This window comes from Pontibacter sp. Tf4 (assembly GCF_014212495.1).
Lineage (GTDB): Bacteria > Bacteroidota > Bacteroidia > Cytophagales > Hymenobacteraceae > Pontibacter.
Window position 1 is genome coordinate 173,014 of sequence record NZ_JACKZC010000007.1, and the last position, 185,398, is coordinate 358,411.

169 protein-coding genes, 1 tRNA gene and 1 riboswitch (1 of these 171 cut by a window edge) are annotated in these 185,398 nt (G+C 46.9%); of the genes, 83 read left to right on the plus strand and 87 right to left on the minus strand.

Translation table 11 applies throughout. From position 1 onward, the window contains the following. Together H7F15_RS12995 and H7F15_RS13000 are read right to left on the minus strand one after the other, a co-directional pair. Positions 1 to 879, minus strand: partial view of a zinc-dependent peptidase gene (locus tag H7F15_RS12995; protein ID WP_185197416.1) — the 5' portion only. The gene continues 42 nt to the left of window position 1, outside the view; 879 of the gene's 921 nt are visible here — the first part of the coding sequence; the start codon lies at positions 877 to 879; its stop codon lies beyond the left edge, outside the window. 34 nt (positions 880 to 913) lie between these two features. After that, entirely contained in the window at positions 914 to 1,906 is a 993-nt protein-coding gene (locus tag H7F15_RS13000) for an acyl transferase (RefSeq protein WP_185197417.1), read from the minus strand. Between the two features lie 76 nt (positions 1,907 to 1,982). Between H7F15_RS13000 and H7F15_RS13005 the strand changes: the two genes are divergently transcribed. Next, on the plus strand, positions 1,983 to 2,567 hold the full coding sequence (locus H7F15_RS13005; protein WP_185197418.1) for a hypothetical protein: 585 nt from the start codon (positions 1,983 to 1,985) through the stop codon (positions 2,565 to 2,567). Positions 2,568 to 2,638: 71 nt separating this feature from the next. On the opposite strand, the gene H7F15_RS13010 is transcribed toward H7F15_RS13005, so the two are convergent. Further along, positions 2,639 to 5,047 (minus strand): thiamine pyrophosphate-dependent enzyme, encoded by a 2,409-nt coding sequence (locus H7F15_RS13010; protein WP_185197419.1) that lies wholly within the window; start codon positions 5,045 to 5,047, stop codon positions 2,639 to 2,641. Between the two features lie 193 nt (positions 5,048 to 5,240). On the opposite strand from H7F15_RS13010, the gene H7F15_RS13015 reads away from it, so the two are divergent. After that, positions 5,241 to 6,005: a DUF1573 domain-containing protein gene (locus tag H7F15_RS13015; RefSeq protein ID WP_185197420.1), complete on the plus strand. Its 765-nt coding sequence runs from the start codon at positions 5,241 to 5,243 to the stop codon at positions 6,003 to 6,005. A 250-nt stretch (positions 6,006 to 6,255) separates the two neighbouring features. Beyond that, the gene (gene ald, locus H7F15_RS13020; RefSeq protein ID WP_185197421.1) at positions 6,256 to 7,368 is read left to right on the plus strand and encodes an alanine dehydrogenase; all 1,113 of its coding nucleotides are present in this window, start codon (positions 6,256 to 6,258) and stop codon (positions 7,366 to 7,368) included. Between the two features lie 864 nt (positions 7,369 to 8,232). On the opposite strand, the gene H7F15_RS13025 is transcribed toward ald, so the two are convergent. Next, positions 8,233 to 8,682 (minus strand): type I restriction enzyme HsdR N-terminal domain-containing protein, encoded by a 450-nt coding sequence (locus H7F15_RS13025; protein ID WP_185197422.1) that lies wholly within the window; start codon positions 8,680 to 8,682, stop codon positions 8,233 to 8,235. Between the two features lie 89 nt (positions 8,683 to 8,771). On the opposite strand from H7F15_RS13025, the gene H7F15_RS13030 reads away from it, so the two are divergent. Together H7F15_RS13030 and H7F15_RS13035 are read left to right on the plus strand one after the other, a co-directional pair. After that, entirely contained in the window at positions 8,772 to 9,545 is a 774-nt protein-coding gene (locus H7F15_RS13030) for an AMP nucleosidase (protein ID WP_185197423.1), read from the plus strand. 8 nt (positions 9,546 to 9,553) lie between these two features. Then, positions 9,554 to 11,215 (plus strand): amidohydrolase, encoded by a 1,662-nt coding sequence (locus tag H7F15_RS13035; protein WP_185197424.1) that lies wholly within the window; start codon positions 9,554 to 9,556, stop codon positions 11,213 to 11,215. Between the two features lie 290 nt (positions 11,216 to 11,505). Here H7F15_RS13035 and H7F15_RS13040 read toward each other — a convergent pair whose 3' ends face one another. Genes H7F15_RS13040 through H7F15_RS13050 form a run of 3 tightly spaced genes read right to left on the minus strand, consistent with a single transcriptional unit; the run spans position 11,506 to position 15,849 of the window. Next, positions 11,506 to 12,837 (minus strand): MFS transporter, encoded by a 1,332-nt coding sequence (locus H7F15_RS13040; RefSeq protein ID WP_185197425.1) that lies wholly within the window; start codon positions 12,835 to 12,837, stop codon positions 11,506 to 11,508. Between the two features lie 49 nt (positions 12,838 to 12,886). Further along, positions 12,887 to 14,365: a hypothetical protein gene (locus tag H7F15_RS13045; protein ID WP_185197426.1), complete on the minus strand. Its 1,479-nt coding sequence runs from the start codon at positions 14,363 to 14,365 to the stop codon at positions 12,887 to 12,889. A gap of 2 nt (positions 14,366 to 14,367) precedes the next feature. Further along, on the minus strand, positions 14,368 to 15,849 hold the full coding sequence (locus H7F15_RS13050) for a hypothetical protein (RefSeq protein ID WP_185197427.1): 1,482 nt from the start codon (positions 15,847 to 15,849) through the stop codon (positions 14,368 to 14,370). Positions 15,850 to 16,167: 318 nt separating this feature from the next. On the opposite strand from H7F15_RS13050, the gene H7F15_RS13055 reads away from it, so the two are divergent. The 5 genes from H7F15_RS13055 (at position 16,168) to H7F15_RS13075 (ending at position 20,774) form a co-directional block, all read left to right on the plus strand. Continuing rightward, positions 16,168 to 16,341, plus strand: coding sequence for a hypothetical protein (locus H7F15_RS13055; protein WP_185197428.1), 174 nt, complete (start codon positions 16,168 to 16,170; stop codon positions 16,339 to 16,341). Positions 16,342 to 16,544: 203 nt separating this feature from the next. Further along, positions 16,545 to 18,122 (plus strand): ABC transporter substrate-binding protein, encoded by a 1,578-nt coding sequence (locus H7F15_RS13060; RefSeq protein ID WP_255481237.1) that lies wholly within the window; start codon positions 16,545 to 16,547, stop codon positions 18,120 to 18,122. A gap of 7 nt (positions 18,123 to 18,129) precedes the next feature. Then, on the plus strand, positions 18,130 to 19,221 hold the full coding sequence (locus H7F15_RS13065) for an ABC transporter permease (protein ID WP_185197430.1): 1,092 nt from the start codon (positions 18,130 to 18,132) through the stop codon (positions 19,219 to 19,221). Next, positions 19,218 to 20,282, plus strand: a complete 1,065-nt coding sequence (locus tag H7F15_RS13070) for an ABC transporter permease (RefSeq protein WP_185197431.1) — start codon at positions 19,218 to 19,220, stop codon at positions 20,280 to 20,282. Before H7F15_RS13065 ends, H7F15_RS13070 begins: the two co-directional genes overlap by 4 nt. Positions 20,283 to 20,525: 243 nt before the next feature. Next, positions 20,526 to 20,774, plus strand: coding sequence for a hypothetical protein (locus H7F15_RS13075; protein WP_185197432.1), 249 nt, complete (start codon positions 20,526 to 20,528; stop codon positions 20,772 to 20,774). A gap of 82 nt (positions 20,775 to 20,856) precedes the next feature. On the opposite strand, the gene H7F15_RS13080 is transcribed toward H7F15_RS13075, so the two are convergent. The 11 genes from H7F15_RS13080 to H7F15_RS13130 form a co-directional block, all read right to left on the minus strand. Next, positions 20,857 to 21,288 carry a hypothetical protein gene (locus H7F15_RS13080; protein ID WP_185197433.1) on the minus strand — a complete coding sequence of 144 codons (432 nt, stop codon included), beginning with the start codon at positions 21,286 to 21,288 and terminating at the stop codon, positions 20,857 to 20,859. A 293-nt stretch (positions 21,289 to 21,581) separates the two neighbouring features. Beyond that, positions 21,582 to 21,669, minus strand: a tRNA-Ser gene (locus H7F15_RS13085). A gap of 70 nt (positions 21,670 to 21,739) precedes the next feature. After that, positions 21,740 to 22,807, minus strand: coding sequence for an asparaginase (locus H7F15_RS13090; protein WP_185197434.1), 1,068 nt, complete (start codon positions 22,805 to 22,807; stop codon positions 21,740 to 21,742). Positions 22,808 to 22,809: 2 nt separating this feature from the next. Further along, positions 22,810 to 23,580: a TatD family hydrolase gene (locus H7F15_RS13095; protein ID WP_185197435.1), complete on the minus strand. Its 771-nt coding sequence runs from the start codon at positions 23,578 to 23,580 to the stop codon at positions 22,810 to 22,812. Positions 23,581 to 23,798: 218 nt separating this feature from the next. After that, positions 23,799 to 24,890 (minus strand): glycosyltransferase, encoded by a 1,092-nt coding sequence (locus tag H7F15_RS13100; protein WP_185197436.1) that lies wholly within the window; start codon positions 24,888 to 24,890, stop codon positions 23,799 to 23,801. Beyond that, complete coding sequence (locus H7F15_RS13105; protein WP_370523722.1) at positions 24,887 to 25,525, minus strand: polysaccharide deacetylase family protein; 639 nt, start codon at positions 25,523 to 25,525, stop codon at positions 24,887 to 24,889. The genes H7F15_RS13100 and H7F15_RS13105 overlap by 4 nt, the downstream gene beginning before the upstream one ends. A gap of 154 nt (positions 25,526 to 25,679) precedes the next feature. Continuing rightward, positions 25,680 to 26,903: a PP2C family protein-serine/threonine phosphatase gene (locus H7F15_RS13110; protein WP_185197437.1), complete on the minus strand. Its 1,224-nt coding sequence runs from the start codon at positions 26,901 to 26,903 to the stop codon at positions 25,680 to 25,682. Continuing rightward, positions 26,896 to 28,071, minus strand: a complete 1,176-nt coding sequence (locus tag H7F15_RS13115; RefSeq protein WP_185197438.1) for an ABC transporter permease — start codon at positions 28,069 to 28,071, stop codon at positions 26,896 to 26,898. The genes H7F15_RS13110 and H7F15_RS13115 overlap by 8 nt, the downstream gene beginning before the upstream one ends. Next, a complete protein-coding gene (locus tag H7F15_RS13120) occupies positions 28,072 to 28,329 on the minus strand; it encodes a hypothetical protein (RefSeq protein WP_185197439.1) in 258 nt (85 codons plus the stop codon). Next, positions 28,326 to 29,459: a glycosyltransferase gene (locus tag H7F15_RS13125; RefSeq protein WP_185197440.1), complete on the minus strand. Its 1,134-nt coding sequence runs from the start codon at positions 29,457 to 29,459 to the stop codon at positions 28,326 to 28,328. Before H7F15_RS13125 ends, H7F15_RS13120 begins: the two co-directional genes overlap by 4 nt. Further along, on the minus strand, positions 29,456 to 30,415 hold the full coding sequence (locus H7F15_RS13130) for a lysylphosphatidylglycerol synthase domain-containing protein (protein WP_255481238.1): 960 nt from the start codon (positions 30,413 to 30,415) through the stop codon (positions 29,456 to 29,458). Before H7F15_RS13130 ends, H7F15_RS13125 begins: the two co-directional genes overlap by 4 nt. Positions 30,416 to 30,470: 55 nt before the next feature. On the opposite strand from H7F15_RS13130, the gene ruvC reads away from it, so the two are divergent. The 5 genes from ruvC (at position 30,471) to H7F15_RS13155 (ending at position 35,089) form a co-directional block, all read left to right on the plus strand. Beyond that, entirely contained in the window at positions 30,471 to 31,043 is a 573-nt protein-coding gene (ruvC, locus tag H7F15_RS13135; protein ID WP_185197442.1) for a crossover junction endodeoxyribonuclease RuvC, read from the plus strand. A gap of 878 nt (positions 31,044 to 31,921) precedes the next feature. Then, a complete protein-coding gene (locus H7F15_RS13140; RefSeq protein WP_185197443.1) occupies positions 31,922 to 32,737 on the plus strand; it encodes an ABC transporter permease in 816 nt (271 codons plus the stop codon). 12 nt (positions 32,738 to 32,749) lie between these two features. Further along, positions 32,750 to 33,523, plus strand: coding sequence for an ABC transporter ATP-binding protein (locus tag H7F15_RS13145; protein WP_185197444.1), 774 nt, complete (start codon positions 32,750 to 32,752; stop codon positions 33,521 to 33,523). Between the two features lie 5 nt (positions 33,524 to 33,528). Beyond that, on the plus strand, positions 33,529 to 34,527 hold the full coding sequence (locus H7F15_RS13150; protein WP_185197445.1) for an MlaD family protein: 999 nt from the start codon (positions 33,529 to 33,531) through the stop codon (positions 34,525 to 34,527). Between the two features lie 379 nt (positions 34,528 to 34,906). Continuing rightward, the gene (locus tag H7F15_RS13155) at positions 34,907 to 35,089 is read left to right on the plus strand and encodes a hypothetical protein (RefSeq protein WP_185197446.1); all 183 of its coding nucleotides are present in this window, start codon (positions 34,907 to 34,909) and stop codon (positions 35,087 to 35,089) included. Between the two features lie 293 nt (positions 35,090 to 35,382). Here the strand turns inward: H7F15_RS13155 and H7F15_RS13160 are convergent, their stop codons facing one another. The 6 genes from H7F15_RS13160 to rsmA all read right to left on the minus strand — a co-directional run bounded on the left by H7F15_RS13160 (position 35,383) and on the right by rsmA (position 40,188). Next, complete coding sequence (locus H7F15_RS13160; protein ID WP_185197447.1) at positions 35,383 to 35,781, minus strand: HIT family protein; 399 nt, start codon at positions 35,779 to 35,781, stop codon at positions 35,383 to 35,385. A 3-nt stretch (positions 35,782 to 35,784) separates the two neighbouring features. Further along, positions 35,785 to 36,258 (minus strand): transcription elongation factor GreA, encoded by a 474-nt coding sequence (gene greA / locus H7F15_RS13165; protein WP_185197448.1) that lies wholly within the window; start codon positions 36,256 to 36,258, stop codon positions 35,785 to 35,787. A 261-nt stretch (positions 36,259 to 36,519) separates the two neighbouring features. Beyond that, entirely contained in the window at positions 36,520 to 36,951 is a 432-nt protein-coding gene (locus H7F15_RS13170; protein WP_185197449.1) for a GNAT family N-acetyltransferase, read from the minus strand. A gap of 6 nt (positions 36,952 to 36,957) precedes the next feature. Next, positions 36,958 to 37,890: an NAD(P)-dependent oxidoreductase gene (locus tag H7F15_RS13175; RefSeq protein ID WP_185197450.1), complete on the minus strand. Its 933-nt coding sequence runs from the start codon at positions 37,888 to 37,890 to the stop codon at positions 36,958 to 36,960. Positions 37,891 to 38,051: 161 nt separating this feature from the next. Beyond that, a complete protein-coding gene (gene mgtE, locus H7F15_RS13180; RefSeq protein ID WP_185197451.1) occupies positions 38,052 to 39,404 on the minus strand; it encodes a magnesium transporter in 1,353 nt (450 codons plus the stop codon). A gap of 4 nt (positions 39,405 to 39,408) precedes the next feature. After that, positions 39,409 to 40,188, minus strand: a complete 780-nt coding sequence (gene rsmA / locus H7F15_RS13185; protein ID WP_185197452.1) for a 16S rRNA (adenine(1518)-N(6)/adenine(1519)-N(6))-dimethyltransferase RsmA — start codon at positions 40,186 to 40,188, stop codon at positions 39,409 to 39,411. 150 nt (positions 40,189 to 40,338) lie between these two features. Here rsmA and H7F15_RS13190 point away from each other — a divergent pair, with 150 nt between their 5' ends. The 11 genes from H7F15_RS13190 (at position 40,339) to H7F15_RS13240 (ending at position 50,480) form a co-directional block, all read left to right on the plus strand. Beyond that, the gene (locus H7F15_RS13190) at positions 40,339 to 41,772 is read left to right on the plus strand and encodes a M17 family metallopeptidase (protein ID WP_185197453.1); all 1,434 of its coding nucleotides are present in this window, start codon (positions 40,339 to 40,341) and stop codon (positions 41,770 to 41,772) included. A 6-nt stretch (positions 41,773 to 41,778) separates the two neighbouring features. Next, a complete protein-coding gene (pdxA, locus tag H7F15_RS13195) occupies positions 41,779 to 42,801 on the plus strand; it encodes a 4-hydroxythreonine-4-phosphate dehydrogenase PdxA (protein ID WP_185197454.1) in 1,023 nt (340 codons plus the stop codon). Between the two features lie 63 nt (positions 42,802 to 42,864). Then, positions 42,865 to 43,410 (plus strand): DUF177 domain-containing protein, encoded by a 546-nt coding sequence (locus H7F15_RS13200; RefSeq protein ID WP_185197455.1) that lies wholly within the window; start codon positions 42,865 to 42,867, stop codon positions 43,408 to 43,410. A gap of 51 nt (positions 43,411 to 43,461) precedes the next feature. Further along, on the plus strand, positions 43,462 to 43,659 hold the full coding sequence (gene rpmF, locus H7F15_RS13205) for a 50S ribosomal protein L32 (protein WP_163913685.1): 198 nt from the start codon (positions 43,462 to 43,464) through the stop codon (positions 43,657 to 43,659). A gap of 51 nt (positions 43,660 to 43,710) precedes the next feature. Next, positions 43,711 to 44,652 (plus strand): phosphate acyltransferase PlsX, encoded by a 942-nt coding sequence (gene plsX, locus H7F15_RS13210; protein ID WP_185197456.1) that lies wholly within the window; start codon positions 43,711 to 43,713, stop codon positions 44,650 to 44,652. Positions 44,653 to 44,783: 131 nt separating this feature from the next. Continuing rightward, positions 44,784 to 45,782, plus strand: a complete 999-nt coding sequence (locus H7F15_RS13215) for a beta-ketoacyl-ACP synthase III (protein ID WP_185197457.1) — start codon at positions 44,784 to 44,786, stop codon at positions 45,780 to 45,782. 100 nt (positions 45,783 to 45,882) lie between these two features. Beyond that, complete coding sequence (locus tag H7F15_RS13220) at positions 45,883 to 47,049, plus strand: hypothetical protein (protein WP_185197458.1); 1,167 nt, start codon at positions 45,883 to 45,885, stop codon at positions 47,047 to 47,049. A gap of 289 nt (positions 47,050 to 47,338) precedes the next feature. After that, complete coding sequence (efp, locus tag H7F15_RS13225; RefSeq protein ID WP_185197459.1) at positions 47,339 to 47,902, plus strand: elongation factor P; 564 nt, start codon at positions 47,339 to 47,341, stop codon at positions 47,900 to 47,902. Positions 47,903 to 47,905: 3 nt separating this feature from the next. Next, on the plus strand, positions 47,906 to 48,397 hold the full coding sequence (gene accB, locus H7F15_RS13230; protein ID WP_185197460.1) for an acetyl-CoA carboxylase biotin carboxyl carrier protein: 492 nt from the start codon (positions 47,906 to 47,908) through the stop codon (positions 48,395 to 48,397). A 123-nt stretch (positions 48,398 to 48,520) separates the two neighbouring features. Further along, complete coding sequence (gene accC, locus H7F15_RS13235) at positions 48,521 to 49,867, plus strand: acetyl-CoA carboxylase biotin carboxylase subunit (RefSeq protein ID WP_185197461.1); 1,347 nt, start codon at positions 48,521 to 48,523, stop codon at positions 49,865 to 49,867. A 175-nt stretch (positions 49,868 to 50,042) separates the two neighbouring features. Further along, positions 50,043 to 50,480, plus strand: a complete 438-nt coding sequence (locus H7F15_RS13240; RefSeq protein ID WP_185197462.1) for a hypothetical protein — start codon at positions 50,043 to 50,045, stop codon at positions 50,478 to 50,480. Positions 50,481 to 50,542: 62 nt separating this feature from the next. On the opposite strand, the gene H7F15_RS13245 is transcribed toward H7F15_RS13240, so the two are convergent. Next, positions 50,543 to 51,118 (minus strand): DUF3109 family protein, encoded by a 576-nt coding sequence (locus tag H7F15_RS13245; protein ID WP_185197463.1) that lies wholly within the window; start codon positions 51,116 to 51,118, stop codon positions 50,543 to 50,545. Positions 51,119 to 51,993: 875 nt separating this feature from the next. Next, positions 51,994 to 53,673: an ankyrin repeat domain-containing protein gene (locus H7F15_RS13250; protein ID WP_185197464.1), complete on the minus strand. Its 1,680-nt coding sequence runs from the start codon at positions 53,671 to 53,673 to the stop codon at positions 51,994 to 51,996. Positions 53,674 to 53,961: 288 nt separating this feature from the next. Here H7F15_RS13250 and H7F15_RS13255 point away from each other — a divergent pair, with 288 nt between their 5' ends. The 5 genes from H7F15_RS13255 to H7F15_RS13275 all read left to right on the plus strand — a co-directional run bounded on the left by H7F15_RS13255 (position 53,962) and on the right by H7F15_RS13275 (position 60,489). Then, on the plus strand, positions 53,962 to 56,214 hold the full coding sequence (locus tag H7F15_RS13255) for an ATP-dependent helicase (RefSeq protein WP_185197465.1): 2,253 nt from the start codon (positions 53,962 to 53,964) through the stop codon (positions 56,212 to 56,214). A 176-nt stretch (positions 56,215 to 56,390) separates the two neighbouring features. Then, the gene (locus H7F15_RS13260; RefSeq protein ID WP_185197466.1) at positions 56,391 to 57,062 is read left to right on the plus strand and encodes a DUF4290 domain-containing protein; all 672 of its coding nucleotides are present in this window, start codon (positions 56,391 to 56,393) and stop codon (positions 57,060 to 57,062) included. 3 nt (positions 57,063 to 57,065) lie between these two features. Then, complete coding sequence (gene murA / locus H7F15_RS13265) at positions 57,066 to 58,370, plus strand: UDP-N-acetylglucosamine 1-carboxyvinyltransferase (protein WP_185197467.1); 1,305 nt, start codon at positions 57,066 to 57,068, stop codon at positions 58,368 to 58,370. A 150-nt stretch (positions 58,371 to 58,520) separates the two neighbouring features. Next, positions 58,521 to 59,576 carry an opacity family porin gene (locus tag H7F15_RS13270; RefSeq protein WP_185197468.1) on the plus strand — a complete coding sequence of 352 codons (1,056 nt, stop codon included), beginning with the start codon at positions 58,521 to 58,523 and terminating at the stop codon, positions 59,574 to 59,576. Positions 59,577 to 59,682: 106 nt separating this feature from the next. Then, positions 59,683 to 60,489 carry a DUF4349 domain-containing protein gene (locus H7F15_RS13275; protein WP_185197469.1) on the plus strand — a complete coding sequence of 269 codons (807 nt, stop codon included), beginning with the start codon at positions 59,683 to 59,685 and terminating at the stop codon, positions 60,487 to 60,489. A 76-nt stretch (positions 60,490 to 60,565) separates the two neighbouring features. Here H7F15_RS13275 and H7F15_RS13280 read toward each other — a convergent pair whose 3' ends face one another. Further along, on the minus strand, positions 60,566 to 61,759 hold the full coding sequence (locus H7F15_RS13280) for a class I SAM-dependent RNA methyltransferase (protein WP_185197470.1): 1,194 nt from the start codon (positions 61,757 to 61,759) through the stop codon (positions 60,566 to 60,568). A 513-nt stretch (positions 61,760 to 62,272) separates the two neighbouring features. Between H7F15_RS13280 and murB the strand changes: the two genes are divergently transcribed. The 3 genes from murB to H7F15_RS13295 all read left to right on the plus strand — a co-directional run bounded on the left by murB (position 62,273) and on the right by H7F15_RS13295 (position 64,463). Then, a complete protein-coding gene (murB, locus tag H7F15_RS13285; protein WP_185197471.1) occupies positions 62,273 to 63,289 on the plus strand; it encodes a UDP-N-acetylmuramate dehydrogenase in 1,017 nt (338 codons plus the stop codon). Positions 63,290 to 63,443: 154 nt separating this feature from the next. Continuing rightward, positions 63,444 to 63,884, plus strand: a complete 441-nt coding sequence (locus tag H7F15_RS13290) for a hypothetical protein (RefSeq protein WP_185197472.1) — start codon at positions 63,444 to 63,446, stop codon at positions 63,882 to 63,884. 153 nt (positions 63,885 to 64,037) lie between these two features. Further along, positions 64,038 to 64,463: a hypothetical protein gene (locus H7F15_RS13295; RefSeq protein WP_185197473.1), complete on the plus strand. Its 426-nt coding sequence runs from the start codon at positions 64,038 to 64,040 to the stop codon at positions 64,461 to 64,463. 68 nt (positions 64,464 to 64,531) lie between these two features. Here H7F15_RS13295 and H7F15_RS13300 read toward each other — a convergent pair whose 3' ends face one another. Next, positions 64,532 to 66,919: an endonuclease MutS2 gene (locus tag H7F15_RS13300; protein WP_185197474.1), complete on the minus strand. Its 2,388-nt coding sequence runs from the start codon at positions 66,917 to 66,919 to the stop codon at positions 64,532 to 64,534. 166 nt (positions 66,920 to 67,085) lie between these two features. Here H7F15_RS13300 and H7F15_RS13305 point away from each other — a divergent pair, with 166 nt between their 5' ends. The 4 genes from H7F15_RS13305 (at position 67,086) to chrA (ending at position 70,156) form a co-directional block, all read left to right on the plus strand. Next, positions 67,086 to 67,541, plus strand: coding sequence for a YhcH/YjgK/YiaL family protein (locus H7F15_RS13305; RefSeq protein WP_185197475.1), 456 nt, complete (start codon positions 67,086 to 67,088; stop codon positions 67,539 to 67,541). A 69-nt stretch (positions 67,542 to 67,610) separates the two neighbouring features. Continuing rightward, the gene (locus H7F15_RS13310) at positions 67,611 to 67,868 is read left to right on the plus strand and encodes a hypothetical protein (protein WP_185197476.1); all 258 of its coding nucleotides are present in this window, start codon (positions 67,611 to 67,613) and stop codon (positions 67,866 to 67,868) included. A gap of 315 nt (positions 67,869 to 68,183) precedes the next feature. Further along, positions 68,184 to 69,023, plus strand: coding sequence for a sulfurtransferase (locus H7F15_RS13315; protein ID WP_185197477.1), 840 nt, complete (start codon positions 68,184 to 68,186; stop codon positions 69,021 to 69,023). Positions 69,024 to 69,028: 5 nt separating this feature from the next. Beyond that, a complete protein-coding gene (chrA, locus tag H7F15_RS13320; RefSeq protein ID WP_185197478.1) occupies positions 69,029 to 70,156 on the plus strand; it encodes a chromate efflux transporter in 1,128 nt (375 codons plus the stop codon). Positions 70,157 to 70,429: 273 nt separating this feature from the next. Here the strand turns inward: chrA and H7F15_RS13325 are convergent, their stop codons facing one another. From H7F15_RS13325 to H7F15_RS13345, 5 genes are all read right to left on the minus strand, one after another. Beyond that, positions 70,430 to 70,732: a hypothetical protein gene (locus tag H7F15_RS13325; protein ID WP_221627068.1), complete on the minus strand. Its 303-nt coding sequence runs from the start codon at positions 70,730 to 70,732 to the stop codon at positions 70,430 to 70,432. A 20-nt stretch (positions 70,733 to 70,752) separates the two neighbouring features. Beyond that, complete coding sequence (locus H7F15_RS13330; RefSeq protein ID WP_221627069.1) at positions 70,753 to 71,562, minus strand: CPBP family intramembrane glutamic endopeptidase; 810 nt, start codon at positions 71,560 to 71,562, stop codon at positions 70,753 to 70,755. Positions 71,563 to 71,717: 155 nt separating this feature from the next. Then, positions 71,718 to 72,596: an ACP S-malonyltransferase gene (gene fabD / locus H7F15_RS13335; protein ID WP_185197479.1), complete on the minus strand. Its 879-nt coding sequence runs from the start codon at positions 72,594 to 72,596 to the stop codon at positions 71,718 to 71,720. A gap of 132 nt (positions 72,597 to 72,728) precedes the next feature. After that, complete coding sequence (locus tag H7F15_RS13340) at positions 72,729 to 73,151, minus strand: thiol-disulfide oxidoreductase DCC family protein (protein ID WP_185197480.1); 423 nt, start codon at positions 73,149 to 73,151, stop codon at positions 72,729 to 72,731. Continuing rightward, positions 73,151 to 75,928 carry a gliding motility-associated C-terminal domain-containing protein gene (locus H7F15_RS13345; protein ID WP_255481239.1) on the minus strand — a complete coding sequence of 926 codons (2,778 nt, stop codon included), beginning with the start codon at positions 75,926 to 75,928 and terminating at the stop codon, positions 73,151 to 73,153. Before H7F15_RS13345 ends, H7F15_RS13340 begins: the two co-directional genes overlap by 1 nt. Positions 75,929 to 76,300: 372 nt before the next feature. Here H7F15_RS13345 and H7F15_RS13350 point away from each other — a divergent pair, with 372 nt between their 5' ends. The 4 genes from H7F15_RS13350 to H7F15_RS13365 all read left to right on the plus strand — a co-directional run bounded on the left by H7F15_RS13350 (position 76,301) and on the right by H7F15_RS13365 (position 80,474). Continuing rightward, the gene (locus H7F15_RS13350) at positions 76,301 to 76,975 is read left to right on the plus strand and encodes a succinate dehydrogenase cytochrome b subunit (RefSeq protein ID WP_185197481.1); all 675 of its coding nucleotides are present in this window, start codon (positions 76,301 to 76,303) and stop codon (positions 76,973 to 76,975) included. Positions 76,976 to 76,996: 21 nt separating this feature from the next. Next, complete coding sequence (locus H7F15_RS13355; RefSeq protein ID WP_185197482.1) at positions 76,997 to 78,931, plus strand: fumarate reductase/succinate dehydrogenase flavoprotein subunit; 1,935 nt, start codon at positions 76,997 to 76,999, stop codon at positions 78,929 to 78,931. Positions 78,932 to 79,051: 120 nt separating this feature from the next. Next, entirely contained in the window at positions 79,052 to 79,807 is a 756-nt protein-coding gene (locus tag H7F15_RS13360) for a succinate dehydrogenase/fumarate reductase iron-sulfur subunit (RefSeq protein WP_185197580.1), read from the plus strand. 142 nt (positions 79,808 to 79,949) lie between these two features. Next, the gene (locus H7F15_RS13365; protein ID WP_185197483.1) at positions 79,950 to 80,474 is read left to right on the plus strand and encodes an NADPH-dependent FMN reductase; all 525 of its coding nucleotides are present in this window, start codon (positions 79,950 to 79,952) and stop codon (positions 80,472 to 80,474) included. Between the two features lie 267 nt (positions 80,475 to 80,741). Here H7F15_RS13365 and ftsZ read toward each other — a convergent pair whose 3' ends face one another. The 14 genes from ftsZ to mraZ all read right to left on the minus strand — a co-directional run bounded on the left by ftsZ (position 80,742) and on the right by mraZ (position 96,532). Then, complete coding sequence (gene ftsZ, locus H7F15_RS13370) at positions 80,742 to 82,277, minus strand: cell division protein FtsZ (RefSeq protein ID WP_255481240.1); 1,536 nt, start codon at positions 82,275 to 82,277, stop codon at positions 80,742 to 80,744. A gap of 26 nt (positions 82,278 to 82,303) precedes the next feature. Next, positions 82,304 to 83,611 carry a cell division protein FtsA gene (gene ftsA / locus H7F15_RS13375; RefSeq protein WP_185197484.1) on the minus strand — a complete coding sequence of 436 codons (1,308 nt, stop codon included), beginning with the start codon at positions 83,609 to 83,611 and terminating at the stop codon, positions 82,304 to 82,306. Positions 83,612 to 83,621: 10 nt separating this feature from the next. Beyond that, positions 83,622 to 84,269, minus strand: coding sequence for a cell division protein FtsQ/DivIB (locus tag H7F15_RS13380; protein WP_370523726.1), 648 nt, complete (start codon positions 84,267 to 84,269; stop codon positions 83,622 to 83,624). 115 nt (positions 84,270 to 84,384) lie between these two features. Continuing rightward, positions 84,385 to 85,779, minus strand: coding sequence for a UDP-N-acetylmuramate--L-alanine ligase (gene murC / locus H7F15_RS13385; RefSeq protein ID WP_185197486.1), 1,395 nt, complete (start codon positions 85,777 to 85,779; stop codon positions 84,385 to 84,387). Then, positions 85,776 to 86,888, minus strand: coding sequence for an undecaprenyldiphospho-muramoylpentapeptide beta-N-acetylglucosaminyltransferase (gene murG, locus H7F15_RS13390; protein ID WP_185197487.1), 1,113 nt, complete (start codon positions 86,886 to 86,888; stop codon positions 85,776 to 85,778). Before murG ends, murC begins: the two co-directional genes overlap by 4 nt. Then, a complete protein-coding gene (locus tag H7F15_RS13395; protein ID WP_185197488.1) occupies positions 86,881 to 88,044 on the minus strand; it encodes an FtsW/RodA/SpoVE family cell cycle protein in 1,164 nt (387 codons plus the stop codon). The genes murG and H7F15_RS13395 overlap by 8 nt, the downstream gene beginning before the upstream one ends. Before the next feature lie 24 nt (positions 88,045 to 88,068). After that, entirely contained in the window at positions 88,069 to 89,415 is a 1,347-nt protein-coding gene (murD, locus tag H7F15_RS13400) for a UDP-N-acetylmuramoyl-L-alanine--D-glutamate ligase (RefSeq protein ID WP_185197489.1), read from the minus strand. A 36-nt stretch (positions 89,416 to 89,451) separates the two neighbouring features. Next, positions 89,452 to 89,823: a four helix bundle protein gene (locus H7F15_RS13405; protein ID WP_185197490.1), complete on the minus strand. Its 372-nt coding sequence runs from the start codon at positions 89,821 to 89,823 to the stop codon at positions 89,452 to 89,454. A gap of 44 nt (positions 89,824 to 89,867) precedes the next feature. Beyond that, positions 89,868 to 91,088 (minus strand): phospho-N-acetylmuramoyl-pentapeptide-transferase, encoded by a 1,221-nt coding sequence (mraY, locus tag H7F15_RS13410; RefSeq protein ID WP_185197491.1) that lies wholly within the window; start codon positions 91,086 to 91,088, stop codon positions 89,868 to 89,870. 39 nt (positions 91,089 to 91,127) lie between these two features. Further along, positions 91,128 to 92,591, minus strand: coding sequence for a UDP-N-acetylmuramoyl-L-alanyl-D-glutamate--2,6-diaminopimelate ligase (locus H7F15_RS13415; protein WP_185197492.1), 1,464 nt, complete (start codon positions 92,589 to 92,591; stop codon positions 91,128 to 91,130). Beyond that, on the minus strand, positions 92,591 to 94,690 hold the full coding sequence (locus H7F15_RS13420) for a penicillin-binding protein (protein WP_185197493.1): 2,100 nt from the start codon (positions 94,688 to 94,690) through the stop codon (positions 92,591 to 92,593). The genes H7F15_RS13415 and H7F15_RS13420 overlap by 1 nt, the downstream gene beginning before the upstream one ends. After that, positions 94,680 to 95,096, minus strand: a complete 417-nt coding sequence (locus H7F15_RS13425) for an FtsL-like putative cell division protein (RefSeq protein ID WP_255481241.1) — start codon at positions 95,094 to 95,096, stop codon at positions 94,680 to 94,682. The genes H7F15_RS13420 and H7F15_RS13425 overlap by 11 nt, the downstream gene beginning before the upstream one ends. A 54-nt stretch (positions 95,097 to 95,150) precedes the next feature. Next, positions 95,151 to 96,065, minus strand: a complete 915-nt coding sequence (gene rsmH / locus H7F15_RS13430) for a 16S rRNA (cytosine(1402)-N(4))-methyltransferase RsmH (protein WP_185197495.1) — start codon at positions 96,063 to 96,065, stop codon at positions 95,151 to 95,153. Continuing rightward, positions 96,065 to 96,532 carry a division/cell wall cluster transcriptional repressor MraZ gene (gene mraZ / locus H7F15_RS13435; protein WP_185197496.1) on the minus strand — a complete coding sequence of 156 codons (468 nt, stop codon included), beginning with the start codon at positions 96,530 to 96,532 and terminating at the stop codon, positions 96,065 to 96,067. The genes rsmH and mraZ overlap by 1 nt, the downstream gene beginning before the upstream one ends. A 242-nt stretch (positions 96,533 to 96,774) precedes the next feature. Here mraZ and H7F15_RS13440 point away from each other — a divergent pair, with 242 nt between their 5' ends. The 3 genes from H7F15_RS13440 to H7F15_RS13450 all read left to right on the plus strand — a co-directional run bounded on the left by H7F15_RS13440 (position 96,775) and on the right by H7F15_RS13450 (position 99,932). Further along, the gene (locus H7F15_RS13440; protein ID WP_185197497.1) at positions 96,775 to 97,281 is read left to right on the plus strand and encodes a hypothetical protein; all 507 of its coding nucleotides are present in this window, start codon (positions 96,775 to 96,777) and stop codon (positions 97,279 to 97,281) included. A 76-nt stretch (positions 97,282 to 97,357) separates the two neighbouring features. Then, positions 97,358 to 99,550 carry a TonB-dependent siderophore receptor gene (locus tag H7F15_RS13445; RefSeq protein WP_185197498.1) on the plus strand — a complete coding sequence of 731 codons (2,193 nt, stop codon included), beginning with the start codon at positions 97,358 to 97,360 and terminating at the stop codon, positions 99,548 to 99,550. Positions 99,551 to 99,575: 25 nt separating this feature from the next. Next, the gene (locus H7F15_RS13450; RefSeq protein ID WP_255481242.1) at positions 99,576 to 99,932 is read left to right on the plus strand and encodes a heavy-metal-associated domain-containing protein; all 357 of its coding nucleotides are present in this window, start codon (positions 99,576 to 99,578) and stop codon (positions 99,930 to 99,932) included. A gap of 100 nt (positions 99,933 to 100,032) precedes the next feature. Here H7F15_RS13450 and H7F15_RS13455 read toward each other — a convergent pair whose 3' ends face one another. The 11 genes from H7F15_RS13455 to H7F15_RS13505 form a co-directional block, all read right to left on the minus strand. Further along, the gene (locus H7F15_RS13455; RefSeq protein WP_185197499.1) at positions 100,033 to 100,623 is read right to left on the minus strand and encodes a hypothetical protein; all 591 of its coding nucleotides are present in this window, start codon (positions 100,621 to 100,623) and stop codon (positions 100,033 to 100,035) included. A gap of 142 nt (positions 100,624 to 100,765) precedes the next feature. Next, positions 100,766 to 101,455, minus strand: coding sequence for a fatty acid desaturase (locus tag H7F15_RS13460; RefSeq protein ID WP_185197500.1), 690 nt, complete (start codon positions 101,453 to 101,455; stop codon positions 100,766 to 100,768). Positions 101,456 to 101,593: 138 nt separating this feature from the next. Next, positions 101,594 to 102,439, minus strand: coding sequence for a 4-hydroxy-3-methylbut-2-enyl diphosphate reductase (locus tag H7F15_RS13465; protein WP_185197501.1), 846 nt, complete (start codon positions 102,437 to 102,439; stop codon positions 101,594 to 101,596). A 7-nt stretch (positions 102,440 to 102,446) separates the two neighbouring features. Continuing rightward, positions 102,447 to 103,145: a lycopene cyclase domain-containing protein gene (locus tag H7F15_RS19660; protein WP_185197502.1), complete on the minus strand. Its 699-nt coding sequence runs from the start codon at positions 103,143 to 103,145 to the stop codon at positions 102,447 to 102,449. An 82-nt stretch (positions 103,146 to 103,227) separates the two neighbouring features. Then, positions 103,228 to 103,761: an MFS transporter gene (locus H7F15_RS13475; RefSeq protein WP_185197503.1), complete on the minus strand. Its 534-nt coding sequence runs from the start codon at positions 103,759 to 103,761 to the stop codon at positions 103,228 to 103,230. Further along, positions 103,762 to 104,595 carry a phytoene/squalene synthase family protein gene (locus tag H7F15_RS13480; protein WP_185197504.1) on the minus strand — a complete coding sequence of 278 codons (834 nt, stop codon included), beginning with the start codon at positions 104,593 to 104,595 and terminating at the stop codon, positions 103,762 to 103,764. Positions 104,596 to 104,605: 10 nt separating this feature from the next. Then, positions 104,606 to 106,096, minus strand: a complete 1,491-nt coding sequence (locus H7F15_RS13485) for an NAD(P)/FAD-dependent oxidoreductase (RefSeq protein ID WP_185197505.1) — start codon at positions 106,094 to 106,096, stop codon at positions 104,606 to 104,608. 26 nt (positions 106,097 to 106,122) lie between these two features. Then, the gene (locus H7F15_RS13490; RefSeq protein WP_185197506.1) at positions 106,123 to 106,635 is read right to left on the minus strand and encodes an RNA polymerase sigma factor; all 513 of its coding nucleotides are present in this window, start codon (positions 106,633 to 106,635) and stop codon (positions 106,123 to 106,125) included. Positions 106,636 to 106,860: 225 nt separating this feature from the next. Continuing rightward, positions 106,861 to 107,736 carry a MerR family transcriptional regulator gene (locus H7F15_RS13495; RefSeq protein WP_185197507.1) on the minus strand — a complete coding sequence of 292 codons (876 nt, stop codon included), beginning with the start codon at positions 107,734 to 107,736 and terminating at the stop codon, positions 106,861 to 106,863. Beyond that, positions 107,717 to 108,187, minus strand: a complete 471-nt coding sequence (locus H7F15_RS13500; RefSeq protein ID WP_255481243.1) for a sterol desaturase family protein — start codon at positions 108,185 to 108,187, stop codon at positions 107,717 to 107,719. The genes H7F15_RS13495 and H7F15_RS13500 overlap by 20 nt, the downstream gene beginning before the upstream one ends. A gap of 70 nt (positions 108,188 to 108,257) precedes the next feature. Then, positions 108,258 to 109,031: an enoyl-CoA hydratase/isomerase family protein gene (locus tag H7F15_RS13505; protein WP_185197583.1), complete on the minus strand. Its 774-nt coding sequence runs from the start codon at positions 109,029 to 109,031 to the stop codon at positions 108,258 to 108,260. A 941-nt stretch (positions 109,032 to 109,972) separates the two neighbouring features. Between H7F15_RS13505 and H7F15_RS13510 the strand changes: the two genes are divergently transcribed. The 5 genes from H7F15_RS13510 (at position 109,973) to paaD (ending at position 113,683) form a co-directional block, all read left to right on the plus strand. Next, on the plus strand, positions 109,973 to 110,539 hold the full coding sequence (locus tag H7F15_RS13510) for a TetR/AcrR family transcriptional regulator (RefSeq protein ID WP_185197509.1): 567 nt from the start codon (positions 109,973 to 109,975) through the stop codon (positions 110,537 to 110,539). Positions 110,540 to 110,622: 83 nt separating this feature from the next. Next, entirely contained in the window at positions 110,623 to 111,609 is a 987-nt protein-coding gene (paaA, locus tag H7F15_RS13515) for a 1,2-phenylacetyl-CoA epoxidase subunit PaaA (protein WP_185197510.1), read from the plus strand. A 119-nt stretch (positions 111,610 to 111,728) separates the two neighbouring features. Further along, a complete protein-coding gene (locus tag H7F15_RS13520; protein WP_185197511.1) occupies positions 111,729 to 112,367 on the plus strand; it encodes a phenylacetic acid degradation b in 639 nt (212 codons plus the stop codon). Continuing rightward, complete coding sequence (gene paaC, locus H7F15_RS13525) at positions 112,367 to 113,122, plus strand: 1,2-phenylacetyl-CoA epoxidase subunit PaaC (protein ID WP_185197512.1); 756 nt, start codon at positions 112,367 to 112,369, stop codon at positions 113,120 to 113,122. The genes H7F15_RS13520 and paaC overlap by 1 nt, the downstream gene beginning before the upstream one ends. Before the next feature lie 78 nt (positions 113,123 to 113,200). After that, positions 113,201 to 113,683 carry a 1,2-phenylacetyl-CoA epoxidase subunit PaaD gene (gene paaD / locus H7F15_RS13530; protein ID WP_185197513.1) on the plus strand — a complete coding sequence of 161 codons (483 nt, stop codon included), beginning with the start codon at positions 113,201 to 113,203 and terminating at the stop codon, positions 113,681 to 113,683. 182 nt (positions 113,684 to 113,865) lie between these two features. Here the strand turns inward: paaD and H7F15_RS13535 are convergent, their stop codons facing one another. From H7F15_RS13535 to H7F15_RS13555, 5 genes are all read right to left on the minus strand, one after another. After that, complete coding sequence (locus tag H7F15_RS13535) at positions 113,866 to 114,102, minus strand: DUF5615 family PIN-like protein (RefSeq protein WP_221627070.1); 237 nt, start codon at positions 114,100 to 114,102, stop codon at positions 113,866 to 113,868. Continuing rightward, on the minus strand, positions 114,099 to 114,329 hold the full coding sequence (locus H7F15_RS13540) for a DUF433 domain-containing protein (protein ID WP_185197514.1): 231 nt from the start codon (positions 114,327 to 114,329) through the stop codon (positions 114,099 to 114,101). Before H7F15_RS13540 ends, H7F15_RS13535 begins: the two co-directional genes overlap by 4 nt. An 84-nt stretch (positions 114,330 to 114,413) precedes the next feature. Further along, the gene (locus tag H7F15_RS13545; RefSeq protein WP_185197515.1) at positions 114,414 to 115,202 is read right to left on the minus strand and encodes a copper resistance protein NlpE N-terminal domain-containing protein; all 789 of its coding nucleotides are present in this window, start codon (positions 115,200 to 115,202) and stop codon (positions 114,414 to 114,416) included. A 101-nt stretch (positions 115,203 to 115,303) separates the two neighbouring features. After that, a complete protein-coding gene (locus H7F15_RS13550) occupies positions 115,304 to 117,034 on the minus strand; it encodes a M3 family oligoendopeptidase (protein ID WP_185197516.1) in 1,731 nt (576 codons plus the stop codon). 106 nt (positions 117,035 to 117,140) lie between these two features. After that, positions 117,141 to 118,220, minus strand: coding sequence for a ferredoxin--NADP reductase (locus H7F15_RS13555; protein ID WP_185197517.1), 1,080 nt, complete (start codon positions 118,218 to 118,220; stop codon positions 117,141 to 117,143). Between the two features lie 269 nt (positions 118,221 to 118,489). On the opposite strand from H7F15_RS13555, the gene H7F15_RS13560 reads away from it, so the two are divergent. Together H7F15_RS13560 and H7F15_RS13565 are read left to right on the plus strand one after the other, a co-directional pair. After that, positions 118,490 to 119,044, plus strand: a complete 555-nt coding sequence (locus H7F15_RS13560; protein ID WP_185197584.1) for an HNH endonuclease — start codon at positions 118,490 to 118,492, stop codon at positions 119,042 to 119,044. 49 nt (positions 119,045 to 119,093) lie between these two features. Further along, entirely contained in the window at positions 119,094 to 119,795 is a 702-nt protein-coding gene (locus H7F15_RS13565; protein ID WP_185197518.1) for a peptidoglycan DD-metalloendopeptidase family protein, read from the plus strand. Between the two features lie 166 nt (positions 119,796 to 119,961). Here H7F15_RS13565 and H7F15_RS13570 read toward each other — a convergent pair whose 3' ends face one another. Both H7F15_RS13570 and H7F15_RS19665 read right to left on the minus strand, forming a co-directional pair. After that, the gene (locus H7F15_RS13570; RefSeq protein WP_185197519.1) at positions 119,962 to 120,210 is read right to left on the minus strand and encodes a hypothetical protein; all 249 of its coding nucleotides are present in this window, start codon (positions 120,208 to 120,210) and stop codon (positions 119,962 to 119,964) included. Between the two features lie 28 nt (positions 120,211 to 120,238). Beyond that, the gene (locus tag H7F15_RS19665) at positions 120,239 to 121,453 is read right to left on the minus strand and encodes an FtsX-like permease family protein (protein ID WP_185197520.1); all 1,215 of its coding nucleotides are present in this window, start codon (positions 121,451 to 121,453) and stop codon (positions 120,239 to 120,241) included. A gap of 36 nt (positions 121,454 to 121,489) precedes the next feature. On the opposite strand from H7F15_RS19665, the gene H7F15_RS13580 reads away from it, so the two are divergent. The 3 genes from H7F15_RS13580 (at position 121,490) to H7F15_RS13590 (ending at position 124,358) form a co-directional block, all read left to right on the plus strand. Beyond that, positions 121,490 to 122,737 carry an exo-beta-N-acetylmuramidase NamZ domain-containing protein gene (locus H7F15_RS13580; protein ID WP_370523729.1) on the plus strand — a complete coding sequence of 416 codons (1,248 nt, stop codon included), beginning with the start codon at positions 121,490 to 121,492 and terminating at the stop codon, positions 122,735 to 122,737. A gap of 4 nt (positions 122,738 to 122,741) precedes the next feature. After that, positions 122,742 to 123,671: a methionyl-tRNA formyltransferase gene (fmt, locus tag H7F15_RS13585; protein ID WP_185197521.1), complete on the plus strand. Its 930-nt coding sequence runs from the start codon at positions 122,742 to 122,744 to the stop codon at positions 123,669 to 123,671. A 198-nt stretch (positions 123,672 to 123,869) separates the two neighbouring features. Then, positions 123,870 to 124,358, plus strand: a complete 489-nt coding sequence (locus tag H7F15_RS13590; RefSeq protein WP_185197522.1) for a dihydrofolate reductase — start codon at positions 123,870 to 123,872, stop codon at positions 124,356 to 124,358. A 56-nt stretch (positions 124,359 to 124,414) separates the two neighbouring features. Here the strand turns inward: H7F15_RS13590 and H7F15_RS13595 are convergent, their stop codons facing one another. Further along, entirely contained in the window at positions 124,415 to 129,508 is a 5,094-nt protein-coding gene (locus H7F15_RS13595) for a C25 family cysteine peptidase (protein ID WP_185197523.1), read from the minus strand. Between the two features lie 12 nt (positions 129,509 to 129,520). Continuing rightward, positions 129,521 to 130,618, minus strand: a complete 1,098-nt coding sequence (locus tag H7F15_RS13600) for a PorV/PorQ family protein (RefSeq protein ID WP_185197524.1) — start codon at positions 130,616 to 130,618, stop codon at positions 129,521 to 129,523. Positions 130,619 to 130,875: 257 nt separating this feature from the next. Between H7F15_RS13600 and H7F15_RS13605 the strand changes: the two genes are divergently transcribed. Next, entirely contained in the window at positions 130,876 to 131,220 is a 345-nt protein-coding gene (locus tag H7F15_RS13605; RefSeq protein ID WP_185197525.1) for a PadR family transcriptional regulator, read from the plus strand. Continuing rightward, positions 131,217 to 133,715, plus strand: coding sequence for a GIN domain-containing protein (locus tag H7F15_RS13610; protein WP_185197526.1), 2,499 nt, complete (start codon positions 131,217 to 131,219; stop codon positions 133,713 to 133,715). Before H7F15_RS13605 ends, H7F15_RS13610 begins: the two co-directional genes overlap by 4 nt. A gap of 201 nt (positions 133,716 to 133,916) precedes the next feature. Here H7F15_RS13610 and H7F15_RS13615 read toward each other — a convergent pair whose 3' ends face one another. From H7F15_RS13615 to mce, 3 genes are all read right to left on the minus strand, one after another. After that, complete coding sequence (locus H7F15_RS13615) at positions 133,917 to 135,344, minus strand: CCA tRNA nucleotidyltransferase (RefSeq protein ID WP_185197527.1); 1,428 nt, start codon at positions 135,342 to 135,344, stop codon at positions 133,917 to 133,919. 167 nt (positions 135,345 to 135,511) lie between these two features. Then, positions 135,512 to 136,084 carry an L-threonylcarbamoyladenylate synthase gene (locus tag H7F15_RS13620; RefSeq protein ID WP_185197528.1) on the minus strand — a complete coding sequence of 191 codons (573 nt, stop codon included), beginning with the start codon at positions 136,082 to 136,084 and terminating at the stop codon, positions 135,512 to 135,514. Between the two features lie 99 nt (positions 136,085 to 136,183). After that, complete coding sequence (gene mce, locus H7F15_RS13625) at positions 136,184 to 136,585, minus strand: methylmalonyl-CoA epimerase (RefSeq protein WP_185197529.1); 402 nt, start codon at positions 136,583 to 136,585, stop codon at positions 136,184 to 136,186. 113 nt (positions 136,586 to 136,698) lie between these two features. Between mce and H7F15_RS13630 the strand changes: the two genes are divergently transcribed. The 4 genes from H7F15_RS13630 to H7F15_RS13645 all read left to right on the plus strand — a co-directional run bounded on the left by H7F15_RS13630 (position 136,699) and on the right by H7F15_RS13645 (position 139,179). Further along, positions 136,699 to 137,913 (plus strand): IscS subfamily cysteine desulfurase, encoded by a 1,215-nt coding sequence (locus H7F15_RS13630; protein WP_185197530.1) that lies wholly within the window; start codon positions 136,699 to 136,701, stop codon positions 137,911 to 137,913. Positions 137,914 to 138,006: 93 nt separating this feature from the next. Further along, positions 138,007 to 138,420, plus strand: coding sequence for a Fe-S cluster assembly scaffold IscU (gene iscU, locus H7F15_RS13635; protein WP_185197531.1), 414 nt, complete (start codon positions 138,007 to 138,009; stop codon positions 138,418 to 138,420). A 12-nt stretch (positions 138,421 to 138,432) separates the two neighbouring features. After that, positions 138,433 to 138,840 carry a hypothetical protein gene (locus H7F15_RS13640; RefSeq protein WP_185197532.1) on the plus strand — a complete coding sequence of 136 codons (408 nt, stop codon included), beginning with the start codon at positions 138,433 to 138,435 and terminating at the stop codon, positions 138,838 to 138,840. A 12-nt stretch (positions 138,841 to 138,852) separates the two neighbouring features. Further along, positions 138,853 to 139,179 carry an iron-sulfur cluster assembly accessory protein gene (locus tag H7F15_RS13645; protein WP_185197533.1) on the plus strand — a complete coding sequence of 109 codons (327 nt, stop codon included), beginning with the start codon at positions 138,853 to 138,855 and terminating at the stop codon, positions 139,177 to 139,179. A gap of 70 nt (positions 139,180 to 139,249) precedes the next feature. On the opposite strand, the gene H7F15_RS13650 is transcribed toward H7F15_RS13645, so the two are convergent. Next, positions 139,250 to 140,548, minus strand: a complete 1,299-nt coding sequence (locus H7F15_RS13650; protein WP_185197534.1) for a T9SS type A sorting domain-containing protein — start codon at positions 140,546 to 140,548, stop codon at positions 139,250 to 139,252. Positions 140,549 to 140,733: 185 nt separating this feature from the next. On the opposite strand from H7F15_RS13650, the gene H7F15_RS13655 reads away from it, so the two are divergent. The 10 genes from H7F15_RS13655 (at position 140,734) to lysA (ending at position 156,801) form a co-directional block, all read left to right on the plus strand. Then, a complete protein-coding gene (locus H7F15_RS13655) occupies positions 140,734 to 141,120 on the plus strand; it encodes a hypothetical protein (protein ID WP_185197535.1) in 387 nt (128 codons plus the stop codon). A 122-nt stretch (positions 141,121 to 141,242) separates the two neighbouring features. After that, a complete protein-coding gene (bioB, locus tag H7F15_RS13660) occupies positions 141,243 to 142,241 on the plus strand; it encodes a biotin synthase BioB (protein ID WP_185197536.1) in 999 nt (332 codons plus the stop codon). A gap of 76 nt (positions 142,242 to 142,317) precedes the next feature. Then, the gene (locus H7F15_RS13665; protein WP_185197537.1) at positions 142,318 to 143,448 is read left to right on the plus strand and encodes an 8-amino-7-oxononanoate synthase; all 1,131 of its coding nucleotides are present in this window, start codon (positions 142,318 to 142,320) and stop codon (positions 143,446 to 143,448) included. Continuing rightward, complete coding sequence (bioD, locus tag H7F15_RS13670; protein ID WP_185197538.1) at positions 143,445 to 144,059, plus strand: dethiobiotin synthase; 615 nt, start codon at positions 143,445 to 143,447, stop codon at positions 144,057 to 144,059. The genes H7F15_RS13665 and bioD overlap by 4 nt, the downstream gene beginning before the upstream one ends. Positions 144,060 to 144,125: 66 nt before the next feature. Further along, a complete protein-coding gene (gene bioA / locus H7F15_RS13675) occupies positions 144,126 to 145,403 on the plus strand; it encodes an adenosylmethionine--8-amino-7-oxononanoate transaminase (protein ID WP_185197539.1) in 1,278 nt (425 codons plus the stop codon). Between the two features lie 133 nt (positions 145,404 to 145,536). Beyond that, entirely contained in the window at positions 145,537 to 146,745 is a 1,209-nt protein-coding gene (locus H7F15_RS13680; protein ID WP_185197540.1) for a beta-ketoacyl synthase N-terminal-like domain-containing protein, read from the plus strand. Between the two features lie 305 nt (positions 146,746 to 147,050). After that, positions 147,051 to 149,534: a T9SS type A sorting domain-containing protein gene (locus tag H7F15_RS13685; protein WP_185197541.1), complete on the plus strand. Its 2,484-nt coding sequence runs from the start codon at positions 147,051 to 147,053 to the stop codon at positions 149,532 to 149,534. Positions 149,535 to 150,159: 625 nt separating this feature from the next. Further along, positions 150,160 to 154,209, plus strand: coding sequence for a T9SS type A sorting domain-containing protein (locus H7F15_RS13690; RefSeq protein WP_185197542.1), 4,050 nt, complete (start codon positions 150,160 to 150,162; stop codon positions 154,207 to 154,209). Between the two features lie 127 nt (positions 154,210 to 154,336). Further along, positions 154,337 to 155,647 (plus strand): aspartate kinase, encoded by a 1,311-nt coding sequence (locus H7F15_RS13695; protein ID WP_185197543.1) that lies wholly within the window; start codon positions 154,337 to 154,339, stop codon positions 155,645 to 155,647. An 11-nt stretch (positions 155,648 to 155,658) separates the two neighbouring features. Beyond that, positions 155,659 to 156,801 carry a diaminopimelate decarboxylase gene (gene lysA, locus H7F15_RS13700; RefSeq protein ID WP_185197544.1) on the plus strand — a complete coding sequence of 381 codons (1,143 nt, stop codon included), beginning with the start codon at positions 155,659 to 155,661 and terminating at the stop codon, positions 156,799 to 156,801. 74 nt (positions 156,802 to 156,875) lie between these two features. On the opposite strand, the gene H7F15_RS13705 is transcribed toward lysA, so the two are convergent. The 4 genes from H7F15_RS13705 to H7F15_RS13720 form a co-directional block, all read right to left on the minus strand. Further along, complete coding sequence (locus H7F15_RS13705; RefSeq protein ID WP_185197545.1) at positions 156,876 to 157,544, minus strand: hypothetical protein; 669 nt, start codon at positions 157,542 to 157,544, stop codon at positions 156,876 to 156,878. A gap of 164 nt (positions 157,545 to 157,708) precedes the next feature. Further along, a complete protein-coding gene (locus H7F15_RS13710) occupies positions 157,709 to 158,956 on the minus strand; it encodes a homoserine dehydrogenase (RefSeq protein ID WP_185197546.1) in 1,248 nt (415 codons plus the stop codon). After that, positions 158,937 to 159,998 carry a homoserine O-acetyltransferase gene (gene metX, locus H7F15_RS13715; protein ID WP_185197547.1) on the minus strand — a complete coding sequence of 354 codons (1,062 nt, stop codon included), beginning with the start codon at positions 159,996 to 159,998 and terminating at the stop codon, positions 158,937 to 158,939. The genes H7F15_RS13710 and metX overlap by 20 nt, the downstream gene beginning before the upstream one ends. 8 nt (positions 159,999 to 160,006) lie before the next feature. Continuing rightward, the gene (locus H7F15_RS13720) at positions 160,007 to 161,335 is read right to left on the minus strand and encodes an O-acetylhomoserine aminocarboxypropyltransferase/cysteine synthase family protein (protein WP_185197548.1); all 1,329 of its coding nucleotides are present in this window, start codon (positions 161,333 to 161,335) and stop codon (positions 160,007 to 160,009) included. Between the two features lie 268 nt (positions 161,336 to 161,603). Next, positions 161,604 to 161,711, minus strand: a riboswitch (SAM riboswitch). Between the two features lie 265 nt (positions 161,712 to 161,976). On the opposite strand from H7F15_RS13720, the gene H7F15_RS13725 reads away from it, so the two are divergent. The 8 genes from H7F15_RS13725 (at position 161,977) to trpS (ending at position 170,057) form a co-directional block, all read left to right on the plus strand. Next, complete coding sequence (locus H7F15_RS13725) at positions 161,977 to 163,443, plus strand: SDR family oxidoreductase (protein ID WP_185197549.1); 1,467 nt, start codon at positions 161,977 to 161,979, stop codon at positions 163,441 to 163,443. Between the two features lie 196 nt (positions 163,444 to 163,639). Beyond that, complete coding sequence (locus H7F15_RS13730; RefSeq protein ID WP_185197550.1) at positions 163,640 to 164,587, plus strand: phosphoribosylaminoimidazolesuccinocarboxamide synthase; 948 nt, start codon at positions 163,640 to 163,642, stop codon at positions 164,585 to 164,587. A gap of 54 nt (positions 164,588 to 164,641) precedes the next feature. Continuing rightward, complete coding sequence (locus H7F15_RS13735; protein ID WP_185197551.1) at positions 164,642 to 165,019, plus strand: STAS domain-containing protein; 378 nt, start codon at positions 164,642 to 164,644, stop codon at positions 165,017 to 165,019. Positions 165,020 to 165,034: 15 nt separating this feature from the next. Next, complete coding sequence (locus H7F15_RS13740) at positions 165,035 to 165,976, plus strand: ribonuclease Z (RefSeq protein ID WP_185197552.1); 942 nt, start codon at positions 165,035 to 165,037, stop codon at positions 165,974 to 165,976. A gap of 89 nt (positions 165,977 to 166,065) precedes the next feature. After that, complete coding sequence (locus H7F15_RS13745) at positions 166,066 to 166,860, plus strand: queuosine precursor transporter (protein ID WP_185197553.1); 795 nt, start codon at positions 166,066 to 166,068, stop codon at positions 166,858 to 166,860. Positions 166,861 to 166,897: 37 nt separating this feature from the next. Continuing rightward, positions 166,898 to 167,815: a ketopantoate reductase family protein gene (locus H7F15_RS13750; RefSeq protein WP_185197554.1), complete on the plus strand. Its 918-nt coding sequence runs from the start codon at positions 166,898 to 166,900 to the stop codon at positions 167,813 to 167,815. Between the two features lie 231 nt (positions 167,816 to 168,046). Continuing rightward, the gene (locus tag H7F15_RS13755; RefSeq protein WP_185197555.1) at positions 168,047 to 168,958 is read left to right on the plus strand and encodes a DMT family transporter; all 912 of its coding nucleotides are present in this window, start codon (positions 168,047 to 168,049) and stop codon (positions 168,956 to 168,958) included. A 124-nt stretch (positions 168,959 to 169,082) separates the two neighbouring features. Next, on the plus strand, positions 169,083 to 170,057 hold the full coding sequence (gene trpS, locus H7F15_RS13760; RefSeq protein WP_185197556.1) for a tryptophan--tRNA ligase: 975 nt from the start codon (positions 169,083 to 169,085) through the stop codon (positions 170,055 to 170,057). A 160-nt stretch (positions 170,058 to 170,217) separates the two neighbouring features. On the opposite strand, the gene H7F15_RS13765 is transcribed toward trpS, so the two are convergent. The 5 genes from H7F15_RS13765 to H7F15_RS13785 all read right to left on the minus strand — a co-directional run bounded on the left by H7F15_RS13765 (position 170,218) and on the right by H7F15_RS13785 (position 173,212). Next, positions 170,218 to 170,589, minus strand: a complete 372-nt coding sequence (locus H7F15_RS13765; RefSeq protein WP_185197557.1) for a hypothetical protein — start codon at positions 170,587 to 170,589, stop codon at positions 170,218 to 170,220. 143 nt (positions 170,590 to 170,732) lie between these two features. Continuing rightward, positions 170,733 to 171,650 (minus strand): hypothetical protein, encoded by a 918-nt coding sequence (locus H7F15_RS13770; protein ID WP_185197558.1) that lies wholly within the window; start codon positions 171,648 to 171,650, stop codon positions 170,733 to 170,735. A gap of 30 nt (positions 171,651 to 171,680) precedes the next feature. Further along, entirely contained in the window at positions 171,681 to 172,088 is a 408-nt protein-coding gene (locus H7F15_RS13775) for a hypothetical protein (protein WP_185197559.1), read from the minus strand. 88 nt (positions 172,089 to 172,176) lie between these two features. After that, positions 172,177 to 172,533, minus strand: coding sequence for a hypothetical protein (locus H7F15_RS13780; protein ID WP_185197560.1), 357 nt, complete (start codon positions 172,531 to 172,533; stop codon positions 172,177 to 172,179). A 280-nt stretch (positions 172,534 to 172,813) separates the two neighbouring features. Beyond that, positions 172,814 to 173,212, minus strand: a complete 399-nt coding sequence (locus H7F15_RS13785; RefSeq protein WP_163913478.1) for a hypothetical protein — start codon at positions 173,210 to 173,212, stop codon at positions 172,814 to 172,816. Between the two features lie 179 nt (positions 173,213 to 173,391). Between H7F15_RS13785 and hppD the strand changes: the two genes are divergently transcribed. The 4 genes from hppD to H7F15_RS13805 all read left to right on the plus strand — a co-directional run bounded on the left by hppD (position 173,392) and on the right by H7F15_RS13805 (position 177,560). Beyond that, positions 173,392 to 174,486 (plus strand): 4-hydroxyphenylpyruvate dioxygenase, encoded by a 1,095-nt coding sequence (hppD, locus tag H7F15_RS13790; RefSeq protein WP_185197586.1) that lies wholly within the window; start codon positions 173,392 to 173,394, stop codon positions 174,484 to 174,486. 135 nt (positions 174,487 to 174,621) lie between these two features. Then, positions 174,622 to 176,379: a phospho-sugar mutase gene (locus H7F15_RS13795; RefSeq protein WP_255481244.1), complete on the plus strand. Its 1,758-nt coding sequence runs from the start codon at positions 174,622 to 174,624 to the stop codon at positions 176,377 to 176,379. A gap of 152 nt (positions 176,380 to 176,531) precedes the next feature. Further along, positions 176,532 to 176,972, plus strand: a complete 441-nt coding sequence (locus tag H7F15_RS13800) for a hypothetical protein (protein WP_185197561.1) — start codon at positions 176,532 to 176,534, stop codon at positions 176,970 to 176,972. Positions 176,973 to 176,981: 9 nt separating this feature from the next. Beyond that, on the plus strand, positions 176,982 to 177,560 hold the full coding sequence (locus H7F15_RS13805; RefSeq protein WP_255481245.1) for a nitroreductase: 579 nt from the start codon (positions 176,982 to 176,984) through the stop codon (positions 177,558 to 177,560). Positions 177,561 to 177,617: 57 nt separating this feature from the next. Here the strand turns inward: H7F15_RS13805 and H7F15_RS13810 are convergent, their stop codons facing one another. The 7 genes from H7F15_RS13810 to H7F15_RS13840 all read right to left on the minus strand — a co-directional run. Continuing rightward, positions 177,618 to 179,009 (minus strand): undecaprenyl-phosphate glucose phosphotransferase, encoded by a 1,392-nt coding sequence (locus tag H7F15_RS13810; RefSeq protein WP_185197563.1) that lies wholly within the window; start codon positions 179,007 to 179,009, stop codon positions 177,618 to 177,620. A 249-nt stretch (positions 179,010 to 179,258) separates the two neighbouring features. After that, positions 179,259 to 180,047, minus strand: a complete 789-nt coding sequence (locus H7F15_RS13815) for a WecB/TagA/CpsF family glycosyltransferase (RefSeq protein ID WP_255481246.1) — start codon at positions 180,045 to 180,047, stop codon at positions 179,259 to 179,261. Positions 180,048 to 180,223: 176 nt separating this feature from the next. Next, positions 180,224 to 181,357 carry a glycosyltransferase gene (locus H7F15_RS19670; RefSeq protein WP_221627072.1) on the minus strand — a complete coding sequence of 378 codons (1,134 nt, stop codon included), beginning with the start codon at positions 181,355 to 181,357 and terminating at the stop codon, positions 180,224 to 180,226. Between the two features lie 28 nt (positions 181,358 to 181,385). Next, on the minus strand, positions 181,386 to 182,315 hold the full coding sequence (locus H7F15_RS13825; RefSeq protein WP_185197564.1) for a sugar transferase: 930 nt from the start codon (positions 182,313 to 182,315) through the stop codon (positions 181,386 to 181,388). Further along, positions 182,309 to 183,523, minus strand: coding sequence for an O-antigen ligase family protein (locus H7F15_RS13830; RefSeq protein ID WP_185197565.1), 1,215 nt, complete (start codon positions 183,521 to 183,523; stop codon positions 182,309 to 182,311). Before H7F15_RS13830 ends, H7F15_RS13825 begins: the two co-directional genes overlap by 7 nt. 61 nt (positions 183,524 to 183,584) lie before the next feature. Next, positions 183,585 to 185,156, minus strand: a complete 1,572-nt coding sequence (locus tag H7F15_RS13835; RefSeq protein ID WP_185197566.1) for an MATE family efflux transporter — start codon at positions 185,154 to 185,156, stop codon at positions 183,585 to 183,587. Positions 185,157 to 185,177: 21 nt separating this feature from the next. Next, on the minus strand, positions 185,178 to 185,398 hold a 221-nt coding region (locus tag H7F15_RS13840), incomplete at its 5' end, for a UDP binding domain-containing protein (RefSeq protein WP_255481247.1).

Below are 185,398 nucleotides of genomic sequence, written 5' to 3' on the forward strand. Positions count from 1 at the left end.
TTCCCCACTCCCACACGGGCAAGGCTCGTTGCGGCCTAAGCGTTTGCCATACGGGTTTAACAGCTCCCTGAAATTGACACGAAACCTGCGTTTGGGATTCTGATGGAATACTCTGGTCAGCAGCGCATATAGTTTCGGATGATTTTCGGCCAGTTTATCCGGTTTTTCAAAAAAGTACTCTGTTACCACAGCAAAAAACTCGGCTTCATTTGTGGCTCCATAATCATCTATATCCGACTCACCTCGCTTAATGCTCTGAATCTTGCGGTACATCAGTTCGCGCCACGGCGCTACCCATTCGTCAGGTAAATACGCTTCCGGCACGCCATCAATTTCACCGTCAGCCTGGTCAATCATGTGGGCAAACTCGTGAATGCCTACATTTTTGCGGTCGGCCATATCGTTAAAGCCCCGTTCCAGCGCCGGTTTCGATAAGGTGACGTAGTGGTCGTTCTGGAAAGGATTTACGCGCCCCAGCACTTCCGTTACCGCTTTGCTTTTCTCATCCTTATACTTCTTTATACTTCCTGGGAATACCAGCACTTCGCCCAGGTTATGATACTCCCAATCGCGGAAACCGAAAATCGGAATAATGGCGCTGCTCGCAACCAGAACCTTTGTCAGGTCATCAATTACTACATCTATACCTGTAATGCGCTTTTCAGAAATAAACAGTTGGATAAGTTTTTCGAAGCGGTGTTTTTCTTCTTCCGTCTTTAAAGTATGGTAAAAGCCAACACGGTCGGTTAAGATCCTGCGCCACTCAGCCGGAAATTCAGAGGCAAGCACCGCTTTTCTGCGGCGTGATTTGCGGGTAGCCCATCTATAAAATATAAATACCACAACGGCTACAAACACTATAAATACAACGTATCCCATGCAAGTCGATAACGCAGTTGTGGAAAGAAGGATGTTACACCACCAGCAGATTACAGCCGCGGATATCCGAGTTATCAAAACGGCCCAGCACTTCAAAAGTACCGTCGGTGTGCATTCTGCCTATATCCTTTGTCTCAATAAACGCGCAGGAATCCACGTTGGCCAGGTCGATGACGTTGATGCCGCCGGAGCGATGATGATTGCCGATATCAAACGGATCGTTGAGGTCGCGTAACAGGATGCGCATGGTCTGGCCCGGCCTAAAAATACCATCGCCTTTGGAGTAACCCTGTGATAGCAGTTCGGTCATGCCGTATTCTGAATGGATCTTATCAACGCCGAAACCCTGCTTCAGGAAGCTGTGCAGTTCTTCGCGCACCATTTCGCGGTGCCGTCCTTTCATACCACCGGTTTCCATGATGGTTACGCCTTCAAAACTATAGTTTCCCTGTAATTCCTCAGCCCAGTCCAGCAGGGCATAACTAACGCCTATAAGCAGCACCTTTTTACCACGCGCCCGTGCCAGATCTATAGTTTGCTGTAGTTCTTTGCGGTTATGTAAATAAAACCCTGCCTCGCGCTGGCCGGTCTGTTTTATAAAATAATCTGCCATGGCCACCAGACTGGAGCCGCCCTGCTCTAAATAAGATGGCAAAAGGGCAAGCACCACATACTGCTCCAGCGGCCCGTAAAAGTGCTCAAAAATGTACTTTGTAACCTGGTTGTACCACTGTAGGTCGGCCACATAATGCTTGCTGCGGGTTTGCTGCGTGGTGCCGCTACTATAGAATGTTACTTCCGGCTCAAACACTCCGGTTGCAACCTTTTGCTGCTTAAAGAACTCTATAGGTAAGAAGGGGATCTGTTCTAAGGTATTTATTTGATCTGGCTGAATGTGCAGGTTTTGCAGGTACGCTTTGTAAACAGGGTTATGTGCGGCCTGGTACCGGAAAAGCGAAAGCGCCATTTCGGTAAAATCAGCGGGCTGCCGGAGTAACTTTTGTTTGAACTGCGCCTTAAAATCCATCAAATAAACTTATAACAAATCCTATATCTAATCGTTTGATTTAGTAAATTTAGCTTCATTTTTCCGAATTCCCTGTATGAACTATATGCTAAAATACGGCCTTGGCTGCCTGTTGCTGGTGCTTGCCCTTGCATCGTGCCGCAAAGAGCCCAACTATCCCGACGAGCCTCACATCACGTTCAAACGCGTTGAACAGTTTGATCATGATGACCGCGGCCTGCAGATCGACAGCCTTTTCCTGGTTATTGGGTTTCAGGATGGAGATGGTAACCTCGGCCTGCGAACAATTGATACTGAAAACCCTGACCCGGACAGCCAGCCTCCTTTTAATCAGGGATCGCCTTACGAAAAGAACTTTATCGTGAAGCTCCTGAAGCAGGTACCAGACCCGAATAACCCCGATGAATATATATTTGAAGAGTTTCAGTTCCCTGTGGCGGGTTTTGACCTGAGCGGCCGTTTCCCGAGGATCAGCTCAGATGACAGGGAAGAACCTCTGGAAGGGGAAATACGGTATGGTCTGGAACTTACAAACGAAAACGAAGACTTTTTTGCGCCGGGAGATGTCATCAAGTTTGAAGTATTTATTTACGACCGCGAAACGCCTGTTCCGAACAAGAGCAATGTAGTAGTATCAGAACCGATCACACTGTTTGAGTAACAGTTTAAGGTAAATAAAAAAGCCCTGCAGCTATAGTTTAGTGCAGGGCTTTTTGCTTGGCTATAGTTTACTTAGTAGATCGTCGGGAAAGATTCCGGATCTGCTTCGTGCATAATGTCGTACACGGCTTCGAATACGTCTTCTGTGTTTGGTTTAGAGAAGTAGTCGCCATCAGAGCCATACGGTGGGCGGTGCGGCTGTGCGGCCAGGCACTGTGGCTTCGAATCCAGCCATCTCCAGGCGCCCTGCTCATCCACTACCTGCTGCATCATAAAGGCAGTTGCTCCGCCCGGTACATCCTCGTCGGTAAACAATACACGGTTTGTCTTTTTAATAGAGTCCGCAATTATATGCTCGATATCAAATGGTAACAGCGTCTGCACGTCTATCACTTCCGCTGATATACCGAACTCTTCCAGTTGGCGGGCAGCTTCCATGACAATGCGGCACATAGAGCCATAGGTAACTATAGTTACATCCGAACCTTCTTTCAATATCTCCGGCTTACCCAGTGGCACCGTAAATTCTGCAATATTATTCGGGATACGCTCTTTTAAGCGGTAACCGTTCAGGCACTCGATGATCAGTGCAGGCTCATCCGATTTCAGCATGGTGTTATAGAAACCTGCCGCCTGCGTCATGTCGCGCGGCACCAGCACGTGCATACCACGGATGCTGTTCAGGATCATACCGATCGGTGAACCGGAGTGCCAGATACCTTCCAGGCGGTGACCACGGGTACGAACTATAAGCGGCGCTTTCTGGCCGCCTTTGGTACGGTATTGCAAACAAGCCACATCATCGCTCAGGATCTGGATCGCATACAACAGGTAATCCAGGTACTGAATTTCTGTGATCGGACGAAGTCCACGCAGCGCAGCACCAATTCCCTGGCCAACTATAGTACACTCCCGGATACCGGTATCAGTCACGCGTAATTCACCATACTTTTCCTGTAGGCCGGCAAAAGCCTGGTTTACGTCGCCAATTCTTCCAACGTCTTCACCAATGGCAAACACGCGCGGGTCGCGGGCAAGTATGGCATCAAAGGCAGCCTGTAAAACTTCGCGGCCATCAACTACTGGTGAGTTCTCATCAAATTCAGGCTTCACTTCCTCTACCAGCAGCGCCGATTCTTCCGACTGGCTGTATAAATAAGAGTTAAAGCGATCTGCATTCTCGCCTATCGTTTGCTCCAGCCAGCCTACTAATTCGCGTTTAGCTGCGTTGCGCTCGTCGCGCACATAGCGCAGGGCTTTGCGCACTGCTCTAACAGCATCGCTGCGGATTGGCACCGTTACTTTGCGAAGTTCTTCGGTTATAGTTGCAATTTCGGTAATATGCTCGCTTGCAGCAGCCAGGTTATCCAGTAAACGAAGTGCTTCAGCATGGTCATCTTTAATTCCTGCCTCAAACGCGTTCCAGGCGTTGGTACGGGCTACTTTTACAGCATCTTTTGCCTCGTTCTCGATCTGGTCCAGTTGCTCGGTAGTGGCAATTCCATTTGACAGGATCCACTCGCGCATCTTTTTCAAGCAATCAAAGTCTGCTTCCCACTCCAGGCGCTCTTTAGACTTGTAGCGCTCGTGCGAGCCTGATGTAGAGTGGCCTTGAGGCTGTGTAACTTCTTCTACGTGCACCAGTACCGGCACATGCTGCTCGCGGCAAACACGTACGGCAGCTTCGTAGGTTTCGCAAAGGGCGGCATAATCCCAGCCTTTAACTTTAAATATCTCGTAGCCCTGCTCCCCTTCTGCATTGCGCTGGAAACCGGCTAAAATTTCAGAAATACTGCCTTTGGTTGTCTGGTACTCAGCCGGCACCGAAATACCGTAGCCATCATCCCAAACCGATACCAGCATAGGCACCTGCAGCACACCACCGGCGTTTATGGCTTCAAAGAACATCCCTTCTGAAGTAGAGGCATTACCTATAGTTCCGAAAGCGACTTCGTTACCGTTTACCGAGAACTGGGTCAAGTGCTGTAGTTCCGGGTTCTGGCGGTATAGTTTAGAGGCATAGGCCAGACCAACCAGGCGCGGCATCTGCGAGGCGGTAGGTGAAATATCAGAGCTGGAGTTTTTCTGCTCCATGATGTTCTTCCAGTTCCCTTCCTCATCCAGCAAACGCGTACCGAAGTGGCCGTTCATGGCACGGCCGGCCGTGGATGGCTCGGCTTCTACATCGGTGTGGGCGTATAGTTGGGCAAAATACTGCTGCAGTGTCAGCTCGCCAATGGCAAACATAAAGGTCTGGTCGCGGTAGTAACCCGAGCGGAAATCGCCGTTCTGGAAAAACTTAGCCATGGCCAGCTGCGCCACTTCTTTCCCATCTCCGAAAATACCGAACTTGGCTTTGCCCATAAACACTTCCTTGCGGCCTGCAAGACTTGCCTGGCGGCTCTCCCATCCTGTCCGGTAATCCTGTAGTATTTCTTCAGCTGTTAATTTTTGAGTTATAGATACTTCAGCAGTTTGCATGATATAGGGTTTATACTTGTGGTATAATTTACTTCAAAAGTACAGAAGATTAGCCTAAACTTCAAACGGAGGCTATTCTTCACTAAATTTGGCACGGTAGTAGCGCCTGTTTACTAAAAGATTCTTTATCTTTGTTTTGCTCCTGAAATAATGAGCCACTTTTTTACGTTTATTTGCTTCTCTGTTTGTTAAAATGAGAAAAAACTTTTACTTTATTGCGTTATTCTGCCTGTTGCTGGTTAGTTTTGGTGCAAGCGCCCAGGGCGAGCTCAGCTTCGAAAAAGGAACGCATGACTTTGGGACAATTGCAGAAGGCACGCAGGCAACTTATGAGTTTAAGGTAAAGAACGTGGGAGACCAACCGGTGGTTATTGCCAATGTGCAGCCATCGTGCGGGTGCACCACCCCCGACTGGACCAAAACGCCGATATTGCCCGGCAAAACAGGTGTTATAAAAGCCGTTTATAACAGTACTGGCCGTCCGGGTCCGTTCTATAAATCGATTGCGGTCACAACAAATGGTAAAACAACCGACCATACACTTTATATTAAAGGAGATGTTGGCGCAAAAGATCTGAAAAACAGTTATACTCAGGAACAAAAAATAATGTCGCCGCGTTTGGCTGTTGGGAACACCGGATACAACTTTGGCAAACTTGAAAAAGGACAAAAAGCAGTAGCGCGGTTCATCATCAAAAACACAGGTCGGCAGGACCTGGTGGTGCAGGGAGTACAGAGCAAATGCAAGTGTGTGAGCTATAAAGTATCCAAGCCGGCACTTAAAGCAGGAGAGCAGGCAGTTTTGGAACTTACCTACATCCCGCTTGTGTTAAAGGAGCAAATCGAGCAGGTAACTGTTCTTTCAAACGATATTGTAATGCCAAACCTCAGACTGACGCTTAAAGCAGATGTTGTAGAAGGCACGGCAACTAAAAATACGATAAGGGAAGGCAAATAGCCGGCACCTTACAGATAGTTTTTTTCATAGTTTTATTTTGTACTAACGGCAGTGATTTTATCGCTGCCTTTTTTCATTTTATACCTTCCGGTTTCGCTTTTCCGCTATAGTTTCCGGTGCAATTCCTGAGCAGTTCTTGGCCCAAACTTTCTGTTGTAAATGTTATTTTTATTACCTGAGTTAATGGTATATTTGCGCAGCTTAAACACAAGAATATCTTAAGCTTATCAAAAACTTAACATAGAACGACATGATTATTGGTGTTCCAAAGGAGATCAAAAATAATGAGAACCGCGTAGGTGCAACGCCTGCAGGTGTAAACGAGCTGGTACGCAACGGCCACACCGTATACGTACAGGCAACTGCCGGCGAAGGCAGCGGTTTTGCTGACGAAGAGTACGCAAACGCTGGTGCTACTATCCTGCCAACTATAGAGGAGGTGTACAGCATTGCAGAAATGATCATCAAAGTAAAGGAGCCGATCGAGTCTGAATATAACCTGATCAAGGAAAATCAGCTGCTTTTCACGTACTTCCACTTTGCATCGCACGAGCCGTTAACCAAGGCTATGATCGAGCGCAAGGCGGTTTGCCTGGCCTACGAAACAGTGGAACGCGCTGACAGAAGCCTTCCTTTGCTGGTACCAATGTCTGAAGTTGCCGGCCGTATGTCTATTCAGGAAGGCGCCAAATACCTGGAAAAACCCCTAAAAGGCCGTGGTATATTATTAGGTGGCGTACCAGGTGTGCGTCCTGCTCAGGTACTGATACTGGGTGGTGGTGTGGTTGGTACCAACGCTGCTAAAATGGCTGCCGGTATGGGTGCTGATGTTACCATCCTGGACACCAACCTGGCCCGCTTGCGTTACCTGGATGATGTACTTCCTGCCAACGTAAAAACACAGATGTCTAACAGCTATGTGATCAGTGAACTGGTGAAAACGCACGACCTGATCATTGGCGCTGTGTTGATACCAGGAGCCAAAGCCCCACACCTGATTACCCGCGACATGCTGAAGTTGATGAAGCCAGGCACTGTATTAGTTGACGTGGCCGTAGACCAGGGTGGTTGCATTGAGACCTGCAAGCCTACAACACACGAGAACCCTACGTTCATTATCGATGATGTGGTGCATTACTGCGTGGCCAACATGCCAGGTGCGGTTCCGTTCACATCTACACAGGCGCTTACAAACGCTACACTGCCTTATGCTGTGCAGGTTGCCAACAAAGGCTGGAAGAAAGCCTGCGCGGACAGCGAAGAGCTGAAAAAAGGCCTGAACGTAGTGAATGGTAAAGTAGTATACAAAGGTGTAGCCGATGCTTTTGGCTTAGAATATACTGATGTAGCTTCTGTGCTATAACTATAGCTGAACTATAGAAAACGCCTTCCGGACTCGATTCGGAAGGCGTTTTTTCTTTCTATGGTAGGGATACCTCACCCCTGCCCTTACGTTTCATCGAAGTCGCCTACCTCCAAAACAGGTGAGGGAGTTTTGTCTGAATCAAGATTTACGGGATTTGATGGATTTTCAGGATTCGGGCTTTTTGCTATAGTTTGAGCTATAGTTTCATAGTTACGTTTTGTCATCCCCCTTCGCCCCCTTCAAAGGGGGACTTTTCTGCCCTTGTTATAGTTGACACTGCTATAGTTTTATAGTTTCGGTTAGTCCAACCACCCCTGCCCCTCCTTATCCAAGGAGGAGAACTCTGTCTCTGCCGTTTCACAAACTATAGTTCTATAGTTACAGACCTTGAGCAGGCAGGCGCAGCCTGACACAAGGAACTATAGCCACGAGTAAAAGCCGGACTGCCTTGACCAAGTGACATGAAGGAAACTATAGCCAAAGCATCTACTATCGAGCTTGATATCAGTCTTTGGGTTGAGCGCCTTTGACTTGTTGCGGTGCCGTCAGGCAATCCGAGCGCAGCGAGGATAGCAAGAAGGCAGCAGCGCGATGCCCGAAGACGGGGCCTCCCGGCCCGGGAGGGAGCCAAAGAAACTATAGAACGATAGGCTCATAGAGCTCCCAGGATGAAGAGTGGCTATGAAACAGACTGCTTGTTTCCAGCAGTGGGCAAAGCAAACTATAGACCTATAGCCTTTGAGCATCAAATGAAAGACACATAAGATCCCTCACAGCTACGCTGGCTCTTTTCAACTCGCTCTCGACATGACTAATAGAGAAACTATAGACGTCTTTGCTCAGGATGACATAAAAACAAAACTATAGCTTATTAAAACCAGGAATCTCCTGTAAAGGCTGAAATTGTCGCGACTCGAAATCAACCTGCCAGCAGTAATGATCCAACCCATTGGTAATAACCACAAACTTTGCTTTTATCGTCTGGTTATACACCGACACCTGCTTTACCACATCCTGCGTAATAGGCACATAGGTTGCCTTGCATTCGATCAGCATTAAAGGACTGCCCGTAGTATCATATACACACAGATCTGTGCGTTTCTGCAGCTTGTTATAGTTGGTACCCCGCTCTATACTGATCAGGCTTTTGGGATAACCTAACTGGTTTATGAGGTAATGCAGGAAATGCTGGCGGACCCATTCTTCGGGGGTTAAAACTATATTCTTGCGGCGCAGTATATCAAAAATGAGATAATTTGCCCCGGATTTTGTAATTTTGTGTCCGAATGGTGGAAGATTAAGAGCATCCATGCTGCAATTTAACCATTTTCTGACGCTCCGCCCCCGTAGCACCAGCTGCCAAGGCGGATTTTTTATATCTAATTGATTATATTTATTTTATGAAGACCAAAGAAGAGATCGTAAACGACTGGCTTCCCCGGTACACCGGTGTGCCACTCCATGAGTTCGGAGAATATATCCTGCTTACCAATTTTATAAATTACGTGCGCATGTTCGCCGACCGCTTTGAGGTGGAGATTAACGGGCTGGACAAGCCCATGCAAACAGCCACAGCCAACAACATTACCATTATTAATTTTGGTATGGGTAGCGCCATGGCAGCAACGGTAATGGATTTGCTTTCAGCCATTAAACCAAAAGCAGCCCTGTTTTTGGGTAAATGCGGTGGCTTAAAACGCAAAACACAGATCGGCGACCTGATACTTCCGATTGCGGCAATCCGTGGCGAAGGTACTTCTGATGATTATCTGCCACCGGAAATTCCGGCCCTGCCATCTTTCCGTTTGCAGCGTGCGGTTTCGTCTATGATCAAGAAGCATGAACTGGATTACTGGACCGGCACCGTTTATACCACCAACCGCCGCGTGTGGGAGCACGACGAAGATTTTAAGGATTACCTGCGCCAGATACGAGCCATGGGCATTGACATGGAAACGGCCACTATTTTCACGGTAGGCTTTATCAATGAAATACCGCATGGTGCACTGTTGCTGGTGTCGGATAACCCGATGATACCGGAAGGTGTGAAGACATCGGAAAGCGACAAGTTGGTAACATCCTCTTTTGTTGAAAAGCACTTAAGTATAGGTATTGATTCATTGATTGAGCTTAAGAACTCAGGAGAATCGGTTAAACACATGCGCTTCGAATAACAGCACACATGAAAAGAACGCTACGCACCTTTGCTGCAGCTATGCTGCTTGGCTCTACCCTGCTAAGTAGTTGCACCAGCACCCAAAAAGCCACCGAAACGGCCGACCTTGTAGTTTACAACGGCACGGTTTATACGGTAAACGATAACTTCGATAAAGCTGAAGCCTTTGCCGTGAAAGACGGTAAGATTGTGGCTGTAGGCACTACCGAAGAGATCCGGAACAAGTACAAGGCAACCGAAGAACTGGATGCGCAAGGCAAAGCCATTTACCCTGGCTTTAACGATGCACACGCCCATTTCTACCGCTACGGCTTGTCGCTGCAGTCGGCTGATCTGGTAGGTACAGAGTCGTTTAAGGAAGTAGTGCAGAAGGTAACGGAGCAGCGCGAAAAGTACCCGGATGCAGACTGGATTACCGGCCGCGGCTGGGACCAGAACGACTGGGCTGTAAAGGAATTCCCGACAAAAGATACCCTGGATGCCCTTTTCCCTAACACGCCGATTATCCTTACCCGAATAGATGGGCACGCCGCTATCGTTAACCAGAAAGCGCTGGACTTGGCGGGCATTACGCCAAACACCAAAATGGTAGGTGGCCTGGTAGAAGTTAAGAACGGCAAAATGACCGGCATCCTGATTGACAATGCGATTGACCTGGTATCGGCCAAAATTCCGGAACCGGACGAGCAGGAACAGCGCCAGGCATTGATAAACGCACAGCAGAACTGTTTTGCAGTTGGTATTACCTCGCTGGCAGATGCCGGTTTAGACAAAAGTACAGCCGACCTGATGGATGCCATGCACAAAAGCGGCGACCTGCAGATGCGTGTGTACGTGATGCTGAACCCCACCAAAGCTAACCTGGACTATTACCTGAAAAACGGCATTTATAAGACCGACAGGTTGAATGTGCGCTCGTTCAAGATCTATGGCGATGGTGCGCTGGGCTCGCGTGGCGCTGCTTTGATCAAACCTTATCATGATAAAGCCGGACACTATGGTTTCCTGCTGGCTACTGAGAAAGAGTTCAGAGACATTGCTGCCCAGCTTGCCAAATCTGATTTCCAGATGAACACACACGCGATCGGTGACTCTACGAACCGCTTGTTGCTGGACATTTACGGGGAAGCTTTGGGTGGTAAAAATGATAAACGCTGGAGAATTGAGCACTCCCAGATCGTGAACCCGGCCGATATGCCAAAGTTTGGCAAGTATAACATTGTACCCTCTGTACAGCCAACACATGCCACATCAGATATGTATTGGGCCGGCGACAGATTAGGCAAAGAGCGTATACCACATGCTTATCCGTTTAAAGAACTATTGCAGCAAAACGGCTGGATTCCGTTGGGCAGCGATTTTCCGGTAGAGCACATTAACCCGCTTTATACGTTCCATGCAGCTGTTGCCCGTCAGGATGCAAAGAACTGGCCGAAAGGTGGCTTCCAGATGGAGAATGCCCTGACCCGTGAAGAAGCCCTGCGCGGCATGACAATTTGGGCAGCAAAAGCAGCTTTTGAGGAGAACGAAAAAGGAACTATAGCGCCAGGCATGTTTGCTGACTTTGTGATTCTGGAAGACGACCTGATGACCGTGGCCCCGGAAAAGATGCGAAACCTGCAGGTGTTGTATACTTACGTAAATGGCAAGCAGGTTTACAAGAAGTAAGTCCAACTATAAACTATAGAAAAGCCGCTGCAATAATCTGCAGCGGCTTTTTGTTTTACGTGCTATAGTTAAAGCTATAATTGCCAACAGCCATATAGGACTCGACGCTTTGCCCTCGCTCGCGTCCCGCGAGTGTTCATTACCCGCGGACTCAGGCCGCTTAAAACTATACTTTGTTCAGCATAGATTTTATATCCGCCTGCTAACTATAGTTGCACATTAACGTGGCGGGACGCCACTTGTAGCACACACTCGCGGGACGCGAGCGAGAGCTAAAGAAGAACTATAGTTTACGACGCTACATTAGCCTTTACTTCCTGCTCCGCTCCTATCGCTTTTTTCCAACGTACCATCGACAGGAAGATCAGCCCCAACGCAAAGAAAATGATAAGCGCCAGTATACTGTTTCGCATGGAGCCGGTTAGTTGCGCTACCAGTCCATAGGCCAGTGTTCCTAAAACGATCGATACTTTCTCAGTCACATCATAAAAGCTGAAAAAAGAAGCATGATCTATAGTTGTAGCCGGAATAAGCTTAGAATAAGTAGAACGGGAAAGCGACTGCACGCCGCCCATTACCGAGCCAACTATAGCTGCCAGCACATAAAAATCAAACTCTCCGCGAATAAAATACGCGCCGATGCATATCCCGATCCAGGTAATAACCGCAACTATAAGCGCCCTGATATTGCCGTATTTACCCGACAAAACCGCAAAGCCGTAAGCTCCGGCAATAGCCACCAGTTGTATGATCAGGATGGTTAAGATGAGGGCGCTGTCTTCGAGTTCCAGTTCTTCAATACCGAAAATGGTAGCTACGTACATCACGGTTTGCACCCCCATGTTGTAGAAGAAAAAAGCCAGCAGAAAACGCTTGAGCATAGGTAATTGCTTTACCTGGCTCCAGACTTTTTTCAGTTCTTTAAAGCCATTCAGCACCCAGCTGCCTTTGGGTTTCCGGTTGTAAACGTTGCCTGGCAAATGGTAAAACGAATACTGCGCAAAACCAAACCACCAAAGCCCTGTGGTTAAAAAAGCAATGCGTGGTGGCAGACTTTTGTTATCGGAAGCAATGCCAAACCACTCCGGCTGCTGTATCATGGCCAGGTTAAAAATGAGCAGCAGCACACTCCCCACGTACCCCATCGAAAAACCACGGGCACTCAGTTTATCAAACTGGTCTTCGGTAGCGATCTCGGGTAAGTAAGCATTGTAAAAAACGATGCTGCCACTAAAGCCAATGGAGGCCAGGACAAAAAGGATAACCGAAACGGTAAAGGTATCGCGGGTAAAGAAGAAAAGGCCAACACACGACAGCGAACCCAGGTAACAGAAAAGCTGCATAAACAGCTTCTTTCGCCCGCTATAGTCGGCAATGGCTGTTAAAAAGGGGCTAAGCAGCGCAATAATCAGAAACGCACCAGACACCGCATAAGAAAACAGCACCGAACTCTCCAGCTCAAACCCAAAGAAGTTAACTATAGTTGACTGCGTTTCGGGGTTTGTAGCAACAGCGCTGTAGTAAATAGGAAAAATGGTGGATGTAATAACCAGCGAGTAGACCGAGTTGGCCCAATCGTAAAAGCACCAGGCGTTGGTTATTTTAGGGTTGTTCTTTTGCATGCATCAAGATATTAAAAATCCGATTTATGCAACTATAAACTATAGATAACTATTTAGATGCATCCAGTTTCTGAAGTATAATTTCCCATAAGTCTTCATAAGGAATGATCTCAGTTTCGGCGTAAGCATAGCCGGGTACAGGGGCCTCTTGTAATTTACTGAACAGGTATTCGCTTTTCTTCCGGCAGCTGGCTGCGTCTATCGGGAATTCACGGCCTGCTACTACTAATAATTTAAGCATGTATTTTGATCGGGCATCTTCTTTGGCAGTCAGGTATCTGGCAATATACTTTTTCATGCGCTCTGCTTCGCTCGCGATCAGGTTTGTATGCCTGTTATCCAGTGCCGTCATAAAGTCGAGAATAACACACCATAAGTTAAACCCTTTCTTGTCCTGCTGCACAACAATCAGCTTTTTCCGCAGCTTTACAGGGATTGAAAAACCATAAGCACTCTGATACACCTGGTAAAAGATAGTCCAGCGCTCCTGAGCAAACTGGTTATTTTCTTTAAAATGCTTATTGTTGAAAGCTTCCAGTAATATTTTTTCTGCCAGTTCAAATTTTTGTGCGTGAACCGCAAGCAGAAAGTAATTTTCCAGGTGCGCAAACCAGTTTTTGGAACCCTCAGGCAACTTTTTCTTAAGCTGTTCCGCTTCCTGTATACCTAAGGCATAGTCCCCATTCTTCAGGTAGGCGTATACAAGCAGGTATTTGGTAAAGCTTTCTGAAAAATATGCTTTATGTATTTTTCCTGCCCGGTAGTCGTCAAAAGTCTGGTTCAGATAGTCGATATAGGCAGCAAAATCGCCATTCAGCTCAAAATAGAAGTTCATGAGCTGATGATATCGTCTGAAGACAGTATACAGATTAGTTTTATGCCAACTGGCCTTCAACTCATCCGTTACGTCCTTTAATGTATTAATAAGGCTGTTACCTGCATTAGCTCCTAACTTGTACTCAAATTTGATATTATGGAAGAGTTCATCGGCTCTTTTTTCATATTCTGCCAATGTATAGAGTTCAGCAAGCTTAGAAATACACTCCTCGTACTCTCGTCTGTTAAATCCATGAATGGTAAGTATAGCTCTTAAAGCCTTATAAGCTTCTATCTGGCAATCTATCAGCTGAACCTCTTCCGCAAGTACCATGGCCTTCTGAAGTTGTATTCTTGCCAGTGCAGTTTCACCGGTTACCCTGAACATGTTAGCTAATTGCAGGTAATGCCGGCATTCCAGTTCAGCACTATTCGATCCAAAACTGATCTCGAAACCAGAAAGATCGAGAAAAAGCAGTTGATTATAAAGTTTCTTCTTTACTCTGGTTTTAAGCATTTTAAATGCATTTGCCTTCGTAAAGTCTCCATACAGGTTTTGTATCAGCTCCGGCTCACTTTCGACTGCATTATCCTTTATAAGCTGGTATAAGCGTGTCTCAAGGCTTGAGCTATCAGCGTAATTGAGAAAAGCTGCAGTAGTAGATTTGCCTTTATTTTCTAATAACTCAACGAGTTTTGTAAGTTCTTCCATAATTACACCCCCGCTTTCGGCATTTCTTCCAAAATAAGCTCCCACAAGTGCTCATAAGGTACTATCTCAATCTCCGCGTAGGCATCACCCGGAGTCGGGGTCTCCATCAGCTTCTGATAATGCTTTGCTCCTTTAGCCCGACAGGAGGTAGCATCAAAACCTTCTGTTACGGTTAACATTAACAGTTTCAGGAAAAGCTTGCTCCGAAGACTAAAGGAGTCCTTCAGGTGCGTTAAAATGTATTTTTTAAGGCTTTCGATCCTGTATAACAGGCCTTCGGAGTCTCCTTTTTTCAGAAAATAAATAAACTGCAGTATAAGTATAGCTACGTTAAATCCTTGCTTGTCCTTGCTATACTCGGTGATAGAAGTTATAAAGCTTTGGTAATTAAAGTTTTTAAGAACCGGTGCTGCAGGGTTTATAAAGAACAGATACGCCGTATACAATTGCCACCTTTCCTTGGAATCGCTGGAAATTGTATTAAAATTAGTATTAGCCCGAACCCTGTGAAGCAGAATCACGGCCAATTCGTATTGCCTGGCATGTACAGCTAACAGGAAATAATTCTCCATGTAAGCAAACCAGTTTTTGGTTGTGATATCAAAAAGGTTGTAATAATCGCTTGCGTAAATTAACCCCTGCGTATAACTTTTGGCCCTTAAATGCGCATACACCAATATGTAAGCATTGTAGGCCATATCAAACCGCTCTTTGCTTATTTGTCCGCTGGCAATTTTATCGCTTGCTTCCTGGGTTACACTTATGATCTTAGAAAAATTACCGGTAAGCTCGTAATAAAGAATCGACGTTTTGTAATATGCCAGGAAGCTCTCAAAGGACTGTATTTCAGAAGCAATCTCAGTTAAGCGCTCAATAATCCGGGGCAGTTCTGCTAACAGCGCCTTTCTTACTTTAACGGTGCTCCTTAAGTGTGCTTTTGCTAACTGGTAAAAACTTAGGGCTTCTTTTTCTAAGGAAACAATCTTGAGCTGTTGCAGATAGGTGTTACGCTTACTGTTATATGTCTTCAGGGTTCCCTGATTGGTCAGCGTGGACAGCTCAAGTTCGTATGCACTTAGCAGAAGATCATTGAATTGGTATTCTTGCGAGATAGCGATTGCTTTGCTACAGAGCGTGAGCACTAAATTGTATTCGGTCTGTTTAGAGAGCAGTTTGGCAATAGTAAGCAAACGGGCACATTCTACTTCCTTTTGCAACTGTCCTTTGTTGTTATCTATCTCAACGGTTAACAGCGCATTATAAAGCTTCTTCTTTAACCTATGCTTCAGCATTTTATAGCGCACATCACCCTGATCAGTGCCATATAGCTGGTAAGCTGCATCGGAATCAGACAAGTATTTACCTTGTGTTACGCCCTGTATAAAAATACCTTCCAGGCCTTTCTGTTTATGCGAAATAGCAGTGGTCCCCGGCTTAGACGAAACATTATATAAAACTTTAAATAATTGTTGGATCTCCTGCATAGACAGTAAAAAGTTTAACTTTGAACTCAATATATGTCCGAATAAACTCAGAACCCAAACCAAGGCTGGTCTGAAAAAATTCAACTATAGGCATATGTTCAAAATAGGCGCAGCCACTAAATGTTACATTTCATAAAGTTGCTGCAGGCAAAATAGCTAAAATTAGCACAATATATAAATTTTAGGCCTGACTATAAAGTTATATATAATATTTACGGAGATAAATCATAGTTACTTTTACTGCTTAATATTCCTTGTCAAGCCAATGATATCCTTTAATATTTGTCCTGATCGTAATCTCATTTAAATAAAATCGCCATGATAGAAATTATTATTTCCATTATCCTGCAAATAACCACAATTTTAGGTGGTGGTGACGCCTCTAAGGATGCGCTGCAAGCAAGTGAAACAAAAGCAAAAGCTGAACAAACAAGCCAGCCTGAGAAACCAGAAGCAAGTGTTGATGGTGGAACTGGTCAGTGGAACGATTAATCTGATAAAGTTTTCCCTTTTCCTTATCTTGCTAAAGATTACTTTTAGCCAAAGGATTTTTTGAGATGAGGAAGCTTTACGCGATTTTTTTAAGTTTATTATTACTTCTTACTTATTGCTCGCAGCCTAAGCAACAACCTGGTCAGGTTAGTGTACGCCTTGCATCTGAGCCGCATACGCTAAACCCTGCCAACTATAACGACATGGCTGCTATGCAGATCCTGAACCTGGTTTTCCAGAGTTTATTAGGACCAGACCTGGAAGATGCACAGCTTAAACCTATTCTGGCTAAAAGCTTACCACTGATCGAGCAAAAAGACTCAGTAACATACATAACTTATGAAATCCGTGAGGAAGCAAGGTGGACAGACGGTTCGCCCGTAACATCGGATGACGTAGCTTTTACATTAAAAGTGCTGAAAGCTCCGCTGCTTCAGAATGAACAGATAAAACCGCAGGTAGCCTTTATACAGGATCTGGTAATTGACAAAGACAACAACAGAAAGTTTACGTTTGTCTGCAACCGCTTTACCCCCGAAATGGAGTTACTTTCCGGAGATTTTTTTATTCTGCCGGCATATTTATTCGATCCTGAAGACCTTCTTGCCAGTATTCCGGTAGCCGCATTGACAGATAGCCTTTCCAAGCTTGAAAACAATGAAAATTTAAAGGCTTTCGCGGCTCGTTTTAACACACCGGACTACAATAACAACGGAAAAATATTACAAGGTAGCGCCGGTTACTTGCTTCAAGAGTGGGTACCGGGGCAATCTATAGTTTTAACCCGTAAAGAGAACTGGTGGGGAAACAACACCTCTGCCAGCAATTTAACTGCCAACCCAAGCCGGATCGTACTGCACGTTATCCCGGAGAACACTACGGCCCTACTCGCCCTTAAAGCCCGCCAACTGGACGTGCTCAGCGATATTCCTGCACTGGAATTCGACGAACTGAAAACAAACAAGGATTTTCTGGAAGACTTTAACCTGCACACCCCGGATTCCTATGCCCTGGTGTATGCCGGCATTAATAGCAGACTGGCCAAGTTCGCTGATAAAAAGACGCGCCAGGCCATAGCGCACCTGATAGATGTTCCGAACATCATTAAAGTTACCCAGCAATCGTACGCTGTGCCATCGGTTGGTATTGTGCCGCCTTCGGTAAAAGAGTACTATAACACAGGACTTAAGCCCTATACCTATAACACTGGTGCCGCGGCACAACTGCTGCAACAAGCCGGCTGGCAACAACGCACAAACGGTTGGTTCCGGACTGCGAACGGCAAAGAAGAACAGCTAACTATAACTGTTACCTATAAGGCAGGCAGCACCATGCTCGAAACCACGGCCCTTATCTTTCAGGCGAGCGCAGCCAAAATAAATATACCTGTACAGGTAGAGGCACAGGAAAGCAGCTTATTCTCTAAAAATTCACGCAATCATAGTTTTGAGATCTTCTTCAGAACGCTGACGGGTAATCCGTTTAACTTTAACTTCGAGCCTATACTTCATACATCGTTCGCTGAGACGGGTGGCACCAACTATACCGGCTTCGGGAATGCAAAAACAGATGCGTTGATAGAAGCGATTAACCACGCTACCGATAAAGGACAGAAAGCGAAACTGCTGAAAGATTTCCAGAAGGTGATGCTTGAGGAAGCTACTTTCCTGACCTTGTACTACCAGAAAGAGCGACTGGCCATAAACAAGCGGTTCAGCAACACCAAAGTATCCGGCCTGAAACCAAATTACGATATAAGCGCCTTCCTGCTTCAAAAATAAGTTCTTTATGCTGCAGCAACCAGCCATAAAACGCTTATTGGTAGCCATCCCGGTTATATGGTTTATGGTTTCGGCTATCTTTTTATTAAGCAGGCTGCTGCCGGGCACTTACGGCGAAACACAGCTCCTGAGCCCCGAAGCCGGGTTTTATGGTAAAAGCCTGCAAACCGACAGAACAGCAGCCTACCAGCAACTGCTGCAGCGTACCGGCCAGGACCTGCCTTTATTTTATATAAGCATTGCCCCGCTTTCGGAAGTACATACTGCAACAACTTTCTCCTACCTGGTGCCGGACCTGGAATGGCATGGCACCCGCAACCAGTATCACCACTGGGCTGCCGCTTTGCTTACCGGCCATTTGGGCGTCTCGTTTACCAATTCCCAACCTGTGTCAGCTCTTATTGCGGATGCTGCCGGCAATACTTTTTTAATATTACTGGTGAGTATGGTGCTAACGTCTGTTCTCGCTTTTTATGCAGGTATAGCCATGGTGCAGGATACTGGCAAAAAATGGCGCAAACCAATGCTGGCCCTGCTGGTGCTGTTGGATAGTATTCCGCTCTTTGTGCTTTGCCTGTTATTGCTTCTGCTGCTGGCCAACCCTGATGCCTGGCAGCTTTTCCCGGTGTTTGGCTTAGGTTTAAATTTACACGATACCCAGAGTAATTGGGTTACTCAGGCCTCTTATATGGTATTACCTGTTGCCTGTCTGGTGCTGGCAAATCTCCCCTACCTTACCAATCAGGTCTATACTTCGCTGACAGGCACGTTGCAGGCTGGCTACATTAAAACCGCCCGGGCAAAGGGTCTGCCCCACGCAAAGGTTGTTACCCGGCACGCTCTCAGAAATGCCCTGCTACCCGTAATTACTACCTTATCGGATATGTTACCTGCCCTGTTTGCCGGGTCTGTAGTGATCGAAACTATATTTGCTATTCCGGGCGTGGGGCGTTTGCTGGTGAGCAGTGTCCTTTCCCGCGACTTTCCGGTTATCATTGGCATTGTTATAGTTGTAGCGCTCATAAAAATGGTATCCCATATAGTTGCGGATGTAGCCTATAGTGCTGCCGACCCACGCATAAGAGCCCGTACTGCATGAGAGCGTTCATCTCCGATATTGCTTATTTACTAAGGACAAAGTGGAGCTTTCGGTTGGCCATCGTGTACCTGGCGCTGTTAACCGGGCTTGTCCTTCTGCTTCCTTTGCTGCCTTTGCCTTTTAGCCCCAACGAGCTAAACCTGCAACATGCGTTTCAGAAGCCATTTACTAACCCTACCTATATATTGGGTACCGACCAGTTAGGGCGCGATGTGCTCTCGAATTTACTTTGGGGAGCTCGTAACGGGTTATTCATAGCTGTACCGGTTATGCTTTTATCGGCTGTACTTGGCACGGCAGTCGGGGCTGTAGCTGGATATTTCGGAAACAGCAAATGGAAACTGACCTACGCACAGGTTTTACTGATTCTGGTAACTATACCTATCGTTTGTTATTATCTGATCCATCTTCCGATGCAGGTAGTGCTTTATAGTTTGCCTGGTAAAGTTGCCGGCATGGCTATAGTTGCAGGCCTGGCACTTTCGGCTATTCTTTGGTTGATCATAAAACCGCTTTTAAACAACCTGATGAGATTAAGGCAAACGATAGCTATACCCGTTGATGGAATTGCCCTGCGCCTGATAGAACTCCTGACCAGCATACCCCGCCTTATACTCCTGATAAGTGTGGCGGCTTTTGCCGGGCCATCCCTCTGGCTGCTTTCCGTTATTCTTATCTGCACGTTCTGGACAGGTACAGCCCGCCTTGCCCGCGCCGAAATGTTACGCATTGTGCAACTGCCTTATATCGAAGCAGCTATAAGTACCGGCATGAAGCACCGTCGGGTTATTCTGAAAGAGGCGCTCCCAAATCTGCTGACTCCTGTCATTGTAGCCTTTGTGTTCGGGGTAGCCAGTCTGCTGGCTGTCGAATCTACGCTCTCTTTCCTGGGCATCGGGTTACCGGCAACGCACGCCAGCTGGGGAAGAACGATCTCCAGTATCCGTTTAAACTTATCGGCCTGGTGGCTGGTGGCCTTACCTGGGGGCTTTTTAGCGCTTACGGTACTTGCGCTGCAAACCTGTTCCTATCATTTGATACGGCTGTCGCAACAAAAATAACATAGCCTAAATGTTACTTTTTACCGTTCCGCAACTATAGTTTTTCCAATACCCGATTCACATGTTACTTTTAAGATAAAATGTATACTACATAATACTCTTAAAGTATATAAAATCCGCTATTCAGAACCACCAGCACAACGCTTTATAACTATAATACAAGTTACAAAGCAGCTATAGCTTTCCTGTTACAGCATATAGGGATTGGTTAATATTGTTACAGAAATCAAAATAACACGCTGTATGGACCAAACTTATAGTCTGACCAAGGAAGCAGGCCAACCGAAAGGGAAAGCCGCTGCAACGGCCAATAAGGCAAGCGAGCTGCCCGACGAGGCGCTGGAGTTTGCTACTATAGATGGTGGTGTAGTAGACTTTTATGCCTGCGAGCAGGCAGTTAGCAACGGTGCTGGTATTTTTATTGGAGGGTATTTTGTAGGGGTTACAGAGTTTACGCAGTGTTATACACAACAAACACTGATGCGTAAGTAACCCGGCGTAACTAAGAATAGTTGTTGGTTGTTTGTGTTATACATTTAGCCCTGTGGTAATAACTGCAGGGCTTTTGTATGCCTTATGCTGTGTAGATCCAGTCAAGGGCGCTTTCTCGGTCGGTAAAAGAGCGCAGGCTGCATCCGAAGTGTTGCTCCCATTGCATGTAACCAAGCAGACTCTCTAACACAGCCTGTGTGAACACGTCGGGCTCCATAATGCGGGCAAACTTTACGACCGATGACTGGCTGAGCGAAGGTAAAAAAGAATTCCTGATCCAGGACTGATCATCAGCGCCTAACGTGTTCAGCTTACGTGTATCGGCAAGCAGATACCATGGCTCCCGCTCATCAATTACCTGCAGCAGATGGGTAAGTGATTCCTGCAGTTCTTCGGGAGATGTTACCATATCCCAATGGATTTCAATAAGATTTAACGGTTCGCTATATCGGATGGTATAAAAGGCACTATCGGATGTAACTGTTTCAGAAATTAAGGCGCGGTTCAGGATCATAAGAAGCTATTACGTAACAATTATAGCTAAATAATTGTATTGCTACATGATAATTTATGCTTATGTAAAGTATTTTAAGTTTTTGTTACCTTTTGAAGCTTTTCTCTATTTAAAACTATAAGCAAATCCCTTGATTTCGGCCTTAACAGGATCAACAGTACTCTACGCTGGAATTAAACTTAGAAAGGGGCAGCAAGGTTTAAAAGGGATACAAGTGTAACTCTGAGAAGTGTTGAGCGGAAACAAAACAGGCCCTTACCTTGTGGGTAAAAGCCTGTCTGAACTATAGTTTGCAGAGAGTGAGGGATTCGAACCCTCGATACCCTTTTGGGGTATACACACTTTCCAGGCGTGCTCCTTCGACCACTCGGACAACTCTCTAATTGTGGCTGCAAAGATACGCTAATAAATTCTATAGTTGCAAACCGGCTTTAACTATAGTTTAACCACTTTACAAAGTAATTTCGCCACGCAGGTTCTCTGTCAGCAGCTTTATAGTTTGCTCTTTCGGCAAGTTAAGACCCAGCACAAACATCAGCTTGGTAATGGCCGCTTCGGTAGTTATGTCAGCTCCGCCAATTACGCCCATGTTTAACAGGTACTTGCTTGTTTCGTAGCGGCCCTGGTCTACGCGGCCTTCGTCGCACTGGCTTACGTTCAGGATATACACACCGCGGTCTATGGTTTCTTTCAGCAGATCCAAGAACCACGTTGTGGTAGGCGCATTGCCAGCTCCAAATGTTTCCAATACCACCCCTTTTATGTTCGGCAACTGCAGAATGCTGCGTACTACCTGCTCAGTAATACCCGGAAAAAGTTTCAATATCACTACATTGGGCTCCAGCTGGTGGTGTACCTTTAGTGGCTGCAGGGGGCATGGCAGAATATGTTCGTCGTAGAAATCGATATCAATTCCCGCTTCGGCCAGTGGGGGGTAGTTTTCGGATTTAAAGGCATCGAAATGGCTGCTCTCTACTTTTTTGGCCCGGTTACCGCGCAGCAACAGGTTATGGAAAAAGATGCTCACTTCCGGCACACGGCACTTAACATGTGCTTTGGTTCCGGCAATCTGCAAAGCTGTGATCAGGTTCTCACGTGCATCGGTTCGGATCAAACCTATTGGCACCTGGGCTCCGGTAAAGATCACCGGCTTCTGCAGGTTCTCAAGCAAATAACTCAGCGCAGACGCACTATAGCCCATGGTATCGGTGCCGTGCAACACCACAAAACCGTCGTAATCGTTATAGTTCTCTTCTATCAGTTTGGCCAGCATCAGCCAGTCGTCAATCGTGATGTTCGATGAGTCGATCACAGGCTCGATGCTTATGACCGTGAGCAGGTAGTTGAATTGCTTCAGTTCCGGCACTTTCTCCAGAACCTGATTAAAATTGAACGGCACCAGGTGCTGCGCTTTTTCATCGTACACCATCCCGATCGTTCCGCCGGTGTAAATGATGAGGATAGATGCTTCCGGGTCGTCGGGTGCGGCTGTATCGATGTGAACTTTTACCGTTTGCATAACTATAGTTTAAACAGATTCAGGGCGTTTTTTGTAGTTACTTCTGCTACTTCTTCTTCGGTTTTCTGCATCAGTTCAGCTACGCGTTTCAGTACCAGCGGAATGTAGGCAGGCTCGTTGCGTTTGCCACGATATGGTACCGGTGCCAGGTACGGGCAATCTGTTTCCAGCACCAGACTATCCAATGCCACATGCGGAAGTACTTTATCCAAACCCCCATTCTTAAAAGTAGCCACACCACCAATTCCCATCAGAAAGTTAAGTTCTTTTACTTTGGCCGCCTGCTCTACCGTACCCGAAAAGCAATGGAAAATACCGCGCAGGGTGCCATCCTGGGCAGCAGCAACTAACTCATACGTTTCGTCAAACGACTCGCGGGTGTGAAGGATAATAGGCAGGTTGTGTTTCTTCGCCAGTTCGAGCTGTACTTTCAGGGCTTCCTGCTGCTGCGGGAAATAAGTTTTGTCCCAGTACAAATCGATGCCGCACTCCCCTACTGCCGCAAACTTTCGCTTGTCCAGCCACTCTTCCACCAGGTATAGTTCGCGCTCAAAATCCTTTTTCACATACGCAGGGTGCAGTCCCATCATCGGGATGCATGTTCCTGGAAAAGCCACTTCCGTTTCCAGCATCGCATCAATAGAAGTATGGTCGATGTTGGGCATGTAGATCTTCTCTACTCCTGCTTCTGTGGCCTTTGCTACTGCGGCAGCCAGGTCATCCTTAAATTCTTCGGAGTAAATATGCGCGTGCGAATCAACTAATTTCAACATTCCAGTTAGCAGTTAATTGTAATCAGTAACCAAGGCGGTACTATAGTTTAAAGCTGCAAGTTCGAACTAAGATTTTTAGGATGAAAGGATTTTAGGATTTTGTATGAACTGGTATAAATGGGGATTAAATGATTTAGCGGGATTCAAAGAAACTATAGCTTCGTGGTAGCCAAGACGCAAAGTATTGCGTCTCTACATTTCCAATACCTTTCTAACTTCTAATAGCGCCTTCCCTTCCAGACGGTTTTAACTGGTATAAAGAAGAAGATAATGAGGATGACGGAGGAGACGACGAGGTATAGTTCGAAGAGGATGTAGTAATACCAGGGCACGGTCATGTTTACCCGGCGCAGGCACTCGCGCACAAAGATGCTCTGGAAGATAAGTTTGAGCACGAAAATACCCAGCATAATGGCCACCGAAGTATGAACCCAGAATGGGATAAGCACCGGATAATAGGCAGAATGCAGAATAAAAATAATAGCCATGTACCACGGCAGGTGCATCGAGCCGCTCATCCAGCGTTTGCGCTGGTACATATACTGCCAGAACGTGCCAGCCGGCAACGAAAGCGCCAGTGTATCCCGGTTATAGATATTCCGGAACTCCCAGCCTTTGCTTAGTATTTCGTTAAAAATGGCAATATCTTCTGTAATAGAGAACTTTATGCCTTCAAAGCCGCCTACACTCTCATAAGCCTGCCTGCGCAACAGCATGTTGTTGCCCATGGTAGTTACCGGCAACTTCACATCCGCCACCACCTGTATCAGCCCCAAAGCATAGAGCCAGTCCAGGGCCTGCATTTTATGGAAGAAGTGCTTACCGGTTATCGTGGTGATACCTGTAACGACTCCCACTTTTTCATCCAGGGCAGAGAGCATAGTTTGCACCCAGTTTTTAGGCACGGCAATGTCGGCATCGGTGTAAAAGAAATAGTCGGTGGTTGCGTGGTGGGCGAGTTGGGCCAGCACATTGGCTTTGCCGCGTGTGTTGCCAATCGTCTGGGTTATGGTGATGCATCTATAGTTCGGCTTGTCTTTGATAAAGTTGCTAACTATAGCCAATGTATTGTCTGTAGAGGCGTCGTTCCCGATGAGTACTTCAATTTTATCTTTCGGGTAGTTAAGGGCTTCTATAGCAGTAAGGCAGCGCAGGATGCTGTGTTCTTCGTTGCGGGCGGCTATTAGAATACTGATGCGGGGTTGCTTGGTGAAAGCAGAAGTATAGCTTTTACGGTTATAGAACAGCAGGTATACCAGCCCCAGAAAAATGGAAAAGTAAACTATAAAGTAGATGACCGATACGATCATAGGGTCTCGAAGGTATAGCCCAGCCCGGAGAAATGCTCCAGAAAACGTGGCAGGGCGTAGCGCATGTTTCGTTCCGCTTTCAGGCTGTCGTGGAATACGATGATGCTGCCGGGTTGGGTTTTATGTATGCTGTGCTTCAGACATTCTTCCGGGGCCAGTGTACCGTCATAATCGTTGGTCAGCACATCCCACATGATCAGCTCGTAGGTTGGCCTGAGCGCTTTTGCCTGTGCTGATGTAATGCGCCCGTAAGGTGGCCTGAACAGTAATTTATCCCCTGATTTATCCGGAGCTATAGTTTCCAGCGCATCCTGGCACTGCTGCACATTTTGCAGGTATAGTTCCAGTGATGTCTGCCAGCCTTTTAAATGGTTAAAGGTATGATTTGCCAGCTTATGTCCGCCAGCTAGCACCTGCTGCGCCACTTCCGGATGCTTTGCCACGTTGTCCCCAACACAAAAGAATGTGGCCTTTGCCTTATAGTTTGCAAGCTGCTCCAGCACCCATGGGGTTATTTCCGGAATCGGCCCGTCATCAAATGTCAGGAATAGTTTCTTGTCCGCTACATTACGGTGCCAGGTATAGCCGGGCAACAGCTTCTTCATCAGGTAAGGCGTTTTGTAGAGGCGAAACACTTAGTCGATTTGGGTATTTGAAAATTTGAAGATTTGGAGATGACTTAATAATAGAAATTCATAATCCTGAAAGGTGAATGAACTATAGACTGCTATCGTTACACTCTAATTTCATTTTCAAATTTCCACATCTTCAAATCTCCAAATCTAAAAATTATTTAAACCTGCATGAGAGCAGTGTAATGTCATCGTTCAGGGTGGCGTCTTCGTTGTAGAGGTTTATTTCGCGGAGCAGTTGCAGGTGCAGCATTTTGGAGCTCAGGAAACGGTGCGTCTGCAGGAAGTTTATAGTCCGCTCAATACCAAATTCCGAATCGTCTTCATCAAATACTTCGGTCAGGCCATCGGTGTAGCAAAGCAGCACAGCGTTTTTAGGCACCGTAATGCTGGTAACCGACATAAACGGCAGTACATCGAACACACCCAGCATGGTACAGCCTTCGTTCAGCAGTTGGTGCGTGTTGTTCTCGTGTAGCAAAATGGGCGAATTGTGGCCGGCATTTACATAGCACAGCTCGCGGGTTTTGCGGTTATACAGCGCCAGAAAAGTCGTGATAAACTTCTCAGCTATCGCATTTCTATAGATCAGGTTATTCAGCTCTGCTACTACGGTATTCAGGTCTGAAGTCTGCCGAAGGATGGTTCTTAGACCTGCCTGGAAATTCGACATCAGCAAAGAAGCCGGCACGCCTTTACCCGATACATCGGCCACGCAAAACAGGAATCGGTCCTGGTCTATTTCAATGTAATCGTAGTAGTCGCCGCCAATGGATGAATGCGGTATGTAGCTGGCGTGTATGGCAATGTCTTTGTCGTTTGGCAGGGCCTTCGGGAACAGCATATTCTGTACTTCGCGGGCAATTTCAATCTCGCGGCGGATAGACTCCTGCGCCAGTCGCTGGCGGGCCATTTTATGATTTTCGATGGCAACCAGCATAATGTTACTCACCGTTTGCACAAAGTTCAGGGCTTCCAGATTGGTATAAAACGGCTGCATCTTGCCTATCATCACAAAGGCCAGTACTTTGCCGTTGTGCAGTACCGGAATAACGATCTCAAAAGCGCGCCACTTTTTATCTACCTGTAGTTTGCTCATGTAGGTGATCTCTTTCAGCGAGGTAATGGCTTCCGGAAGGTCCTGTTTTTTGAAGTCCTGCTGCGTACCGAAATCGGCTTTGCACTCCCACTGCTCATCGTGCACGTACAGCACCAGCCTGCTAATGTGCAGCTGGGCAAGCAGTGTAAAACGGTAAATTTTATACAAAGCAGCTTCAGGCAGGTTATCGTTGATCGCCTGCGTAATCTCCAGTAGAGCAGATAGCTCCAGCTTTTTAAGGTTAAGCTCCTGTTGTATATTTGGTGTGCTACTTTCAGCCATTGGTCAACGGTATTTTTGGATCGTATGCATCGCGCAAGCCATTCCCCAGCAGGTTAAATGCCAGCACCAGCACACTAATGCACAAACTTGGTAATAGTACTAAATATAAACCAGCCTTCGCCCCTATCAGCTGAAAACCTTCGTTCACCATCATGCCCCAGCTTGGTGCCGGCGGTTGTACGCCAAGCCCCAAAAAACTTAGGCCCGCCTCTATCAGAATTGCCGATGCAAAGTTTGCTGTGGCAATAACGATTAAGGGCCCTATCATGTTTGGAAGCAGATGCCTTAAGATAATCAATCTTTCCGGAACTCCCAGAACCTGAGCCGCTTCGATGTACGTCTTTTCTTTTAAACCCAGTATCTGGCCACGCACCACACGGGCAACTTCTACCCACATGGTTAAGCCAACTGCCACAAAAGCCACCCAAACGCCTTTACTATCCAGGGCCAGACTAATGGCGATTACCAGCATAATGCTCGGCACCGACCACACCACCGTCATCAGGAAGGTCATCAGTTTATCTACCCAACCCCCAAAATAACCGCCTGCCGCGCCAACCGCAATACCTACTATTAACGATATAAGCACCGCCACAAAGCCAATGCCCAGCGAAATACGTGTGCCTAAAATCAAGCGGCTCAGTACATCGCGCCCGGCCTTATCGGTGCCCAGCCAGAAGGTTTTGTTCCGGATGTAGTCTTCTTCGATCAGTTTCTGAAGTTCGGCAGAACTATAGTTTCCGGGCTCAGCTACGATCTCATTGAGGCCGAAAGAGCGGGGCTGATCGGCCATGGCGTTGTTGCTGCGCAGTGGCTGCACCTGCAAACTATCGCCTTTAAAACTATAGTTCTCGATTGCAATTTCGCTATAGTCTTCAGGAGCGCCAAAAAGCACGAACTCCACAGGATTTACATCGGCAGCAGGATTTACTTTAGCGATGCGCAGTACCTGTGTTGAGAAACCGGGTGTTTTTTTCTGGATCTGCACCAGGCCGTTGTTCGCATTTGGCGTGCTGTCGGGCATAATAGCGTAACCAAGTATAGCTACAACTATAGCCAGAATGATAATGCCCAACCCGGCCATGGCAGGTTTGTTCTGCAACAGGCGCTGCCTGATGTAATAGGAAGGCGGCCGGTTAGCGGCTTTATCTTTTTGTAGTACAGCCATTTAAATTGAATTATGCACTACTAAGCCCGCTTTGGTGGCAAGGTAAAAATAGTCGTGGCAATGTTTCCCGAAGGTGTTCGGATCATAGGCGTGCTCGGTATCCTGGTCGGGGTACATGATGCGGATGTAGCCTTTGGCGAGCAGCGACTGCAACCCCTGGCAGAGCTCTTCATCACTTAAAGAAAGGGTGCTGCGCAGGTCCGGGTAAGACGCTACAAAGTATAGTTCATCGAGTATGTCGAATTCAATTTCTGTCATCGGTTCTGTATCGTTCTGCCTTTCCAGCGGTAGCGCCCGGTTAATCCTAAAACGGCGGTTACTACCACGTACGGAATGTACACCAGTTGCAGCGGAAGCATGTACCAGATGTACTGCTTTCGGCCTAAAAAACTGAGAATACGAGATAAAAATAAGAAATCTACGGCGAACTTGGCAACTATAGCGCTAATAAATACCGAAGCAGGCAGCACGCCAACTATAGCCATACCCAGGCCCACGAACAATAACAGGTTAACTGTAAACACAATAAGCGCCAGTAGTTTTACATGCCACTGCTGGTACGCCCGCCATTTGCTCGCCCACCTGATGCGCTGACTCAGGAAACTGCTGATGGTTTTGCGGGCTTCGGTGTAAACTATAGCTTGTTTGTGTTTCAGGAAAAGTATCTTCTCTGGGTGCTTCTGGCTGATCTTGTGCAGCAGAAATTCATCGTCGCCACTGGCTATTCCTTCGTTACCAATGAAGCCGTTCACTTCGTTGAAAGCCCGTTTGGTGTAAGCGAGGTTTGCACCGTTGCACATGTTTGGTTTGCCCATGCTTATCGATGCGCCGCCTATACCTATTAAACTGGCAAATTCCACCAGCTGCATGCGCTCGAGTAAACTATAGGTATTGCAAAAACTGACTGGTCCGCTGATGAATTTGGGTTGATGCGTTTGGAAGCTATAGGCGTATAGTTGCAGCCACTCGGGTTGTACACGGCAGTCGCCGTCGGTAAACACCAGCAACTCCCCTTCTGCCAGTTCTATTCCTTTCTGTACCGCTGCTTTTTTACCATTGCATTTAACATAACTTTTCAACTCAACATACTTTATAGTTAGCGTTGATGTTTTGGCAAAATCAGAAACTATAGTTTTGGTAGCATCTTCAGAATGATCATCCACCACAATCACTTCAAAAAGGTGTTTCGGATAGGTCTGGTTTTCCAGATCCTGAAGTAAATGCAGAATGTTAGCCGCTTCGTTGCGGACAGGGATGATGACAGAGAGTTTTATAGTTGGCTGCCAGCCGGTCGGTATAGTTGGTTCAGGCAATTTAGCCCAGGCAGCCCAGCGTCGAAGGATAACCCAACTATAGCTTGTTAAGAAAACAATAAGCAGCCACATCATGCAGGCACTCCTTTCCGGAAGAAGCGCAGGCGCAGCACGAAATACAAACCTACCAGGCTCGGTACGGCAATATTAAGAAACCACAAACTCAGGCTGGCGCTCAGCACCTGTAAGCGCTCCTGCCCAAGCAAACCAAACAAATACATCGCCGACAACTCCCGCACCCCCAGATCAGAAAGCAAACTAACCGATGGAACGATGGATTTGATAAAGAACGTACCCGCCACACCACACACATATTGCAAGGCACTCAGCTTTACATCAAACAGGATCAACAGGAATATAAACTGCAGCAGGAAAACTGTGTAGCGGCCCAGCGAAAGCAGTAACAGTTTTGAGATTTCAGCAGAACGATAGCGCGCCATAATGGCCACATACTGTACCAGTTTACGCAACGGTTTTATAGCTGAAATTACCGCCACCAGCGCCTGCGCATTATACAACAGCAGCAATGTTGCCGCAACTATAGTTATAAGCAGAAGTACTAAACTTATTGAGACACCGGGATAAGCCGCCCAGAAAAAGGTAACTATAAAATAGAGTAGCCCGAGAGAACCAACTATAACCGTAGCTACCAACTGGCAAAACCTACCAATAAAAATGGCTCCTATGGCTTCCAGACGCTGTTTGCTTTTCAGCTCCAGCACGCGGCCGACATAATCTCCTATTCGGTTTGGGGTAATAAAGCCTAAGGTTAAACCTACCATCACGGCACGATAGGCACGCCAATATGAGATCGGCTCCAGCTTTTGGCCCAGCAATTGCCATTTCTTAGCCTCAAAGCCCCAGTTGGCAGGTATAAGCAGTGTGGTAACTATAAACAGCCAGCGCGATGGGCTTTGCAGCGCATTCTCAACTATAGTTCTCCAGCTCAGGAAGGTGTCGGGGGCAGTGAAGATAGCCTGGTACAGCAGGTAAAGGGTAAGCGCCACCACCAGCAACTTAGCGGAGAGCAAAAGGAACCTTCTGTTAGCAGCAATGTTCAAGATATTGTCTTATTTTTGTAGCCTTATGGTTTACTCTTCTGCGCTTCCGCCTAATAAATTAATTCTTGGCATCGACCCTGGCACCCAGGTTATGGGCTACGGACTTATCGAAGTTACCGGTTCCAAGGTAAAGGTAGTGCAGTACGGCGTTATTCACCTGAAAAGCTACAGCAACCACGCCATCAAGTTAAAGAAAATTTTCGACCGCATGATACAGCTCATTGACGAGTATTTGCCCGACGAGCTGGCCATCGAATCGCCTTTCTTTGGAGTGAACGTGCAAAGCATGCTTAAACTGGGTCGTGCCCAGGGTGTTGCCATTGCCGCCGCCCTTTCCCGCGACATACCATACGTGGAATACGCTCCCAAAAAAGTAAAGCAATCGGTTACCGGTAATGGTAATGCCTCTAAAGAGCAGGTGGCCGCCATGCTGGTTCAGATCCTGAAAATACAGCCTGACCCCAAAATGTTTGATGCCACCGATGCTTTGTCGGTCGCACTTTGCCACCATTACCAGAAAGGAAACAATGCCAAGTCGGGTGCTAAGTCCTGGAAAGGTTTTTTAACGGAGAATCCGGATCGTTTAGCTACGAAGTAGTTCGGTTAAATTTTAGACTCTCTTTGGTCATCCCGAGCGTTAGCCGAGGGATCTTATTTGTCCTAAAGTAACTACTGTCATTTCGAACACAGTGAGAAATCCATCTCAAACTAAAGTTGAATCTCAAAGGCTATAGTTCTATAGTTGGCTTTGCCTACTGCTGGAAACAAGCCTTCTATTTCATAGCCACTCTTCATCCAGGGAGCTTTAAGAGCCTATCGTGCCATAGTTTCCTTGGCTCCCTCTGTGGCCGGGAGGCCCCGTCTTCGGGCATCGCACTGCTGCCTTCTTGCTATCCTCGTCCCTCGGATTGCCTGCGGCACCGCAACAAGTCAAAGGCGCTCAACCCAAAGACTGATATCGGTTTGATAGCTAAAGCTTAAACTATAGTTATCTGGACTTGCTCTTCGTTAAGGCAGATCAGTTTTCCTCATGGTCGTATTTCCGTAGGGACAGGTCGCGACCTGTCCTTTTCACAGGCTGTAACTATAGAACTATAGCTGAAACTATAGTATTGGCTCAGAGTTCCCCTCCTTAGATAAGGAGGGGCAGGGGTGGTTTGATTACCGCAACTATAGAGATATAGTCTCAACTACACAAAAACCCAAATCCTGAAAATCCTCTAATCCTGCAAATCCTGATTCAGACAAAAAGCTGAGTAAAAAGAATTCTTAATTCTTAATTCTTAATTCACCTCTAAACTTTACTTCATCCGAAATACACTATATAAGCGCTGTTACGTTAGGCTTAAAAAAGCTTTTGGGTTACCTTTGCCTTTTAGTCGGGACTACGTATGAGGAGTTAATTATTGAACAAGGGTCCCTTATTCGCTTTTTTATAGTAAACTTGAGCAAAAATTGGCCGCAGCAAATTAGCTAATGGATTCCAGCAACAGAGAAAAAAACAATACACCTCGCCACAAATACTTTATTACCAAAAGGTTAGACCGCCTTTTCCTGGAGCTGTACCAGATATACGCTTTCGTTAGCCGCTTTTTCCGCGAAGTTTTTGTACCACCCTACGAAGGCCGCGAAATTATCAGGCAGTGCTACGAAGTCGGCGTTAAATCATTGCCGCTTATTTCCATTACAGCCTTTATCATCGGTATCGTTTTCACCAACCAGTCGCGCCCGTCGCTGTCTGAGTTTGGGGCTACGTCGTGGTTGCCGGCCCTAATTTCGGTAGCTATTGTGCGTGCCATGGGGCCGCTGGTTACCGCTATTATTGCTTCCGGAAAAGTCGGATCGAGTATCGGCGCTGAGCTCGGGTCTATGCGCGTAACCGAGCAGATCGACGCCATGGAGGTTTCAGCCACAAATCCGTATAAGTTCCTGGTAGTAAGCCGTGTGCTGGCCACCACACTTATGATTCCGGCACTTACCATGTACACCACGCTGGTGGCTCTGCTGGGCGGGTACCTGAACGTACATCAGAACGAGCTCACTACCCTGCAAACCTTTTTTACGCAGGTATTTGATGCCATTACGTTCCTGGACATTATTGCGTCGGCGGTAAAATCAGTGCTGTTTGGCTTCACGATCGGGATGGTAGGCTGCTACAAAGGCTATCATTCCTCCAAAGGAACCGAGGGCGTGGGCAAAGCGGCCAACTCCTCGGTAGTTACGGCCATGTTCCTGATCTTTATCGAAGAGCTGCTGACCATGCAGGTCATCAACGCGATCAGGGTGATGTAATTGCTTTTACAGATGAAGAAACCAAACTCTAAAATAGATTATAACGACAAGGTCATCACCATCAGGGGCTTAACAAAAGCGTTTGATGATTTTGAGGTTTTAAAGGGCGTGGACCTGGACTTGTACAAAGGCGAAAACCTGGTAGTTTTGGGCCGTTCCGGAACTGGTAAGTCAGTACTGATCAAGATCATATCCGGCCTTTTGCGCCCCGATAAAGGCATGGTGAATGTACTGGGCCAGGAAGTAGATAAACTGACACCAAAACAACTGGACGCGCTGCGTCTCAAGATAGGTTTTTCGTTCCAGAACAGTGCCCTGTACGATAGTATGACGGTGAAGGAAAACCTGGAGTTTCCGCTGATCCGCCACTCTAAAGACATGACTGCCCGCGACCGGTCGCGTATTATTGATGTAGTGCTGGAAGCAGTGGGGCTGGCGCAAACAGTGAACCAGATGCCTTCGGAGTTATCCGGTGGTCAGCGCAAGCGTATAGGTATTGCCCGTACCCTTATTCTGCGCCCCGAAATTATGCTCTACGACGAGCCGACGGCAGGTCTGGACCCGATCACCAGTCAGGACATCAACACCTTAATAAATGAAGTACAACGACGCTTTAACACGTCATCCATCATCATTACCCACGACCTGACCTGCGCCAAAGCCGTAGGCGACCGCATTGTGATGCTCCTCGACGGGCAGTTCCAGCGGCAGGGGTCTTTTGAGGAAGTGTTTGATACGGAAGATGAACGCGTAAAAGCTTTTTATAACTACAATTTTACTGAATAACGCACATGGCAGATAATAAACGCGCTATCATAGTAGGCATTTTTGTGCTCCTTGCCCTCATCATTCTGATAGCAGGTATTTTTACGTTAGGCGGTCAGCAGAAACGCTTTATCGATACGATTTCGGTAAGGTCGGTTTTTGATGATGTGGCAGGTCTGAAAGCAGGAAACAACGTCTGGTTTTCCGGGGTAAAAATTGGTACCATCAAGTCCATTCAGCTCTATGGCGATTCGCAGGTAGAAGTGATCATGAACATTGAGGAAAGCGCCCAACAGTACATCCGCAAAGATGCCGTGGCCCGCATCAGTTCCGAAAGCTTTATCGGTAACAAGAACATCATCATCGAGAGCGGCAGCCCGCAATCGCCACCTGTGGAGGACGGTGACAGAATTACCGGCGTAAACCCGCTGAACACCGACGACCTGATGGAAACGCTGCAGCAGAATAACAAAAACCTGGTAGCCATTACCGGCGATTTCAAGCAGCTCTCCACCAAGTTAGTGAACGGCGAAGGTACTGTGGGTGCCCTGCTCACCGATACCATGATGGCTGAGAACTTCAGAACGATTGTTGCCAACCTGCAGCGCATGTCGCAGAACACGATGCGTGCCTCAAACGACCTGAACCGCTTTACTTCGCAGCTTAATACGCCCGGCAGCCTGGCCTCCGAGCTCCTGACCGATACAACAGTCTTCAACCAGTTACAGGCATCAATGGCGCAACTCAGGGAGGCATCCACATCGGCAGCAGTCCTCACACAAAACCTGCAGCAGGCCAGCACCAACCTCAACGACAAGAACAGCGCCCTGGGCGTACTGCTAACTGATCCGGAATTTGCCCGCAACCTGCAGAACACCATGCAGAACCTGGAAACCAGCACCCAGAAATTTGACCAGAACATGGAAGCCCTGCAAAGCAATTTCCTGTTACGTGGGTTCTTTAAGAAACAGGCAAAAGAGCAGGAGAAGCTAAAGCAGCAACCAGCAGATACAACCAAACTATAGGTTACTTATTAATTTACTGAAAGCGCAGCTGGTTTAATCTTGCTGCGCTTTTTGTTTTTGAGGTAGTTTATAGTTTGTTTAAAAGCTGATGCTTGCGCAAGCATCTGCGTTCGTTCCTAAAAATTGCAGGGGCAGGTTTACAATTATAGTTCGGTAAGCTACAGTTTCCCAATTTGTCATGTCGAGCGCAGCCGAGACATCTTATGTGTCCTATAGTTTCTTTTCTGTCATTTCGAGTGTAGCGAGAAATCTATCTCAGACTATAGTTTGGGCTCAAAGGCTATAGTTCTATAGTTTATTTTGCCTACTATTCGAACCAAGCCGTTGTTTCATAGCCACTCTTCATCCTGGGAGCTCTAATCACCCATCGTTTTATAGCTTGTTTGGCTCCCTCCCGGGCCGGGAGGACCCGTCTTCGGGCATCGCGCTGCTTTCGCTTCCTTGGCTCCTGACGTCGCCATGCCTGACGGCACCGGAACCTCTCGAGGCGCTCAACCCAAAGACTGAAATCAATTCGATAGTTTATGCTCTTGCTATAGTTGATGTATTTGCTCTTAGCTAAAGCAGATCGGTTTTACTCGTGTTTGTAGTTTCGTAGGGACAGGTCGCGACCTGTCCGCTCTTGGTCTGTAACTATGAAACTATAGCTGGCAACTATAGCAAAGGCAGAGATTGTCCCCTTGAGGGGACTACAGGGGTGTTAAAGCAGCTACTATAAAATAATAGCTCAAACTATAGCAAAAGCTCAATCCTGAAAATCCCTTAATCCTGCAAATCCTGATTCAGACAGAAACAAAACAGCCGGAACGAAGGTGAACTTCTTTCCGGCTGTTGCAATGATTTCCTACTTGTGAACTACCCGTTGTAGGCGGATCTTATCTTTTCAAGGGTTTCTTCAAACTCCTGCTGGCTGAACTGCTTTTTGTTGGCAAAGTTCATGTCCTGCATGCTGTATAACGGAATAAGGTGCACATGGGCGTGCGGTACTTCCAGGCCAACTACGGCTACGCCAACGCGCTTGCAAGGCACGGCTTTTTCTATAGCTGCCGCTACTTTCTTGGCAAAAGCCATAAGGCCCAGGTACAATTCGTCGTCCAGATCAAAAATGTAGTCGATCTGCTGCTTCGGTATTACCAGGGTATGCCCTTTGGTGGTCGGGAACACATCCAGAAAAGCAAGGAAGCGGTCGTCTTCTGCAATTTTATAGGCAGGTATCTCGCCATTTACAATTTTGGTAAAAATCGAAGCTTCCATAGGTTATCGGCTGATGTCTAAAATCTCGAACTGCAGTTTTCCGGCCGGCACGGTTATCTCAGCAATCTCCCCTACCGATTTGCCCAACAGGCCCTTCCCGATCGGGGATTTAACAGAGATTTTACCGGATGCCAGGTCCGCTTCTTCTTCAGCTACTAAAGTATAGTCTACTACCATATTGTTCTTCAGGTTTTTGATCTTTACTTTAGACAGAATAAGGGCTTTGCTGCTGTCCAGGTTCGACTCGTCAATCAGGCGGGCGTTGCCTACCACTTCTTCCATTTTAGCGATCTTCAGTTCCAGGTGGCCCTGCGCATCTTTGGCAGCGTCATACTCGGCGTTCTCGCTCAGGTCGCCTTTATCGCGTGCTTCGGCAAGCTGACGCGCTACTTCCGAGCGGCCTTTTGTTTTCAGTTCGTGTAACTCTTCTTTCAGTTTCTGTAAACCTTCGGCGGTGTAATACGATACTTTGCTCATACTATTGTTCTTTTGTTTAAAACACAAAAACAAAGAGAACGGTTATGCTGATCATAACCGTTCTCTTTGCCAACTATGTAAATTATATTCGTTCTTTTCTCAGGGCAGTACCACCTGTAGCGGCAATGCGTGTTTTACCATATGCTGGTAATAAGGTTTTACAATAGGCAAGCAGCTATTCTGCTTACGTGCTGTTTAGGCAAATATAATAAATTTTTAATTACAAGCGTCTGCCCTGTAGTTTTTAAATTTTTACCGGAATTAAACCTGCCGGGTAAGCAAAAGCGTTTTGTGCGGGTAAACCTGGTTGCACCATTCCCACTTTTGCAACACTTTAGGCGGCACCCGGCCCGGGTCTGCAACAGGCTTAAAACCACAGCTTTCGTAAAAGTGCTGCAGGTGCTCAAACGGCAGGCAGAAAAGTGTTTTTCCTGTTACCTGTGCCACCAGAAAAGTAACTATAGTTCGGGCAACGCCAAACCGCCGGAAGCTCTCCGGCACATACATACCGCCCAGTTCCAGCGTGTTCTCATCTACCGTTACCAGCCGGCCCACGCCTGCTTTTTCACCGTTTGCTTCGGCAATCACGATCAGCTCATTGCTATAGTTTGATAACTGGAAATGAACCTGCTGATACTGCGCATTTACCCAGGCTATGTCGTCGGGCTGCGCTTTACGGATAGTAAGTATCACTATAGTTTATCGTTGGATCAGGGCTTCTATTTTCTGTACCAGCACCTCATTTATCTTCACATACGACTCGTGAGTCCAGCCGCCAATGTGTGGGGTGAGCACTACGTTTCGGGCCTTCGCCAGGTAACTATAGTTGGCCAGTTGCTCCTCGGTCAGGGTGTGCAGTCTTTCGTTTTCCAGCACATCCAGCGCAGCACCTTTTAGAGTTCCTTTCTGCAGGTGTTTTACCAAAGCTGTCTGGTCTACCACTTCGCCACGCGAGGTATTCAGGAACCAGACCGGCTTTTTAAAACCACTAAAAAAAGCGTCATCTGCAAAGTTATAGTTCTCCGGGATGTACGGAATATGGAAGCTCACTACATCAGCTTCAGCCTGTATCACTTGCATCGGCACCTGTTCGGCCGGCACCGTTACTTTTTCGGGGGCAAACTTATCGTAAGCTAAAATGCGGCAGCCAAAGCCCTGCAGCACGCGCGCAAAGCTCTGCCCCATGTTGCCGTAGCCAAATATACCGATGGTTTTGCCGCCTATCTCTTCGCCACGGTTCTCTTCGCGCAGCCACACTTTTTGGCGCACTTCGCGGTCGCCGCGGGCAATGTTGCGGGTAAGCGAAAGCAGCAACCCCAGCGTAAACTCCCCTACCGCCTGCCGGTTTCCTTCGTTGGCAGCCAGCAAAGCTACGCCGCGTTCCTCCAGTGCACCCGCATCTATGTTATCGACGCCAGCTCCGGCGCGGGCTACAAATTTCAGCTTATCGGCATATTTTATAGTTTCAGCCGTGATGCGCATTTTGCTCCGAACAATAAGCCCGTCAAAACCAGCCAATGCTTCGCACACCTCTATCGGTTTTATAGTTGGCCTGTAGTCCGCTTCCACCCCAATACGCTCCAGCATCGGGAAAATACTCGGGTGCATCTCGTCGATTATCAGGACACGCATAATAGTTAGAAAGTTTGGAAGTTAAAAAGTTAGAAAGTTGACTAAGAGTTTAGGAGTTACGAAAACCGCAACACTAAAAACGACCCGCGAACTATAGTTGTTCAGAAAAACGTAATTCGTAATTCGTAATTCGTAATTCGTAATTCGTAATTCGTAATTCTTTACAGATTATACAGCAAATGCGCTACGCCGAAGTAAATGGCAAGGCCAAGTAAGTCGTTAGCGGTTGTAATGAACGGACCTGCGGCAACAGCCGGGTTGATGCCAAATTTATCGAGTACCATCGGGGTTATCGTTCCCATCAGCGAGGCCAGCATCACCACCGAAAACAATGCTACCGAAACAACCAGAGAAAGTGTAAGGTCTTGCCAAGACAAGTAAGTAAATGCAAAAACAAGGCTCGAGATAATAAGCGCATTCAGCAGCGCTACCAAAATCAGCTTAAACATACGCTGTGCAAATTTATCAAACATCACAGCGTTTGAAGATAATGTCTGGATAATGATGGAAGAAGACTGAATACCTACGTTACCACCCGTTGCTGTAATAAGTGGTACAAACAGTGCCAGGGCCGGAAGTATGGCAATGTCCTTCTCGAACAATCCCATAAACTTTGCTGCCAGCAAGCCCCCGATCATACCGATGATCAGCCACGGAATTCGCGAGCGCGAAATACGGAACACGCTGTCATCTTCCTCTACGTTCTCGGTAATACCCGTCATGAGCTGACGGCTTAACTCGGCCTGCTCCTGCATTACGTCTACCACGTCGTCGATGGTAATGCGGCCGAGCAAACGGCCCTGTATGTTCACCACCGGGATAGCTTCCAGGTCGTACTTTCGCATCACGCTCACCACTTCGTTTTCGTCGCGAAACGACTCGATCGAGATCACATCAGTACTATAGATATCCTTTACCAGCACATCGTCTTTAGAGAGCAGCAGCGCTTTTACGCTTACGCGTCCCACCAGCACATCCTTATTATCTACCACATACACGGTATAGATGCGCTCCACATCTTCGGCCTGCCTGCGGATCTCTTCAATACACTGCCTTACGCGCCAGTTCAGGTTTACTTTTATAAGCTCTTTTGCCATCAGACCACCCGCGCAATCTTCTTCGTAGTGCAGCAGGTCCAGTATGTCTTCGGCTTTTTCTTCGTTCTCAATTAAGGCAATAACTTCCTCGCGCGTCTGCACCGATTGCTCGTTCAATATATCCACGGCATCATCCGAGTGCATCAGGTTGATGTAGCGGGCAATCTCAGAAGAAGTGAAATACTGCAGAAAATCGGTCCGGATGTCGTAGTCCAGGTCGCTCAGGATCTCAGCTCCCACCTCAGGCGGCAGCAGGTCCATCACGTACTTCGATTCATTGGCATCCAGTTCGTAGAGCACCGTCGTTATATCGGCCGGGTACATATCGGCCATCGTACTCAGTATAAATTCCGAGTCTTTACGTTCAATGGCTTCCTCTACCTGGTTGATATACTCTCTTGTGATCTCTACCTGCATACGCTTATTGGTTCAGCTCTACCAGCTGGGTTAGTTCTATAAAATCCTGCACCGACAATTGCTCGGCACGCTTATCAAAAACGGGTTGTGCCTGCACTTCGGGCGGCAAGTTATAACTTTTGAGACAGTTACGCAGCGTCTTTCTTCGTGTTCCGAAACTCAGTTTAACCACTTCAAAAAAGAGCTTCTCGTTACATGGCAATTCTTTCACCTCATTCCGGATCAGGCTGATGACACCAGACTTTACTTTTGGCGGCGGATGGAACACATGCTCGTGCACCGTGAAGTTATACTCTATTCTGTAAAAGGCCTGCAACAGCACGCTTAAAATGCCATAGGTTTTAGAGCCCGGAGGCGCTGCAATACGTTCGGCCACTTCCTTTTGTATCATGCACACCACTTCCGGCACTACATCGCGGTGCTCCAGCACTTTAAAAAATATCTGGCTCGATATATTATAAGGAAAGTTACCGATGATAGCAAACTTACCGGGGAACAGCTTGCTCAGGTCCGTTTTCAGGAAGTCGGCAGAGATAATACGATCCTGCAGTGCGGGAAAATGCTCTTTTAGATAAGCTATAGATTCACGGTCGATATCCACCACAGTGGTTCTGTATTCCTGGTGCTGCAGCAGGTACTGCGTGAGCACACCCATGCCCGGGCCAATTTCCAGCACATCCTGCACGCCCTCGGGCATGGTCAGCTGGTCCACAATCTTCTGGGCTATGTTCTGATCTACCAGGAAGTGCTGGCCTAAATGTTTCTTCGGACTTACTTTGCTCACGATGTATACTTTATAGTTTGCAGGGCAGTAATATACTTTTCACCTGAAACCCGTTATAACTTTATTGTGCGATAAACGGCTATGGCTGCTCTTTTTCGCATTACGTTTTATAGTTACTATATTTACAGCCTTCAAAGATACGAACGACAAATGCCAACACAACTTAAATACGACACAAGCTTTACTAAAAATACTGATCTGGCACTGATTATTGCCGCCAACAAGGTTAACGAGCTCACAGAACTGCAGCCGGAAGAGCAAAACTATGTGCAGCAACAGGTAGCGCAGGAAGCCAAATTCATCTACCTGAACCGCTATTCGCACCGCGTGTATATTGTTGTAAGCCCGGATGCCAAAACCGAAGACCAGAAAAACGAAACACTTCGCGTGGCCGGCCATAGTTTGCTGAAGCAGCTGAGAACCGATAAATCCGAAGCCGTAACTATAGTTGATAAGACAGGCACCGACGCGAGTTTATACCTGGCCGAAGGCATTTACCTGAGCAACTACCAGTACTTTAAGCACAAGACCAAAGACACCAAGGAAACTACGCTTAAAACTATAACTATAGCCGACGAAACTATAGGTGAGCAGAAAGTAGCGGAACTGGCCAACCTACTGGAAGCCGTATACAAAACCCGCAGCCTGATCAACGAGCCACACAGCCACCAGTCGGCACCGCAGTTCAGCGAGCAGCTAACAGAACTGGCCAACGAAGCTGGTTTCAGCATTGATGTGCTGGATGAACTGAAGATACAGTCTTTGAAAATGGGTGGCTTGCTGGCCGTGAACCAGGGCAGCGAAGAACCCGCTACTTTTAATATATTAGAGTGGAAACCGGAAAACGCTAAAAACAGCAAACCTTATGTGCTGGTAGGCAAGGGTGTGGTATACGATACCGGTGGTCTCAGCTTAAAACCAACGCCTATGTCGATGGACTACATGAAGTCTGATATGGCGGGTGCTGCTGCGGTTACAGGGGTGCTATACGCTGCTGCTAAAAACAACCTGCCACTGCACATTATAGGCCTGATTCCGGCTACCGATAACCGCCCGGGCGGACAGGCTGTTGCCCCTGGCGACGTAATTACCATGCACAACGGCATGACCGTGGAAGTACTGAACACCGACGCCGAAGGCCGCCTGATACTTGCCGATGCCCTGAGCTTTGCTAAAAAGTATGACCCGGAACTGGTAATTGATCTGGCAACCCTCACCGGTGCCGCACAACGCGCCCTGGGCAAAGAAGCGATTGCTGCCATGGGTACTGCCGGCGATGAGGTGATGAACGAACTGAAGAAAGTTGGTAACAAAGTGCATGAGCGCATCGTGGATTTCCCGCTTTACCCGGAGTATGGTAAGCAACTGGAATCTGATATTGCCGACCTGAAAAACATTGGCGGAGCCGAAGCAGGCCACATCACCGCCGGTAAGTTCCTGGAAGCTTTTACCGATTACCCGTGGGTGCACTTTGATATTGCCGGTACCGCTTACCTGCACGCCGAAGACGCTTACCGCGGAAAACTGGCAACAGGTACAGGCGTACGCTTAGTGTATAACTTCCTTTGCACGAAGGCTAACTAACAGAAAATGGACAACAGATTTAAAGCCCGATTAGGCTTAACTATAGGCGACACCAACGGCATCGGTCCGGAAGTGATCATCAAAACCTTGTCAGACCAGCGTATCCTTAACTATTGTACGCCTGTTATCTATGCGTCTGCCAATGTGCTTAATAAGGTGCGTAAGGCGCTGAGTGCCGAGCATTTTCATTACCAGCAGGTATCCTCCATACAGGCTATAGTTCCTAAAAAGGTTAACCTGATCACCTGCCTCGACGAGAACCTGGAAGTAAACCTGGGCAACCCGACGCCGGAATCCGGAAAAGCATCGCTAGACTCCTTAATGGCAGCCTGCCAGGACCTGAAAGCCGGATTGCTGGATGGCATTGTGACAGCACCGATCGATAAGGAGAACATCCAGACAGACGAGTTTAAATTCCCGGGCCATACCGAGTTCCTGACCTCTTATTTTGATGCGCCGGAAAGCCTGATGCTGCTTGTGAGCGGCGACCTGCGGGTGGCAACTATAACCGGCCACATGCCTGTAAAGGAAGTAGCCGGCAAACTTAATTTCAACCTCATCATCCGGAAGGTAACGATCCTGTTAGAATCGCTGCGCAGGGATTTTGGTATCCTGAAACCACGTATTGCTTTGCTGGGCCTGAACCCACACGCCGGCGAAAACGGATTACTGGGCACCGAAGAACTGGAAATAATTCGCCCGGCAGTGATGCACCTGAAAGAGAAAGGCCACCTGGTATTTGGCCCCTACCCTGCCGATGGCTTTTTTGGCAAGCAACTATACAAGCAGGTAGATGCCGTTGTATCAATGTACCACGACCAGGGACTGATACCATTTAAAACACTGGCATTTGAGAGCGGCGTGAACTTTACGGCCGGTCTGCCAATCGTTCGCACCTCACCGGACCATGGTACAGCCTATGATATTGCCAGCAAACATACGGCAAGCGAAACCTCTTTCAGAGAAGCATTGTTTCTGGCCTGCGATGTAATAAAAAAGAGAACTGCAGAACAAATGCCTGTTGTTTAACGAACAGGTATTTTATTTCTCAGAATAATGTTCTAATTTTGCAACTTGCAATAAAAAACGGTAGTGAAGAAGCTAAAAGAATACGAGATCAACATTGCCAAACTCAGCAATAAAACGCACCAGTACGAGTTTGACATGGACGATTCATTCTTTGACCTTTTCAGCGGAGAGATCATCCATGGCGGCAAACTGCACGCCGATGTAGAACTGGAGAAGACCGAAAGCCTGCTGACACTGCATTTTGATATTAAAGGTACCGTACGCATTACCTGCGACAGAAGCCTGGAAGAGTTTGATCAGCCGGTAGATGTGCAGGAAACGTTCCGCATGAAGTTTGGTCCGGAAGATAAGGAACTGGACGAAGACCTGTGGCAGATAGCGTTCGAGACGCAGCAGATAAACGTAGCGCAGCACCTGTATGATTACATCGGGTTGTCGCTGCCAATGAAAAAGCTGCACCCGCGGTTCCTGGAAGAAGACGATGAAGAAAGCGATGACGACATCCTGATCTACTCTTCTAAAAACACCGGCGACGCAGATGCCGACAGCGATGATGACGATGATAACGACATTGATCCGCGCTGGGACGCACTGAAGAACCTGAATTAGTAGTAGCTTAACGAATCATAAACAACAGTAAATAAATTATTTAACTAAAAAATGGCACATCCTAAACGTAAGATTTCGAAGACCAGAAGAGATAAGAGAAGAACTCATTATAAACTTTCTGAGAAAGCCATTGCGATCTGCCCGACTACAGATACTCCGCACCTGTTTCACCACGCTTATGTAGTGGAAGGCGACCTGTATCACAAAGGCAAACTGGCAATCAAAAATTATACAACTAACGCCCAGTAAGCATTAGCTGCTCATAGTTTTAGTTCTGTATAGTTTAACACCAACCACTACATGAGGATCGCCTTAGACGCAATGGGTGGCGATTATGCACCGGAGGCAATTGTTAAAGGTGCCATACTTGCCGAAAAGCAACTTCCTGAACAATATGAGATCCTGCTGATAGGCAAGGAAGATGTTGTTAAGCAGCTGTTACAAGAATATGGGTACACCGGGAAAGGCATTAAAGTGGTTAATGCAACCCAGGTTATTGATATGGGCGAGCACCCTACCAAGGCGCTAACCCAGAAACCAGACTCCAGCATAGCCGTTGGGTACGGATTACTGAAAGCCGGGAAAGCAGATGCTTTCTGCAGCGCAGGAAATACCGGAGCCATGCTGGTTGGAGCCATGTTCAGCGTTAAAGCGATAGAAGGTATTTTAAGGCCATCTATTGCCGGGCTTGTGCCTAAACTTAATGGTGGTTACGGTATTATGCTGGATGTTGGGGCAAACGCAGATTGCAAACCGGAAGTACTGGAGCAGTTTGCTGAGCTTGGCTCTATTTACGCCAGGTACGTTCTCGACATCAAGAATCCTAAAGTAGGGTTGATGAACCTGGGCGAAGAAGAAGGCAAAGGTACTGTGAACACACAGGCTGCTCACCAGCGCTTAAAGGTAAATCAAACTATAAACTTTATCGGCAACATAGAAGGCCGCGACGTTTTCAATGATAAGGCAGACGTTATTGTTTGCGACGGGTATACCGGTAACATTATCCTGAAAATGGCAGAGTCTATCTACGACATATTGAACGAGAAGAAGATGCATGACCCTTTCTTCGACAAGTTTAACTATGAGGCCGAAGGTGGAAGCCCGATTTTAGGTATAAACGGCAACGCAGTTATCGGTCATGGAGTGTCTACTCCTACTGCTATCTGCAACATGGTGCTGCAAGCCCAGAAAATGGTAGCCACTAACCTCTCTGAGCGTTTCAGAAAGAACTACAACGAATAATATCCGCGGTGATTTCCGCAACTTGAACTTGGCACGAGCTGTTTCAGTTAACTTTTTATAGAACTGAGAGCGCGTGCCAAGTTTTTTTGTATCTTGCCCGCCTTAAACTAACAACCTAATACCTTTTAAAGATGAGTAAAATTACTGCCGCGATCACAGGTGTAGCAGGCTACGTACCCGAATACGTGCTTACCAACAAGGAGCTCGAAACAATGGTGGAAACCAATGACGAATGGATAACCTCCCGTACCGGCATTAAGGAAAGGCGCATTTTAAAAGGCGAAGGCAAAGGTACCTCCCACATAGCGGTACCAGCTGTATTAGAACTGCTTAAAAAAACCAATACAAAACCAGAAGAAGTTGACCTGCTGATCTGTGCCACTACTACCCCGGATATGGTTTTCCCGGCAACGGCCAACCTGATCACGGCTGAAGTAGGCGCGGTTAACGCATTTGGCTACGACCTGCAGGCTGCCTGCTCCGGTTTTCTGTATGCCCTTGTAACAGGTTCCAAGTTTGTGGAGTCGGGTCAGTATAAAAAAGTAATTGTAGTTGGTGCCGATAAAATGTCTTCTATCATAGACTATACCGACAGAGCTACCTGCATTATTTTTGGTGATGGCGGCGGCGCTGTAATGCTGGAACCAAACACCGAAGGCTACGGCATCATCGACTCTGTACTTAAATCAGATGGTACCGGTGCCCAGTACCTGCACATGAAAGCAGGCGGTAGCCGCAAGCCGGCAACTATAGAAACCGTACAGGCACGCGAGCATTATGCTTACCAGGAAGGTCAGCAGGTATTTAAGTTTGCTGTAAAGGGTATGGCTGATGTATCGGCTGAAGTAATGGAGCGCAACCACCTGACGGGTGAAGATGTGGCCTGGCTGGTGCCACACCAGGCAAACAAGCGTATTATAGAGGCAACTGCCAACCGCATGGGCCTGAGCAACGAGAAAGTGATGCTGAACATTCACAAATATGGCAACACAACCAGCGGCACTATTCCGCTTTGCCTGTGGGAGTATGAAAACCAGCTGAAAAAAGGTGATAACCTGGTATTGGCTGCTTTTGGTGGTGGTTTTACCTGGGGTGCCATTTACCTGAAGTGGGCCTACGATCCAAAATAATACATAGTGAAAAGAAAATATTAGTATATTTAAAAAGCGGTTCAGGCCGCTTTTTTTATGTCTGTTTATTTCCTGTGCACACCCTTAAAACAAGCGCTCCATGATCAAAATCTTTACTCCTATTTTACTCTTATTATCAGTCATCAGTCTGCAGGCAGCAGCACAGGCCAGTTCTTTCGAAAAAGGCTATGTTGTACAGGAAGGCGACACACTGCACGGCTTTATCAGAAATGTTCCGGAAACAGACCTCACAAAATCCATCGAGTTTAAAAAAGAGTTTACAGCCGAGAAAAGTACAGTTTACACGCCTCTTGAGATCAGTTCTTTCTCGTTTGGTAATTCAGGTATAGTATATAGCGCCGTAGAAGCCGAGATCCTAAAAGGTGCAACTATAAGCCGGGTGCAACGCTTTGCAAAACTAATGACCAGCGGCTACACCCAGCTTTATAAATTACCACTTCCGCAAGAAGAGCAGTCCATTGTTATAAATAAGTATAACACCAACCTGTACATCCTGAAAAAGGACGGTACTTATTACACCCTGGGACTGTACGAAACACTAAGTGAAGGCATTCTGAAGACAAATGCACGTTATAAAGGTACACTGCGTGCCATTTTCAGTGATTGCAAAGATTATAAGGATAACCTGGACAGGCTCGCGTTCAATGACAAGAGTATTATGGACGAAGTAGGGAAATACAATGCCTGCATGGCTCCCAAAACCCAGACGCAGATACACACCGTTAAAACTAAAGCAGTAGTGAAACATGGCTTAGAGGCATTCTATACAAAAGGCTCTAAACCTGATGATGATTCCAACTACGAAGGTGAAGGGTATGCCGTAGGCTACTTCTGGGATATCATCCACTCTGGTACAAGCAGACAGTTGTCCGGTAAGATTGGTTTAGGTGTAATGTCCTATAGTTATACATACTACCGGAATTCTTTTTTTTCGAACTATAACGATGAAAAAGTATCAGAGTCAGCCCTTTTTCTCCGTGTTCCGATTGTTGCCCAGTATAATTTTGGAGATGCGGTATATTCTAATGTCCTCCCTTTCCTAAGCTTTGGGGTTACAACGCTGCTCAACGTAAATTCTGATTCTAACGCAAGACCCGAACATCCGGGCTTAACCATTCTGAATAGTGTTGGCGCCGGCATGTACTATAACCGCATAAGGTTAGGGGTACAGCTCGAAAATCATAAACTCTCTACGGAAAACCTGACAACATTAAATTTCTCATTGGGTTTCAGGATAGACAATTAACATGACAGAAAGGCTGTAAACTATAGTTTAAAACAAACCGGTAGGCTGCCCAACTATAGGCTTTTCTGTTTGTAAAAACCTGGGCCAAACTATAGTTATTAGGCCCTCTAAAACGGCGTTATAATATGTTACGCATGCATAACATATAGTTTTATTGGATAAAAACCAAGACAAAATCACATCATTTTACAGCACAAATCAGGCAGATTGACTAACTTTGTTTGCAGAACATAGTTTTGCGCTATACTTTTATCGTTTCATTTAAGTACAACACGACTCAGAACACTATATGGCAACTACCGCTGACATAAAAAATGGCGTTGTAATTGAGTTCAACAACGACCTGTACCAGGTAATAGAATTCCAGCACGTAAAGCCAGGCAAAGGCCCGGCATTCGTAAGAACCAAACTAAGAAATATCAGAAGCGGTAAAGTATTAGATAACACCTTCTCTGCCGGCCATAAAATTACGACTGCCCGCGTAGAGCAGCGTCCGCACCAGTTTATCTACAAAGATGACATGGGATATAACTTTATGGACATGAACTCTTTTGAGCAGGTAACCCTGCCGGAAGAAATGGTGCCATTTGCAGACCTGATGAAAGAAGGCCAGGAAGTAACTGTACTGTTTCATGCTGAAACGGAAACCCCGCTTACCTGCGAGATCCCTCCTTTTGTAGAGTTAACTATAACTTACACAGAGCCAGGCCTGAAAGGTGATACTGCCACTAACGCATCAAAACCAGCCATTGTAGAAACAGGCGCTACCATACAGGTGCCATTGTTTATTGGCCAGGACGAAAAAATTAAAGTAGACACTCGTACTTATTCTTACGCAGAAAGAGTAAAATAACACATGAAAGCTAAAGAAATCCAGGACCTTATCGACTTCATCGCCAAATCCGGCCTGAACAAAGTCAACATCGAAACAGAAGAGTTTAAAATTTCGGTACAGCGCGAGCCAAACCAGAAAGTGAAGTATGTAAGCGAGCCGGCACCAGCCGCTCCTGCTGCTCCGGCTCCGGTTGCTGCACCACAGGCTGCTCCTGCTCCGGCAGCACCTGCTGCTCCTGCTGCCGCTCCTGCGCCAGCCTCCGACGACAGCAAGTATGTAGCCATTAAAGCACCGATGATTGGTACGTTCTACCGCGCTGCCAGCCCCGAATCTCCAATTTTCGTGAACGTAGGCGACGAAGTGAAAAAAGGCCAGGTGATCTGTATCATCGAAGCTATGAAGCTGTTCAACGAGATCGAGTCTGAAGTATCAGGTAAGATCGTGAAGGTGCTGGTAGATAACGCCACGCCAGTTGAATACGATCAGCCTCTGTTCCTGGTAGATCCAAGCTAATATTCAAATTTGAAAATTTGGAAATGAGAAAATTTGGAGATGGAGATGGTCTTATAAACCTCTCCATTTTCATTGTTCATAATTTTCAAATCTACAAATCTTCAAATCTACAAATCCGACATCATGTTTAAGAAAATATTAATTGCCAACCGGGGCGAGATCGCGCTGCGCATTATCCGTACGTGTAAAGAGATGGGCATTAAAACGGTGGCCGTTTACTCTACCGCCGATAAGGAAAGCCTGCACGTGCGCTTTGCCGACGAAGCTGTTTGCATCGGTCCGGCACCAAGCTCACAATCTTACCTGAATATCCCGCACATTATTGCTGCAGCCGAAATCACTAATGCCGACGCTATTCACCCGGGTTATGGTTTCCTGTCTGAGAACGCGGAGTTCTCGCGCATTTGTGCTGAAAATAACATCAAATTTATTGGTGCCTCTCCGGAGATGATCAACCAGATGGGTGACAAGGCCTCTGCGAAAGACACCATGAAAAAAGCTGGCGTACCAACTATACCAGGTTCTGAAGGACTTCTGAAGAACGTGGAAGAAGGTATGAAGCTTGCCAAGAAAATTAAGTACCCGGTAATCATCAAAGCTACAGCTGGTGGTGGTGGCCGTGGTATGCGTATCATCAAAGAAGAGGCTGAGTTTGAGAAAGCCTGGAACGATGCCCGTACAGAAGCTGCCGCAGCTTTCGGTAACGACGGTATTTACCTGGAGAAATACATCGAGGAACCACGCCACATTGAGATTCAGCTGATCGGTGACCAGTACGGAAATGCTGCCCACCTTTCAGAACGTGACTGCTCTATCCAGCGCCGTCACCAGAAACTGGTTGAGGAAACGCCATCGCCGTTCATTACAGATGAGCTTCGTGATAAAATGGGTCAGGCTGCCATTGCAGGTGCCAAAGCTATTAACTACGAAGGTGTTGGTACGATCGAGTTCCTGGTGGACAAGAACCGTGATTTCTACTTTATGGAGATGAACACGCGTATCCAGGTAGAGCACCCTATTACGGAAGAAGTAATTGATTACGACCTGATAAAGGAGCAGATTAAGGTAGCAGCCGGCGAGAAAATTACCGGTAAGAACTACTATCCTAAGATGCACGCCATCGAGTGCCGTATAAACGCCGAAGATCCGAAGAATGGTTTCCGTCCGAGCCCAGGCAAGATCACAAACCTGCACGTTCCAGGTGGCCATGGTGTTCGCGTTGACTCGCACGTTTATTCTGGGTATACTATTCCGGCAAACTACGACTCTATGATCGCAAAACTGATCGTAAGTGCTCAGACCCGTGAAGAAGCCCTGGTGAAAATGAAGCGCGCCCTGAGCGAGTTCGTAATTGAAGGTATCAAAACCACGATCCCTTTCCACCTGAAGCTGATGGATGACAAAGGCTTTAAAGAAGGTAACTTTACAACAGCTTACTTAGAGACATTCGATTTTAAAGCGCTTGACTAAGCTGCTCAAACTATAACTAAAAAAGCCGGTGCATCTGTACCGGCTTTTTTGTTTGAAATCCCTATACTTAACATATTAAAACAACTATAGATAACAAAAACAGCACGCATTTTTATAGCAGAGAATATATTAAATACTATATTTGAACTATATCTTAAAATTTAAAACAAACTTATTGAAACAGCTTCTACTTCGTGGTTTACTTATACTGTTTGTTATGGTAAGCATTACCTCCTGCAGCAAAGATGAACCAACACCAGATTCTGAAAAACTTCTAACATCTCAGGCTTGGGTAAAGGGCAGTGTAAGTGCCGACACGAAAGACCCTGAATTGCTTGACAGGTTACAAGGAGTTTACCTCGTCCTGAATTACACGCAGATAACCTTCTACGAAAATGGCACTTACGAAAGCGCTGAAGGGAAAGGCACCTGGCAGCTTTCAGCAGATAATAAAAAGCTTTTGTTTGACCAGAATAGCTACCGAAAAAAAGAATGGTCGATTCGTGAGTTAAAGTCAGGCTCACTGAAAGTAAACCTTCTGGCGCACCTTATTGATACTGAAAACAATGTCACAGAGGTCACAATATTCCTTGACCTGATACCCAAAAAATGAGGCCAAATAAAAAGGGGAGCAAATTTATATTCGCTCCCCTTTTTCATAGTCAGAAATGTTGCCTACACTTTCTCTTGCCCTTCTTCCATCAACTGTGTCAGCTCAGTATACCAGGCTTCGCCATACTTACGGATAAGCGGCTCTTTCAGGAACTGGTAAACTTTTACGCCTAAGTCCTGTCCGAAATTGCAGGCTGCGGCGCAAATGCTCCAACGGTCATAGTTCAGTGCTTCGAAGTCATCATACTTCGTGATACGGATCGGGTACAGGTGGCAGGAAATTGGTTTTTTCCAGCTGATCTTGCCATCATAGTACGCTTGTTCAATTGCACATTTCAGGATGCCTTTCTCGTCATACAATGCATAAGCACACTCGCGGTTTTCTATAGTTGGCGTGGAGTAGTCGCCTTCAAAATCGGTGATGTACAGTCCCTGCTCTTCCACGGCCAGCTTACCGGCACCGGTCATATAAGGCTTGATGTGCTCGTAGTTGTCGGCAAGTATTTTTAGCTCGTCTTCTTCCAGTGGGGCACCCAGGTCACCTTCTACGCAGCAGGCGCCTTTGCACTTCTCGAGGTTACAAACAAAGAAATTATCGCGGATATCGTCGCTGATAACGGTATTCTGAAGGACTATCATGATTCTACTATAAACGTGCTTTAGGTGCACTTAAGAGAGACAAAGGTAAAGAGAAAATAGTTTAGAAGGGTTCTATGTTATAATAGCTATAGTTGCATTTCCTGTCATGTCGAGCAAAGACGAGATATCTTATATGTCCTATAATTCCACTATCGTCATTTCGAACAACGTGAAAACTCTATCTCAGCCTATAGTCTGTAAAGACCTAGCAGCGTGCGCAGCTCCTGCTAGCGTCTGGTGCTATAGTTGACGTTAGTTGCAATTTGGACCAAGCCATTGTCCTATAGTTTCTACCAATCCTGGGAGCTCTAATAGCCTATCGTTTTATAGTTTCCTTGGCTCCCTCCCGGGCCGGGAGGCCCCGTCTTCGGGCATCGCGCTGCTGCCTTCCTGCTATCCTCGTACCTCGGATTGCCTGACGGCACCGCAACAAGTCAAAGGCGCTCAACCCAAAGACTGATATCAGTTCGATAGCTTATTGTTTGACTATAGTTGCAGTGCTTGCTCTTAGACAAAGCAGATCGGTTTTACTCGTGGCTATAGTTTCGCAGGGACAGGGAAACCTGTCCTGCTCGTGATCGATAACTATAGATCTATATTCCAAACTATAGTAACGGCAGATACTGTCCCCTTGAGGGGACTATAGGGGTGTTAAAGCAGCAACTATAGAACTATAGCTGTCAACACAGCAGTAAAATAAAATTCCCCTCCTTGGATAAGGAGGGGCAGGGGTGGTTGGACCAACCTTAACTATAGAACTATAGCTGTTCCAACTATAGTCAATCCAAATCCTGAAAATCCTTTAATTCTGTAAATCTTGATCCAGACATATCCCCCTCTCCTGTTCTTAGGCTAAGGTTAGAGAGAGGTAAACGCTACTGTTTCTTTGCCGGCGAACCTGCTGCCATCAGAATATTCTGCACGTTCTCGTGGGTAGTATAGTCGATGGCGGCTTTACCGGACTGGTCACGGAGTTTTGGGTCGGCGCCAGCCTGGATCAGTGCCAGGATGATCTCGAAATTGGAGTTCAACTCACAGGCGAGGATAAGCGGCGTTTTGCCTTCATTGTTCTGAATGTTAGGATTTGCCCCGGAAGTGAGTAATTTTTCCAGTTCCATAATACCCAGATGCTGCCCGCTGGTAGATTCCAGTGCTGCGGTAAGTGCAGTATTGCCTTTCTTATCTTTAACATTGAGGTCAGCTTTATACTTGATAAGGGTATCCAGCAATTGTACCTGCTCCTGCTCAAATAACTGCGAGTTACTGATGCGGGCACCAGCTACGGTATGGTGCAGCGCCGTGCGGCCATCGGCATCCTGGGCATTCACTTCAGCGCCTTTGCGTAGCAACATGCCCGCCATTACCGGCCGTACCTCGGGTTGGTAAATCACACCGTAGTCTTCCAGCAGAAGCGGAATATAGAGCGTGTTCATCAGCGGAGTGCGGCCGTGCAGTTCCTCCGCCTCGTAATCATCCGGAATAGCCGTGGTATTTACATTGGCCTTGTTGTTAAGGGCGCGCTCCATCATGTCCGGGTTGCGGGTAATAGAAGCAATTACCAGTTTCTGGTCTGCGGTCTGGTTCATGTAACGTAGCTGCTCATAGGCGCTTACACTACCTTTCGAGATCGCCTGGCGGTATAGTTTGCGGGCTTCTTCCAGGTTTGGGGTACCTACTGTTCCTTCTTCGTACAGTAACCCTAAAGTATAAAGAGCTTCGCGGTCGCCGGCTTCTGCTCCTTTTTTCAGCCAGAAAAGTGCTTTTTCCTTATTCGGCTCCACTCCTTCCCCATCCAGGTACAGGTTAGCCAGGTACGTATAAGCTACTACATCGCCTTTGTTGGCAGCGCGGTTCAGGTAATTAAAGGCATAACCCAGGTCCTTCATTTCGCCATAACCGGTATAGTACATACTGCCCAGCATACGGTTGCTGAAAGGGTCGCCTTCCACCGCCTTGGTCCGGATTACGACAGCCGCCTCACGCATTTTCTGAAGGAAGTTCTGCTTGTCTTCCTCGGTGCGCAGGATCATCAGCTCAGCCATCCCCAGGTGACCAAGCGGACTATTCTCCTGCAGGGCCAGCTCGTAATAATAACGGGCCGAATCGCTGTCGGCAGAAAAGTATTTTGTGCGGTTTTGTAGCTCTGCCAGGGTGTCAATCTGAACAGAATCGTATTTCAGCTGGCGATACTGGTGCATACGCCCCAGGAAATACAGGGCATCGGCCTCGCCCTGTGCTGCGGCTTCTCTAAACTTAGCCTGCGCTTCCTGAAACTGCAACGATGTATAATAATTCATGGCTTCCTGCATCTGAGGTGTCTGCCATCTCAGTTTTGCAGGTGCTTTTTCGGCGGGTTTTGGTGCGGCCGGTGTGGCTGCAGCTTGTGTTGCCGGTTTAGCAGCAGGTGCAGTTTGCTTGGTAGCCGCTGGTTTGGCAGCAGGTTTCCGGGTAGTGGTTTTGGCAGGAGCTTTGGTTTTGCTATTGCCGGATTTGCTTTGTGCAGGGCTTAACTGAGCGCTAAAAACGAACAGTGCAAGCAACAGGAGCTTTTTCATGGGAGCGTTAAAGGTGCGGTATAGTTGGTATGTCATCAAAAAGATACTTCTAAATCTGGTAAGCGGCCAGGACACAAAAATAGCCATAACCTGCTTCTAATTCAAAAACGGAAACTATAGGTATTGATTACCTGCAATTACCGGGCCTTTTTAAAGGGCCTGACATAAAACGCTTTTGCATCCTGTATTGTTCATCTAATGCCGCCAGCACCAATTTGCAATGGCGGTTCAGAATACGGATTACTATTCGTAAATTGCAGGATATTTTTAGCACGCCTAAGAGAACAAATGGATTATATTAGTTTATTGAACGAGTCGCAGCGCAAGGCAGTATTGCACATTGATGGCCCAGCCATGATTATTGCGGGTGCTGGCTCAGGCAAAACAAGAGTACTTACTTACCGGATCGCCCACCTGATCAGTCAGGGTGTGGACCCGTTCAACATACTGGCCCTTACCTTTACCAACAAGGCGGCCAAAGAAATGCGCCACCGTATCGAGAAAGTGATCGGCAACGAAGCCAAGAATATCTGGATGGGTACGTTTCACTCGGTTTTCTCGCGTATACTTCGCGCTGAAGCCGACAAAATTGGCTACCCGAAAAGCTTTACCATTTACGATACCGATGACTCCAAAACGCTCATTCGCAATATTGTGAAGGAGATGAACCTGGACGACAAACTATACAAGCCCAATGTGGTGCTGGGCCGCATTTCATCAGCCAAAAACAAACTGATCTCGCACAAACAGTACAACGCCGACCCGGTGATACAAGCCGACGACGAAGCGGCCATGCGCCCCAAGATTGGCAAGATATACGAGCAATATGCCAATCGCTGCTTTAAGGCTGGCGCCATGGACTTCGACGACCTGTTGTTCCAGACCAATGTGCTGTTCCGCGACCACCCGGATGCCCTGAACAAATACCAGAACATCTTTAAGTTTGTGATGGTGGATGAGTACCAGGATACCAACTACTCGCAGTACCTGATCACGCGTAAACTGGCAGCCCAGAACCGTAATATAGTTGTTGTGGGCGATGATGCACAGTCGATCTACGCGTTCCGTGGAGCCGATATTCAGAATATCCTGAACTTTGAGCGCGACTACCCGGAGCTGGAAGTATTTAAACTGGAGCAAAACTATAGATCAACCAAAAACATCGTAAACGCGGCCAACTCAGTTATTAAAAACAACTCGGCACAGCTGAAAAAGGATGTTTATACTGATAACGAGCAGGGCCCGCTGATTGAAGTAATAAAGGCCAACTCGGATAACGAAGAAGGCAAGCTGGTGGCTACAACCATTTTCGAAGAGAAAATGAACAACCACCTCTCCTACGACGATTTCGCCATCCTATACCGCACCAATGCGCAGTCAAGGGCCATGGAAGAAGCCCTGCGCCGAATGAATATCAAGTACAAAATTGTTGGTGGCCTGTCGTTCTATCAGCGTAAGGAAATTAAGGACCTGATCGCGTACCTGCGCCTGACAGTTAACCCGAACGACGAGCAGGCATTGCGCCGTGTGATCAACTACCCGAAACGTGGTATTGGCGAAACGACGGAATCAAAACTGTTTGTAACCGCCGATGAAATTAACCACAGTGTTTGGGAAGTGGTGCAGAACGCCACCGAGTTTTTAGGTAACCGTGTGGGTACCGCCATCGAGAACTTCTCGATGATGATCCGCGAGTTTGCCATTATGGCTGAGCAGAACGATGCGTTTGAAGTGGCCAAACACGTAGCCAAGCGCTCAGGCATCGTAGATGACCTGTACCAGGATAAGACCGTGGAAGGCCTGGCCCGCTACGAGAACATACAGGAATTGCTGAACGGTATTAAAGAGTATGTGGATGATCCGGAGAAGGATGATAAAAGCCTTTCGGCGTTCCTGCAGGACATTGCTCTTATTACCGACGCCGATACCAAAGCAGATGATCAAGGCGAGCATGTTACCCTGATGACCATTCACTCGGCCAAGGGCCTGGAGTTTAAGAACGTGTTTATAGTTGGCATGGAAGAAAACCTTTTCCCAAGCCAGATGATGCTGAACTCACGTGCCGACCTGGAAGAAGAACGCCGCCTGTTTTATGTAGCTATTACGCGTGCCGAAAAGAAACTATACCTAACTTACGCCACCAGCCGCTACCAGTGGGGCAACCTGCGTGCCTGCGAAAAGAGCCGCTTCCTGGATGAGATTGACCCGAAGTACCTGAATTTTAAGTATGGCGATAGCGGTAACACGGCAACCAATAGTGTGTTTGAGCGCGTACTACAGCGTAAGAGCAGCATCAGCAGTCTGGTGCAGCCGGCTCCGCGCAAACAAGCCGCAACCGCCTACACCGCCCCTGCCGACTTTACTCCAAGCGACACCAGCAACCTGGCCGCCGGCATGAAAGTAGAGCACCCTAAATTCGGTTTCGGCGTAGTAACCCTTGTAGATACCCAGGGCAACAGCGTAAAAGCAACTATAAACTTTGACGAAGTAGGCGAAAAAACCCTGCTCCTGAGCTTTGCCAAACTACGAATACATGAATAATTAGAAATTATGAATTAAAAATTAGAAATTGATGCCTTGAGTTTTGCATGCCCTATCTTTTATACTTGTCAGAACTCATAACTTCTACTTCGAATTCCGTAATTCATAGGTGCACCTGGTGCATTATTTACCATTTCTAATTTCTAATTCATAATTTTGAATTTATATAAAATCTAATGGAAGCAAGTACCTCCTTTAAACAAGAACTGCTGTTGCGCGAATATGGCCGCAATGTGCAGGATCTTGTAAACCATATACTGACCATACAGGACAGAGCCGAACGTACGCGCCTGTCGCAGTTGCTGATAAACCTGATGGCCAAGCTAAACCCACAGCTACGCGACACACAGGATTACCAGCAGAAACTGTGGAACCACCTGTTTGTGATGTCGGGCTCGCAGCTGGATGTGGATGCGCCTTACCCGCTGAGCGCGATGGAATACCTGAACGACAAGCCGCAGCGCATGACCTACCCATTGGAGACGCCAAAGTACAAACACTATGGCCAGAACGTGGAACTGCTGATCCAACGCGCGACCGAGCTGGAAGATGAAAAAGAACGCGAAGCTGCCATCATTTCCATCGGTAAACTGATGAAAACGCTGTACCGCTCTTATAACAAGGACAGCATAACCGACGATGTGATCCTGAACGACATCCGCCAGTTATCGAAAGGCAAACTGAACATGGACCTGGCTTACATTGAGAGCAACAACCTGTTCGAGTCGAATGTAGGTGGCGGCAGCAACCGTCAGGATAACCAGCAGCGCAACCAGCAGCAAAACCGCGGCGGCGACAACCGCAACCGCAACAAAAATACCCGATCATCCAACCAACGAAATAAATAGTACATGGCTTCTTTCGAAGTAATAGGTGGTAATAAATTAAAAGGCGAGATCATTCCGCAGGGAGCTAAAAACGAAGCATTACAGATACTTTGTGCTGTGTTGCTTACACCTGAAACCGTTACCATTTCCAATATCCCCGACATCCGGGACGTAAATAAACTCATTGAATTGCTGCAAGGCTTAGGTGTTACAGTAGAAAGACTTTCTGCGGATACCTATAGTTTTAAAGCGGATAACGTGGACCTGGATTACCTGGACACAGAAGCGTTTGTAGCGCAGGGCCGCGCCATCCGTGGTTCGGTGATGATCGTGGGTCCGATGCTGGCGCGTTTTGGTAAATCTAAAATGCCGAAGCCGGGTGGCGATAAAATTGGCCGCCGCCGACTGGACACACACTTTGAAGGCTTTGAAAAGCTGGGTGCCAAGTTTGCCTACAATGCTTCGGATAACTTCTTCAGCGTAACGGCTGATAAGCTGAAAGGTGCTTACATGCTCCTGGACGAAGCATCGGTAACAGGTACGGCTAACATTCTGATGGCTGCTGTGCTGGCCGAAGGTACGACCACCATTTACAATGCAGCCTGCGAGCCTTACGTGCAGCAGCTTTGCCGCATGCTGAACCGCATGGGCGCTAAAATAAGTGGCATTGGCTCTAACCTGCTGGTTATTGAAGGTGTGGAGAGCTTAGGTGGCACGGAGCACCGCATGTTGCCGGATATGATCGAGATCGGTTCGTTTATTGGCCTTGCTGCTATGACGGGCTCTGAGATTACGATAAAAGACTGCCAGATTCCGGAGCTTGGTCTGATACCAGATACCTTTAAGCGTTTGGGTATTAAAATGGAATTCCGCGGCGATGATATCTACATTCCGGCACAGGACCATTACGAGATCGACACTTATATAGATGGCAGCATCCTGAACATATCAGACCACACCTGGCCGGGCTTAACCCCCGACCTGCTAAGCGTGGCGCTGGTAGTGGCTACACAGGCAAAAGGTACGGCACTGATCCACCAGAAAATGTTTGAGAGCCGCCTATTCTTCGTCGATAAACTGATCGACATGGGAGCGCAGATCATTTTGTGCGACCCGCACCGTGCTACGGTAATCGGTCATAACAATAACATTCCGTTACGCGGCATCCGCATGACTTCCCCGGACATTCGCGCCGGTGTAGCTCTGTTAATTGCAGCCCTTTCCGCGGAAGGCACCAGCATTATCGATAACGTTGAGCAGATCGACCGTGGCTACCAGAACATCGATGGCCGCTTGAATGCCATTGGCGCACAGATAAGAAGAATATAGATCAACTATAAACTATAGTTTTAAGGAAGAGCACTCAGAAACGGGTGCTCTTTTTTTGGCTATAGTTCAGCACTACCCATTTTCTAATTCATCCCATGTTATCAGAATTAAATCATATATTTATAGCAATATCTGATATACCAACTTTTTATGAAAAACAACTTACTACTTCTTGCCCTGTTTACCCTGTTCACAACTGCTGCCTTCGGCCAGATACAATCTGCGCAGGGCAAGCTGCTACTTACAAACGGGCAGGAAGTGAGCGGCACCATCACACACTTTTATGATCAGCCCTCCGAAATTATATTGCTGGAGCCAGACAATACCAAACGCACCCTGCTGCCCGCCGAGGTTGCCGAAATACAACTTACCGACAGCAGACGCTTTGTACTACACGACCTGAATGCCCAACGTCTTGTGTTTCAATTGCTGATCTCTTCCGAAAAACTAAGCCTGCTGAAACGCGAAACCCCATCTCCTGTATTTTATATCGCAAAAGAGAAAGAACTACACCTGCTGGAAAACAATGAAGAGACCCTGCTGGTAAACGGCAAACGATATAAAAAGGAAGACCACCGTTATGTAGGCATCCTTACTGCCATGATGCAGGACAGAATTGACCTGACGCAGAGAATACAGAGAACAAAACTAAAGGAACAGGACCTGACAGCACTTTTACTGGCATATACTAACGGAAATGTAAGCTATTATTACCAGTCTGATGAAAAACTGGAACGAAAACCCTATTGGGCTGCCTATGCCCAGTACAGCAACCTCTATCAGAAAGACATAACTACGGCCCGCTCCTATGCCTACCAGGCTGGTGCACAGTATTACTTTACAGCCGCCAGCCGCAACTCGCTCCGCTTTGGGCTGGAGTATGCAAACTATACCCATTGGAATAGGTTCAATACCAAAACCTTCGAGTTAAATTTAGCTTACCAGTATGATTTTGTAAAAACAAGCAAAATGAATGCGTACGTGATGGCTACCTTTTTTGGGATAGGCCATGCTGAACTCTATGACCGGGAAACTAACGAAACATATTCCGATTTCGGGGCAGGTATCGCCGTGGTTCCGGGCATGGGTTTCGAATACAGAAGTAACCAGAACCTATCGTTTTATGGCGAGATAAACAAGCTTTTTGACATCGATAGCCTGCCGAAGAACTATAGCCTGGGCATTAAATACGCGTTTTTGAAGTAAGGCTGCTTAATGAAGCTAAAAGGAACAGGCAGTAAACAATAGGTAGTATACCAACGGGTTACCTAAACCACAGGAAAGTATAAACAGAAAACCACGCTCCCTGCCTATGAAACGCCCAGCCTTTTACTTCCTGATAGCTTTCCTTTCACTGAGTTTGCTGAGTTGCCAGACGGGTAACGATGCCGGAGAAGCTGAAGAGTCTTCTGCCATTCAGTCCGTTCTCTCTCCCGATGCAGCCATGCCGGCTCCCTCCGATCGTAAACTGATACGGGAGGCGCACCTACGGTTTCAGGTAAAGGATCTGAGTGAAAGCAGCACACGCGTAGAAGCAGTAGCAAAAAAGTATAAGGCCAGCATTATCCGTAGCCAGAGCAACAACGGTGAAGAAAGCATAGAAGCCAACTATACGATAAAGGTATTACCCGAAAATCTGGATGAGCTGTTAGCTGGCATACAAGCTGAAAGTATTTTTCTGGATAATAAAACGGTTACCGCCGACGACGTTACCCTGCACTATACAGATGTGGAAGCACGTGTAAAGGCAAAACAGGCCGCCAGAGCACGTTACCTGGAGTTACTGCAGCAGGCTAAAAAAGTAGAAGACGTACTGGCCATTGAAGTAGAGTTAAACAAAGTGCAGGAAGATCTGGAATCGGTGCAGGCACAGCTCATAGCACTTCAGCAACAAACCAGTTTCAGCACCATCCACCTGGCCATGTACCAGGTAGTGCCCGCTTCTTACACAGACCGCACCAGTTTCACTACCCGCGTTACATCTGCCGTAAGTGGTGGCTGGCAATTATTTAAAGATCTGCTGGTTGGAGTTGTGTATATCTGGCCGCTGATCATCGTAATTATAGGTGCTTTATTCCTGATACGGTGGTATAAAAGAAGACCAGGAACTATAGTTTAGCAATCGAAACTTAACAAAAAAGCCCGTCTATAGTTTATTGAGCAACTATAGCCGGGCTTTTCTATATCAGCTTTTCTTACTCCTTTCCTTCTCTCCTGCTGCCGCTGTATAGTTCATATTTCAGCAGACGGCAATCTATAGCACCATTGTAAAGCGGAATACGGCGCGAGGCGCGCAAACCTATAGTTTTGGCAGCTTCCAGGTTACCGGTAAATACAAACGCATCGTAGCCCTGGTAATTCTGTTTCAGCGTGTCGCCGATGTTCTTGTATAGTTCAAAAATGTCGTCTGACAGGATTCGTTCGTTGTAGGGCGGGTTCATGACTACCACACCTTGTTCGGATGGGGCTTTGGTTTTAAAGAAATCAGCTTCTTCTACTTTTATCACGTCTCCCAGTCCAGCATTGGCTATGTTGGTACGGGCGGCTGCCACGTAATCAGGGTCAATGTCGTAGCCAATAATTTCGGCTTGCGGCTCGCGTTTTTCTTTTGCTTCGGCAGTGCGCCATACCATTTCAAACAGTTCCTCGTTGTAGCCTTTCCATTTCTCGAAACCATACGGGTCGCGGCGGAAAAGGCCGGGAGCTATATTTTGTGCCATCATAGCTGCTTCGATCAGGAATGTACCCGAGCCAGCCATCGGGTCCACGAACGTAGATCTTTTGTCCCAGCCACTCAGCGAAATGATACCGGCAGCCAGCACTTCGTTCAGCGGGGCCACGTTGGTCTGCAATCTGTAACCACGGCGGTGCAGCGAATCTCCGGACGAATCCAGGGAGAGCGTCACCATGTTTTCGTGCATGTGCAGGTTCAGGCGCACATCCGGCCTTACTCTATCCACAGAAGGGCGCTCGCCGGTCTTTTTACGGAATTGGTCAACTATAGCATCTTTGGTTAGCTGGGCCACAAACAGCGAGTGCTCAAACGTAGAATGGCTAACTACGGCATCAATGGCAAAAGTCTGATCCAGATCAAAGTACTCGCCCCAGTTCGTTTTCTGTACCTGTTCGTACAGGTCATCTTCGTTGCGGGCCTTAAAATTCCGGATCGGCTTAAGGATGCGGATAGCGGTGCGGCACCACAGATTGGCTTCGTATAGTTGGCGTAAGTTACCCGAGCAGGTTACCACACGGTTACCGACTTTCACATATTCCATTTCCAGGGCACGAAGCTCTTCAGCCAGCACTTCCTCCAGTCCGGCCAGCGTGGTGGCAATAATGTTAAAGTTCTCGGTCGGTTTCTGTTTCGGTTTAAAACTCGGTTTCGCCATAATCTATAGTTGTAATCGTTTGCAAAGATACACATTGCAGTTAGAAAGTTTGGAAGTTAAAAAGTTAGAAAGTGAATGTTTAAACCGCAGATTAATGGAGATTAAGTGGATTAAAGGAATGACAGTCTACGTAATTGCGTTTTTTTGTCAGAATCTTTAAGTAGGGCCCCTACCCCAAGGATTTACAGAATTTTAGGATGAACAGGATTTCAAAAAGTACCTGTGATATAAGCTATAGTTTAATCTGGCGCCGGTATCCAACAGGTGCCGCAGAGTGGGTACGAGTCTCCAGACTCGCTTGGCTATAGTTGCAAAGTACTACCAAACTATAGTTTAGCCTATAGTTTCATAGCGTAGACGCAAGGTATTGCGTCTCTACAATCTGTTTAATACATAAAGTCTTCATTAATCCTGGTTCAGACATTAATTATCTATAGTTGAGACAACAATTTAACAATTCAACAATCAACAATTAAGACTTATCTTTACAGTCTAAGTCTAATTAATGCGCCTATGAAACTGCAGTCTGATTTTCCGCTTAAAGCTTATAATACGTTTGGCATTGATGTGAAAGCCAAGCTTTTTGCCCGCTTCGATAGTGTGCAGGAGCTGCAGGAGCTGTTGCAGATGCCGGAACTGAAGCAGGAGCAGAAGCTGATTTTAGGTGGTGGCAGCAACCTGCTGTTCACCAAAGATTTTGACGGCATTGTGCTGCAGAACGGTATAAAAGGCATCGAAATCATCCGGGAAGACGAGAACTATAGTTACGTAAAAGCTGGTGGCGGCGAAGTATGGCATGAGTTTGTACTGTACACACTGGAGCACAACCTGGGTGGCGTGGAGAACCTCTCGCTGATACCAGGCACAGTAGGCGCTGCGCCGTTGCAGAATATCGGCGCTTATGGCGTGGAGCTGAAAGATGTGTTTTACGAACTGGAAGCAGTGCACATCGAAACAGGCCAGACACAGGTATTCACAAACCAGGATTGCCGCTTTGGCTACCGCGAAAGCGTGTTTAAAAACGATCTGAAAGGCCAGTTCATTGTTACGTCTGTTATCTTCAGGCTACACAAAACCCATCAACTGAACACCAGCTACGGCGCTATCAAAACCACTTTGGAGGAGATGCACATCACGCAGCCAACGATACAGGACGTCAGCGCCGCCGTTTGCCACATCCGCCAGAGCAAACTACCAGACCCGAAACAGATCGGAAATGCAGGCAGTTTCTTTAAAAACCCGGAAATACCAGTGGTACTGTTTGATGTACTGAAAACCCAGTACTCGGAAATGCCGGCCTACCCCGTGTCGGAACTGACAGTGAAAGTACCGGCTGGCTGGCTGATTGAGCAGTGTGGCTGGAAAGGCAAAGTGATCGGCAACTATGGCGTGCACAAAAACCAGGCGCTGGTACTGGTAAACTATGGCGGTGCATCGGGCAACGACGTACGCCAGCTTGCCTACGACATCATTCAGTCGGTAGAAGAAAAATTCGGCATCAGGCTGCACCCTGAAGTAAATATCATGTAGGCTGCCGCGCTGTAGTTCCGGCTGTAGCCGCCTGGCGGAACATTTTAGGGACAAGCCCGTATTTCTGCAGCATATCGCCCTGGTCGTATTGCTGCACTATACTTCAGGCAGGGCCCCGGGCGTTAAGCTTTTGTGTCTCCTAAAATCTTTAAACATGAAAAAACTACAGTTCCTTAGCTATTTATTCGCGGCCTTGTTTATGGTAACCATGGTTAGCTGCGACGATGATGACGATGATACAACTAACCCGAACCCCGATAAGGAAACGCTGCTGACGGCAAAAGTCTGGAATGGCAGCAAGGTATACTACCAGAACGCTGACTTTACCGAGCAGGTGAAAGAACTCTTTGACATTTCAACTACAACTATAAAGTTTAACGCAGACGGGACCTATACTGCTTCCATGTCCGGTGAGGACGATGAGACCGGCACCTGGGAGTTTGCCAGCAACGATACCAAGATCGTGATGGACAGTGAGTCCTCGGACCCGATTACGGTTGATATAAACACCCTGACAGCTACTGAACTATGGGTAGAAGGCGACTTCCTGGAAACAGGAGGCCAGGAGACGATAGAGCTACGCTTTGTACACTAAGATCTTATAAACCGGATAAATAAAAGGCTCCTGCAAAGGAGCTTTTTTGTTTAAATACCGCTTGGTCTGCACATCAAAAACAAAGATTTAACAGTACATATCTTTACTCAGCTTATGCTGCAATCTCATTTTTTTAAACTAAACAGACCGGCTATGAACAAACTACATTTACGCTACCTGCTGTGCGCTGTGCTGCTACCACTCTTTCTGGTAAGCTGCGGCAACGACGATGACGACGACCCTGCCGATAATGTCTCTCCGAACGTAGCGCTGCTAACTGCCGGCGTATGGACGGGCGATGCCATTATTATTGAAGGAGAAGATGTGACGGATGAGATATTGGAAGACCAGGAATTTGACTTTAGGCTGTACACCACCGAATTTGAGCGCGACGGTACCTACAATGAAAGTTATGATGGCGATACCCAGGTTGATGGTAAATGGGAATTCCAGAACGATGAACGGATTATCGTGTTTGAAAAGGGCACAGCCACCGAGTATTATGTGGTAGTGGCTAAACTGGATGAAGACGAATTCTTTTACGTGCAGGAGGGAGTAGAATTCCGCTTTGTGCGCTAACCCAAACTATAGCTAACAAAAAAGGCTCCCTTTCAGGAGCCTTTTTTGTTAGCTATAGTTTATAGTTGCTATTTCAGCACGGCCAGCGTAGCGCCATCGCCGCCGCGTTCTTCGGCTTCGCTGCCCAGGCTGGCTACTTCCGGCACCGAGTACAGGTAATCGCGCACTACCTGCCGCAGTATACCATTCCCGCGGCCATGAATGATCTTGATCTCCGGGATGCCCAGCATAATGGCTTCGTCAGTAAAGTTCATCACTTTGGTCAAGGCATCTTCGGCATATTCTCCGCGAACATCCAGCGTGCTTCCGAAATCAGCCATGCGCTGCGTGATGTTCATGCCACGGGTATAACCTTCTTCTGCTTTCTTCTGCTTTTTGGTTTGGGCTTCGGCACGCTCCAGGTTATCAATTTTAACTATAGTTTTAAGTCCTCCGAAAAGTACCTCCGCAGTTTTGCCTTTTACACTTACGATCTGGCCTACGGAATCCTGCCCTACCAATGCTACTGTATCTCCTTCTTTTAGCGGGCCACCTGCAGCAAAACGCTTATGTGCCGGACGTGGCTCTTCTTTGCGCACCTGCTCGTTGGCAAAAGTTTCGAGTTCGCGGCGGGCTTCTTTGGTCTTTTCTTTCTCGGCCTGGCTTTGCTTTATCTGTTGTATAGTTGCTTCAATTTTCTGGTTGGCATCTTTTAACAGCAGCTTGGCTTTGCCTTTGGCTTCGCGCATCACGTCCTGCTTGCTTTCTTCCAGGAAATTCTTCAGGTCGTTGTACTCTTTTACATTGCGCTTCAGCTTCTGCTCCAGTTTGGTTGCCTCGGCCAGTTTTTTCTCCAGTTCCTGCTTTTCGGTTTCCAGCTCTTCCAGCAAGCGGTCGTAACGGATCTTGTCTTTACCAACCAGGCTGCTGGCCTTGTCAACTATAGCTTTCGGCAAACCAATTTTACGGGCAATTTCGATGGCAAACGACGAGCCTGGTTTACCAATCTCGAGCTGGTAAAGCGGCGCCAGGTTTTTGTGGTCGTAGCGCATGGCTCCGTTTACAATGCCCGGCGTCTTTTCGGCAAAGTTTTTCAGGTTGGTATAGTGCGTGGTTATCACACCGTATACTTTGCTGTTATTCAGCGTCTGCAACACGGCTTCGGCAATGGCACCACCCAGCACCGGCTCTGTACCTGTACCAAATTCGTCAATCAGCACCAGGCTTTTGCTGTCCGCAACCGTCACAAATTTTTTCATGTTGGTCAGGTGCGAACTATAGGTACTCAGGTCGTTCTCAATCGATTGCTCATCCCCGATATCAATAAAGATGTCATGAAAGATACCCGCTTCAGAGCCATCTTCTACCGGAATCAGCATACCCGTTTGCAGCATATATTGCACCAGGCCCACCGTTTTTAAGCTCACCGATTTACCACCAGCGTTTGGCCCTGATATCAGCAGAATACGCTGGTCACGGTTCAGTTCCAGGTCCATTGGCACGGTTGGCTTACCCAACTGCCGGTGCGACAAATAAAGTAATGGGTGCACGGCTTGTTTCCAGGCGATGTGCGGATGCTTATGCAGCGTTGGCATGGTAGCCTCAACACGGCGCGCAAAAGCTGCTTTGGCCCGGATAAAGTCCAGCAGACCCAAATACTGGTAAGCCTTACGCAGCTCCGGAATATGGTGGCGCAATGTGTTGGTCAGGCCAGTCAGAATACGAATAAGTTCACGGTGATAGGCGTTCTCCAGGTCTTTGATGTCGTTGTTCAGTCCGAAAATAGACTCCGGCTCGATGTAAACAGTTTGTCCGGTATTCGACTCGTCGTGAATCAGACCTTTAACCCGGCGCTTGTGCTCGGCTATAACCGGTATAACCAAACGGCCGCCGCGTATAGTTGGCTCTGCATCGTCGGGAGTCCAGCCTTCGTTTTTGGCGTGGCGGATGATGGAGCTGATGGTTTTACGAAGGGCACCCTGCTGTGCAATCAGGTCGCGTTTCAGGCGTTGTAGTTCGGGTGTGGCATCGTCGCGCACGGCACCGGCATCATCCACCACTTTATCCAGAGCAGCTATCAGTGCACGCTCTACGGTCACGTCGGCGCCTAAGGCTTTCAGGGCTTCAAACTTCCCTTCTTCGGTGCCCGAAATAAAACGCTGTGAATCGCGGATTGTACGCAACGACATCTTGATCTCGAAGAACTGCACCACATCCAGAAAAGTACCCGGAATAGCAGCTCTGTCGAGCGCAGCCGTTACGTCGAAATAATGGCTCAGCGGAATTTCGGCGTCGGATTCCAGCAGTTGTTTAAATTCATTTGTTTGTTGTAACAGTCGCTGCACCAGGTCGTGGCGGTTCAGGAACTGCATGCGGTTTACGAACTGGCGGCCCAGCGGACTTAAGCAAAGCTCAGACAGCATTTCACGCACTTGCGCAAACCCGATCTTTATTTCAAAATTTTCTGGATAGATCAATGGATATCTCTTAATTTAAGGCAAATTTAGCATTTTATAACAAGTATAAACGGGTGTTTCGTTCGCTGAAAGACAGAAGATTTCAGATGTTAGACAACAGGCTCTTTTTATCCTTGTTTCCAATACCATTCATAATTATTAATTCATAATTCGTAATTAAACCACCATGGTTCTCGATAAACTCTCCAACGCCGACCGTTACGTATGCATGCACCCGCTTTTTGCGCAGGCTTTTAAATTTTTACAGGAAACAGATTTGGCAACTATAGAAACCGGCGTGCACGAAATAGAAGGCAAAAAACTGTTTGCTATCGTCTCAGAAGCGGCTGGTGTAACCAAAGACAACTATAAACTGGAAGTGCACCGCAAGTACATCGACATACAGTACGTGATCTCGGGCACCGACCACATGGGCTGGAAAGACTTCGCTCTTTGCGACGAACCCAACGACCCTTATAACGAGGAACGCGAAGCCGCTTTTTTCCCGGACAAAACCGATAACTGGTTTGATGTGCCAGCTGGCTCCTTCACCATCTTTTACCCGGATGATGCCCACGCGGCCATGGTTACCGGCGAGCGTGTGGTAAGAAAGGTGGTGCTTAAGATTGCGGTGGAGGGATAGTTATACTCCGTACATAGTGCAGATAAACGTATGTTTACTGTTATCCAATAGTTATGTTCAATTTAAAGTATGAAGAGATACGAAACTTCTGAATTTCGAATTGATGAAACTGGAATTGCGCTTCTTCGAAGTAAGTTTCCCTACAGAAGGCTTTCTTTTCATGAGATTGAAGAGCTACAGATTCGAAAATCGAATGTGGTAAATAACCATATTGTAGTTCTCATTATGGGAATAGCCTTGATTGCAGCGGGACTTTACATCGGTGAGATTTTTGGTCCTATAAACATTTCCAGTCCCAAGTTAGGTTATAAAGGGGAAAGGCATTAGGCTACTTTATATTTATGATTGTAGGTTTCTTTTGCTTTGGTGGTATACTAATCTACAATTCATTGAGGAAGGATTTTGTACTTGTAATCAGAGCAGACATGTTCAAAAAATCGTACCCTCTTACGGAGTTAAGAAAAAGAAGAGAACTTGACAGCTTCTTGATGGAAATAAGGGAAGTAGTAGGGAATAAGCTAACAATGCTGACAAGAGAACTTATATAGAATAAAACTTAACATAACCACACCTTTACGGTAGCTGTGCCACCGCAAAACCAAGCCGTTAATAAAGAATCTCTGTCTTTTTCAACTATAGCCAATGCTCCCAATCATTAAACCTCAGCAACTGGTAGCCATTTATCCGGATAAAAACCTGATACTGATAGATGCCCGAACCGGCCCGCAGGCAAAGCAGAACTATAGTTCGGAACACCTGGCCGGGGCGCTCTTTGTTGACCTGGAAATTGACTTAGCACAGAAGTCAGCTGACCCAGCAAATGGTGGGCGTCACCCGCTACCACCTATCAGCGAATTTGCAAAGTTGTTGGGTGAGCTGGGCATAACGCCAGAGAGCCATGTAGTGGTGTATGATGATAAAAATGGGGCTAATGCTGCTGCGCGCTTCTGGTGGATGTTGCGTGCCATTGGGCATACAAATGTGCAGGTGCTGGATGGTGGTTACCAGGCTGCGCTGGCTGCCGGCGTGCCTGTAAACTCAGGTGAGGAGGCAACTATAAAACAACCCCCTTACCCCTATACTACCTGGCAACTACCCACAGCAACTATAGCCGAAGTAGCGCAGGCTGTTCAAAACCCCGATGCTGTGGTTATTGATGTACGCGAAGCCGCCCGCTACCGAGGCGAAACCGAACCTATAGATTTAATAGCCGGCCACATTCCCGGTGCGGTGAACATTCCGTTTGCAGGCAATCTTGCAGCTGACGGTACTTTTCTACCTTCTGAAGTCCTGCAACGCAACTATAAACAAGCACTTGGCAACCGCACCGCTACTGATGTGATAGTGCATTGTGGCTCCGGCGTTACGGCCTGTCATACCATACTGGCCATGGAGCAGGCTGGTCTGGGCATTCCAAAATTATACGTAGGCTCCTGGAGCGAATGGTCGAGAAATGACAGGCCAATTGCTACTGAACTATAGTTGAAATGAGTACAGAATTAAGAGAGCTTACCAGGCTTTTCCTGAAGCTGGGATTTATAGCCTTTGGCGGACCAGCAGCGCACATTGCCATGATGCAGGATGAAGTGGTGGTGAAACGAAAATGGATGAGCGAGCAGCACTTCCTGGACCTGATCGGCGCTACCAACCTCATTCCCGGCCCAAACAGTACCGAGCTTGCCATCCATATCGGCTACGACCGTGCCGGCTGGCGTGGTTTGCTGGTAGCTGGGCTTTGCTTTATCCTTCCGGCTGTTTTTATAACCGGTTGTTTTGCCTGGCTCTACAAAACGTATGGGCAGCTGCCGCAACTACAGCCTTACCTCTACGGCATTAAGCCCGCCATTATCGCCATTATATTGGCCGCTGTTTTCCCGCTGGCTAAAAAGTCGCTGAAGTCGGTTTGGCTGGGTGTGATTGGTGCGGCAGCCCTGGTGCTGGCTATAGTTGGCGTAAGCGAGATCTATGTGATGTTTGGAGCAGGTTTTGTCGCGCTGTTGTTGGCCTATTTCCGGAATAAAAACAAGTCGGTACCAATCCATAGTTTTTCACTTCTCTCTTTTGTTCAGGCGACTGGCACCGTGCTTCAGGCGGTAAGCAATACCAAGCTTTTCCTGATTTTCCTGAAGATCGGGGCGATACTTTATGGCAGCGGCTATGTGCTTTTTGCATTTCTGGATACCGAACTGGTTGCAACCGGCCTGTTAACAAGGCAGCAGCTGATCGACGCCATTGCGGTCGGGCAGTTTACACCGGGGCCAGTCTTCTCGTCGGTTACGTTTGTGGGATACCAGTTAAATGGCTGGGCAGGCGCAGCTGTGGCAACTATAGGTATCTTTTTGCCCTCGTTTGTGTTTGTAGCCTTACTCAAGCCCGTTGTAAAGTACATGCGAAATTCTGCACTGATGGCAGCTTTCCTGGATGCCGTAAATGTGGCTTCGGTGGCCGTTATAGTTGCCGTTTGCGTGGAGATGGGCCGAGAAACTATAACCGACTGGCGAACTATAGTTATCGCCATCCTCAGCATTGCCATCACCTTCGGCTTCCGGAAAGTGAACAGTGCATTGATTGTAATAGGTGGCGCCTTGCTGGGTTACCTGCTAACTTTAATCTGATTCAACTATAGCTCGATTACGAACAAGCCTCCTCTCATGCCGCCAGTTTGAGCGTAGCGGCAACTGGTGGGTAGGTTTGGCAGCCAGTTTGTAACTGGCGAAACTATAGTTCTACATTAAATACCGGTTACAAACTGGCTCTAGGTACAGCCAAAAGTTACGCTAACGCTAAACTTGCGGCATACTAACTATAGCGGCCAGAGGCCGCAGAATAACTCACACTCGCGGGACGCGAGCGAGGGCACTATGGTGAACTATAGTTTAGCTTCCCAACTATAGTATTTCGACGGGTTTATCAATCAGCAGTGCTGCATCCGTATAGTTATCATCCGGAAAGAATTCCCCGCTGATCTTAAGTATAGCAAACAGGTGATTTCGTAAAGATCCTTGTCTTATAGTTTCTCCTTTCAGTGCGTCCTGGGTCAGGTGCAGCGCCAGATCAGCGAGTAACAACCGGCGTTTCTCGGTCCACTCCGGCGTATCTTTGTAGACAGCTTCATTCGAGTAAAAGGATTCTACTTTTGCATGGGCTTCATCTACCAGCTTCAGCACTTCTTTGCGGTTCTCCAGGTTCATAGTTTATAGTTGGTAGAAGATTAAGCAGCTATTTCAGGGGTTGCCTTCAGTTGCATTTCACTTGGGGCCTCTGATGGCTTCCTGTTCCGGAGCAACAGGTAAACTATCGGGAAGATCAATGCCGTAGTACCAATGCTTACCCATTCGTAAACTACTCCGTCCTGCAGCTGCTCAACCTGCCACACGCCCTGCCCGTTAAAGCCGAACATGGCCCGGTACATCATGTTAGCGCCCCAGTGTATGCCAATTGCCATCCAGATTGTGCCAGTCTTTACCACCGTATAAGCCAGCGAAATTCCAAGTACGGCCGAGAAAATGAAATTGGTTATCGTTATGCCTTCGTTCCAGGAATCATCCAGCGCATAAACTATAGTTGTGAAAAGGATGTAGAAAGCCATCAGGTTGTTTTTCCTGAAATATGGTAGCCAGTAACCTCTGCAAATCACATCATTTATCGCCGAAGCCAGCAGCATCCCAAACAAGGCCTGCGCTAACATAGGCACAATGTAGCTGGCCTCCATCAGGCCGGTTACTTCAAATTTACCCATAAGGTAAAACGCCAGGTATTTGAGCGACCAGTTCAAAAAACCAATTACAAAACCGATCATCAGAAACGTAAACCAGCCCTTTTGCAACTGCAAACCAAAATCGGTCAGTCCTTTTAGTTTTAAAACATACCGGGCAAACAGGTGCGCCACCACGTAAAACCCAACAGCATAAGCCAGCCAGGGCAGCACATCCAGCGTAATCAGTCTGGGGATGAGATTGAAGTACAGATCGAGCAGCAGGAACCCGACGATCCAGAGCAGCAGATGGCCCTTATTTTTCATAGTGGTAGTGTTAGCTTTTGCAGCAAATGTAATGGTTTATAGTTGATCTCCAAGTAGTGCAAACCATAGCACTTAAACTATAAAACTATAGCGCATAAAAAAGTCCTTCCTGCACCAGGTCAGGAAGGACTTTTCAGATGATACTAAATTATAGTTTACTCTGCAGAGCTTACTTCAGCTGTGCGCTCGATCTTTTTCACCAGGCCTTGTAATACCTTGCCCGGGCCACATTCTACAAAATGCGTAGCGCCGTCGGCAATCATTTGCTGTACCGACTGTGTCCAGCGAACCGGGGCGGTTAATTGTTTGATCAGGTTTTCTTTGATCTCGGCCGGATCTGTGTGTGGCATGGCATCTACGTTCTGGTAAACCGGGCAGATACCTTTGCTGAACGTTGTTTCATTGATGGCTTTGGCCAGTTCTTCTTCAGCCGGCTTCATCAGTGGCGAGTGGAAGGCACCACCAACCGGCAGCGGCAACGCACGCTTCGCTCCTGCTTCCTTCATCTTCTCGCAGGCGATCTCAATACCTTTATTTGAGCCGGAAATTACCAACTGACCCGGGCAGTTATAGTTAGCTGCAACAACAATTTCATCAATTGAAGCGCAGATCTCTTCCACTTTCTCATCTTCCAGGCCAAGTATAGCGGCCATAGTTGACGGGTTTGCTTCGCAGGCTGCCTGCATGGCCAACGCTCTTTTAGATACCAGTCTCAGACCGTCTTCAAAGCTCAACACTTTGCTTGCCACCAGCGCCGAAAACTCACCCAGCGAGTGACCAGCCACCATATCCGGTGCAAAATCTTTGGCAACTGCTGCTTGTGCTACCGAGTGCAGGAAAATAGCCGGCTGGGTAACTTTGGTTTGCTTCAGCTCCTCGTCGGTACCGTTAAACATGATCTCGGTGATGTTGAACCCCAGGATCTCGTTTGCTTTGTCAAACAGTTGTTTTGCTACTTCGTGCTGTTCGTACAGGTCTTTGCCCATACCTACAAACTGAGAACCCTGTCCCGGGAAAACGTATGCCTTTTTCATTCTTAAATCGTTAATCGTTATTCGTTGATCGTTCTAAGGTTAAATTGTTAAAGGCTAAATTGTAAAATGGTGGTCTAAACTATAGTTTGTACTATACCAGAACAACAATTCGACAATCAACAATTTAACAATCTAATTTATAAACCTGGCCCGCTGGTGTGGCTCCGGAAACATACAGGCTTCGCGGCGGCCGGCAATTTTGTAGCGGTGCCGGGCTATAAAACTATAGATTTTATCGCGGAAAGATACTGGAATAAACCTGAAATAAGAAAACAGCGACCACGGAAACTTAAGATGGCGGGTAATACGGAGGGCTGCTTCGGAAGCGGAATATAGTTTACCATGCTCGTAAAACAAGACGGCGTCGGGTAGCGGATCCGGCACCTGGGCTGCTGGTACAAGCTGCTCCAACACGCCACTCTGCAGCGGGGCAAAGTACAGGTTCTGCTGCTTATTATACTTTAAAACCAGCTGCACGCTGGACTGGCAAAAGCCGCAGGAGCCATCATAAAACACGATCGCTTTGTCCTGCAGCTTTTCCCGGTCAGTTTGCATTAGCGTACAATCTCTACCCAGCCTTTATACTTTTTAGAGGCATTGGCCGGATCTATGGAGAAGAACTCAACCTGGGCTTCGTAATAATAGATACCATCCGTCAGGCGGTTGCCATCCGAGTCGGTGCCCGGCCAGTTTATATCCTTGTCGTTGCCTTCAAAAACCTTCACGCCCCAGCGGTTAAATACAGTGAACTTAACCGACCGGATGAACCTGGCCTTCTTGTCAGGACGGAACACATCGTTCAGGTTATCGCCATTCGGAGTGATGATGTTCGGCAGCATGAAGAAGAAGCAGTTGTCCTTGCACACTTCGTTGCTGAACTCACTTTCAATATCATTTACATCGGTGGCAGTAACCACATAGCAACCTGCAAACGACTCCAGCCCGGTATGGGTATAGGTCGTGATGTTGCCCGGAACCTGTGCCAGTTCGGTATAGTCTGTCTGGCCCGGCCCTTTAAAGTAAATGGTGTAATGCTTTATCTCATCACTGCAGTCGCCGGTTATCTGCGGCACCCAGTTCAGAACGTTCTGGTACGGCGGATCGGTCGGGTTCGCCAAAAAAGCATCGCAATTCAACTGGTCTATCGTCAGCTCCGGCGGACACACCAGCTTAGGCAACAGGGCACATACTTCCTGGCTCTTGTTCAGCAGTGGGTCCTTCACATCTGCCAGCTGGTACGTACCGCTGGTTTCCACATAATAGCAATAGGTTTTACCACGCTCCAGTGGCGCAGCCTGCGTTCCTGTATCTGTAAAGGTGCCGCTTGTTGTGGAGCCATTGGCTTCTGCAATTTTCACATACGCTCCGCCGGTACTCTCGCGCCTGAAGATGGCATGTGGCTGCAGATCGTTGCGCCAAGGCACATTGTAAGTCCAGTTCAGCGTAATGGCTTTGTTTTCACCTTCTAATGGCGTTACATTCAGGAACACACTCGATGCCGAGGTGCTGTCACGGAATACTGTAGGTGGTCCGGCTGTAGTAGCCGACTGGTAAAACTCCAGTTTATAGCGGTATGATTTTTCCAGCGTGTTCAGTCCCTGGTCTACATGCGTGGTATCGTTCAGGCCAAAGGATTTGATAAAGGTATAGGTACCATTTACCTGCTGCCCTTCCTTGCGGTACAGGCGGTACTGGAATGGCGGTATCAGCTTATCAGTTTTGCGCGGCTTGGTCCAGACAACCCGGATGCTGCCGTTGGTAGCGCTGGTGCTGAGTACGGTCACATTAGTCAGGTACGGAATATCCTGGTCAATTTTAATGCAGACCTCCTCGCTGGCAATGCTTTCGCCACGCCCCGGGGCCGGGAAACGGGCATAAATGATGTAGCAGTACTCCACACCTTCCTTCAGGCCGGCACCCTTGTTATTATCCGTAAAAGTTGTTGGCCAGCTTCCATCTTTTGCTTTGCCCACCTCCCCTATAAGTACATAGCCTGTGCTGGACGGAACACCTGTCTGGCATTCGTCAGGAACAAAGTTAGAAGGGCCTTCGCGCCTGTAAATGCGCATCACTTCGGCATTCTGGCATATATAAGGGTTCCAGGTCAGGGTAACAGAGCGGTCGCCGCCTTCGGCACGCAGGTTTTGTGGTGGCGGCCCCACTACCCGGATATTCCAGGGCTGCAGGTCAGCGAGTTTCACCTGATTGGATCCTTTCACGTCCTCTGCTTTAAAAATAACCTGGTATGGTCTCTCGCGCACATCGTTGCATTCTGTAGCCCACGTTAAGCGGCCAGTAGCAGAGCCGGGCTCATTTGTCAGTTTAGTAAAAACAGCAGGCGGTATGATACCACTGGTAGCTGTAAGGGTTATCCGGTCATTATCCGGGTCTGTAGCCCTTACTACACCGGTAAATGTTGTACCGGCAATTACGCAGGTATCCAGCGGTTCCAGCTTTGGCGGGTTGTTCGGCGTGTCCTTTACAATAATCTGCATGTCGCGTACTACTTCGCCAAGCTTTATGACACCGCCATTTCGGGCTACGCGCCACTCTTCTACTACAAAGGCCACGTTGTATTCCCCTGCCATACAGGGCGCATCCCACACCAGCTGTCCGTCTTCAATATCCAGGGTAAAAATGGAGGCTGTGGTGCCCTCCGAGTTATTACAGTTAAATGTACGGTTGGGCAAACTATAGCCTGGCACCGGCACAATGTTACCGGCAGCATCTTTCCGGAGCGGTACTCTCAATTTAAAGGCAAGGCTGTCACCGTCGCGGTCGTAGGCACCGGGGTTATGTACCCATACTTTGCCTACAGCGGCTATATCTATAGGCGCAACTGTAAGTACCGGCGTACTGTTAAAGCCGCGTAGCGAGCTGATATTTATAGTAGTGGTGATCAGAAAGGAATGCTGGTCGGTGGGTCCGGTCATGTTCAGGATACCGGCATTCCGGTTTATACCGTTCCATGATACAGTGTAAGTACCATCAGCGCTGTAAGTGTATTCCCATCTGTAAACGTTCTTGTCGGTGTTGTTCCCGATATTAGGACCACGGCTCGCGCCTGTTTCCCTGGTTACGGTCACCACATTTCCATCCCCCATCGACATTTCCACTTCAGGGTGGTCGGCCAGCGAGGTGGCATCCATGTAGATGATCATGGTAAAGAAGAAGCGGCGCGGATTAGGGTTAGCAGTCGTATCGCGCTTAGCCGTAATGTCTCCGGCTCTGATGTGTGTAGCCTGTGCCTCCGTAAGTGAACCCAACAGCAATATCAACACCCACAACAAACTACCCGGCAACAGGTACCTTAAGCGTAAAGAATTTGGCATATAGGTAGGGTTAGGCAGTAAACAAAGGTATAACTTTAACTTAAAATATCAGTTTTTGTTGCTTATTATACTACAATACTTCTGGCCGGAGGCCTGTCTGGAACACATCGTTGCGCCGCAAACAACTCCTGAAGCTGTGTGTTATTAATGGTACACTGCCACTTAGTACTCTTATACGGTTACAAATGCATTTCGCCGCACTGCTTTTGGAGCAATTTTCACCCGTAAAACCACCCCCGGGCTATTTATATGGCCAATTTACAGCCGGCAATTTAGATTAATTCAAAATTTGATATTAAATTGTTTTATACAGGGTGCGCGTGTACCTTTGAGAATTAAAAAGCTTCATTATTTAACCTATAACAAATACAGATGAATTGGTTTACTAAAACGTTTTCCAGTACAATCGGGCGCAAGATCATCATGTCGATCACGGGTCTTTTCCTCTGCTCTTTCCTGGTGGTGCACCTGGCTGGTAACCTCACGCTTTTTTACAAAGATGGTGGCGAGGCGTTTAATATTTACTCCCATTTTATGGCGAATAACATGCTTATCCGCATCATGGAGATCGTACTGGTGTTAGGGTTCGTGTTCCACATCTACGATGCGGTAGTACTGACTCGCCGCAACAAGGCTGCTCGCCCTGTAGGCTACTATAACAGCCACCCGGAGCAGAACAGCACCTGGTCTTCCCGTAACATGGGTCTGCTGGGCACGGTAATTCTGGTGTTTTTGCTGGTGCACCTGTGGAACTTCTTCGTTCCTGCCCGATTCGGCGAATTGGAAGGTGTTCCGAACGCAGACTACCTGAACCTGTACAGCGAAGTAGTGCTGGCCTTTAAAAACCCGATCTATGTGGCACTTTATGTGATCGCCATGGTGGCACTTGCTTACCACCTGATCCACGGTTTCCAGAGTGCTTTCCAGTCGCTGGGCCTTAATCACAAAAAGTATACGCCGTTTATCCAGAAGTTTGGCTACGCTTTCTCAGTGCTCATTTGCCTGGGCTTTGCCGCTATTCCGCTTTACTTCTTTTTCTTCGTGTAACATCCAGATTCTATAGTTTATATGATATTAGATTCTAAAATCCCGGAAGGCCCATTGGCCGAAAAATGGGACAAGCATAAATTTAATGTGAAGCTGGTAAACCCGGCCAACAAACGTAAATACGATATTATAGTAGTAGGAACCGGTCTTGCCGGTGCATCTGCTGCTGCAACCCTTGGCGAGCTGGGCTACAACGTAAAAGCATTCTGCTTCCAGGACTCTCCGCGCCGTGCGCACTCTATTGCAGCGCAGGGTGGTATAAACGCTGCTAAAAACTACCAGAACGACGGCGACTCTATTTTCCGCCTGTTCTACGATACTATTAAAGGTGGCGACTACCGTGCCCGTGAGGCCAACGTGTACCGCCTGGCGCAGGTATCTGTTAACATCATTGACCAGTGCGTGGCACAGGGTGTTCCTTTTGCGCGTGAGTACGGCGGCCTGCTGGCTAACCGCTCATTTGGTGGTGCTCAGGTGTCCCGTACGTTCTACGCCCGTGGCCAGACCGGACAGCAGCTGTTGTTAGGTGCTTATTCAGCGCTTAACCGCCAGATTGCTTATGGTAAAGTAAAAATGTACCCACGTACCGAAATGCTTGACCTGGTAATGGTAGATGGCAAGGCACGCGGTATAGTGGTACGTAACCTGATCACAGGTAAAATTGAATCGCACAGTGCGCACGCGGTTGTGCTGGCAACAGGTGGTTACGGTAACGTATTCTTCCTGTCAACTAACGCGATGGGTTCTAACGCAACAGCAGCCTGGAGAGCACACAAAAAAGGTGCTTTGTTCGCTAACCCTTGCTTTACCCAGATTCACCCGACCTGTATCCCGGTTTCCGGCGACTATCAGTCTAAACTGACGCTGATGTCAGAATCGCTGCGTAACGATGGCCGTGTGTGGGTACCTAAAACTGTTGAGATTGCCCAGCGCCTGCGTAAAGGCGAGATCACAGTAAACGACATTAAAGAAGAAGACCGCGATTACTACCTGGAGCGCAAATACCCTGCCTTTGGTAACCTAGTACCGCGCGACGTGGCATCACGTAACGCCAAACTGGTTTGCGACGAAGGACGTGGTGTAGGCTCTTCCGGCCTTGCCGTTTTCCTTGACTTTGCAGATGCTATCAAGCGTGATGGTCAGGCTACAGTGGCTGCCAAGTATGGTAACCTGTTCGAGATGTATGAGAAGATCACGGACGAGAACCCGTACGAAAGACCAATGCGTATTTACCCGGCTGTACACTATACCATGGGTGGCCTTTGGGTAGACTATAACCTGATGACAAACATCCCTGGCCTGTACGCTACCGGCGAGTGTAATTTCTCTGACCACGGTGCGAACCGCCTGGGTGCTTCTGCGTTGATGCAGGGCCTTGCTGACGGTTACTTCGTAATTCCTTACACAATCGGCGATTACCTGGCGCAGAACCCAACTACAAAAGTTACAACTGACCACCCTGCCTTTAAAGAGGCAGAGCAGGCTGTTATCGCGAAGAACAACCAGCTGCTTTCTATCAATGGTACCCGCACTGTTGATGATTTCCATAAAGCACTTGGCTTGCTGATGTGGGATTACTGCGGAATGGCCCGTACTGCGGAAGGCCTTCAGTTCGCGAAACAGGAGATCCGTAAGCTGCGCGATGAGTTCTGGAGAGATGTGAAAGTTGTTGGTGTAAACGAAGAACTGAACATCACTTTAGAGAAAGCGAACCGTGTAGCCGACTTCCTGGAACTTGGTGAACTGATGGTAGACGATGCGCTGCACAGAAACGAGTCGTGCGGTGGTCACTTCCGTGAAGAATACCAGACACCTGAGAACGAAGCCCTGCGTGACGATGAGAACTTTGCCTATGTTGCTGCCTGGGAGTTTACAGGCGTTGGCAACGAGCCGGTACTTCATAAAGAAGAACTGAAGTTCGAGAACGTGAAGCTAACACAGCGTAGCTATAAATAATGAATAATTAATAATTAAGAATGAATAGAGTCTGAAACAGACGATTCGTAATTCTTAATTCGTAATTCTTAATTCGTAATTAATAAAGAAATGGCTGGAAGTAATCCAAATGCTAAACCAATGGACCTGACACTAAAGGTTTGGCGCCAAAAAAATAGAGAAGCAGCAGGTGCTATGGTAACATACCCTGTTAAAGGTATCTCCCCGGATATGTCGTTCCTGGAGATGCTGGATGTACTGAACGAAGACCTGCTGCGCCGCGGCGAAGACCCGATCGCATTCGACCACGATTGCCGTGAAGGTATCTGCGGTATGTGCAGCCTGTATATCAATGGTCGCCCACATGGCCCGGAGCGCGGTACTACTACGTGCCAACTGCACATGCGCCACTTCAACGATGGAGATACTATATCGATAGAGCCTTGGAGAGCAGCTGCTTTCCCGGTGCATAAAGACCTTGTAGTGGATCGTTCAGCGTTCGACCGTATTCAGCAGGCGGGTGGTTATATCTCTGTAAACACAGGCGGTGTACCAGATGCAAATGCAATTCCTATTGGCAAATCAATTGCTGATAAGGCGTTTGACGCGGCTACCTGTATCGGTTGCGGTGCGTGCGTGGCGGCCTGTAAAAACTCATCAGCTATGCTGTTTGTGAGTGCGAAGGTATCGCAGCTGGCTATGTTGCCTCAGGGTAAAACAGAGCGCAAAACGCGTGCTGAGAACATGGTAAGCCAGATGGATGTTGAAGGCTTTGGTGCCTGCTCTAACACAGGAGCCTGCGCGGCAGAATGCCCGGTAGGTATCTCTTTGGAGAACATTGCCATCCTGAACAGAGAGTATCTGAGCGCAAAAGCTACATCAGAGCATGTTGCCTAAGGCTATCTGATAAATATGAAAAGCGGAGCAGCAATGTTCCGCTTTTTTGTTTTATAGCCATTACTTTCTAATATTGTTCCCTTAACTATTTTACAACTTTACATCCTTACGCCTGTTAAAGGGGTAAATCCACCTTCGCACCATGATCACATTAATTTCAGGCACCAACAGACCTGAATCCAACAGCATTGCTATCGTAAACCTATACGCTTCGCTTTTAGAACAGCATGGCGCAGCTTACCAAATCCTTGACCTGGCCCAGCTTCCGGCGGACTTTATATTCACGGCGTTGTACAAGAATACCGGTAAGAACGAGCAGTTTAATAAGCTGGCCTCTATGGTGGCAAATGCTGATAAGTTCGTGTTTGTGGTGCCGGAATATAACTCCTCTTTCCCGGGTGTGCTGAAAGCCTTTATTGACGGGCTGGAGTACCCCAACACCTTCCAGCATAAGAAAGGAGCGCTGATCGGGCTATCGTCGGGGATGCAGGGCAGCGGCCTGTCGTTAAGCCACTTGTCGGATGTACTGAACTACCTGGGTATGCATGTAATGGCCATGCGCCTGAAACTGGCTCATATCGAAAAGAATTTTGATGGAACACAGCTCACCAACAAACTATACCAAGAGCTGCTGGAGCAGCATGTAGAGCAGTTATTGAAGTTCTGACAGGTCTGCTATAGTTGCTATAGTTTTGCCCGCTATGGCTGTCTTACAACGCTCTCCAAACATTTATACAAGTTCTGAAATCATATCTTGTGAGGGCTAAACTATAGTTTAAAACAAAGGTATTACGGAGATATAGTAGTAGCATATTACGCCGTCAACTATAGTTCAACTATAGTTTATAAGTATTATACATTTTGCCAACTATAGCCCTATAAAGCAAAAAAGGCTGCCAAATTCGGCAGCCTTTTTTATAGCAGGGAAATGATATTAGTCTACGTTATCGTGCAGGAAGCTATTGTTTCCTAAGATCTCGTTGTCATCGTTCAGGTTGAAGCGGGAAATGCTGCGCTCTGAAGAATGTGTCACTGATTCCAACGCAACATTACGACGAAGGTAGGCCGGTACTTCCAGCTTCTCTTTTATCGCTTCTGAGGTGTTTTCAGTACTTAGTCTGCGCAGGCGCTCGCGGCGCTCTTCCTGCTTGCGTCTCATCAGTTCACGCTCTTCTGCTTCCTGAATAGCACGTTCATCTGCCTTAGGGGCAAAAAAGCTGTCAGTTGTATCAGCTGCATTCAGATCAAACACAATGCGGTTTGGCTGTTGTGGTTGCTCTACCGGTCTGCGCATTTCGTACTGAGGAGCAGGTGCTGGTGCCGGAGCTGGTGCAGGCATTGGAGCAGGAGCAGGTGCCTGTGCTACCGGAGCCGGCGCTACTACCTGCTTTGGAACAAATGTAGTTACTTCTACAACTTCTGGCTTGGCAGCTGCAACTTCAATTTTTTTTTCGCTTTCCAGATCAAAAACTGTCTTCTTTGGCTCCATCAGGTTATCGCTGTTGCTGGCAAAGCCTGTTGCAATAACGGTAACGCGGATGCTCTGGCCCAATGTAGAGTCGATGCCATGACCGAAGATCACTTCAGCTTCCTGGCCGGCTTTATCCTGGATGTATTCGGTGATCTCAGTCAGTTCGTCCATCTCCAGCTCAGCCTGCTCACCAGACATGATAGAAAGAAGGATCTTCTGAGCACCGTGAATATCTGTATTGTTCAATAAAGGAGAAGATAACGCTTCTTCAGCAGCACGCAGCGCACGGCCTTCGCCTTCGGTTATCGCAGAACCCATCACTGCGGCACCGGAGTCTTTCATAACCGTTTTCACGTCTTCAAAGTCAACGTTCACTTCAGCAGTAACTGTAATTATCTCCGCTATAGATTTAGCGGCAGTCGTTAACACGTTATCTGCTTTTGCAAAAGCCTCACGGATGGTCAGGTTACCAAACATCTCGCGCAGCTTGTCATTCAGGATCACCAGGATCGTGTCGCAGTTCTCGCTCAGCTCACGAACGCCGTCTTCAGCAGCCTGCTTTTTCTTGCGTCCTTCAAAACCAAAAGGAGCTGTAACGATACCTACGGTAAGGATACCAAGCTCTTTGGCAACTTTTGCAATAACAGGAGCAGCACCAGTACCAGTACCACCACCCATACCAGCCGTGATAAACACCATTTTAGTATCGGTGCTCAGCATTTCACGGATCTCTTCTTTGCTCTCTAAGGCAGCCTGACGGCCTTTTTCAGGGTTTGCTCCGGCACCTAAACCTTCTGTCAGGTTCTGGCCGATGGCAAGCTTGGTAGGAACGCCACTGCTTTTCAGGGCCTGTGCATCGGTGTTGCAGATAATGAACTCTACGTCTTTGATGCCCTGGCTATACATATGGTTTACAGCGTTGCTGCCACCGCCCCCTACGCCAATCACTTTGATGATGGACTTACTGCTTGACGGTAAGTCGAAAGTGTACATGCTCATGCTTATTTCTCCTGCTCTGTTATGGGTTAATAACTTTGTTTGTTGTTGTCTATGTCATCCGACAGCAGCCCCTTGATCATGCTGATCAGGCCGCCACCTTCCTTGTTGCCGGCTTTTGCGGCCGGTTTCTGGTATTCTTTTCGCTCCGGCACTTCTTCAATGCGTTCTGCACCGCGCTGGTCAATGGAATGATATCCTGCCAGCACCAAGCCTACGCTGGTAGCGTACATTGGGCTCTTTACTGCATCAATTTTCGATTTGCCCAGGTGCTCGTTCGGATAACCGATGCGGGTATCCATGCCGGAGATGTACTCCACTAACTGCACCAGATTCTGCAACTGAGCTCCACCACCTGTAATAACTATACCTGCTGCCAGGCTGCTGGCATAACCTGATCTCACGATCTCTGCATACACCAGTTCTACTATCTCTTCCATTCTTGCCTCAATAATATAGGCAAGGTTCTTCAAAGATATCTCTTTTGGTGTTCTGTCGCGCAGGCCAGGTATCGAAACTATTTCGTTTTCGGAGGCTTCGTCGGCAATGGCCTTGCCAAACTTTACTTTCAGCTGCTCTGCCTGGTTCTGCATTACCATGCAGCCTTGCTTGATATCGGAAGTGATGATATTACCACCGAAAGGTAGAACTGCTGTGTGACGAATAATATTGTCTTTAAAGATGGCAATATCAGTGGTGCCGCCGCCAATATCTACCAGTGCCACGCCTGCTTCTTTCTCTTCCTCGCTCAGTACCGACATGCATGATGCCAGCGGCTCCAGGATAAGCTGATCCATTACCAGACCGGCACGCTGAATGCACTTGCTGATGTTGTTGATGGCATTTGTCTGGGCAGTGATGATGTGGAAGTCACCTTCCAGACGAACACCGGACATCCCTACCGGGTCAACTATACCTTCTTCGTAGTCTACCTTGTATTCCTGCGGCATCACATGGATGATCTCGCTCCCAGGCGGTATCACCAGGCGGTACATGTCGTTGGTGAGACGCTTTACATCCTCTACTGTAATCTCGTTATCAGCTACCTGGCGCGTAATGCTACCATTGTGCTGCAGGCTTTTGATATGCTGACCGGCTATCCCAACGTTCACAATGCCGATGTTGATATCTGCCTGTGCCTCTGCCTGCTTCACTGCTTTCACGATCGCTTCCACCGTTTTATCGATGTTGCTTACCATGCCGCGTACCACACCTTCGGATGCGGCTTTACCCATACCCAGGATCTCCAGCTTACCAAACTCGTTTCTCCGACCTACAAGTGCGCAAACTTTGGTTGTGCCAATGTCCAAGCCTACTACTATTTTGTCGTTCTGCATATCTGTATATTTATTCGCAAATAATCTGTTCTTCGTACTCTACATTCACTCTTTTATATTTGTCCCAGCCCATTACAGGTAGCACTTCTTTATAAAAGATCATCAGTTTCCTGAACTTCTGCTCCAGGTTTACCGGCTTTCCAAACTCTATGGTATGGTCGCCTACCTGCGGCAGAAACGAAACTTTACCCTTGCCATCTATGTGCATCTGGGCTAACTGGGCTTTCCAGAACTGGTCGTTCTCAATGAACTGCAGTAAGGAAAGATAGGCCTGTCCGGTCGAATCCTGAAAAAACTCCTGGTTCAATGGTTTTAAATTCGCCGACCTGGTAATTGGGATCACACGAGCGGTGTATCTGTCGGAAAGAGGCAGGATATGCCCTTCTACATCAACGTATACGTCCTGATTTGCTTGTATAACTCTTGCTATAGGCCTGTTCTGTTTTACTTCTACTTTGATATTGCCCTGCAGGTCCCGGTACACATCCGCATCTGCCACAAATTTATGCGACTCGATCCGCTTTTCCAGGTTTTTCAGGTCAATGCTTTTATTGGGTAAGCCTTCCAAACCACGCTCTCCCTCACGGGTCAGCAGGGCTTTAATTTCCTTATCACCAATAAAGTAATTATTGTACTCATTACCAATATTTATTGACACTTTTTTACATACTTTTTCATTTTGCCTTGAAGCTGAAAAACCTGCGAGCGTGCCAATTGTAACGATGCTACAACCTGCAAAAATTAAAGATTTTATTTTACTATTCAAGCCCATACTACACTTTTTCTAAAATATTTTTGATAGGCTGCACTAAGGTATCAATATCTCCGGCTCCAACGGTTGCCAACACGTCAAAATCAAGGTTTAGAGCCAAATTATCCACAATTTCGGCTTTGGTTATCAACGATTTTGCCGGGCACGAAATCCGTTCCAACAGCATCTCTGAGGTTACTCCCGGTATAGGTTTCTCACGGGCCGGATAAATATCCAGCAATACCACTTCATCGGCCCTGCTCAGGCTCTCTGCAAACCCCTCTGCGAAGTCGCGGGTGCGCGTGAACAAGTGCGGCTGAAATATCACTTTAATCCGTTTGTCCGGGTAAAGTGCGCGCACCGATTTCATAAAGGCATCGATCTCTTTCGGGTGATGCGCATAGTCGTCGATGTAGACTTTTTCCTTGCCTTCATACACAAACTCAAAGCGGCGCTTTACCCCTTTGTAGTCCTGCACTCCACTACGTATCTGCTCCACAGGCACTTGCAGAATCTGAGCTACCAGTATGGCTGCCAGCGCATTCTCGGCATTATGAAAACCAGGCACTCCCAGCGCCAGCGAACCTATGTTACCGAAGGGGCTTTTTATGTCGAAATTAAACCAGCGTCCTTCAATGCTAAGATTCTGAATACAAGCATCTCCGGCATCAAAACTATAGTTTACTACCTGCACGCCCGGCTGTATATGCGCCGTTAGCCGCGGGTCTATTTTGCTGTTGATGAACAGGTAACCGCCCGGCTTTATCTGGCTGATGAATTTCTGGAATGTGCGGATCAACTCTTCGCCGTCGCCATAAATATCCAGGTGGTCCGGGTCTGCGGACGTAACTATAGCAATGTCCGGGTAAAGAGTCAGGAACGAACGATCGTATTCATCAGCTTCCACAACTACCAATTCCTGTTCCTGCTCGCCTTTGCTTATAAGCAGGTTAGAATTGATGTTCGTAGCAATCCCACCCAAAAACGCTGAAGCATCTACGCCGGCATGGTGCAGCAACTGCGTTACCATCGAAGACGTGGTAGTTTTGCCATGCGTGCCGGCCACGGCAATTGTATAGGCATTAGCCGTAATGATGCCCAGTACTTCGGAGCGTTTTTTTATAGTATAGCCCTGTTCTTTCAGGTAATTCCACTCCGCATGCTCGGCAGGAATGGCTGGGGTAAGAACCACCAATGTATTTTCCTTGTCCCCTAAAATCTCCTGTGGCAGGTTAGCAATAGCATCCTCATAATGCACCTTTATGCCTTCCTTCTCCAGTGCCTGGGTAAGCGGGGTACGGGTTCTGTCGTATCCCCAAACCGGAAAACCTTTTGCATGGAACCACCGGGCAATCGCGCTCATACCAATGCCGCCAATGCCTAAGAAGTAGATATACTTATAGTCTTCCAGTCTCACTTTATCAACTTTACAAGTTCGTTCACAATATCGGCAGCCGCGTTTGGGCGAGCCATTTTAGCTATATTCTGCGCCAGGCGTTTCTGCTCCTGCTCGTCGTTAGCCAGTGCTATAGTTACCGGAAGCAGGTTCTGAGCTGCTTCAACATCACGTACCAGAATAGCTGCATGCTGCTGCACCAGGGCCATGGCGTTTTTCGTCTGATGATCTTCAGCAACATTCGGCGATGGTACCAGGATGCATGGTTTAGCTGCCAGGCATAATTCTGAAATAGATAGTGCTCCGGCTCTGGAAACTACCACATCGGCAGCCGCATAAGCCAGGTCCATACGCTTAATAAAATCAAAGGCACGAACGCCCTTATCGGTATAGTTCTGCTCCAGCTCTTTAGCGGTAGCATAAAATCCTTTTCCTGTCTGCCAGATCAGCTGAAAACCTGCTTCAGCAATTTGTTCCAGGCCGGCGGCTATACTCTGGTTTATAGTTCGGGCGCCTAAGCTTCCGCCAATCACCAGGATCGTTTTCTTTTCAGATGTCAGGCCAAAGTGCAGTAGCGCTTCTCTCCTTTTCTCCGTCACATTCAGTATATCTTGGCGCACCGGGTTACCGGTCAGCACAAGTTTATCGGCCGGAAAGAAGCTCTCCATGTTCTCGTAAGCCACACACACCTTTGCAACACGCTTGGCCAGCAGTTTATTGGTAATACCGGCATAGGAATTCTGCTCCTGGATAAGGGCTGGAATACCCTGCGCAGTAGCCGCATACAATAGCGGACCACTGGCGTAACCACCCACACCCACTACCGCGTCTGGTTTAAAATCCTTTATGATCTTATGCGATGCACGCACACTCGACAACACTTTAAGCGGGAACGACAGGTTATCCAATGTCAGTCGGCGCTGCAGTCCACTTATCCAGAGGCCTACAATTTTGTAGCCAGCTTCTGGCACGCGTGTCATCTCCATACGGCCTTTGGCACCCACAAACAGTATCTCCGAATCAGGGCTGATGGCCTTGATCTGGTTGGCAATGGCCACAGCCGGGTAAATATGCCCGCCGGTGCCCCCACCGCTGATAATGATGCGATATGGTCTGTGAGACTTAGGCATGTGCCGGAATTTTAGCGTTTATATCAGGTGCGCCTACGGCAGCACGTGTAACTTCTCTGTCGGTGCGGCTCACACTCAGGATGATACCCAGCGAAAGGCCGGTAAAGATCAGCGATGTACCACCCATACTTAAAAGCGGCAGTGGCAGACCTGTGATCGGGCCCAGTCCAACAGCTACCCCCATGTTTATCATTCCCTGAATAACCAGACTAAAGCTCAGGCCTGCCGAAAGCAATCCGCCAAATGCGCCTGTACTGTTTACCACCGTAACCATGCCTCTATAGAGTAACGCCAGGTACAAAAACAGCACCGCTGCACCGCCCCAAAGGCCATATTCTTCTATAATGATCGCAAAAATAAAATCTGAGTAAGGGTGCGGCAGAATATCGCGCTGGTCGCTGTTCCCCGGGCCCTTCCCCACCACGCCACCGGTTGCAATGGCGATATAGGATTGCTCCAACTGAAACGGTGTTTCCGATTTATCTAAAAATGCCTCGACACGACTAACGGCCGTGCCCAAACGCTGACCAACTGCCAGCGCACCGCCACCTACAATGATCACAATGAAAAACACCGTCATCAGGTACTTGAAAGGTACACGGCCGATAAACATCAGCAGCATACAGGTAGCAAAAAGCAGTATAGCTGTTGAAGTGTTCGTCAAGGCAATCAGGGCACAAATGGCCACCGTCCAGATCAGCATCGGTACCAGCGTTTTTCGCCAGTCTTTTACCTGTAGCTGAACCTTCGCCAACATACTTGCCAGGTAAGAGATCAGGGCCAGCTTTGCCAAATCCGAAGGCTGGAAAGTCTGGTTGATAACCGGGATCGTGATCCAGCGGGACGCATCGTTGATGTTGGAACCCCAGAAGAAAGCAAACAGCAGCAAGGGAACCGAAATGATAAGGGCTACCAACGATAGTCGGGAGTAATATCTATAGTTGATCTTATGCGCCGCCCACATACACGCAAGCCCCACAAAAATCAGGGAAGAGTGCTTCAGCAGGAAGTACTCTGTGTTTCCGTCGTATGATTTATAAGCAAGCGTACCTGTAGCCGAATACACCACCGCCACGCTTATCAGCGAGAACATCAAGACGATACCCCATAAAACGGGATCACCCTGCAGGTTTTTCTGTAACCACTGCTTTACCATACCTTTGGCTAAAAATTGTGTCTCTTACTTCTCTAAAACTATTTTCTCAACGGCCTCTTTAAAGCGCTCGCCCCTGTGCTCATAATTGTTGAACAGGTCGAAGCTGGCACAAGCCGGTGACAACAGCACCACATCGCCGGGCACTGCCAGTAATTTGGCCATGCGCACAGCATATTCTATCGAGTCTGTTTCGGCAATGATTGGCACCACTTTGTTAAAAGAGCGCTCCAGTTTTTTGTTATCCTTGCCCAGGCAGATCAGCACTTTCACTTTTTCGCGGGCCAGTGGCTCCAGCGTACTATAGTCGTTGCCTTTATCCACACCGCCGGCAATCCAAATGATCGGCTGTTTGATGCCTTCCAGCGCGTACCAAACTGCTTCCACGTTAGTGGCTTTGGAGTCGTTGATGTAACTCACATCTTTGGCTACACCTACCAATTGCAAACGATGGTCAGCATTCCGGAATGTTTCCAGCGCCTTAACTATAGTTTCATCCGGCACCTGCAGCAACTTGGCTACTGCCACAGCCGCCATGGTATTGTACTGGTTATGCTTCCCGATCAGGCTCGACTTCGACGTATCTATAGTTGCTTCTGATGTTCCAAGGGCTAATGCTATAGTTGAGCCTTGGTATGTTACTTTTGCATTTGCTGCCCCTTCCAGCGAAAACGGTATAGTTGTACCGCCAAAGGCAGCCGAATCAAATGCTTTCAGAATATTCTGATCATCTGCATTGTAAATAAAATAATCGCTTCCGGTCATATTCTGCGCTACGCGCATTTTTGAGGCCGCATAGTTATCCATACTATAGCCGTAGCGGTCTAAATGGTCGGGCGTGATGTTCAGCAGCACTGCAATGTGCGCTTTAAACTGGTACATATTGTCCAGCTGAAAGCTGCTCAGTTCCACTACATAGTAATCGTGCTTATCGTCGATCACTTTCTCGGCCAGGCTCTCGCCTATGTTACCGGCCAATCCCACATTCAGACCAGCACTTTTTAGCAAGTGATAGGTCAGCAGCGTGGTCGTAGTTTTGCCGTTGGTGCCTGTAATGCAGATAAATTTTGCATTGGTATAGCGGCCTGCAAACTCTATCTCAGAGATGACCGGAATCTGCTTTTTGGCTGCTTCCTGTATAATTGCAGCTTTATCAGGAATGCCAGGACTTTTAATGATCTCGTTAGCATCTAATATCTTGGTTAGGGTGTGTGTACCTTCTTCAAAAGGAATAGCAGCAGTTGCCAGTTTGGCCTTATACTCGTCTTTGATCTGCCCCATATCCGACACAAACACCTCAAGCCCTTTGGCCTGTGCCAGTAATGCGGCTCCAACGCCACTTTCTCCCGCTCCAAGTATTGCTATTTTTTTCATAGTTATTAGTTGTTGGTTATTGGTTGTTGGTAACAACTATAACCCTCTGTAATATTTTATAAAGCCATTTAGAAGCTTTTTACAAACCAGAATTTCTTCTAATGCTGTTTTAAGCTGCTCATCATTTATATATTCCAGGTCAGCGGCAACATACAGTTGCGTTTCAACTTCATAAAGCGAACCTCTTGATATATGAAAAAAGTTAATCGCATCCTTCGCATGTTGCCTTCCACAACCTTCTGCGATATTAGATGGTACTGAAACTGCTGCACTTCTTACCTGAGCTGTTAATCCAAAAATTTCTTCTCTTGGAAATTTCTGCGAGAGTTGATATACTCTTTTCACTAATGCTCTCCCCCTTGTCCATACTTCAAGGTTTGTATAGCTCCTACCTCCAGCTACTTCCATTCACAAACTAAATAATCCAACAACCAGTAACTAACAACTAATAACTACCTAAGCTTCAGCGTAGCTAAGGTCAAAATTGCCAGCATAATGCCTACAATCCAGAAACGCCCTACAATCTTAGATTCGTGGTAACCCAGCTTCTGGTAATGGTGGTGCAGCGGCGACATTTTAAAGATGCGGCGTCCTTCACCATACTTCTTTTTGGTATACTTAAAGTAACTCACTTGCAACATCACTGACAGGTTCTCTATCAGGAAAATGCCGCATAAGATTGGGATAAGCAGCTCTTTACGAACTATAAGTGCCAGCACGGCAATGATACCGCCAATAGAAAGGCTACCGGTATCGCCCATGAATACCTGCGCCGGATAAGTATTATACCACAGGAAACCCACACACGCTCCCACAAAAGCCAGACAGAAAATGGTCAGCTCACCGGAGTTCGGGATAAACATAATATCCAGGTAATCGGCGAAAATGGTGTTACCGGAAACCCATGCAAAAATAGCCAGTGTTAAACCGATGATCGCTGAGGTACCTGCTGCCAGGCCATCGATACCGTCAGTAATGTTTGCACCGTTTGATACGGCTGTGATCACAAGGATCACGAACGGGATGTACAGGTAACAGGACCAGTTCTGGAACAGCGGGCCGGCAAAAGCAAACAGGTTGCAGTAATCGAGCTCGTTGTTTTTACGGAACGGAATAGTGGTGATCATGCTGTGCACATCTACATAATGGCGCGACGCATTTACGGCCGATGTACTGCCATCTGCAAAAATATACTGGCGCACCACCACGTCGTCGTTAAAGTAAAGCGTAAGGCCAACTATAAGCCCTAAGCCCACCTGACCTAAAATCTTAAAACGACCAGCCAGCCCTTCCTTGTTCTTTCTGAAAACCTTGATGTAATCATCCAGAAAGCCGATAATACCCAGCCAAACAGTGGATACCAGCATCAGGATAATGTAAATATTATCAAGGCGGGCGAACAATAGTGTGGGAACAAGTATAGCCAGCAGAATGATGAGACCACCCATCGTTGGTGTACCTTTCTTCTCCAGCTGCCCCTCCAGGCCAAGGTCACGGATGCTTTCGCCTACTTGCTTGCGCTGCAGCACTTTTATCAGCTTACCACCAAAAATCATGGCGATCAGCAGCGAAACCAGCACGGCCATACCCGCACGGAAGGAAATGTATTGAAACACACCGGCCCCAAACAGATCATATTCCCGATCGAGGTATGTAAAAAGGTGGTATAGCATTTACTTTATTCTTTACTCTTGGCTAAAAGTTATTTCTGTTTATTTCCCCAGTTGCTGAAAGGTTTCCTGCAGCACCTGTTTGTCATCAAAAGGATATTTCACCCCTTGTATTTCCTGGTAAGTCTCGTGGCCTTTGCCGGCTACCAGCACAATATCATTTGGTTCAGCCAGCATACAGGCTGTTTTTATAGCTTCTTTGCGGTCCAGCACCGACAGGGTTTTCTTGTAGTCCAGTGGCTTCACGCCTTTCTGCATGTCGGCCAGAATGGTTTGCGGCTCTTCAAAGCGCGGATTGTCAGATGTCAGGATCACTTTATCGCTCAGGCGGCAGGCAATGTCAGCCATCACCGGGCGCTTGGCCGCATCGCGGTTACCGCCACAACCAACTATAGTTATCACTTTCTGTAGCGGCGTCCGGATCTGTTGAATCGTATTTAACACATTCTCCAATGCATCCGGGGTGTGGGCATAGTCTATGATACCGGTTATCTGCGTATCCGAAACGATATAATCAAAGCGACCAGCAGCTGAATCCAAGGCAGAAAGTACCGTTAAGGTTTCTGTCGGGTCTTCGCCTAACAACACGGCCACACCATAAGCGCCAAGCAGGTTATAGGCGTTAAATGCGCCGATCAGCTTGCACCAGATCTCATTCCCATCAATCTCTAAATGCAGTCCCTGAATGGTGTTATCAATGATACGTGCCTTAAACTCTGTAGCCTTGCGCAGCGAGAACTCATGCACGCTGGCTTTGGTATTCTGTACCATTACGGCACCTCGTTTGTCATCTGCATTCACCAAAGCAAAGGCTGTCTTCGGCAGCATATCGAAGAAGGATTTCTTGGCCTTGATGTACTCGTCGAAGCTACCGTGGTAGTCCAGGTGGTCGTGGGTGATGTTGGTAAAAACGCCTCCGGCAAAAGTTAACCCGGCTACACGCTGCTGTACCATGGCATGCGAGCTTACTTCCATAAAGCAATGCGTGCAGCCTGCCTGTACCATTTTTGCCAACAGTTCGTTCAGCGTTACCGCGTCCGGTGTGGTATGGGTAGCAGGTATAATTTTTTCGTCTATCTGATTCTGTACTGTAGAGAGTAACCCTACATGGTAGCCCAGCTCACGGAAAAGCTTGTGCAGAAGGGTAACAGAGGTGGTTTTGCCATTGGTACCGGTTACACCTACCAGTTGTAGTTTTGCCGATGGGTTATCGTAGAAATCAGAAGCCATTTGCCCCAATGCCTGCCCGCTATTTTTAACCAGCACGTAGGTTATAGTTGAAATCTTCTCTTCTGGAAGTTCTTCGCAAACTATAGCTGCAGCACCGGCCTCAGCTGCTTTTGTGATGTAAGCATGACCATCGGCCTGCACGCCACGAACGGCTACAAACAACACTCCTGCCTGCACCTTGCGGGAGTCAAAAGTGATGCTTTCAACAGCCACATCCAGCGGACCCACGGTGTCGAGCACCTGCACGTTTTGTAATATATTTTGCAGCAGCTGCATTAGCTTAAAACTATAGTTATCTGTTGTACTTTATTTATCGGCGCACCAGCTTCAAGCGACTGTTTCTGTACACGTTTCCCTACGCCCTGCACATTTACCTTCAGGCGCTGGTTACCCAGTATAAACAGGGCATCGCGCAGGGTTAAACCGGTTACATCCGGCACTCTGCCTTCCAGCACCGGGTTAGGTATAAAATCCAGCGAGCGCATATTTGGTTTCACTTTAACCCACTCTTCATCCGATGTCTTAGGGTGACTACTGATACCCAGCCGGTTACAAATAGTAGAAAGATCATCAAGGCTGCCGGCCGAAACCTGTGGCATGCTGTTCTTGTTTGGTGTTACACGGGCAAGCAACGGTTTGTGCATATCCAGGTCGCGGGCATACGCTTTATCCGCCAGTTCTTTAAAAACCGGAGCCGCCACATCAGAGCCATACACGTTCACCCCCTGTGGGCTGTCGATGATCACGATGCAGCTATACTTTGGATTATCAGCAGGGAAATAACCGGCAAATGAAGTGGAATACTCGCGCACATATTTTCCACCTTTTACTTTTCGGGCAGTACCTGTTTTGCCTGCTATCTTATAATCATCGCTCTTGATACTTTTGGCTGTTCCCTGCTCTACCACACCTTCCAGCATGGCTTTTACCTTCTTCAGGGTCTCATCAGAGCAAACTTTTTCAACCAGCGTGCGGGTCTTGAATGCCTGCACCACCTTGTCTGATTTGCGGATCTCTTTTACGATGATCGGCTGTATCTTTTTACCGTTATTGGCTACGGCATTATAAAGGGCCAGTGTCTGCAAAGGCGAAAACTTGGTCTCGTAACCGATGGCCATGGAAGTAAGCGTAGTGCCATACCAGGTTCTATCCTGCGGATGTTTGATGAAAGGCCGTGCTTCGCCATCCATCTGGAAACCAAGCGTATTGCCCAACCCAAACTTATCCAGGTAATCGACATAGGCCTGCTGGTTATTGCCGAAATGCTGTTCCATCAGTTTGGCCACCCCGATGTTGGATGATTTTTCGAACACTTCCTGCACCGTAATTTTGCCATAACCGCCATGCTTGGCATCGGTCATGTAGGTATTTTTGATCTTGTATCTGCCGTTGCCGGTATCTATGGTATCGGTCAGGTTTACGTGCGGGGCAAATTCAAACAATGCCATCATCGAAGCCAGTTTAAAGGTAGAACCCGGCTCTGTACGCCCCTGCGCACCCACAGCATAGTTATAATCCTCAATGTAGCCGCCTTTGGTCTTGCCCAGGTTAGCCATAGCTTTTATCTCACCTGTCTTTACTTCCATCAGGATCACAGTGCCATACTCGGCCTCTGTTTTCTCCAGCGCTTTGTAAAGGGCATTCTCGGCAACGTCCTGCAGGTTAATATCAATGGTAGTTTTGATGTCGTAACCGTTCTGTGGCTCTACTTCTGTACCGTCGTAAATAGGTTTGCTACCACCGGCAATACGCTCAAACAGGGCTTCGCCATCGGTACCGGACAGGTCGCCGTTAAAGCTGTATTCAAGGCCGGCGCCGTTCTTATCTTCGTTTATAAACCCGATGGTTCGCTCGGCCAGCATCCCGAACGGCTTAAAGCGTTTTTCTACCTTTTCAAAGATCACTCCGCCCTTGTTCTTTCCTTCGCGGAAAACTGGCCATTTAGACATTCTTTTCTTGTCCTGATAGTTGATCTGCTGGCTGTTCAGGCGGATGTACTGGCGGCCCGAAAGGCGTGCGTTCTTGATCTTGCGGCGGTAATAATCTTCAGACCTGTCGCCATAGAAGCGGGACAACAGCATGGCCAGCGAATCGATGCCGGCATTAAAAACCTTGGTTTCGGCTATAGTTGGGTCGAAGGCTACGCGGTAAAATGGCAGCGAGGTAGCCAGTATGCTTTCGTTATCGGAGTAGATGTTACCGCGGGTAGCAAACACCGGTTTATAGTAAATGCGGCGCTCTTTCGAGATGGCTTTCCACTTATCACCATCAGCAAACTGGATAACGCATATTTTGTAAACTATAGCACACGCGAAAAGGCAGATAACCAGAAAGGCTAACCGCACACGTATCACTATGGATTTTTTAATATTCATCAGCCGGCACTATAACCTGATAAGGTGGGGTTGAACTTTCTTCCAGGCCCAGCGGCGCCACATTACGGGCTACTTCCGACTGCTTGCTGGCTTCCATGTAATCCGACTTCAGGGTAGTGTAGTCGGCGCGCAGGTCTTCGGTCTCTACTTTTACCTTATCAATTCTGCGGATGGTTTTGGTAGCGTAATGGTTGTTACCGATGTAGAACAACGTCAGCAACGTCAGGAATAAAATGCGGGGAAGGTATTTTAGCGGAACGCCTTCTTCAAACAGGGCGTCTACTTTGGTGTATTTTTCAAGTAACCCAAAGATACTGAAGCCTTTGGCCCTTTTTGGCTTTGGAGCCTTCTCTTCTGGCTTCAGACGCACCGAGTTTGTACGTGGTGCGCTTGCTTTCTTAGTCATAAGGTTAGAAGCCATAGTTACTCTTTTAATGCTGCGGCCTGTCAGGCCCGGGGTTTAATCATCAAGTTCTCTTTTCTCTGCTATTCTCAGCTTTGCGCTTCTGGAGCGACTGTTTATCAGTAATTCTTCGTCTGTCGGCACCACCGGTTTCCGGCTTACCGCATCCAGCGGCTTTATCTCATTCCCGAACAGGTCTTTCTCTACTTCTCCGAAAAACTTGCCTTTGGCTATAAAGTTCTTCACTAACCGGTCTTCCAGGGAGTGGTAAGAGATCACTGCCAACCGGCCGCCGGGCTTCAGCACTTCGGCTGCCTGCACCAGCATCTCCTCCAGCGCCTTCATCTCGTCATTTACTTCGATGCGCAGCGCCTGGAAAACCTGCGCCAGGTATTTATTCTCCTTGCCCTTTGGCGTACAGGAGCGAATGGCCTGCTTAAAATCGTTTATCGTTTCGATGGGCCTGCGGGCGCGTTGCTCAACTATAGTTCTGGCCAGGGTTTTTGCGTTCTTCACTTCGCCATAGATCCCGAACATGCGGTGCAGTTGCTCTTCGCTATAGTTGGCCACCACATCTGCCGCCGAGTCGCCGTGCTCATAGTTCATGCGCATATCCAGCGGACCGTCAAAGCGGGTTGAAAAACCACGGCTTCCTTCGTCAAACTGGTGCGACGAAACGCCCAGGTCAGCCAGAATGCCATCAACCGCTGTTACACGGTGCAGGCGCAGGTACTTTTTAAGATCACGGAAGTTGGCGCGCACAAACTGAAAGTTCGGCCCTTCCAGCTTTTTGCTCTGCTCTTCCGCATCGCGGTCCTGATCGAAACTATAGAGCTTACCGGTTGTAAGCCTGCTAACTATAAGTGCCGAGTGTCCGCCACCACCAAAGGTCACATCCACATACACACCGTCCGGTTTTATCGCCAACGCATCAACCGACTCTTCCAACATAACAGGGCGATGGTATTCCATTACAGCAACGGCTCCTTTTCTTCTTTATCTCCTAAGAACTTCTGCGCCAGCTGCGAGAAATTCTGCTGATCCTTGATCAGGAACTCTTCATACTTATCCGGGTTCCAGATCTCGACACGGTTACCCAAACCAACAATGATCACCTCTTTATCCAGTTCGGCAAAGCGTGCCATGGTTTTAGGCAGTATAAAACGGCCTGCGCCATCCAGCTCTATCTCGGTGTTACCTCTAAAGAAGTTACGCTGGAAGTGACGGTACTCTTCGTTGAACTCGTTCAGGCCGGCTACCTTGTCGTAGATCACTTTCCACTCCGCCTTCGGGTACAACACCAGGCAAGGCTCAAAACCACGCATCAGCACCACATGATTGCCAGACGCCTCCGGCAGGTTGGCTTTTATCTTGGCAGGTAAAACCAACCTTCCCTTAGGGTCTATCTTGCATTCAAATTCGCCTGACAGGAAGTTCATGTTTTTCTATAGGTTCGTCCGCGTGGTTCTCGGAGTATACAAATGTAACGATTCAACAAAACACCACAACCACTATCTCCCACTTTTTACCACTTTGTGGATAAATTATGGTAATCCACACCACTTATCCACATTATCCACATACGTATCAACCCACTTTGGGTATAACTATATTTGAATATTTGAATGTAATCCACTATTATACGAGGGGCTTCAATCACAAAAGTCTGATTTACAACAACTTGCAAACAAACTATAGTTACTACCGCAAAGTGGGGCAGATTTCCACAGCAAAAGTGGGACAAAGTGGGGATGGTGGGGCAAAGTGGGAGAGATTGCGTATCTTTGCAGGGATGAACCACCTGACCAGGCATAGTATACTGTTGCTGCTGGCGCTGAGTATTGCACTTGGCTCGGTGGGCGTTGCCTTAGGGCAGCAGCTTTGCCAGATGGTAATGGTAGAGAGCGCAGCGCTGGAAGAGAAGAGTTGTTGCTCAGCATCAGAAGCTTCCGGCGAGGAAGATGACTGCTGCAAACGGGAAGTAACGTACAAAAAGCTGGACCTGGTAACTACCACCAAGGCCGATCTGCTGGCCAAGGTATTTACACCATCGCCTGCCCTGCTTCCTATAGTTGCCCCTATACTGCCTGCCACCACACTAACTACGCAGGCTCTCTCCTACTCCAACAGTTCTCCCCCGCCTGGCGGACGTAACATTCTGTTACAGAAGCGCACCCTGCAAGTATAAACCAGCTATTCACAAACTATAGTTGCTACCTGACAGCACTTTCTTATTTGTGTTTATAGTTCAGTTTATATTTCCCATGAGATCCCATTTTATTAAATACAGCTTATATCTGCTGCTTATACTGCTGGCCATACCTGCAGCAGCGCAGCAACTTACCGGCAAAGTAACCGATGCCATTAACCCCGGCGAACCTATAGTTGGCGCCAGCGTCGCCTGGAAAGGCACCACCCACGCCACCAGCACCAGCGGAACCGGCAACTTTACACTTAACTTTTCTGATTCGCTTACCTCTGAGATAGTTGTGAGCTATGTGGGGTATGCCCAGCAAACTATAAATGTAGCCGGCAAGCAGTCGGTTGTGGTAGCGCTGCAGCCAAACAGCAGCCTGAAAGAAGTGGTAATTGAAGCCCGGCAGGAACGTTTCTCTGCCCTGAGCACAACCAATTCCCAGATCATCACCACCCGCGACCTGGAAAAATCGGCGTGCTGTAACCTGGCCGAGAGCTTTGAGACCAATGCCTCTGTGGAAGTATCTACCACCGATGCGGTTTCTGGCGCAAAGCAGATACAGATGCTCGGCCTGGATGGCGCTTATACATTATTAACAACCGATAACGTGCCCGCATTGCAGGGTCTGGCCACTCCGTTCAGGCTTAATTATTTATCCGGCACTTTCATCGAGTCGATCGATATCATAAAAGGCATGGGCTCGGTACTGAATGGCTATGAGTCGATATCGGGGCAGGTGAACGTGAAGCTGAAGGACCCGGAAAAAACAGAACGACTTTACGTGAACCTGTATGGCAACAGCCAGGCGAAGTTTGATGCGAACGTGAACATCGGCGTGCAGGTGAACAAAGAATGGTCGACGGCCCTGCTACTGCACACAGCACAACTACACCACCGCTCCGACCGCAACAACGACGGTTTTATGGACCTGCCCCTCAACAGCCAGTACAACGTGTACAACAAATGGAAGTACAACAACGGCAACTGGGTATCGGAGTTTGGGGTGAATGCGTTGCGCGAAGACCGTTTGGGCGGACAGATGGACTTTGAGAAAGGCTCGGAACTATACTATGGCACCACTTCCGAAACCGAGCGCATTTCAGGCTATAACAAAACATCGTATACGTTCGCGGACAAACCCTACCAGAGCCTGGGGCTGATCAGCTCCGCTTCGCATCATACCTTCGACTCGCAATATGGCAACCGAATCTATAACGGCACCCAGAACAACGCAAACTTACGCCTGATCTTCCAGTCTATTATCGGGCATACGGGGCATACGTACAAAGCCGGCCTGAGCTATACGTACGACGATATGCAGGAAGAGCTGGCAGGCACTAATTTCAACAAAACAGAGCATGTGCCGGGTGCTTTTGCAGAGTACATCTACAACAACCTGAGCAACTTAACTATAGTTACCGGCGCCCGCGTGGATTTTCATAACCTGTATGGCACCGTGTTCTCGCCCCGCCTTAATGTGAAGTTCGACGCAACCAAAAATACCATCCTCCGCTTAGCTGCAGGCAAAGGATTCAGGGTAGCGAACCCGATCGCCGAAAATACAGCCAGCCTGGTAAGCTCCCGCGCCTTTGTGTTTGAAGAAGAACTGGAGCCGGAAGAAGCCTGGAACATTGGCGGTTCGTTTACCCAGTATTTTGAGATAGGCAACAGACCGGGCGCTTTTATCACCGATTACTACTATACCACTTTCCGGAACCAGGTAGTAGCCGATATGTACTCTACACCACACCAGGTACAGTTCTATAACCTGAAGGGCAGATCGTTTGCGAAAAGCTTTCAGGCGGAACTGCAGTACGAAGTGCTGAAAGGGCTTGATGTAAAAGCTGCTTATAAGTACTACGATGTGCGGACCAGCTACAACGGCGACCTGCGCCAGAAACCAATGATACCCCAGCACCGCTTTTTCGTGAACCTGGGCTTTGCCACCCCATTCGACAAATGGCGCGCCGACCTTACCACCCAATACTTTGGCAAAATGCCGTTAGCGTATGCTGAAAACCACCCTGACCCGGCCATGCCGCAAAACTCTGATGCCTTTTTTACATTGAACGGGCAAATTTCGCGGGCATTTAAGCGTTGGGAACTATACAGTGGTGTAGAGAATTTATTAAATTACAGACAGCCTACCCCTATAGTTGGCGCCGGCAACCCGTTTGGCCCCGAATTTGATGCGAGCATGGTCTGGGGTCCGATTGCAGGCAGAGTAGTGTATGCCGGCCTACGTTTCAGAATTAATTAGCATAACCTAAACCCAAAACAATAATATGAACAAGTTAAAAGTATTTGCACTCTCAATGGTACTGGCACTGGTAAGTATGGCAACTACGCATGCACAGGCACAAACCAACGGACAGCAAACTATAAAAATCAAAACATCGGCTGTTTGCGACATGTGCAAAACTACCCTTGAGAAAGCCATGGCCTACGAAAAAGGCGTAAAATCGTCTTCGTTGGATGTGGATTCCAAAGTACTGACCGTAACTTTTGACAGCCGCAAAACGGATGCCGCCAAAATTAAAAAAGCAGTAACCGAAACAGGCTACGATGCCGACGAACTGCCTGCCCAGGAACGCGCTTACAATAAACTGGACGACTGCTGTAAAAAAGACGCGCACCAGTAAACATAATAACGCACCAGCTATAGTTTGCAATGTGTTAAACTATAGCCCGTTTATAAAACAAAAGGGAGCAAAACTGCTCCCTTTTTTATGTCTGTTTGTTTTAAAATCTGAACCCGACGTGCAGGCCGATCCCGAAGACGGGCGTACCACTGGTATAATAAAAGTAATCAACTCTGCCGCCAATTATACCGCTCCGCAAAAAACTGAAGTCGTTCTCCAGGAAACCGTTCACACCTGTATCGGAAGTTTTGATGTGCACCACAGAGCCATCCACCGTTCCCTGGTCGTCTGGTTCTGAATTTATTTCGTTTCGTCGGCGGGCAGTGCCACCCACACCTAAGCGCAGTGTTACCTGCTCATTCCTGATCACATCAAAACCGGCTTCCAGGGCGCCCATGTAGAACGTGTTTTTAATAGAGAAGATCTTTTTTCCTTCGTCGTAACGCGAGGCTGTGAGCAGGCCGACATTAAGCCCCACCGAAAAACGCTCGCCAAAATAATGCCCGAACTTGTTGCTGAACATCAGGCCCTGGCTGTCATAATCCGATAACCAGACGAAGCTGATGCCTGCTTTAAAATTATTGGGGTCTTTTGCTGATGAGCTCTTGAACCGGCTATAGTCATCGGCATAACTATAGTTTACAGTTAAAAAGAACAGTAAAAAAATAAGAGAAGGTATAGTTGAGCGCATAGGGATGCAATATAAAGGGTGCTTTTGTGTATTATCTGCAGGCAATAGTAGGAAAGTCCTCCCCTATTACGCAGCACACAGAATTACAGTTGCGTCCGCTAAAACAAATACAAAATACAATAATAGCTAACTATAGTTATAGTTAATATTTCTCCTTATACAACTGCCACCAAGGCACATAAGGCTTTTCGTGGTGCTCGTAGTGGTAGCCGAAGAAATAACAGCTCAGGAAAGCCCACAGGTGGTTCCGGGATTGTGTGGTGGATTTGTGCCGGTTGTCAGGCGCATGCTCGCCGCGGTGTGGCTGGTAGGTGCCAAAGTAAAAAAGCTGGAAAGTCGCCAGTATTGCCGGCAGCATCCAGAACAGGATCACGTTATCGACAGGAAAAAAATACTTCAGCACATTGAATGTTACCGCCATCAGCAGCAGTTGCCACCAGGTAATGTATTGCTTCAGAAAACTGAAGTACCAGGGCCAGAACGAACCATGATGGTAGTCGGGGTCGTGTTCGGTGGCTACAAACTTATGGTGCTGGTGGTGGCGGGGTAACAGGCGCGGGTACCAGTTGTAAGCAAACAACAGAGCAGCTATCGTTCCGATGGCCTTATTTAGCTTTGGGCGGCCGGGCGCAGCTACGCCGTGCATGGCATCGTGGGCTGTAATAAACATGCCGGTATACAAATGCATCTGTACCAGCACAAACAGGTAAGTCAGCGGCGAACTATAGTTTACGGTATAGTTTGTAAGCAGATACGCAAGCAGGCCAACCCAGCAAACGACTATAGTTGCAGCAATTACGATTCCGCGGTTATCTCTTTTTAAAGCTGACATGTTTTTCGTGTATCGTGTTCAGTGTTTCGGCGAGCTATTGTTATCTTCCACACATCTGAAACAGGTCAAATAAGCACTCTAACTATAGCTGAGGTCAGGATTGCGGAGATCGAAAAACGAGACACCAAACACGTTAAACTATAGTTTAAGCAGCGCGTCGCGCACTTGTTCCATCAGCCACATTGGCGTGGAGGTTGCCCCGCATATTCCTACGCTGTCGCCATCGGCAAACCACTCCGGTTGCAGTTCGTCGGCCTTCGATATAAAGTACGTGTTCGGGTTCGTGTTTTTGCAGACCTGGTACAGCACTTTACCGTTCGACGACTTGGTGCCAGACACAAACACCACCTTATCAAAGTTAGCAGCAAATTTCCGGAGCTCCTTGTCGCGGTTCGACACCTGGCGGCAGATGGTGTCGTTGGCCTCTACTTCGTAGCCTTTGGTTTGCAGCTGGTTTTTAATGTTATAGAAGTTGTCGGTGCTTTTGGTGGTCTGGCTGTACAGGGTAATTTTAGGTGGCAACTCGTGCTGCAGCAGCTCGTCTATTGTTTCAAAAACGATGGCATCGTTGTTCGTTTGCCCCAGCAGGCCCAGCACTTCGGCGTGACCATGTTTGCCATAAATAAAGATCGGCTCCTTTTTGTCGTAAGATGTTTTGATGCGGTTCTGCAGCTTCAATACCACCGGGCAACTGGCATCGATCAGGGTCAGGTTGTTTTGCAGGGCCATCTGGTAGGTTTCCGGCGGCTCACCGTGCGCCCGTATCAGGACGGCCTCGTTCCTGAGCTCACGCAGCTGTTCGTGGTTAATAATGCGCAGCCCGCGCTCCTGCAGGCGCTGTACTTCCTCATCGTTGTGCACAATATCGCCTAAGCAATACAGGTAACCCTGCTCATCCAGTAAATCTTCCGCCATCTGGATGGCATACACTACTCCAAAGCAAAATCCGGAATTGGCATCTATGGTTACGTTCAGGCGCTGCATATACAGGTTATACAGTTGAAGGCTGATATTGTTTTATACTCATGCGCTGCCGTAAACCTTCATATAATGAGATAGTTAAGAGCAGCATCAGCATCGAATACATGGTATCTTCCACGGGGATAGACACAAGGCGCAGCCCCAGGTTATAGTTGTTGTTGTACCACACCACAGGCAGGTAAGTAAGCACACCATTCACCAACAGAAAAGGAACCAGGTGCACGATGTATGCCAGGAAAAACCGGCCTAAATATTTTGTACCAAAGTACCGCAGATGCACGAGGAGCATGATGGCCAGCAACATGAATGTAATGGAAGTATACCAGCGCCCCAGGTTAAAGATGGCTATAGTTGGCAGCACCAGTATCAACCCTAAGGCGATTGTTTTAGCGTAAGGCTGCAGCAGGTCGCGGGTAATGTAGGCATTCAGCACATCGTAAATAAATACACAGGCATAGGGCACGGTAATAAAAAACAAAATCTCTTCGAGCGGTAAACTGAATACATAGATTCCGGTCAGCCATTCTTCGTTAAAGCCCCACACGCCGCGTTGTGTAAACAGTTCATCCCAAACTATAAATACCAGCGCATTTACAACTATAGCCGGTAATAAAGCCGGCCAGTTCCTGTAAAATGCCACCTTGCGGTCAAACGACAGCAGCAACGGAAACAGGATCGTGAAAATGTTCAGGTAGAGGTAGATGTACACGGCTTTGCTTAATTATTAATTATTAATGATTAATGACTAATGAAACATTAATAATTAATAATTAATCATTCTTCATTACTCATTATATCTTCAGTTTCTGGAGCACCTGCTTTTCCTGTTCGGTGCAGCGGTCTTTGGCCACTAAAAAATCGCGCATCATACGGGCCAGTTCTGTGTTTATCCCGGACTCCGGGTGCTTTACCAGGTTTTTTATAACTATAGCCTTATCCTCTTCCAGGTTGTCGCTCATGTTCAGGTAATCCGGTATATGCGATTCTACCACAAAGCGTAAGAAGCGGATCTCCGGCTCTTCTCTGTCCCGGGCAATGGCTTCCTCAAACAGTCCTGCAGCCGTTTTCAGGTGCTTCATCTTAAAATAAGGATTCCAGACATACTTGGCCATTACAGCTTCGGAAGCGGCTTTGTAGCCCAGTATCACGGCATGGTTACCGCTGTACTTTTCCATTTTGGCATAAAAATCCTTTGCCGCGTCTTCGTCGTTACTGGCCGCCAGGTACTCCTGCCGCAGTTCGGGTAATTTATAGTTTGTAAAAGCAGCGGCCTGCACCGCCAGTAAGCTTAAGGTAAAAACTATAGTCGTTGTTAATCTACTCATTCATATCGCATTTAGCCTGTACCGCACATACGAGCTCACCAGCAAGGCCAGCTTCGTGTTATCGGGTACTCTTACGCGTTGGCTAAGGATATGGGTTGCCGGCAGGTTCTGTATTTTCCGGAACAGCTTCAGGTAATACTTGTACGCCAGGTACACACCCAGCCTTGCCGTGCGCGGCAATTGCATGATGCCTTCGTACGCATCGTCAAAATCTTTGCAGATATCAGCTTCTATTTCGGCTTTGCTCAGGTTATCAAACTGCCTGAACTCTACTTTGGGAAAATACACCCGGCCACGCTCCAGGTAATCGCTCTGCATGTCGCGCAGGAAATTCACTTTCTGGAAAGCTGACCCTAAACTGCAGGCCGGCTTTTTCAGGCGATCAAACATGGCATCGTCGCCTTCGCAGAACACTTTCAGGCACATCAGGCCCACCACCTCGGCAGAGCCATAAATATAGTTGTCGTATAGTTGGTGGTCGTACTGCCGCTCTTCCAGGTCCATTTCCATGCTTTTCAGAAAGGCCTCAATGTATTCCAGGTCGATCTTATATTCGTTTACCACACACTGGAATGCATGCAGCACCGGGTTCAGGCTGATGCCTGCTTCAATGGCTTTATAGGTCTGCTCTTTAAACTCCTGCAACAGTGCCTGCTTGTTATGGTCATGAAAAGTATCAACGATCTCGTCGGCGCAGCGCACAAAACCATAGATAGCGTAGATCGGGAAATGAAATTTCGGGTCCAGCGTTTTGATACCCAGCGTAAACGAAGTGCTGTACGCTTCTGTAATTACTTTGCTGCACTTCAGGCAGGTCTGCTTAAATAGATCCATAGTTTTGTGTTTAGGTACTGACAGGAGTCCTGTATTCTTTTGCCACTTCTGCTGCTACCACCTGCCCCGAAATAAGGGAAGGCGGAACACCTGGCCCCGGCACTGTCAGTTGCCCGGTATAAAAAAGGTTTTTTACTTTTTTACTTTTCAGGGCTGGCTTCAGCAGGGCGGTTTGCAGCAGGGTGTTGGCTAAACCATAGGCATTTCCTTTAAAGGCGTTGTAATCGTGTATAAAGTCGTTGTGGGCGTAGCTGCGTTTGTATACTACGCTTTGCCGTATTTCCTGGTTGGTCAGCTTCTCCAGCCGGTCCATCACCAGGTTATAGTATTTCTCGCGAATTTCTTCGGTGTCCTGTAGGCCGGGAGCCACAGGTATCAGTATAAAAAGGTTCTCGCAACCGGCAGGGGCAACGCTTGGGTCGGTTACCGAGGGTGCTGAAACATAAAACAAAGGTTTGGCCGGCCACTTCGGGTTGGTATAGATCTCGCGGGCATGCGGGCCAAAGTCTTCATCAAAAAACAGGTTATGGTGGCGCAGGTTGTTTAGCCGCTTACTGATGCCCAGGTAAAAGATCAGCGACGATGGCGCCATTACACGGCTGTCCCAGTAGGTATCGGAGTAGCTCTGGTATTGCGCTGGCAGCAGGTTTTTTTCTACGTGGTGGTAATCGGCGCTGGCAACTATCACATCGGCTTCAAACACACCGGTTGCTGTAACCACGCGGGTTGCAACACCTGCATGCACCTGTATCTCCTGCACATCCTGGCTATAGTTAAACGTAACGCCTTTTTCCTCGGCCAGCTGCACCATGCCTTCTATTATCTTGTGCATGCCCCCCATCGGGTACCAGGTACCCAAGCTGATGTCGGCATAGTTCATTAAACTATAGAGCGCGGGCGTGTTCTCAGGCAAAGCTCCCAGAAACAGAATCGGGAACTCCATGAGCTTGATAATGCGCGGATGGCTGAAGAACCTGCGGATATGCTTATGAAACGACTGGAAAACATCCATACGCAACACATCCAGCAACAACCGCAGGTTCATGAATTCTGTAACGGAGCGGCCCGGCTTGTATACTAACTGATTTATGCCAACTTCATATTTGTAAGCGGCTTGCTCCAGAAATTTATGTAGCTGCTGTGCACTGCCTGGCTCCCAATGCTCAAACAAAGCCTTCAGTTCATCCAAAGAGGCAGGCACATCCACAAAATCATCTTCGCCGAAAACTACCGTGTACGATGGGTCCAGGCGCTTCAGGTCGTAATAGTCAGCCGTGCTTTTGCCAAATTTGCGGAAGTAAGATTCAAATACATCGGGCATCCAGTACCAGCTGGGTCCCATATCAAATGTAAAGCCCTGGGCGCTGTAGCTGCGGGCGCGGCCGCCGGGGGTGCTGTTCTTTTCCAACACCGTTACTTTATACCCTCTATCAGCCAGACTGGTGGCCGCCGATAACCCGGAAAAACCGGCTCCGATAACTATTACATTTTTTTCTTCCATATATCAGGCTTAAGCCCCTGGTGGTATCAGTCCTGCCGGTAAACTTTCAGCTGCTGCTTCAGCTCTTTGCGGGCAATGTGTATTCTGTTCTTTACCGTACCAATCGGAATTTCCAGCTTTTCAGCTATCTCGGTATACTTGTAGCCCACATAATACATCATAAATGGGGTGCGGTGCTCTTCGCTCAGGCCGGCAATGGCTTTGTTAATATCGTTCATGACGAAAGTTGCCGTGCCTTTGTTCTGCGTGATATAGTTTTCGTCGGTGTTCAGGTACTGCAGGTACTCCGAGCTGTCGATGTTACTGCTGCGCTTGGTTATTTTGTTATAGTTGTTAATGAACGTGTTACGCATAATGGTGTAAAGCCAGGCCTTCAGGTTGGTGCCTGCTTTAAATTTATCACGGTTCATTAAAGCCTTCAGTACAGTTTCCTGTACCAGGTCTTTGGCATCGTCAGCATCGCGGGTGAGGTTAAAAGCCACAGGACGCAATGTGTTGGTCACACCTTGAATTAGGTTACTAAATTCGATTGCTGTCATAATTCTGTTTATACTTTATCATTAAACTATAAACAAATATACGCAAGTCTCCGAAAATAAAAATTATTTTGTTTAATTATTTTACAAAGAACATTAAACAAAGTGTAAACATCTATATTTCAGGGTGTAAAAACCAGGAATTGCACCGGTTGGTGGCTATAAAAAGAAAAGCCTGACTTTCGTTAAACGGGAAAGTCAGGCTTTAAGCTATAGTTTGCGTCGCTTTTAACTAAATAATTGGGTGAACTCGCGCATGCAAGCCAGGCGCTTTACATTTGGCGGCATCTGTAGTTGTTCCTGTTGCACCAGCCAGCCATATACATAAATAGTGCTTTCTGTAAAGGTTTCGGATAGCTTGTTCAGGTAGCTTTGTACCTGGTCGCGCTCCGGCATAGAGGTGAGCACGGTGCAGATATACTGCGGCTTGCAATGTTTGTAGGTAAGCTCCAAGTCCGAGAAAGGAAGGTTCTGCCCCATGTAAATGACCTGCAGGTTGTGCAGCCGGATTACATAGTTCATGTAAAGCAGCGCCAGTTCGTGCAGTTCTCCTTCGGGCAGGTACAACAGATACAGCGGGGCATCTGGTTTGCGCCGTAGCACTTGTCCGTCAATGGCAACTATAAGTTTCTGCCGGATAAGGTTGCTTACAAAGTGCTCGTGTGCGGGCGTGATATTACCGGTTTGCCATAGTATTCCGATCTTGTGCAGAAACGGATAGATCAGCCGGTTCATGGCTTCGGCAAAGCCCAGCTGCAGTGTTACCGTAGAGATGGCCTTATCAAAGGCTTCCTCGTCCAGGTCCAGCATGGCCGCCATCATGTCGTTGATGGGCTTTGAGCACTCGCCGGGTTGCTCGCATAGTTGCTGCACTTTCTCTACCAGTTGTTCAGGCTCCATCTGCGCGATCTTCGAGATCTTGTAGCCCTTCTCATTCAGCAACGATACGTTGAGTAATGTTTTCAGGTCTTTGTCGTCGTAATACCTGATGTTTGTTTCCGTTCGCTTGGGACACAGGATGTTATACCGCTGCTCCCAGATCCGGATGGTATGGGCCTTAATACCCGACAAATGTTCCAGTTCTTTAATGGTGTACTGCGCCACGTCTCTCCTGTTCTTGTTTTCTAACTATTTTACTTGCTGCCTTAAAATAACCCGGCGCTACCCACAACATGCCAAAACTCTCTGAGCCGTGTTTGCCTGTTACTTTATGATGCACCTTATGCGCCATGTTCAGGGCTTTCAGGTACACATTTGTTGAGCGGCCAAACACCCTGATGCGCCGGTGAATGAACACATCATGGATCAGAAAATAGGCGACGCCATATAAGGTTATCCCGGCTCCTATCCAGAACCTGTAGTCCAGTGGTTCGCTGCTGAAAATAAAGAACAGCATTGCCAATGTACCATACCAGGCAAAAAACAGGTCGTTCCACTCAAAAGTGTGCTGGTGCCGGGTGTGATGCGACTTGTGCAGGAACCATAAAAACCCGTGCAGTACGTACTTGTGCATGGCCCAGGCCACCACTTCCATCACTACAAAGGTCAAGAGCATGATTCCTATTCCTGTCAGCATACCCAATGAACAGCAAGTTTAAGAAATAGTTTTAAATGTTAAACAGAATTTACCAATTGATAGGTTCTTTATTCAGGAAAGCGGCTATGCCACGCTGGCAATCTTCGGAGCTGCGGGCAACAGCATTCATCTCGGCAGCATACTGCAGGCCACCTTCCAGGGTCATTTCCTGCACACGCGCGATCATCTCCTTGGTCACTTCCATCGACTGTTTCGAGTTCTCTACACAAAGCTTCTGGGCAAAGGCAAACACGCGCTGCTCCAGCTCCTCGGCTGGCACCACATAGTTTACCAGTCCATAGTTTTCTGCTTCAGCTGCTGAAATAAGGTCGCCGGTTAACAGCAGTTGCTTGGCTCTGGATTCCCCTATTTTGCGCAGCAGAAACACTTTAACTATAGCTGGTATAAAGCCTATCTTCACTTCGGTGTAACCAAATTTTGCTTCCGGCACAGTAAATCCGAAATCGCAGATGGCGGCAAGTCCGCAACCACCTGCTATGGCATGGCCGTGTATCTGGGCAATAACTACTTTCTTCAGGGTATAGATCATCCGGAACAGCTCCATGAGGTGTGTAGAGTCGGCCAGGTTTTCGTGGTAATCGTTGTCCTGTAGTTTCTGGATGTATTCCAGGTCGGCTCCGGCGCAAAATACTTTTCCTTCGGCGCGCAGCACAATCACTTTACAGGCTTCGTCTTCTTCGGCAGCGGCAAAAGCCCGCTTCAGCTCCGACACCACTTCGTAGTTCAGGGCATTTCTTTTCTCTGCTCTGGCCAGGGTGATATAACCGATCCGGTCCTGCACATCATAATGCACGAAGTCCATTTTCAGTTTCTCAGCAGATGTTGCAGTATCATTCATGTCAGGTATTGTTTATAGTTTGAGTGTACTAAGGGTTGGAATTCAAATATACGTAAGAGTTGATGCAATGCTCGGGAGTTTATAAAGAAAGTAGTGCTTTGTGTTGAGGCAGGTGGCTTTGCTGGTTTTCCTGTATGTTGGCTATAGTTTGTGGTTATTACTTTTGTTGTAAGTGGAGCGGGAGGAGTAGATGTTTTATAGTTTCTTTTCTGTCATTTCGAGTGTAGCGAGAAATCTATCTCAGCCTATAGTTTGTAAAGACCTAGCAGCGTGCGCAGCTCCTGCTAGCGTCTGGGTCTATAGTTGCCTTTGCTTACTGCTTGAACCAAGTCATTGTTATATAGCTGCTTTCAATCCTGGGAGCTCTACTTACCTATCGTTTTATAGTTTCGTTGGCTCCCTCCCGGGCCGAGAGGCCCCGTCTTCGGGCATCGCGCTGCTTTCGCTTCCTTGGTTCCTTGCGTCGCCATGCCTGACGGCACCGGAACCTCTCGAGGCGCTCAACCCAAAGACTAAAATTAGTTCGATAGGTTATGATATAACTATAGTTACTGTATCCATTCTTCGTTAAAGCAGATCTGTTTTTATCGTGGCTATAGTTACTTAGGGCAGGCTGCGCCCGCCTGTTTATGGTATGTAACTATAAAACTATAGTTGAACTATAGAACTATAACTTAAACTATAGTAAGGCAGAGTTCCCCTCCTTGGCTAAGGAGGGGCAGGGGTGGTTTGACAAACAGCAACTATAGAACAATAGTTACAACTATGGTAATAGCCCAAATCCTGCTAATCCTTTAATCCTGTAAATCCTGATTCAGACAAACCCCAAACCATAAAACTCCGTTTAAAAATTTGCTAACGAACGTTAGGTTGTTTACATTTGTTAGCTATATATGGAAGTAACTTTGAGCAGAAAAGAACAGATAGAACAAACCGCAACGGCACTTTTCAGAAAAAGGGGCTTTTCGGCAACGTCTATGCGCGACCTGGCGAATGAACTGGGCATTGAAGCTGCCAGTATTTACTCTCATATAAAATCAAAGGAGGAGATTCTGCAGCGTGTGTGTTTCCGGATGGCCAATGAGTTTTTTGATGCCATTGAGCTGGCCGATGTACGCGATGCTTCTGCTTCTGAAAGACTACAGGCTGCTATTACAGCACACGTGCAGGTACTTACCCGAAACACCGAAGCTGCTGCTGTTTTTTTATATGAATGGCGCCACTTAAGCGAGCCGCACCATGCTGAATTCCTGGCACTGCGTAACCGCTACGAAGAGCACTTCCGGGAAATAATACGGGAAGGCATTAAAGCCGGCGAGTTTATAGTTCCTGATGAGAAATTTGCTGTTTTAACGATACTTTCGGCGCTGAACTGGATTCACACCTGGTATAAGCCCGAAGGAAAAATGAACGCCGAAGAAATTGCCGCTAACCTGGCAACTATGCTACTAAACGGACTGAAACAAACTTAATATACGCCAAACACAAACTAACTAATCGCCGGGCTGCCACCTACAGTCCGGCACCTTTACTGAACCTTTAAACTATAGATATTATGTACGGAGGAGGAAATGTTTTTGAAGCTACCAAATTCGATGATGTGCAGGTGGAAGATCCTGTAAAATTAGCCGAGTTTGAAGCACGCATCGCTCGTGGCGAGAAAATAGAGCCAACTGACTGGATGCCCGAACTATACCGCAAGCAGCTGATCCGCATGATCGAGCAGCATGCACACTCAGAGATCATTGGCGCCCTGCCAGAAGGAACCTGGATCACGCGTGCTCCGGGCTTTCGTCGTAAAATGGCGCAAATGGCGAAAGTGCAGGACGAAGTAGGCCACGCACAACTACTATATTCTGCTGCTGAAACATTGGGCAAGTCGCGTGAGCAAATGCTGACCGACCTGATCAACGGTAAATCAAAATACTCAAACGTATTCAACTACCCTGCCTTTACCTGGGCAGACTCTAACATCATCTCCTGGCTGATTGATGCGGGTGCTATAGTTAACCAGATGGCAAATGCCAAAGGTAGCTATGGTCCTTACTCCAGAGCACTGGAGCGTATCTGTGCCGAAGAAGCTTTCCACCTGAAGTATGGCCACGATGCTGTGGTACACATGGCAACCGGTACACCGAAGCAGCGCGAAATGATACAGGCTGCGCTTAACCGCTGGTGGCCACCTATCATGACCTTCTTCGGACCATCTGATAAAATGAGTACCCACACCGAAACACTGATGCGCTGGAAAGTGAAGATGGCATCGAACGACGAATGCCGTCAGCAGTTCCTGGATATGTATGTGCCCAAAATCTGGGAGCTTGGCTTAACTGTTCCGGATCCGAAACTGAAAAAGAACATGGAAACCGGCCAGTGGGAATACACCGAGCCGGATTGGGATGAGTTTAAGCGCGTGATCAACGGTGATGGCCCTTGCAACGCCGAGCGCCTTGCCGTACGCCGTACTGCCGAAGAGCGCGGTGCCTGGGTTCGCAGAGCCCTGCTTAACCCGAAAGCGAAATACGTAAAGCCACTGGCGTAGCCTGTGGCAATTAGAAATTCAAAATTATGAATTAGAAATTGATCTGGCGTGCCAGGCTATAGTTCTAAACAGCCATTTCTAATTTCTAATTTCTAATTTTTAATTCATAATTAAGAAAGATGAGCTTAAAGTCACTTGACCCGAGAGTAACCCGACTGAACCTGCCGGAAGGTGAGGTTCCTGCCATGGAGCCTAAACCGGAGCTGGATCAGTTTGAAACATACGAAGCCTTCCACCAGAAGAAAGAAGGCACTGCCCACACTTATGTTGGTCCTGTTCACGCTCCAAACGAAGATGTAGCTTTCCTGTTTGCAAAAGAGCAGTATAGCCGCCGCTTCCCGTGTGTGGGCCTTTGGATTGTTCGTACCGAGAACATACAGGTTACTCCTTATGTAGGTGACCAGGAAAATGTGTACGACATCATAACTATAGAGGCGCCAACAGAGCGCAGTGAGCAAGCTGAGCCTTACGAAATCTTCCACCTGAAGAAGCGTGGCAAGGCGCATGCTCATGCCGGCCGTGTGATGGCAACATCTTACCCGGAAGCATTGGCAGAAGCTAAAAACGCTTTCGGTGAGAAAGGCCCGATTGTGAACGTGTGGGTAGTAAAATCGAAAGATATACTGCAGTCTGCGGAAGAGGATAAAGATATGTGGACTACTATTCCGGAGAAGAAATACCGCGAGGCCATTGCTTACAAGGTAATGGACAAGATCACGAAGTATAAAGAAGAGAATAAACCTACAACTGCCCAATAATGAACGAGCAAGCGATAAAAGACCTGTTATACAAACTGGCTGACGACCAGCTTATACTTGGCCACCGCAACTCCGAGTGGACCGGCTTCGGCCCGATACTGGAAGAGGACATTGCTTTCTCGTCGATGGCGCAGGATAAAATTGGCCACAGCCTGGCATTTTATACTTTGCTGCAGGAATTAGGCGAAGCTGACCCTGATACCGTTGCCTTTACGCGAAACGCCAACCAGTTCCACAACAGCCAGTTGGTAGAGTTGCCAAATGGTGAGTATGATTTCAGCCTGATCCGCCACTTTTTGTACGACAATGCAGAGATCATCCGTTTTGAGATGCTGGCACAGTCGAGCTACGAGCCGATTACTAAGGTTGCTACGAAGCTTAAAGGGGAAGTGAAATACCACGTGCTGCATGCCAATACCTGGATCAAAAACCTAGGAACATCTACTGAAGAAGCTATCCTGCGTCTGCAGTCTTCTTTGAATGAAGCGCTGCCTTACGCACTGGGCATGTTCGAGAAATCAAAATACGAGCAGGAGCTGATTGATGCAGGAGTTTACGCTGGCGAAGAAGCTGTAAAAGTAGAATGGTTAAACCGCATCACGGCTGTAATAGAGAAGACAGACCTGAAACTGCCGGACCTGGCAACTATAGAACCAAAGTTTGGTGGACGTTACGGCGAGCACACCGAACACCTGCAGCCACTGCTGGACGAGATGGCTGAAGTGTTTAAGATTGACCCAACTGCTGAATGGTAGTGGTATAGTTGCTGGTTATTAGTTATTAGATTTTCTGAAAGGCCAACAACTAATAACTAACAACAAATAACTAAAGAGATGCTGACCAAGGAAAACATATTAACCCTGCTGGAGGAGGTAAAAGACCCTGAAATACCGGTATTGTCGCTGGTGGACCTAGGTGTGATTACGGGCGTGGAGATTTCAGATGAAGACCACGTAACCGTGAACATGACACCTACCTTTGCCGGTTGCCCTGCCATGGACTACATGAAAAAAGATGTGGAACGCACACTGGAAAAACACGGCATCCCCAACTATACGGTTAACATGACTTTCGATAAACCCTGGGACAGCAATAAGCTTAGCGAGAAAGGACGGCAGCATCTGAAAGAATTTGGCCTGGCACCACCACCAAAATACGACCTGATCCTGGACCTGGACATTCTGGAGCATGTAAAATGCCCGTACTGCGACAGCGATAACACAGATATGAGAACACCTTTCGGGCCTACGCTTTGCCGATCCATGCATTATTGCAATAACTGTAAGCAAATGTTCGAGCAGTTCAAACCGCTTTAACCTGAGCCCAAAAAAACAGAAGAGCCAGCTATAGTTTAGCTGGCTCTTCTGTTTTATAAAGATACTAATAATGTACAATTACAGAATCCACATTTAGCTCCAGAACCTGATGCGCTTCCAAAAGCTGTACAATCGTGTCTATATTCTGTCGGAATAAAGATAATAGCACATTATTCTTAATATTACCAGTTGTAACCAGCAAAAGCTTTTGCTGGTTGTTTCTTCACCAAAAAGCTCTGCAGAAAATCGGTATCCTTACTGATGACTACTCTTCCATCAATAGCGGCAAAACGTATAATCTCCGCATCAGGGGTTACATTTTGTTGCGGTAAGTCAAATGTGTGCAGCGTATCAAATCCAAGTTCACGAAGTATTTCCGCCAGCTTATATGGCAACTGCGCGTCGAGCAGAAACTTCATGAAGCCAGCTTATAAACTCCTTTTACTTTAGCTAAACGTGCTGCATAATCTAAACACGCCAGTAAGTCCTGAGTCTCCAAATCGGGATAATCAGCTAGAATTTCATCTATAATCATACCTGCAGCCAGTAGTTCCAGCATTTGCTCGACTGGATAGCGTAACCCACGTATGGTAGGCTTTCCGTGGCAGATATCGGGGTTTATAGTAATTCTTTCAGAGAGTTGCATCACTATTTCGTTTTAAACAAATATACATAAAGATACATTAGTTGCCGACCAAGTAATTATATAAGAACTCATTGCAACTATAGTTTATTTCTCAATCTGACTCTCCCCAAGATACATACCGCATCCAATAAACTCCATGCCTTTGGCTGTAACTTTTACGGAATAGGAAGATTGTTTACCCGACATAGTGTCTTCGCAGGGTTGTTCTGTGATTTCAACTACAAGCTCTCCGTTTTCTGATTTGCTGCGGTAGGTTGTTGTTTTGCCCTTTTGTTCAGGAGATGTAGCGGCAGTTTGCAAGGCTATAGTTTCGGTGGGCAGTGTTTTAAAGTACATGCCTTTTTCCAGGTCAATTTCCAGCGACCAGCCAGGCTCATTACCGGTAGCTATAAAGTCAATGCCCAGCCTTCGTTTTTCGTCCCACAGTCCCGAGTTATCTTCTGTGTTGTGCATCGTTCGCCTGAGGGTATAATTCTCGGCCAGACCAGAGGTTATTCTTCGCCCCTGCTGGTCCAGCATATACAGTTCACCGGCTGTTGAAAGATCGAACTGGGTTATAGTTGTATCCGGGCCGGAAAGCTGCAATACACCATTTCTGATCTGCCAGGTTCCGGTACGGGTGTAAGGCTCTACCTCCCGTTCCTGGTAGACCATCGTCTCTTCGAAAGTGTTGTCTTCGTTCAGGTCTAAGTTATAGTTGATGCCCGGGCAGTCGGCACAGGGAATAACACCACTCCAGGTTCCGAACAGCGTGCTGGGCAGCCTGCTTCCGGCGGGTGCCACGTCCACTGGCTCCGTCGATAGTTCGCTGGTAGTGCAACCAGCTACAATCAGCGTCGCTCCTGCCACTAACACCGTTAAAATTCTTTTCATACTTATACTTTACGGCCTAAACCGGAAGCCGTTCTTATGCTATTCTTAAAAATAAAGCCCTGCCACAAGTAGCAGGGCTTTCCTATAGTTGTTTGCTTAACTTATAGTTGATCCATTTCGTGCTGCACAAAATCGGCCAGACTGCGGATGTACTCCGTACTGAAATCGAATTTAATGCCGGCTGCTTCGTAAACCTCGCCGATAGATACGGTATAGCCCAGGCTAAGCGCACGTTTGTAAGCGGCTAGACCTTCTGCCGGGTTTTCCTTATAGTTTTTCCAGACGGCAATGGCGCCTAATTGGGCCATGGCATACTCCACGTAGTAAAACGGCACTTCATAAATGTGCAGCTGCTTTTGCCACATAACAGGCTTGTATTTTTCCAGTCCTTTCCAGCTTACTGTCAGGTGGTTGAACTGCTCAAATATATTCACCCATTCCTGGTGGCGTTGCGCTGTTGTCTGCTCCGGATGCTCGTAGATCCAGTGCTGGAATTTATCAACTGTAGCTACCCACGGGAAAGTTTCCAGCACGCTTTCGAGGTGTGTTTTCTTGGCGCGACGTAGCTCATCTTCATCTTCAAAGAACGTGTCCCAGTAATCCATCGAGATTAGCTCCATCGACATAGATGCCAGTTCAGCAACCTCTGAAGGTGGATGTTTAAAGGAGTTCAGTTCCAGCTCACGGGTCAGGAAGGAATGAACAGCATGGCCGCCCTCGTGCAGCATGGTAATCACATCACGCAGACTTGATGTGGCATTCATAAAAATGAAAGGCACGCCAATTTCATCAAGCGGATAGTTGTAACCGCCCGGGGCTTTTCCTTTTCTGGATTCCAGATCCAGGTGGCCCATGGCGCGCATCGTAGCCAGACAATCGCCCAGGTAGGTATCAAGTTTATAGAAGACCTGCACCGTTTTCTCCAGCAGCTCCTCGCCAGACTTAAATGGCTCCAGCGGTTTTTTACCGGATGGGTCTACATCCAGGTCCCAGGGACGAAGCTCGTCTACACCCAGTTTCTGCTGGCGCTCTTCATCAATCCTGGTAAGTAGCGGAACTATAGTTTCTTTGATGGATGTGTGGAAATCGAAGCAATCCTGCGGAGTATAGTCGAAGCGGCCCATAGCGGCAAACATGTAGTCGCGAAAATTACCGAAACCGGCATTTTTGGCAACCTGTGTGCGCAGGGTCAGCAGCTCATTAAATAGCTCATCCAATTTTTCATTATCCTGATAGCGACGTTCCTGTATCGTTTTCCAGGCATTCTCACGAACAGCACGGTCGTTCTGCTTCATACGGTCTGCCGCGCGCTGCAGGGTCATCTCTTCGCCTTCCAGGGTTACCGTCATGGCACCGGTAATAGCGGCGTATTGCTGTTGTTTGGTACTGATCTCGGTATTAAGCGGAATGTTTTCTTCACGGAAGATCTCCAGCGCACGCTTTACACCACGCAGGTAAATGCGGTACTTCTCCTGGTCCAGCTCTTTTACATACGGCGACTGCATCAGCTTTTGGTTAAGCTCATGGTCGTAGGGTGCTATCTTGGGATCGATCTCAGAAACAAAGTATTGAAAAGCTTTGGTGCTTTCTTCATTCTGCGTATCGCAGGTCATCCGGATGTAGCGCCAGCCCATGTCTTCGGAGAGCATGCTCTCCAGTTCGCTGCGGTCGGCCATCCATTTCTCCAGTTCCTGCACATTAGTTATTTCTCTGCCTTTCAGTTCTTCAAAATAAGGTTGCAGGGCTTCCCAGGTCTCCACCTTAAAATCATCGGGCAGGTAGGTACGCGACTTCCGTTCGGGTATAATTAAGTTTGCTGCTGATTTCGTCATAATGCTAACGTATATTCTAAAAGTGTAATATAAGGACTTCAACTGAAAGTACAAAAAAAGCCACACCGAATGTGGTATGGCTACTTAATTTATACGCAGAAGTTTCTTATCCGATTTCAATTACTACGTCGCTGGTAAGCGGATGGCCAACGCAGTTCAGTACGTAACCTTCCTCCATTTCCGCATCCGACAAGCCTTCGCGTTCATCTAAATGTACCTTTCCGCTCAGGCATTTGCCACGGCAGGCGGTGCACAAACCGGCCTGGCACGAATAAGGCAGGTCCACATCCTGTTCCAGGGCTGCTTCCAGTATGGTCTGGTCCGGGTTTACAGTTACACTGTACTCCGATCCTTCATAAATTATAGTTACTGTTTGTGTTGTTATCTCGTCTTCATCCGTTGAGCTCACATTGCCATGCTGGTTCTCTTCCAGTTCGCCGGCAGTTTTACTGCTCACAAAACTTTCTCTGTAGATTCTGTCGGCCGGTACATGCAGCACGTTCAGGGCTTTGCGCACTTCGTCCATCATGCCTTCCGGTCCGCACATATAATACAGGCCATTTGTGATCCTGGTAAGCTGCAATCGCTCCAGAATTTTAATGATCAGGCTCTGGTTCATACGGCCGCGGTGCTCGCAATCCTGCTTCGGCTGGCTATAGATATAAGCGATCTGCAGCCGGTCCGGATTTTCTGCACGCAGCTGCTCCAGTTGCTCTTTAAAGATAACGGAGTCTTCGTCGCGGTTACCGTAGAGCAGTGTTACTTTGCTGTCCGGCTCTTCGCGCAGCACACCTTTCAGGATAGACATGAGCGGGGTAATGCCACTGCCTGCACCTAACAAAATTACATTCCGGTTTTCGGAGGCATTGCAGGTGATACAGAAATTACCAAGCGGTTCCATCACTTCTATCTCCTGCCCTACCTGCGCGTTATCAAGCAGGTAATTAGAGACTTTGCCACCCGGCACACGCTTTATAGTTACTGATAGCGTCTGCTCGTGCGGGGTACTGCTCAGCGAGTAAGATCGGCGTTCCTTCTTGCCCTCAAACGGGATGATGAGCGTGAGAAACTGACCAGGTTTATAGTTTATAGTTTGGTTTGCGGGTTGTTCAAAATGGAGGGTAACAGCATCTGAAGTTTCGCGGGTAATGTCCGCTATTTTCAGCGTGTGGTAAGAGCTACTCATTTTTATTTTGTCTTAAGGAATTCTGATTTCGGATTAGAACCTGATTTGAAACTGAAAGTTACAATAAACTTACATGTTGTGAGAAAGTTTTTGTCAAAACATAACGTTTTTCTATTAAGTATACGTACAAGAGCAAATCTGAAAAAGCGCTGCATGCAGATTGGGAAAAAAGCTGCAACTTTGTGCAGTTGAGCAGCTTCAGAAGCAAAAGGGACGTATAAACTCCCACTCAACAAACCGTTCTAACACCTTACTACAATAAAACTGTGATGCTTTATAAACTCACGCTAAAAAACTGTGAAAAAACCGTAGTGGTAGATGACCACACCTACGAGTACATTCAGAAAAACGCGTATCTGCAACAGATCGAATTCCTGAAGCACCTGCGCATCCACTCCAATGGCTACGCCTTCTTCCAGAAGAACTGGCCTTTAAAGAATGGCAAGTACCGCAACGAAACGATTTACCTGCACAAGCTTATTGGTGAGCAACTGCTGGAGAAACCGGAAAGCAACATCAAGCTGTACGTGCATTTCAAAAACGGCAACAAACTGGACTGCCGCCGCGAGAACCTGGAATGGGCACCGCTCTGCAAAATTGTGCGTAACACCACCAAAACAGAAAACAAACTGGGTGTGCGTGGCGTGCATAAGGAGGCGCAGAAATATCGCGCCATCATCCATCATAACAAGCAGCGCATTAACCTGGGAACTTTCGAGACCTTGCAGGAAGCTGCCCTGGCTTACAGCAAAAAATCGGAAGAGCTGTTTGGCAAAACCAAAAGTTTAAAAACACTCTCTAAGTTTGTGGAAGAAGTAAATTAACTTCTTATACTTGCGCCCGCAGCTACAAATCAGCTGAACAAGAGAGTGAATGAAAACAACTACAGAACTTAGCGAACTGCTGAGACGGCACACTGCTGCCTTTGCCCCGGTAATTAAAGCCGATATGCAAAGCAACGCAGTGTGCCGTCTTGATTTTACAGCTGCCAACACCTTACTGCAGCAAACCGATTTAGTTGATACCGCAACCTTTAACGAGGCTGTAAACCAGATGCTGGCCGAGCAGAATGCAACTATAGGCGTAGGCGGTTATTTTGAAGACCGGTCCATCTACAGACGAAGTGCACACTTTGATGCCGCTGTCGAAAGCCGGAACCTGCATTTGGGAATTGATATCTGGATGAAAGCCGGAACACCTGTTCATACACCGCTGGATGCTATCGTTCATAGTTTCCAGGACAACAACAACTTCGGCGACTACGGCCCAACTATAATCCTGCAGCACGAACTGGAAGGCGTTACGTTTTATACCCTGTACGGCCACCTGAGCCTCCGGTCGCTGGAGGGTTTGGAAGCTGGAAAGGAATTTAAGAAAGGTGAGCAAATTGCCTGGCTTGGTAACTACCCCGAAAACGGTGACTGGCCGCCACACCTGCATTTCCAGATCATGACAACAATGGAAGGTCGCACCGGTGACTTTCCGGGTGTAGCCGCTGCATCTGACAGAGCACACTATGAGCAGATCTGCCCTAACCCGAATCTTATATTGCAGTGCCCACTGCTGCCGATGTAGAACTATAGACCTCACAGTGTCCGGGGACCTGTGAGTGTCGGGCTACGAAGCAACTATGACGCTCACAGGAGCTGCGCACACTGTGAGGTAACTGCCAACTATAAATCAGAGAAGCCATACTTGCGGGTATGGCTTTCCTGTTTTTTATAGTTGGTGATTGCGTTTTTTATTTACTCATCCCCTTACTGGTAACAAATTCTTCAAAAAGAAGCTCTTCCCTTCTTTCTTCTTCATTAAGATCATCAAGTTCTAAATTACTCATACCAATTGGTGAATAGAAAGTCCACTTCAATATTGGTCTATGTTTGAAAAACAAATGAGTTTCTGCATATTCATCATGATGATAAATACCGAACCATAATCTAATCAATATCCCTAATACTAAAGTTATGATGATAAATAAAATCTTCTTCATATCTCTAAAATTAGAAGCATTCTATCCCTTAATCAAACTTGATAGCTTTTACCGGTTTAATGCGGGCTACCATGGCGGCCGGTATCAGAATGGCGAGCATTGTCATGGCAAGGGTGATTACATTTAGCACCACTATAATCCCGAAGTTCCAGCTGATCGGAACAGTGTCCATGTAATAGTTTTCGGGGTCGAGTGGGATGAGATTGAAATAGTATTGTATGGCGCAAAAACCGATACCGATGATATTGCCCCACAACATACCGCGCAGCGTTAAGTGCAGTCCCCGGAAGTAAAACACTTTCCGTATCTGCGCATCCGTCGCGCCTACCGCCTTCAGTACCCCGATCATATTTATCCGCTCAATGATCATGATAAACACGGTAGACACCATGTTGAACGTAGCGACAAACACAATAAGTACTAAGAAGATAACCACATTTTTACGGAGTAATTGCAACCAGTCGAACAGCTGGGCATGGCGGTCCGTTATCTTTTCCAGCTGCAGATCATAGTTCATTTTTTCGAACACCTCATCTGCCACCTGGTCTATCTTGTTATAGTCTGTCAGCATTACTTCCATGCCGCCGGCAATGGAATCGGGCCAGTTGTTCAGCTCGCGTATCAGCTTTATATCCCCGATCACAAACACTTCGTCAAACTCTTCCAGGCCGGTATTAAAGATGCCGGATACTTTCAGTTTGCGCGCGCGCGGTGGGTTCTGAATGAAATAAAAAATGGCTTCGTCTCCAACTTTTAACTTCAACTTTTCGGCTACACGCCGGCTCAGCATCACTTCCTTAGACGAGGCCGTATCGTTATAGCTCAGCAATTGACCGGCATCCAGGTTATGCTTCATCGAGCTCAGGTCGTAGTCTTTGCCCACGCCTTTCAGCACCACGCCCAGCACCTCGTCTTCCGACTTAACTATAGCAGTTTTGCGGGCATAAGCCTGTATCTGCTTCACGCCCGGTATCGAGTCCTTTTCCGAAATACCCACGTTTACACTGATGGGCGCGCCCTCGTATGAGTTGTTGGTATCGTACTTGCTTATCTGCAGATGTGCCCCAAAGCTGAAGATCTTATCGCGAATCTCGTTTCGGAAGCCTTCCAGGATAGCAAACGACACAATCATGATGGCGATGCCGGCGGCTATGCTTATAATTGCTATTTTTGTAACCGACGCCGTAAACGAACCGGACTTAACTTCTGAGATCTTCTCGGATATGTACTTGGATATGTTCACGCGATAAAAACAGGATAAACTGCCTTAAAGATAGGTATGAAATTTGACTTCTCCGTAATTATGATACAGCCACTGTTTTTACTTTACATTTCGTTGTTGCTGGCCATGGGCAGCTGCACGCCACAGCAAACACCTGAGCAATCTCAGCAAACTGAAGAGCCACCTATAGTTACTGAGCTATCGAAAGATGAATTGATGCAGACCGGCGCCGAGCAACTGGAACTGTACCTGCCCAGGCTGCAGGGCAAGCGCGTTGGTATGGTGGTAAATCAGACATCCATAGTTGGCAATGCCCATTTAGTGGATACCCTGCTGAGCCATAATGTTAAGATTACAACCATTTTTGCGCCTGAACACGGTTTTCGGGGCGAAGCCGATGCCGGTGCTTATGTAAAAGACGCCAAAGACACGAAGACCGGCCTGCCTATTATTTCGCTTTACGGTAAAAACAAAAAACCTTTACCGGAGCAGCTCACCAATATAGATGTACTGGTTTTTGATATCCAGGATGTGGGGGCTCGCTTTTATACCTATATCAGCACGATGCACTATGTAATGGAAGCGGCGGCCGAAAATAATAAGGAAGTAGTAATACTGGACCGCCCAAACCCGAACGGTAACTATGTTGATGGACCGGTGCTGGAACCGGAGCATAAGTCTTTTGTTGGCATGCACCCAATCCCAATCGTTCATGGCTTAACTATAGGCGAACTTGCGAATATGATAAACGGTGAGAAATGGCTGGAAGGCAAGCGACAGGCGAAAATCACGGTTATTCCGGTTGCCAACTATAACCACAGCATACCTTATAGTTTGCCAGTGAAGCCATCACCAAACCTGCCTAACCAGCAAGCTATTTTGCTTTACCCTTCGCTTTGCTTATTTGAAGGAACAAATGTAAGTGTTGGTCGCGGTACGCCAACTCCATTCCAGGTGATAGGCAGCCCAAACTATAAGTTTAAGGAGTTTTCGTTTACGCCGGTTAGTATGCCAGGCGCTACCGATCCACCTCACAAAAACCAGGTTTGCTACGGCAAAAACTTAACTGATCCGGCCGCGGCACAACCCTTCACGTTGGCTTACCTTATCGATTTCTACAAGAACTCAACCCAGCAGGATAAGTTTTTCAACAATTTTTTTGAAAAACTGGCCGGTACTTCAGAGCTCAGAAAGCAAATAATAGCCGGAAAAACAGTGGCCGAGATTCGTGCCAGCTGGGAGCCTGCGCTGTCAAACTATAAAACCTTACGCAAAAAATACCTGCTCTACCCCGACGCAGAATAACACTATGCCAAAAGACTTACGCATCATATTTATGGGCACTCCCGACTTTGCAGTGCCCACGCTACAGATACTGGTTGAACACAACTATAACGTAGTTGCGGTCATTACGGCACCGGATAAGCCAGCAGGCCGTGGCCAGAAAATGCAGCAATCGCCGGTGAAGGAGTATGCCGTTTCGCAAAACATACCGGTACTGCAGCCAACCAACTTAAAGTCAGAAACTTTTCTGGAGGAGCTACGAAGCTACCGGGCCGACCTGCAGATTATAGTTGCCTTCAGGATGTTGCCGGAAGTAGTGTGGAGCATGCCACCGCTGGGTTCGTTCAATATACATGGTTCGTTGCTGCCACAATACCGCGGTGCCGCGCCTATTAACTGGGCTATCATCAATGGCGAAGAAGAAACCGGTGTTACCTCCTTCTTCCTGAAACACGAGATCGACACAGGTGACCTGTTGCTGCAAACCCGCGTGCCGGTGCTGGAGGAAGATGACTTTGGTACGATGTACGAAAAGCTGAAGTACGAAGGCGCTAAGCTGGCTTTGCAAACAGTACAGGCTATTGAGCAGGACAATGTAAAACCCATGCCGCAACCACAGTCCGGAGAATTGAAACACGCCCCGAAGATCTTTAAGGAAACCTGCGAGATAAACTGGAGCAAGCCAGCATTTCAGGTGCGTAATTTTGTTAGAGGCCTCTCCCCTTACCCTACCGCCTGGACGCGCATCGGCGATAAAACTTTCAAGATCTTTAAAGTAGAAGTGCTGGACAATGCAGGTTATGAAGGTGCACCGGGCAGCGTATTTACCGATAACAAAACCTATTTGCACGTAAAAACCGCCGACAGTGCTGTGGCTATAGTTGACCTGCAAATGGAAGGTAAAAAACGGATGCCGTTGGCTGACTTGCTACGTGGCTATAGTTTTAATCTATAGTTTGACGTAGACCCACCCCGGCCCCTCCGAGGAGGGGAATTGGGCTATAGTGTTATGTAATTTATCATTCTATAGTTGGGTTTAGTTTTAACTATAGAATTGTCACCTAATTCACCAAGAAGAAATTCCCCTCCTCGGAGGGGCCGGGGTGGGTAAACACTTTATTGAGTTCTCACATTACACCTTAACAAATAAACTATGATCGCTATAGTTGTAGCCGTTGCCGAAAATAACGTGATCGGGAAAGATAACAAGTTGATCTGGCACCTGCCTGCCGACCTGCGCTTTTTCAAGAACCTGACCATGGGCCACCCGATTGTGATGGGCCGCAAAACATATGAGTCTATTGGCAAGCCGCTTCCGGGGCGCACTACGGTTATAATCACGCGCCAGCACGACTTTGAAGCGCCCGGCTGCATTGTTGTAAATTCAATAGACAAGGCTATAGTTCAGGCCCAAACTATAGACCAGGACGTGTACATTATTGGCGGCGCTGAAATCTATAAGCAGGCATTAAGCAAAGCAGATACAATTTACCTGACACGCGTGCACCACACGTTTGAGGGTGATACTTTCTTCCCGGAGATAGTGGAAAACCAATGGGAAGCAGTTTCGGAAGAAAAGCACGAACCAGACGAGAAAAACAAGTATAGCTATAGTTTCGTGACACTGAAACGGAAACTATAAAACAGAAAAGGAGCAACTATAGTGCTGCTCCTTTTCTGTTTTATAGTTAGCTTAACTTAACGCAGGATGTAGATCTTTCCGTAGCCGTTCTTGAAAGCCTTGTCTCCGAATTTCTGTTTGTGGTACATCGGCTCATTGCTCTGGCTCACTACCACGCGGTACAGGTACACGCCATTAGCCAGTCTGTCGCCGTACATATCAGTTCCATCCCAAGCATACTCCGTTTTGTTATTACCGATGCGCAGTGGCCCCAGTTCCTCTTTCATGATCTCTTTCACTACCTTTCCGGTTACCGTCAGGATCTGGATCTTGATATGGTCCGGGATAACGGCGCCGGTCAGGGTAAAGATAAACTGTGTTTTGGTTGAGAACGGGTTCGGGAACGGATAGAAGTTTGTGATTGAAGAACGGTTCTCTACTTCAAAATTGATGCGGTAAGGCGAAAGTCCGGACTGCTTACCAGCCACGTCTTTGGCACGGATCTCCATCGTATACCGGCCATCCGACAAGGTTTTAGGCTTGAACTCAACTCTGAAATCACTTTTATCAGTCGCCGGGAACACCTCTACATGCTCTACTGATTCCGATGTTTTATCCAGCGAAAGCTCGGTTTGAATACCTGTTTGATCTATAAGCACCACCGACATACCACTTGCATCTTCCAGGAAGGCATACCGGTTCTCATCCTTAACAGTAACGCTGACTACCGGGCTTGGCGAGATCAGTTCTCCATCCATAATGTGCACGCCATCAAAGGCTACATCCATAATCGGGTGCAGCTTGCTTTTCACCTTAAACGGCACCACATAGATGTTATTAAAGTAATTCTGCTCTGGCTGCAACCGCGGATTCACATATAGGGTAATCTTATAAGTTCCGTCCAGGGCCAGCGTATTAAGCTCAAAATTAAAAGTTGCATTTGCGTTGCCCGCCAATGGCGCCAGCTTCAGTATTTTCTGAATCGGTTGTATGCCATCTCCGGTAACGGTCACGTCCACTGCCAGCGAATCGCGGAAAGCAAATGGCGTAATGTTCTGGAAAATCATTGGCAACGTGATCTTGCCTTTGTTTGCCTGTTCGGTCAGTATGGCTTCGCTCACCTCCACCAGGTCCGGCCGTATCACACCTTCAGGTGCAGCATCGTAGTACACCAGCCACTGCTTCAGCTGTGGTGCCGAACGGTCTGTAGCATCTGACAGGGATGCCTTTAACTGCAGGTAAGGATAAGCCGCTGCATCGATCGTTGACAAGTCAAATGCTTTGGCCGTAACCGATTCTGCCAGTGTCGTCTGGTTTCCGTCCGCATCCACCCCGATCACGCTCAAACTATAAGCATCATTGCCTTCCTCGTACTTTTCAATGTTATGGTGCAGCGTTCCCCAAGTCAGCGCCGGCCCTATCAAAGTAGAAGTAATCTCACCGGCATCCTGGTTGGAGAGTACTCTTGTTTTTAAGGCTATTTCCTGCTGGTTAAATGGAACTGATTTATCTGTAGCAGTGGTTTCATCAGCCTCTCCCGGCGCAGCTCCTTTACGGCCAACTATAGCAAATGGGTCGCCTGTTTTAAGGGTGCTTATAAGCGAAGATCCGATTTTGCCTAATGCAGCTTTTTGTGTTGCCGTAAAATCATTGAAAGGAACATTGTTTACGCTGATCGCCAACACATAATAATCCGCTGGCACTGCATTAATAAACGTCTCCAGTTTCGCACGGTTTGCAGCTGTACGCAGGTCACCGAAGTCATACATATAAGGTTCAGCAGAGCAGGCGTAAGCTGGAACAATGTTTTCAACCAGCTTTAATGTTTTGTTATCAATCACGACCATGATCAGGCGGGGCGTAGAGCTACCGGCAGGGTTACTACAACCCATATGGAGCATAGGCCGGCCCTCTATTACAAGATTGTGCCCGGGTGTTTTAAATTGGTTTGCGCCACCAGTTGTCCTGATCTCTATATCGTTTTTAATTGTACTGAACGTCCAGTGCGGCATTTTATCCTGCAAGGCAAGCGCATTCAGTTGTGCTCCCCGAAACTGTCCGGCATGGCTTTGGGACCATCCACCCTTTGCACCATCTATCACGCGGAAAGAGTTGGTAGCATATAATGTATCTTCTCCTACGCTATACTCCTGAAAGCGTACACGCCAGTAATACACTGTACTGTCCGGCAGATCACCTAAGGAAGCCAGGTTAAGATCCCAGGTCGGTAGCAAGCTGCTCGGTTGTGAAAAACCTTTTTTCAGCTTACTATTAAAATGCTGTGTCGTATCCACTTCCAGGTAAAAGCCCTGGCGGCTGTCCTCCACTATAGTTGTCTGAACAACTACCTTCACATTTTTGCTGTTAACTATACTATAGTTGGCAGGTGTAAGCGCTACTATACCAGATGCTGGGAAAAAGTGCTGAATATGAGCGACGTTATTCATCTCGTCCAGCTCATCTATTGCAAAATCACCATCCAGTGTTACTTCAAATTTGTTCATGCCCCGCGCTGCTACTCCCCTGTTATCAATTGGTATAATAAGCTTTTCGCGGTACATGATCGGGGCCACTTTAACTTTAACCGGTTCTAATTCAGTATTATCAGCTAATGTGCGCTTAACAGATACTGTAACAGAGTCTGTTATGGCTTTACCCCAGTTACCAGCACTTAGCACTATATTAAACTGCTCAGCTGAAGCCGTCAGAATCTCCCCTTCTACCGCACTTACCACATCAGCTTCATTTTCAATAGCTACATAATCAGGCTTAGAAGGTGCGTAAAATCTTATTGCCGGGTCGCCCTGCAGTACCATTTCCAGCACCATGGCAATTACAAGATCAGAGCTTCTGGTACTCAATACCTCCCTTATAGTTTGCTGTTGTATCTCCCCGATGGTTTTACCAAAGTATTCGAGGTCATTAAATGCCGTTTTGTAAAAGGCAGTTGAGTAATAATCAAGAACAGAAGGATAGCCAGACTCTGCATGTGCAATGAAAGCGATAGCCCCTTTCTCCGGAGTATTGAGCCAGTCTTCGCCAAACGAACGGTTATTAGGAATAAAAGCATTGCCTGTCCCACATCCATTCATCAGGATAACCGGGTATTTATCCTTGTTATTATACCCATTTGCAGGACTCGAAACCGATCCGACATCCAGGTCGCTGGTACTGGAGGAACTATGGCCAAAAAATGTCATTAACGACACACCTGCATTCACCTCTGTAGCTACATTTATCGTTTCCGTTGACTGGCTTACATTCTTTCTATACTTCTCAATGATGTTCGCGCCAAAGTAAGGACCTTTCGCGATTCGTCCATACTTTTCGAGGTAGCCTGTAAGCTCACTTATTTCCCCTATCTGCTTACCTCCTCCTAACTGTAAGATATTTTTCCGCCAGGGTAATCCGTCAGGTAACGATTCATGTGAAACGACCTTATTCAGATAATGTATGATATCCTCTGCCTTTGTTGCCGGGAGCCTGCCCGTTGGTATAGCTGGTACATATTCTCCGTTCCTGAAATCAGCGGTAAAGAAGATATCTGAAACAGGCGCTATTCCTGTTGGTACCAGGTCAACTTCATGCACTTTATTATAGCGTGCGCCAACATGGTAATAACTGAACTTTCCACTGCCATAGATGGTCTGATAATCGTCCGCTCCATACATCAGCCCTTTGCCCAGAATAAACAGTGTTTTTGGCCTGGTTGAGGTCTGCATATACGACATCATTTTTCGTATTGCATTCACCGAGAACTCGCCGTAGTGGAACTGATCTATCACCTGATCCATGTGGACCAATAGCGTGTCGTAGCCACCTCCTGCCTGCGAAGCCCGGTAAGCTGCATATTCCTCCGGAGCTCTATAGGCTGACCCGAGCACTTTCTTCATCAGCCTCTTATTGGTTAATATTATATAATTATGTGCCGATGGCGTAATATTACGGAAGCGGATACCTTTCTGATAACCTACAGGTTTAATAGGTTTAGCTGTATTTGCTACCAGTACTGTCCGGGTAATTACATTATTATCAATAACAAAGCCTTTGTTTGTGCCATTTGTATAGCCTACAATCCGGATAACGTTATAAGGATCTGTTACATCAAAAGCTACGCTTGTTGCTGGCGCTCCCACAAGTTCAAAGTAAGGCGTTGCTGATCTGGTAGAATCTGTATAAAAAATGAGCTGGTTCTGCGTAGACGGAAAAACGGTGCGCTGTGGGTATATAATTTTAGCATAACCGAAACTAACCTGATTTGTCTCAATCTCCTTACCTTCCGGTGTATAAAGCTTATCAGGGAGTGTTTGAATAGTAACCTGCCCATTAGCTGCAATATCTGTAAACTCTATCGTAGTATTTTCTTTTGCGAAGCTATCCCCATAAATATTGAAACGCTTCAGCAGTTTTGTAGTGCTGCCAACTACTAAATTAACTACAAAAGGATGGATAGCCTGTTGCCAGGTACCTACCACATACTCTAATTTCGGCTTCGGTCCCGTATTTTCTATATTAGTAACAGGGCCAGATCCGTGAATGTAAGTAGTCGTAGCATTGGGATAGTTTCTGAGATTACGGGAAGTATTAGAGAAATATCCTTCCCCTTCATCCAGCCAGGGCATCCTGTTATCAGCGTAAGACTTACCACGATAGAAGCGGTCTGTGTTCATAAACAGGGATCGCTGCAGGTGGTAAGGCTCCGGTGTTTTACCATTCACAGCCGGGTTATTATGCACCATCCGCTTTCCCTTTGTCGGTGCTACAGTCAGGAAATACGATGCTGTGTCAGTATATAAACTATAGAGTTTATGCGGCTGAAGTGCAGGATTTTTATACAACTCCCTGTCCAGTGCGCCGTCGTTCCGCTCGCCGTAAAACTCGAGGTAATCCTGGGTATCCAGTTTTCCATCCTGCTCACCGGCCACATAAATTGCCACTTCCTTTCCACGACGGAACAGTTGCAGGTTCTGAGGGTTTACATCGGCAAGGCCTAACTGGCTCAGGTAGGCATAATCGAGTTGGTGTATACCAGTCTGGGTTACCTTTATTTTGTGGTACGTCTGCTCGTAGTTTATCCACTCGTTGCCAAAGGTAGCCTGCGCCTGCACTGTTGTCCCGGCCAGCAGGAAGAACAGAAGAGATAAATAGGAAAAAGATGCTGGGAAACGCATGGTTAGTAAAGCTTATCTGAAAGAATAACCCATGGAGATGATAACCGAAGACGTATTGGCATTTGAGATGGAATTCTTCTCCCGATCGCTCATGCGCGAAAGGGCAAGATCCAGGTAAAAGCCGTTGGAGACGAAGCCAACCCCGAAATTGGGTTGTATTTGTGATGCTTTGCTGCCGTCGAAACGGGTGGTTTGCTGGTAATTGCTGAGGCCGCCACGCACAAAAACTGATTTGGCGTAGGTCAGTTCAACACCTACATGCGGATCGACTGACACAAGATCAGATTTGAGCAGCACATTCCGCTTGCCGTCAAAAGTCATGTCCACATCGGCTGATACCAGTGCTGAGAACTTATCGTTTATAACAAAATTCCTGGCAGCACCAACTATAAGGCGCGGTAGGGTAAGTTCAGCGGTATTTTCGGGCAGATCGTTGCCGGTCTGTTCGTAGGCTTCTTCCAATTCCTCTACGTTATGCGTCCAGGCAGTAAACGTGGTCGTGATATCCCGGGCCATCAGGCCGAATTGCCAGTCGCCGCGCTGCAGCTGGGCACCGGCATCTATTCCAAAGCCCCAGGCATTGGCAAAATCACCTACGTTGCGGTAAATGATCTTGGCACTGGCACCTAACTGCAAGCCCTCGATCAGGTTACTCCTGCGGGCATACGACAGAAGAACAGCATAATCAGCCACCGAAAAGAACCTAATACTATCGTACTGGATATGGCCGAACTCGTTCTGCAGACGGCGGGTGTCAGCTATGTCGTCCACACCGAGGCGAATGACCGATACAGCCAGTGCGCTGTTGGTATCTATCGGCATGGCAAAACTTCCGAAATCATTTTTGGCGATACCGGCAAACAACTCCGAGTGCATCAGGGCGATGTTATACTTATCGGGCAGGCGCAGCAGGCCGGCGGGGTTCCAGTAGCCGGAAGTAGCGTCGTTGGTTACAGCTACCTGTACATTGCCCATACCAATGGCGCGGGCCCCTACTCCTACATTCAGAAACTCGTTGCTGTACTTAGGTGCTGATACCTGTGCCATTGCCGGAAAGCAGGAAACAAGAAACAACACGGCCAGCAGGCACTTAAGGGTAGATTTGTGCATAGACCAATCGCAAAATTTACATGAATATCAGCCGGGATTTAAGCCCATTACGGGCTACATTTCACCTCTAACACGACATCCGGCCAATAAGTTGTATTTCTTAAAAATATATTTTTTAGTCAAAAATACAACTTTAAAGTATAAAAACGCCCCATCTGCAAAACCTGCTATAAAAAGTTTCGTAATATTTTTTAACAGTACCTTGTTTTACATAGTACCTTATATTATCTTTGCTTCAACATTATAACCCCATCATCATGAAAGTAGAAAACACACAAGTGCAGATGCGGAAGGGAATTCTGGAATTCTGCATCCTGGAGATTATCTCTCGTGGTGAAGTATATGCGTCCGACATGCTGGAAGAGCTCACAGCAGCCAAAATGATCGTAGTGGAGGGAACCCTTTACCCGTTGCTAACCCGCCTTAAGAACGCAGCACTTCTCGACTACACCTGGGTAGAGTCCACATCGGGGCCGCCCCGCAAGTACTACACCCTCACCGACACCGGTAAAGAGTTTCTGGAACAGCTCCGCGCAACCTGGGGCGAACTGGTTGAATCTACCGAATTCATCATTCAAAACAAGAAAGCACAACAGTCATGAAAAAGAATATAAGCATCAACTTACAAGGCATCATCTTTTATATAGAAGAAGATGGCTATGAGCAGCTGAGCAGGTATTTGGCTTCTATCCGCACGTACTTTTCAAACTATGAAGGGCACGAAGAGATAGTTGCTGATATTGAGCTGCGTATCGCCGAGATCTTTTCTGCACGGCTTTCTCCGGTTAAACAGGTAATAACACAGGAAGATGTGCAGTACCTGATCGGCCGTATGGGTAATGTTACTGAGTTTGAGATAGAAGAACCGGTAGAGGAAGAAATTCCAAACTATAGCTCGACAGGAGCTGGTGCTGGTGCAGCTTCGGCAGCGTATGCAGTGCCGGGCACGAAAAGACTGTTCCGCGACATTAACCGCAAAGTTATCAGTGGCGTGTGCGCTGGTATAGCCAATTACCTGAACATCGATGTCGTTTGGATCCGTCTTTTCTTCATCCTGTTCCTGGTGCTGGGCGTGCTTTCTGCGGGTATCTCTGCCATGGCTGCGGTTATCCTTTACATCGTGTTGTGGATAGCCATGCCCGAAAGTACTGAGCTGCCTGACACAACTGTAAAGAAACTGTTTCGTGACCCCGAAGACAAAAAGCTTGGCGGTGTTGCCAGCGGTATAGCCAAGTATTTTGGTGTAGATGTAGCCGTAGTGCGCATCTTGTTCCTGGTATCGCTGTTCCTGGGTGGCTTTGGTCTGATACTTTACATTGTGCTCTGGATAGCGGTACCCGAAGCGGTAACGCTAACCGAGCGCATGCAGATGCAGGGCAACCCGGTAACACTGGCTGGTATTGAGCAAACCCTCAAAGACAGCCTGAACATGAAGGACCATAACGGCGAGGAAAGCCCATTAGCTAAAATCATCCTACTTCCGATCCGCCTTGTATCCCAGATCATTAACTGGATGGGAAAAGCACTGGGTCCTGTACTTGGTTTCCTGGTAGCGCTTATCCGCGTGGCAGCTGGTTTACTGCTGCTTCTGATCTCTGTAGGGTTAACAGCTGGTCTGTTCAGCGCTTTCTTTGCATCCATGGGCTGGCTGGATAGCTCCAGCATGGTAGAGATGGGTCCTTTCAACTCCTCGGTGTGGTTAAATGGCTTTCCCAGGCTCGGATTGGTGGCTGGTCTTATTGTAGGCCTTATTCCTTTACTTTTCCTGATACTGCTGGCTATTGGCTTATTAGCAAAACGTTTTCTGATGCGCCCAACAGTTGGCTGGTCTCTCTTCGGTGTCTGGATATTTGCACTTATAGTTATGATCGCCTCAATCGTCTCCTTCAGCGGTAATTTTAAACGCAGTGGCGAAATAACGATAACTAAAACCGTTCCTGCCGCAGGTATCACCACCCTCGACGCCTACGACATGGATGTGGACTATGATAACCTTTACATTGATGTACGTGAGCATAATGGCCAGAACATAGAAATAATACAGCAGATAGAAGCCAAAGGCCGCACCGAAGAAGAGGCTAAGCAGAATGCCCGCATGATTTCTTACCGCGTGGTACAACTGGACTCTACCCTGCGCTTCGACGACAGCTTTGATTTTAAAGAAGGTGCCAGCTTCCGTTCTCAGGACCTGAACATCATACTAAGATTACCAAAAGACAAGCCGTTCCGCCTGACACGTGAGTTTGTTTACCTGCTGCCAAACGCTACTTTCGACAAAGACTATGGGTACGACAAAATTGTGCGCAACACATGGCGTGCAAAAGGCGATATGCTGGAGTGTATTACCTGTGCAAGCGATACTTTAGATACCGAGGAGCCTGGCGGTGATTTGAATAATGATGGCTCGTTTGGCGCTGCTTACATCGCCGATAAGGAAAGTGTACTGAACGACCCGGACTCTTATGGCGACAACAGCCGATCGTTCCAGGTAGCTGACTTCGACCGCATCAGTATAGGTGGGCCTTACCACGTACAGATCAGACAGGGCAACCGCCACAGTGTGCGCGTGCAGGGCGACAACAGCGAGATCAAACGTATGGATGTGGAAAGCAGAAACGGAGAACTGGAGATCACTTCCAACCGAAAAGCCTTCAACCTTTTTGACGATGCGGACCCGGTTCTGATCATGATCACGGTTCCGGACCTGAAAGCGCTGGAACTGAGCGGAGCCATCAAAGCCGACATTATCGGAATTAATACCGACGAACTGGTGATGGAGCTGAGCGGGGCGACCGAAGCTGCTGTACAGGCCCGTGCCAACGTAATACGCGCCGATATTGCCGGTGCCTCGAGCACACGCTTTACCGGTACCGCCGACAGATTTGAGGTTGAAGCCGCCGGCGCCTGCAGCATTAATGCCGAAAACTTACAGGCAAAACATGTAGTGATAGAGGCCAGCGGTATGACGGTAGCTTCTGTATTTGCCAGCAACAGCCTGCGCGCCGATGCTTCCGGAGCCAGCAACATTACCTACAGTGGTAACCCGAAAAGCACCCAGGTAGATGCCAACGGAGCCAGCAAGGTGAAAAGAAAATAAACCTTTACTTCACCCTTAACAAAATAAAAGCGGGCTAAACTGCTTATAGTTTAGCCCGCTCCTGCCACACTTAGTAATACAAAATAAAACTATAATTGAAGTACCTGTTTACACGTTACAAAAGTACATCACCCTTGTGTTTAGTTGTTTGATGAATCTGCGGGGCTCCTTTATCAAAAGGGGCCAACGCAGATTTTCTTTTTAAGCCAGCATGTTCCTGGCTATAGTTAGTCCTTTTTGTTCGCCTTTCTGCAACAGGTAACTATAGGCCTCTTCAAACTCGTTCTTCACTTTTCCTTCCAGTATCGCTTCAGTTAACATCTCTTTCAACTCCCCAACTGTTTTCGAAGGCTTCAGTTCAAAGGTCTCCATGATGATCTCGCCGGTAATTACAGGCTGGAAATTGCGCAGTTTGTCACTTTCTTCCACTTCCACCAGGCGCTTTTCTACCTTATCAAAGTTCTGCAGGTAGCGCTTTACTTTGCTGTCGTTTTTGGAGGTGATGTCGGCGCGGCACAGTTTCATCAGGGCATCTATGTCATCGCCGGTTTCAAACAACAGCCTTCTGATGGCGGAATCGGTAACAGTATCTTTTACCAGCGCAATCGGGCGCAGATGCAGTTTTACCAGTTTCTGCACAAACTTCATGTGCTCGTTCAGGGGCAGTTTCAGATCCTTAAACAACTTGGGTACCATGCGCGCACCACGGTCCTCGTGACCATGAAAGGTCCAGCCGGCTTTTGGGTGGTAACGTTTGGTATCCGGTTTGGCAATGTCGTGCAGAATAGCGGCCCAGCGCAGCCACAGGTCATCTGATACCTCGGCTACGTTATCCAGCACCTGCAGGGTGTGGTAAAAATTATCTTTATGCGAATTACCGTTCTTTGTCTCCACGCCCTGCAGTTCTACCATTTTCGGGAAAATCAGGTGCAGCAGGCCGGACGTGAACAACAGTTTAAAACCGTAACTCGGGGTTGGTGCCAGTATGATCTTGTTCAGTTCATCTGTTATCCGCTCCTGCGATACTATTTTAATGCGCTCCTTGTTGTCAACTATAGCATCAAACGTATCGGGATCTATGTCAAAGCCAAGCTGTGTAGCAAAGCGAATGGCACGCATCATACGTAGCGGGTCATCTGAAAACGTAATGCCGGGCTCCAAAGGCGTGCGGATGATTTTACGCTTCATGTCCTTCAGGCCGTCAAACTCATCTATCAGCTCGCCATAGTTTACCTTGTTCAGGCTGATGCCCAGAGCATTTATCGTAAAGTCGCGGCGTTTCAGGTCATCGTCCAGAGTGCCTTGTTCTACTTCGGGTTTGCGCGAGTGTTCGCGATAAGATTCTTTGCGGGCGCCTACAAATTCTACTTCCCAGTCGCCGGAGCGGAGCATAGCTGTCCCAAAATTCTTGAAAACCGAAACTTTTGGCTTGTGCACCATTTTTTTAGAAACCAGTTCTGCCAGCGCAATGCCGTCCCCAATGCAAACCACGTCAATATCCTTTGAGGGCCTTTTCAGTACCAGGTCGCGTACAAAACCACCTATTACGTAGGCATCTACCCCAAGCTCCGCTGCCGCAGCAGCCACCACATCAAAAACAGGATTATCCGGCAGTTTTATAGTTTCCATCAAAAAAGTAAAACCCCAGGCGGTTTGTTACACCTGGGGCACAAAATTAAAATATTATCTCGAAAGCATTTTATTTTAGACAAAAGACAATTGGACAAAGGACAAAAGAAAGCTTTATGAAAAACTATAGTCTTTTGTCAATTAGTCCTTTGTCAATCTGTCTATAGTTACTCCCTTATAGTTTCGGTATCGCCGCTTTCGGTTATCTTAATGATCCGGGAAGGTTGGGCAGCCTCGGTTTCGTCCTGTCGCCAGCGTACCACGTGGTCTACGCGTTTCTTTAGCTCTTCTTCTATCTCGGCAAAGGTGGCCGGCGATTTACCACCGCTCAGGTTAGCCGATGTAGATACCAGCGGATGGTCTATCTGCCGGATCAGGCGGTGGCAGAACTCATCTTTTACTATCCGGATGGCTACACTTCCATCCTCTGCTATCAGGTGCTCGGGAAGGTTCTTTGCCTTCGGAAAAATATACGTTGTGGGCCTTTCCTGCTCTTTCAGAAGCTTTAAGAATGTCTCCGGCACTTCCTCTACATATTCGGCCAGCATTTTTTCGTCTGCTACCAGTATGATCAGGGCCTTTGCTTCGTCCCGCTCCTTTATCTTAAATATTTTCTGAACAGCCTTGGTATCGGTGGCATCGCAACCTATCCCCCACACTGTATCGGTCGGGTACAGGATCACATTGCCCATCAGCAGTTCCTCCTCCGCTGCCTGCACTTCTCTTACCAGCTCTTTCATCGTTTTATAGTTGTTAAATTGTTAAATGGCTTAATTGCTGAATTGCGATAGTTTAACTATAAGTGGGTTAACAATTTAACAATCCAGCAATTCAACAATTTATTTTATTTCCTGTGTCAGTTCTACCAATACGCCATTGGCACTTTTGGGGTGCACAAAGCAAACCAGTTTATTATCAGCGCCTTTTTTGGGTTGCTCGTTCAGCAACGTAAATCCTTCCTGTTTCAGGCGTTCCATCTCGGCTATAATATCTTCTACTTCAAATGCTATGTGATGGATGCCTTCACCGCGCTTCTCTATAAATTTAGCTATGGCACTGTCCGGGTTGGTGGCTTCCAGCAGCTCTATTTTGGTGTCGCCTACTTTAAAGAACGAGGTGTTTACGCCCTCCGAGTCCACATACTCTGTTTTATACGGTTCTGCGCCCAGCAATTTATAGTACAGGGCATTTGCTTCGCTAAAATTTTTTACGGCTATACCAATATGTTCAACCTTCTTCATTTTGAATTTGTAATTAGTCTAAGTAAGTAAAATTTCGTATTTTTGCACCGAATCAAAACTAAACAATTCTGCCAACTGTTATGGTAGCAGAGTAAAAAGATATTAAAAGTGCTATGCTAACATTTCCGATATATTTAGATAACAATGCCACTACACCGCTGGACCCACGTGTACTGGATGCCATGATGCCTTACCTGACCAACAAGTTTGGTAACGCTGCTTCGCGTAACCACGCATTTGGCTGGCATGCTGAAGAAGCCGTTGACTATGCCCGCGAGCAGATCGCTTCGCTTATCAACTGCAACCCGAAAGAGATCATCTTCACGTCAGGGGCTACCGAGTCCGACAACCTGGCTATCAAAGGTGTATTCGAAATGTATGCCTCTAAGGGTAACCACATCATTACAGCTACTACCGAGCACAAAGCGGTGCTGGATACCTGTAAGCACATCGAAAAAATAGGCGGTAAGGTTACATACCTGCCTGTAAACGACAAAGGCCTTATCGATCTGAAGCAGCTGGAAGAAGCGATCACCGATAAGACCATCCTGATCTCGATCATGTATGCCAACAACGAAGTAGGCGTGATCCAGCCAATTAAGGAAATCTCTGCTATCGCTAAAAAGCATGGTATCCTGTTCTTTACAGATGCTACGCAGGCGGTAGGTAAAATACCGGTGGATGTAGAAGCAGATGGCATCGACCTGATGGCTTTCTCGGGCCACAAAATGTACGGCCCTAAGGGTGTTGGTGCCCTGTATGTGCGCCGTAAAAACCCACGCGTTAAAGTTACTGCCCAGATGGACGGTGGCGGACACGAGCGTGGTATGCGTTCCGGTACGTTGAACGTTCCTGGTATTGTTGGCCTTGGCAAAGCTGCCGAGATCGCGAAGCAGGACATGGAAGCTGATACCGCCCGTATCTCTGCCATGCGCGACCGTTTAGAGCGTGAGCTTTTAACGATAGAGGAGTCTTACGTGAATGGTTCTACGGAGCACCGTCTGCCACACGTAACCAACATCTCTTTTAAATATGTAGAAGGCGAAGGCCTGATGATGGGTGTGAAAGACATCGCTGTTTCTTCCGGATCTGCCTGTACATCAGCATCTTTGGAGCCATCTTACGTATTAAAAGCGTTGGGACTGAGCGATGACCTGGCACACTCTTCGCTGCGTTTCGGTTTCAGCCGCTTTACTACCGACGAGGAAGTAGACTACGCGATAGACCACGTGAAAGAAGCAGTTGCCAAACTTCGTGAAATGTCTCCGCTATGGGAGATGTACAAAGAAGGTATCGACCTGAACTCAATTGAGTGGGCAGAACATTAATAATGACGAATTAAGAATTACGAATTAATAATGATTCGTGGTTCTTGCTTCAATTCATAATTAGTAATTAATAATTCGTAATTTAAATTAGCTATGGCTTATTCAGATAAAGTAATTGATCATTATAACAACCCACGCAACGTTGGTACGCTTGATAAGGCGAAGAACAATGTGGGTACTGGCCTTGTAGGTGCGCCTGAGTGCGGCGACGTAATGCGCCTTCAGATTGAAGTAGACGAGAACCAGGTAATCACAGATGCGAAGTTCAAGACGTTCGGTTGTGGTTCTGCAATTGCTTCTTCGTCGCTGGCTACGGAGTGGCTGAAAGGTAAAACTGTTGACGAGGCACTGGCTATCGATAACATGGACATTGTGGAAGAACTGGCATTGCCTCCGGTAAAAATTCACTGCTCTGTGTTAGCTGAGGATGCTATTAAATCTGCTATCAACGACTACAGAGTAAAGAACGGTTTACCAGCTCTTGAGCTGCCTAAGTCTCACCACTAAGAAAGAGACTCGATGGAGTCAAGAACAGATGTGCATGTAGAAAGTGCACGCATTCAGAAGCAGATTGAGAGCCACCTCGGTATGAGCGGCAGCAGTCTGCTTTTTGAATTCCGCCAGATGGATAACAAAACCCGTCTGGATCTGATCACGGTAAACCCGCGCCACAACCAGTCGTTCCTGTTCCACACCGAAACCGGTTACGACAGAGTGGATGTGCTCCGCAAAATGCTGGAGTATGTGCAGAACTACCGCGACAAAGAGAGCTCTTACACCGTGCAGTGGATGGCCAGGAGCGATAAGGAGCTGAACACTTCTTACTTCAGGGCCCGAAACATGTACGAAGCGCTCGATAAATTATACTTTGGCCGCGACATGAACACTATCACTGTTTTTAGTGTTGTAATGAACCCGGTATCTTAAAGAACTATAGTTATGATAACAGTATCAGATAAAGCAAAAGAGAAAGTTGTAAAACTGAAGCAGGACGCTCAGTTAGACGATACCTTCCGTTTGCGCGCATCTGTTGCAGGCGGTGGCTGCTCAGGCCTGTCCTACCAACTCGACTTTGACGACGAAGTAAGACCGATGGACCAGGAGTTTGAAGACAAGGGTGTGAAAGTAGTGGTTGACATGAAAAGCTTCCTGTACCTGGCCGGCACAGAGCTCGATTTTTCAGACGGGTTGAACGGTAAAGGTTTCTTTTTTAATAACCCTAACGCCAGCCGTACCTGCGGGTGTGGCGACAGCTTCTCGGTATAACGAAACGAAACGTAAATAAAACAAAAAAGGCAGCTGAAACAGCTGCCTTTTTTGTTTGGTATGAGGTTGTTTATCGCTTTACAAACCGGAGTGTCTGTCGCTCCCCTTTTGTATTACAAAGGAGCAAACTATAGTTTCCGGCTTTTAAATGACTTACAACCAAAGTGTGTTTTCTAGCTTGGAAAGGAACGGGTTCGTGATAAATGAGCCGGCCGGCAAAATCGTAAATGGTGATGGTATTACTTTGCTCGGGCAGGTCTAAATTTAAAATACTGGTCGCTATAGTTGGGTAAAGCAGGGCTTTGGTCAGGGCCTTAACGTGCACAGCTACAACTTTTGAGTAACTATAGGTGCCATCGTAATCCACTTGCTTAAGCCGGTAAAAAGCTGTTCCGCTTACAGGCTGCTCATCGGTAAATCTATAGTTAGACGGAAGTGCGCTGGTGCCTTTGCCTTCTATAGTTGCGACGGCTGCAAACTCTTTCCCGGTAATGCTTCGCTCTACTATAAAATGGCTGTTATCCTTCTCCGAAGCGGTAGCCCAGTTCAGCTGCACCTGCTGGTTGATCTGCCGGGCCGAGAACGACACTAATTCTACAGGCAGCGGAGTAGGATCGGTAGGCGCATTGGTCGTCCAGGTCATGCTGAAATCATCAATAGCCAAGCCGTGGTCGTTTTCAAATTCATCAAGGTCTTTCCAGCGCAGCATCACATAATGCCCGGGTAGTACATGTACTTGTATCGTTGCGGAAACCTGCTTTCGGTTAGCCGGTGCATTTCCGTTTAAAGGTCCTCCGGTTGCATAAAAGACCGGGCCCAGAAAATTTAGCTCCTTCACATTCGTCCAGCCTGCATCAGATTTGGGAGAAAGGTTAAACGAAGTCGGATCAGCCCCGGTAGCATACCAGAAAGATAACATATGCTGCGGGGTAGCGGGTCTGGCACTCCTCCACTGCTCACCTGTATAGTTTACATTCAAAGATGTAATGGTATGGCCTGTGTTGTTCTGAATCAGCAATCCCCAGGCAAATTCACCAACCGTACTGGTGGCAGACGCAATTGAGCCTAATGCACGGTCGGAACTCTTCTCTAAGCCATAACTATACAAGCCGCCATAGTTAGAAGAGCCTGTGCCTGCAGTTATGGTTGTTGTGGTTGGAACCGTCCGGAAAAGGTACCAACCGGGAAAGTACTGCGTGTTATGCTCCCAGGTGCCTGAACCGGAGGCAGGCAGTCCGTCAAAATTCTGGGAATAACTGGATAAATAAGGATGAAGACTTACCTGCGGATAAGCCTTTGTGGCTACCAGCAACACAGCAACTATAGCACTCCAGAAAAAGCGGGTAAATTGGGTAGAGAGTTTTACCATACAAACTATAAATCAACTTCACATGAGACTACCGGCTATTCATGCCGTCAATTTTTCTCAGCTTAACTATAAGTGTATCAGTATAGTTCATCCGGTCATCATGATTTTAGCCAATTTTCTGAAGGGTAGTTAAATTTTAATAAAACCTGACTATATTTGATTTTATACATATAAACGATACAACGATGAACACACGTCTTTTAATGGCTGCCAGTGCCTTTTGGTTAGGTGCCTCCGGCCTGTTATTCTCTTTTTTACCGGAAGAGATTCTGGTCTACGCCGGCGAACAGCCAGCAGGCACATCTGCTATGATGCTGCAACTGTTGGGAGCTGTTTACATGGGCTTTGCGATGCTGAACTGGATGGCCAAAGGCAACCTGATCGGCGGAGTGTACAGCAGGCCGGTGGCAATGGGTAACCTCGTACATTTTGTAGTGGCAGGTCTGGCGCTGCTAAAGGCAGCCTTTGCTACCCCCGATGCTCCGGCATACTGGGTAGCGGGCGGTATCTTTATAGTATTTGCAGTACTTTTCTGGAAAGTGGCATTTACACACCCGCTAAAACAAGCCTGATCAACTATAGTTTACCACAGAAGCTACGGGGCTATAAGCATAAATCTTTGAAATTACCTGCTACATTGCATTTTTAATTCCTGATTCTCCGATTTACCTTAGCAGCCTAAACCTGTATTATTATGACTCTGATAGCCAATAACGCAGACATCCGCACCGACTGGACGCTGGATGAGATAAAAGCCATTTACTACAAGCCTGTACTGGAGCTGATCGTACAAGCTGCAGAAGTACACAAAAAATACCAGGCCACCGGTGAAGTACAGGTATGTACCCTGCTTTCGGTGAAGACCGGCGGTTGCCCTGAAGATTGCTCTTATTGCCCGCAGGCTGCCCGTTTCCATACCGGTGTAGATGTACATAAGCTGCTAAGCCAGGAGCAGGTTTTAACTGCCGCACAGCGTGCAAAAGATGGTGGTTCTACCCGTTTCTGTATGGGCGCTGCCTGGCGCGAAGTGCGCGATAACCGCGATTTCGATAAGGTGCTGGACATGGTAAAAGGCGTAAACGAAATGGGCCTTGAAGTTTGCTGTACCCTTGGTATGGTAAACGAGTACCAGGCCGAAAAGCTGAAAGAAGCCGGCCTCTATGCCTATAACCACAACCTCGACACATCCGAAGAGAACTATAGCAACATCATTACCACCCGTACTTACGACGACCGTCTGGATACCATCGAGAACGTGCGCAAAGCGGGTATCTCGGTTTGCTCTGGCGGTATTATCGGCTTAGGTGAGACCGACGAAGACCGTATTGGAATGTTGCATACGCTGTCTACATTAGTACAGCACCCTGAATCTGTTCCGGTAAATGCACTGGTTCCAGTTAAAGGGACTCCTCTGGAGAATCAGCCATTGGTTACGGTTTGGGAAATGGTGCGCATGATCGCGACTGCCCGAATTTTAATGCCTAAAACCATGGTTCGCCTGTCGGCTGGCCGTGAGCGCATGAGCGTAACCGAGCAGGCACTTTGCTTCCTGGCTGGTGCTAACTCCATTTTTACAGGCGAGAAACTGTTAACCACTCCTAACCCGGATTTCGATCAGGACAAAGCCATGTTCGAACTACTGGGCTTGAATCCAAGAAAATCATTCAAAGAAGAAACACAGCACGTTTGTTAGTATCTGGATGCTAGATATTAGATGTTAGATTTTATTTATCTCAATCTTCTTACAAGAGTCTAAGTTCTAATATCCAATGTCTAGCGTCTTAAACAAATTGCAGCAAAAGCTGGCGGAACGGGCAGCGCAGGGCAACCTGCGCACGCTTAAAACCACCACCGGCCTTGTCGACTTTTGCTCTAACGACTACCTGGGGCTTGCCCGATCAGAGAAGCTGCGGGAGTTAATTCAGACGGAAGAAAGCAACTATAGACATCTGCCTTTGGGATCAACCGGCTCCCGGCTTTTATCAGGTAACCACCCGCTTTTCGAAGAACTGGAAACTATAGTTGCAGCTTTCCATAAAGGTGAATCGGCGCTGCTGTTTAATTCCGGTTACATGGCGAATGTGGGCTTGCTATCGGCACTGCCGCAGCGTGGCGACACCGTGTTTTACGACGAAGCCAGCCACGCCTCCATGAAAGACGGCCTGCGCCTGAGCTTTGCCAAAAGCTATAGTTTCAGGCACAATGATGTAGCCGACCTGCGACAGAAACTGAAACTGGCAACAGGTCAGATCTATGTAGTAGTTGAGTCTGTTTATTCGATGGATGGCGATAAGGCTCCTTTACAGGAGTTAGCTATAGTTTGCGAAGAACATAATGCCGCCCTTATAGTTGACGAAGCCCATGCCGTGGGTTTGTATGGCACGAATGGTGAAGGATTAACTATAGCATTAGGCTTACAGGACAAGGTTTTTGCACAGGTTATTACTTACGGTAAAGCGATGGGCAGCCATGGGGCTGCTATAGTTGGCCCGAAGGTGCTGCGAGAGTTTCTGGTAAACTATAGCCGGGCCTTTATCTATACTACGGGTTTGCCAACGCATGCCCTGCTGGCCTTGAAATGTGCTTATAGTTTGCTGCCACAATTACAGCCCGAACGGGAAAGGGTAAAACAGTTAGCTGCTCAACTATACGAACAGCTAAATACGATAAAAGGAATCCGTTGTACGCCTGCGGATAGTGTGATACTTTCTGTTTTTACAGAGGATGCTGCCCAGTTAAAGCCGCTGGCCCAGAGCTTACAGCAGCAGGGTTTTGATGTGCGCCCGGTCATGTCGCCGACAGTACCAAAAGGAAAAGAGAGATTACGTGTAATTGTGCACGCTTATAATACTGAAGAAGAAATTGTGGGCCTCGTGCAGGCCATAGCCAACCACTTATGAAACGCTATTTTGTGACAGGCATCGGAACGGAAGTAGGGAAAACCGTCGCCGCTGCTATTTTAACCGAAGCCCTGCAAGCCGACTACTGGAAACCAGTGCAAGCCGGCGGACTTGATTTTACAGATACAGACACGGTGCGCAGCCTGGTTTCTAACCCTGTTTCTGTTTTTCACCCGGAAGCCTACCGCCTTAAAATGGCTGCTTCGCCGCATAAAGCCGCCGCTGCCGAAGGCCGCGAAATTGATGTGCTTGGCATTACCTTACCCAAAACCAGCAACAACCTGATCGTGGAAGGTGCCGGCGGCCTGATGGTCCCCCTGAACAAGCGCTACCTCATCCTGGATCTGGTACAGCAACTGGGCCTGGAAGTGGTACTGGTTTCGCGCAATTATTTAGGTAGTATCAACCACACCCTGCTAACTGCAGAAGTACTGCGTTACCGGAAAGTACCAGTGGCAGGCATCATTTTTAACGGCGAAGAAAACAGCTCTACCGAAGATTTTATCATAAAATACACTGGCCTCCGCCGCCTGCCATCTATCCGCCAGGAAGCTGATTTCTGCCCGGAAACGATTGCCGGGTACGCGAAAGACTTTGTACCCTACCTGTAACACCAAGCAAAACAGCCTATCGCTAAAACTCTACAAAACAGTTATTTACTTTCTAATTAATTATTTATGAGCTTAGCCGAACGCGACCAACAGATCATCTGGCACCCATACACGCAGATGAAAACAGCTGCTTTGCCAATTGCTATAGTTCGCGGCGAAGGTGCGCTTCTGTTTGCCGAGGATGGAAAGGAATATATTGATGCCGTAGCCTCGTGGTGGGTAAACCTGCACGGGCATGCGCATCCTCACATCGCTGAAAAAGTAGCAGCACAGTTGAAAACACTGGAGCATGTGATCTTTGCCGGCTTCACGCACCAACCTGCTGTGGAGCTGGCCGAAGGTTTACTGAAGATTCTACCCGAAGGCCAAAGCAAGGTATTTTATTCTGATAACGGCTCTACGGCGGTAGAAGTGGCGCTTAAAATGGCGATACAGTACTGGGCTAATCTGGGCACTACCAAAAAGAAGATCATTGCTTTCCGGGATTCTTACCACGGCGATACGTTTGGGGCCATGGCCGTGAGCAGCCGAAGTGCGTTTACCGCGCCTTTCTGGTCGTATTTATTTGAGGTTGATTTTATAGATGTACCTGTTGCCGGAAACGAAGCGGAAACTATAGCGCAGCTTGAAGCTTTGGCAATTGCAGGAGACGTTGCTGCCTTTATTTACGAACCGCTGGTTTTAGGCACCGCTGGGATGGTGATGTACGAACCGGAAGTACTGGATCAGCTTCTTGCGATCTGCCAGCAGCATAACATTCTAACTATAGCCGACGAAGTGATGACTGGTTTCGGGCGTACCGGTAAACTTTTCGCCAGTCATTATCTGCAAAACAAACCAGATATGGTTTGCCTCTCGAAAGGCCTGACCGGTGGCACGATGGCGCTGGGCGTTACAACCTGCAACGACAAAATTTACGAGGCTTTTCTGGCAGATGATAAAGGCAGAACGCTTTTCCACGGCCACAGTTACACCGCCAACCCGGTTGCTTGCGCGGCAGGTATTGCCAGTCTGGAATTAACTACCAGCCCCCAAACACAGCAAAACTTAGAACGCATTACCACCAGTCACCAGGCTTTTGCTGAAGAATTGAAACCCCTGCAAGGCATAAAGGAAGTAAGGCAGCGCGGAACGATACTGGCCATCGAATTTGCCGATGAAAGCACCTCATACTTCAGCAACTTACGAGACCTGTTTTACAATTACGCATTGGAACAAGGTGTTATCCTGCGGCCATTGGGCAATATCATCTATATCATTCCGCCCTACTGCATTACGGATGCGCAGCTCGATAAAGTATATCAAACTATAAGAGGCATGCAGGCATTAATTGCTGATCGTTAATTGCTGATTGCTATAGTTAAGTTTGCTGAATTTGAGTCCCAGTTATCCGCTTATACCTAACATCCAGATTCAGACATAATCATATAAATCTGTTAAATCTTTTTAACCAACGGTTCAGACCTGTTGCACAAGTTTGAAAGCAGAAAAGCAACATATCGTCATAAAAGGCAGCGGGGCCATATCTCCATTGGGTCACGATGCGCAATCTATAGCACAAAGCTATAGTTCCGGCAAACCTGCTTTCAAAACTATAGTTCATCAGGGTAAACCTACGCCTGTTGCTGCACTTCCACCGGAGGCAGAAGCCCAATTACAGCTCCTCCTGCAAAGTAATCCCAACTATAAACACCTCGATCGCTCCGTGCTGATGGCAGTGTACGCGGCACAGCAGGCCGCAGAGCAGGCAGGCTGGTTGCAACAGTCAACTATAGACCATGACCTTGGGGTTAATATCGGATCATCGCGCGGGGCAACGGGTTTACTGGAGCAGCATTACACCAACTTTCAGCAGGAAAAACTGTCCTCCGGAGCCTCTCCTACTACCACGCTGGGCAACCTGTCGAGTTGGGTGGCGCATGCTGTAAATGCTGGTGGCGCACAGATAAGTCATTCCATAACTTGCAGCACTGCTTTAATGGCTGTAGCCAATGCCGCAGCCTGGTTAAAAGCAGGAATGGCTAAGCGGTTTTTAGCCGGCGGCACCGAGGCTCCACTTACCGATTTTACCATTGCCCAGATGAAAGCGGTGGGTATTTACTCTAAACTATACGACCAGCCTTTCCCCTGCCAGCCTTATGCTACTGCAAAGCAAAACACGTTTGTGCTGGGCGAAGGTGCCGCTGTTTTCGCCCTCGAACTGGTACACGAAAGCGAACTCAGCCCCGGAACTATAGTTGTGGAAAGCATTGGCGTTGGTTTTGAACCGATACAAAGTAAAACAGGGATCTCTGCTGAAGGTCTGAACTTTCAGCAAAGTATGCGCCATGCCCTGCAGCAACTCCCTGACCCGAATGCGGCAATTGATGCTGTTATAACGCATACGCCTGGTACCGCAGCCGGCGATGCTGCAGAACTGCATGCTATACAGGCTGTTTTCGGAGCCGATCTTCCGGCAGTTATCACCAACAAACACTTACTGGGCCATACCCTTGGGGCATCCGGTGCCCTAAGCATTCAGTTTGCCCTTTATCTCCTCCAGCTCACCGAAAAATTAAAACAGTATTCGTTTCCTTATCCAACCATGGCCATAGTTGCTTCACCTGCAGGTTCGGTTAAACGGGTGATGGTTAATGCAGCAGGTTTTGGCGGAAACTCTTCCAGCATCATCCTCAGCGTCATTTAATTACACATACCTTTTTCCCGGTTTTCAGCTAAAGGAAATTACATTTTTTAATCATTTCCAAACAATTTATATATGATTCGGTTTTCATATATAACAAATGTGGTATATATTTGAAATCTGTAATTTTATATTTAATCAATATAATAGTGTAAACACTGATCCGAAATGTTATATACAATAATAAGAAAGGTGCTATTAACTATTAAAACTGCTGTTCCGCTTGTCCTTTATCTGCATGCCAAAACCAAACTCAACACTGGCATCCATTAAAAAGTGTTTGTATTTGTAACCCCTTTTTTGCTGAAATGAGAAAACAACTTACTACTGCCTGCAAAGGCAGCTTAGCGTTCTGTTTTTTATTTTTAAGTAAAGTAATTGTATTAGCTCAGAGTAACCAGCCGCAGGATGTGCAGGCTTGCCTGGGCGGTGTTGTTAGCCTGGAAGTTACTGATCCTCCACAGCACAGCGATGTACGACAATGGCAGGTAAGCTCAAACGGTGTAAACTATAGCAATATAACAGGTGCTACCAGCCTTTCTTACACATTTACAGCTACAGCAGCAGATCATAACCGGTACTACAGGCTCGTGTTATCGAATGGTGGTAACCAGCAGGCGAGCAACAGGATCTTCCGGATACAGGTACAGAATCCGCCTGCCGCCCCCACCGTAACACATGGGGCACGTACCGGCATTGGGTCGGTAACATTGGGAGCCAGCGCACCGTCAGGTTACACGTACAAATGGTATGCGGTAAAGGCGGGCGGTGTGCCAATAAACGGCGCTACTTCGGCTTCCTATATTACCCCGGAGCTCAGCACCACTACCACGTATTATGTGGCTGCCGTAAGCCCGGCCGGTTGCGAAGGCCCGCGGACAGCGGTTACAGCAACTATAAGCGGTGTCAGCCATACGATAGTTACCAATTCGCGCCTCATCTCTAATAACCAAATGGCACAACCTCTTGACCCGCTCATAGCCATTGCCCCTGAAACAACTGCTGATGTGGAGCTATACCGCATTACAAGTGTGCCGGACAGAGTGCAGGGAAAACTTTTTGTAGCAGGCACGGAAGTGCTGAGCGGACAGGAATTAACCCCGGCACAAATTACCCAGCTTACATTCACTCCTGAGCCAACCTTTTACGGAACCGCCACCTTTGCTTACAGAACTATAAATAAGGATGGAATGCTGAGCAGCAGCGCTGTGATCTATCATATCCCTGTAAATGCGGTTCCGCTTGCGCGTAATGTGTCGTCAAATATGATCTCGTCGGGTAAGAGCTATAACCTGCTCCCCTACCCGCTCAACGCCATTGACTTTGACGGCGATATTGTGCGGTATACCATCACAAGTGTTCCGATTTCGGGCTCTTTATCTGTAAGCCCAACAGGTTCTCCGGCGCTGCAGGCAGGCAATGTTATCACAACCAACAAACTATACTATAACCCGGACCAGAACGGTAAGAGCGAAATATTAAGAACCTTTACATATACCGCCACCGACAATAAAGGTGTCACTTCAGATGTTGCAACCTATTTCCTGTATATCGAGATAGTACCGGTCAACAATGCTCCTGTTACCGAAAGCAGGGTATTGCCTGCGGTATCGAATGCAGCGGCAACACAAGTAGCATTACCACCTCTCACAGCCTCGGACATAGATGGCTATGTTACAGGTTATATTGTAGGCAGCGTAACACCACCCGATGCAGGTACTCTCTACTTGAACGGTTCTCCTGTAGCCGGCACAAACCGGCACAATACCGAAAGCGGTATGCTGGGCAGCTTTGCGTTTGAGCCGACACCGGGCTTTAGTGGCAGTGCACAGTTTACATTCAACGCAATCGATAATGCGGATGCGACTTCGGCTCCAGCTACCTATACCATACCTGTTACCAGTCCGCCCCAGACAAAAGACGTAACCTTTACGGTAGAGGCCGATAACCCGAATGCCCAGCGTATTGCTGCTTTGGACGCAACAGACCCGGATGGCAGCATTACCAGCTATACCATCTTAAGTCTTCCGCACAGAAACGCCGGCACCCTAACCCTGAACGGACAGCCTGTTATGGCCGGCCAAGTGCTGACGCCGGCAGAGGCAGCAACACTGGATTTTCTAAAAGCAGCAACCTATAGTTCACCGGCCTCTTTCACCTTCACTGCCTCCGACGATTATGGTATAAAAGCGCAGCGTTCCGCTAACTATACGTTAGTGCCAGACAGAATTACGCCTTTACCTGTTACGCTCGTTCGGTTTTCGGCCACATCACAGCCGGAGGGCGCCCGCCTTACATGGACTACTGCCACCGAACTGCAGAACGATTATTTTGCAATAGAAAAAAGCACCGATGGAAAGGTATTTAAAGAGATAGCTCGTGTAAAAGGTGCCGGTACCAGTTCTATCAAGCTCCAGTATACGTTCGTGGATGAAACCTTTACCCAGGGTACAGCCTACTACAGGCTAAAGCAGACAGACTTTGACGGGACTGCTACCTACAGCAAAACCATAGCGCTCCGTAATCAGCATTTTGTCTCAGGTTTTACTGTACAGGCCTTCCCGAATCCGGTAGAAAACAACCTGACGGTAAGGTTAGCTGTACCCGGCCACACAGTAGCAGTCCTTAAACTATACAGCCTGCAGGGCGAGCTGCTTACCATTATAAATGCAAAACCTGAACAAGGGATAACACATTACGAACTACCCTTCACCAAGCTGCCATCAGGGGTATACCTGCTCCGGGTTCTATCCGGTGAAGAGAGTTTTACAATAAAGCTATTAAAAAAGTAAACTAAAAATGCCAGCATAACTGCCGGCCTTTTTAGTTTACTTTAAACCACTATTCGTACTTCATTAGCATCCACTCCGCTTTATAAATAAAATCAGATAACTATGTAACTAAAGGCAGCAAAATTGCCTTATAAACAAAAAACTACAATAATTTCTTAATAATAACATTATTCCCTAATTTCACAGCCTGTTAGCTGTTTTAGCTTATTTCAATATTATCATAGGACTTCCTTAGGTGCTTGTACAATACAATTAATAAAACTATACCAATTCCTGGTAAGCTGTTTTATTAAACATCTCTGATAGCCTGTATAATAAAGTTGAGCTTAACAGTTAACAATCAGCATCTTCAGTACTTTTAGCCAAAATGGGGAATCACACCTATACTACTCTCAGAGTATGTATATTAATCTGCTGTTTACTATGTATCAGTTACATAGCAAATGCCCAAACGCCGGGCCTGATCTATAAGATTGCGGTAAACGGCGGAAATAAAGTCCTGGACCCGAATGGAGATGGCTATGTATCAAAAACTTCTTTAGGTTTTCAAAAAGATGCTGCTGGCACTATGCAGGATGAAGGTGCAGCTTACAGCGAAATACCATACCGGCCCTTCCCTATTTTCATGAATGAACCCCTTGCTGACCTTAAGACAGGAGGCAGCTATGGCCATACAGATTTTGCTCCCTGGGTAATTGATGCATCAGGCAAACCAATTGGCTCCCCATTAGCCTCCTATTTTGATGGGAAAAACTTTTTGTTCCGGGTAAGGCTGGCTGGCCAGTCAACAGCATCTAAGGGCTATAGCATCCTGATTGATTCGAATAATTCACTTACCGGTGGCTCCCCTAATCCCGGGTTTGAATTTGAGGTAGTTCTCGCTACAAACTTTGATGTGCGTATTTACGACCATCGCACTAATACCACAGGTGGTACCATCATTTTCAACGGCTCAGTAGATCAGTATTCTCAGAAGGCCATCGCCGGATCAATGGGAGGAGGCGATGCGGATTACTTCTATGATTTTTATGTCCCTATGTCGGCATTCGGAGGTGCGATAACAGAGACAACCCCGCTCCGTATGACGGGTGTAACCGTAACCAGTGCTAAGAGCGGTATTTTCGGGGTAGCGTCTGACTTAGGTGGTGTTGATGATAATGTGGTAAGTGGCACTATAGTAGATGCCTGGAAATCTATAATCAATAACACAGCACTTACTACTCCTACAACCATTAAAGACACTGGTTTTACCCCAATTCCTGCTGCCGCGCCAAGTGTTAATAGTCCCATCTATACAAATAGCTCTGCAATATCAGGTTCCTCGGTAGAGGCTGCCGGATCTATTGTTACCATATACAGAAATGGGGTAAGCGTAGGTACAACTACCGTTTCCGCAAATGGATCATGGACTTTCTCGTCATCTGGTACTACCATTACAGTTGGAAATACTATAAGCGCAAAGGTAAGCCCAACTGGTAAAACCGAATCTGGTTTCTCATCTTCCGTAACTGTACAGGCTGCCCCTGTTAGCTATACACCTTGTAATACCCCAGCACCCACTATTACTGGTGTTACCAGTAATAAAAAGGGTATAATATTTAGTGTATCGGGTACTGGTACATTGCATTACTATTTAATAAGTAATACTTCAACTACTTTAATTGGGACAAGTTCTGTAACGGCATCCGGAAACTACTCTGTTGAATTTGAGGGAACAGGTAATTCACTAACAGCTGGTAGCTATTACATGACACTTACCCCAACTGGGGGTGGCTGTACTTCACCTATCTCAAACTATTATTGCTACCAAAGTGGAAACAGTGGTAGTACATCTACTGCACCTACAATTGCTACAGCAAATCTTACGGTAGCTTCTACATCGCTGACAGTAAACTATACTATTTCCGGTACTACAATAACTCTTATTCATAACGGCAATACAGTAACGCCACCTTCAACTACATCAGGTCTATCTGTCACTTATAACATCTCAGGGTTAAACCTTCGTGTTGGGGATGTATTTTACGCCCGGGCTACAGAACCAGGTACCTGCACATCGCAATCTTCTCTATCTAATGCTGCTACTGTAGTACAGACTCAATCTTCAGCTCCAACTATAACAGGCTCCTATTGTGGCCCTACAACTATAGTTACGGGAAGATCCACAGAGGCAGCAGGTACCGAAATTATTGTTTTTGTAAACGGGACAGAAGTAGGAAGAACAACTGTAAATGCGTATGGCACCTGGACTGCGACTATTAGTAGCCGATCTTCTGGTAATATAACAGCTACTGCCACAGCACCTAATAAGTCAGTGAGTGTTGCTTCAAACAGTATAATCATTAATCCACTCTTTTCGGCAACCAGTTTAACTTTAACCGGCACCGAAACCAGTGGAACAATTTTTGAAGGCAGCACCTCTGTAAGAGGAAATGCCAGCGTAACCGACGGGTCTGTAATAACACTTTATATTAACGGACAAGCGTATGTAGATAAGGAAGGAAACACGTTATATGCCCCCGTTTCGGGGGGAATATTTACATTTACCAACATCTCTCCTTTTGAGCTGTACGCCGGAGCAAAATTAACTGTAACCGCTAAGGCTTCTATCAGCTCAACCTGCGAAAGCACGCATTCTGCACCAGTTACGGTAGCTTGTAATCCTGCCAGCACTACCATGACTGCCGCGTTTACGGCTGCAAAGTTTTGCCCGAACACACCTGCCTACATAAAATTATCTACCTCAGAAGCAGGCGTTATTTACAACATCTACAAAAAAGAAAGCACCGGGACATACACACAATTCGGTCCTTCGGTGTTAGGAACTGGTTCTGCTATTACGCTGCAGTCAAACCCGGTTACAACAGCAGGAACTATAGTTCAGGTTAAAACTATAAAAGTTGGAGCGCCCTGCCAGTACACTATAGGTGGCGACATGCCAGTAGATCTGTATCCGGAAGTACCTAAAACCTATACGGTAACTGCTACGCCGGAAAGCTCAGATTGCGCCAACGTGCCTGTCACCATATCAGTTCAGGCTGCTGAAACAGGTTACTCTTATCAGCTCATCTACAACAGTACCAAAGAGAAAATAGGAGAAGCTATAGTACCGGCAACAAACGGCACTATATCGTTTCCGGTACAGATCGTATCAAAAACTACAGAATTTGGTGTGGTTATTCGTAGCACTTCCACCGGTTGTATCACAGAAAACACCATTCTTAAAACTATTACTATAAATGGTGGCCCGGATGTGAACAGGGCTGTAACCACAAATAAAAGTGCTGTGTGTAACGGCCAGCCGGCAGGAGTAACTGTAAGCACTTCTACACAAAACGGGTATACCTACCGCATTTATCAGCAAACAAGTGCTACTACTTCTACACTTCTTGTTGATAACATTTCCGGTACGGGTAGTACTGTTACTACGGCATTAAGTGATGCTCTTTTTACAACTATAGGCACAAAGGAATTTTATGTTACAGTTAGCAGCACTACCTGTACAAATCTTAAAATGACAAATACAGTAACTATAGCCGTTACAGACGGTACAGGCGGAACGGTTTCGGCGGGCCCTGATGCGGTTAGTTGTGGTAGTAGCTATACCTTAGCTGGCAGCCAACCAACGCCCGGCACCGGTACCTGGAGCCTGGTTACCAAACCAGCAACAGCTCAAACCCCAACTGTAACCACAACGTCTGCTTACAACAGCACAGTGACAGGTCTTGTATCGGGATCCTATACCTTCAGGTGGACTGTTGTATCGGCATGTACTAACATACCTTCTTCAAATGAAGTAACTATTATAGTTAACTGCCCTGCCGAATACAGTGTACGCACCAATAAACTGGTAGGTGAATATATGATCAACGATGTGCTGGCATCTGTAACTGACAACGAAGGTGTAAAATCGGCACAGTTACTTTCCGGTTCGCTACCACCAGGCACCAGATTAAACACAAGTACTGGGCTTATTGATGTCCAGAACCCTACTGATTTAGTAGCAAATACCAACTATACTTTCACAGTTCGCATTATCGACCAGTTCGACAGAGTGACAGACCTGCCATTAGCGATCCGGTTTTATAGTTCCTCCCTGCGCCCCGGCGATATCACCCCCTTACCAGTAGAACTGGTTTATTTTACAGCTGTTTACCAGAACGATAAAGTTGTACTGCAGTGGCTGACGGCATCGGAACTGAACAACGAGCGCTTTGAGGTGGAACGCAGTGCGGATGGGAAGAAGTTTGTGAAGATAGGCACGGTAGCAGGAAAAGGCACCAGCAACGTTGCCAACCGCTACTCCTTCACCGATGCCAGACCACTTACCGGGGTGGGCCATTACAGGCTGCGCCAGGTAGACTTTGACGGACAGACCAGCTATAGCCGCATTGTAGCGGTAAACAACAGGGCCCTTGAGAAAAACGCTGTATTGCAGGCCTACCCGAATCCGTTTGAAGAGAAATTAACGGTAACTATAACCGTTCCGGCAGCAGAACAGGCGACGCTGATGCTGTACAACATGCAGGGCCGCCAGCTTATAACCAGAAAAGTTACACTGGAGAAAGGTGTTACAACCTTTGACCTCGAAACAGCGCAGCTGGCGCAGGGTATTTACATTCTAAGGATAAGCGGTAGCAGCACAGATACTGCCCTTAAAGTGATGAAGCGATAAGACGAGACCTCCAATTAACTAAAAAAAGACCAGCTACAATGCTGGTCTTTTTTTAGTTTATATGAATGGTAGCTGCACAGTTTTCATTAATTTTGCAGCTACCTTAAAATACAATTTAGCTTTTTAGATGAAAGTACTGAAGTTCGGTGGCACCTCGGTGGGGTCTGCTGATAGAATGAGAGACGTTGCGAACCTGATTCAAAACGGCGACAGAAAAATTGTGGTGCTGTCTGCTATGTCGGGTACTACGAACAAACTGGTGCAGATAGCCGAGACGCTGTACCAGAACAAGAACGAAGACGCGAATGTGCTGATAGATGCGCTGCACGATAACTATAAACAGGTTGTAGAATCGCTCTACACCACTCCCGAAAAGAAAAAACAGGCAAACGAACTGATCGCACATCATTTCGATAACATCAGAGCCTATACCCAGGACCTGTTCACAATTCACGAAGAGCGTGCAATTCTGGCGCAGGGCGAGCTGCTTTCTACAGCACTTTTCCAGTTTTTCCTGGAAGAGCAGGGCATTGCATCAGTACTGCTTCCGGCGCTCAACTTTATGAAGATAGACGAGAACGAAGAGCCGGATGCCTCATACATTGCCAGAAATATAGCGCTGGAGCTGGAAAAGTACCCGGAAACCAACCTGTTCATTACTCAGGGCTACATTTGTCGCAATGCGTTCGGGGAGATAGATAACCTGAAGCGTGGCGGCTCTGATTACTCTGCTTCCCTGATAGGTGCTGCTGTTGCTGCAACGGAGATCCAGATCTGGACCGACATTGATGGCATGCACAACAACGACCCGCGCATCGTAAAAAATACGCATCCTATTGCCGAACTGTCGTTTGATGAGGCAGCCGAGCTGGCTTACTTTGGTGCTAAAATCCTGCATCCGAGCAGCGTATTACCTGCCAAGCAAAAGAATATTCCGGTGCGTTTGCTGAACACCATGCAACCCGAAGCGAAAGGCACGATCATCAAGTCGCAAACTATAGGTGGCGGCATAAAAGCAGTGGCTGCCAAAGAAGGTATTACCGCGATCAAGATCAAATCCGGCAGAATGCTGCTGGCCTACGGCTTTCTGCGCAGCGTGTTCGAGGTGTTCGAGCGCTATAAAACGCCGATCGATATGATCACGACCTCGGAAGTTGCAGTATCGTTAACGATTGATAATGATAAGTTCCTGAACGAGATCGTAGCGGAACTGAAGGAGTTTGGCCAGGTAGAGGTAGATAAAGAACAAACCATTATTTGTGTGGTTGGTGATTTTATTGCCGAGAAAAGTGGTGCCAGCCTGAAGGTTTTTGAAGCGCTGCAGGACGTGCCGATGCGCATGATCTCGTATGGCGGAAGTACCAACAACATCAGCCTGCTGATAAATACAACTGACAAAGTAACGGCGCTAACCAAGCTGAACGAAGGGATTTTTTAAGGAACGCGACCATGCTGAAAAACAATTTACAGGAGCTGCAGCAGCAGGCTACTCCTTTTTATGTATACGACCTGAACCTGCTACGGCAGACATTACAATATGCTGCCACGGAAGCAGCTAAATACAATTACCACGTACACTACGCCCTTAAAGCAAACGCCAACGCCCCTATACTTGCCGAGATGCTGCACACAGGCTTCGGTGCCGACTGTGTAAGCGGAAACGAAGTAAAGCGTGCCATCGAAAACGGTTTTAAGCCGGAGCATGTGGTTTTTGCCGGCGTCGGCAAATCAGATGAGGAAATAAACTATGCGCTGGAGCAGGATATTTTCTGCTTTAACTGCGAGTCGAGCCACGAACTGGAAGTGCTGAACGAGCTGGCAACTGCCAAAGGCACCAAAGCCCGCGTAGCGCTGCGCATAAACCCGAACGTAAACGCCAATACCCACAAATACATTACCACAGGGCTGGAAGAAAACAAATTCGGGATAAATGCCTGGGAACTTGAAAGCGTGCTGGAACTGCTGAAGACATTGCCTAACATAGAGCTGATCGGGATTCACTTTCACATCGGCTCCCAGATTACGGACCTCAGTGTTTTCAGGAACCTTTGCACCAGGGTTAACGAGTTTCAGGAGTGGTTCATCTCGCGCAACATTACCTTAGAGCACATTAACGTAGGCGGTGGCCTGGGCGTGGACTACTATACCCCCGACAGCAATCTTATCCCGGATTTCGAGGCTTACTTTGGTCTGTTTCACCAGTTTCTGGAAGTGCGGCCAGGGCAACAGGTACATTTTGAGTTAGGTCGTGCGCTGGTAGCACAGTGCGGTACCCTGATCTCAAAAGTACTGTACATTAAAAAAGGAATAACCACGAACTTTGCGATACTGGATGCCGGCATGACAGAACTGATTCGTCCGGCCCTGTACCAATCGTACCACAAAATAGAGAACCTGACCAGCGACAAGCCGGAAGTGCGCTACGATGTGGTAGGACCTATCTGTGAGTCGAGTGACTGTTTTGGCAAAGCGGTGATGCTGCCGGAAACCAACCGTGGCGACCTGGTAGCCATTCGCACTGCCGGCGCCTACGGGGAAGTAATGGCCTCGGGCTACAACCTGCGCGAAAAGGCTAATGCTATTTACTTATAAACTATAGGTATACAATAAAAAGGCCTGCTTCTGAACTATAGAAGCAGGCCTTTTCTTTTCAGAAAACCGTTAGGCTACGGTGCAAGCACAAAACCTGGCGCTGCATGTGCAATGCCTTTATCGTTCGACAACGCATTTACAAATTCCAGGGCATTGCCTTTGGATTGCTTGCTTAGCTGCACCATATACGTATCCGCTCCTACCGGGCCTTTCACGATCGCGTTAAAATCTGCGGCCAGTTGCTTTAGGGTTTCGGCTCCGCTGGCATCCGCTTTTATCATGATCTCGTTGCTGAGCCCTACTGCCTGTCCGGTTTCTACTAAAAATGCAGGGCCGGCATAAGCAATGGCTTTATCGCGGGCAAGCTCCCGGATGGCTTGTTCTGCCTGGGCACAGTTTAGTCCGCCGGTAAGGCCAAGGGTGTACATCATACCGGATTGTGTGGCGCTCTGGCTCAGGATGCCTGTCACAAAACCATATCTGGCCAGTACTTCGTCACGCTGGGTGGTAGTTACATCATCCCGGAAAGTTACCTGTACCTGGCCCGTATGTATGGTACCTAGGTTGCGCTGGTCCTGTCCGGATCTGTAGCTATAGTTTGTGCAGTTGCCCGCCACCTTCATCTGGTTCAGTAGTTTCGGGTCGAAGCGCACATTACGGATTGGTGACACGTTATCTTGTCTGCATCCAGCAGCACCTAAAACAGTCAGAACAATTATAAGCAAGGGTAGAATCGTCTTCATAGTTTATGTAGTTGAAATGCCTGTAAATACTTGTTGTACGTACAGTTACAACTTATAGCTAAACTTCTACCTCAGTATTTATTGCATCATTCGTAACGCACCATCTCCCTAAAATGCAAAATACAAAAACCGGCTGATCTTGTTTGTTTCCTTTTATCCCAGCCTCAGCAAACTATAGCTTCTTTCTGGCTGCCCTGTAATGCAATTCTTTCGGCCTGATTTGCTGTAATTTCTGATACAAACACCTGATTTTCTGCAAAATACGATTCAACAACTGCCAATTCGGTCTGTTTTATAGTTGCGTGGTAAATGGAATGTCCGTTTTGCTCCTGAACCGCTAATGCCTTGTGCGCTAATTGCTCGGGCAAAAGAACACTCGCCGGTACGCGCAGGTATAGCTGTAGTTCCTTCTCTTTATTTAATGCTATGGTTTTTGACGCGGCCTTCGGATAGGAATAGCGGTAGCCAGAAAGCGCTGCGGAAACATCGGCCCAAACGGCTGAACCCGTTGGGTGACTGCCGGCTCCGAGGCCTTTTATAAACTGCTCGCCCGCAAAAACCGGAGCTATAGTTACGCCGTTGGTTTCGTTTGTAACATGGTATAGTTCCTGCTGGTCTGTCACAAATGTTGGCAGCACACGCAGGCTCAGTTCATTATTCTCATCAACTTCCGCAGAAGCCACTAACCTGATCCGGGCATTTATAGTTTTTGCAAACTCTAGGTCTTCTTTCCGCACGGTATCAATTCCGAAACGCAGAACCTGTTCCGGTTTTATGGTTAGCCCAAAAGCATGCGCTGCTATCAGGCATAGTTTGTTCACCGAATCAAAACCACCCACATCCAGCGTCGGGTCCGCTTCGGCAAATCCAAGTTCCTGCGCCAGCTGCAAAGCCGAACTATAGCTCAACCCTTCCGACTCCATTTTAGAAAGGATAAAGTTAGAAGACCCGTTGAGGATGCCACTTACCTGCTGCAGAGGTTCCGAACAATAGTAGCTTTCCAGTGTCCGGATGATGGGAATGCTGCCGCCTACTGCTGCTTCGTATAGTAGCGTTCCGTTATAGTTATGCTGTAGTTCGATCAACTCCGGAAGGTGCAAGGCCAGCATTTTCTTGTTTGCCGAAACTATAGTTTTACCCGCTTTCAAGACCTGCTTCACTATACTATAAGCTTCGTCGGCATCGCTGATCAGTTCAGCAAAAATGGTGATGCTTTCATCCTGCAACAGCTCCTGCGGGTAATAGGTAAATGCCGATGCTGGCAAACTACGCGGCTTCTCTTTATCTTTCACACAGATACCAGCCACTTCTATTCCTGCTCGTTCTATCGTTTGCAGCACATCGTAAAGCCCCTGCCCTACGCACCCAAACCCAAATATCCCGATCCTGACGTTAGACTGTTTGTTGCTCATAGCATAGTTCGTTTATAGTTTCTGATTGATAAAATTTGCGGATCGCTTTGGTCAGTTGGTCTGTTTCCACCAGAAATCCGTCGTGGCCATAGTTGGATTGTAGTAAAGCAAAGGCAGAGCCCGGAACCTGTTCATGTAAAAACTGCTGCTCTACCACCGGAAAAAGCAGATCAGTATCCACGCCCACAAAAAGGGATTTTGCCTTCAGGTGATGTAAAGCTTTTTCAACTCCGCCCCGGTTGCGGCCAATGTTATGCGAGTCCATGGCTTTGGAAAGAAGCCAGTAGGTGTAAGCATTAAAGCGTTTAGCCAGTTTCTCGCCTTGGTAAACCTGGTAACTGGCAGCTCTGTAGTTGTCGGTAATGCTGTTGCCCGGCTCCTGTTGCGTGAGTTCATAACTGGTGTAATGCCGGTACGAAAGCATAGCGATAGCCCTTGCCGTTTTTAACCCTTGCTGGCCTGCAGTTTCACTATCTTTGGTCCAGGTCGGGTCCTGGCGAATGGCCATACGCTGGCTTTCGTTAAAGGCAATTCCCCAGGCTGAATGGCGCGCGTTAGAGGCCACATGGACCAACCTTTCAAACACGTCCGGCTTCTGAAGCGCCCATTCCAATGCCTGTTGTCCACCCAACGATCCACCCAGCAGCGTATGCACCTGCTCCAGTTCCAGTTCCTGCCGTAACTGGTCGAAAGCCCCTACTATATCGCGGTTTGTAAGCTGCGGGAAGCTATGAAAATAGGGCTGCAGCGTATTTGGGTTAACCGAAAGCGGGCCGGTAGAACCGTAGCAACCACCCAGCGTGTTCGCGCAAACTATAAACCAGTGTTCAGGGTCGTATAGTTTACCCTCGCCGAACAGGCCGCTCCACCAGTCGGTAAAATCGGAGCTGCCAGTCAGGGCATGGCATACCCAGATCACGTTGTCGCGCTTCCGGTTTAACTGCCCATAGGTAGTATAAGCAAGCTGGAAGCCGGGCAACGTTAAACCCGACTCCAGCGTGAATTCCTGCTGATAATGAAAAGTATGCTGTTGTGTGGACATGGAAATTATTAGTTGAGAACGGGTTCTGCTACTGCATTTTTAACAGCCGCAAAAGCCAGTTCGAAATCTGCTTTTATATCGTCAATATGTTCGATGCCGAGCGACACGCGCAATAAAGTCGGCTCAACGCCTGCACCTAATTGCTCGGCATCAGAAAGTTGCTGGTGCGTGGTAGATGCCGGATGGATGATCAGCGTTTTTGCATCGCCTACGTTGGCCAGGTGGCTTACCAGTTGCAGATTGTTTACAAAGGTCTCCGCCTGTTTTTTATCGCCTTTCAGCTTAAAGGACAGCACACCACCGAAACCACGTTTCAGGTACTTCTTTGCCAGTTCATGGTATTTGCTTGACTCAAGGCCCGGATAATTCACGCTTTCTACAAGTTCGTGCTGCTCCAGCCATTCGGCTATAGTTTGTGCGTTCTGCACGGTTCTTTCTACTCTCAGCGACAATGTTTCCAAACCCTGCAGCAACAGGAAGGAATTGAATGGAGAAATAGCAGGTCCAAAATCACGCAATCCTTCTACCCTTGCCCTGATGGCGAAAGCGATGTTACCGAACGGACCATCGGTACCAAATACTTCCCAGAAATTCAGTCCGTGGTAACCTTCGGATGGCTCGGAGAACTGCGGAAATTTACCGTTACCCCAGTTAAAGTTACCGCCATCAACTATAACACCTCCAATGCTGGTGCCATGTCCGCCGATCCATTTGGTAGCAGACTCCACTACCACATTGGCACCATGCTCCAGTGGCCGGAACAGGTAACCGCCTGCGCCAAAGGTATTATCGACTATCAGTGGCAGGTCATGTTTGCGGGCCAGTGCAGCCAGCGCTTCAAAATCCGGAATGTTGAAGCGTGGGTTTCCGATGGTCTCGGTGTAAATCGCTTTGGTGTTTTCGTCGATCAGTTTCTCGAAGCTTTCCGCATCATCACTGTCGGCAAAGCGGGCCTCTATGCCCAGGCGCTTGAAAGAAACCTTGAACTGGTTAAATGTGCCGCCATACAGGAAGCTGCTTGTTACAAAGTTGTCGCCGGCCTGCAGAATGTTGGTAAGCGCAATAAACTGCGCCGCCTGGCCAGATGATACCGCTACCGCCGCTACGCCACCTTCCAGAGCAGCAATGCGTTTCTCAAACACGTCGGTAGTTGGGTTTTGGATACGGGTATAAATGTTACCGAACTCCTTCAAGGCAAACAGGTTGGCACCATGCGCTGCATCCTTAAAAGCGTAGGAAGATGTCTGGTAGATCGGAACAGCGCGGGAACGTGTAGTTGGGTCTATTTCCTGGCCTGCGTGTAGTTGCAGTGTTTCGAAACGATGTGTATTAGACATGATTATTCTGATTAAAAAGTATAAAATGAGTTAAGTTGCGAGAAGCAAAAAGAGTGTGCGAAGACAGCAATGAGCCTACAGGTATAAACCTGCAGCAGCCTGCGGGGCACAAATAATCCGGGAAGCTAAAAGATTAGCAACAGCAACAACAGGTTTGCATTCGCATGAACCTGAAGGCAAATAAATGAGAGAGACCGAGTAGTTGGGCTACCGGATAAAATACAAAATAAAGTGATGTTGGCTTAATTCCCTTTTTCATGTTCTTATCAATTTATATTCATCCGGGTCTTCCGGATTCAGGAATTAGCACCTTAACCATAGGGGTTAGGTTGCTAGCGCTTCACAGAGCCTGTCTCTCCACGCTTCTTTATAAATCAATAACCGCAAGGGATCATTGACTTGATGATGCAAACTTAGACTACCTTTACTCAAAAAACAAAATTATAGTTGAATATTTTTTTAACAATTCTTCAATCACCATATACTACATACTGATTATCTTTAACTTACAACTATAAAATCTACCTCAAAACCGAACTATAAACAGAGGAACACTTACGAATTTTAAACTATAAAACTGTTTGAACATAGCTTATAGTTGGCTGTTGCTATAACAGACCATACCACTAAAACCGGCTTACATGAAGATACTTTTAACGGGTGCAAATGGCTATATCGGCAGGCGACTATTACCGGTGCTAGTGGAGCAACAGCATGAAGTGGTATGTATGGTGCGCGACCCACGGCGCTTTGAACTACAGGACACTCTTAAAGATAAAGTACAAATTGTTAAAGGTGATCTGCTGCGACCGGAAACACTTGCCAGCTTACCAAAAGATATTGATGCCGCCTATTACCTCGTGCACTCCATGGGCGGCCACGGTAACGATTTCGAAAAAGCCGAACAAACATCCGCTGAAAACTTTGTCGATTACCTGGACAGCACGACTGCCAAACAGATCATCTACCTCAGCGGCCTTTCCAATACAACACATCTCTCAAAGCACCTTTCGTCGAGGCGACATGTGGAAGATATCCTGAACAAGGCAAAGGCCTTTTTAACCGTACTTCGTGCTTCTATCATTATCGGCTCCGGCAGCGCCTCGTTCGAGATCATCCGCGACCTGGTGGAGAAATTACCGGTGATGATAACTCCGCGCTGGCTTAATTCCCGGTGTCAGCCAATTGCCATACGCGATGTGATCTTTTACCTGACAAACGTACTCGGCAACTCTGCCTGTTATGAGCAGCGCCTCGAAATTGGCGGTCCCGATGTGCTTACCTACAAGCAGATGCTGGAAAAACTGGCCAAAGTGCGACACCTGAAGCGCTTTATCTTTACAGTGCCTGTTCTTACTCCCAAGCTTTCTTCCTATTGGCTTTACTTTGTTACCAGCACCAGTTTCTCCATTGCCCGCAGCCTGGTAGAGAGTCTGCGCAGCGATACTATAGTTCAGGACGATCGCATCAGACAGATCATTCCACACGAGAATTTAAACTATGAGGAAGCCATCCGGCTGGCCTATGCTAAAATTGAGCAGAACATGGTGATATCGAGCTGGAAAGATGCCCTGGTAAGCGGCACCATGCAGCTGAATTATATGGATTTTGTACAAATACCGGAGCATGGGTTACTTACTGATAAACAGCTTATTAAAATTGAGCAGGACCCAACTATAGTTCTGGAAAATATCTGGCGCATCGGGGGCACGCAAGGCTGGTATAAAACAGATTTTTTGTGGGAAATACGTGGCTTGCTCGATAAAATGGCTGGCGGCGTGGGTCTTAAAAGAGGGCGCCGGCACCCGACCCAGATCAGGGCCGGGGAAACGATAGATTTCTGGCGTGTGCTGGTGGCAGACCGCGAAAAACAACGCCTGCTGCTGTATGCCGAAATGAAAGTGCCCGGCGAAGCATGGTTGCAATTCCGTATAGTTAATAAACCCGATGGCCCTTACCTGGAACAATTGGCTGCCTTCCGGCCCGATGGGTTGCTGGGCAGGCTCTATTGGTATGCCATGCTGCCTTTCCACTTTATCATTTTCAGAGGCATGGCCAGTAACATTGCACACCGTGGGCCGGCCGCCCTCCCGAACACTACTGTATAAAAAGTTTCAAATACATCAAATAATACAAACTATAGGTTTTAAAATATAAAACTATAGCTATACTTGGCAGTATACAGGGGTGTACTTTGCAGCATACCTTTATTTTAAACCATTTGTCTGCTATAAGTACCTACGTAAAAATTTTTGCCCTCTGAAAATATAGCTAACTTTGCTCTCCGATAAACCAAACGCTCTAATGGAGGCCATTAAAGAAACTAACTTCTCCTTTGCCGGCCAGACCGGGTTTTACAAAGGCAAAGTTCGCGATGTCTATTACTTCGACGACAGACTTGCTGTAGTTGCCACCGATCGCATTTCTGCTTTTGATGTGGTGCTTCCGCGCGCTATCCCTTTCAAAGGACAGGTGCTGAACCAGATCGCAAGTCTGAACTTAAAAGCCACTTCGGACATTGTACCTAACTGGGTTATCTCAACGCCGGACCCGAACGTAACGGTGGGGTTGCGCTGTGAGCCTTTTAAAGTAGAGATGGTGATCCGTGGTTACCTGGCCGGCCATGCGTGGCGCGAGTATAAAGCCGGCAAACGAATGGTTTGCGGCGTTGCTTTACCGGATGGCCTGCACGAGAACGACAAACTGCCGGAGCCGATCATTACTCCTACAACAAAAGCTGACCAGGGGCATGACGAAGACATCTCGCGGGAAGAAATTCTGGCCAAAGGCATTGTAAGTGAGCAGGATTACCTAATTTTAGAGCGCTATACACGTGCCCTTTTTGCGCGCGGCACCGAACTGGCAGCTAAACAAGGCCTGATTCTGGTAGACACCAAGTATGAATTCGGTAAACAAAACGGCCGGATTTATCTTATTGATGAAATACACACGCCCGACTCATCGCGCTACTTTTACAGCGAAGGCTATAATGAGCGACAGCAGAACGGCGAGCCACAGAAGCAACTCTCGAAAGAGTTTGTGCGCCAGTGGCTGATAGAGAACGGTTTCCAGGGGAAAGATGGACAGACCATCCCTGAAATGACCGATGACGTGGTGCTGAAAATATCGGAGCGCTACATTGAGCTGTATGAAGTATTCACTGGCCAGCCGTTCGTGAAAAGCGACTATAGCCAGGCCCTTCAGCGCATCGCTCATAGTGTGGAGCAAAACATTTTTAGCTTAAAAGATTAGAATTTTTAATGTATATTTTGGTACATTCGCATATAAATCCTTATTGGTAGATCTATGAAGTACACGATTGATAAGAAAGAGAACTATACTATAATCACGATAGACGAGAAAAAGCTGGATACTTCAATAGCTCCGGACCTGAAGTCTGAGTTTGTGAAGTTGAACGCCGAAGGGATCACCAACCTGATTCTGGACATGAATAATGTTAAATATACTGACTCTTCCGGCCTTAGCTCCATCCTGATCGCGAACAGACTTTGCAACTCATCTAATGGTTTGCTTATCCTGACCAGCCTGCAGGACCACGTTATGAAGCTGATCTCTATTTCGAAACTGGAGTCAGTACTGAACATTCTGCCAACTGTAGAAGAAGCGATCGACCGCGTTTTCCTGCACGAGATTGAGCAGGATCTGACAAATAAAGAAGACTAAGCACACCCGCCGATCGTGGATTTCGAACTCAGGATATTGGGTAGTTCGTCGGCCACACCTTCGGCAAACAGACATCATACCGCACAGGTACTTACCATTGGTAACCAACTGCACCTGATAGACTGCGGAGAAGGTACGCAAATGCAGCTGATGCAATACAAGATAAAGCATCAGCGCATTTGCAATATCTACATTAGCCACCTGCACGGCGACCATTACTTTGGGCTTGCCGGGCTGCTTTCCACCATGCACCTGCAGGGCAGGCAGTCTCCTCTTCATCTTTTTGGTCCACCCGGCCTTTCCGAGATCCTTAGCCTGCAATTCAAGTACTCCGGCACTAACCTGAACTTTAAGCTTATTTTCCATGAGCTGGATACTACGTGCTACAAAAAGATTTTTGAGGACAAACAGATAACCGTGCACACCATACCTATGGAGCACCGGGTACCTACCTGCGGGTTTATTTTCAGAGAGAAACAGAAGACACGTTCGCTTATAAAAGAAAAGCTGCCGCCTTACCTTACCCCGCCACAACTGGTGCGCCTGAAATGGGGCGAAGACATTAAAGACGAACAAGGCAACCTGTTGCTGGCAAACAGGGAAGTGACCATGGAGCCGAAACGCAGCCGCAGTTACGCCTACTGCTCCGATAGCCGATATAAACCCGACCTGTTGCCTTACCTGCATCACGCAGACCTGCTCTACCACGAAGCCACTTTTATGAGCGACATGGAAGAGCGCGCCAACCAGACCTTCCATAGTACGGCAAAACAAGCTGCCGAAATGGCCGCCGCCGCCGAGGTCCGCCATTTGCTGCTGGGCCACTTTTCGGTGCGTTACAAAGACCTTACGCCCCTGCTCACCGAAGCGCAGGCTATCTTTCCTAAAACAGACCTGGCTACCGAAGGCAGTATTTTCAGTGTGCAGGAAAGGTTGCCGGAACCGGCACAGCAGTAACTATCATATTTCTGGTTTGCACACTGCTCCGGAAACTATAAATTTACTTTCCTGTTTACCTGCTATTCCTCAAATATAAGCCACCACCTATGAGCGCTGCCATTACCCCGCTGGAGAAAAAACATACCAACCTGTTTCTGGTCCTGAGTGGAATATTTATATCCAATGCCTTGCTGGCAGAGCTTATCGGGGTGAAGATATTTTCGGGAGAAGCACTGTTTGGTTTACCGGGCGCGCAGCTGAATATACTGGGCAGCAAGCTCGATTTTAACCTCACGGCCGGCGTTATCATCTGGCCAGTTGTATTTGTTACCACCGACATCATCAACGAGTACTTCGGGAAACAGGGTGTTAAAAAGGTAAGCATCCTCACGGTTATCCTTATCCTCTATGCCTTCCTGGTGATAACTATAGTTACCGGTCTGCCACCGGCCCAGTTCTGGCTCGACATTAACAGCACCGACCCGAAAGGCAACCCGTTCAACATCGATTATGCATTTAGCTCTATTTACCGGCAGGGCTTGGGCATCATCATCGGTTCGGTAGCTGCATTTCTGGTCTCTCAGCTGCTGGATGCGTCGGTTTTCCATTGGCTGCGCAAGTATACCGGCCATAAAAAGATATGGCTTCGTGCCACAGGCTCCACGTTGGTGTCGCAGCTCATCGATAGCCTGGTGGTGCTGTTCATCGCTTTCTTTGTGTTCGGAAACTGGACACTGGAGCAGGTCTTATCGGTAGCGGCTATCAACTATATCTATAAATTTTGTGTGGCCATTCTGCTTACACCGGTGTTGTATGTAGCCCATTTTCTGATAGATGGGTATTTAGGAAAACGACAGGCCGACGACCTGATAGAGGAAGCTGCCGTAGAAAGTGAGACGTAACTTTAAACTATAGCTAACTATAAAAAGGGAATAACTGATGAAGATAGCAATTACGGGCATAGGAGGCGTTGGTGGCTTTTTTGGCGGCATGCTGGCAAAACACTACCAGGCTTCCGGTGAAGTAGAAGTAAACTTTATAGCACGTGGCGAAAACGAATCGGTTATCAGGCAACAAGGGTTGAAGGTAGAAAGCCCGGCTGGCGCGTTTACAGCTATTCCCAAACTGGTTACATCTGACCCGGCGCTGGTAGGCGAAGTTGACCTGCTGATCTGCTGCACCAAAAGTTATGACCTGGAGCAGAATATAGAACAACTAAGTCCCTGCATTGGCCCGCATACCGTTATCCTTCCACTCCTGAACGGCATAGACAGCCGCGAAAGAATTAAGACCGTTTATCCTGAAAACGAAGTATGGGATGGCTGTGTGTACATTGTGTCCAGGTTAACTGCTCCGGGGCTGGTAACGGTCACCGGTAGCCAGCATGCGCTTTTTTTCGGGGCTGCAGATGGCACCGCCGCAAAGCTTGAGGCAGCAATGCAGATCTTTAAAGAAGCCGGTATCAATGCCACTTTGTCGCCTAACATACAGCAGACCATCTGGGAGAAGTTTCTCTTCATCTCAACTATAGCCACGCTCACCTCCTACTTAGATACCAGCATAGGCGGTATTTTAGCTGACCCGAAACACCTGGAGCTACTCTTCGCGCTCTTAACTGAGCTGAAACAGGTAGCACAAGCCAAAGGAATCGTGTTTAGTGACGACAGCAACAACGCCATCACCGACAGAATGGCCAGACTGCCTTACGACACCACCTCCTCTATGCACAGCGACTACCAGAAAGGAAAAAACACCGAAGTAGACTCGTTGACGGGATATGTAGTAAAACTTGGCGAACAGCTGCACATACCAACTCCTACCTATAGCAAACTATACACTGCCCTTAAAAGCAGGTAATCTATAACACAGGATAAAAAAATAAAAGACTAAAATTGTTTGAATCTTAAAATTCTTGCCCTATGTTTGCACCCCGATTAAAAATAATGACTGCACATTTAGCACATACACAAATTTTTATCACAGGCTACGTTCTGCACGACCTGTAAGAGTACCCGGCTTACCCGCTTTGGGGCGACATCTGCCCTATCTCTATTTTAAAATTTTGTTGTTTATTTAAAAGGCAATCCTATGTTCAGAGGAATAGCTTTTGTGCTGTGCGGAGCGTGTAGCTTCGGGATTCTTTCGACGTTCGTAAAATTAGCATATAGCGAAGGCTTTACCTTGGGTGATGTAACTGGCACTCAGGTATTTTTTGGGTTGATTATTCTTTGGGTGATCGTGCTGTTGCGCAGGCTGTTTAGTGGCCGCGGCAACAGTGCATCGCTTAAGGAAGTCCTCCAACTTATGGCTATGGGCACCACCACGGGGCTTGTAAGCATCTTCTATTACAAATGTGTTCAGCTTGTTCCGGCTTCTATTGCCATCCTGCTGCTCATGCAGTTTACCTGGATGAGCCTTGTGCTGGACTCCATCATAAAACGCAAACTCCCTACATTACTGCAAGTTGGCACTGTTTTGCTTGTGCTGCTGGGCACTGCTTTTGCCGGCAATCTGTTCTCGGGCTCTTTTCAGGATATAAACTTAACGGGCATCGGTTTTGGGTTACTGGCTGCACTTTGCTACACGTTCTTTTTAATGATAAACGGCGCTGCTGGCAATAACCTGCACCCTGCTACCAAAAGTGCGTTGCTGCTGACAGGTGCCTGTACCCTTGTATTCATTATTTTCCCGCCGGTTTTCCTGGTAAACGGCGCACTAACCAACGGTCTTTTTAAATGGGGATTGGTACTTTCGGTTTTTGGTACGGTAGTGCCGCCCTTGTGCTTTGCCTATGGTATCCCGAAAATTGGCTTAGGCCTGAGTGCTATACTTAGCTCTGCCGAGCTGCCAGTGGCCGTACTGATGTCGAGTATGGTATTGCAGGAGCAGGTGCTGCCAGTGCAGTGGGCAGGCGTTATTCTGATACTGGTGGCCATTGTGCTTTCCAATGCAAACTCGCTGCGCAAAAAGAGAACAGAACCTCACCTGGCTACCTCCTAAATTATAGCAACTATAGTTTGTTGGGCAACTATAGTCTGCTCAAACTATAGTTGCGTATCTGCAATTTTAATGGGCATTTTAAGCTATTTGCATTAATTTGCAGCTTTAACGCAATTCTGATTTTATGGCACGATACCTTACCGGCATACAAAGCACCGGCCGGCCACACCTCGGCAACCTGCTGGGCGCAATTTGCCCTGCTATAGCGTTCTCTGAAACGGCAGACCAGGAAGCGCTTTACTTTATAGCCGACCTGCACTCGCTGACGACCATCCGCGATGCCGAAGTTCTGAAACACAACACCTACTCGGTAGCTGCTGCCTGGCTGGCCATGGGCCTGGATACCGACAGACACATATTATACCGCCAGTCGGATGTGCCGATGGTAACGGAACTGAGCTGGTACCTGAACTGCTTTGCGCCTTTCCCGATGCTGGCCAATGCCCATTCGTTTAAAGATAAATCGAGCCGACGTGGATTAGCGGATGTGAATGCCGGTTTGTTTACGTACCCGGTGTTGATGGCTGCCGACATTTTAATGTACGATGCCAACTTTGTGCCCGTAGGCAAAGACCAGATACAACACCTGGAAATTACCCGCGACATTGCCAGCTCGTTTAACCACATCTACGGCGAAACTTTTGTATTGCCGGAAGCCAAGACGGATGAAAAGATCATGACAATACCCGGCATCAATGGCGAGAAGATGAGCAAATCGTATGGCAACATCATTGATATTTTTGAAGCCGACAAGCCGCTGCGAAAGGTTATTATGAGCATTGTAACCGATAGCACGCCGCTGGAAGAGCCAAAGAACCCGGACGACGACACGACTTTCAAGATCTATAGTTTGCTGGCTACCCCCGAGGAGGTAGAGACCATGCGCCAGAATTACCTGGCTGGTGGCTACGGTTACGGTCACGCCAAGCAGGCACTTTACGAGAAGATCATCACGAAGTACAGCAAAGAGCGCGAGCTGTTTAATTTCTATATGAACAACCTGCCCGAACTGGACAAAAAATTACATGAAGGGGCCGAAAAAGCAAAAGCTATTGCCACGCCGGTACTGCAGCGTGTTCGCCAGAAATTAGGATATTAATTTAAACTATAGATTAGCCTTCGCTTGCGTCCCGCGAGCGAGGGCTAAGTTCTCCAGAAATCAGGTTACTAAACTATAGTTTAGTTTATAGGTAAAGAAAAGGGGCAGCCGATGTAGATCGGCTGCCCCTTTTTGCTTCGGCAATGCTATAGTTGACTGATTACTTTTTTGTAAGCGGAGCCCCTACCGGTATACCGCAGTCGTGGCCAGGCTGGCCGTGCGGAGGGTTAGTACCCGGAGCTACCGTGCTGGTTGAAGGCGTAAAGGCCGGTACCGGTGCACTTAAATTTGGCTTCGGTGGCGAATCCAGCGGAGCGCCAACTTCTATATCGCAGCGGTGGTTGGGCTCGCCGTGCGGCGGGTTAAGGGCAACCGTAGTGGCAGGTGTTGCAGCCTGGTTTGGTGTGGCTGTAGCAGGTGCTGTTGCAGCCGGCGCTGTAGTTGTTGTAGTATTTTCCGTTTTAGCGGAATCAGAGCAACTCACTAATCCAAAAAACAAAGCTGCTACTGCTATCTGCGATGTGATCTTCATATTACGTCTTTTTGTTGTGCGGAATTATTTCGTTCGTATTTTATCTGCCTTTAGTTTAACAAAACACTGAACCTGAAACCAATATACGGATAAATACTGATAAGATACACTGCCTCAGCAGCATACTACTTTTACCCCAACACTTATTTTATCTCAATAATTCGTTCTTCAAACGCTAACGTGTTTTCGGCGCTCACTTCTTTTGTTTCGATACTATAGATAACCCACCCCGAGCCATGAATGCGTGAGGCTACTCTGGTTTCGTGTTGCAGCGGAGGCATTCTGCTCAGATCCGGTTTTGCCGCGCCCACCGCTTTCGACATTTTGCCCAGGTAAGCGACCGTTGCTTCTGTAAGTTGCTTGCTATCTATAGTTTGCCACATCCGGAGAATGGCGTTGTCCTCTTCGCCGTTCAGTTCATCCAGCAAAATGGAAACATCGGCTTTAAATGGTTTGCCACCATACAGGTTAGCCACCTCTAGCTGGCCCGTAATCTCCTGCCCCATCTGGTACCTGCCGCCGTGGTAGGTATAAAACTGCTGTATATCTTTAATGGCAGCTGCCTCTATGGCTTCTCTTGTCGTAAAGGTGCTCTCTACCTGGTCTATTATCTCGTTTATCTTCGGGATGTGCTTGAATTCCTGACGCAGGTGTGTCGTGCCTTTCTTTATTTCATCCCGGATCTCTTTCCAGTTCACCACTTCCTGAAAAGCGCCCATTTCATCTGTTTTGAAGATCACGCTCAGGTTTTCGGAGACCTTGGCCAGCTCTTTTGTGAACTGGTTATCCGTGTCCATCTGTATGCCGCGGTAAGCCCACTCAATGGTATAGGAATTGGCCGTGGAGTCTTTTATAGTTACATCTACCTCGTACTTCGAGAACTCGCGTTTGGTGGTATCGGTGCCGGTAACTCTGTACTTTTCGTTGGTGATGATGTAGGTCTGCGTTTCGTTCTTGTCCCAGTACCCGATAACCTGCACGGTGGAATCTTCTAAGCTGATCTGGGCAAAGGCAGTGAAGGAGGCAAATAAGGTAAAGGCTAAAAGTAAAAGTTGTTTCATGCTATAGTTTAAAATGTATGCAAATATAGGTTACTTCCTGCTGCCTTTTTTGGTGGTTATAAAAACTACTCCCGGTTTAGCCCGCTGGCCGTAAAGTGCCATTGCTTTTGCTCCCTGCTCGGTTTTTATAGTTTCCACATCGGCTAAACTATAGTTATTCAGGTGTTTCATATTTCCCGGCCTTCCATCTACTATAATTACAGGCGAAGGATTTAACACGAGGGGAACAGCATCATAAATGCCGGGTTTCCGTTCCTTTACAGCAACTGTATCAGGTTTTGGTTCCGGTCTTTTGTTGCTGGTAGCATCGTAGCTATAGTTAAGGTCTCGTTTCATCACTTCCACCACCTTCAGGTACAGGTCTGATTTGATGGTGTCTTGCGCGAAGGCTATAGTTGACGAGAAACAGAGCAGGGGTAGGAGAAGTCGTTTTATCATATTTTAGGATTGTAGCGTGCTCGTGTATACCTTGTGCGAGGAGTAGCCGAAGCATAAGGTATAAACTTTGTTGTGCTATCGTGCTTTTTTAGTTTTTATGAGATGTTCCTGAAGCCTTTAGTTCTTTTGTTAACAGAATAGCCAAAGCAACAATATAAGCTATTATTGATGAGAGTGAATATGCAATATAAACTTCACTTGACCAGCCTTTACCAAAAGCACTAACTATTGACAGTTGTCCATCTATTGCAAAAAATATCAGTTCGTATAGAATAAAGTAAACAGTCAATCCTACTATTTTCTGTCTTCTTTCTATGAGATACTTCCTGAAAATAAGCGCCAGCACCATTCCGATAAATAACTGAATTATAAGCACAAGACCTAAAATAAATGGTGCCATTCCGACTTCACCCCCAGGTAAACTGGTACTGGTTATCCAGATCATAAAGGCAACTATTGTAGTTGCAGCATGAATGAATAAATACCTGACCATTTTTTTATTTCTATTTAAGAGTATGCAGCACAACTATAGTGTAACAGGAGTTATTCCGGTTATTAGTCCTTTGGCCGTAGTTGATTTAACAATGTGACGTTACAAAAACCTATCACAATATAGCCAAAATCCAACACCAATCAACTATAAAAAATTGCCGCACCCACCCTGGCTAAAGCCTCGGCAAGTGCGGCAACTATAGAAAGGTAACTGATTACTGTTACCTGTAAAATTATTCAGCAGTCCAAAGTACGCGTTCTTGGTCTGACAGGATAAGCAGCACGCGTGGCGGGTTAGCAACCAGCACCAGGCGCATCTCTACTCCCGGAAATTTATCCGACTCCACCCAAACGCCTTCAGATTCTTCGCCTTCTTCCAGTTCTTTACCATCCAGCGAGCTGGCAATGTAAGCGGTTGGCAGTAAAATATCAGCATCCGACTTTATTTTGCCGTGCACATCTTCCAGTACATCTTCAAGGTAATCGCCGTACGTTTCGTTAAAATCGTCTTCCAGATCGTGCAGTTCTTCTTCTACATCGTCGTAGCGTGCATCGTTATAGTCCAGCTTGTTCAGCTCTTCTTTCTTCTGTAAGATAGCAACAAGGTCTTTGTTCAGCGTATTCGCGTCCATAGCTTCTGTTTGATTTCTACAAAGTTGAAAACATGCTGCAGCAATTGCAAACATTACCGTTGATAATTTACCAGATGCCGTTCAGGTTTTGATAAACCGGTAAAAGCTGTATTTTTACGTAATACTTTATTAAAAATTTACAGCAGACTATGAATACCAACACATTAACCTCCGAAACTATAGCTAAAGATATCCTTCCTCTGAACGGTACCGACCATATTGAGTTTTATGTAGGCAATGCCAAGCAGGCTGCGCATTTTTACCAAACAGCCTTCGGTTTTAAGCTGGTAGCTTATGCCGGCCCCGAAACCGGCGTGCGCGACAGAGCATCGTATGTGCTACAGCAGGAGAAAATCCGCCTGGTGCTTACCACTGCCATTAACCCGGATTCTGAAATTGCCCAGCATGTGCACCAGCACGGCGATGGCGTAAAAGTACTGGCCCTGTGGGTAGATGATGCTGAAGAATCTTTCCGCGGAACCGTAGCGCGCGGTGCTAAACCAGCTATGGAGCCTAAAACGATAACCGACGAGTTTGGTGAAGTAAAAGTCGCTTCTATCCATACCTATGGCGATACAATCCATACGTTTGTAGAGCGCAAGAACTATAACGGTGTGTTTATGCCGGGTTATGTAGCGCGTACATCGGAGTTGCAGGTAGAGCCGGTTGGTCTGAAGTATGTAGACCATTGCGTTGGTAACGTGGAACTGGGTCGCATGAATGAGTGGGTGAAGTTTTACGAAGATGTGATGGGCTTTAAACTGCTCCTTACTTTCGACGACGAAGACATCAGCACTGAGTACTCGGCCCTTATGTCTAAAGTAGTATCGAACGGTAACGGTTACATTAAATTCCCGATAAACGAGCCGGCTGAAGGTAAGAAAAAGTCGCAGATTGACGAGTACCTGGAGTTTTACCGTGGCCCGGGTGTGCAGCACATTGCCGTTGCTACCAACGATATTCTGCATACAGTAGCCGAACTGCGCCGCCGTGGGGTAGAATTCCTGAAAGTACCGGAAGTGTATTACGAAGACCTGATCGAGCGCATCGGCCACATCGACGAAGACATGGCAGACCTGCGCAAACTCAATATCCTAGTTGACCGCGACGACGAAGGCTATCTGTTACAGATCTTCACCAAGCCTGTAGAAGACCGACCTACCGTATTCTACGAGATCATCCAGCGTAAAGGAGCCAAGTCGTTTGGTAAAGGAAACTTCAAAGCCTTGTTCGAAGCCATTGAGCGTGAGCAGGCCCTGCGTGGTAACCTTTAAGCCGATTTTAAAGTATAGCCCGGTGTAAAACCGAGCTAAAATTACTTTATCTTGATATAACTATATCACACCAGTTCTTCCCGAAGTACGCTGTTACTGTAAGGGCTGGTGTGATTTTTTGTCCCTACCATTACCATGAATACAACACAACAACCAACTATGATTGAACCTGCAATTCAAGAAAAGATAAATGGCTGGCTGAACGGAAACTACGACGAAGCTACCAAAGCAGAAATAAACGGGTTACTGGAGCGTAACGAGCACGAAGCGCTATCAGATGCTTTTTACCGTGACCTGGAATTTGGTACTGGCGGACTGCGCGGCATTATGGGTGCAGGCAGCAACCGCATGAACCGTTATACGCTGGGCATGGCTACACAAGGCCTTTGCAATTACCTTAAGCAGAACTTCCCGGGAGAGCGCGTAAAAGTGGCCATTGCACACGACTGCCGCAACAACTCCGATGTATTTGCCCGCATTGCTGCTGATATTTTCTCGGCTAATGATATTGAAGTGTACCTGTTCCAGGCGCTTCGCCCTACGCCACAGCTTTCGTTTGCTATCCGCCATTTGGGTTGCCAGAGTGGTGTGGTGGTTACGGCATCGCATAACCCGAAAGAATATAATGGCTACAAAGTGTACTGGAACGATGGTGCACAGGTAACTGCCCCGCACGACAAGAATATCATCGCCGAAGTAAACAAGATCACCAGCATCGACGAAGTTAAGTTTGAGCCAAAGCCAAACAACATTCACCTGCTGGGTCCTGAAATGGACGAAGCCTACATCATGAAAGTGCTGGGACTTTCCATTTCGCAGGATGCCATCAAGCGCCAGCATGATCTGAAGATCGTTTATTCGTCTATACACGGTACAGGTATTACGCTGGTACCGGAAGTGTTAAAACGCTTTGGCTTTAGCAATGTGCATGTGGTAGAAGAGCAGGCTGAGCCAAATGGCAACTTCCCGACGGTGGTTTACCCGAACCCGGAAGAAAAGGAAGCCATGACCCTGGCTCTGAACAAAGCCAAAGAAATTGATGCTGACATTGTTTTCGCGACTGACCCGGACTCTGACCGCGTGGGCATCGCTGTGAAGAATGACAAAGGCGAATTTATCCTGCTGAACGGAAACCAGACCGGTGCTTTGCTGATAAACTACCTGCTGCAGGCATGGCAGAAAGCTGGCAAACTGACCGGCAAAGAATTCATCGTTAAAACTATAGTTACCACCGACCTGATCAACGACATTGCCAAAAGCTACGGCGTAAAGCACTATGAGACCCTGACCGGCTTTAAGTACATCGCTGAGAAGATCCGTGAACTGGAAGGCAAGGAAATCTACATTGGCGGTGGCGAAGAAAGTTACGGCTACATGATCGGTGATTTCGTGCGCGACAAAGACGGCATCTCGGCATGCGCCTTGATCGCGGAAATGGCTGCAGTAGCAAAAGACAACGGCCAGAGCCTGTTCGAGATGATGGTAGAGATGTATACCAAGTACAATTTCTACAAGGAAGAACTGGTATCATTCACCAAAAAAGGGCAGCGCGGCGCTGAAGAAATTCAGCAGATGATGGCTGATATGCGCAGCAACCCGCCGCAAACTATAGCCGGTTCTAAGGTTGTTGAAATCAGCGACTACAAGATAAGTGCCCGCCGAAACCTGGTTACCGGCGAAGTAAGCCAGCTTGGTTTAGAGAGTTCTAACGTGCTGCAGTATCTGACTGAAGATGGCAGCAAAATCTCTGCCCGCCCATCCGGTACAGAACCGAAGATCAAGTTCTACATCAGCGTTAACGAGCCGTTAAAATCTAAAGAAGATTTTTATGCCGTAGAGCTGAAACTGGATGCTAAAATTCAGCAGATCCTGACAGACCTGAAGTTGAAATAACAATAGCTGCAAAACGCCCGATTCACAATATTTATGGATCGGGCGTTTTTGTTTTTAGTAATAACCTTCTGTTCTTGTTCCGGTTATAGTTACAACGTTGCAAAAGCCAACCATAACTTTGCTCCGGTTTATAAAAGCACAACTATAGTTTAATGCTCACACATAATTTAAAGAAAAGCAACGGCGACGTTTTCCTTTACTACGAACGCGTATCTGAGAATGCTTACATTTTTGCCCATTGGGTTGGCAGGCAGGACCTTGATACCGTGCGAAGAGGCGGCTATGCTTACCTGGATTTGATGAAAGAGCAAGCGTGTGCAAAGTTATTGAACAGCCACAAAGAGTTGATCGGGCCATGGGATATTGCCACCGACTGGATATCGACGTACTGGACGCCGGCTGCTGTAACACTGGGTTTACGCTACATGGCACAAGTACTGGCACCTGGTGTGTACGGGCAAATGTCCTTTCATCAGCTGCACCAGCGTATCGGCAATCTGCTCGAAATAAAGATGTTTGAAAACGAAAAAGACGCGATTGAGTGGCTGAACGGCTTACCTGAACCGAACAACAGCACTGTGCTGCATAATTAACCAATGAATATGGATTTTTCTCAACTTGCTACCATTATAAAGCTCAGGCGTACTACCAAGCCGCCTAAAATGAATGGGCAGAAAGTACCGGATGAGCAGATACACCAACTGTTAGAACTTGCCGATTGGGCTCCTACCCACGGCCATACGGAACCTTGGCGCTTTATAGTTTATGCAGGCGACAAAGTAGCCCAGTTCTGTCAGCAACATGCTGAACTATATAAACAGCAAGCTCCCGAAGATAAGTACCAGCCAGAAAAGTATGAGAAACTGCTGCACATGGGCGATAAGTCATCGCATATTATAGTTGCCTATATGCGCCGCGGAGACCTGCCCAAGATTCCTGTTCTGGAAGAAATTGCTGCTACCTCCTGCGCCATTCAAAACCTGCTGCTTGGCGCTACTGCTTTAGGCATTGCCAGTTACTGGGGTTCCGGCGGTATGGCCTACCACCCTGCCATGAAAGAAGTGCTTGGCTTACGAGAAGAAGACGTTGTATTAGGTATTCTGTACCTGGGCTACGCTGCGAACTATGCGGGTGAAGGAAAGCGGAATACACCGCTTAGTGAGAAGGTGCAGTGGATTTAAAACAAAAGCTCCTGCAACTATGGCAGGAGCTTTTGTTTTAAACAACCTATAGTTTATTTAGAAGGCATTTTCTTCACCTTTAATAGCATTCCAGGTAGTCAATACCACGATTTTTAAATCAAGTAGGAATGACCAATTTTCCAGGTACCAGATATCTGCTTCAACTCTTTTCTCCATGCTCTCCGGGTTAGTAGTTTCGCCTCTGAAACCATTTACCTGTGCCCAACCTGTTATACCAGGTGTTAAGAAGTGGCGTACCATAAATTTATCAATCAGGTTGGAGTAATCTTTAGTATGTTTGAGCATATGTGGTCTTGGCCCAACTACTGACATATCACCCATAAGCACGTTAAAGAATTGTGGCAGTTCATCAATACTGGTTTTTCTCATAAAAGCTCCCACACGTGTTATACGCGCGTCACCTTTACGGGCCTGCTCTTTGTCAGCGTCCCCGTTAACATACATGCTTCTAAACTTGAGACAATAGAAAGGTCTATTATCTTTTCCTGAGCGCAATTGTCTGAAAAATACAGGCCCCTTAGAATCTAATTTTATAATTAAGGCCATCAGTGGCATAAACCAGCTCAGGAAAAAAACTATTACTGTAAAAGAAAATACGATATCAAAAACACGTTTGATAACTTCATTGGCTTTATCCTGCAGCGGTTCTCTACGAGGTGTAAGTATGGGTAAATGCCCATAAAGCTCAACATTAAAGTTTTTACGGTAGTCCCGCACTTCAGGTACTAACTTAAAGCGTATAAGTCGCTTATCAGCATCATGTATCAGTTTTTTTATCTTCTTCTCTTCTACATCAGGTAAGGCACAATATACCTCATCAATCTTATGCTCTTCCACAAAATCCAGACACTCATCTATTTTACCAAATATTTTCGAGCCTGGATGTCTTGCTATTACATTGTCATCAAAGAAACCTACAACTTTATAGCCTAGCTGCTTATTATTTTTAAGGTAGTTATAAAGGTCTGCCCCAAGTGATCCTGCACCTAGAATAACAATTTTTTTATACTTTACCAGCGACCAACGCGTAGGCCTTCTGATTAGTAGGAACAGCGTTTTCCATAACAGTAAAAATATTAGGAAAGCTGTAAATGAAACAAGTATTGAATCATTTGTAAGATCAAAATGCAGGAGAGATAGTTTCAGCAAAAGGCATATCATTAAGTATAAGCCTAACGCTCTTAGTGTAACTTTAATAGTAGGGATTGCATCACGCTGAAAAATATCTTCATAAAGCTTATTTATACTCGCGCAGTAAAACCATATGAGGTTTAGCAGCAAGAAATCAAGCTTATGATCTTCTGTAATATTCTGTCCAAGGTGATCAGGATATTCAAATAAATACCCAATGTAGAGGGTCAGATTTAACAGAAAAAAATCAATAAAAATATTAAGTCCTTTAGATAGCTTGGAATATTTGTAAATCATAGCAAAGGTAATAGCACTAAGGGGCGCAGCAACTTGCTAAAGTTAGTAAAGATTACTATATTTTTATATAGATACTTATAATTAGTACAGTAAACTTTTTATTTAAAACTCTATAGAGACAGACCTGCAATCGGGCAAAGCAGAGAATAGTATCTTATGAGTGAGTATGGTCCGAAAATGTGCTAACTATATGACTAATTGTTTGATAAAAGTAGCCTTTAAAGCTGCATGAGTTTCCCTCTGAACCGACTAATTATTTTGTAGAGTTCTTCTTTCACCTTGTGTAGGTTTAACTGCAGATGTGCCGATCAGTTGTCTATACTTCTGCAACAATAAATAGTAGCCAAAAACCACCCCATAATAGAGATATCGTTTCCACATGCGCTTAGGCTCTTTCACTAACCTCCCCAACCACTCTAACCCCAATTTTATCCAATATTTACCTGGTCTATCAATTGTTCCAGCATAAAAGTCGAATACCGCACCTATCGAACAGATCATGTTGGTATCCAGAAATTCTTTGTGTTTGTGGGCCCATTTTTCCTGTTTTGGAGCTGTCATACCTACAAACAATACATCGGGTCTGAAGACATTAATTCTAAAAAGCATCTCCTCATTGTCCTCATCAGAAAAAGCAGGCTTGTAAGGAGGTGAATATGTGCCCACTGTAATAGAAGGAAATTCTACTGCCAGCCGGTTTTTAATTTTAGTAAGAGTTTCTTCAGAAGAACCTAAATAAAAACATTTGCCCCCTTTTTTTTCCAATTCTTTTAATAAATGCAAATGCAGTTCAGCTCCGGCAATTTTGGATACCTTATTTCCTCCTATAAATTTAGCTGCTGCTACGATACCAATCCCATCCGGGAGCAAAACATCAGATTCTACAAGAGCGCTCTTGAGATCTGCATCTCTTTCTGCTATGCAATAAGAGTATTGATTGATTGTATTTATAAGAACTTTTTGGTAACTGGGTAAGGCATGTAAACTATCTGCAAATACAGGATAGCCCATACAATCAATTGTTAGAGCTTGTTTCATTAGTAGAAGAGGGCAAAGTAAAAGTTTATCAAATAATATGGGTTAAAATACCTTGTAAAGGTAAATAGATATCAGAGTTATTAAGTCTAACTACAGGCTCAAAAGAACAGATACTATAAGTAGGCCATTTACATTGAATTCTTAAGTAGATATATAGGCAGAAAAGTCGCATAGTCTCATTTAGAGTACCAAGAATTCTGACGATTACAGTTTTTATGAGCGATGGCATCTTCTAAAATTTCCGCCATGTTTTGTTCAAACTTTCCAAGCGTGAAAAACTCTTCATACCTTTTCCGGCCAGCAGCGCCCATTTTAGTTCTTAAGTCTGGTTCCTGCATCAAGATACTCAGTTTATCGACCAGCGCTTTTACATCCCGTTGGGGCACCAGAAAGCCATTTTCACCATTCACAACTATGTCCGGAATTCCTCCTTCAGGCGTTGATATAACAGGTAAACCGTACTCCATTGCTTCTAAAAGAACAAGAGGGAAGCAATCATTATTAGTTGGAAGAATAAAAATATCAGCTTGCTGTAGAAAAGCTTTTTTGTCGCCATTCAACTTTTTACCATATGCAAAAATATTTTCTTGGATGTTATATTCTTGTACAGTTGCTGTAAACATCTCTTCGGAAATATCAGACCAAGCACCAACAAAATGGCATTCAAAATCAAGCCCTTTATCTTTTAATAATTTACAAGCCTCCAACAGAACGAGTACACCTTTCTCCTCCATCATATTGGAGAGAAATAATAGTTTACAGGGTTGCATTATTGTTCTTGTTGGATTTTTCTCACTCTCGGTTTCAGGAATACCATTAGCGCAAAAATACACATCCTTTTTATCTACATAACCTGCCACATCATTGTATAGATGAGGAGATAACAGGATGGTTCTTGTATTTCGGAAAGCAATCCGGTATAATAAATTATTTAATCTACTCTTACTGCTTTTAGCAATGCCTTTATTGTGAAAGTGGTAAATAATATTTTTCCGGAAAAGCTTAAGAATTGCTACTACAAACAGGTCCTTATAGAAACCAGCTCCTTTAGCAGTAAAGCTCATATAGCAAAGATCATAATTTCTATTAATCAGTGCTTTTAGAATCTTAACCTGGATCTGAAGTACAGTTAAATACTTCCTAATATCACTCTTCCCAATTCTATCCAGGCTAAAAGACGTAGTTAGATTAATATAATCAGCATCAAATTGTGTGTTGATTACTTTACTTTGTTTGATAAACTGCCCGACCATTGCCGCACCATTCACGGGGGGAGGAATGTGAAGAATGAAAAGAATCTTGGAATGCACTTTGAATTAAAATTTGATCTTTTGCTGACTAAACACCTGCCCTTATGTCTGGACTTTTTCCTGAGCCTAAGATGTTTTTGATTTTATAGTAAATTCTTGTCTTCAAACTATAGATTTTCACAAACTGCTTTATAAACCTTTTATCCAGTTTTACATCTTGATTAAAAATGAACTTATAAGTATTAGTGGTATCAAGAGTTGATGAAGTGAATCTATTATATTTTTCGTTAGTGTTTGTAGCTAATTGGCCTGAACCAATGTTCGAAACCTTTGATAAAGTTGGATAAACACTTAATGTATTCATTTTAAACTGATAATAGCACCATCGAATAGCCCATGAATCAATTTTGCCATTCATGTATTTCGATAACATATGGGACATATCACTTCCCATTTTATTAAATTCGTATCTCGCCTTTAAGTTGTGAGAAAAATCCCTGTAATCTGAAACTTCCCAGTCAATATTTGTCCATCTATCCTTCCAGGTAGCCCAGCCCCACGAAGAAGCCCTACGGGTAAAATAATTATCAAAAGGGTAATCTGCCGGGACCTTTATTGGAGCTGTATAACCTGATATTGAATATATTCTAGGATCATTTTGAAAAGTCTCAAGTGCCTGATTCATAAAGGTCAAAAAATTAGCACTTGTAAGTAGATCGTCTTCAAGAACAATCACTTTACCATATTCAGATATTACTTCATTTACACCCGCAATAATAGAATTCGCAAGCCCTAAATTTGAAGGTGCTTCTTTTATTGTAATACTTTTAAATCCTGAAATTGATCTTAGATAAGTTCTTACCTGGTCTACTAAATCTATATCACTTTTATTTTTAGCTCCATCAGAAAAAACAAAAAGGTCTGATTCAGTTACTAAGTTATTTCTTTGTAAAGCACCAATAGTTTGTTTCAGTGAATCAACCCTTTTATAGGTAAAAAGTAAAATAGGAGCTAACATTTATTAATAATTAAAGCGATTAATGATGAACGAACTTTTTTCAATTGATTTACAAATTCATCATCTAATAAGGTCACAATCATTAAATAATAGACAAACATAACTTCATAATATATCATCACATTATCCGTAATAAAGACAATATTAATATATATTGCCAGGCATAATGCTCCAATATGTTTTCTTTTTAGGAGAAAAGCGTAGAAGAAGAAGACCCAAAGAGCAAAGAATATGTATCCGAATTCATACAAGTTCTTCAAAAGATCGGAATGAACATTATTGATATTATCCTCTTTACTAATTAAGTAAGAATTTAACGAACCTATCCCTTCTCCTGTAAAAGAAGGCAATCCAAATTTTCCTACAATCGCATCATATATATACTGGCGTCCTTGAGTAAAATGGTTTGCAGTTATTCCAGTCAAATTTTCAACAATATCATCAAATGAGCCAGTAGCAATTAGTATTTGAATTAATGGTACGATAAAATTTATTACTATAATTATTGTAATAAAAATAAATTTTGCGTGTTGATTAAATAAAGAATTCTTCCTTAATAATACATGTAAAGATAATCCTGCAAATACACCTAAAATAGCTATTCTTTTAAAGGACAGTATGAGGAATATTAAGGCAAATATTCCATGCAACTTTTGTTTTTTAAAGAAAAAGAATAGGGTAAATAAGCCGAAAATGAAACTGGTAGTTGACTCAAACTTTGCATCTGACATTACAAGTTTTGCTACCAAATTGAGGAAAGAGAAATTGAATAAATCACCTAAATTACCTTCTAAATATGTCTCCAGCAGAAATGCAAGAATAGTGATATAAAATAGGATGGTAAATAATTGTATTGATTTAACAGCTAGCTTTTTGTGATAAACTAATGATACACTTACACATGGCGCTATAATTAGAAAGCACTCTTTGAAGAACCTATCGTTATAATAAGTATTAGTGAAAGCTATATAAATAAATTGAGTTAATGACAACACAATAAAAAGTAATAACAAGCTCCTTAGATAGGAATCATCATAGAGTATTTTAACTCTTAACCCTATTTTTAGAACTAATGGCAAAATTAAGAGCGCATACTTTAAATCCTTAAACACTTCAGAATTAATAGTCTGCATTAAAAGAATAACTCCAAAGGCCACTAATGTACACCTCAGTATTAGCGTCTGATTATATGATGGAGTAAGGATCATTTAGTAAATAATGACAGAAATAAATAGCTTATTATTGTAATGGTATGGGTTAATGAAACTTTTATTTTAATATCATCTTTGTTTCGTCTTCAGCCTTTTCATTTCTGTACAAAAAGCGTTTAACTGTTTCAACCACAATATCTTTGAAATAAATACGCTCCTCTTTTAGTAAACCTATATACCACACTGTTATCATGTATGTGATGAGACTTATTACAGCGACAATAAAGATCCTATATAAACCTTCTGGCAAAACATAGATAGGTATTGAGGAAATTAAAACTACTATAATAAATGCACACACACATTTTAATACAACATTCTTCAAAAATGATATTACTGGAAGACCACAAATTTTATTTGCGAAGAATAAAGTATTTATTGAAGCAAATATGGAATAGACTAGAAATATAATGTGTAAAGTATAAGCAGGGTACCCATAACTATACATTATATAACTTAATATTAATGGTAAACTGGCTAGTACAGAGGCAAATATTCTAAAGTTTTTAATTTCTCCGACTGCGGATATTGATGAGTTAAGAGTTATAAAAAGCTGTTCAATTAAACTGCGGACCATTAAAAGCTGACAGAACACTATTGTAAATTCTGGAACATCTCTTACCCAAAGTTTTAAAATATAAGGCATTTCTATGATAAAAGGGATGAAAAATAGCATCATAAGAAAGAATGAAATCTTGCTTCCCATCATAGACATGTTTAGCATGAAGTTCCGATCTCCTTTACCTTCACTCTTATCAATTATAGGATTTAGTGCTTTAATCATTGTTAATGCAAATACTGATAATTGCCCTCTTACCTGAATAGCAATTCCTTGGGCAGCATTTACTATAGCACCGAAAAATACATTTATTACAATTCCTTGACCGTGAGAAGATATTATTTCTGTTGATGAAAATAATAATGACCAACCAGCAAAAGAAGACATCTTCTTCATCAGTTTCTTATCGAAGTACAACCTGAAATTGATCTCACATTCCTGATAATTTCTAAAACAATAGAACCCTCTAATTAGAAAAAGAAAAAATGGCAGAATAGCCATCAATAAACCAAAGGTAATTAAATTGTCTCCGCTCGCTTGAGTAATGTAAAGAGCAATTAGCAGTTTTAAAGTTGCCTCAACTATGCCTATGATAGCAAGGAACAACATATTTTCTCTAGCATTTAAGACAGCGTCATAGGGCACAGATATTATAGTAAAGAAAGTACTCAATACCATAAACTGAAATACTAATTTAGCTGCTTCTACCCTATCTGGAGGTATATTTAGGAATCCATCAAACAAAAAATACCCTGCTATTTCGAGCACAAACACTGCGAGGCAGGCTATGGCAAAATGTAATATTATACTTATATTAAATATTTGCTTTATATCTTCAATTTTGCCAGCTCCTTGAGTATAGGACATAAAACGCTGTGTGGCAGCAGTCATAGAAGAATTTAAGAAACCAAGCATCGCTACAGCCCCGCCTACTACATTAAAAAGACCAAAATCTTCTGCTCCTAAGGCTAACAATATCAGCCTTGTAGAAAAGAGGGTCATAAATATAGTTATACCTAGCTTAGCATAAAGAATCCCTGTATTTGTTGCCACTCGTTTTGCTGCTTGCATACAAAAATCTTTAAGCTTGCGCTATGCTAGCGTGTTCAGATTCCGCTCAACCGGCTGTTTTACGCCAATGCCATAGTAGGTGAAGCCTTTTTCGTTGAGCTCTTTGGCATCGTAAATGTTACGGCCGTCAAACACTACTTTGTCTTTCATCAGTTTGCTGGCCACTGTAAAGTTCGGGGAACGGAACTCAGGCCACTCAGTTACCAGCAGCAGCGCATCGGCATCGATCAGGGTCTCATACT

Excerpts from the sequence above, each read along its gene's own strand:
- H7F15_RS13000 (WP_185197417.1), bottom strand. The coding sequence starts at position 1,906 with ATGGATTTTAAGGCGCAGTTCAAACAAAAGTTACTCCGGCAGCCCGCT.
- H7F15_RS13005 (WP_185197418.1), top strand. The coding sequence starts at position 1,983 with ATGAACTATATGCTAAAATACGGCCTTGGCTGCCTGTTGCTGGTGCTT.
- H7F15_RS13010 (WP_185197419.1), bottom strand. The coding sequence starts at position 5,047 with ATGCAAACTGCTGAAGTATCTATAACTCAAAAATTAACAGCTGAAGAA.
- H7F15_RS13015 (WP_185197420.1), top strand. The coding sequence starts at position 5,241 with ATGAGAAAAAACTTTTACTTTATTGCGTTATTCTGCCTGTTGCTGGTT.
- ald (WP_185197421.1), top strand. The coding sequence starts at position 6,256 with ATGATTATTGGTGTTCCAAAGGAGATCAAAAATAATGAGAACCGCGTA.
- H7F15_RS13025 (WP_185197422.1), bottom strand. The coding sequence starts at position 8,682 with ATGGATGCTCTTAATCTTCCACCATTCGGACACAAAATTACAAAATCC.
- H7F15_RS13030 (WP_185197423.1), top strand. The coding sequence starts at position 8,772 with ATGAAGACCAAAGAAGAGATCGTAAACGACTGGCTTCCCCGGTACACC.
- H7F15_RS13035 (WP_185197424.1), top strand. The coding sequence starts at position 9,554 with ATGAAAAGAACGCTACGCACCTTTGCTGCAGCTATGCTGCTTGGCTCT.
- H7F15_RS13040 (WP_185197425.1), bottom strand. The coding sequence starts at position 12,837 with ATGCAAAAGAACAACCCTAAAATAACCAACGCCTGGTGCTTTTACGAT.
- H7F15_RS13045 (WP_185197426.1), bottom strand. The coding sequence starts at position 14,365 with ATGGAAGAACTTACAAAACTCGTTGAGTTATTAGAAAATAAAGGCAAA.
- H7F15_RS13050 (WP_185197427.1), bottom strand. The coding sequence starts at position 15,849 with ATGCAGGAGATCCAACAATTATTTAAAGTTTTATATAATGTTTCGTCT.
- H7F15_RS13055 (WP_185197428.1), top strand. The coding sequence starts at position 16,168 with ATGATAGAAATTATTATTTCCATTATCCTGCAAATAACCACAATTTTA.
- H7F15_RS13060 (WP_255481237.1), top strand. The coding sequence starts at position 16,545 with ATGGCTGCTATGCAGATCCTGAACCTGGTTTTCCAGAGTTTATTAGGA.
- H7F15_RS13065 (WP_185197430.1), top strand. The coding sequence starts at position 18,130 with ATGCTGCAGCAACCAGCCATAAAACGCTTATTGGTAGCCATCCCGGTT.
- H7F15_RS13070 (WP_185197431.1), top strand. The coding sequence starts at position 19,218 with ATGAGAGCGTTCATCTCCGATATTGCTTATTTACTAAGGACAAAGTGG.
- H7F15_RS13075 (WP_185197432.1), top strand. The coding sequence starts at position 20,526 with ATGGACCAAACTTATAGTCTGACCAAGGAAGCAGGCCAACCGAAAGGG.
- H7F15_RS13080 (WP_185197433.1), bottom strand. The coding sequence starts at position 21,288 with ATGATCCTGAACCGCGCCTTAATTTCTGAAACAGTTACATCCGATAGT.
- H7F15_RS13090 (WP_185197434.1), bottom strand. The coding sequence starts at position 22,807 with ATGCAAACGGTAAAAGTTCACATCGATACAGCCGCACCCGACGACCCG.
- H7F15_RS13095 (WP_185197435.1), bottom strand. The coding sequence starts at position 23,580 with ATGTTGAAATTAGTTGATTCGCACGCGCATATTTACTCCGAAGAATTT.
- H7F15_RS13100 (WP_185197436.1), bottom strand. The coding sequence starts at position 24,890 with ATGATCGTATCGGTCATCTACTTTATAGTTTACTTTTCCATTTTTCTG.
- H7F15_RS13110 (WP_185197437.1), bottom strand. The coding sequence starts at position 26,903 with ATGGCTGAAAGTAGCACACCAAATATACAACAGGAGCTTAACCTTAAA.
- H7F15_RS13115 (WP_185197438.1), bottom strand. The coding sequence starts at position 28,071 with ATGGCTGTACTACAAAAAGATAAAGCCGCTAACCGGCCGCCTTCCTAT.
- H7F15_RS13120 (WP_185197439.1), bottom strand. The coding sequence starts at position 28,329 with ATGACAGAAATTGAATTCGACATACTCGATGAACTATACTTTGTAGCG.
- H7F15_RS13125 (WP_185197440.1), bottom strand. The coding sequence starts at position 29,459 with ATGATGTGGCTGCTTATTGTTTTCTTAACAAGCTATAGTTGGGTTATC.
- ruvC (WP_185197442.1), top strand. The coding sequence starts at position 30,471 with ATGGTTTACTCTTCTGCGCTTCCGCCTAATAAATTAATTCTTGGCATC.
- H7F15_RS13140 (WP_185197443.1), top strand. The coding sequence starts at position 31,922 with ATGGATTCCAGCAACAGAGAAAAAAACAATACACCTCGCCACAAATAC.
- H7F15_RS13145 (WP_185197444.1), top strand. The coding sequence starts at position 32,750 with ATGAAGAAACCAAACTCTAAAATAGATTATAACGACAAGGTCATCACC.
- H7F15_RS13150 (WP_185197445.1), top strand. The coding sequence starts at position 33,529 with ATGGCAGATAATAAACGCGCTATCATAGTAGGCATTTTTGTGCTCCTT.
- H7F15_RS13160 (WP_185197447.1), bottom strand. The coding sequence starts at position 35,781 with ATGGAAGCTTCGATTTTTACCAAAATTGTAAATGGCGAGATACCTGCC.
- greA (WP_185197448.1), bottom strand. The coding sequence starts at position 36,258 with ATGAGCAAAGTATCGTATTACACCGCCGAAGGTTTACAGAAACTGAAA.
- H7F15_RS13175 (WP_185197450.1), bottom strand. The coding sequence starts at position 37,890 with ATGCGTGTCCTGATAATCGACGAGATGCACCCGAGTATTTTCCCGATG.
- mgtE (WP_185197451.1), bottom strand. The coding sequence starts at position 39,404 with ATGCAGGTAGAGATCACAAGAGAGTATATCAACCAGGTAGAGGAAGCC.
- H7F15_RS13190 (WP_185197453.1), top strand. The coding sequence starts at position 40,339 with ATGCCAACACAACTTAAATACGACACAAGCTTTACTAAAAATACTGAT.
- pdxA (WP_185197454.1), top strand. The coding sequence starts at position 41,779 with ATGGACAACAGATTTAAAGCCCGATTAGGCTTAACTATAGGCGACACC.
- rpmF (WP_163913685.1), top strand. The coding sequence starts at position 43,462 with ATGGCACATCCTAAACGTAAGATTTCGAAGACCAGAAGAGATAAGAGA.
- plsX (WP_185197456.1), top strand. The coding sequence starts at position 43,711 with ATGAGGATCGCCTTAGACGCAATGGGTGGCGATTATGCACCGGAGGCA.
- H7F15_RS13215 (WP_185197457.1), top strand. The coding sequence starts at position 44,784 with ATGAGTAAAATTACTGCCGCGATCACAGGTGTAGCAGGCTACGTACCC.
- H7F15_RS13220 (WP_185197458.1), top strand. The coding sequence starts at position 45,883 with ATGATCAAAATCTTTACTCCTATTTTACTCTTATTATCAGTCATCAGT.
- efp (WP_185197459.1), top strand. The coding sequence starts at position 47,339 with ATGGCAACTACCGCTGACATAAAAAATGGCGTTGTAATTGAGTTCAAC.
- accB (WP_185197460.1), top strand. The coding sequence starts at position 47,906 with ATGAAAGCTAAAGAAATCCAGGACCTTATCGACTTCATCGCCAAATCC.
- accC (WP_185197461.1), top strand. The coding sequence starts at position 48,521 with ATGTTTAAGAAAATATTAATTGCCAACCGGGGCGAGATCGCGCTGCGC.
- H7F15_RS13245 (WP_185197463.1), bottom strand. The coding sequence starts at position 51,118 with ATGATAGTCCTTCAGAATACCGTTATCAGCGACGATATCCGCGATAAT.
- H7F15_RS13250 (WP_185197464.1), bottom strand. The coding sequence starts at position 53,673 with ATGAAAAAGCTCCTGTTGCTTGCACTGTTCGTTTTTAGCGCTCAGTTA.
- H7F15_RS13255 (WP_185197465.1), top strand. The coding sequence starts at position 53,962 with ATGGATTATATTAGTTTATTGAACGAGTCGCAGCGCAAGGCAGTATTG.
- H7F15_RS13260 (WP_185197466.1), top strand. The coding sequence starts at position 56,391 with ATGGAAGCAAGTACCTCCTTTAAACAAGAACTGCTGTTGCGCGAATAT.
- murA (WP_185197467.1), top strand. The coding sequence starts at position 57,066 with ATGGCTTCTTTCGAAGTAATAGGTGGTAATAAATTAAAAGGCGAGATC.
- H7F15_RS13270 (WP_185197468.1), top strand. The coding sequence starts at position 58,521 with ATGAAAAACAACTTACTACTTCTTGCCCTGTTTACCCTGTTCACAACT.
- H7F15_RS13275 (WP_185197469.1), top strand. The coding sequence starts at position 59,683 with ATGAAACGCCCAGCCTTTTACTTCCTGATAGCTTTCCTTTCACTGAGT.
- H7F15_RS13280 (WP_185197470.1), bottom strand. The coding sequence starts at position 61,759 with ATGGCGAAACCGAGTTTTAAACCGAAACAGAAACCGACCGAGAACTTT.
- murB (WP_185197471.1), top strand. The coding sequence starts at position 62,273 with ATGAAACTGCAGTCTGATTTTCCGCTTAAAGCTTATAATACGTTTGGC.
- H7F15_RS13290 (WP_185197472.1), top strand. The coding sequence starts at position 63,444 with ATGAAAAAACTACAGTTCCTTAGCTATTTATTCGCGGCCTTGTTTATG.
- H7F15_RS13295 (WP_185197473.1), top strand. The coding sequence starts at position 64,038 with ATGAACAAACTACATTTACGCTACCTGCTGTGCGCTGTGCTGCTACCA.
- H7F15_RS13305 (WP_185197475.1), top strand. The coding sequence starts at position 67,086 with ATGGTTCTCGATAAACTCTCCAACGCCGACCGTTACGTATGCATGCAC.
- H7F15_RS13310 (WP_185197476.1), top strand. The coding sequence starts at position 67,611 with ATGAAGAGATACGAAACTTCTGAATTTCGAATTGATGAAACTGGAATT.
- H7F15_RS13315 (WP_185197477.1), top strand. The coding sequence starts at position 68,184 with ATGCTCCCAATCATTAAACCTCAGCAACTGGTAGCCATTTATCCGGAT.
- chrA (WP_185197478.1), top strand. The coding sequence starts at position 69,029 with ATGAGTACAGAATTAAGAGAGCTTACCAGGCTTTTCCTGAAGCTGGGA.
- H7F15_RS13325 (WP_221627068.1), bottom strand. The coding sequence starts at position 70,732 with ATGAACCTGGAGAACCGCAAAGAAGTGCTGAAGCTGGTAGATGAAGCC.
- H7F15_RS13330 (WP_221627069.1), bottom strand. The coding sequence starts at position 71,562 with ATGAAAAATAAGGGCCATCTGCTGCTCTGGATCGTCGGGTTCCTGCTG.
- fabD (WP_185197479.1), bottom strand. The coding sequence starts at position 72,596 with ATGAAAAAGGCATACGTTTTCCCGGGACAGGGTTCTCAGTTTGTAGGT.
- H7F15_RS13340 (WP_185197480.1), bottom strand. The coding sequence starts at position 73,151 with ATGCAAACTGACCGGGAAAAGCTGCAGGACAAAGCGATCGTGTTTTAT.
- H7F15_RS13345 (WP_255481239.1), bottom strand. The coding sequence starts at position 75,928 with ATGCCAAATTCTTTACGCTTAAGGTACCTGTTGCCGGGTAGTTTGTTG.
- H7F15_RS13350 (WP_185197481.1), top strand. The coding sequence starts at position 76,301 with ATGAATTGGTTTACTAAAACGTTTTCCAGTACAATCGGGCGCAAGATC.
- H7F15_RS13355 (WP_185197482.1), top strand. The coding sequence starts at position 76,997 with ATGATATTAGATTCTAAAATCCCGGAAGGCCCATTGGCCGAAAAATGG.
- H7F15_RS13360 (WP_185197580.1), top strand. The coding sequence starts at position 79,052 with ATGGACCTGACACTAAAGGTTTGGCGCCAAAAAAATAGAGAAGCAGCA.
- H7F15_RS13365 (WP_185197483.1), top strand. The coding sequence starts at position 79,950 with ATGATCACATTAATTTCAGGCACCAACAGACCTGAATCCAACAGCATT.
- ftsZ (WP_255481240.1), bottom strand. The coding sequence starts at position 82,277 with ATGAGCATGTACACTTTCGACTTACCGTCAAGCAGTAAGTCCATCATC.
- ftsA (WP_185197484.1), bottom strand. The coding sequence starts at position 83,611 with ATGCAGAACGACAAAATAGTAGTAGGCTTGGACATTGGCACAACCAAA.
- murG (WP_185197487.1), bottom strand. The coding sequence starts at position 86,888 with ATGCCTAAGTCTCACAGACCATATCGCATCATTATCAGCGGTGGGGGC.
- H7F15_RS13395 (WP_185197488.1), bottom strand. The coding sequence starts at position 88,044 with ATGGTAAAGCAGTGGTTACAGAAAAACCTGCAGGGTGATCCCGTTTTA.
- murD (WP_185197489.1), bottom strand. The coding sequence starts at position 89,415 with ATGAAAAAAATAGCAATACTTGGAGCGGGAGAAAGTGGCGTTGGAGCC.
- H7F15_RS13405 (WP_185197490.1), bottom strand. The coding sequence starts at position 89,823 with ATGGAAGTAGCTGGAGGTAGGAGCTATACAAACCTTGAAGTATGGACA.
- mraY (WP_185197491.1), bottom strand. The coding sequence starts at position 91,088 with ATGCTATACCACCTTTTTACATACCTCGATCGGGAATATGATCTGTTT.
- H7F15_RS13415 (WP_185197492.1), bottom strand. The coding sequence starts at position 92,591 with ATGCAGCTGCTGCAAAATATATTACAAAACGTGCAGGTGCTCGACACC.
- H7F15_RS13420 (WP_185197493.1), bottom strand. The coding sequence starts at position 94,690 with ATGAATATTAAAAAATCCATAGTGATACGTGTGCGGTTAGCCTTTCTG.
- H7F15_RS13425 (WP_255481241.1), bottom strand. The coding sequence starts at position 95,096 with ATGACTAAGAAAGCAAGCGCACCACGTACAAACTCGGTGCGTCTGAAG.
- rsmH (WP_185197495.1), bottom strand. The coding sequence starts at position 96,065 with ATGGAATACCATCGCCCTGTTATGTTGGAAGAGTCGGTTGATGCGTTG.
- mraZ (WP_185197496.1), bottom strand. The coding sequence starts at position 96,532 with ATGAACTTCCTGTCAGGCGAATTTGAATGCAAGATAGACCCTAAGGGA.
- H7F15_RS13445 (WP_185197498.1), top strand. The coding sequence starts at position 97,358 with ATGAGATCCCATTTTATTAAATACAGCTTATATCTGCTGCTTATACTG.
- H7F15_RS13450 (WP_255481242.1), top strand. The coding sequence starts at position 99,576 with ATGAACAAGTTAAAAGTATTTGCACTCTCAATGGTACTGGCACTGGTA.
- H7F15_RS13455 (WP_185197499.1), bottom strand. The coding sequence starts at position 100,623 with ATGCGCTCAACTATACCTTCTCTTATTTTTTTACTGTTCTTTTTAACT.
- H7F15_RS13460 (WP_185197500.1), bottom strand. The coding sequence starts at position 101,455 with ATGTCAGCTTTAAAAAGAGATAACCGCGGAATCGTAATTGCTGCAACT.
- H7F15_RS13465 (WP_185197501.1), bottom strand. The coding sequence starts at position 102,439 with ATGCAGCGCCTGAACGTAACCATAGATGCCAATTCCGGATTTTGCTTT.
- H7F15_RS13475 (WP_185197503.1), bottom strand. The coding sequence starts at position 103,761 with ATGAGTAGATTAACAACGACTATAGTTTTTACCTTAAGCTTACTGGCG.
- H7F15_RS13480 (WP_185197504.1), bottom strand. The coding sequence starts at position 104,595 with ATGGATCTATTTAAGCAGACCTGCCTGAAGTGCAGCAAAGTAATTACA.
- H7F15_RS13485 (WP_185197505.1), bottom strand. The coding sequence starts at position 106,096 with ATGGAAGAAAAAAATGTAATAGTTATCGGAGCCGGTTTTTCCGGGTTA.
- H7F15_RS13490 (WP_185197506.1), bottom strand. The coding sequence starts at position 106,635 with ATGACAGCAATCGAATTTAGTAACCTAATTCAAGGTGTGACCAACACA.
- H7F15_RS13500 (WP_255481243.1), bottom strand. The coding sequence starts at position 108,187 with ATGCTCTTGACCTTTGTAGTGATGGAAGTGGTGGCCTGGGCCATGCAC.
- H7F15_RS13505 (WP_185197583.1), bottom strand. The coding sequence starts at position 109,031 with ATGGACTTCGTGCATTATGATGTGCAGGACCGGATCGGTTATATCACC.
- paaA (WP_185197510.1), top strand. The coding sequence starts at position 110,623 with ATGTACGGAGGAGGAAATGTTTTTGAAGCTACCAAATTCGATGATGTG.
- H7F15_RS13520 (WP_185197511.1), top strand. The coding sequence starts at position 111,729 with ATGAGCTTAAAGTCACTTGACCCGAGAGTAACCCGACTGAACCTGCCG.
- paaC (WP_185197512.1), top strand. The coding sequence starts at position 112,367 with ATGAACGAGCAAGCGATAAAAGACCTGTTATACAAACTGGCTGACGAC.
- paaD (WP_185197513.1), top strand. The coding sequence starts at position 113,201 with ATGCTGACCAAGGAAAACATATTAACCCTGCTGGAGGAGGTAAAAGAC.
- H7F15_RS13535 (WP_221627070.1), bottom strand. The coding sequence starts at position 114,102 with ATGAAGTTTCTGCTCGACGCGCAGTTGCCATATAAGCTGGCGGAAATA.
- H7F15_RS13540 (WP_185197514.1), bottom strand. The coding sequence starts at position 114,329 with ATGCAACTCTCTGAAAGAATTACTATAAACCCCGATATCTGCCACGGA.
- H7F15_RS13545 (WP_185197515.1), bottom strand. The coding sequence starts at position 115,202 with ATGAAAAGAATTTTAACGGTGTTAGTGGCAGGAGCGACGCTGATTGTA.
- H7F15_RS13550 (WP_185197516.1), bottom strand. The coding sequence starts at position 117,034 with ATGACGAAATCAGCAGCAAACTTAATTATACCCGAACGGAAGTCGCGT.
- H7F15_RS13555 (WP_185197517.1), bottom strand. The coding sequence starts at position 118,220 with ATGAGTAGCTCTTACCACACGCTGAAAATAGCGGACATTACCCGCGAA.
- H7F15_RS13560 (WP_185197584.1), top strand. The coding sequence starts at position 118,490 with ATGCTTTATAAACTCACGCTAAAAAACTGTGAAAAAACCGTAGTGGTA.
- H7F15_RS13565 (WP_185197518.1), top strand. The coding sequence starts at position 119,094 with ATGAAAACAACTACAGAACTTAGCGAACTGCTGAGACGGCACACTGCT.
- H7F15_RS13570 (WP_185197519.1), bottom strand. The coding sequence starts at position 120,210 with ATGAAGAAGATTTTATTTATCATCATAACTTTAGTATTAGGGATATTG.
- H7F15_RS13580 (WP_370523729.1), top strand. The coding sequence starts at position 121,490 with ATGAAATTTGACTTCTCCGTAATTATGATACAGCCACTGTTTTTACTT.
- fmt (WP_185197521.1), top strand. The coding sequence starts at position 122,742 with ATGCCAAAAGACTTACGCATCATATTTATGGGCACTCCCGACTTTGCA.
- H7F15_RS13590 (WP_185197522.1), top strand. The coding sequence starts at position 123,870 with ATGATCGCTATAGTTGTAGCCGTTGCCGAAAATAACGTGATCGGGAAA.
- H7F15_RS13595 (WP_185197523.1), bottom strand. The coding sequence starts at position 129,508 with ATGCGTTTCCCAGCATCTTTTTCCTATTTATCTCTTCTGTTCTTCCTG.
- H7F15_RS13600 (WP_185197524.1), bottom strand. The coding sequence starts at position 130,618 with ATGCACAAATCTACCCTTAAGTGCCTGCTGGCCGTGTTGTTTCTTGTT.
- H7F15_RS13605 (WP_185197525.1), top strand. The coding sequence starts at position 130,876 with ATGAAAGTAGAAAACACACAAGTGCAGATGCGGAAGGGAATTCTGGAA.
- H7F15_RS13610 (WP_185197526.1), top strand. The coding sequence starts at position 131,217 with ATGAAAAAGAATATAAGCATCAACTTACAAGGCATCATCTTTTATATA.
- H7F15_RS13615 (WP_185197527.1), bottom strand. The coding sequence starts at position 135,344 with ATGGAAACTATAAAACTGCCGGATAATCCTGTTTTTGATGTGGTGGCT.
- H7F15_RS13620 (WP_185197528.1), bottom strand. The coding sequence starts at position 136,084 with ATGAAAGAGCTGGTAAGAGAAGTGCAGGCAGCGGAGGAGGAACTGCTG.
- mce (WP_185197529.1), bottom strand. The coding sequence starts at position 136,585 with ATGAAGAAGGTTGAACATATTGGTATAGCCGTAAAAAATTTTAGCGAA.
- H7F15_RS13630 (WP_185197530.1), top strand. The coding sequence starts at position 136,699 with ATGCTAACATTTCCGATATATTTAGATAACAATGCCACTACACCGCTG.
- iscU (WP_185197531.1), top strand. The coding sequence starts at position 138,007 with ATGGCTTATTCAGATAAAGTAATTGATCATTATAACAACCCACGCAAC.
- H7F15_RS13640 (WP_185197532.1), top strand. The coding sequence starts at position 138,433 with ATGGAGTCAAGAACAGATGTGCATGTAGAAAGTGCACGCATTCAGAAG.
- H7F15_RS13645 (WP_185197533.1), top strand. The coding sequence starts at position 138,853 with ATGATAACAGTATCAGATAAAGCAAAAGAGAAAGTTGTAAAACTGAAG.
- H7F15_RS13650 (WP_185197534.1), bottom strand. The coding sequence starts at position 140,548 with ATGGTAAAACTCTCTACCCAATTTACCCGCTTTTTCTGGAGTGCTATA.
- H7F15_RS13655 (WP_185197535.1), top strand. The coding sequence starts at position 140,734 with ATGAACACACGTCTTTTAATGGCTGCCAGTGCCTTTTGGTTAGGTGCC.
- bioB (WP_185197536.1), top strand. The coding sequence starts at position 141,243 with ATGACTCTGATAGCCAATAACGCAGACATCCGCACCGACTGGACGCTG.
- H7F15_RS13665 (WP_185197537.1), top strand. The coding sequence starts at position 142,318 with ATGTCTAGCGTCTTAAACAAATTGCAGCAAAAGCTGGCGGAACGGGCA.
- bioD (WP_185197538.1), top strand. The coding sequence starts at position 143,445 with ATGAAACGCTATTTTGTGACAGGCATCGGAACGGAAGTAGGGAAAACC.
- bioA (WP_185197539.1), top strand. The coding sequence starts at position 144,126 with ATGAGCTTAGCCGAACGCGACCAACAGATCATCTGGCACCCATACACG.
- H7F15_RS13685 (WP_185197541.1), top strand. The coding sequence starts at position 147,051 with ATGAGAAAACAACTTACTACTGCCTGCAAAGGCAGCTTAGCGTTCTGT.
- H7F15_RS13690 (WP_185197542.1), top strand. The coding sequence starts at position 150,160 with ATGAATGAACCCCTTGCTGACCTTAAGACAGGAGGCAGCTATGGCCAT.
- H7F15_RS13695 (WP_185197543.1), top strand. The coding sequence starts at position 154,337 with ATGAAAGTACTGAAGTTCGGTGGCACCTCGGTGGGGTCTGCTGATAGA.
- lysA (WP_185197544.1), top strand. The coding sequence starts at position 155,659 with ATGCTGAAAAACAATTTACAGGAGCTGCAGCAGCAGGCTACTCCTTTT.
- H7F15_RS13705 (WP_185197545.1), bottom strand. The coding sequence starts at position 157,544 with ATGAAGACGATTCTACCCTTGCTTATAATTGTTCTGACTGTTTTAGGT.
- H7F15_RS13710 (WP_185197546.1), bottom strand. The coding sequence starts at position 158,956 with ATGAGCAACAAACAGTCTAACGTCAGGATCGGGATATTTGGGTTTGGG.
- metX (WP_185197547.1), bottom strand. The coding sequence starts at position 159,998 with ATGTCCACACAACAGCATACTTTTCATTATCAGCAGGAATTCACGCTG.
- H7F15_RS13720 (WP_185197548.1), bottom strand. The coding sequence starts at position 161,335 with ATGTCTAATACACATCGTTTCGAAACACTGCAACTACACGCAGGCCAG.
- H7F15_RS13725 (WP_185197549.1), top strand. The coding sequence starts at position 161,977 with ATGAAGATACTTTTAACGGGTGCAAATGGCTATATCGGCAGGCGACTA.
- H7F15_RS13730 (WP_185197550.1), top strand. The coding sequence starts at position 163,640 with ATGGAGGCCATTAAAGAAACTAACTTCTCCTTTGCCGGCCAGACCGGG.
- H7F15_RS13735 (WP_185197551.1), top strand. The coding sequence starts at position 164,642 with ATGAAGTACACGATTGATAAGAAAGAGAACTATACTATAATCACGATA.
- H7F15_RS13745 (WP_185197553.1), top strand. The coding sequence starts at position 166,066 with ATGAGCGCTGCCATTACCCCGCTGGAGAAAAAACATACCAACCTGTTT.
- H7F15_RS13750 (WP_185197554.1), top strand. The coding sequence starts at position 166,898 with ATGAAGATAGCAATTACGGGCATAGGAGGCGTTGGTGGCTTTTTTGGC.
- H7F15_RS13755 (WP_185197555.1), top strand. The coding sequence starts at position 168,047 with ATGTTCAGAGGAATAGCTTTTGTGCTGTGCGGAGCGTGTAGCTTCGGG.
- trpS (WP_185197556.1), top strand. The coding sequence starts at position 169,083 with ATGGCACGATACCTTACCGGCATACAAAGCACCGGCCGGCCACACCTC.
- H7F15_RS13765 (WP_185197557.1), bottom strand. The coding sequence starts at position 170,589 with ATGAAGATCACATCGCAGATAGCAGTAGCAGCTTTGTTTTTTGGATTA.
- H7F15_RS13770 (WP_185197558.1), bottom strand. The coding sequence starts at position 171,650 with ATGAAACAACTTTTACTTTTAGCCTTTACCTTATTTGCCTCCTTCACT.
- H7F15_RS13775 (WP_185197559.1), bottom strand. The coding sequence starts at position 172,088 with ATGATAAAACGACTTCTCCTACCCCTGCTCTGTTTCTCGTCAACTATA.
- H7F15_RS13780 (WP_185197560.1), bottom strand. The coding sequence starts at position 172,533 with ATGATCTGGATAACCAGTACCAGTTTACCTGGGGGTGAAGTCGGAATG.
- H7F15_RS13785 (WP_163913478.1), bottom strand. The coding sequence starts at position 173,212 with ATGGACGCGAATACGCTGAACAAAGACCTTGTTGCTATCTTACAGAAG.
- H7F15_RS13795 (WP_255481244.1), top strand. The coding sequence starts at position 174,622 with ATGAATACAACACAACAACCAACTATGATTGAACCTGCAATTCAAGAA.
- H7F15_RS13800 (WP_185197561.1), top strand. The coding sequence starts at position 176,532 with ATGCTCACACATAATTTAAAGAAAAGCAACGGCGACGTTTTCCTTTAC.
- H7F15_RS13805 (WP_255481245.1), top strand. The coding sequence starts at position 176,982 with ATGGATTTTTCTCAACTTGCTACCATTATAAAGCTCAGGCGTACTACC.
- H7F15_RS13810 (WP_185197563.1), bottom strand. The coding sequence starts at position 179,009 with ATGATTTACAAATATTCCAAGCTATCTAAAGGACTTAATATTTTTATT.
- H7F15_RS13815 (WP_255481246.1), bottom strand. The coding sequence starts at position 180,047 with ATGAAACAAGCTCTAACAATTGATTGTATGGGCTATCCTGTATTTGCA.
- H7F15_RS13825 (WP_185197564.1), bottom strand. The coding sequence starts at position 182,315 with ATGTTAGCTCCTATTTTACTTTTTACCTATAAAAGGGTTGATTCACTG.
- H7F15_RS13830 (WP_185197565.1), bottom strand. The coding sequence starts at position 183,523 with ATGATCCTTACTCCATCATATAATCAGACGCTAATACTGAGGTGTACA.
- H7F15_RS13835 (WP_185197566.1), bottom strand. The coding sequence starts at position 185,156 with ATGCAAGCAGCAAAACGAGTGGCAACAAATACAGGGATTCTTTATGCT.